We start from the raw sequence: 230686 nt of genomic DNA on the forward strand, positions 1-230686 counted from the left end.
CTTCGGGCACCTACAGCTACTCGCAGCCGGCAACCCTGTTTACGCTCAGTGACATCGGGCTTTCGGTGCATCGCTTCAGCAATCGCCTGGACGTTTTCACTCAGGCGCTGGACGGCGGCAAGGCGCTGGGCAGTGTCGAAATCGACATCTATGACAACGACGGAAAGGTCGTGGCCCAGAGCAAGACCGACAGCGATGGCCATGCCCAATTGCCGTTACCTGCCAAGGCCGCCGTGGTGCTGGCGCACAAGGACGAGCAGACCAGCATGCTGCGCTTGAACAGCTCGGCGCTGGACCTGGCGGAGTTTGATATTTCCGGCCCGCAGGCTCATCCGTCGCAGTTCTTTATTTTCGGCCCGCGCGATCTCTATCGTCCGGGCGAGACCGTGCTGCTCAACGGCCTGCTGCGCGATGCCGACGGTAATCCGGTCAAACCGCAGCCGATCACGGTCGAAGTGCGTCGCCCGGACGATCAGGTCAGTCGCAAGTTCGTCTGGGAAGCCGACAGCACGGGCTTCTATCAGTATCAATTGCAATTGGCGGACGAAGCACCCACTGGCCGTTGGCAGTTGGTGTTCGATCTTGGCGACGGCAGGCCACAGCTGTATGAATTCAAAGTCGAAGACTTCCTGCCGGAACGTCTGGCACTGGAGCTCAAGGGCAGCGACGCCCCGGTCGCTCCGGCCGACAATCCCGAATTCGACATCACCGGCCGCTATCTCTACGGCGCGCCGGCATCGGGCAACAACCTGACCGGCCAGATTTACGTGCGCCCGCTGCGTGAAGCCGTACCTGCGCTGCCTGGTTATCAGTTCGGCTCGATCACCGAGGAAGACCTCAAGCACGATCTGGAACTGGAACCCAGCACGCTGGACGCCAACGGACATTCGGTCCTGACCGTGGAAAGCAAGTGGACCGCGGCCAAGTCTCCATTGCAGTTGATTCTGCAGGCCAGCCTGCAAGAGTCCGGCGGACGTCCGATTACCCGGCGTCTGGTGCAACCGATCTGGCCTGCTGAACAATTGCCGGGCGTTCGCCCACTGTTCGGTACCGGTACCGGTGGTGACGAATACGATGATGAGGCGAGCAACGGTGAAGCCCAGACCGATGGCGACGGCCCAGCCGAGTTCGAGATCGTCATGGCCGACAGCGCCGGCCGCAAGCTGGCCGCCGACAATCTTAAGGTGCGTCTGGTCCGCGAGCGCCGTGACTACTACTGGAACTACTCGGCCAGCGATGGCTGGAGTTACCACTTCAACGAAAAATTCCTCAACCTGAGCGAAGAGACAGTCAGCGTCCGCAAAGACTCCACAGCGAAAATCAGCTTTCCGGTCGAGTGGGGCCCGTACCGCGTCGAGGTGGAAGATCCTTCCACCGGCATGGTCAGCAGCATTCGGTTCTGGGCCGGTTACCGCTGGCAGGACAACACCGAGGGCGGCGCAGTGCGCCCTGATCAGGTCAAGCTCGCGCTGGATAAACCTGCTTACACCGACGGCGACACTGCGAAAGTGACGGTCACGCCACCTGCCGCAGGCAAGGGTTATCTGCTGGTCGAATCCAGCGAAGGTCCACTGTGGTGGAAGGAAATCGATGTTCCTGCCGAGGGCAAGGCGTATGGAATCCCGCTCGACAAGAAGTGGGCACGCCATGACCTGTATGTCACCGCGCTGGTAGTCCGCCCAGGCGAGCGCAAGGCCAACATCACCCCCAAGCGCGCCGTTGGCGTGCTGCACCTGCCGCTGGATCGTACGCAGCGCAAGCTCGCGCTGAGCATCACCGCTCCAGAGAAAATGCGCCCGAAACAGCCGCTCAAACTCAAGGTGGTCGCGAAGAACGCCGACGGCAGCGCGCCCAAGCAGGCACGCGTGCTGGTCTCGGCGGTCGATGTCGGCATTCTCAACATTACGTCCTATGCCACGCCCGATCCGTTCGCCAGTCTGTTCGGTCGCAAGGAGTACGGCGCGGACCAGCTGGATGTCTACGGCCAGCTCATCGAAGCGGGTCAGGGTCGTCTGGCCAGCATGGCTTTCGGTGGCGATGCCCTTGCCAAAGGCGGCAAGCGACCCGACACCAGCGTGACCATCGTCGCTCTGCAAAGCGCGGCAGTGACGCTCGACGACAAAGGTGAAGGCGAAGTCAGCGTCGACATCCCCGATTTCAACGGCGAGCTGCGGATCATGGCCCAGGCCTGGACCGAAGACCGGTATGGCATGGCCGAAGCCAAGACCGTGGTCGCGGCCCCGATCATTGCCGAGCTGTCGACACCGCGCTTCCTCGCTGGCGGCGACCAGACCAGCGTCGCGCTGGATGTGTCGAATCTGTCAGGCAAGGCCCAGAAGCTGGACGTCGCGATCAGCGCCGAAGGCCAATTGAGCGTGCCGGGTGGCGACCAGCTCAAGACCCTGCAACTCAAGCAGGGCCAGCGCGTCACCCTCAAAGTGCCAGTGGCGGCTCATGGCGGTCTTGGCCAGGGCAAGATCAAGGTGCTGGTCAACGGTCTGGAGCTGCCGGGTGAAAACCTGCCACCCTTCTCTCGCGAGTGGACCATCGGTGTGCGCCCGGCCTTCCCAGCCCAGCTGCGGCATTACCGCACTACGCTGACCGATCAGCCGTGGAGCCTGCCCGAAGGCGCGCTTGACGCGTTTGAATCTGCCGGACGTGAAGCACTGGTGTCGGTGTCGAGCCGTCCGCCGCTGAACCTCGGCGAGCAGATCCGTGCGTTGAAAGCCTACCCTTACGGTTGCCTGGAGCAGACCGCCAGCGGTCTGTACCCATCGCTCTACGCCGACGCCGCGACGCTCAAACGTCTGGGCCTGACCGGCGAGCCGGATGCCGAGCGCAAGCGCAAGGTGGAGATCGGCATCGAGCGGCTGCTGGGCATGCAGCGCTACAACGGCAGCTTCGGGTTGTGGGGTTCGGACAGCGAAGAGGAGTACTGGCTGACCGCATACGTGACCGACTTCCTGCTGCGCGCCCGCGATCAGGGCTACGCTGTGCCGCCGGACTCGCTGAAGAAAGCCAACGAGCGTCTGCTGCGCTATCTGCAGGATGGCGGTCAGGTGCAGGTCAACTACAGCCAGAACGCTGAACACACCCGCTTTGCCGTGCAGGCTTACGCCGGGCTCGTGCTGTCGCGCAGTCAGCAGGCTCCGCTGGCAGCCTTGCGCAGCCTGTTCGACCGTCGCACCGACGCCCGCTCCGGTCTGCCGCTGGTGCAACTGGCGGCAGCGCTGGAAAAGATGGGCGACAAACCGCGCGCCGAACTGGCATTGACCGCAGGGCTCGCCGCCGGACGCAAAGACGAATGGCTGGCCGATTACGGCAGCCCGCTACGCGACCAGGCGTTGATTCTTGCCCTGCTGGAAGAGAACGACATGGCGCGCGACAAGCGCGACGACCGCCTTTTCGCTCTGGCGGACGAAGTGGCCGCCAATCGCTACCTGTCGACGCAGGAAAGCAATTCGCTGTTTCTGGCCGGTCGCAACCTGCTCAACAAACCGCAAGCCGACTGGGCCGCGAAACTCTACAGCGGCGATCAGAGCTACGAACTGAGCAGCAAGCAGCCCGGGCTCAAGCTCGAAGGTCCGGCGCTGGCGTCGCCGCTGTCGGTGCAGAATGCAGGCAGCGAGCCGTTGTTCCAGCAACTGACCGTTTCCGGCTATCCGACACAACCGCCCGCGGCGGGCGGCGACAACCTCGGCATTCGTCGCGAGTACCTGACGTTGAGCGGCGCGCCGCTGAATGTCGGCACGTTGAAAACCGGGCAACTGGTGCTGGTGCATCTGGAGGTCGCCGCGCGGCAGCGAGTGCCTGATGCATTGGTCGTCGACCTGCTACCTGCTGGCCTGGAGCTGGAAAATCAGAATCTGGCGCAGAGCGCGGCCAGCCTTGAGGATGCCAGCGAATCGGTGAAGACCATTCGTGAGTCGATGGAAAACGCCGGCATCAAGCATCAGGAATATCGTGGTGACCGATATGTAGCGGCACTGGATATCGACGGCGGCAGCACTGTGCATCTGCTGTACCTGGCTCGCGCCGTGACGCCCGGGACTTATCGCGTACCGCCGCCGCAGGTGGAATCGATGTACCGGCCGAACTGGCAAGCGCTGGGCGATGCGCCCGCGCAGATGGTCGTCAAAGGCAAGTGATGTGAAACCTTCCCGCCGGTCGTGCCCGCTTGCGCAGGGGCACGATCCGGCGCGGGTCGGTGGATCAGTGCATGATCCAGCTCAGTAACCACAGCCCCAGCGCCAGCCAGATAATGCCCAGCACTATCGAGGCGCGCATGAAGGCGCGGATTGCCGAGTACAACAGCAACAACCCGATGACCAGCGCCACGATGCTGACCAGCGAGGTATCCATCCCCAGCGTGCGGGATAATCCCTCGACGAAATTTCCCCCCGCGTTGGTAAAGCCATTGAACAACCATGCCAAGCCATCGACGATGAAGCGGATCACCGCCCCGATTGCCTGTCCGAGCCATTCAAAAAAACCTTCTACCTGCATATGTCTGTCCTTATCGGGGTCTTGAAAAAAATGATCTGCTCGCTTTGGCTATCGCGCAGTGTGCCTGGTTCCGTGGATGATAAAGGCTCTTCGCAGTGAAACCCGCATTTACCGCACATCTGACTCGTCACCTCGGCCCGCTGGCGGCGCGCGTGCAGGCGAAATGCGCGGCGTCGCGCCTTTGCAGAGTGTTTCGCTGGCTGGCAGTCGCCATCTTGCTGGTGATCTCGCTGCTGTGGCTGGCCGACCGCATCTGGCCGCTTCCGCTCCCCAAGGACGACCTGGCTCGTGTGGTGCTGGCCGAAGACGGCACACCACTCTGGCGTTTCGCCGATGCCAATGGAGTCTGGCGTTACCCGATCAGCACCGATCAGGTTTCGCCGTATTACCTTCAGGCGCTGCTGACCTACGAAGATCGCTGGTTCTACAGCCATCCCGGGGTCAATCCGCTGGCACTGGCGCGGGCAGCCTGGCAAAACCTCAGCGATGCGCGGGTCGTTTCCGGCGGCAGCACCCTGTCGATGCAGGTGGCGCGCCTGCTCGATCCGCATTCGCGGACGCTGCCGGGCAAGACTCGCCAGCTGTGGCGCACGCTACAGCTTGAATGGCACCTCTCCAAGGAACAGATTCTCGGCATCTATCTCAACCGCGCGCCCTTTGGCGGCACGTTGCAGGGCGTCGCCGCAGCCAGTTGGGCGTATCTGGGTAAATCGCCACGGAACCTGACCCGCTCCGAAGCGGCCCTGCTGGCCGTCCTGCCCCAGGCCCCGAGCAGGTTGCGACCGGACCGGCACCCGCAACGGGCGCAGGTTGCCCGAGACAAAGTGCTACGCCGTCTGGCCGAGTTTCAGGTGTGGCCGCAGGCAAGCATCGATGAAGCGCTGGAAGAGCCTTTGCTGCTGGCGCCCCGTCAGGAGCCGAGCCTGGCGCCGTTGCTGGCCAGGCGTCTGAACCGCCCCAACAGCCCGCCGCTGATTCGCACAACCCTGGATGCCACGCTGCAACGCCGCATGGAAGACCTGTTGCTGGGCTGGCGTGCGCGCCTGCCGGAACGCACCTCGGCGGCGATTCTGGTGGTCGAAGCGGAAACCATGGCGGTACGCGCTTATGTGGGCTCGGTGGATATCAATGATGCCAAGCGCTTCGGTCACGTCGACATGGTCACGGCGCTGCGCTCGCCGGGTTCGACCCTCAAACCGTTCCTGTACGGCATGGCGATGGATGCCGGGCTGATCCACTCGGAATCGCTGCTGCAGGACGTGCCGCGCCGTTACGGCGATTACCGTCCCGGCAACTTTTCCACCGGCTTCGGCGGACCGGTGGCCGCCAGTTCCGCGCTGTCGATGTCGCTCAATCTGCCGGCCGTGCAGCTGCTGGAGGTCTACGGGCCGAAGCGCTTCGCCGCAGAGTTGCGCAACGGTGGCATCCCGCTGACGTTGCCGCCGCTGGCCGAGCCGAACCTGGCGCTGATTCTGGGTGGCGCGGGTAGCCGCCTGGAAGAACTGGTGGCCGGATACAGTGCCTTTGCCCGAGGCGGGAAAAGCGCCGACATCCGCCTGCAGCCCGACGACCGCCTGCGGGAGCGTCGAATGATGTCGCCGGGCGCGGCCTGGATCATCCGGCGGATTCTCAGTGGTCAGTCACGCCCCGACATCGATCCGCGGGCCGAGCTGGTCCAGCGCCCGCAACTGGCCTGGAAGACCGGCACCAGTTATGGCTTTCGTGATGCCTGGGCGATTGGCGTAGGCCCGCGCTTTCTGGTCGGCGTCTGGATAGGTCGCCCGGACGGCACGCCGGTGCCCGGACAGTTCGGTCTGGCTTCGGCGGCACCTTTGATGCTTCAGGTACACGACGTGCTGGTCAACCGCGACAGCCAGCGCGGCATCGCCACGCCGATCCAGCCGGTGCCGATGAACATCGGTGTCGCGGCGATCTGCTGGCCGCTGGGCCAGCCCATGAGCAAGAGCGACCCGAACTGCCGGCGTCAGCGTTTCGCCTGGACGCTGGACGGTACTACGCCGCCAACCTTGCAGGCCACCGATCAGCCGCTGGGCCTGGGTCTGCAGGAACGGATCTGGGTCAATGACGCAGGGTTGCGCGTGGGTGCCGGATGTCCGCAAGCGCAGCCACGCGACGTTGCCTTGTGGCCCGCGCCGCTGGAGCCATGGTTGCCGCGTACTGAACGCCGCGAGGCGCGATTGCCAGCAGTAGATCCGGCCTGCCCACCGCACAGCCTCAACCTCGCACCGCCGCTGAGCATCGTCGGCGTACGCGACGGCGACAACCTGCGCTTGCCCGGCGCGAGCCGCCAGCCGCTACGCCTCAAACTCTCGGCGCTGGGTGGCAGCGGCCGGCGCTGGTGGTTCATCGACGGCGCGCAGGTGGCAGACACCGATAACCAGCAGGACTTCACCACCACTCTGATGCGCCAGGGCCGCTACGAACTGAGCGTGCTCGACGAAAGCGGCCAGACCGCGCGCGTGGAATTCAATGTGGTGGACTGAACGCGGGCCCAGTGGGTCTGGCCACGGTAGGAGCGGACTTGTCCGCGAAAGGTCGGTACAGCCGCAAGATTTGTGTCGTCCATGCCTGACTCTTCGCGGACAAGTCCGCTCCCACGGGCACAGCCGGGCGCAGTTGGTTATCATGCGCGGACTTTCGAAATGCGAGGCCGCCATGCGCCGCTTGTTTTGCCTGTTGCTGTTGATCCTGGCCCTGCCTGCCGCCGGTGCCGGCCTGCTGGATAATCGCCCTGCGCCGACGTTCGGTGGCGCAACACTGGATAACAGCAAGGAATTTCTCCCCGTTCGTCAGGCCTTCCAGCTCAGCCTGATCGAAACCACGCCTCAGTCGGTGAAGCTGCGCTTCGTGGCGACTGAAGGCTATTACCTGTATCGCCATCGCTTCCAGTTCCGCACCGAGCCTGCCGATATCGGCCTCGGCGCGGCGCAGTTACCACAAGGCGAAAAGAAGCATGATGAGTACTTCGGCGACGTCGAGGTCTACCACGGCATTCTGGACATCGACCTGCCACGCAACCCCGATGACCAGCGCCCTTTCACGCTCGCGGTCACGTATCAAGGCTGTGCGGACAAGGGCCTGTGCTATCCCCCGGAAACCGAACGCCTGACCATTGGCGACGTGAGCGCTTCGCCGTCGGATAGCGCCCTGCCCACAACGCTACCCGGCTGGACCTGGAAAGAGCTGGCACTGTTTTTCCTTGCAGGTATTGGTCTGACATTCACGCCCTGCGTGCTGCCGATGCTGCCGATCCTGTCCGGCGTAGTATTGCGCGGCCAGGTCGGCGGCCTGCGCGGTTTGAGCCTTTCGCTGGCTTACGTATTGCCGATGGCGATCTGCTTTGCTCTGCTGGGCGCTCTGATGGGCGTGTTCGGAGCCGGTCTCAACCTGCAAGCGCGGCTACAGTCGGCCTGGGTGTTGGTGCCGTTTTCAGCCTTCTTCGTCATCTTTGCCGTCGCGATGTTCGGCGTCTTCGAGCTGCGCCTCCCACAAGCCATCAGCAATCGCCTTGACCGGATCGCGGGTAAGACCGAAGGTGGCTCGTTATGGGGCGCGGCGGTATTGGGCGTCGTCTCCAGCCTGCTGGTTTCGCCGTGCGTTTCGGCACCATTGGCCGGTGCGCTGCTGTACATCAGTGCCAGCGGCGACGCCATCGGCGGCGCCTTGAAACTCTTTGCGCTGGGCCTGGGCATGGGCGCGCCGCTGCTGCTGGTCGCCACCGGTGGCGCGGCCTGGCTGCCAAAAAGCGGCCCTTGGCTGGTGACTGTGAAGAACGCCATCGGCGTGTTGCTGCTGGCGCTCGCCATCGGTCTGCTGAGTCGCGTTCTGCCGGGGCAGGTCACGCTGTTGCAGGTGGGCCTGCTCGGCGCGGGTGTCGCCCTGTTTCTCGGCGCACTGGAATTCACCGACAAAACGCCTCGCCAAAAGCTTGCCCAACTCATCGGGTTGTTTTTGTTGGTCTACGCTCTGGCATGCTGGTACGGCGCGTTAAGCGGTCAGACCGACCCGATGCGACCTCTCGGTCGAGCGGTACCAGCACTCGGCAACGGCGCGGCAGCAACGGTCGCAAGCTCGCAGTGGCAGACCATCAGTACCGCCGCAGAACTTGACCGGGTGTTGAACGAGGCGAAAAACGCCGGCAAGCCGTTGCTGCTCGACTGGTACGCCGACTGGTGCATCAGCTGCAAAGTCATCGAGCACGAAGTGTTGCCGGATCCGCAAGTCATTGAGCGTCTGTCGGGGTACAACCTTGTCCGATTCGACATGACTGAGAGCAACGCCGAGCAACGCGCTTTACTCGACCGCTACAAACTGTTCGGCCCGCCTGCCCTTCTGTTTTTCGATAAAGCCGGTAAAGAGATGGCGAAAATCAGGGTGGTGGGAGAAATCGACGCTCAGGGGCTCGTGGAGCGCCTGAATGGAGCAAATGACCAAATCTAGGTCGTGAGTCATAAACTTTGCGCGAATGTCGCTCATCGTGTTGGCTACTGTGGTTAACTGGACAGTCCATTGCCCTTCCGGCATAGTCGCCGGGCGTTAACGCTCGCAGACAATAAAAGGAACATTCAATGGCGACTATCCTGGTCCTTCACGGCCCCAACCTGAACCTGCTCGGCACCCGGGAACCCGGCGTCTACGGCACGATCACCCTGGCGCACATCAATCAGGATCTGGAGCAGCGCGCTCGCGATGCCGGGCACCATCTGATGTATCTGCAAAGCAATGCCGAGTACGAATTGATCGATCGCATTCACGCCGCTCGCGATGAAGGCGTGGATTTCATCCTGATCAATCCGGCGGCGTTTACGCACACAAGCGTGGCAATACGTGACGCGCTGCTGGGAGTGAGCATCCCATTCATCGAAGTGCATTTGTCGAACGTGCACAAACGCGAACCTTTCCGCCATCACTCCTACTTTTCAGACGTCGCTGTAGGAGTGATCTGCGGCCTTGGCGCCAGCGGATACCGACTGGCCCTGGAGGCCGCCCTGGAACAACTGGCCGTTAGCTCCAAGCCGTGACCGGCATAGCCTGACGCTGGTCGGCGGGCTTGAACCGGCCGCCGAAAAATACCCCTGACAGACCCTTGGGAGTTGATGATTAATGGATATTCGCAAAGTCAAGAAACTGATCGAACTGCTGGAAGAGTCCGGCATCGACGAGCTGGAAATCCGTGAAGGCGAAGAATCCGTACGGATCAGCCGTCACAGCAAAACCCCGGCACAGCCTTACTACGCGCCTGCTCCGGTCGCAGCGCCAGCCGCTCCAGCACCGGCCGCAGCACCGATTGCCGCAGCCGCGGAAGCACCATCGGCACCCAAGCTGAACGGTCACGTGGTCAAGTCGCCAATGGTCGGCACCTTCTACCGCACTCCGGCACCTACTTCGCCTGCATTCGTCGAAGTCGGCCAGACCGTGAAGAAAGGCGACACCATTTGCATCGTCGAAGCGATGAAAATGATGAACCACATCCAGGCCGAAGCCAGCGGTGTGATCGAATCCATCCTGGTAGAAAACGGTCAGCCGGTTGAATTTGACCAGCCGCTGTTCACTATCGTTTGAACCGGGGAGAGCCTGCGATGTTGGAAAAAGTTCTGATCGCCAACCGCGGCGAAATTGCCTTGCGCATCTTGCGTGCCTGTAAGGAACTGGGCATCAAGACCGTCGCTGTACACTCAACGGCAGATCGCGAGTTGATGCACCTGGGCCTGGCGGACGAAACCGTCTGCATCGGTCCGGCACCCGCCAACCTGTCGTACCTGAACATTCCGGCGATCATCTCCGCCGCCGAAGTGACCGGCGCCACGGCGATTCACCCCGGCTACGGCTTTCTGGCGGAAAACGCTGACTTCGCCGAACAGGTCGAAAAATCAGGTTTTGCGTTCATCGGCCCGAAAGCCGACACCATTCGCCTGATGGGCGACAAGGTGTCTGCCAAGGACGCCATGAAACGCGCCAACGTGCCGACCGTTCCCGGCTCCGACGGCCCGCTGCCGGAAGACGAAGAAACCGCGCTGCGCATTGGCCGTGAAGTCGGCTACCCGGTGATCATCAAAGCCGCCGGTGGCGGTGGTGGTCGCGGCATGCGCGTGGTTCATCGCGAAGAAGAGCTGATCGAAGCGGCTGCCCAGACTCGCGCCGAAGCGGCCGCCTGGTTCAGCAACCCGATGGTCTATCTGGAAAAGTACCTGACCAACCCACGCCACGTGGAAGTCCAGGTCATTTCCGACGGCCAGGGCAACGCGATTCACCTGGGCGACCGTGATTGCTCGTTGCAGCGTCGTCACCAGAAAGTTCTGGAAGAAGCGCCGGCACCGTTCATCGACGAACAAGCCCGCAAGGACGTGTTCGCCGCCTGCGTCAAGGCGTGTATCGATATTGGCTACCGCGGTGCGGGTACTTTCGAGTTCCTGTACGAAAACGGCCGTTTCTACTTCATCGAAATGAACACCCGTGTCCAGGTAGAACACCCGGTATCGGAGATGATCACCGGCATCGACATCGTCAAGGAGATGCTGAGCATCGCCGCTGGCAACAAGCTGTCGTTCACCCAGGACGATGTGATCTTCAAGGGTCACGCGCTGGAATGCCGGATCAACGCTGAAGATCCACAGACGTTCATTCCGAGCCCCGGTCTGGTCAAGCACTTCCACGCGCCAGGCGGCAACGGCGTACGGGTGGACTCGCACCTGTACAGCGGCTACAAGGTTCCGTCCAATTACGACTCGTTGATCGGCAAGCTGATCACCTGGGGCGCGACCCGTGACGAAGCCATGGCTCGCATGCGCAACGCTCTGGACGAGATCGTGGTTGACGGTATCAAGACCAATATCCCGCTGCACCGGGATCTGACCCGCGATGAAGGCTTCTGCGAAGGCGGCGTCAACATCCACTACCTGGAACACAAACTGGCCAATCAATAAGCCCGTGTGTTTCAGAACAATAAAGCCGCAGTGATGCGGCTTTGTTGTTTGCGGCGCTTAGAAGTAAACTTGCCGGCTTTCGCGGCCCGCCGCACCTCTATTCCGAATCGAAGGTAATCCGCCATGCCTTGGCTGCAAGTCCGCCTCGCCATCAGCCCAGAACAAGCCGAAACCTACGAAGACGCACTCCTTGAAGTCGGCGCGGTTTCCGTGACGTTCATGGACGCCGAAGATCAACCGATCTTCGAGCCGGAACTCAACACCACGCCGCTGTGGGCCCACACCCACCTGCTGGCCCTTTTCGAAGCCGACACCGACGCCGATCTGGCGCTGTCACACCTGCGCCTGCTGACCGGCACCGATCTGCCCGAGCACAGCGCGGAGGTCATCGAAGACCAGGACTGGGAACGCAGCTGGATGGACAACTTCCAGCCGATGCGTTTCGGTCAGCGCCTGTGGATCGTGCCAAGCTGGCACGCCGCGCCGCAACCCGACGCCGTCAACCTGCTGCTCGATCCGGGTCTGGCATTCGGCACCGGCACCCATCCGACCACCGCGCTATGCCTGGAATGGCTGGACGGCCAGGATCTCAAAGGCTGCAACGTGCTGGATTTCGGCTGCGGCTCGGGAATTCTCGCCATCGCTGCCCTGCTGCTGGGCGCCGAGCAGGCCGTCGGCACCGACATCGACGTGCAGGCACTCGAAGCCTCCCGCGATAACGCCGGCCGCAACGCTATCGCTGCCGAACGCTTCCCGCTGTACCTGCCGCAAGATCTGCCGCAAGAGCAAGCCGACGTGCTGCTGGCCAACATCCTGGCCGGCCCGCTGGTTTCTCTCGCGCCGCAGCTGTCAACGCTGGTCAGGCCCGGTGGCCGCCTGGCCCTGTCGGGCATCCTTGCCGAACAGGGCGAAGAAGTCGCCGCGGCCTATGCTGCTACATTCGATCTTGACCCGATTGCGAACCGTGATGGCTGGGTACGCATCACGGGCCGTCGCCGTTAACCGCCGCCTGAACCGGACAGCCGCATGACCGACAGCTTCGTCACGCAGTGCCCGCACTGCCAAACCAGTTTCAGAGTCAGCCACGCACAACTGAGCGTGGCACGCGGCGTCGTGCGTTGCGGCGCCTGCCTGCAGGTCTTCAACGCTGCCCGGCAACTGCTTGAGCAGCGTACCGCCAGCGAGCCGCCGGTCATCGCCGCCCAGCCTGAGCCGCAGCTTGTCACTCCATCACAGGCAACACCCGCGCGCCCGGCACCTGTCGAGGATGAAGATCCGTGGCAGGTGAGCGAGCTTGACCTCGACAACCTGAACCTCGACGAAGAACTGGCTCGCCTCGAAAAGCGTGACGGCCAACGCCACAACGCCTACTCGCTCCCAGCAGCCCGCAGCGAAGAAGCAAACCTGACAGCGCGCCGCGACACTGCGCAGTCCGATGACGCCGCCTGGGTGGGCACGCTGCATAACGACGAGGTCGAGCAACTTCCTGAATTGCACGCTGAAGTTATCCCCGATCCGGAGCCGGAACCTCAGCAGGCGCACGCCCCGCTCGACGATCAGCGCACCGAGCCGTCGCTGGGAGCCGGCCATGACGAGGATGAGGACGAGCGCACCACACCGCCATTCGGCCCGCGCGCGGGCATCGTCGCCGAGAAAAGCGACAAGACGGAGCGCTGGTCGGCACGCGACGACGACGAGGACCTGGACGAAGATGAGCCCGAGCACGACGTTCGAGGCAAGCGTGCGCGCAACGAACCCGCGGTTCGCGACCAGACGCTGCTGGACCTGAGCGATGACCCGCTGCAGCTGGACTGGAAGCGACCGAAACCGCGCTGGGGTCGCCGTCTGGCCTGGGGGCTGCTGATTCTGCTGGCCTTGATCGGCCTTGCCGGGCAGTACATCTGGTACCACTTCGATCAGTTGGCCCGTCAGGACCAGTACCGCCCATGGTTCCAGCAGCTCTGCCCGCAGCTGGGTTGCAAGGTGCCGTCCAAGGTCGAAATCTCGCTACTCAAAAGCAGCAATCTGGTAGTTCGCAGCCACCCCGAATTTCAGGGTGCGCTGGTGGTCGACGCCATCATCTATAACCGGGCTTCATTTTCTCAACCTTTCCCGCTGCTCGAACTACGGTTCGCCGATACCGGCGGTCAGCTGATTGCCAGTCGTCGGTTCAAACCCAGCGAATACCTGAGCGGCGAAATGGCGGGCAAGGAAGAGATGCCACCGCAAACTCCGATCCACATTGCGTTGGACATCCTCGATCCGGGCGCAAAGGCGGTGAATTACAGCCTGTACTTTCGATCTCCCGAATAACCCGTTCGAGGGGATCGGCAACCGCGCGGCAGAAACCTCCGTAAGCAGTTTCATACGCTGAAGCCAGCATGATCGCTGACGTTCACAGCTGTAACGCGCCTTGCCCACGCATACGGCGATAAGAAAATAGCTGTTCAGATTTTATCCAATTCAGCCTTTATCCAGTCATCGAGAGCGGGTATCATGCCAACCCTTTTTCAAACTCTCGGTTCGGTCTGACGGTTGCGAGAGCAACTGGACGGCGGGACCGTTGCAGACCGTGTGCAACGGTTTTTTACGCGGCCTGCGAATGATTCGGCCCCACGATAGGTAAAGCTATGTCGGCGGTACGCATCGGCCCATACACATTGCAGAACGGCTTGATTCTCGCCCCTATGGCGGGCGTCACCGATCAGCCTTTCCGCCAGTTGTGCCGCCAGCTGGGTGCAGGGTTGGTCGTGTCGGAAATGGTCACCAGCGACATGAGTCTCTGGAACAGCCGCAAATCGCGTCTGCGCATGGTCCATGAAGGTGATCCCGAGCCACGCTCGGTACAGATCGCCGGCGGCGACCCGCAGATGCTGGCGGATGCGGCACGCGCCAATGTCGAACTGGGTGCCCAGATCATCGACATCAATATGGGCTGTCCGGCCAAGAAGGTCTGCAACAAGGCCGCGGGCTCGGCGCTTTTGAAAGACGAACAGCTGGTGACCGAGATCCTGCAGGCCGTGGTGGCCGCGGTCGATGTGCCGGTCACCTTGAAGATCCGCACTGGATGGGATCGCGACAACCGCAACGGTCTGACCGTAGCGAAGATCGCCGAGCAGGCCGGCATCCAGGCGCTGGCCGTGCATGGCCGGACCCGCGCCGATCTGTACACCGGTGAAGCCGAGTACGACACCATCGCCTGTATCAAGCAGGCGGTGTCGATTCCGGTGTTCGCCAATGGCGACATAGATTCACCCGAGAAAGCCCGGTATGTGCTGCAGGCCACCGGCGCCGACGGGTTATTGATAGGCCGGGCCGCCCAGGGGCGCCCATGGATTTTTCGCGAGATAGAACACTACCTGCGCACCGGCGAAATACTGCCTGCGCTGGAGCTGAGTGAAGTGGAACGCATCCTGCTCGAACATCTGGCAGCGCTGCACTCGTTCTACGGTGATGTGATGGGCGTGCGTATTGCACGCAAGCATGTCGGTTGGTATCTCGCAACCTTGCCGGGCGCCAGGGAGTTTCGCGCCCGTTTCAATCGTTTGGAAGATACGGAAGCACAGTGCGCCAACGTCCGGGAGTTCTTCAGCCAAGGCTGCAAGGGCCCGGATAACCAGAATGAGAACGAGGTGGCCGCATGACGATGATGACCGAGACTTTAGTGAGTGGACCCACGCCCGTGAGCGACAACGTCAATTTGAAACAGCACCTCAATACGCCGAGCGAAGAGGGTCAGACCCTGCGCGGAAGCGTCGAGAAGGCGCTGCACAATTATTTCGCCCACCTTGAAGGCGCTTCCGTCACTGACGTCTACAACCTGGTGTTGTCGGAGGTCGAGGCCCCGCTGCTCGAAAGCGTGATGAACTACGTCAAGGGCAACCAGACCAAGGCATCGGAGCTGCTGGGTCTGAATCGCGGCACCTTGCGCAAGAAACTCAAACAGTACGATCTGCTTTAAGCATTCAAAACAGAAAAAGCGACCTCACTTGCACAGCGGTCGCTTTTTTTTGCTGATTCCTTTTGCTTTTGATGGAAATCGAGATGACCGACCAGACTACCCGCCTGCCGATCCGCCGCGCTTTGATCAGCGTTTCCGACAAGACAGGCATCCTCGAATTCGCCCGCGAGCTTGAAGCGCTGGGTGTTGAGATCCTCTCCACTGGCGGGACGTTCAAGCTGCTCAAGGACAACGGCGTTGCGGCAGTGGAAGTTGCCGACTACACCGGTTTTGCCGAGATGATGGACGGTCGGGTCAAGACCCTGCACCCGAAGATCCATGGCGGTATCCTCGGCCGTCGCGGCATCGACGATGCCATCATGAACGAGCACGGTATCAAGCCGATCGATCTGGTCGCGGTCAATCTCTACCCTTTCGAAGCAACGGTTTCCAAACCGGGCTGTGATTTGCCGACAGCCATCGAGAACATCGATATCGGCGGTCCGACCATGGTTCGCTCCGCGGCCAAGAATCACAAGGACGTCGCTATCGTCGTCAACGCCAGCGACTACGGCCAGGTGCTGGAAAGCCTCAAGGCCGGCGGCCTGACCTACGCCCAGCGCTTCGACCTGATGCTCAAGGCGTTCGAACACACCGCCGCCTACGACGGCATGATCGCGAACTACCTGGGCGGCATCGACCAGACAGCCGAAACCCTGAGCACCGAAGGCCGCAGCCAGTTCCCGCGCACCTTCAACACTCAGTTCGTCAAGGCTCAGGAAATGCGCTACGGCGAGAACCCGCACCAGAGCGCGGCGTTCTACGTCGAAGCCAAGCCTGCCGAAGTCGGCGTCGCCACCGCGACCCAATTGCAGGGCAAGGAGCTTTCGTTCAACAACGTGGCCGACACCGATGCCGCGCTGGAATGCGTAAAGAGCTTCGTCAAGCCGGCCTGCGTGATCGTCAAGCATGCCAACCCGTGCGGCGTATCGGTCTGCCCGGATGACGAGGGCGGAATCCGCAAGGCCTATGACCTGGCTTACGCGACCGACAGCGAGTCCGCGTTCGGCGGCATCATCGCCTTCAACCGTGAGCTGGATGCAGAGACAGCCAAGGCCATTGTCGAGCGTCAGTTCGTTGAAGTCATCATCGCGCCAAGCGTCAGCGCCGAAGCCCAGGCCATCGTCGCCGCCAAGGCCAATGTGCGCCTGCTGACCTGTGGCCAGTGGGGCGAGCGTCTGCCGGCGTGGGATTACAAACGTGTCAACGGCGGCCTGCTGGTGCAGAGCCGTGACATCGGCATGATCGGCGCTGACGATCTGAAAGTCGTCACCCAGCGCGCGCCGAGCGAACAGGAAATCCATGACCTGATCTTCGCCTGGAAAGTGGCCAAATACGTCAAATCCAACGCCATCGTTTACGCCAGAAACCGTCAGACCGTCGGCATCGGCGCAGGCCAGATGAGCCGCGTCAACTCGGCGCGTATCGCAGCGATCAAAGCGGAGCACGCCGGCCTTCAGGTGCAGGGCGCGGTCATGGCTTCCGATGCGTTCTTCCCGTTCCGCGACGGCATCGACAATGCTGCCAAGGCTGGCATCACTGCAGTGATCCAGCCGGGTGGTTCGATGCGTGATAACGAAGTGATCGCAGCGGCGGACGAAGCCGGGATTGCGATGGTGTTCACGGGCATGCGCCACTTCCGTCATTGATCCGACACGTTGTGGGAGCGGACTTGTCCGCGAAGACTGTATTCCAGACCCAGTTGATGCTGCGGATGTAATTGCCTCTTCGCGGACAAGTCCGCTCCTACCAATGAAAGCCGCACCGTCACCACAGAATTAGCGTCATCGAGGTTTTTGAAATGAATGTTTTGATTATCGGCAGCGGCGGTCGTGAACACGCTCTGGCCTGGAAAGTCGCTCAGGACCCGCGCGTTGCGAAGGTTTTCGTAGCACCGGGCAATGCCGGCACGGCCACCGAGGCGAAGTGCGAGAACGTTGCCATCGACGTACTGGCCCTTGAACAACTGGCGGACTTCGCCGAAAAGAACGTATCGCTGACCATCGTCGGCCCGGAAGTCCCGCTGGTAGCGGGTGTCGTCGACCTGTTCCGCAGCCGCGGCCTGGACTGCTTCGGCCCGACCGCAGGCGCTGCCCAGCTCGAAGGCTCCAAGGCGTTCACCAAGGATTTCCTGGCACGGCACAAGATTCCAACCGCCGACTACCAGAATTTCACCGAGATCGAGCCGGCTCTGGCCTATCTGCGGGAGAAAGGCGCGCCCATCGTCATCAAGGCTGACGGCCTGGCGGCCGGCAAGGGTGTCATCGTGGCCATGACCCTGGCCGAAGCCGAAGAAGCGGTACGTGACATGCTGGCCGGCAACGCGTTCGGCGAAGCCGGTTCGCGCGTTGTCATCGAAGAATTCCTCGACGGCGAAGAAGCCAGTTTCATCGTCATGGTCGACGGCAAGAACGTACTGCCGATGGCGACCAGCCAGGACCACAAGCGCGTCGGCGACGGCGACAGCGGCCCCAACACCGGCGGCATGGGCGCGTACTCCCCTGCTCCAGTGGTGACGGCCGACGTTCACCAGCGGGTCATGGATCTGGTCATCTGGCCAACCGTCCGCGGCATGGCTGAAGAAGGCAATGTATACACCGGCTTCCTCTATGCTGGTTTGATGATCGACAAAGCAGGCAACCCGAAAGTCATCGAGTTCAACTGCCGCTTCGGCGATCCGGAAACCCAGCCGGTCATGCTGCGTCTGCAATCCAGCCTCGTCTTGCTCGTTGAAGCGGCGCTGGCTCAGGCGCTGGACAAGATCGAAGCCCAGTGGGACCCGCGCCCGAGCCTGGGCATCGTCCTGGCGGCTGGCGGTTACCCTGGCGATTACGCCAAAGGCGCAGCGATCGAAGGCCTTGAAGCGGCCGCACAGCTGGAAGGCAAAGTCTTCCATGCCGGCACGGCGCTGCAGAATGGGCGTGTCGTAACCAGCGGCGGTCGCGTACTGTGTGCAACGGCGCTGGGCCAGACTGTGGGCGAGGCGCAACAGAACGCCTACGCGCTGGCTGCGAAAATCAGCTGGGATGGCAGTTTTTATCGCAAGGACATCGGCTATCGCGCCATTGCCCGTGAGCGCGGTGAAAGTCAGGAGTAACCCTTTCGCGCCCGCTCTGCAAAAGAGCGGGCCCGATGGCTCCGGGGCTGCGAAGTGGTAACAGGCATTTACTCGCGAAGGGATCTCATCGTGCGCTGGCTCAGGATTGCCATAGCTTCAACCGCCGGGTTAATGGCCCTGCTGTTCATGCTGTCCGCCAATGCGCAGCATGGCGGCGGCTGGTCGGTATTGCTCGACGGCGACGCAAGTCTGCAACTGAGCGATGTCCGCTCGGCGCGTTACGAAAATCAGTTCAGCCCAGTCGAATTGCCACGTATCGCCGCCGCCGAACGCGACGGTGCGTTATGGCTGCATTACCGGCTGCACCCCTCGCGACACGAACAGCTGCTGCGTATTTTTGCGCCAGACCTGGCATCGGCCGACATGTACATCATGGAAGGCGAACGGCTGGTGGATTATCTGCGCACCGGCAACGACGTTGCCCGGCGTGACCAGCGACTGCCCTCCAGGGATTTCCTGCTTCCGGTGCCGCAGAGCACCGTTGCGCTCGATATCTACCTAAGGCTGGTATCCACGCAGAAGATGCGCCCCAGCATCACCCTGGAACCGGCTATCGAAAGCGCCGCCAGTGAGCGCGAACCGCTGTTGTACGGGTTGCTTTTCGGTGCGTTGGGGATGTTGATCATCCAGAACCTGACGCGCTATTGGCATACCAAATCGCGCAGCAACCTGTGGCTTGCCGCCTGCGAATCCTTGCTCGCGCTAAGCGCGTTGCTGCTGCTCAATCTGCCAAGCCTGGTCCTGGGCCTGCAGATCGCCCAGACACCGGGCGCTCACCTGGCGCTGCTGCTCGCCGCCATCACCGGCCTGATCTACACGCGCTGCTTCTTCACGCACCGCAGTGCCAAAACTCTGGATCGACTGCTGCTGATCGATATCTTGCTGATGTCGATCGGCGTGCTGCTGATAGCGACCTTCGACAACCTGCCGTTGAACGTGCTGAGTTTTTCTCTGGTAGCCCTTACCACCGTGAGCATTCTGGCCGTCGCCGTCTGGCATTGGCAAAAAGGTTATCGACCCGCACGTCTGTTCGCCATGGCGATGATCATTTTCAACATCGGCTATCTGGTGATCCTGCCGGGCCTGCTGTGGTTGAGTCTGGTACCGCCGCAACTGCTGATTCTGACCTTGCTGGGCGTATTCTGCGCCAGCGGCCTGTTGATGAGCATTGCGCTCAGTGAACGGCATCGCAGCATCACCGAGGACAACTTCAGCATCAGCCGCGAGCAAGCCGCCAGCGCTGCGGAAATCAGCGCCAAGGCAGAGTTTCTCGCCAAGATCAGCCACGAGATCCGCACGCCAATGAATGGCGTGCTGGGCATGACCGAGCTGCTGCTCGGCACGCCGCTGTCGGTCAAGCAGCGCGACTATGTCCAGACGATTCACAGTGCCGGCAACGAGTTGCTGACGCTGATCAACGAGATTCTCGACATCACCAAGCTGGAGTCCGGGCAGATCGAGCTGGATGACGTGCAGTTCGACATCGGTGCGTTGATCGAGGACAGCCTCGATATCTTCCGCGCCAAGGCCGAGCAGCAGCACGTCGAGCTGATCAGTCTGGTGCAACCGCAGGTGCCTCGGGTCATCAGCGGTGACCCGACACGCTTGCGGCAGACCCTGCTCAGCCTGCTGGAAAACGCCCTGAAGAAAACCGAAGAGGGCGAAATCTTTCTGGCTGCCTCGCTGGACACGTCCAAACCCGGCAAGCCCCGGCTGCGTATTTCCGTGCAGGACAGCGGCGACCCGCTGACCGCGCAGGAGCGCGATGCTCTGCTCAATGCCGAGCTGCACAGCAAGAACTTGCTGGCCAGCAGTAAACTCGGCGGGCATCTGGGGCTGGTGATCGCGCGTCAGCTGATCGTGCTCATGGATGGCGAGTTTGGTATCCAGCCCGGCAGCACTCAGGGCAGTACGCTTTGGGTGACGTTGCCGCTGGACCCCAAGCTGCTGGAACAACCCACGCTGGATCTCGACAGCCCGCTCAAGGATGCCCGGGTGCTGGTGGTGGACGATAACGATACCTGCCGAAAGGTGCTGGTGCAGCAGTGCAGCTCCTGGGGATTGAACGTCAGCGCCGTCGCTTCCGGCAAAGAGGCGTTGGCGCTGCTGAGGACCAAGGCGCATCTGCGCGATTATTTCGATGTGGTGTTGCTGGACCAGAACATGCCGGGCATGACCGGCATGCAGCTTGCGGCGAAGATCAAGGAAGACCCGAGCCTGAATCACGACATTCTGCTGATCATGCTTACCGGCATCAGCAACGCGCCCAGCAAGATCGTTGCCCGCAATGCAGGCATCAAGCGCATTCTTGCCAAGCCGGTGGCGGGCTATACGCTCAAGACCACTCTGGCCGATGAGCTGACCCAGCGTAGCAAAGGCGTCCCGGCGTCCCACCTGCAACCGGCGCTCAATCCGTCGCCCATCGTGCCCGGTGACTTCCGCATACTGGTGGCCGAAGACAACAGCATCTCCACGAAGGTGATTCGCGGCATGCTTGGCAAGCTCAACCTGAACCCGGACACCGCCAGCAACGGCGAGGAAGCTCTGCGAGCCATGAAAGCCCAGCGCTATGATCTGGTGCTGATGGACTGCGAAATGCCGATCCTCGACGGTTTTTCGGCCACCGAGCAACTGCGCGCCTGGGAAGTAGGCAACCAGCGCGTACGCACCCCCGTGGTGGCACTGACTGCGCATATCCTGAGCGAACACAAGGATCGCGCCCGTCAGGCCGGCATGGACGGGCATATGGCGAAGCCTGTCGAGCTGTCGCAGCTGCGCGAACTGGTCGAACACTGGGTCTCGCGGCGCAACTGACAGGCCGACACAGCTTGTAAGGCAAGAGCGCTGACAAGATCCAGTGAGCCCTGGATCGAGCGGATCCTGGGCGATCAGGGCCTGCAGATTGTCAGTCGTCCGATGGGCGTTTCGTCTGCGCCCTGGCGGCGCAGATCATTTTTACCGGGATCCGTGGCTATCTCATTCCATCCCACGGAGCTTACTGTCACGCCGATCAAGCCGGGGTCGGGTCGAACGGCAAGCCGGTTTTTTTTTGCTCGACATCCGGTGGGGTCGAGCACTTCAGCGGCAATATCCTTTCCCTTTGACTGCCCGACAGATAAGCCTCGACTTTGTCTCGTACCTTTTCATACTCTTTCGCGCTCCACTCGCGCCGCAGCAGCTGCACCTCGACGGCACCCTTGATCTGCTTGCCAGTGACAGGCTGCCGAAGCAGGCTACCGGCAAGAGTCGCCGTTGTCCTGAGGCTCACCCACAAACAGGACAAGGTTCCGTTTGGCTCAAAAGCACTGAGCAGCAGTGCGATGGCGGACTCAACCTCAGGATCCTCCGGGGTGCCCGTACTCTCCGTGCATGGCGCTAGTACCGTGTGGCGGAACAGTTGCTGGGCATCCTGATCAGGCCAATCATTCACGCATTTCAATGCCTGGCGAACCTGCTCTACTGGGCCGGCAGGAAGCGCCGCCAGGAGAGCTCGCTCGACGACGGATTCGACTGTCAGCGTGTCCGCCTCATCCAGCTCGAAGGTATGGGCCTCGAATTCATTACCTACCCATTTAAGCGCGCGCAGTGCTTTGTTGTGCTCGAACAGCCATTGCGCAGGCGACTCGAACCTCGATGTCTTTGTATCCGCCGTCACTTGGGCGAATAGCAGTGAATCGGCGACATTATTCAGGATGGGTGACTGCTGCGGCTCCGTACAGGCGACTAAATGACCTGCAGCAACAAATGTTGTTCTGATTTTATCCATTACACTTACCTGTGTTCAGCGGACAAAAAAGAGCCGCCAATAAGGCGACTCGTCTAACTGCTATTTTTTCAAACCAGCGAAGAAATCTTCGGACTCGCCTTGGAGGTGATCCAGAATCAGCTGTCGGTTGCGCTCGAAAGAAGATTTATTGAATTGCACGCCTTTCGCCAGACGCTTTATATCCAGCTGGCTCGAAGACCACTTCCAGAACAGCGCCCCGCCAGACGACCTGCTATAGTCACAGTGCATGGAAAGCAGATAAGTAACCGGGATGCCTTCTTTTGACTCTATACAAGGCATGATCCGGAAACGCGCCAGTGTCCCGCGTTTGCTATTTCTCTCGAACAGCTTCATGAGCGGATCATTCTTCTGCAGCTTGTCGAGCACCAAGCCCATAAGGGACGCCACGGTAGCCGCATTTGGACCAGCCACCAGGCTGATAAGCTCAAGGACGATGGCATCCATGGTGATGGATTTGTCCTTCGTCGAGTACGAACCGTACTCATGCCCGCCAACCGTCAACCAGCCGGCGTGCCTCATAGCCTCGGCGTAGGACCTCAACCACGCGATAGGGTCTTCATCGATATCGTGCTTGCTGGTGGCCACGGTTTCTGCAAACTCGACACCCAGCATGACGGCGTCGCGGTTTTCAGCGCTCAGCCCGTCGCCAAATGCAATGACCGACGGGAAGTTCTTGCCTACTTTGCCGATATCATCGTCGCCCCCCTGGTCACCGCTACGAGAAGTTGCGGCCATCAGCGTGCTGCGAACTTGGGGCAGCGGTGGGAGGTTTCGAAAATATCCATCGGATTCTTCAGGGGTCGGTAGTTCGAAAACGTCCAGGTTTTCCATTGTGCATTCCTTGCATTAGTTGGATTTTGGTAGAAGCGGTGACTGCTTGGGTCACGTCCCAACGTTAGTACTACTTTCTCAAGTGCAACGCCATAAGGTTTTTCCATTCATGACAACTCCCGACGGGAGACGGATATTGCGCTTGATATACACAGATCAACGGATCTGCTTACATTCCACCCTGGGCGAGGACAAATAAACTAACTGATGCTAAATAGTGACATTTTGTATGAATGCATTTGCTTTGTTCTTTAGGTATCGGGTGACGTCTTTACGATGCGGCGCATAAACGTTGCTATCAAAAGTGTATCCGCCGCCTTTGAAGTGGAACAGCAACCTGCGTCCCCCAGCGGAATACCCGTCGACGCTCAAATGCCGCCCGCACAGCAGCATCAGGCTCTGGCCGGACCCGGACTTAGCGCCGACACAGCTTGTAAGGCAAGAGCGCTGACAAGATCCAGTGAGCCCTGCCTGGTCGCCCTCTCGCCTGATAGACTTCCTCGCCCTCCTCTGCATTCGCGAGTTGAACCATGCTCCATGTGCTGTCCAGCGTGTACTTGAAGATGTTGGTGCTTTACAGCCCGTTCTTCGTGCTGTCCTGCTTCATCAGCCTGACCCGAGGTCACTCGCGCAAGGAGCAACGGCGTCTGGCCTGGAAAGTGGCGCTGGCGACGCTGGTATCGAGCGTACTGCTGTACCTGTTCGGGCGGGTGATCTTCGAAGTCTTCGGCATCACCGCGGATGCGTTTCGCATCGGGGCGGGGAGCGTGCTGTTCATTTCGGCGCTCGCGATGGCGCAGGGCAAGTCTGCGGTACAGACTGACAACGTCCAGCAGGATGTCACTATCGTGCCGTTGACCATTCCGCTTACCGTCGGGCCGGGCACCATCGGCGCACTGCTGGTCATGGGTGTAAGCCAGCCTCACTGGGATGACAAGCTGACCGCCATCCTCGGCATCGCTCTGGCGAGCTTGACCGTCGGCGTTGTACTGTTTCTCTCGGGCAGGATCGAGCGGATCCTGGGCGATCAGGGCCTGCAGATTGTCAGTCGGCTGATGGGGCTTTTCGTCTGCGCACTGGCGGCGCAGATCATCTTTACCGGAATCCGGGGCTATCTGGTGCCATAGCCGCCGGATAGCAACTTACCAGCGACTTCAGATCTGAACGTCCCGTATGAGCGCATTGGCCTTGGTCGCAAGATAACGGCTCACATCTTCCCGATAGGTCGCATAAGCCTTGGCGTCGAAAAGATAGCTCCCGCCTTTGAAGTAGAAGAGCAGCCTGCGACCGCCCGCCGAAAACCCATCCGTGTTCAGATGCAGGCCACAGAGCAGCAGTAGACTCTGATCCGGCTCGGATCTGGCGCAAGGCACGATCTGGAAGCTGCCGAGGCGACCTTGATCATAACCCTGCTGGAAATACGCTTCGGCGGCTTCATACACCCCCATCGCAGCGAATGACCGTCGCACGAGCTGACCAAGCTGGTCCCCACCTTGCGTTCCGGTAATGCGGAACGTCGCCTGCATCAGGTCTTCAGTGCTGCTGATCAGCAACGAGTCGTCCATCACCAGGCTCTTTCGCCGCAACCCTCTGGCCTGTAGCCGGTTGCGATAGTAGTGCATCCAAGTGGTCCATTGGCCTTTAAAGTCATACACGTGGCTGGCGAACAGCTGAGCATCGAGCAACAGATTTTGAATATCCGCTCGTTCCTGCTCTGCGATCCCTGGCCCGAACGCCACCACGCTTGAAATATCACCCAGCCGAGCGGCGCTGCCTTCATTTGCAGTCATGGAAATCTCCCATTTTCAATAACAAAGCGGCATCACAAACGCATGATTTCTTTCGCGGCCCGTGCTGCCAGAGCATCCCGGACGGTCTGGCGCACAGGTTCAAAGACCTGACGACTGAAGACGAAAGCCGCCCCGGTGTAACGCACGGCCATTTCGCCGGCCAGTACTTGCCAGAAGTACCTGGAAGGCCTGAGACCGGTGGTCATCTGCATGCCACACAGCAGAATGGTCGCTTCATCCTCTTTGGTCTGGATGCAGGGCACGACCTGAAAGCTCTCCGAGCGACCGGCGCTGAACCACGAACCGAAGAAATCCTTTGCCTGCTCGCTGGCCATCAGGCTGTCGAGGGACTGGCCGAAAAGCTGACCCAGCCCGGGAACCGCCATCACGCGGCGGGGAAACCGCAACCTGCCAAGCTCGCTGAAGCGATGAATTTTTAACGTGCCGCCCGCGAAGTTATCGGTCCTGCGCGCTCCTTTCTCGGCAATCGAACGCCGGTAAGTATCCAGCCACGCCGACCACTGTCGCCGGGGCGAGAAGCTATCGTCCGCTGCAAGCTGGGCATACAGAAGACAGTCCAGGAGGTCCTGCCGCAAGCCGGGAATCATGCCCTCGCTGAAAGACACCAGATTTGAGGCCACCAGCACGCAATCATGGTTGTTCGACATTCTGCGCCTCCGTCCATGGCTTGATCAGCGCGGCTCTCCTGTCCAGAAGCGCTATGGCGAAGGCTTCACGAAACTGTCCATACAAGTGATCCGCCAAGCGCATCGAATAGACCGTCAGCTCGACGTTGCCGCTCAGGCTTGTCGCTTCAAGCGGCTCAAACATGAAGTCGCGCTTCAGCAGCTGGCGAGTGACGAAATGCAGCACGGCAATGGTCAGAGTGCCGTGTGCGTCGACAAAGCCCATCTGAAAGCCCAGCGTGGACGCGCCGGGCTTGAGCACTTCGGACTCGACCCGCAACGTCTGATCGGCCAGCAGATCAAGTGCTTCGGCCTGCGGTGGCTGACGAACCAGACGCTCGGCTTCGCGCACCAGCGTTTCGTCGACGGTCGCGCTCAGCACACGGGCGCATATCTCCCAGACTGTTTCGCTACAGTCGCGCGGAACCGGCTCGCTTATATGCTCGCTGCGCTGCAACACCCAGCCGAAACGCATGGAGGCAGCAAGCCAGGTGTCCTTCCATTGCACGAATTCCAAAAGTTTTTTATGTCGCCTGGAAGCAGCAAGTTGGCAGTACAGCAGAGAGTTCATAACATCGCCGTTTCGCGCGGCATCGGCGGGTTCAGCGAAGAACAACAGACACCCTGCGTTAATGATCGGACTATTCAATTGTTGAGTCATGGATGATTCCTTTATCCGGGAAGCGGAGGCGATCGACGCCTCCGCAAACAACTCCATCAGATTTCGAACTCTTCAATTGCTGTCCTGGCGTTAACAGCCAGTCGGTTGCGAACAAGTTCACGGTGACCGGAATAAAGCCTGCTATTGAGAGTCATGAAGTTTTCCCCTCGGTAAGTGTCGACGTCGGTGTTGTTCCACTCCCAGAACAGCACGTTAGTGACACTCAGCGCGGACCGGAAGGCGACAGCGCCCATCGCCATGTTCACGCTGCCATCTTCCGACTCATTGCAGGATGCGATGCGGAAGCTGCCGCCGCTATGCGTTTTGATCTCGCGCTCGAAAAGTCCCAGCGGCTCTTCCTTTGCGCTCAGGGCGGTGATGGCGTCCTGCGCCACTGTCAACATGGCCAGCGACGCGGGCCCCGGCAACGCAGCCGCCGCGATAGCCGACTTGACTATCTCCAGCCCGACCTTGTCCATGGTGAAGCGCTGCTGACTGGCGTGGTAACGACTGTAGTTCCACTTGGTCGACACCCAGCCGAGCGTTGCCAGCACTTTGTGGAAGTGCTGATACCAGTCCTCGCTACCCTTTTCCCGGTCGGGATCGTAGTTGGCTGCAAGCGTCGCGAACAGAAGCGAGTCCAGGACGTCGTCCTTGTTCTGGCGCGATACGCCTTGCGCGAATGCCACCAGGCTTCCGCTCATCACGGCCGCGTCGGCCGGTTCGGCGCCAGCACGTGTGGCAGGTGCGGAGGGTATGGCCGGCGCTGCGGGTGCGGCCATCAGGGCCGCATGTTCGGCAAGTGAATGCATGCAGTCAGCAAGACCGCAGGCCGCAATATAATCGAGACGTTCAGTGTCATTCATGGTGATTTCCTGCTCTATCCATTAATCCGTTAATTGATCTTGTCCTGAGGACGAAACCAGATTAACGGAATAACCGAGATAGGAAATTACAGGCCAGCGAGCACCGAACGGGTAAAGAACCAGGAACAAGCTTCGTGCTTTGACACAGCAGAAAAACCGTGACTAGTCCGATCCCCTTGTAAACATGGGACATTGGAAAGTTCATATCTACTGCGAAGAAATAAACTACAAGCAATGGTGTAAGCCAGGTAGCAATTCTCTCGAAGGTGCAGCCAGGGCATCCGACACTATTGCGGACGATTACGTCGGGACATCAGCTGTTTCTCACATCCTGACGAATCGATTCTCAGAAGACGTGGGCGTCAACCTGTAGGTCTTTCGCCGTACCAGCGTGGTGTGTACACCCAGGCTCCGCCTGCGGGTCGGCTAAAGGTGCAAGTGGTGGATGAGCCGATCAGCACCATGGTGCGCATGTCCACCTGCTCTGGAGTTAGCTGTTCCAGGGTAATGATGCGCAGGGTCTGGCCAGGACGGCCGATATCTCGGCCCAGCGTCACCGGAGTTTCAGGGCGACGGTGCCGGCGGACGATTTCCAGCGCGCGGCCCAGCTGCCACGGCCGCGAACGCGAAATCGGGTTGTAGAACGCCAGCGCCAGATCGGCCTGGGCGGCGAGGTCCAGACGTTTTTCGATCACCTCCCAGGGCTTGAGGTTGTCCGAAAGCGAAATCACGCAGAAGTCGTGCCCCAACGGCGCGCCTGCCTGAGCGGCGGTGGCCAATGATGCAGAGACACCCGGAAGGATTTCCAGATCGACCGCGTGCCATTCCCTGTTATCGGATTCGTGCAGCGCTTCGAGCACCGCCGAAGCCATGGCGAAGACGCCCGGATCGCCGGAGGACACCACGACGACCGAGCGCCCTTGGGCAGCCAGCTCGAAGGCGTGACGGGCACGCTGCATTTCCTCACGGTTGTCGGTGCAGTGGAGGATCTGGTCGGGACGAAATGGCCCGGCCATGCGTACATAGGTTTCGTAGCCCAGTACGTCATTGGCCCGCGCAAGTTCAACCTTGACCGCTGGCACCATGAGGTCCGCAGCGCCCGGGCCGAGGCCGATCACGGCCAGCCGACCGCGTGGCCGACCGATGAGCTGCACGTCCAACGGCTGGCTGGCAACCGCGATCGCTATGCCGTCGCCTTGGGAGATTGGCGGCAGCAGCTGCGGGACCGCGTTGCGCGCCATGTCCTCGGCCGAGTGTGCTTTGACGAAACGTACCGGCACATCCAGTTCGGCAGCGGCCTGATGCAGGTGTGGATCGGCCAGATGTGTATCCCCGGCCGCCAGACAGGCCAGGGCTTGCCCGGCGATGCGCGCCTGGCGCAAAGCGCTTCGGATGCGCTCGGCCAGATCCGGCGCCGGTTCGCTTACCGCCACGAGCACGCTGCGTGGATAAATCAGCAGTTCGGTAGCCGACGGTTCACGCTCGGCACAGCTGACGCGGATCGTGCGCTGAGCCTGCGGATCCTCGGATAAACGGGCCTCGGCGAGCCACGGCGCGTCGCCGTCGATGCGCACTTGTTCGCCGGCAAGCAGGTCTGACACAAAACGCTTGCCCAGTTCCAGATCACCCAGCGCGTATCCCGCCGGCGGGTTGAGCAGGCAAGTGCCGAAACGCAGCTCTCCGCTGGTGGTGATTGCAGGCGCGATACCCAGCCCGGCGGCAATCTCGCGGGCCATGACATTGACGCCACCCAAGCCGCCGAGCAACGGAACCACTGCGCTGCCATCTTCGGCGACCGCGAGAACGGCTGGCTCGACGCCCTTTTCCAGGAGCAGCGGAGCCAGAGTGCGGATTACGATTCCGGCCGCGCACAGCGCGATGATCGGCGTGTTCTTCTGATACAGCTGACGCAGCGTCACACCAAACTCGGTGTAGACACTGTCCGCGCCTTCGACCCGTTCGGCCAGTCCATGAATCAGAGCGCCGGGATAAATCTGCTGGATACGCCGCGCGGTCGCGAGGCTGCCATTGCCCAGGATGACAATGGCCGGAAGGTAGTCAGTCATCAGCCCTGCCACCTCTCTCCGGGAACGATGATCAGCGAGAAATACGGCGACGACGAGGGATCGACCTGATCAAGGGGCACGATCTTCTGATTGCTCATGGTCGCCCGCTCGACGTACAGCGCACGCTCCGCCAGACCCAGCTCGCCGAGCACCTGCCGGACTTTCGGGAAGTTGCGTCCCAGCTTCATGATCACCGCCGCATCGGCGTCGGCGAGCTTGCGCTTGAGTTCATCATGGGACAGCACGCCGGACAGCACCGACAGGCTCTGATTGCGGTACACCAACGGCGCGCCCAGCACCGAGGCGCCGCCAAGCATCGAGCACACACCAGGAATCACTTCGGCCTGATATCGGTCGGCAAGGCGATCATGCAGGTACATATAGGAACCGTAGAAGAACGGGTCACCTTCGCAGATCACCGCCACGTCACGGCCGGCGTCCAGATGCGCGGCGACATCCAGGCTTGCCTCGTCATAGAAATCGCTGATTACCTGCTCGTAGGAAAGCGGTGCGGGCAGCGCTTCAGTAGTGACCGGATAAACCAGCGGCATCAGTGTCTGGGCGTCCTGCAAGTGGTTTTCGATGATACCGAAGGCGTTGCCTTTCTTGCCCTTGGCGACGAAATACGCCACCACCGGCGATTCGCGCAGCAGGCGCAAAGCCTTGACGGTGATCAGCTCCGGGTCGCCAGGGCCGACGCCCAGGCCAATCAATCGACCGCGTGCGTGCATCATTCGATCTCCGTTGCCAGCGCATTGACCGCCGCCACCGCCATCGCGCTGCCGCCGCGGCGGCCCTGCATGATCACGAACGGCACTCCTCGGCTGTCGGCCGCCAGCATCGCCTTGGATTCCGCCGCACCGACGAAGCCGACCGGGAAACCCAGAATCAGCGCGGGCTTGGGCGCGCCCGCGTCGAGCATTTCAAGCAGATAGAACAGTGCGGTCGGCGCGTTGCCGATGACCACCACGCTGCCTTTCAGATACGGCCGCCACAATTCAAGCGCCACGGCGGAACGGGTGTTGCCCAGTTCCTGAGCCATTTCGCGCACGCCTTCATCGTGCAGCGTGCAGATGATCTGATTGTTGGCTGGCAGACGGGCACGGGTGATGCCTTCGGACACCATCCGCGCATCGCACAGGATCGGCGCACCCGCTGCCAGCGCATTGCGCCCGGCGGTACCGGCACCGGGCGAGAAGCGCAGGTCCTCGATGACCTCGACCATGCCGCAGGCATGGATCACGCGCACGGCGAGTTTTTCCAGGTCGGCGGGGATCGTGTCCAGGCGCGCTTCGGCGCGAATGATCGAGAAGGAGTTGCGATAAATCTCCTGACCATCGCGGATGTAATCAATCATGCAGTGCTGCTCCGTGAGTCGGCGGCCAACTGCGCGCCGACTGCTTCAATAGTGAGGTCACGCGCACGCAGCACGCCGAAACCGGGGCGTGCTGCATCGCGAAAATAAAGATCGTAGCGGCCCGGCGCGACCGCCAGCAGCGTCACTGGCGCGACATGAGCAGCAGCGCAGGAGCGCGAACAGCCGGTCAGATGCACCGACTGGCCGACAGGCAGGTGAGCGGCGATCCGCAAGGCATCGCTCTTGGTGTCGGCAAGCCCCTTGGCGCAGCCGGCGCTTCCGGTACACGCGGTGATTCGTGCCAGAGGTTGCCCGGCACTGCAGACCAGACCGGCGCTCTCCAATGCAGCCAGCAGTTGCGGGACCTGAGCGACGGGCACATTGGGCAACAGCAGGCTTTGCCACGGGGTCAGGCGCAGGCTGCCGTCACCCAGTGTGGCGGCCAGTCGCGCGACATTGGCGAGCATCACATCGTCGAGTCGCCCGAGTGGCACCGCACCGCCTACCGCCACCAGGCCGGATCCGGCTTGTGGATAAACCCCCAGATGGCCGTCCTGAGCAGCCGCTGGCCGCTGCCAGCCGGTTACTTTTTGATCAACTCGCAAATCGACATTCAGGCGCGTGGCGAGCTGAGCGAGCACTTCAGTGCGCGACAACTCGGCCAGCAGATGGCGCATGCGCGTGTGCTCGGGACGAGCCCGATCAAGGAACAATTCCAGCAGCGCGATCACCAGCGCGTGGCCCTCGGCCAATGGCACGGCGGCCAGCGGCCGATCATGGGCCGGGCAACCGGCCAGACCGAACGCCAGCCATAACTCGCCGTCCACGCTCAGGCCCGAGAGCCAGATATCGTGCGGATGCTCCAGCATGACCAGCCCTTCGCCCGCATCCAGCGACAACGCGAACTTGGCGGACAGTTCATGGAAGCGCGGGTGGCTTTCCAGCGAACCGAGAATCCGTGCTGCCAGCGGCCTCGCATCGAACAGCATGTGCGGGTCCAGGCCGGCCGTTGGGCTGAGCAGCAGATTGCGCACGTCGTCGCTGTCGGGATTGGCCGGGCCGAGCCCGGCGTCCATGAGCGCCTGGATCAATCCGTCATGATCGGTACCGATGCCGCGTATCTGCAGGTTGGCCCGATTGGTCACCTCGATCACACCCTGCGCGTAAGTGCGCGCCGCCTGCGCCACAGCCAGCGCCTGCGCGGAACTGATCATGCCGCCCGCCAGCTTGATCCGGCAAATGCCACCGTCCAGCGCCGGGACGATACGCAACAACCCCGGACAGGCCGAGGGACGTAGCGTTGCGAAGGCGGGTCGAGCGGACTTCTGCTCGTTCAAAGGATCACCGGTGTGGACTTTCTGTGGCCTGGCTGGAATTTCAATGGGCGCTTGTGCCCCTTGGGCGCGGTATTATGCCTGCTTTGTCCGCAGGCATGAAAAGACGCTCTGTCGGAAGTTCGGATCGAGGTAACTGCATGACGCCGTGGCTGACAGTCGTGGGAATCGGGGAAGACGGCTACAAAGGCCTGGGCAAGAATGCCCGGCACGCCCTGCTGCGCGCCGATCAGGTGTTCGGCGGCCCGCGTCAGCTGGCTTTGCTGCCACGCTGCATTGGCGCCGAGCGACGTGCGTGGCCGAGCCCCTTCTCGCTGGATCCAGTAATAGCCCAGCGCGGCGCTGAAGTCTGCGTACTGGCCAGCGGCGACCCCATGTTTTTCGGCGTCGGCGCCAGTCTTTCCCGTGTGGTAGCCGCCGAGGAAATGCACGTAATCCCCGCGCCTTCATCCTGCTCGCTCGCCGCGGCCAGGCTCGGCTGGGCTTTGCAGGACGTTTCCATCGTCTCGGTGGTCGCGCGGCCGCTGGCGGCGCTAAATGCTCATGTTCACCACGGCGTACGGATTCTGGTGCTGAGCAATGACGGCAGCAGCCCTGCGGCCATCGCCAGCCTGCTGCGGGAGCGGAAGTTCGGCCCCAGCCGCATGACGGTGTTCGAGCACCTGGGCGGCGAAGCCGAACGACGCGTCGAGGGCCTGGCCGGCGACTGGGGCAACCCTGAGATCGCTGCGTTGAATCTGGTAGCCATCGACTGCCGCGCCGATGCGACCGCCACGCGCCTGACGACACTGGCCGGGTTGCCCGACGGCGCATTCGAGCATGACGGCCAGCTCACCAAGCGCGATGTGCGCGCGATGACTCTCGCGCGTCTGGCACCGGTGCCGGGCGAGCTGCTGTGGGACGTCGGCGCCGGGTGCGGTTCCATCGGCATCGAATGGATGCGCGCCCATCCAACCTGTCGCACGCTGGCTATCGAAGCCGATGAAGGTCGCCAGCAATTGATCGAGTTCAATCGCGATGCTCTGGGCGTGCCGGGGCTGCAACTGGTACGCGGCACCGCGCCGGACGCCCTGCATGGGCTGGAGCGTCCGGACGCGATCTTCATCGGCGGCGGCGTCACGCGCCCGGGGGTGCTCGAAGCCTGCTGGGAGCAACTGCGCTCGGGTGGCCGGCTGGTCGCCAACGCCGTGACCCTGCAAAGCGAAAGCGCGCTAATGCTCTGGCGCGAACGCCACGGCGGCGAGCTGACGCGGATTCAAGTCGCCCACGCCAGGCCGCTGGGCGAATTCGACACCTGGCGCCAGGCGCTGCCGATCACCCTGCTGGATGTGGTCAAGCCCTGATGCGCGAAGAAACCGCCGAACAACCTGCCCCGCTGCGCAGCGGGCTGACAACCGGCAGCTGCGCCACCGCGACCAGTCTGGCGGCAGCGCGGCTGTTGCTTGGCGGACCGGCCGATGATGCGGTGGACATCACACTGCCCAAGGGCAAGCGCGTGCAGATGCGTCTGGAGTTCTGCCGCCTTGTGAAGGGTGCCGCCGAAGCCGGAACCATCAAGGACGCCGGCGATGATCCAGATGTAACCCATGGCGCACTGGTGTTCGCTCGGGTCAGTCTGAGCCCGGCGCCCGGCGTGCGCTTTATGGCGGGCCCGGGCGTCGGCACTGTGACCCGGCCCGGTCTGGTACTGGGCGTCGGCGAACCGGCGATCAACCCCGTGCCACGGCGGATGATGAGCGAGCATCTTCAGGCACTGGCTGAAGAGCGCGGCTATGCGGGCGGCTTCGAGGTCAGCATCGGCGTCGAAGACGGCGAGGCGCTGGCGCTGAAAACCATGAACCCGCGCCTGGGCATTCTGGGCGGACTGTCGATCCTCGGAACCAGCGGCATCGTCCGGCCATTTTCCTGCGCGGCGTATATCGCCTCGATTCATCAGGGCATCGACGTAGCCGTGACCAATGGCTACCTGCACATCGCCGCCTGCACCGGCAACGCCAGCGAAGACACGATGCGCCGGGTATACGGAATCCCGGACATTGCCTTGATCGAGATGGGCGACTTCGTCGGCGCGGTGCTCAAGCATCTGCGCAAGGTGCCCGTCGACAAGCTCAGCCTTTGCGGCGGCTTCGGCAAAATCAGCAAACTGGCCGCCGGCCATATGGACCTGCACAGCCGCCACTCCAGCATCGACCTGCCACAGCTGGCGGGCTGGGCGGCGGATGCGGGTGCCGATGACGCGTTGCAACAGCAGATTCGCGAGGCCAACACCAGCCAGCAGGCACTGGCCTTGTGCTCGGCTGCGGGCGTCCCGTTGGGCGACGTGGTCTGCGGCCATGCGCGGGATTTCGCCCGCAGCGTGGTGCCCGCTCAAGTTCAAGTGGAAGTGTTCGCCATCGACCGTCAGGGCGGCATCGTCGGACACGCAGGCCTCGAATGAAGGTAAAGCGATGAAACGTATTCTGCTGCTGGGCGGCGTGACCGAGGCACTGGCGATCGCCCGCACTCTGGGGCCGCAAGACATTTACAGCCTCGCGGGTGTCGGTCGCGTGCCAACGGATCTGCCATGCCGCGTCAAGGTCGGTGGTTATGGCGGCGCTGACGGCCTGGCCCGATTTATCCGCGAACAGCAGATCGATCTGTTGCTCGACGCCACTCACCCCTATGCCGCGCAGATCAGCCGGAATGCCGCCCTCGCGGCCCATACGTCGGGTATTGCCTGCTGGGGACTGCGACGTGCCACGTGGCAAGCCGGGCCGGGCGATGACTGGCGCGAGGTTGCCGACTGGTCGGAGCTGACTACTGCGCTTGGCCCTTTCCAGCGACCATTGTTCACGCTGGGCCGGGAACCGCTGCAGCATTTGCATGAAATCCCCGAACACCAGTTCTGGACCCTCCGCGCCCTGGACGCCTGCCCCGGCAACAATCGTTGTGAAGTCTTCGGCGCACGTGGCCCGTTCCATCTGGAAGACGAACGCGCCCTCTTCGAAAGCCGCCGGATCGACGTCCTGATCAGCAAGAACAGCGGCAGCAGCTCCACCGAACCCAAACTTCAAGTCGCCCGCGAACGTCGCGTGCCGGTTCTGATCCTCAAGCGGCCAGAGCTTCCGGATGTGGATCGGGTGTTCTGGAGTGTGGAGGAGGTGCTGGGGTCGCTGAGGCGGTAGTCCCCCTTTGCACTTGCCAGTCCCGCTCAGGCTAAATGACGAGATTGCCACCAAGGATGAATACCAATGTTAAAAAAAATCCTGCTAATCGCCGCACTGCTGATGCCAGCTTTCTTCGCGCACGCTCACGAATATACGATCGGCGAGCTGACGATTCGTCATCCCTGGTCGATGGCGCTGCCGCCGAATGCTCCGGCAGTGGCGGCCTATTTCACGATCGAGAACAACGGCGATGCCGCGGACAGCCTGATCAGCGTCGACAGCCCGCTTGCGGGTCAGGCGCAGTTGCATGAGCATGTCGAGGTCAACGGCCTTATGAAGATGCAGCAGGTGCAAGCCGTGGAAGTGGCGCCGCACGCCAAGGTCAGTTTTGCGCCCATGGCTTATCACGTGATGCTGCTGGACATCAAAGACCGCGCGCGGCTGGTCAGCGGACAGCGGTTTCCGCTGACGCTGCATTTCCAAAAGGCCGGAGCGATCGAGGTGCAGGTCGTGGTACAACAGCAGGCACCTGAACAACAGCATCACCATCAGCATTGAGTAATCCGTCACGTTGAGCAGCATGCGTCGCCACCGCACCAGGTCCATCGTTCCTCGCAACCATCGAGGCGCGTTGCTGAGCCTGTTCGCCATGCTGATGATTTTCCTCGGACCGCTGGTTTCCCAGTCGATGCCGATGGAACAGCACAGCGGGATGGCGATGTCCGTGTCGGCGGCGACGGACCACGGTACGGCATCAGGCGAGCACGCCCATCACCGCAGCGAACACGCAGCACCCGCCGAGGCCGCCGACTCCGGCATGGCCGACCACGCGTTGTGGGCCAAGTGCGGTTATTGCACGCTGCTATTCAGTTGCCCCGCGCTGCCTCAGGTGCTGGAACTGGTTGCGGCGGATCCGCCCAGGCCCGCCGATTTCTTTGTCGCCCTTGCCCAACAGGGCCATGCGCGGCAAGCCATCTTCCCCAACGCGCGCAGTCGCGCTCCGCCCCGACGCCTGACGGCCTGAATCCAATCATGATTTCGCGCCCTGCTTTCAGCCAAGCCTGAAAGCAGAGCGTGCCGTTTGTCCCTGTCGGGGAGCGTAACCCGTGACCAAACCTACCGTTTCTTTTTACAACCTGGCCTGGCGCTGGCATTTCTATGCCGGACTGTTCGTGGCGCCGTTCATGATTCTGCTGTCGCTGACCGGGATCATTTACCTGTTCAAGCCACAGTTGGACAACCTGATGTACAGCGATTTGCTGGATGTAACGCCAGCGCACCATTCGCTCAGCGCCGATGAGTTGCAGCAGCGCGTCCTGCACCGCTACCCGCAAGCCGCGATCAGCCAATACTTCCCGCCGGTCAGCGCCGAGCGCAGCGCGCAGTTCAGCATCGTTGCCGATAACCGTGACCTGAACGTTTTCATCAACCCGTACGACGGCGAGATCCTTGGCAGCCAGGATGCGAAAGACAATCTGCAGGCCATCGCCCGGGCGCTGCATGGCGAGCTGATGATTGGCACCGTTGGCGACCGTTTGATCGAACTGGCTGCGGGCTGGGGCATCATGCTGGTGATTTCCGGGCTGTACCTGTGGTGGCCGCGTGGTTCGAAGGCAGCGGGCGTGCTCTGGCCAAGGCTGAGCAGTCGCGGTCGGGTCCTGTGGAGGGACATGCACGCAGTGACCGGTTTCTGGGGCTCTTTGATTCTGCTGTTCATGCTGCTCAGCGGCATGACCTGGACCGGCATGTGGGGCAAGCAGTACGCCGACCTGTGGAATACCTTCCCAGCGGCGATGTGGAACGATGTGCCCAAGTCCACGCAAATGGCCGGAGAGCTGAACACAGCAACCTCCCAGACTGTGCCGTGGGCACTGGAAAACACGCCGATGCCGCAGTCGTCCGGCGCCCACGCCGAACACATGCACCATCACGACATGTCAGCAGGCCCGGCGGCACCGAAAGTCTCGTTGCAACAGGTGGTGGACATCGCGACGGCTCGGGGCGTCGAGCCGGGTTACAGCATCACCGCGCCCAAGACCGCCGAGGGCGTGTTCACCGTCGCGGTATTTGCCGACGACCCGCGCAACGACGCGACGCTGCATATCGACCAGTACAGCGGCAAGGTGCTGGCCGATGTCGGCTGGGAGGATTACAGCGTGGTTTCGCGCGCCACCGAGCTGGGTGTGATGCTGCACGAAGGCAAGTTTTTCGGCTGGCTCAATCAGCTGCTGATCTTTCTGGCGTGCCTCATGATTTTGCTCAGCGCGGTCAGCGGGCTGGTGATCTGGTGGAAGCGCCGCCCCAAGGGCAGCCTTGGCGCACCGGCATTGCGGCATGACTTGCCACGCTGGAAAACGGCCATGGTGATCATGTTCTTCATTGCGGTCGCGTTCCCGCTGGTGGGCGTTTCACTGGTCGCGGTCTGGCTTTTTGATCGAATAGTTTTTTCCCGCTTTGCTAAATCTTCGGTGGCAGCTTAAATTGCTGGCTACGAGGCCCGAAACCGCCGGGCGGTTTTGTGATGAATTCCTCACCCGACCGGTTCGGGCCTCGTTCGATTCAATGAAAAAGCCGCCTCCGGGCGGCTTTTTCATTTGACGCACCAACTTCGCCCCTATCTGCGCACCACGGCCCGACTCAGGCCCCAATCAGGTGCGCCTGCCCGCTTGCAGAAACCTTTAACCTCGACCCACGACCCCGTTTTCCCGGCTGGGCACAGCCTTTGCTTGGCAGCTCTTACAACAGAGATCTGCCCAACCAGAAAACCAAACGAATGGAGTCAGTCCAATGAAGCGTCGCAGTCTGATCAAAGCCTTCACCCTGTCCGCGTCAGTTGCCGCCATGGGCCTGACCTGGACTGTCCAGGCAGCGGAAACCATCAAGGTCGGCATCCTGCATTCGTTGTCCGGCACCATGGCAATCTCCGAAACGTCCCTCAAGGACATGGCGCTGATGACCATTGACGAAATCAACGCCAAGGGCGGCGTCAACGGCAAGATGCTGGAACCGGTCGTGGTCGACCCGGCTTCGAACTGGCCGCTGTTCGCCGAGAAGGGCCGCCAGCTGCTGACCCAGGACAAAGTGGCCGTGATGTTCGGTTGCTGGACTTCGGTGTCACGCAAGTCGGTACTGCCGGTGGTCGAAGAACTCAATGGGCTGCTGTTCTACCCGGTGCAATACGAAGGCGAGGAAATGTCGCCGAACGTGTTCTACACCGGCGCCGCGCCTAACCAGCAGGCGATACCGGCGGTCGAGTACTTGATGAGCGAAGACGGCGGCGCGGCCAAGCGCTTCTTCCTGCTGGGCACCGACTACGTCTACCCGCGTACCACCAACAAGATTCTGCGTTCGTTCCTGCACTCCAAAGGCGTGAAAGACAGCGACATCGAAGAGGTCTACACCCCGTTCGGCCACGCCGATTACCAGACCATCGTCGCCAACATCAAAAAATTCTCGGCAGGCGGCAAGACGGCGGTCATCTCCACCGTTAATGGCGACTCCAACGTGCCGTTCTACAAGGAACTGGCCAACCAGGGCCTGGAAGCCACCGACGTACCGGTCGTAGCCTTCTCGGTCGGCGAAGAAGAGCTGCGCGGCATCGACACCAAACCGCTGGTGGGCCATCTGGCAGCATGGAACTACTTCCAGTCCGTGGAAAATCCGGCCAACAAGAAGTTCGTGGCTGACTGGAAAGCCTACGCCAAGAAGAAAAACCTGCCAGGTGCCGACAAGGCCGTGACCAACGACCCGATGGAAGCCACCTACGTGGGCATCCACATGTGGGCCCAAGCAGTCGAGAAGGCCAAGTCGACCGACGTGGACAAGGTCCGCGCCGCCATGGCCGGCCAGACCTTCGCGGCACCTTCGGGCTTTACGCTGACCATGGACAAGACCAACCACCACCTGCACAAGCCGGTGATGATCGGCGAAGTCGAGGATAACGGTCAGTTCAACGTCGTGTGGCAGACCAAGGAACCGATCCGCGCCCAACCGTGGAGCCCGTACATCCCTGGCAACGACAAGAAGCCTGAAACACCGGTGAAGAGTAACTGACAGGTAGCGCTCTATTTCTCCTGTGGGAGCGACCTTGGTCGCGAAGAGGCTGGCGCAGTTGCAGCATTATTGCCGTCTGTGATTAGCCTTCGCGGACAAGTCCGCTCCCACCTGGATTTTGCGATACCTCTAGATCGATAAGACCAGGCCTCTCGCCATGCTTAACACTTTTTACCGTTTCCTGTTGATGCTCATTCTCACGTTGCCCGTTGCAGCGCAGGCCAGCGACGCCGGTGACTTTGTCGCGGCCAGCTCTTCGCAACAGGCTGAGCTGCTGGAAACCTGGGCAGCCAATCCTTCGCCGCAACGCATTGAACTGCTTGAGGCGCTGAGCGACGGTCGGGTTGCCTCGGACAGCAGCAAGCGTGCCTTCATCGAAGTGAACGGCAGCTTTGTCGCGATGGACAGCGACGCACCCGCTACCGATGAACCGCGCAAATTGCGCATGAACAACCGGCTGCGTGGTTTGACCGAAACCGCGCTGGCCAGTCATCAACTGTTGGGCGCCGACGTCGGCCTGCGCCTGAACGCCGCCCGACACCTGCAAAAAAGCGCCCGCCCCGCACAGCTGAATTTCATCAGCTTGCGCACGGAGGCTGAAGACGATGCTGCTGTAAAAGACGCGCTGACGCTGGCCCTGGCCAACCTGCAACTGGTCGACAGCAGCCCGACGGTGCGCCTTTCGGCCGTGCGCCTGCTGGGTGAAACCGGCGACCCGCTGGCCCGCACCCGCCTCGAATCGCTGCTCGCGCCAGGCGTTGAAACCGACGCTTCCGTGCGCATTGCCGCCGAAACCAGCCTGGCGCAGGTCAAACGCAAACTGCTGATGGGTGAAATTCTGGGTCAGGCCTTCAGCGGCATGTCGCTGGGCTCCATTCTGCTGCTGGCGGCGCTGGGTCTGGCGATCACTTTCGGCCTGCTCGGCGTGATCAACATGGCGCACGGCGAAATGCTGATGCTGGGCGCCTACTCCACTTATGTGGTGCAGCTGATGTTCCAGCGCTATGCGCCGGGCGCGCTGGAGTTGTATCCGCTGGTCGCGCTGCCGGTCGCGTTCTTCGTCACCGCGCTGATCGGCATGGCGCTGGAACGCACCATCATTCGCCACCTGTACGGCCGCCCGCTGGAAACCCTGCTTGCGACCTGGGGCATCAGCCTGATGCTGATCCAGGCGGTCCGCCTGGCGTTCGGCGCGCAGAACGTTGAAGTTGCGAACCCCGAGTGGCTGTCGGGCGGGATTCAGGTACTGCCCAATCTGGTCCTGCCTTACAACCGCATCGTCATCATCGCCTTCGCGCTGTTCGTGGTGGTGCTGACCTGGCTGCTGCTGAACAAGACGCGTCTGGGCCTGAACGTGCGCGCCGTCACCCAGAACCGCAACATGGCGGCCTGCTGCGGCGTGCCGACCGGACGCATCGACATGATGGCGTTCGGGCTTGGTTCCGGCATCGCCGGGCTGGGCGGCGTGGCGCTGAGCCAGATCGGCAACGTCGGCCCGGACCTGGGCCAAAGCTACATCATCGACTCGTTCCTGGTGGTGGTGCTCGGCGGTGTCGGCCAGTTGGCCGGCAGCGTTATGGCGGCCTTCGGGCTGGGCATCGCCAACAAGATTCTTGAGCCGCAGATCGGCGCGGTATTGGGCAAGATCCTGATCCTGGCGCTGATCATTCTGTTTATCCAGAAACGCCCGCAGGGCCTCTTTGCACTGAAAGGACGGGTGATCGACTGATGAACCAGCCATTAATGGTGACTGCTGCACAAAAAGTCGGGCCCAAGGGCACGCTGACCGTGGGCATTCTGGTGCTGGCGGCACTGCTGGCCATGCCGCTGCTGTCGCTGCTGCCCGCCGACAACAGCCTGCAAGTCTCGGCCTACACGCTGACGCTGGTCGGCAAGATCCTGTGCTACGCCATTGTGGCGCTGGCGCTGGACCTGGTCTGGGGCTACGCCGGGCTGCTGTCGCTGGGCCACGGGTTGTTCTTTGCGCTGGGCGGTTATGCGATGGGCATGTACCTGATGCGCGAAGCCGCGGGGGATGGTCTGCCGGCGTTCATGACCTTTCTGTCGTGGACCGAATTGCCCTGGTACTGGGCCGGTACCGACAACTTTCTCTGGGCGATGTGTCTGGTAGTGCTGGCGCCGGGGCTGCTGGCGCTGGTGTTCGGGTTCTTCGCCTTCCGCTCGCGGATCAAGGGCGTGTATTTCTCGATCATGACCCAGGCCCTGACCTTTGCAGGAATGCTGCTGTTCTTTCGCAACGAGACCGGCTTTGGCGGCAACAACGGCTTTACCAACTTCCGCAGCATTCTGGGATTCAGCATCAGTTCCCAGGGCACCCGCGCGGTGCTGTTCCTGGCAACGGTGATATTGCTGGTGCTCAGCCTTTATCTGGGCTGGCGTCTGGCGCAGAGCAAGTTCGGTCGAGTGCTGACCGCCCTGCGCGACGCCGAAAACCGGTTGATGTTCTGCGGCTACGACCCGCGTGGATTCAAGCTGTTCGTGTGGGTCCTGAGCGCGGTGCTCTGCGGGCTGGCAGGCGCGCTTTACGTGCCGCAGGTCGGCATCATCAACCCCAGCGAAATGTCGCCGACCAACTCCATTGAAGCCGCCGTCTGGGTGGCACTGGGCGGGCGCGGCACCTTGATCGGGCCGCTGCTGGGCGCAGGCCTGGTCAACGGCATGAAGAGCTGGTTCACCGTCGCCTTTCCCGAATACTGGCTGTTTTTCCTGGGTGCGCTGTTCATCATCGTCACGCTGTATCTGCCCAAAGGCGTGATCGGTCTGCTGAAAAAACGGAGCGAGCCATGAAAACCACCCCGACGCCCTCTCTGATGCTGGAGCCCGCCTTTGAACCGATGCTTGACCCCAACTCCGACGCCGGCACCAGCCGCGACGCAGTCGGCCTGGGCAAGAGCGCCGGCAAGGGGCTGAATACCCGCCACGGCACAATCCTGACGCTGGAGGACATCAGCGTCAGCTTCGATGGTTTCAAGGCGCTGAACGATCTGAACCTGTACATCGGCGTCGGCGAGCTGCGCTGCATCATCGGCCCCAACGGCGCGGGCAAGACGACACTGATGGACGTCATCACCGGCAAGACTCGCCCCAGCCACGGCAAGGCCTGGTTCGGCGAGACGCTGGACCTGACCCAGATGAGCGAAGTGCAGATCGCCCAGGCCGGCATCGGCCGCAAGTTTCAGAAGCCAACGGTGTTTGAAGCACTGAGCGTGTTCGAAAACCTCGAATTGGCGCAGAAGACTGACAAGTCGGTCTGGGCCAGCTTGCGGGCACGGCTCAATGGCGAACAGCGCGACCGGATCGAGCAGGTGCTGGAGACCATCCGCCTGACCGCTTCCGCCCATCGTCCGGCGGGTCTGCTGTCGCACGGTCAGAAACAGTTTCTGGAAATCGGCATGCTGCTGGTCCAGGACCCGCAACTGCTGCTGCTCGACGAGCCGGTCGCCGGCATGACCGACGCCGAAACCGAGTTCACCGCCGAGCTGTTCAAGAGCCTGGCGGGCAAGCACTCGCTGATGGTGGTCGAGCACGACATGGGCTTCGTCGGCTCCATCGCCGACCACGTCACCGTGCTTCATCAGGGCAGCGTTCTGGCTGAAGGTTCGTTGAATGATGTGCAGGCGGATGAGCGAGTCATCGAGGTCTATTTGGGCCGCTGATAGCAACCATTGTAGGCGCGCGCTTGCCCGCGACCGGCTGCGTTAGCAGTCGTGGATTTCGGATTTCATTAATCTGCGAGCGCTCCGCACTCGATCGCGGGCAAGCGCGCTCCTACAGCAGGTAGCGAACAATGCAAGACGGGGTAACCACCATGCTGCAAGTCGAAAAGCTTCACCAATACTACGGCGGCAGCCACATTCTGCGCGGGCTGTCCTTTGATGTGAAAGTCGGCGAGGTGACCTGTCTTCTCGGACGCAACGGCGTCGGCAAGACCACACTGCTGCGCGTTCTCATGGGGCTGTTGCCTTCCAAGGAAGGCTCGGTGCAATGGGAAGGCAAGGCCATCACCGGTTTCAAGCCGCACCAGCGGGTGCATGCCGGCATCGCTTATGTGCCGCAAGGTCGCGAGATTTTCGGGCGCCTGACCGTTGAAGAAAACCTGCTGATGGGCCTGTCCCGTTTTCCTGGCTCCGAAGCCAAAGAGGTTCCGGCGTTCATCTATGAATTGTTCCCGGTCCTGTTGCAGATGAAGCACCGCCGTGGCGGCGACCTGTCGGGCGGGCAGCAGCAGCAACTGGCGATTGGCCGGGCGCTGGCAAGCCGGCCACGTTTGCTGATCCTCGACGAACCTACCGAAGGTATCCAGCCGTCGGTGATCAAGGAGATTGGCGCGGTGATCAAGAAGCTGGCCGAACGCGGCGACATGGCGATTCTGCTCGTGGAACAGTTCTACGACTTTGCCGCAGAACTGGCTGATCAGTATCTGGTAATGGCCCGCGGCGAGATCGTCCAGCAAGGTCGCGGAGAAAACATGGAAGCTGAAGGTGTACGCGGGCTGGTGACCATCTGATGGGCCAGCTCCCATGAACCTCCCCGCCTGGCCACAGGCGCATGCCGCCCTGTTCACACCCAGCTGGCACGCCGAGCTGGAACTCGGCTATGGCCGGTTCGGCGACAGCACGCGGCCCATTCAACGGCGCCACAAAGGGCCGTTGCGGGTGCAGAAGCATTTGTATGCAGAAGGTCCGCAGGTCTGCCAGCACATCATCGTTCACCCTCCGGGCGGCATTGCCGGCGGCGACCGGCTGGACATCTCGGCTTGCGTCGGCAGCGACGCCTGGGCGCAGTTGACCAGCCCCGGCGCGGCCAAATGGTATCGGGCAGCGGGCCCGGCTTATCAGCAACTGGACCTGCGGTTGGAGCCTGGCGCCACACTGGAATGGCTGCCTCAGGAAACCATCGTGTTCAGCAATGCCCAGGCCGAGCTGACCACCCGCATCGAGCTGCAGGGCGATGCCCGGCTTTGTTACTGGGACGTGGTAGCGCTCGGGCGTCCAGCCAGCGGCGAGCGGTTCGAGCACGGGCATTTTCAGTCGCACCTGGATATCCGCCGTGACGGCCGGCTGTTGTGGCATGAACGCCAGCGCATCGTCGGCGGCGATGGCCTTCTGGACTCGCCTGTCGGTCTGGACGGCAAAACGGTATTCGCAACGTTTCTGATAACCGGCGATGCCGATGCCCAACTGCTTGAAACCTGCCGCTCACTGTCGTTACCCAACCCGGTACGCGGCGACCTGACTCAACTGCCTGGCCTAGTCGTGGCACGCTGTCTGGCTGACGAAGCCTTGCACGCCAGGGCGTGGCTGATCGAATTGTGGAAACAACTGCGCCCTGCGCTGCTGGGCCGCGAGGCGGTAACGCCGAGAATATGGAATACATGAAGGCGCTCTTGTGTAGGCGCGCGCCCCGAATTTGAAATGACGGAACCCCAATGGACCTGACTCCCCGCGAAAAAGACAAACTGCTGATCTTCACCGCCGGCATGGTGGCCGAACGCCGACTGGCGCGTGGCGTAAAGCTCAACTATCCCGAAGCGATGGCCTACATTTCCGCGGCACTGCTTGAAGGCGCCCGGGACGGTCAGACCGTTGCCGATCTGATGCATTACGGCACCACCTTGCTGAGCCGCGATCAGGTCATGGAAGGCATCCCGGAAATGATCCCGGAAATTCAGGTAGAGGCCACCTTTCCGGACGGCACCAAGCTGGTTACCGTGCATCAACCCATCGCCTGAAAGATGAAGAGTGATCATGACTGAAGCAATCCGCGACGCGGTGCCGGCCGACCTGCCGGGCATCCTCGCCATTTATAACGACGCAGTGCTCAACACCACTGCGATCTGGAACGAAACGCCCGTGGATCTGGCCAACCGTCAGGCCTGGTACGAAGCCCGCCAGACGCAGGCGTATCCGATTCTGGTCGCCGTCGATGCGATGGGCGAGGTTGTGGGCTATTCCTCGTTCGGCGACTGGCGGCCGTTCGAAGGTTTTCGGCACACCGTCGAGCACTCGGTCTATGTCCGTGCCGACCAACGCGGCAAAGGGCTGGGCCCGCGGTTGATGGCAGCACTGGTCGAACGCGCCCGCGCCTGCGACAAACACATGATGGTTGCCGCCATCGAGAGCGGCAACGCGGCCTCCATCGCTTTGCACGAGCGGCTAGGCTTCAAGACCACCGGGCAAATGCCGCAGGTGGGCACCAAGTTCGGCCGCTGGCTGGACCTCACGTTCATGCAACTGGACCTGTCGCCCGGCGCGCAGGCGCCCGCTTCGCAAGCACCTCAACTTCGCTAGAGAACAACACGCCATGAACCATGCACAGCTGAGAAGTGTCACCGCAGAAAGCTTCGCGCATTATCGCCAGGGTCTGGCGCAGCTGTTGATCGAGACGGTGCTTGACGGCGCCTCGGTCGGGTTCATGGCCGACATCGATACCGAACAGGCATTGCGCTGGAGCGACACGCTCAAAGCTGATGTTGCCGATGGCAGCCTGCTGCTCTGGGTAGTGGTCGAAAACGAAAACGTTCTGGCCAGCGCGCAACTGGCGCTGTGTCAGAAGCCCAATGGGCTCAACCGTGCCGAAGTGCAGAAACTGATGGTGCTGCCCGGCGTACGGGGTCGCGGGCTGGGCCGCCAGTTGATGGATGCCGTCGAACAGGCTGCCGTGAAGCACAAACGCGGGTTGCTCTATCTGGATACCGAGGCCGGTTCGTCCGCCGAGGCCTTCTATCGTTCGCTCGATTACACCCGCGTCGGCGAACTGCCGGACTACTGCGCCACGCCAGATGGACGCTATCAGCCAACCGCCATTTACTTCAAAACCTTGGGGCAACCAGCATGATCCCTGGTCAATACCAGATCCAGCCCGGCGAGATCGAACTCAATGCCGGCCGGCGCACCCTGAGCCTGACGGTCGCCAACAGCGGTGACCGGCCGATCCAGGTGGGCTCGCACTTCCATTTTTTCGAGACCAACGATGCGTTGATCTTCGACCGCGCCGCCAGTCGCGGCATGCGCCTGAACATCCCGGCCGGCACCGCCGTGCGCTTCGAGCCCGGACAGACCCGGGAAGTGGAACTGGTGGACCTCGCCGGCCTGCGCAAGGTGTACGGCTTTGCCGGACGGGTAATGGGCGATCTGTAAATTCTGACGCGTAGGAGCGCGCTTGCCCGCGACTCACTATTGCAGGCGACATCTTTTGTCGGCTCGACGTTCGTAGTCGCGGGCAAGCGCGCTCCTACCGGGGAATGCCCATGAAAATATCCAGACAAGCCTACGCCGACATGTTCGGCCCCACTGTCGGCGACAAGGTCCGCCTGGCGGACACCGAGCTGTGGATCGAGGTGGAGAAGGACTTCACCACATATGGCGAGGAAGTGAAATTTGGTGGCGGCAAGGTCATCCGTGACGGCATGGGCCAAGGGCAATTACTGGCCGCCGAAGTCGTGGACACCCTGATCACCAACGCGCTGATCATCGATCATTGGGGCATCGTCAAAGCCGATGTCGGTATCAAGGACGGTCGCATCGCGGCCATCGGCAAGGCCGGCAACCCGGATATTCAGCCGGACGTAACCATCGCCATCGGCGCGGCCACGGAAATCATCGCCGGCGAAGGCATGATCCTCACGGCGGGCGGCGTCGATACACATATCCACTTCATTTGCCCACAGCAGATCGAAGAAGCCTTGATGAGCGGCGTGACCACCATGATCGGCGGCGGCACCGGCCCGGCCACCGGCACCAACGCCACCACCGTGACGCCCGGGCCGTGGCATATGGCACGGATGCTCCAGGCCGCCGACTCGTTCCCGATGAACATTGGCCTTACCGGCAAGGGCAACGTCAGCTTGCCGGGCCCTTTGATCGAGCAGGTCAAGGCCGGCGCCATCGGGCTCAAGCTGCATGAGGATTGGGGCACCACGCCCGCCGCTATCGATAACTGCCTGAGCGTGGCCGATGACTACGACGTGCAGGTCGCGATTCATACCGACACCCTGAACGAATCCGGCTTTGTCGAAACCACTCTCGCCGCTTTCAAGAACCGCACGATTCACACCTATCACACGGAGGGCGCCGGCGGCGGTCACGCACCGGACATTATCAAGGCCTGCGGCTCGCCCAATGTGCTGCCCAGCTCCACCAACCCTACGCGGCCGTTTACCCGCAATACCATCGATGAGCATCTGGACATGCTGATGGTCTGCCATCACCTGGACCCGAGCATCGCCGAAGACGTAGCGTTCGCTGAAAGCCGTATTCGCCGCGAAACCATCGCTGCCGAAGACATTCTTCACGACCTGGGCGCGTTCTCGATGCTCAGTTCCGATAGCCAGGCCATGGGCCGGGTTGGTGAGGTGATCCTGCGCACCTGGCAGACGGCCGACAAGATGAAGCGGCAACGCGGCCCACTGCCTGAGGACGGCCCGGGCAACGATAACTTCCGCGCCAAGCGCTACATCGCCAAGTACACCATCAACCCGGCGATCACCCATGGCATCAGCCACGAAGTGGGCTCCATCGAAATCGGCAAATGGGCCGACCTGGTGCTGTGGCGCCCGGCGTTCTTCGGCGTGAAACCCACCCTGATCCTCAAGGGCGGAGCCATCGCCGCCAGCCTGATGGGCGACGCCAACGCGTCGATCCCGACGCCGCAGCCGGTCCACTACCGCCCGATGTTCGCCAGTTACGGCAGCTCGCTGCATGCCACCAGCCTGACCTTCATCAGTCAGGCAGCCTTCGACGCGGGCGTGCCGGAATCGCTGGGCCTGAAGAAGCAGATCGGGGTGGTGAAAGGCTGCCGCACCGTGCAGAAAAAGGACCTGATCCACAATGACTACCTGCCGGACATCGAAGTCGATCCCCAGACTTATCAGGTAAAGGCCGACGGCGTGCTGCTGTGGTGCGAGCCCGCCGAGGTGTTGCCAATGGCCCAGCGTTACTTTTTGTTCTGACTTCGGGCTGTTCTGACTTCGGGCTGTTCCGGATCGGCGACGATTCTGTTCAGCAATATGGGGGCGAGGCCGATAAACATTGCTGTTGACGTTCATCGGCAGGCGGTAATAATGCGCCATCTCAAATTCGCCCCCTCAGCAGGTATCCGGCCATGCGCCTTTCCGAGTTCATCGTTCATCACGTGGATCGCATCGTCGATGAATGGGAAGACTTCGCCAGGACCCTGAAGCCCGCTGCGGATTCGATGAGTTCGCTGGAGCTGCGCGACCATGCGAAATCCATCCTGCTGGCCGCCGCACGAGACATGGAAACGGCCCAGAGCAGGCACGAACAGATGGCCAAGGCCCGGGGCGAGGACACCAATCCATCGCCTACTCTGGATGAGGCCGCCGCCAGCCATGGTGAGCTACGCCATGAAGTAGGCTTCGATCTGGTGCAGATGACCTCCGAATTCCGCCATCTGCGCGCCAGCGTCATCCGGTTATGGGCCGAAAGCCTGAGCACGCCTGAGCTCATCGATTTTCAGGATGTGGTGCGCTTCAACGAAGCGATCGATGAGGCGCTTGCAGAGTCCACCGCCGCCTATGCCGATCAGGTCGCCCGTTCCCGCGATATCTTTCTGGCGATCCTGGGCCATGACCTGCGGGCGCCGCTGCAGGCGGTGAGCATGTCTGCCGAGATGTTGGGCCGCAAGGATGGGCAGGACGAGAAATCGCTGTATTACATCTCCCAGATCAGAAACAGCACTCGGCACATGGGGACCATGGTCGCGGACCTGCTGGAGTTCGTCAAAAGCCGGCTGGGTTCGGGTTTGCCCGTGACCCGCATGCGCATGGATCTGGCGACCGCCTGCCGGGAAGTGATCGAAGAGGCGTGCGCGGGCGTACCGGGCGTGGCCCCGATCCTGGAGATCGAGGGCGAAACGCAAGGTTCCTGGGACAGCGCGCGGATCAGCCAGTTACTGCAGAACCTGATCGGCAACGCCATGCAGCACGGCTCACCGGGTCATGAAATCACCGTGCGGGTAACCGGCGACGATCAGACCGTAGAGCTGTCTGTCCACAATGAAGGCCTGCCCATTGCCGAGGATTCCATAGGCTCGATCTTTGATCCACTGGTACGCAGCGTCAGCGAAAACGCCGACACTCGCAATCCATCGACCAGCCTCGGCCTGGGGCTTTTCATCGTTAAGGAAGTGGTCAACGCCCACGGCGGCAGCATCACCGTGACCTCGACCGTCGGCGACGGCACCACTTTTACCGTGGTGCTGCCGCGAGTCTGACTATAGCGCCAGCGGCAGTCACTGATTCCTTGGGGACCTGCAACTGTTTGGGTGTTTTGGAGCGCGAACTGTGGGAGGCAGCTTGCTGGCGACTGCGGTTTGTCAGTCACTGCCGCAGCGCCAGGTCTGTTGCTGTCGCGAGCAAGCTCCCTCCCACAAGTACTGAGGCAACCGGCCGGCTACCCCTGTCAAACAACTACTTCCACTGCGCTCGCGGGTCGAACGCCGCCTTGTCCGCCAGGTTCTGCCAAAGCGCTTTGGTCGCTTCGTCGCTGTGTTTGGGCATGACGATCTTCAGCTGGGCATATAGATCGCCGCGCTCGCCGCTCTTGTTCATCAAGCCATTGCCTTTGACGCGCAGGCGCTGACCGTTCTGACTGTCCGGGCGGATCGTGAGGTTGATACGGCCGGTCAGCGTCGGAACGGCGATCTTGGTGCCCAATGCGGCTTCCCACGGTGCCAGCGGCACCTGGATCACCAGATCATGGCCCTCCACCTCGAACAGCGGATGCGGCGCCAGGCGTATGGTCAGGTACAGATCGCCCTTTTCCCCGCCAGCAACACCGGGCGCGCCCTGCCCCTTGAGGCGGATGCGTTCGCCGTCGGCCACGCCAGCCGGGATTTTCACGTTCAGCGTTTTAGTGATGTCCGCCATGCGCTGTCCGGCGGCGCTGTGCTGCGGCACCCGGAAGCTGACCTGTTTGGACTCGCCGGACAATGTCTCTTCGAGAAAAATCGCCAGCTCCTTCTCGACGTCCTGGCCCTTGCGCCCCGGATTGCGGGTACGACCGCCCTGCTGCGGACGACCGCCGAAAATCGAGCTGAAGAACTCCGAAAAGTCGGTGGTTTCATCAAACCCGCCCGCGCCGGCGCGGCTTTGCCAGCCGGGTGGCGGCTGGAACGGACGCCCCTGACGGCCGTACTTGCGAATTTCGTCGTACTCGGCGCGCTTTTCAGGGCTGCTGAGCACTTCATAAGCCTCGGACGCTTCCTTGAACTTATCCTCGGCGCCGGCTTCCTTGCTGACGTCCGGATGATACTTGCGCGCCAGCTTGCGGTAGGCCGTCTTGATGGCCTTGTCATCCGCCGTCGGCTCGACGTCGAGTATCTTGTAATAGTCTTTGAAATCCATGTAACGATCACCCATCCCAATTATCCAGCGCAGCCCGGTGCGCCGGTGCATGCGCACAGCATCCTCTTGTTACGAGGCGTCTGGATTACTTCACGTCGATCAGTGTGACAGGTGCCCGCGCGCATTGAACGCAGACTCGACCTTGGACACCGGCACACTGTAACAATCCCAGGAAGATTGGGGGTAATGAGCGCCAGTTCAAGCCTTGAGCAGAAATACCGATAACTGCGGATAAACGACGCATTGCGCTACGCAATTGCGGTGCACTGACATAAACTGCGCGGCCGTTTTTTGACTGGAACGTAAAAGACATGAACGACCAATCCCCGGCCCGTGCCTGCGGCATCGATTTCGGCACGTCCAATTCCACTGTCGGCTGGCATCGCCCCGGCGTGGAGTCGTTGATCGCGCTGGAGGACGACAAGATTACCCTGCCTTCGGTGGTGTTCTTCAACATGGAAGAACGCCGTCCGGTCTATGGCCGCCTGGCGCTGCACGAATATCTGGAAGGCTACGAAGGCCGGCTGATGCGCTCGCTCAAGAGCCTGCTGGGTTCCAAGCTGATCAAACACGACACGAGCGTGCTGGGCACGGCCATGCCGTTCAAGGACCTGCTGGGGCTGTTTATCGGCGAGCTGAAAAAACGTGCCGAGACCGCTGCGGGTCGTGAGTTCGAGCAAGTCGTGCTGGGTCGTCCGGTGCATTTCGTTGATGACGATGCCCAGGCAGACCAGGAAGCCGAGGACACGCTGGCGGAAGTCGCGCGCAAAATCGGCTTCAAGGACGTCTCGTTCCAGTTCGAGCCCATTGCCGCGGCGTTCGACTACGAGTCCACCATTGAGAACGAAGAGCTGGTGCTGATCGTCGACATCGGCGGCGGTACTTCGGACTTCTCGCTGGTGCGCCTGTCACCGCAGCGACGTACTCACGATGACCGTCATGAGGACATCCTCGCTACGGGCGGCGTGCACATCGGCGGTACCGACTTCGACAAGCAGCTGAGCCTGCAAGGCGTCATGCCGCTGTTCGGTTATGGCAGCCGGATGAAAAGCGGTGCGTTCATGCCGACCAGTCACCATATGAACCTCGCGACCTGGCACACCATTAACGCGGTGTACTCGCAGAAGTCTCAGCTGGCGCTGGGCAGCATGCGCTATGACATCGAGGACACCGGCGGCATCGACCGGTTGTTCAAGCTAATCGAACAACGAGCCGGGCACTGGCTGGCGATGGAAGTGGAAGAAACCAAGATCCAGCTGACCCATGCCCAGAGCCGCCACCTAGCGATGGACCGCATCGAAAGCGGCCTGAGCGTCGACCTGAGTCGGGTGATGTTCGAAGCGGCCATCGATGCCCAGCTCGAACGTGTGCGCAACAGCGTCACTCAGTTGCTCGGCGATGCCGGCGTGGGCCTGGAGCAGGTCAACACCGTGTTCTTCACCGGTGGTTCGAGCGGCATTCCCGCGCTGCGCAACAGCGTCTCCGCCATGCTGCCCAACGCCCGCCATGTCGAAGGCAACATCTTCGGCAGCATCGGCAGTGGTCTGGCGATTGAAGCGAAGAAGCGCTACGGCTGTATGTAAGGCTGTACCGGCCTCTTCGCGGACAAGTCCGCTCAGGCTTTGCGCGGACTTCAGTATGGGCTCCCACAGGTTCTTGGCGCGGTCCGGTGGGAGCGGATTTATCCGCGAAGACGTCAGCGCAGGCGATGCGAGTGCGGTGGCTATACTGGCCCCTTCGCGGCTGAAGCCGCTCCTACACCAGCCCTTCTTTCTGCAACTCGCTCTTCAGATAGGCATAGTAGATCGGCCCGGCCACGACGCCGGGCAGGCCGAAGGCAGCTTCGAACAGCAGCATCGCCAGCAGCAGCTCCCAGGATTTGGCATTGATCTGGCCGCCGACAATGCGGGCATTGAGGAAGTATTCCACCTTGTGGATCACGATCAGATAGGTCAACGCCGCCAGCGCCACCCAGATCGAAATCGACATGCCGACAATGAAGATCAGGGTGTTCGACATCAGGTTGCCCACCACCGGCAGCAGGCCGAGCAGGAACGTCATGATGATCAGGGTTTTGGTAAGTGGCAGATGAATCCCGCACAGCGGCAGGACGATCGCCAGAAACACCGAGGTAAACGCGGTGTTGAGCAGGGATATCTTTATCTGCGCGAACACGATGTTGCGAAACGCTCGGCTGAGCAGGTACAGGCGATCGAACAGCGCGGCCGCCAGAGGCTTGCGAGTGTGCTTTTCAGAGATGCGCTGCAAGGCGATGATCGCGCCCAGCACCATGCCGATCAGCATGGTCACGAACATGTGCGCCGCGCCCTTGCCGATCAATTGCAACTCACCGACGTGTTTCTGCAGCCATTGGCCCAGCGAAACCTGGAACTCCGCCGCGCTGGCCGGCAGGTAGGCATCAATGAACGGCGGCAACTGGCCACGGGCCCGATCCACCAGCGTCATGAATTTGTCCAGCGAGGCGCCGGGATTTTCGGCTTCGTGCAGCACAAAGCTGATCGCGCCTGCAAACAGCAGGGTAAGCAGACTGACAACGATAGTCCCCAGCAACGCAACCGCCAGCCAGCGCGCACGCTCGCCGGAGATCAGACGTTGCAGTTTGGGGGTAAGCATGTTGACCAGCTCGAAGACCAGCAAACCGGCGAGAAGACTGGGCAGCAGCTTGAACGGCAAGACCAGCAGCAAACCGCCAAATATCAGAATCCAACTGGCGATTAACACCTGACGCGCAGAAAACGTTGGCATAGACCCTCAACGGGCGGCACAAAGAAGACGGCAGTCTGCCAGCGTTGAGAGCCGAGGACCAGTGATCCGCAAGCGGTCATAATTCGCCCCCTGACCAAGCGAGCCGGCAGGCGCCGAAGAATGGCGTGCAAGTGCCGTGTTTACGGCACCTGCGAGGTCATGAGGGGTGTAGGACGCCGGCCCGGAAAATTATTTCTTCTTGAGACAATCGCTCATGAAGGTCTTGCGGCTGTCTCCCTTGAGCGCCTGGGCGCTGGCCGTGGCGTTGCAGGTCTTCATTTTTTCCTGTTGTGTCGCCGCAGGTGGCGGAGCTGCCTTCAGGCAGTTGCTCATATACGCCTTGCGCTCATCACCCTTGAGTGCCTTGGCGCTCGCATCGGCATTGCAGGTGGTCATTTTGTTCTGCTGCTCAGTGGCGGCCAACGTGTGAGCGGACACCATCAGGGCAACGAGCATTACAGGAATACCGAGCATCTTCATTGATCGACTCTCCGCAAATACTGTACCGACCAGCACAGCTTCAAAGCAGTCTAGCCAACAAAGTCGCACCGTATGTCCGGCCTGAGCTCGCGCAGGGCTGGCATCTGCCGCAAAGAAACGGATAATCACGCCCCTTCTCAACCCGCCGGTTTTCCCATGCAATACGCGTTTCCGCTGCTGACGATTCTGATCTGGGCGGTCAACACCGTCATCACCAAGGCTTCGTCCGAGGTGATTTTCCCTTCGGAGATCGGCTTTTACCGCTGGGTTCTTGCGGGGCTGCTATTCACGCCTTTCATGCTCAAGCCGGTGTGGGCAAACCGCGCCCTGATCAGACCGATGCTCGGCAAGATCATCGTCCTCGGGGTACTGGGCATGGCGATGTATCAGAGCCTGGCATATTTCGCGGCGGGCATGACGACGGCGACCAACATGGGGATCATTCAGTCACTGGTGCCGATTATGGCGCTCGGGCTGTCCATCGCCTGCCTTGGCACTCGCCTGACGTTCGGCGCGTTGCTCGGCGCGATCATTTCATTCAGCGGCGTGGTCGTGGTGGTGTCGGCGGGTAATCCGGGGGCGCTGATCGAGCACGGCGTGAACCGTGGCGACGCGCTGGTGCTGATTGCCGTAGCGGCCTATGCCGTCTATAGCACTCTGCTGAAGAAGTGGCAGTTGCGGCTGCCGCCATTGCAGCTGTTGTATATGCAGATTGTGGTCGCGATCATCGTGCTGCTGCCGCTGTTTCTGTGGTCGCCCAAGGCCGGGCTGAACGCCAGCAACATTCCGCTGGTGCTCTATGCAGCGATTCCCACGTCCATGCTTGCACCCTGGCTGTGGATGACGTCGATCATGCGTCTGGGGCCGAGCCGTACGACGCTGTTCTTCAACCTGATGCCAATCGCCACGGCGCTGATTGCGGCCGTGGCCCTTGGCGAGCGTCTGGCACTTTACCACCTGTTCGGCGGAGCGCTGACGCTGTGCGGGGTGATCCTGTCGGAACGCTGGACCACCCCGTTGGTTCGCAGCCCCGGCTAGAGCGCGGGACCGGCCTCTTCCCCATCGACGCTGTGTATCGACACGTCAGTGATACCGGCCACATGCGGGCCGGCGTCCGGGTCGTCATCCAGCTCTATATGATGTTTCTGCGCAAGTTCGTGCACGACTTCGATGATCGGTACATCCAGATTCTCGATGACGTCCACGTGGTGTTCACCCGCAAGGGTGTACTCGATTTCATACAGTTCTTTATCGCTCATCGCATCACTTCCTGGCCGATATGCTGATCGGCTGATTACGAACCAACGCTCAAAAGAGCTAGAGACCGGCAGCCTTGAGGCGCGCGGCGTGTTCCATGAACAGGCGCACTGGATCCGCGCCTTTGCCCACCAACCCAAACGTCTGGTTGACGATGTCGAAATGATCGAGCGGAAAGTCATCCCCGATGACCGTGCCCAGGTGCGAACTGAAACGCCCGACCATGCCATCACATTGACCTTGCTCCTTTACGAACGTGCGAGCGAATATTCGACAACTTACGTTGGTGCCATCAATCAGGTTGCAGCCGCGGTTGGTAATGCCCGGCTGGAGGATGCCGGACCAGGAGTAATAGCGAACGCCGTTGACCTCTTCCTCGCCCTGTCCGCCCCATGTTTCGGGCAGGCCCTGAGGGTATTGTCTGTTGAACAGCGCCACGCCGGTCGAGGTCAGGGACTGGTGCGCGGCCGAGACATCCATCGGCAGCTTGGGCCCGCGGTAGCCGGTTTCGAAGAGCGCGATTACCCACGCGACGACGGCGATGACCGCATTGACTACTCGACCACCCGGCGAGCCCACCGGAAAGGTTCGCTCTAGATAATCCGCCAGCTCTGAACCGTAATTGGGGCCGGCCACCGAGGTGACCGAGGCAATCAGGTCGGGCCGTCGAGCGGCGACATAACGCACGGTCAGCGCACCCTGGCTGTGGCCGAACAGGTTGACCTTCGCCACCCCCGTTTCACGAATGGTCTGCTCGACCACCTTCAACAGCTGTTCCCCGCGAATTTCCGTGGAGTTCACGCCAGACACCATTACCGGTAAAACCGTCGCCCCACCCCGCTCCAGCGCCCTGACGATGCCAAACCAGTAGGGATAAACCAGAAACCTTACGAAACCCAGCAAACCGGGTACCAGCAACAACGGGTAACGCGTCGCCTGTTCATTCGCCATTGAAGGCCTCCTTGTGCTGAACATTTATAGGTCTTTGAAACCCACCGCTTTTTGAACCATAGCGGTCTTTGTCAGCGAGACGGAGGAAGGTGACAGGGTGAGTGCTGCCTCATAGCCATCAAATAATCGAACTCTCGAGTGAATTGGCGGCTCCAAGCGGTATCGGGCCAAGAGCGGCTCTCACATGCGGAGCGACAACGATGTGCAAGAAAATCCTGGCGGCAAGCTGTGTACTGATGACCATGGTCGGCTGCGGCAGCACCACCGTGCAGAACCCGGTCGACTACGTCACCTACCGTGACGAACCGCTGGTCAAGCAGGTCGAAGACGGCATGACCCAACAACAAGTGCTGGCGATCGGCGGCGAGCCTTCCTCGCGCGTGCAGCGCAAGGTGAATCCAGGCACCTGCAACAACTACGTGATGAGCAAAGACGGTCATCAGCAGGTTTACCACGTCAGCTTCAACAGCGACGGCCGCGTGGTCAACAAAGGCTTCATGACCTGCGAGCAGCGCGAAGAAAACGAACGCGCTCTGTAATTCGCGCCCACAAAAAAAGCTCGATGCCTGAGGCATCGAGCTTTTTTATGTGTACTTGGTTTCAGAACACCAGTTTGAACAGAGCGATCACAACGATCAGGCCGATCAGAAAGATGATACCGACTGTGCTTCCCAGAAACTTGAGCATTTTTCTCTCCTGATTTTTTAAGTCTCATGTTTGGGACCGCGTGTTACGGCGCACGTTTCGTAAATTTTTACAAAGTTGTCGCGCCGTGGACTCAGCTGAAAACCAGTAAAACTTTCTCCGGTTACATCACTCACATTTCTGATGATCTCGCCGCACGATCCGCCAGAGAGCGAGACACACACCTGATGAGTCTGGAGATAACCGATGATTTCTGCACCACAACTATCCGATGTGAACACCCTGCGCCAACGTGCGCGCCAGAACGTTGAAAACGGGGCAGTGACCGAAGGCTACAGCGCCGACCGCGAGACTGTTCTGCGGCTGCTCAACGAAGCGCTGGCGACCGAACTGGTTTGCACTCTGCGCTACAAGCGCCACTACTACATGGCTACCGGCCTGAAGGCGAGCGTGGCGGCCTCCGAGTTCCTGGAACACGCGCAGCAGGAAGCCGAGCATGCCGACAAGCTGGCCGAGCGCATCGTGCAGCTGGGTGGCGAGCCGGAATTCAACCCTGACACGCTGTCGCGCAATTCCCATGCGCAATATGTGGCGGGCAACACGCTCAAGGAGATGGTTTACGAAGATCTGGTGGCCGAGCGCATCGCGATCGACAGCTACCGGGAGATCATTCAGTACATCGGCGAAACCGACCCGACCACCCGCCGCATCTTCGAAGAGATCCTTGCTCAGGAAGAAGAACACGCCGATGACATGGCGGATATCCTCAACGACCTTTGACCGAGACAGCTAGCCCGCGACCTGGCCCGTAGTGATGTTGGGTCTGTGAATCCGCCGTCGCGGGCAAGCGCGCTCCTACGTGCTTATTTAACGGTCTTCGGCGCCTTGCCCTCTTTCATCTGCTGCAGCAACGGCTCGCACTGATTTTCCTCGTTGTCGCCTGGTGCCATCAGCGCCAGCAGACCGGCTGCCGGACCTATGGTCGCGCCGAGCAGCACCATGCCGGCGCCGCGCAGCAGCAGCGGCCCGGATTGCACGCCCGCGCCAGGGTTGGCGAACGCGCCTCTTACGTACAACGGCGAGCGCAGCGAGAACACCCGGAAGCCTTTCGATTCGGGGCTGATCTTCAAGTCCAGCTGTTCGGTCTTCATGTTCGCCGTGCCGTCGATGTAGATGATCGCGTTCTCGGTATCGAACACGAATAAGCGACTGGTCGCCAGGCCGTCCTTGATACCGAAATCGGTCGCGGCACAGTTGATCTTTACGTCCTGATCGCCGAACAGCCTGCCGACCACGTAGTTGCCCACATTGAGCCCGGCGATCTCCATCAGGCTTCGGCTGATTGCGCCGTCGTTCACCAGCATTTTCAGCTCGCCATTGGCAGTGCCCAGCAGAGCAGACACTGAATTACCCTGGCCGCTGATATCCGCATCACCATTGAGTTCACCAAAGCTGGTCTTCATCGGTTCGAAAGTCGGGAACAGTTGCTTGAGCTTGAAGTTGCGTGCCGACAGTTTGGCTCGGCCTTGTAGCGGAGTTTTCTGCCCATTGAGACGAATATCCGCGTCGAGCTTGCCACCGGCCACGCCGAAACGCAGCGGCACGAGGCTCAGTTCGCCATCGTTGAGCACCACATGCGTATAGAGGTCAGTGAATGGAAGCTCCGGGCTCTGCACGATGCGCTTGCCGGTGAACTCCACATCGGCGTCCATCGCACGCCAGCGGTCGGTCTGGAACTCTTCGACCGGCAAGACCTTGCCCGCCGGTTGCTTGCTCTCGCCGCCGCGCTGTTTCTGCTCGGCGTTGGAATCCGCGCCGATCAACGGCGCCAGGTCGCTGAACAGCAGTTGGTTGGAGACCAGCACGCCACTGAGCTTGGGTCGCGGCTGACTGGCGACGAATTTCAGATCCCCGTGGATATCGCTGTCGCCGATCTTGCCGTTGAAGCCTTGGTAACTGAAGCTGGCCCCGGTGGGCTCGCGCAACTTCGCGATCAGGCGGCCATCGGTCGAGTAGGCCGGCGAATCGGGCAGAGTCACACCGGTCAACGGGTATAGATTGCTCAGGCTGGCGCCCGACAGTTTCAAACGCAGATCCAGCGCCCCCAGATTCTGCGGGTCGGTCAGGGTGCCGGCGATGACCGCATGGGTATCGCCGACCTTCACGTCTGCCTGCACCGGAAACGGTTGGGTCGCGTCCTTGAGTGCCAACAGGCCGCCGATCTTGCCGTTGCCGTTCAGTTTCTGGCCGTGGTATTGCCCCTTGTAGGCCAGTCCGAACGCATAGTCTTGAGGAACCGCGCCTTTTTCCTGAACCTTTTCGGCTTCTTTGCTGCCGACGATATCGCTGAACGGGATCGGCTTGCCGAGCATGTCGATGGCCACATCGACCTGCGCATTGAGGGTCCGGTCATCGTAACCGACCAGCCCCTTGTCGAACTTGATTGCGCCGATGTCCATTACCCACTTCGAAGGTTCGGCGTTCGGGTCCGATTCGGGAAGGTCGAAGGTCCAGTTGGCGCGCCCATCGGCAAGGCGCTCCAGCTTCGCTTCCGGACCGGTCAGGTCGATACGTGGAATCGCCACCCGCTGAGCCAGTAACGGCAGCAATGACAGCCGGAATTCAACGCGTTTGAGGGTCGCCATTTGTGGCGTCTTCGACCACTCCGGGTTGCCAAGCGTCAGATCGTCGGCAACGAAATGCGGTGACGGCACCCAGGCTCGCCAGCCGCCAAGCTCCGGCTCGCGCTGCCATTGAACATCGAGATTGCCATTGATGGCGAACGGACGGTGCAGCGCTTCACTGACTTTTTCATTGATGGTGGGTTTGAGGCGATTCCAATCGAAAGTGGCGATCAGAATCACCAGAAGAACCAGCAGGGCCAACAGCGTGGCGCCAGTCCAGGCGAAAATCTTGCGGCTACGCGTCATGCGTCACTCCCCTGAAAACAACGCCCCAGCCGTGGCGCGTTGAGTACGACATGGCCCTTGGACTGGCGAAACCCCCGAGGGTGCCCGGTGAGCATAAATAACCATGGCCAATAATACCGAACTCTTTGCTGACTACGGGCCTGACCGGCTGGTCAAGCAGCTCCAGCGCGTCTTAGCCTGCCAGCGTGCGTACCCGGCAAAAAGCTCTTCGACGCATGCGAAGCGCATTTGATAGAGTGCTGCTCAGTCATTTCCCAGAATTGTTTGCCTCATGCTGCCCCGCGCCGAACAGAAACAACAAACCCGCCGAGCGCTGCTCGACGCCGCGCATCACTTGATGGAGAGCGGGCGCAGCTTCGGCAGCCTCAGTCTGCGGGAGGTGGCGCGCACGGCGGGTATCGTCCCGACCGGGTTCTATCGACATTTCGACGATATGGATCAGTTGGGGCTGGCGCTGGTCAGCGAGGTCGGACAGACCTTCCGTGAAACGATCCGTCTGGTGCGCCACAACGAGTTCGCCATGGGCGGGTTGATTCATGCGTCGGTGCGGATCTTTCTCGACAAGGTCGCGGCCAACCGCTCGCAATTTCTGTTTCTGGCCCGCGAGCAATACGGCGGCTCGCTGCAGGTGCGTCAGGCACTGGGCGCGCTGCGCGAGGGCATCAGTGCCGACCTGACCGCGGATCTGGCCAGGATGCCCAAGTGGCAGCACCTCAATACCGAGGCCCTGTCGATCATTGCCGACCTGGTGGTCAAAAGCGTATTCGCGATGCTTCCCGAACTCATCGACCCGCCACCGGCAACCCTCGCACCGCACCTGACCCCGCACGCCAAAATCACCCAGCAGCTGCGCTTTATCTTCATCGGCGCCCGACACTGGCGAGGATTGGGAAGCCATGATTGAGCAGGCTTGCGCCTCGCCAGCAAGCTGGCTCCCACAGAGACCCTGATCGTCGTAATACGTGGGCGCAACCTTGCTCGCGATCTGCCGTGCAACGGCAGCGGCTTGCTCCAACAGCGACTCTGGTTGTCGCAATACGTGTAGGAGCGACCTTGGTCGCGATCTGCCGTGCAGCGGCAGCGAAACGGTCCGCCGACCTCGCCCCAACCTGGCGCACCTTCTAATTTGCGCACCTAAATAGCGCGCGGAGCTCTTCCAGGTTGGTCGCAATCGTACCTTTCCGTCAGCTATTTCCTACTTCCTGCACTATTGGCAAGCCCCTTGCTCTGTTGTAAAGCATCGCAACAGGCAGGAAGCTTCCAATGCTGGTGATTCACAAAAGAATCGAACCCCAACCCGACTGGGCCGCTGAGCTGCACCTGAACTATGAAGCGCGCAGCAAGAGCCGCCTGCGCTGCTTCAGTGCAGAGAACGAGGATGTCGGCCTGTTCCTGCAACGTGGACAGCCGCCCCTGCACGATGGGGAGTTTCTGCAGGCCGAAGATGGCCGGGTGGTACGCGTTTGCGCGCGGCCGGAGAAGCTGATGCATGTCACTTGCAGCAGCACCTTCGAGTTGACCCGAGCCGCTTATCACTTGGGCAACCGCCACGTCGCACTTCAAGTGGGCGATGGCTGGCTGCGTCTGCTCGATGACTACGTGCTCAAGGCCATGCTCGATCAACTGGGCGCCACTACCGACATCATTGAAGCACCGTTTCAGCCGGAACACGGCGCGTACGGCGGCGGCCATCATCATTCGCGTGCGGGGGAAGAGGACTTCAACTATCCGCCGCGCCTGCACCAGTTCGGCGTGCGTACGTGAATCGCGCCTGGGCGCTGTTGCGCCTGGCCAGCCCGCAGTTGCCGATTGGCGGCTACAGCTATTCCCAAGCGCTGGAAATGGCGGTGGAGACGGCGGTCGTGACCGACCAGGCTTCCGCCGCGCGCTGGATCGGCGATCAGTTGCTGCTCAATCTGGCCCGTTTCGAAGCACCTCTGCTGCTGGCCCACTGCGAGGCTGCCGCCGGGGAGAACTGGGCTCAGTTGTTTCAACTGAGTGAGGAGCATCGCGCCAGCCGGGAAACCCGCGAGCTGCATCTTGAAAGCCGGCAGATGGGCTACTCGCTGCAGCAACTGCTCAACGGTCTGCCGGAGCTGGATCGGTTGGCAAGGCGCTTTCTGGAGCAGACCCCGGAGCCACATCTAGCCCTTGGCTGGGCGCTGGCGGCACGCGCATGGCAGATCAGCCCGCAGGACGCGCTCGCCGCCTGGTTGTGGAGCTGGCTGGAAAACCAGCTGGCCGTGCTGATGAAAACGCTGCCTCTTGGTCAGCAGGCTGCGCAACGTCTGACCAGCAAACTGTTGCCGCTGCTGCAGCAAGCCCAGCATCACGCCACCGCTCAGGACATCCGCCATGTCGGCAGCGCCGCGTTTGGTCTTTCGCTCGCCAGCATGGCTCATGAACGTCAATACAGCCGGTTGTTCCGGTCCTGACTCACTTATGGAGAACTCAATGAACAGCCAACCTCTGCGTGTCGGCATCGGCGGCCCGGTCGGTTCGGGCAAGACCGCCCTGACCCTGGCGCTGTGCCTGGCGCTGCGCGACCGCTACAACCTGGCCGTCGTTACCAATGACATCTACACCCGCGAAGACGCTGACTTTCTGGTGCGCAACCAGGCGCTGGCGCCGGAACGCATCATTGGCGTGGAAACCGGTGGCTGCCCGCACACGGCGATCCGCGAGGACGCGTCCATCAATCTTGAAGCTGTCGACCAGTTGAACCGTCGGTTCGAAGGCCTGGACCTGATCATTGTCGAGTCCGGCGGCGATAACCTGTCGGCAACCTTCAGCCCCGAACTGTCTGATCTGACTATTTACGTGATCGACGTTTCCGCAGGCGACAAGCTGCCACGCAAGGGCGGGCCGGGCATCTGCAAATCCGACTTGCTGGTGATCAACAAGATCGACCTCGCACCGTTGGTGGGCGCTTCGCTGGAGATGATGGACGGCGACACCCGAAGAATGCGCGGCGAAAAGCCTTTCGTCTTCAGCAACCAGAAAACCGGCCACGGTCTGGAACAGATCATTGCCTTCATTGAGCGCCAGGGACTGTTGACCGCGGCCTGACTTTTATCCGCAAGGTTGAATTCATAAGGAACGAAAGATGAACTACAAGAAAGCACTTGGCGCCCTCGCCCTTCTGCTGGCCCCCACACTGGCTCTGGCACACCCCGGCCATGGCGACAATGGTCTGATGGCCGGCATCGGCCACCCGATTGGCGGTCTGGACCATCTACTGGCCATGCTGGCGGTGGGGTTGTGGGCGGCGCAGCAGCAAGGCGTGGCACGCTGGGCGCTGCCATGCACGTTTGTCGCCACGATGCTGATTGGCGGCGTGCTTGGCTTCGCCGGACTGAATCTGCCGGCAATGGAGAGCGGCATTGCTGCATCGGTGCTGGCACTGGGTCTGGCTGTCGCGCTGGCGGTGCGCCCGCCACTGGTACTGGCGATGGTGTCCACTGCGGCATTCGCCCTGTTCCATGGTGTCGCGCATGGTCTTGAGCTGCCTGAGATGTCCAGCCCGTGGGCGTATGCCGCAGGCTTCGTGGTCGCAACCGCTGCGCTGCATGCCGTGGGTTATGCGGCAGTGCGCCTGCTGCCCCAAGCCGCCGCGCCACTGGTGCGTCTGGCCGGTGCAGCGTCGGCTGCGGCAGGTGTCTGGTTGTTGGCGGCCTGAGCATAGCCCTGTAGTCAACCGGCAATGGACTGCTGCCGCTGCGCGCCAGATCGCGGACAAGTCCGCTCCCACATAGACGCGGGCAAACCCGAATCGTGGGAGGGAGCTTGCTCGCGACGGGCATCCGCGTTCCCGGGGGTATCTCCATTGGCAATCCTGCTACCATGTCGCGCATCCGAATCCTGCCGCGACGCCAGCCGATGTCCCAAGCTTCCAGCTCCGCCTCCACGCCTGACCTGACTTCCACTTTCGCCGCCCTGCAGGAGCATTTCCTGCGGGTGATCGTGCCGTTGTGGCAGGGTCCCGGCTGGAATCCGCAACTGGCGCTGCCTTACGAAGCCCTTGGCGCCGACCACCAGCCCCTGCCGCCGCAACGCTACCGTGCGATGGCGTGTGCGCGGCAGCTGTTTGTGTTTTCCAGCCTGATCGGCCACCCGGACGTCGCCGATGCCGAAGCCCGTGCCGGTGCGCTGTTCCGCTCGCTGCAACAGCACTTTCACGACGCAGAGCATGGCGGCTGGTTCTACAGCGTCGATCCGCAGGGCAAGCCGCTGGACCGGCGCAAGGATCTGTACACCCACGCCTTCATCATTTTCGCCTGCGCCCACTTTTGGGCTCGTACCAAAGAGCCGCTGGCGGAATCGGCGCTCGACGCGGCCCTGAAGGTGGTCGCCGAGCGGTTTACCGACGGGGCGGGTCTATACGAAGCGCAGCTGGACGAAGACTGGTCCACGCTGGGCAGCGGACCGTTGCAGAACCCGCTGATGCATCTGGCCGAGGCCTTTCTGGCGACGCTGTCACTGCGCGCAGATCCCCAAACCCAATCAGCGCTCGATGGGCTGGTGGAGCACATGCAGCGTCGCTTCGTCGATCCGGACACCGGCGTCATGCTGGAAAAACCGCTGGGTGCTGTGGATAACTGGTACGAGCCGGGCCACCAGTTCGAGTGGTTTTTCCTACTGCAATCTTCACCCGAGATGCACGACCGACCGTTGCATCAGTCCCTGACTCGCGCGTTCCTGCAGGCCGAAGCCCAAGGCGTAGACCCGCGGACCGGCGCAGTGGCCGCCATGTTGACGCTGGATGGGACGCGGCTGGACGCTACGCAGCGCATCTGGGCCCAGGCCGAGTACTTGCGTGCGCTGGCGCTGCATCCGCAGAGCAAGGCGGATCTGCGTGAGCAGCTGATCGCGCTGCAACAACGCTTCCTGCATGAAAAGGGCTGGAGTGAATGCCTGGACAGCGAAGGGCATGTCAGCCGCAACGACATGCCTTCGACCACGCCTTACCACCTGGCGACCTGCTACATCGGCCTGGCGGATTTTCTGCAACGGCGCGGCAGCGGCGCGCCAATGGCGACCGCCCTGCCCGACGCCCGCTAGCGCGCCTGCAACAAATCAACCGCGATTGCGATCAACCGCAAACCCGGCCCAGGTCTGGCTGACCGGCATCAGCTCCAGGCTGTTGATATTGACATGTGCCGGGGTGTTCATGATCCAGAAGATCGTCTCGGCAATGTCTTGCGGCTGGATAGGCTCGGCACCGGCGTAGGTTGCGTCGTACTTGGCCTGGTCGCCACCGAAACGCACCAGTGAGAACTCGCTTTCGCACAGGCCCGGTTCAAGATTGGTCACGCGCACGCCCGTGCCGATCAGGTCGTTGCGCAGGTTCAGCGAGAACTGGCCTACGAACGCCTTGGTGCCGCCATACACGTTGCCGCCCGGATACGGGTAGTTGCCCGCGACCGAACCCAGGTTGACGATGCTCGCGCCGCGGCCATGGCCGATCAGGCGTGGCAGCAGCAAGCGCGTGGTGAACACCAGGCCTTTGACGTTGGTGTCGATCATGGTTTCCCAGTCATCCAGATCGCACTTGGGTGCGGGGTCAATGCCCAATGCCAGGCCAGCGTTGTTGATCAGGCCGCGAATCGTCGCGAACTCTTCGGGCAACCCGGCGATCGCGCTTTCCATCGCTGCGCGATCACGCACGTCCAGCTCCAGCGTATGCACTTTGGTCTTGCCGGACAGCTCGGCGCTCAGGGCGTCCAGACGGTCTTTGCGGCGACCGGTAAGCACCAGCGACCAGCCCGCCTCGGCGAAACGGCGGGCGCAGGCTTCGCCAAACCCGGATGTGGCACCGGTAATGAATACAGTGGAAGTCATTTCTTTCTCCTGACATGGCGCGAGTGACGCGCAGCCTGATGGTGATGAGTAAACCGAGTTAGTAATCAGGCAGCAGAATGCCCGTCCAGCGCGCGATGGATCAAGCGCCCTGGTTAACCTCGCTGGTAGACGCGCGAGCTGTACAAAATATGATCAGATGCACTCAAGGCCCGGCCCGCTTGGCTTGTACGAGCTTTTGCCCACCTTATCCACAGTCAGGCCCACAATCTCTGGGGGCAACTGTGGAGACTGAAAGCCCCGGTCCGCGCGGCTCTCAGCGGGTTGACAGAAGTTTTGCGCTTGACTTTATCGAGGTCAGGAAAAGCACGCCCCAGACAAAAAGTCTCCGTGATGGCCTCTAGCCCAATGGATTGGCCGGTTTGCGAGCTATTTCCAACGCTTGCCCACAGAGTTATCCACAGCTTTGCATCAGGCTTTTACTGTATGGACGACCAGGTCCGATCGTGTTGACAAACCCTGCGAAAACCCTCCCGAAAACCGCTGTACAAAAAACAAACACATCGCTATAGCCCACGTTTTTAAAGGGCTGTAGCCAATTGCACCCAAGTTATTAACAGCCGGTTCCACAGTTAATCTGAACAAGTCGAAATCGTGACAAAACAAAGATTTGCAGCGGCTTTATGTCGCGGTTTGGACAGGCGTCAAAATTGTTTTCCACAATTGGAAGAAAGCGCCCCAGGTAGCAAAACCCCGGAGCGCTGGCTGCTATCACTTATCCATAGTTCAGATCAGTGGCCGCCCAGATAGGCGTTTCTGACCTCTTCGTTGACTAGCAGCTCCTTTCCGGTACCAGAGAGCCGGATCTGCCCGTTGACCATCACGTAAGCGCGGTCTGACAACTTGAGTGCATGGTTGGCGTTCTGCTCGACCAGGAAGATGGTCATGCCAGTTGAGGCCAGCTCGCGCAAGGTCGAGAAGATCTGTTTGACGATGATCGGCGCCAGCCCGAGGCTGGGCTCGTCGAGCAGCAGCAGTTTGGGCCGGCTCATCAATGCGCGCGCGATGGCGAGCATCTGTTGCTCGCCGCCGGACATGGTCATGGCGCGCTGGTTACGACGTTCCTTGAGCCGCGGGAAGAGATCGAACATGCGTTGCATGTCCTCGCCCGAATATTTGTCGCCGATAGGGATGGTGCCCATCATGAGGTTTTCCTCGACTGACATGTCGGGGAATACGCGACGCCCTTCCGGCGACTGCGCGATGCCGTTGGAAGCGATGTAATGCGAGGACTTGTGGGTGATGTCGGTGCCTTGATAGATGATCTGCCCGCTCGCGGCGCGAGGCTGGCCGAAGATCGACATCAGCAGCGTCGATTTGCCCGCGCCGTTGGAACCGATCAGGCTGACCGTCTCGCCTTCATCGATGTGCAGCGAGACTTTCTTGAGAGCCTGAATCGGCCCGTAAAACACATCGATCTCTTTCAATTCGAGGATCGGCTTGCTCATACCAACTCCTCTTCATCAGCGCCCAGATAGGCCGCGATCACCTTTGGATCGTTCCTGATCTGCTCGGGTCTGCCAGCGGCAATGACGTTGCCGTGGTCCAGCACCACAATTTCATCGGATATGCCCATGACCATGCCCATGTCGTGCTCGATCAGCACGATGGTCATGTCGTGCTCGTCGCGCAGCAAGCGGATCATGCCGCTCAAGGCCTCGGTCTCCTGCGGGTTGAGGCCCGCCGCGGGTTCGTCCAGGCAGATCACCTGCGGCCGCGTGCACATCGCGCGGGCGATTTCCAGACGGCGTTGCTGGCCGTACGACAATTCGCCGGCAAGACGGTTGGCACAGTCCACCAGATCCACCACCTCCAGCCAGTAGAAAGCAGTGCTCAGCGCATCTTCCTCGGCCTTTCGGTAACCCTTGGTGTTGAGGATCCCCGCGATCAGGCTGCGGTTGACCCACATATGCTGGGCCACCAGCAGGTTCTCGATGACGGACATTTCCTTGAACAGGCGAATGTTCTGAAACGTGCGCGCCAGGCCCGCGCGGTTCACCAGGTGCGTACCGCCGAACATCTTGTAGTAAAGCCGGCTGGCGAAGCTTTTCGGTGACACGAAGTCGCCGGCCTTGAAGGGCTCGCCAAGCAACTGGATGACGTTGGTGTCCTTGCCGCGCGTATGCAGCTGAATACGCCCGCCGGTGGCCTTGTAGAAACCGGTAAGGCAGTTGAAGACGGTGGTCTTGCCCGCGCCGTTGGGGCCGATCAGAGCAAAGATCGAATTCCGGCGCACCTCAAGGCTGACGTCACTCAACGCCTTGATGCCGCCGAAATGCATCATCAGATGCTCGACCGAGAGAATCACTTCGTTGTTCATCGCGCGGCTCCTTCGGTAACCAGAACGCCCTTGCGCGGGGCTACACCGGTGCGGCTGATGCGGATCAGGCCGCGAGGCCGCCAGATCATCATCAGCACCATCAGGATGCCGAACAGCAGCACCCGATACTCGGAGAAGCTGCGCAACAGTTCGGGGGCCACGGTGAGTACGAAAGCGGCGATCACAACGCCGACGGTCGAGCCCATGCCGCCCAGGACCACGATGGCCAGAATCAGCGCCGACTCGAAGAAGGTGAACGACGTCGGGTTGACGAAGCCCTGGTAGCTGGCGAAGAACACACCGGCCAGACCCGCCGTCGACGCACCGATGGTGAATGCCGATAGTTTTACCAGCACATGGTTGAGCCCCATGGAGCGGCAGGCGATTTCATCCTCGCGCAGGGCTTCCCACGCGCGACCGATCGGCATGCGCGTCAGGCGATGCTTGATGAACAGCACGGCCAGCACCACGAGGAACAATACGGCATAGATGAACAGGAATTTGAGATCCGGGTTGTAATCGAAGCCGAAGTACTCATGGATGGGTATGCCGCCGTCCTTGGCCCTTCTGCCGAATTCCAGACCGAAGAAGGTCGGCGAAGGTACTGGCACACCATTCGGGCCGCCAGTGAAGGACAGCCAGTTGTTGAGCACCAGACGGATGATCTCACCGAAACCCAGCGTCACGATGGCAAGGTAATCACCATGCATTCGCAGTACGGGGAAACCGAGTATGCAGCCGGCCAGCGCCGCGGCGATGGCGGCCAGCGGCAATGCCGACCAGAATCCCAGCCCCAGATACTGGTAACCCAGCGCCAGACCATAGGCGCCAATGGCATAGAACGCCACGTAACCCAGGTCGAGCAGGCCCGCGAGACCGACCACGATATTCAGGCCCAGCCCCAGCAGCACGTAGATCAGGCCGAGGATCACCACGGTCAGCACGTACTTGTTGGCGAACACCGGAAAAATCACCGCGATCACGATCAGGATCGGAATGATCCAGTACAGGTTCGACTTGTGGCCGGGTTTGAGCACGTGTACGCCCGAGCCGCCACTGTCCAGGCCATGGGCAATGCGCAATCCGTGAGGTGTCTGCAGAAACAGGCTCATCAGGAAGCGGCCGGCCATGACCACCGCTACCAGCCAGGCGACACGGGTTGGTTGCAGATTAAAGCTGTAGCCGTCGAGGACGATGCCCACGATAGGTCCGAACACGATCAGCGCCAGCAGGCCGGCGACGACTGCGTCGATCAGGCTTTTCTTGATATCAACAGGTTTTGCATCAGGAGCGGACATACTCACACCTTCGCCACGAGTGGGCGACCCAGCAGGCCTTGGGGACGGAAGATCAGGATCAGCACCAGCAGGCCGAAACTGAACACGTCTTTGTAGTCGGAGTTGATCAGACCGGAGAACTGCGATTCGGCGACGCCGAGGATCAGCCCCCCAAGCATCGCACCCGGCAAGGAGCCGATGCCTCCCAGCACCGCCGCAGTGAATGCCTTGATGCCGATGACGAAGCCGGCGTAGAAGTCGAAGGTGCCGTAGTTCATGGTGATCAGCACACCAGCCAGCGCCGCCATGGCCGCACCGATGATGAACACGTAGGAAATAACCCGATCGGTATTGATACCCAGAATCGACGCCATCTTGCGGTCTTGCTGAGTAGCGCGGCACATGCGGCCGAGCTTGGTGCACTGGATGATGTAGGTCAGCACGCCCATGCCGACGAAGGCTGCGATGAGAATGAAGATCTTGGTGTAGGTGATCTGCACGAAACCGGTGCCGATATCCAGACGCCACGCCCCTTCCAGCAGCGTTGGAACGCCCTGCTGGCGGGCACCCTGACTGATCTGCGCGTAGTTTTGCAGGATCAGCGAAATACCGATGGCACTGATCAACGGCGCCAGACGAGTCGAGTTACGCAACGGCTTGTAGGCCACGCGTTCGATGACGAACCCGTAAACACCCGTGACCACGATAGTGAAGATCAACGTGCCCAGAATCAGAAAGGGAAAGGATTCGAGGCCGAAGAAAGAAAGGACCGCCAGGCCGATAGCGGCCAGGTAGGCGGAGATCATGTAAACGTCGCCGTGAGCGAAGTTGATCATGCCGATGATGCCGTAGACCATCGTGTAACCGATGGCAATGAGTCCGTACACCGACCCGAGGGTCAGTCCGTTGACCATTTGCTGCAGGAATATACCGTCCATCACGCACGCTCACACACTTGAAAGGCAGCTCAGGGTTACGCACGCCGCTCCCGCAGGAGTGGCGAACGCGTCCAAAGACAACAGCAGAATGCGGGCACGCTCATGGGCGAGCCCGTCGCCACGCCGCCCGCGCCATGCAGCGCGTGCCTGACCCCGGGCGGCAAGGATCGAATTACTTCTGCTTTTCGAGTTGCTTGTATTTACCGGTGGCATCCCACTGGTAAACCACATAGTCCGAAACCTTCAAATCGCCCTTGGCATCCCAGGACTTCTCGCCCATGACGGTCTTGACCGGGTTGGCCTTGAGCCAGGCGGCAGCGGCGTCGCCCTTGTTGGATTTGGCCCCGTTGAAGCCTGCGGCCAGCGCCTGCACGGATGCGTACGAGTACAGGGTGTAGCCTTCAGGCTCGTAACCGGTCTTGCGGAAGTGGTCTACCACAGCCTTGCTGTCGGGCAACGCGCGCGGGTCGGCGCCAAACGTCATGTACACACCGTCGACGTACTGCGCGCCACCGGCGGTGGTTACCAGTTCGTCGGTCACGATGCCGTCGTCGGACATGAACTTCACGTCCTTGAGGCCCTGCTCGCGCATCTGACGCACCAGCGGACCGGCTTCCGGATGCAGGCCGCCGAAGTAAACAACGTCCGCGCCTACCGAACGAATCTTGGTGACTACTGCGCTGAAATCTTTTTCGCCGCGAGTCAGGCCCTCGTAAAGAACCGGTGTAACGCCGCGCTTCTTGAGCTGAATCTGAGTGGCATCGGCAAGGCCCTGCCCATAGGTGTCCTTGTCATGCAGAACGGCGACTTTCTTGCCCTTGAGGACGTCGACGATATAGTCACCGGCAACGATGCCTTGCTGGTCATCACGGCCGCACATGCGGAACATCTCTTTCATGCCGCGCTCGGTGACCTGTGGGTTGGTCGAGCCGGGCGTGATGGCGATGACCCCGGCGTCGCTATAGATTTCCGACGCGGGAATGGTCGACGAAGAACAGAAGTGGCCAACCACGCCGACAACCTTGTCCTGATCGACCAGTCGGTTCGCAACGGCAACGGCCTGTTTGGGTTCGCAGGCATCATCACCGGCGACCAGTACGATTTTTTCCCCATTCACGCCGCCTGCCGCATTGATTGCGTCCGCAGCTGCCTGCGCACCCTTCATGTATTGCTGACCAAACGAGGCGTTGGCACCCGTCATGGGACCGGCGACACCGATCTTCACATCAGCCTGAGCAAACGAAGACACGCCCAATGCAGTTGCCACTGCGATTGCCAGAAAACCTTTCCTGTAAAACGTATGCGACATGAGTGGTGCTCCTGAGGATTTTTTTTAATTAGCACAGCAACTACGGGATTTGCTCAGAGCAAGGGCCGTGCCATCACTTTTTCAAAGTTGCCAATGCGCTGATCTCATGACCATTTGTCTGCCGCGCGCCGAGGCAAATGAAGGGCGTGCAACCGTCTGGCTCGCGAAAGGTGCAACCTTTTGCAAGATTTTGGGCAACCGCCAGGATCAAGAACTGCAACCTGCCTGAGCGGTCGAGGCAAACCCACCTGTAACGAGACACGTCACCGAACTGCACACCGCCGGTGCGCGTGCGCTACGAGACGCACCATTTGAGGTTAGTGGACGCGCGCGAAGTGCAAGAAAGAAAAATGTTCCTCGCCGTCCATGGCTGGCATCATGTCGACCATTAACACTGGAATTGATCGCAGCCCGTGCGGCTGCGCACTTCGAGGCCTTCGATCATCTTGCGGCCGGGGCAGGCGCCCGGCTTCCTGGAGCTATCCCCATGTGCGAGAGCGCCTTCTCCAATCGCATCGTGCAAAACCTGCTCGATACCGATTTCTACAAGCTGACCATGATGCAGGCCGTCCTGCACAACTACCCCAACGTCGACGTCGAATGGGAGTTTCGCTGCCGCAACGGCGAAGACCTTCGCCCTTATCTGGACGAGATCAAACACCAGATCGAGCTGCTCTGCGAACTGTCGCTCAGCCCGGAACAGCTGGTCTTTCTGGAACGCATCAGTTTCCTCAAACCGGACTTTCTGCGCTTTCTGGGTCTGTTTCGCTTCAACACCCGTTACGTGAAGACCAGCATCGAGAACGACGAGCTGTGCATCCGCCTGCACGGGCCGTGGCTGCATGTGATTCTGTTTGAAGTGCCGCTGCTGGCCATCGTCAGCGAAGTCCGCAATCGTCATCGTTACCCGGAAATACTTTTGAGCCAGGCTCGCGAGCGCCTGTACGACAAGTTCGACTGGCTGAGCAGCAACGCCACACCCGACGAGCTGGCCGAACTCAAAGTCGCGGATTTCGGTACGCGCCGGCGCTTCTCGTTTCGCGTGCAGGAAGAGATCGTCAGCGTGCTCAAGCGTGACTTTCCCGGCCAGTTCGTTGGCACCAGCAACGTCCATCTGGCACGAGAACTCGACATCAAACCGTTGGGCACCATGGCCCACGAATGGATCATGGCCCACCAGCAACTCGGCCCGCGCCTGATCGACAGCCAGATTGCCGCGCTCGATTGCTGGGTGCGCGAATACCGCGGGTTGCTGGGTATCGCGCTGACCGACTGCATCACTACCGATGCGTTTCTGCGCGACTTCGATCTGTATTTCGCCAAGCTGTTTGACGGTCTGCGCCACGATTCGGGCGACCCCGTGCAGTGGGCCGAAAAATGCATCACGCATTACCAGAGGCTTGGTATCGACCCGATGAGCAAGACGCTGGTGTTCTCCGACGGGCTGACCCTGCCCAAAGCGCTGGGAATTTTTCGCGCGCTGCGTGGACGTATCAATGTGAGCTTTGGTATCGGCACCAACCTGACTGCTGATATTCCAGGCATCGCGCCAATGAACATGGTGCTGAAAATGACGGCCTGCGCCGGGCAGGCCGTGGCAAAAATTTCCGACGAGCCAGGCAAGACGCAATGCAAGGACCCCAACTTCGTCGCTTACCTGCGACATGTCTTCAAGGTTCCTGTCGAGTCCGATCCTGAACAAACCGCTTGAATTGTCCATTTACAAGGAGTGAATCATGCACGCCGTACAGCTCGAGATCACCAAGCAGCTCAAGGTCCAGCCACCGTTCGCGGACCAGAACGCCTTGCAGGCTGAAGTGGCCCGCCGCATCGGCTTCATTCAGGACTGCCTGCGCAATGCGCGGCTCAAGACGTTGGTGCTGGGCATCAGTGGCGGCGTTGATTCGCTGGCCGCAGGGCTGCTCGCTCAGCGCGCCGTTCGCGAGCTGCGTGAAAGCACCGGTGACCAGAGCTATCGCTTTATCGCGGTGCGCCTGCCTTATGTGGTGCAGAAGGACGAGCATGAAGCTCAGGCCTGCCTGGACTTTATCAAGCCGGACGAGCTGCACACCGTGAACATTGGCGGCAGCGTCAAGTCCATGGCCTCCGAGATCAAGGCCTTCGAGGGCATGGAAGCCAGCGCGGTGGACTTTGTGCTGGGTAACACCAAGGCGCGCATGCGCATGGTCGCCCAGTACACCATCGCCGGTGCCCGCCAGGGTCTGGTGATCGGGACCGACCATGCGGCCGAGGCAGTGATGGGGTTCTTCACCAAGTTCGGCGACGGTGCCTGCGACCTGGCGCCCCTCAGTGGTCTGGTAAAAAATCAGGTCCGCGCCATCGCCCGCGCTTTCGGCGCACCGGATGCGCTGGTTGAAAAGGTGCCGACCGCTGACCTGGAAGACCTGACACCGGGCAAACCCGACGAAGCCGCCCACGGCGTGACCTACGCCGATATCGACGCCTTCCTGCACGGCGAGCCGGTCCCGGAAGAGGTGGCGAAGATCATTATCGACACCTACCGCAAGACCCAGCACAAGCGCGAGCAGCCTTACGCGCCGTGAGCTGATGCAGGAGCGGAGTTTTTGCGGGAGCGGACCGGGCGGCGCTCCGCTCGTCCGCGAAGAAGACGACGCGGTTTTCAGAGGGACCGCGTCATCGTTCTTCGCGGACAAGTCCGCTCCCACCCGCTTGTCCGCGAAGAACGGTAACGCAGTTACTTCAGGATAACGTCGCCTTTCATCATTGCGATGTGACCTGGGAACGAGCAGAAGAAGGTGTACTTCTCGGCCGGATTCAGCTTCGAGACATCAAAGGTCACCGAATCCTTTTCACCGCCCCCAATGATCTTGGTGTGCGCGATTACCCGCGTGTCGCCGTCCTTGATGTGGCTCTTGTCGATCCCGGCTCCCAGGCCCTCGGTAGCAATCGCCTGGGCATCGGCCGCTTTGCTCAGCACCCAGTTATGGCCCATGACGTTTTTCGGCAAGTTGCCCGAGTGAGTGAGGTTGACGGTGAAGGTCTTGCAACTCTTGTCGATCTCGACGGACTTGGTGGTGAACATCATCTGATCGGTGGAATCAACGGTGGTGGAACATTCCGCGGCCAACAGTTGGCCGCTGGCCAACGTCAACAGGGAAGCCGCTACAAGCTTGCGAATCATATGAATCTCCAGGGCTGGGTGCTTCATGAATGAGGGAGAGACTGCCTGATCCAGGCCCGGGTGCCAATGACCTGCGTCAAAGCGCCTCGTCCAGACCCGTGCATCCAGCAGTGTCCGCTCCCGCTATCGATCCGATCAAGACAATCAAACAGCCACGGGGCGCTGGCGAATCTACCATCGGCGCATTGCCACTGTCGGAGGACTCACCATGCAGTTCAACAGCCTGTTTCGCAGTTTGCTTGCCGCCTATGCCTGTGGGGCGAGTGCCACTAGCCCACATGACGCCTACGACCGGGTCCGGCACGTTGCCTGACCCTGCATAAACGTTTCACGCGCTTAGCTAATTAATGCCTGCACTCAGGAAAGCGACTGTCCGGCCTCGATCGGCATGACCGTCACTCGGACTTCCGGATCGTGATGACCACCGCCCAGAATCACGCCACGCAGCGGCGACACGTCAGAAAAGTCACGCCCCCAGGCGAGGCTGATGTGCTCCAGCGCCGGCTGGACGTTGTTTGTCGGATCGAAATCGACCCAGCCTGAAGCCGGACAGAATACCGATACCCAGGCGTGCGAAGCGTCGGCGCCGATCAGACGAGGCTGACCGGGCGGCGGCTGGGTCAGCAGATAACCGCTGACATAACGCGCCGCCAGCCCACGGGAGCGCAGGCACGCCAGCATCAGATGGGCGAAATCCTGGCAGACGCCACGTCGCCGCTCCAGTACCTCGACCAGCGGCGTTGCCACCTGTGTCGCTTCGCTATCGAAGGTGAACTCATCAAAGATCTTTTCCATCAGCGCCTGCACGCATAGCAGCAGTGGCCGGCCCGATTTGAAACAGTCCGCGGAGAAATCCGCGAATGATTGCTTGAGATGCACGTAGGGCGACTCGAAGCGATAACGACATGCTTCGAGCAGGTCATGGCTCATCGGTCGCGCGCTGTAGCTCAAGGCGTTGCGGGTCACTTCCCATTCCGGCGACAAATTGAAATCCAGAAACGGCCGTTCCAGCACTTCGACCCGCAAGCGCGCGTTGACCTGCAACTCGTCGTGCGGACGCTCGAACGCCAGGCGGGTCAAGGGATTGCCGAACACGTCCAGCTCGTCGCGGCGGCTGGTGGGCGTGGGGAAGATTTCCAGCCGCTGCTCGGTACAGCGCTGGCGAGGGTTAGTACGCGGCCACAAATGCGCAAGCTGTTGCGCCAGCGAAACCGGGCTGTCGTACTTGTAATGGGTGTCATGAAGAATCTGGTAAAGGGCGCTCATCAGACGGACACCGTGCGCTGGCTGACATCATCGACATGGGCAAAGTGACGCAAGGCCAGCCGGTCTGACACCTGGCCACAGGCATCGCCAATCCCGAGCAGCAGGTCGGCGAGGCCATCAAGTACCGCCCTGATACTCGCGTCGCCAAACAACGGGCTTTCCAGGCTGGCGAGATCGAAGCCGGACAGACGCTGGCTCAACAGGACCAGGCTGTTGTCGCGTGGCGCGCCAAACTCTTCATTCAGACGTCGCACCGAACGCTGCACCAGTTTGAGCTGGAACAGCACGGCATGCGGGTTCTGTTCGTCGAGCAGGAGCAGGTCGAGCACCGGTATCAGGTGAGGCACCGCCATGTAGCGGGAGCGGTACGTGATGCTGCTGTTGCCCAGTTCCAGCAGCCACTCCAGACCGGCCTGCTCAGACACCGCCGCCCTGCGCAGAAAGGCTGCGAGACTGGCGCTGAGAAACTTCAGACGCTCGATGCGACGTCCGATCATCAGAAAGCTCCAGCCTTCGTCACGGGTCATATCGTCGAGTGCAAAACCCGACAAGGCCGCCAGCGACATCACCAGGCGGTTGAGAAAATCCAGCAGCTCGCCAAAGTCTGGCTCCTCGGTTTCCAGGCTCAGTGCCTCACGCTGCAACTCGACCAGCGCCTGCCAGTTCTCGCGCGAAAGCTTGCCACGTACCTGCGAAGCGGCCCATTGCAGGCGCTGGAGGTTGGCGCGCAGGCTGAATGGCCAATCCTGCCCGAGCAAAGCAACCAGCAAGCGTTCCGGCAGGCTCTGGCCCTCCTCCGCCTCGGGCAGCAGACCAAGGCTGTCGCCCAGCTCGACGGCGGCCCGCAATGCGACGGGATCATCGCCGTCCACGTAACGGGTCAGGATGATGCGCAGCAGTCGCGCACTGTCATCGCATCGCTCGCAGTACCGTCCGAACCAGTACAGGTTTTCCACGACCCGCGACGGCAGGTAAGGATCACGACGGATCAGGTCATAAACCCCCAACGCTCGTTGACCTTTCCAGGGCTCGCCCAGATGCGAGCGTTCGCCCAGCACCCAGGTGTCCTTGCTGGCCCCGCCACGCTGCATCGACACCACATCGGCATCGGCATCGGCCGCCACTCGCGTCAGACCGCCAGGCAATACCCGGTAACCTTCCAGACTCGCGACCGCATAAACCCGCATGCCGATAGCGCGCGGTTGCAGGCCTGCTCCGTCGGCCTGCAACACCGGAGCCTGAGACAACTGCGCGAGCTCCTGCGCCACATAGGCGTAAGGCCGCGCCTGAATACGCTGGGCCAGTTCCTCACGTTGCGTCTTGTCCAGGTCGCGGCCGAACACCGGCGCAAAGCGCTGCGACGGAAAAGCCGGCTTGACCAGCAGCTCCGGCAACTTTTCCAGTGCCTGCGCCAGCACCGGTGGCTCGCCGCACCACCAGGTTGCGACTGACGGCAGAATGAGTTCTTCGCCAAACAGGTGCTCACTGATTTTCGGCAGAAAGCCCAGCAGGCCAGGTGACTCAAGCACGCCGCTGCCCAATCCGTTGGCGATCAGCACGTTCCCGCGGCGCACGGCCTCCAGCAGACCAGGCACACCGAGCGCCGAATCGGTGCGCAATTCCAGCGGGTCGCAGAAGTCATCGTCCAGCCGACGCATGATGGCGTGTACCCGGCGCAGGCCACTGAGCGTCTTGAGGTAGACCGTCGCATCGCGCACGGTCAGGTCGCCACCCTCGACCAGCGGATAACCCAGCTGCCGCGCCAGATACAGGTGCTCGAAATAGCTCTCGTTGAAGCGCCCCGGTGTCAGCAGCACCACCAACGGAGATTCGTTGCTGGAGGGTGCCTGGCGCGCAAGGGTCTGTTGCAGGGTGCCGAAAAAGCCGCTCAGGTGTCGGACCTGAAGATCGCGATAGGCGTCCGGCAGGGCTCGCGCCACGATCTGGCGATTCTCCAGCGCATAGCCGGCCCCGGACGGCGCCTGAGTGCGGTCGGCGGTCACCCACCAGCGCCCGTCGGGCGTGCGCGCCAGATCCACGGCATACATGTGCAAAAACGTGCCTTCCGGCGGTTTGACGCCCTGGCAGGGCCAGAGAAAGTTGTCGTGCCCGAAGATCAATTCAGCCGGCAGCAAGCCGTCAGCGATCAGCGTCTGAGCGCCATACAGGTCGGCCAGCACCGCGTTGAGCAGTCGTGCGCGCTGGGCAATTCCGGCAGCGACCTGTTGCCATTCATCCGCAGGGATCACGTGCGGCAGCAGATCCAGCTCCCACGGCCGGTCCGCGCCCTTGGGGTCGGCGTAGACGTTGTAGGTGACACCATTTTCCTGAATCTGCCGGGTCAGCAGCGCCTGTCGCTGGACCAATTGAGCCGCCGTGCTGCGCTGCAGGTTTTCGTGCAGGCGCTGCCAGTGCGGCCTGACGGCGCCATCGGCGTCGAGCATCTCGTGGTAGGCGCCCGCGGATTGCAGGTAGCGGTCAAGCAGGTCAGGCATGGAAGGCTCGGCGCAGACGGATGGACTTCAGATTAGCGCGGCCGGATGTCAGCACGATGTGCGACGGTCCGGCGCGCCACTGGCGTTCTAGTGCAAACGCATATCCAGCGTCATCGGCAGTTCATCGTTAATATTGAGCGGCGGCAGCTCCTGCTTGCCGGGGGTGTGGCCAATGCGGAAGAACCGCGCCAGCCGCCGGCTTTCCGCTTCGTTGGCATTGACCGGCAAGGTCTCGTAGTTGCGGCCGCCCGGATGGGCGACATGATACTCGCAGCCACCCAGCGAGCGGTGCATCCACGTGTCGAGCAGATCGAACACCAGCGGCGCATGAACGCCAATGGTTGGCTGCAGACAGTTGGCTGGCTGCCAGGCCCGGTAACGCACGCCGGCAACGTACTCGCCAACCCGTCCGGTCGGCTGCAAAGGCACCGCAATACCGTTGCAGGTCAGGCGATAGCGTTCTGGCGAAAGCCCGCTGATCCGCACTTGCAAGCGCTCAAGGGAGGAGTCGACGTAACGCACGGCACCGCCGCCAGAGCCTTCTTCGCCCAGCACATGCCAGGGCTCCAGTGCCTGTCGCAGCTCCAGTTCGATGCCGTTGACCGTGTAATCGCCCACCTTGGGAAAGCGGAATTCCAGATGCGCGGCGAACCAGTCCGCTTGCAGCGCATAGCCCGCTTCGTTCAGCTCTGCGACGACGTCGGCAAAGTCCTGCTCGATGAAGTGCGGCAGCATGAACCGGTCATGCAGCTGCGTGCCCCAGCGCGCGAGCCTGGCCGGCGCGTACGGCTCACGCCAGAAGCGGGCGACCAGCGCCCGCAGCAGCAGCTGCTGAGCCAGGCTCATCCGCGCGTGCGGCGGCATTTCGAAAGCCCGGAGTTCAAGCAGACCGAGCCGCCCGGTCGCGCCATCAGGCGAGTACAGCTTGTCGATGCAGAATTCGGCGCGATGTGTGTTACCGGTCACATCGATCAGCAAGTTGCGCAGCAGACGGTCGACCACCCACGGGGCAACTTCCTCGTCCGGCTTGGGCATCTGCGCGAAAGCGATTTCCATTTCGTACAACGAATCGTTGCGCGCTTCGTCGATACGCGGCGCCTGGGAAGTCGGACCGATGAACAGCCCGGAAAACAGGTAAGACAGGGACGGATGGTTATGCCAATAACTGATCAGGCTGCGCAGCAGGTCGGGACGACGCAGAAACGGAGAATCGCCCGGCGTTGCGCCACCCAGCACGAAGTGGTTGCCGCCACCGGTGCCGGTGTGGCGTCCGTCGATCATGAATTTCTCGGTGGTAAGCCGAGTAAGACGCGCTTGCTCGTAGAGAAATTCGGTGCGTTCTACCAGTTCGTCCCACGTGGACGATGGCTGGACATTGACCTCTATCACGCCAGGGTCCGGGGTAATCCGGAAGTTGGCCAGACGCGGGTCGCTCGGCGGTTCATAACCTTCGAGCAACACCGGGCAATTGAGTTCGCGGGCGGTAGCTTCGATGATCGCGACCAGTTCAAGATAATCCTCCAACGCCTGAAGCGGGGGCATGAACAGGTAAAGGCGGCCTTCCCGCGCTTCGGCACACAGAGCCGTGCGGGTCAGCCAGTCGGCGGACTCGTCTAGCTGGGGAACGCGTTCATTGTCTGCCTCGGTGGAAAGCACACGGGCACGAAGCTGCTCGGCATCCGGCAGTTCAGCGAAGTCCTGATTATGATCGACGGGATGAATGAACGGATACTCAGCCGCCTTGACCCACGGTTGCGAAGCCAGCGGCAGCCGATATCCCAGAGGCGAATCGCCCGGCACCAGCCGGCAGTGCTCATCCCGCAGATACCAGCGTCCGCTCTGCCAGCGATCCCCCGCTGCCGTTCGGGCCAGCGGCAGTATCTGGCCGATGACCTTGTCCAGACCTTGCGCGAACACTTTGCGCAACCGTGCGCGCTCCAGTTCGTCGGCCAGCCGCGAATCTTCGGCGCTGACGTTGACCGGCAATGCTCCCTCACGCCACAGGTAATAGAGGTTGTCTTCGTAGGCTGGGAAAACAAAACGGGTCGGCAGCTGCAGGCGCTCGGCGACGCTGTGCAGGAAACGCCCCGCCAGCTCGCCGGTCGCCCCGTAGTCGACCGTCTCATCGGCGACTAGCGCAACGTCGTGCCAGACCGGCACGCCATCCTTGCGCCAGAAACAATTGAGCGACCAGCGTGGCAGTTGCTCGCCCGGATACCATTTGCCCTGGCCGAAATGCACCAGGCCGGAAGGGGCGTAGTGCGCCCGCATGCGCTGGAACAGCTCGGCTGACAACTTGCGCTTGGTCGGGCCAAGCGCCGCGGTATTCCATTCGCTGCCGTCGCGGTCATCAATGGATACGAAGGTTGGCTCGCCGCCCATGGTCAGGCGGACATCGCTCTCCGTGAGGTCGGTGTCGATCTGTTTGCCCAGTGCCTGGATCGCCTGCCACTGCTCGTCGGTATATGGCTGGGTTACGCGCGGCGCTTCCCAGATTCGCTTGACCGACATTTCATGGCTGAACTGCGTTTCGCAGGGCTCCACCAAGCCGCTGATCGGCGCCGCCGATGAAGGCTCCGGGCTGCACGCCAACGGAATATGGCCTTCGCCGGCGAACAGGCCAGAAGTCGCATCAAGCCCGACCCAACCGGCACCGGGCAGGTACACCTCGCACCAGGCATGCAGGTCGGTGAAGTCGACGTCGGTTCCGGACGGACCATCCAGCGCCTGCACATCCGCCTTCAGCTGAATCAGATAACCCGAGACGAATCGCGCTGCCAGACCCAGGTGCCGCAACAACTGAACCAGCAGCCAGGCCGAATCCCGACAGGAACCGGATGCGTTTTCGAGGGTGAACTCCGGCGTCTGCACACCGGGTTCCATGCGAATCAGGTAGGCGATGTCCTGGCTCAGGCGCTGGTTCAGACCGACCAGAAAATCGATCGCCGGAACCGGCTCGCGGCTGATGCCGCTCAGGTACGCCTGAAACGCAGGCGTCAGCGGCAGCTTTTCCAGATACGGCGCCAGCTCGCGCTGTTCTTCGCTGGCGTAACTGAAAGGGATCTTCTCTGCGTAAGGTTCGAGGAAAAAATCGAACGGGTTGAACACGGCCATTTCGGCAACCAGGTCGACTTCCACACGCAGCTCTCGGGTTTTCTCGGGGAAAACCAGCCGCGCCAGGTAGTTGCCTTGCGGGTCCTGTTGCCAATTGATGAAGTGGTTATCAGGCAGCACTTTCAGAGAATAGGAAAGCACGCGGGTACGGCTGTGGGCGGCCGGACGCAGACGGACGATCTGGGGTCCCAGTTCCACCGCACGTTCATAGCGGTAGTGCGTAACGTGGTGCAAGGCAATATGAATCGACACGGCGTGCCTCCTGCGAGCCTGAACGGTGATCGGGTCGCGCAAGACTTATGCCATAGGGGCAAAGCCTGTAGCGACGGCATGGACGCTGCCCGTGACACCGGACAAAGCACCAGAATCGCACCTGCTTTCACTGACGCTGAATAGCTCGCACGATAACGAGGCACTGAGTGTGGCAGAGGATGGGACCGAGGGTGAGGATTTGTCTCCCGCCTGCGACATGATTGTCGGAGCGACCGGACGGCGATCCGTCGGGCGGCAGCGATCCGCTTGTCCGCGAAGAACAAGGTTCAGACGACACATGCGCTACGCCTGCACCGGCCTCGTCGCGGGCAAGCGCGCTCCTACGAGGCGGCGGTTGTAGTCAGTCACAGAACATGCAGATCGCTTAAGCAGCAGAGGTGAGTGCATCGCCTGTGCTCTATAACGCAAAACGCCAACCCGAAGGTTGGCGTTTCACATTCAAGCAAGAAGTTGATCAGCGCGGGAATACCGGCTGGCGCGACGGCTTCTTGCCGCCTTTGCCGCTCTTCCCACCCTTGGCCGCTTCGATGCGTTCCTTGGCCGCCTGTTTGTTGCGCGCCATGGCGGCGGCTTTGGCTTCCTCACGCTTGTCCCACGGCTTGCTGCCGTCACTGCCGCGCGGTGGCAGGCCGGTGTGCTGGGTCTGGATCAGCGTGGTCTTGCCAACCTTGTGGCTGCCGGCGGGTGTGGAGTTCTTGCGACGGGCGCTCTGGTAGCTGTCAGTCGCCGGCTGGAAGGCCGGGATCAACTGATGCTTGCCTGAGCCAATCAGATCGGCACGGCCCATACGTTCCAGCGCTTCGCGCAGCATCGGCCAGCCTTTCGGATCGTGATAGCGCAGGAATGCCTTGTGCAGACGACGTTGCTCCTCGCTCTTGACGATGGTTACGGCGTCGCTTTTGTAAGTGACCTTGCGCAGCGGGTTCTTGCCCGAGTGGTACATGGCGGTGGCCGAAGCCATTGGCGACGGGTAGAACGCCTGGACCTGATCCGCCCGGAAGCCGTTGCCCTTGAGCCACAACGCCAGGTTCATCATGTCTTCATCGGTGGTGCCGGGGTGGGCCGCGATGAAGTAAGGGATCAGGTACTGCTCCTTGCCCGCCTCTTTCGAGTACTTCTCGAACATGCGCTTGAAGCGGTCATAGCTGCCGATGCCCGGCTTCATCATCTGGTTGAGCGGACCTTCTTCGGTATGCTCCGGGGCGATCTTGAGGTAACCACCAACGTGGTGGGTCACCAGCTCCTTGACGTATTCCGGCGACTCGACCGCCAGGTCGTAACGTAGACCGGAAGCGATCAGGATTTTCTTCACGCCCGGCAAAGCGCGCGCGCTGCGGTACAGCTGGATCAGCGACGAGTGATCGGTATTCAGGTTCGGGCAAATACCCGGGAATACGCAGGACGGCTTACGGCAGGCGGATTCGATTTCCGGGCTCTTGCAGGCGATCCGGTACATGTTGGCGGTCGGGCCGCCCAGGTCGGAGATCACGCCAGTGAAGCCCGGCACCTTGTCGCGGATCTCTTCGATCTCGCGAATGATCGATTCTTCGGAACGGTTCTGGATGATGCGGCCTTCATGCTCGGTAATTGAGCAGAAAGTGCAGCCGCCGAAACAGCCGCGCATGATGTTTACCGAGAAACGGATCATGTCGTAGGCCGGAATCTTTTCCTTGCCGTACACCGGATGCGGGACGCGCGCGTAAGGCATGCCAAACACGTAGTCCATTTCCTCGGTGGTCATCGGGATGGGCGGCGGGTTGAACCAGACGTCTACATCGCCATGTTTCTGAACCAGCGCACGGGCGTTGCCCGGATTGGTTTCCAGGTGCAATACGCGGTTGGCGTGGGCATACAGGACCGCGTCGTTGCGCACCTTCTCCACCGACGGCAGGCGGATGACCGTCTTGTCGCGGGTCATGCGCGGGCTTTCAAGGATCTGCACGACCTTGGCTTCGTTCGGATCTTCGACCGGGCCTTTTTCCTGTTCGATGGCGCAGGCCTGGGTGTCCTGGGTATTGACGTACGGGTTGATGATCTTGTCGATCTTGCCCGGACGATCGATGCGCGTGGAATCCACCTCGTACCAGCCTTGCGGCGTGTCACGGCGGATGAACGCGGTGCCGCGCACATCGGTGATGTCTTCGATCTTGTGGCCGTATGAAAGACGCTGCGCGACTTCGACGATAGCGCGCTCGGCGTTGCCGTAGAGCAGAATATCGGCGCAGGCGTCAATCAGGATCGAGTTGCGAACCTTGTCCTGCCAGTAGTCGTAGTGCGCGATGCGGCGCAGCGAAGCCTCGATGCCGCCGAGTACGATCGGCACATGTTTGTAGGCTTCCTTGCAGCGCTGGCTGTAAACCAGGCTGGCACGATCGGGACGCTTGCCGGCCATGCCGCCAGGCGTGTATGCGTCGTCGGAGCGAATTTTCTTGTCCGCGGTATAGCGGTTGATCATCGAGTCCATGTTGCCAGCCGCGACACCGAAAAACAGATTCGGCTCGCCCAGCTTCATGAAGTCGTCCTTGGACTGCCAGTTCGGCTGGGCAATGATGCCCACGCGGAAGCCCTGGGCTTCCAGCAGTCGGCCAATGATCGCCATGCCGAAGGACGGATGATCGACGTACGCATCGCCGGTCACGATGATGACATCGCACGAATCCCAGCCAAGCAGATCCATCTCTTCCCGACTCATGGGCAGGAAAGGTGCCGGTCCGAAACATTCGGCCCAGTACTTTGGATAGTCAAATAACGGCTTGGCTGCTTGCATGTCAGGACCTACGTTTGCACGTTGGAAAAATCGCGGGCGCGGAATATAGCACAAAAAATGATCAAGTCCGACGGTAATGGTCGGATTTTGATGTGCACTGAAGCGCTTCGGTGTGGGGGCATTGCCCTGCTGCCGCCACCCGCCAGCTCCCACGGTTTGTGCTGCGCGCAACTTGTGGGAGCCAGCTTGCTGGCGAAGAGGCCAGTGGTAGCACAGTAATCTCGTCTGTTGTCTGGGCCGACGCTTCGCCAGCAAGCTGGCTCCTTGTATGTTGGCCAAACACCCAATGAGAGCAACTAAGCTCATCGGTGTTGTCCCAAAGATGTGTTTCTGGGGGAGGCCGACTGCTCCTGAAGGCAGGATTTGCTCCTGACCTTGTCTGTAGAGAGGCTCCCCCGCCTCATTGCCCACCACGAAGAGTATCGAGAAGCCGACAAGTCGGACTTCGCATTACAAGGTTGCAGCGGCATGAAGTTCGAGGTCAGGGGAACCAGGAGCCATCTTCACCCAGTTTCTTCGGAGTGGAAAGCATGAGTGTTCACGTCGGATTGGATGTCGGTTCTCGTAGCACTGTGATGGTTTGGCGTGACAAGGGCCGCGCAGCCGGTCCGTGGGATATCGCTCAAACGCCCAAGGGCCGCAAAGCGGCGGTGAAAAAGCTGATAGCGCTAAAACCGCTGTCTGTCGTTATGGAAGCCACCGGTATTTATTACCTGGATCTGGCTCTGGAGTTGAACGCGGCTGGGTTGCCGGTCTCGGTGATCAACCCGAAAAGCTCTCGCAATTTTGCAAGGCTGATGCTTCAGCACAGTAAAACGGACGCCATCGATGCCCAACTGCTAGCCGAGTATGGCGAACGCATGACGCCTCGCCTGTGGATCCCGCCAAGCCCCGCGCAGCTTGAGCTGCGCGCCATTGGACGCCACATCAACCGGTTGAACGGCCACTGCACCCGGGCCAAGAATGAGCTGCACGCCCTGCGGGCGACTGGAACCACTTCAGCGCTGCTGATCGAGGACGAGGAAGAGGCTATTGCGATGTTTGGCAAGCGCATTGAGCGGTTCAGGCAAGCCGGGCAAGCAATCATCGCCAGTTGTCCGATATTGCAGAGCCAGTTCGATCACATGGTGGCTGCGCCGGGAATGGGCGACGTTTCGACCTTTGCAGTGCTGGCAGAACTGGCGACGCTGCCAGTCACACTCAAAGCCCCGCAGGTGAGTCGTTATGCGGGGTTGGACGTGAGACTGAACCAGTCCGGAACGAGCATCGACAAACCGGGGCGTCTGAGCAAGGCCGGCAATGCCTACCTGCGTTCGGCGATGTTTATGCCGGCAATGTCAGCGATTCGCTGCGACTCGAATGTGAAGGCTTTTTACGAAGGGTTGATCGCACGTGGGAAGCGGAAAATGCAGGCCATCTGCGCGGTTATGCGCAAATACCTGACAGGCTTGTGGGCTTGCATCCGCATAGGAGAAGATTTCGACACGGCCAAGCTTTTCAGCGAAAAGCACCTGCTGAAAGCTTGACCGGGAACAGAGTATCTACAAGGATTGCGCTGGTTCAATCAATCGTCGTCGAAGTTGTAACTGCCAGGCGCGAGGTTTTCGAAGCGCGTGTACTTGCCGATGAACGCCAGACGCGTCGTACCGATCGGGCCGTTACGCTGCTTGCCGATGATGATCTCGGCGATGCCTTTGTGTTCGGTCTCGGGGTGGTACACCTCGTCCCGGTAGACGAACATGATGACGTCGGCGTCCTGCTCGATGGCTCCCGATTCCCGGAGGTCGGAGTTGATCGGACGCTTGTTCGGGCGCTGTTCAAGGGAGCGGTTGAGCTGGGAGAGCGCGATGACCGGACAGTTGAATTCTTTCGCCAGGGCCTTCAGGGATCGGGAGATTTCGGAAATCTCGTTGGTACGGTTATCGCCGCCGGAACCCGGGATCTGCATCAGCTGCAGGTAGTCGATCATGATCATGGCGATATCGCCATGCTCGCGGGCGACCCGACGAGTCCGGGCGCGCATCTCGGACGGGCTGATGCCCGCGGTGTCGTCAATGAACAGCTTGCGGTCGTTGAGCAGATTGACCGCCGACGTCAGGCGCGGCCAGTCGTCGTCATCCAGCTGGCCGGCACGAACCTTGGTCTGGTCGATACGACCAAGCGAGGACAGCATACGCATGATCAGCGATTCGCCTGGCATCTCCAGTGAGTACACCAGCACGACCTTGTCGCTGCGCAATACGGCGTTTTCCACCAGGTTCATCGCGAACGTGGTCTTACCCATCGACGGACGACCAGCGACGATGATCAAGTCAGCAGGCTGCAGGCCGCTGGTCTTTTCGTCCAGGTCGGCGTAGCCGGTGGACAGACCGGTGATCGCGTTATCGCTGTTGAACAGCGTATCGATACGATCGATGGCCTTGGTCAGCAGGTCGTTGACGCCCACCGGACCGCCGGTCTTGGGCCGCGCCTCGGCGATCTGGAAGATCTGCCGTTCGGCCTCGTCCAGAATCTCTTCGGCGGTGCGCCCTTCCGGATTGAACGCGCTGTCCGCGATCTCGGTACTGATACCGATCAACTGGCGCAAGGTGGCTCGCGCCCGGACGATCTGCGCGTAGGCCTTGATGTTGGCAACCGAAGGCGTGTTTTTCGCCAGCTCGCTGAGGTAGCCCAGACCGCCGACCTGAGAAGTCTGGCCTTCCTTGTCGAGCTGTTCGGCGAGCGTTACGACGTCGATCGGGCTGTTCTGATCGGCAAGCCGGGCGATGGCACGGAAGATCAGGCGATGGTCATGACGATAGAAATCACCATCGGAGACTTGATCGAGCACGCGTTCCCAGGCGTTGTTATCCAGCATCAGGCCGCCGAGTACGGCCTGTTCGGCCTCGATGGAATGAGGCGGCACCTTGAGGGCAGCGGTTTGCAGATCGTATTGCTCGGGGGCGGTGATTTCGTTCATGGCCACTTGAATTCGAGGTTTACAAAACAGGGATGACACAAAGACAAAGGGCACGACCTGTGAACAGGATCGTGCCCGATGTTAATCCTCTGACGACCAAGTCGCTAGACGATTACGTACTGCTTAAGCAGCCACCACGACAACGCGTACGGTCGCTTCTACGTCGCTGTGCAGGTGCACGGCTACGTCGAATTCGCCAACGTTGCGGATGGTGCCGTTCGGCAGACGAACTTCGCTTTTCGCAACTTCAACGCCAGAGGCGGTCAGTGCGTCAGCGATATCGTGGGTGCCGATCGAACCGAACAGCTTGCCTTCGTCACCGGCGGTGGCAGTGATGGTCACTTCCAGCTCAGCCAGTTGAGCAGCGCGAGTTTCGGCAGAAGCTTTCTTGTCTGCAGCCAGCTTTTCCAGCTCGGCGCGACGCTCTTCGAACGCAGCCAGGTTGGCAGCGGTCGCAGCGGTAGCCTTGCCGTATGGCAGCAGGTAGTTACGACCGTAACCGGCCTTAACGTTTACTTTGTCGCCCAGGTTGCCCAGGTTGGCGACTTTTTCCAGAAGGATCAGTTGCATGTGGAAATCCTCTTAACTTTTAACCTTCACCGTTCGCAGGACCATTGCCGGAATCTTTCGATACCCGGCGACCGCGAAAATCAATCAGGCTGTCGACAATGGCTATCACCACGAGCAACGGATAGATCAGCTGCATGAATATCAGCAGCGTGATGTACATCCCCACCAGCCAGAACCTGGCCAGCCGCTTTTCAGCCACCAACCCGTGTATCAAGGCCAGCCCGGCGAATACCAGCGGTACGCTGCACAACGGTGTGAGCATCGCCACTTGAGGACCGAAATTCGGTCCGACGAGCATGCACACCAGCAACGCCAACGCGGGTACCAGCGGGAGTCTCACGGCGCGAAATTCACGCCCGAAACCACCAGGGTTATACAACATCGCTTGCCAGTACCGCCCAAAGATCAGGCAAAGCACACTGACGATTTGCAGCACAGCCGCTATCAGGCCATTGAGGACTGGCGTGATCAGTGCTCCGAGACGCGCTCGCTCTTCTACGTTCAATTGCTCGTAGAGTCCCTGAAGCATCGCCGGCAGGTGCTTTTGCAGCTCCTGCGACATTGCTTCTATGGGTTCGCGGAAAACCGTGCCCAGAACCACTGCGTACACCAGACCTACCGCTACGCTGACCAGCAGCACACGGACCCAGGACTCGCTGGCACGCAGAACCATTGCCAAACCCAGTGAGCCGGCCAGCACCATGGCTGTACGCGGTTCACCGAAATACCACCAGACCAAGGCCGGCAGCAGAGCCCAGGCCAGGACGCCAACGGCATCACTGAACCCGCGTCGCAGGAGCACAAGGCACCCTGCGGCAGCACTCAACCAGAACAACAGCGGCAATGCCGCACACCCGGCCACTACGAGAGTGGCCTGCATGCGGCCGCGCATGATGAATTCAGCCAGGGCGCGCATGCGTTCTATCCCTTGTTACGTTTTGTCGACGACCTGGTCTCAGCGGCCGTGGCTGTCGGTGTAGGCCAGCAGGGCCAGGAAGCGGGCGCGCTTGATAGCGGTGGCCAGCTGACGCTGATAACGTGCTTTGGTACCGGTGATGCGGCTTGGAACGATTTTGCCGGTCTCGGATACGTAAGCTTTCAGAGTGTTGAGATCTTTGTAATCGATCTCTTTGACGTCTTCAGCGGTGAAGCGGCAGAATTTACGACGACGGAAGAAACGTGCCATGTAATTGGCTCCTCAAAAGGTCCGTGGATTACTCGTCAGCGTTATCGCTAACGTCGCTGTTGTCGCCGTCATCGCCATCGGCGCTGTCGGAGTGCTCAGGACGGTCACGACGCTCACGGCGCTCACTGCGGTTCTCTTCAGCCTTGAGCATCTCGGACTGGCCGGTAACGGCTTCGTCGCGACGGATGACCAGGTTACGGATCACTGCATCGTTGTAACGGAAGTTGTCTTCCAGCTCGGCCAGAGCCTTGCCAGTGCACTCAACGTTCAGCATCACGTAGTGAGCCTTGTGAACATTGTTGATTGCGTAAGCCAGTTGACGACGGCCCCAATCTTCCAGACGGTGGATTTTGCCGCCGTCTTCTTCGATCAGCTTGGTGTAACGCTCAACCATGCCGCCGACTTGCTCGCTTTGATCCGGGTGGACCAAAAAGATAATTTCGTAATGACGCATGAATGCTCCTTACGGGTTGTAGCCTGCCGCAAAATGCGGTCAGACAAGGAGTGAATGACACTGTGAGTCTTGCTCCGGAACAGGCACATGCGCGCCTGCCATGACAGCAAGGGGCGCAATTGTAGAGAAGGGCTTGGTGAGGCGCAAGGCAATTGGCGAATATTTGAACAACTGCGTCTTCAGGAGCGCGCTTGCCCGCGACCCTGACCTGAACGGAGGGCCAGATGTATCGAGAGCGCGGCCCCGGTCGCGGGCAAGCGCGCTCCTACCCTCATCGCCATGCGAAAACATCGGGTCAAAAAGTGATCAGCCTTTCTTGCCGGCAGCCTTGACGTTGCGCTGGCGCATCGCTTCGAACAGGCATACACCCGTCGCAACCGAAACGTTCAGGCTGCTGACGCTGCCGGCCATTGGCAGACGTACCAGATAGTCGCAATGCTCGCGGGTCAGGCGGCGCATGCCCTTGCCTTCGGCACCCATGATGATAATGGTCGGGCCGGTCAGGTCCTGCTGATACAGCTCCTGCTCGGCTTCGCCCGCCGTACCGACGACCCACAAGCCGCGCTGCTGAAGTTTTTCCAGCGTGCGGGCGAGGTTGGTCACTGCAACGAGGGGAATCACTTCCGCCGCACCACAAGCGACCTTTCGCACAGCGGGAGTCAGGGTTGCCGACTTGTCCTTGGGCACCAGAACCGCCAATGCGCCCGCCGCGTCCGCAGTGCGCAAGCAGGCACCCAGATTGTGCGGATCTGTCACACCGTCGAGCACCAGCAGCAACGGCGGGCCTTCGGCACGATCAAGCAGTTCGTCGAGCATCGCTTCACCCCAGACCTGGCTGGGGCTTACATCCGCGACAACGCCCTGATGCACGCCCTCGACCCAGGCATCCATCTCACGACGCTCGGCCTGGCCGATGGTGACGCGATTTTGCACGGCCAGTTCGACAAGTACCTGTACGCGCGGGTCGTTACGCCCTTCCGCCAACCAGATGTGCTTGACGCGCTTGGGATGATGCCGAAGCAATGCTTCCACAGCATGGACACCGTAGATCTTTTCCAGCTGGCTCATGACTTGCCCTTGGGTTTACGTGCGCTACCGCTTTTCGCAGCTGGAGCGGTGTCCGATCTGGACGTGCCCTTGCGATGCTTGGTGGGTTTGGATGCGGCGGAATCAGACTTTCCCGACGCACCTTTGAAGTCACCTTTCGCCTGAGCAAGTAACGCTTTTTTCATTTCGCGACTTTTGCGTACTTCAGCGTTCTTGGCCGCCGCATCGCCTGGGCGATATGCCTCGGCCGCAACTTCCTTGGCCGAGCCGCGACGCCCTGCCTTGGCCGGCTTTTCTTTCTCCGCCGGCGCTGGCGCTGTCTCTTGACCGCGACGCTTGCGACCAACCGGCGCAGTGACCGTTTTTTCCGACATTTCGAAGTCGATCTTGCGCTCGTCCAGATCCACACGCATGACGCGCACTTCAACGGTATCGCCCAGGCGGAAGCTGCGACCGGTGCGCTCGCCGGCTAGGCGGTGATGCACAGGATCGAAGTGGTAGTAGTCACCCGGCAATGCCGTTACGTGCACCAGACCCTCGACGTAAATGTCGATCAGCTCGACGAACAGGCCGAAACCGGTCACGGCGGTGATGACACCAGGGAACGACTCGCCGACGCGGTCTTTCATGAACTCGCATTTGAGCCAGTTCACGACGTCGCGCGTCGCTTCGTCAGCCCGACGCTCGCTCATCGAGCACTGCTCACCCAACTGCTCAAGTGCAGCTTCGTCGTATGGGTAGATACGCGCCTTGGGAATAGTCGGTGCGCCGGCACGACGGACGTGCGGCGTGTCTTGCTTCGAGCGGATGACACTGCGAATCGCGCGGTGCGTCAACAGATCCGGATAACGCCGGATCGGCGACGTGAAGTGCGTATACGCTTCGTAATTGAGACCGAAGTGGCCGTTATTGTCCGAGCTGTATACCGCCTGGCTCAGCGAGCGCAGCATCACGGTCTGAATCAGGTGGTAATCCGGACGTCCGCGAACGGTTTCCAGCAGCGCCTGATAGTCCTTCGGTGTCGGACCGTCCTTGCCTTTATGCAGGGACAGACCGAGCTCGCCAAGGAATGCGCGCAGTTTTTCCAGACGCTCCGGTGGCGGGCCATCGTGAACACGATACAGCGCAGGAATTTCGTGCTTCTTGAGGAATTCGGCGGTGGCGACGTTGGCGGCCAGCATGCACTCTTCGATCAGCTTGTGGGCATCGTTGCGCGTGGTCGGGCGGATTTCCGCGATCTTGCGCTCGGAACCGAAGATGATCCGGGTTTCCTGGGTTTCGAAGTCGATGGCGCCACGCACATGGCGCGCACCCAGCAGCACCTTGTACATGGCGTAAAGCTGCTTGAGGTGCGGCACGACATTGTCGTACTCACTGCGCAACGCCTTGGCGTCCGCTGACTTCGGATGCTCAAGGATGGTGCTGACCTTGTTGTAGGTCAGACGAGCGTGAGAATGAATAACAGCTTCGTAGAAAACGTAGTCGGTCATTTCGCCGGTCTTGGAGATGGTCATTTCACAAACCATGGCCAGACGATCGACGTGCGGGTTCAGCGAGCACAGGCCGTTGGACAGCTGCTCCGGCAGCATAGGCACCACACGCTCAGGGAAGTACACCGAGTTGCCACGCACCTGGGACTCGGCATCCAGCGCCGAACCGATCTTCACATAGCTCGATACGTCGGCAATCGCCACGTAGAGCTTCCAGCCGCCAGAGAACAGGCGCAATTTGCCAGGCCTGGCTTCGCAATACACTGCGTCATCGAAGTCCCGCGCGTCCTCACCGTCGATGGTGACAAACGGCAGATGACGCAGGTCTACGCGGTGTTCCTTGTCCTTCTCTTCGACTTCCGGCTTGAGCTTGGCAGCCTCTTTGAGGACCGCCTCGGGCCAGACGTGCGGAATGTCGTAGGTGCGCAACGCGACATCGATTTCCATGCCGGGCGCCATGTAATTACCCACCACCTCGATCACATCGCCCTGCGGCTGGAAGCGCGGCGTCGGCCAGTGGGTGATCTTCACCTCGACGAACTGGCCGATCTTCGCATTGTTATTGCGGCCTGGCGTGACCAGGACTTCCTGCTGGATCTTCGGATTGTCAGGGATGACGAAGCCGATGCCGCTCTCTTCGAAGTAGCGGCCCACGATGCTTTCATGAGCACGGGAAATGACTTCCACGATCACGCCTTCGCGACGACCACGGCGGTCCAGACCCGATACTCGCGCCAATGCGCGGTCGCCATCAAACACCAGACGCATCTGCGCCGGGCTCATGAACAGGTCGTCCGAGCCATCGTCGGGAATGAGGAAACCGAAGCCGTCACGGTGGCCGGCGATACGACCCAGGATAAGGTCCAGTTTGTCGACCGGCGCGTAAGTGCCGCGACGGGTGTAGATCAACTGAGCATCGCGCTCCATCGCACGAAGGCGACGACGCAGGGCTTCGAATTGATCTTCCGTGGTCAGACCGAACTCTTCGACCAGTTGCTCCCGGCTGGCTGGAGAACCACGCTCGGAGAGATGCGCGAGAATCAGTTCACGGCTAGGAATAGGGTTTTCGTATTTTTCCGCTTCACGAGCGGCCTCGGGATCGAGGGACTGCCAATCGGCCATTAGATAGTTTTCACCTTGTCTATATGCGGGTTAGTTTGGCATACACCTAATGAAACGGGAAATTTCAGAGCCACACGGCACGCTTCACCGTCTTTGAGACCACCCACAGAAGAGTAATACACGCCGCCCACGAATTTTTTCAACTTTTTTTCAGAGGCGGGCTTTACAGCTTCAGAGTCGCTCCGTATAGTGCGCGCCATCGACAGGCGGATGCTTGTCGATACTGCCCAGATGGTGAAATTGGTAGACACGCCAGCTTCAGGTGCTGGTGACCGCAAGGTCGTGGAAGTTCGAGTCTTCTTCTGGGCACCAATTCAAGCAGCAGACTACACCAGTCTTCTGCTTCACAAAAACCCGCGAAAGCGGGTTTTTGCATTCCGGGGTCTGGATAGTTTGAATTTTGATTGCTCTGACAAAACAGGGGTTTACAGAGCAAAACGTTCGCCGTATAGTGCGCCCCATCAACGGCGTACACGCTGCTGATACTGCCCAGATGGTGAAATTGGTAGACACGCCAGCTTCAGGTGCTGGTGACCGCAAGGTCGTGGAAGTTCGAGTCTTCTTCTGGGCACCAATTCAAACAAAACCGAGCCTAGTGCTCGGTTTTGTGCTTTCTGGGACCTGGATTTGTACGTGCTTGCGAATCCGTGTAGCCACGCCCTTTTCGCCAGCAAGCTACCTCCCCCGGACGTCGGAGCGGCCGGTTTTGTGGAAGGTAGCGCCCTGCCTCCTACGCCCTGAATTGCCCCAGGCTTGCCTTGAGCTGCGCAGCCAGCCCATCCAGCACTTTGCCGCTGGCGGTGGTTTCCATGACGGCTCTGGCCGCTCGCTCCGCCTGGGCATGGATCACCTCGACCCGGCCGCGCACCGCCTGCGCGCCTTCGGCCTGATGGACCGCTGCCTGTGTTGCCAGACCTATCGCCGCGTGAACCTGCTCAACCGAAACCTGCACGGATTGCTGTCGTTGAGCACTCTCGCGAAGCACCGTCAGGCCTTCCTGAGCCTGCCGCCCTGCCAGGCCGATGGCCGCCACGGCCTCTCGCGCGCCGCGCTGCAAAGCACCGATATGCTCCTGAATATCGCCAGTAGAGCTCTGCGTCTTGCTCGCCAGAGCGCGCACTTCGTCGGCAACTACCGCGAAACCTCGTCCGGTTTCACCCGCGCGCGCCGCCTCGATAGCCGCGTTCAGCGCCAGAAGGTTGGTCTGCTCCGCGATGCCATGAATCACTTCCAGCACTACTTCAATCTGCTGACTCTGTTGCGCCAGTCGTTCGATCACCTGTGAGCCGCTGTTGACCTGGCCTGCCAACGCCTCGATCAGCTCACCGACCTGATTCGAAGTGCGCGTGTTTTCATCGGTAGCCTGCTTGATATCGATCACTTGCTGCAGTGCAGCCTGCATGGCATGGCTCTCGGACTGCGCCTCGTCAGCCATCTGCTCCAGCGCTTTGAGGCTGGCCGCCACTTCGTCGCGCTGCAATTGCGCCGCAGCATCGGCACCGGCATTGCGATCACTCATCACCCCGATTTCCATACCGGTGCGCTGCGCGACTTCACCTGCCTCGCGAACAATGGGCTGGAGCTTGTCGACGAAGTGATTGACCGCCGCCGCCATATCGCCGATTTCATCGTTGCTGTCGAGTTTCACGCGTTTGGTGAGGTCGCCCTCGCCCGCCGCCAGGTCATTCAGCGCAGCTATCAGTAGATGCAGCTTGCTTACCACTCGACGCCCCAACACCACCGCCAGCAACAGCAAAACGCCGAGCCCGACCAGCGCCAGACCCAGACCGATTCGCCAACGCAGGGTTTCAGCCGCGTCCTGCACTGCAACCTGGGTGTTGCTGGTCATGGCGGTTGCCGCGCCCTGTGCAGACTGCAGACGGGAGCGCAGCGCCGCCGAGCTGTCCTTCGATGCGCCCGCCAGACTCTCGGACACCAGTTGTTCGCCATTGGTGATCAACGCGGCAAAGCGCTTATCCAGCGCCGCCAGATTTTGCTCCACTGTCGCGGTGGAAACGCCTATGCGCACCTTGCCAATTTCAACGCCGTTGGGGCTGATAGGTGCTTCGACGTAATAGACCGACGAATCCTTGCGGGCCGCATCGAGCACCTTGTCCATCGCCCGCTCGCCCTCGCCTTTGAGGAGAAGCTCCTTGATCGCCGCGTTATCGCGATTCAGATATCGGGTCAGGTGTTCACCCGCCGCATCGTCATACACAACGAACAGCACGTTGGGATTGCGTTGCGCGCGACGCGCGAATTCAGAAAGCGTCGGGGTGTCGTTGTCCCACATCGCTCTGGGTGCCACGGCGGCCAGCAGCTCGGCCATATCGGCGGCCGATTCGCGCAAATCTTTCTCAAGGGTTGCGCGCATCTGCGCCTGCTCATCCTTGAGACGAGTCGACAACCCGCCGCTCAAGCGCTGCTGGGTGCTGGCCGAAAGCGCGGCCAGACTGGATGTCACCTCGCTACTCGCACTTTCCAGCTGGGCCGATAGATGTTGCGAATCTACCCCGAGCCGATTGGCCAGGTCGGCCTCCAGCGCGGTCACCGTGCTCCGGGTCAGAGCAACTGCCACCAGCACCTGCACCAAAAGGGCAAAGCCCAGCGCGATAAAGACCGGCCGCAGCAAACGACTGCGTAAAAGCGAGAGCACAGCTGACACAGGGAATCCCTCCACCTGTAGCGCTACCAAAATGATGGCACTATTCTGTCATTTGCGTAGCAATGCTCGTGCCGCTGACGGCCTTGCGCCCCCAAGGGAGCGCTCGCCCGCGACGAGGCCTGCGCATCCGCGGGTTTGCATCGTCTGATACATCGGTCGCGGGCAAGCGCGCTCCTACGGGTCAGGTGCCGGAGCGTCAAAAAAAAGGCCGCATAAGCGGCCTTTTTCGTGTGGCGATGGCGTATCAGCCGAACGGATGACGCAGCACGATGGTTTCGTTGCGGTCCGGACCGGTCGAGATGATATCGATCGGAGCGCCTACCAACTCTTCTACACGCTTGATGTAAGCACGTGCGTTGGCCGGCAATTCCTCCAGGGTCTTAGCGCCCAGGGTCGACTCGCTCCAGCCTGGCATTTGCTCGTAGACCGGGCGCAGGCCGTTGTAGCTGTCGGCATCGGTAGGCGCGTCGATCACTGCACCATCTTCGTTCTCGTAGCCGATGCAGATGTTGATGGTTTCCAGGCCGTCGAGCACGTCCAGCTTGGTCAGGCACAGGCCCGAGATGCTGTTGATTTCGATGGCGCGACGCAGGATGACCGCGTCGAACCAGCCGCAGCGACGTGCACGACCGGTGGTAGCGCCGAATTCATGACCGCGCTTGGCCAGGAACGCACCGACATCGTCGAACAGTTCAGTCGGGAACGGGCCCGAACCCACACGGGTGGTATACGCCTTGGTGATACCCAAGATGTAGTCCAGGTACATCGGGCCGAAACCCGAACCGGTCGCGATACCGCCAGCCGTGGTGTTGGAGCTGGTGACGTACGGATAGGTACCGTGGTCGATGTCCAGCAACGAACCCTGAGCGCCTTCGAACATGATGTCCTTGCTCTCGCGGCGCAGCTCGTGCAGCGCAGCGGTCACGTCGAGCATCAATGGGCGGAGCAGTTCGGCGTATTCCATGCACTCGTCGAGTGTCTTCTGGAAGTCGATTGCAGGTTCTTTGTAGTAATTGACCAGCACGAAGTTGTGGTAGTCGAGCAGCTCGCCCAGCTTGGCGGCGAAACGCTCGCGATGGAACAGGTCGCCGATACGCAGGCCACGACGTGCCACCTTGTCTTCGTAGGCCGGGCCGATGCCGCGACCGGTGGTGCCGATCTTCAGCTCGCCGCGGGCCTTCTCACGCGCCTGGTCCAGCGCGACGTGGTACGACAGAATCAGCGGGCAGGAAGGGCTGATGCGCAGACGCTCGCGCACCGGAATGCCTTTCTCTTCAAGCTTGATGATTTCACGCATCAGCGCGTCGGGTGCAACCACTACGCCATTACCGATCAGGCACTGCACGCCTTCGCGCAGGACACCGGACGGGATCAGGTGCAGAACGGTTTTCTCGCCGTCGATCACCAGGGTGTGGCCAGCGTTGTGACCACCTTGGTAGCGAACCACGGCGCTGGCATGTTCGGTCAGCAGATCAACGATCTTGCCTTTGCCCTCATCACCCCACTGGGTGCCCAGGACTACGACATTCTTACCCATAACACTTGTCCTCATTCACGCAAACTGGGTGCCGGCGGCGGCCGGCAGGAATACTCAAGAAGCCAGCGGCATTACCTGCCAGTGCTCGCCTTGCTGAATCAATTGCCGGTCGCAGTCGGCTTCACGCGCCGCGCTGACCTGTTGCCCAGGCAACGCCTGAACGACCCGCTGACCTTCACTGCGCAATTGGCAGACCCGCTGCCAGAGCGCCGCATCCGTACTGTCCGGCATCCAGATGCCGCCAGACGGCAGTTCGATTTCTGCCCGACCCAGGGTTACCAGGGTTTTCAGGTCAGTGGAGAAGCCGGTCGCCGGACGGGCGCGACCGAAGTCAGCGCCGATGTCGTCGTAACGTCCGCCCTGGGCAATGGATTGCCCTACGCCCGGTACGAACACCGCGAACACTACACCCGTATGGTAGTGATAGCCGCGCAATTCGCCGAGGTCGAAATAGAGTGGCAGATCCGGGAAGCGCGCAGTCAGTCGATCGGCAATGGTCAGCAGATCGTCCAGAGCCGCCAGCACCGGCGCAGGCGCGCCAGCCAGACGGTCCCGGGCAGCGCCCAGGACTTCACGCCCGCCGCACAGGTCGACCAGTGCTCGCAGCATGCCGGACAACTGCGCCGGCAGGCCTTCAGTCAGGGCCACCACTTCGTCGATGGCCTTGCGCTGCAGCGCGTCGAACAACTGCTGCTCGACTTCGCCGGACAGACCGGCAGCCTGAGCCAGACCTCGGTAGATACCGACATGACCCAGATCCATATGGACGTCCGCAACATCCGCCAGTTGCAGCATGGCCAGCATCAGGCTGATGACTTCCACGTCGCTGCTCGGGCTCGCGTCGCCGTACAATTCGGCGCCCAATTGAATCGGGCTGCGCGAAGTCGACAGCGCGCGCGGCAATGCGTGCAGCACGCTACCGGCATAGCATAGGCGGCTCGGGCCTTCACGCTTGAGCGTATGCGCGTCGATGCGTGCGACTTGCGGTGTGATGTCGGCCCGAAAGCCCATCTGCCGTCCCGATTGCGGGTCGATGACTTTGAAGGTGCGCAGATCCAGATCCGAGCCCGCGCCGGTCAGCAGGGATTCGAGATACTCGATATGCGGGGTGACGACGAACTCATAGCCCCAGCTCTGGAACAGATCCAACACCTGACGACGCGCTACTTCGATGCGCGCCGCTTCTGGTGGCAGTACTTCTTCGATGCCATCTGGTAGCAGCCAGCGGTCAACGGTTGCCATTACGCCATTCCCCTGTGATCCGGGCGGCCAGCCAGCAGGCCAGCCTTGAGTGAAGCAGAGAGTGGTCGCGCTGTATTCCGGGCACGACAAACGCCCGAGACAGGCCTTGCAGACCACTCTCCTCGAAAAATCTTGCCGCCCGCCACAACGGGCTGCGGCCAATCAATCGTGCAGACGCAAAAAAGCCGGGAATTTCCCGGCTGCCGCATGATACACACGTTTTACCGTACGATCACCCCACCGGGCGGTTTTGCCGCCCGGCGGGTTGCTGATTACGGCTTGGCTTTTTCCAGATAGCGGAAAAACTCGCTCGCCGGGTCCAGCACCATTACGTCGCTCTTGTTCGCAAAGCTTTCACGGTAAGCACGCAGGCTGCGATAGAACGCGTAGAACTCCTGGTCCTGGCCATAAGCCTTGGAATAGATGGCGGCGGCTTGGGCGTCACCGTCACCGCGCGCCTCTTCAGACTCGCGATAGGCTTCGGCCAGCAGCACTCGACGCTGACGGTCAGCGTCGGCACGGATGCCTTCGGCCAGCTCGTTACCCTTGGCCCGGTGCTCACGCGCTTCGCGCTCACGCTCGGTGCTCATCCGCTCGAACACGCTGCGGTTGACTTCCTTGGGCAGGTCGATGGCTTTGACCCGAACATCGACCACTTCGATGCCCAGCTCCTTCTCGGCCATGCGGTTCAGAGAACCTGTGATATCCGCCATCAGTGCGTCCCGCTCACCCGACACGACTTCGTGCAGGGTGCGCTTGCCGAACTGGTCGCGCAGGCCCGATTCCAGACGACGCGACAGGCGCTCGTCAGCAATCTGCTTGAGGCCGGACGTCGCGGTGTAGAAACGCTCTGCGTCCTTCACTCGCCACTTGGCGTATGCATCGACCATCACCGCTTTCTTCTCAAGCGTCAGGAAACGCTGAGTCGGAGCGTCGAGGGTCAGCAGGCGGCCATCGAACTTGCGCACCTGGTTGACGTAAGGAACCTTCATATGCAGACCGGGCTGCACATCGGCCTGAACCACGCGGCCGAATTGCAGCAGAACCGCACGTTCGGTCTGGGACACGATGTAGAAGCTGTTCCAGGCAACGACGGCCAGCACTATGCCCACAATGAGGGCGATCAGTGATTTATTGCTCATCAGCGACTCTCCCGGGTACGTACATCGCGCTGCGGGGTTTCGGTCGCGCGCGCGCCAGCATCAGCGCCACTTGAGGATGAACCGCCGGTTGCCGGGTTGCTCCCGGTACCGCTGCGACTGCTCTCCAGCATCTTGTCGAGCGGCAGGTAAAGCAGGTTGTTCTGTCCCTTGTCGCCGGTCACCAGAACCTTGCTGGTATTGCTGAAGACTTCCTGCATGGTGTCCAGGTACAGACGCTGGCGGGTAACTTCAGGTGCCTTGCGGTACTCGGCCACCAGTTTGGTAAAGCGATCAGCCTCACCCTTGGCGCGGGAAACCACTTCATCGCGGTAGCCGTTGGCATCTTCGAGGATGCGCTGAGCCTGACCGCGCGCTTCAGGAATCACGCCGTTGGCGTAACTTTCAGCCTGGTTGCGGGCACGCTGCTCGTCTTCACGGGCGCGGATTACGTCATCGAACGCTTCCTGAACTTCACGCGGCGCGGCGGCACTCTGCACGTTCACCTGGGTGACCGTGATGCCGGTGCGATAGGTGTCGAGGAAACGCTGCAGGCGCTCCTTGATTTCGCTGGCCATCAACTCACGGCCTTCAGTCAGCACCTGGTCCATGGCCGTGGAGCCCACGACATGGCGAAGCGCGCTTTCAGTAGCGTGCTGCAGACTGATTTCAGGCTGGTCGACGTTCAGAACGAAGTCCTGGAGGTTGCTGATCTTGTACTGCACGGTCAATGGGACCTCGACGATGTTTTCGTCTTCGGTCAGCATCTGGCCTTGCTTGCTGTAGGCACGCTCGCGCGTGACGTTTTCCATGTACTTGCGGTCGAACGGCGGGAAATAGATGTTCAGACCCGGGCCTACGGTTTCGTAATACTGGCCGAAACGCAGGACAACAGCCTGTTCCTGTTCGTCGACAACATAAATAGCGCTGTACAGCCAGAACGCGACGAGCACGACAAGACCGATGCCGAGCAGGCCGAAGCCACCACCCTTGCCCGAATTGCCGCCACTGCCATCGCCACTGCGTCTCTTACCGCCGCCGAATAACCCATTCAGGCTTTCCTGCAGCTTTCGGAAGGCTTCGTCGAGATCAGGTGGTCCCTTGCGGTCGCCGCCTCGGCGTTTGCCACCCCAGGGATCTTGATTATTCGAGTTGCCACCCGGCTCATTCCAAGCCATAGCGCTCTCCATCTGATAAAGCAAAGACGCGCCCGCGGCGCGCCGACCAATGCTACAGAATGCATGAGAAAGCCGTACAACGGCTTTATCCTGCTTTTATTGCAAAGTGTGTTGCTCGATGAACTCCAGCGGCTGCAGTCCTTCGCGACTCACCAGGCGATTGAACTCCACCCTCGGCAAACGCACTTCCAGCAAGCTGGCACCGTGCTCGTCATGCGTCTCGCTTTGCACCGCGCCCAGCTCGAAGAACTGGGCACGCAGCCGGGCAAGACGCTGGGGCAGGACCAGGGTGCCGACAAATAGATCGTCACCCAGTAGTTCGGCCACCGCCTGCTTGAGCAGGTCCAGACCACGACCGTCACGGGCGGACAACCAGACACGCTGCGGCTTGCCATCGGCATCACGCTGTATCTGCGGTTCCACCCCCTCAAGCAGATCGAGTTTGTTATAGACCTCAAGTATCGGCAAGTCCTGAGCCCCGATCTCGCCCAGCACCGCCATGACCTGCTCGATCTGGGCCATGCGCTCGGGTTCGTGGGAGTCAATGACATGCAGCAGCAGATCAGAGTTGCTCGACTCTTCAAGGGTGGCCCGGAAGGCTTCGACCAGCTTGTGCGGCAGATGGCGAATGAAACCCACGGTGTCGGCCAGCACGATCGGCCCCAGGTCATCGAGTTGCAGACGACGCAAGGTCGGGTCGAGGGTGGCAAACAACTGGTCGGCGGCGAACACTTCGGAATCGGTCACCGCGTTGAACAGCGTCGATTTGCCGGCGTTGGTGTAGCCCACCAGCGATACCGAAGGAATATCGGCACGACGCCGACCACGCCGGGCCTGATCACGCTGGCTGCGGACCTTTTCCAGGCGCGCCTTGATCTGCCGCAAACGCACACGCAGCAGACGCCGGTCGGTTTCAAGCTGGGTTTCACCCGGTCCGCGCAGGCCGATACCACCTTTCTGTCGCTCAAGGTGAGTCCAGCCGCGGACCAGACGCGTGCTCATGTGTTCAAGCTGAGCCAGTTCGACTTGCAGCTTGCCTTCATGAGTGCGCGCGCGTTGGGCGAAGATGTCCAGAATCAGACCGGTACGGTCCAGCACGCGACACTCGAAAACACGTTCGAGGTTACGTTCCTGACTGGGCGTGAGGGTGTGATTGAAAATCACGAGGTCTACCTGCTCGGCTTTGACATGGTCGCGAAGCTCCTCGACCTTGCCACTGCCAATCAGGTACTTGGCCGATGGCCGATGACGCGGCACGTTTATAAACGCGACGGTATCGGCGCCAGCCGAAATGGCCAGTTCCTGGAACTCCTGCGGATCTTCGCGCGCCTCAGGGTCCTGACCATCCAGATGAACGAGGATTGCTCGCTCACCACCGCTGTGGCGCTCAAAGAACAAGGCAGACTCCTATCAGGCGTTACCTGGCTCTGCGTCGGCCGCGTCTGTATCGGTCGCGCTAGGCAGGCGGATTGGACGGACGGGTACGACCGTAGAGATGGCGTGCTTGTAAACCATTTGGCTGACAGTGTTCTTCAGCAGAATAACGAACTGGTCGAAAGACTCGATCGTGCCTTGCAGTTTGATGCCGTTGACCAGATAGATCGAAACGCCGACCTTCTCTTTACGTAAGGTGTTCAAGTAAGGGTCTTGTAGCGAATGCCCTTTTGACATGTGCCGCACTCCTTTAAGGATCAATAATAATAAATCGAATTCGATTGGCTTGACCGGCCACCCCCCAAGGATAGACGGCTATTGCAAGGACTCAGCTCAATATGGAGACCGATCCCAGGTATTTCAAGGCGCGTGGCAGATTGTCGCAAGCCAGGCTGTCCAACCAGTGCAGATTCTCCCAGCTGCGTAACCAGGTGAATTGCCGCTTGGCCAGCTGGCGCGTCGCGATGATGCCCCGCTCCTGCATTTCGTCCCGTGTCAGCTTTCCATCCAGGTGATCCCAGACCTGGCGATAACCGACAGCCCTTATAGACGGTAATCCGCTATGCAGATCACCTCTTGAGCGCAATGCCAGTACTTCGTCCAGAAACCCCTGATCCAGCATTTGCATAAAACGTAGCGCGATTCGGTCGTGTAAGACCTTGCGATCAGCCGGGGCTATCGCAAGGCTGGCGACAGTATAGGGCAATTGCGCAAACCCCGATGCCGCTGCAAGTCCACTTTGCGCACTTTGTTGCTCGCGATGTGCAGTCATGCTCATCCCGCTCACCATAAACACCTCCAGCGCCCGGATCAGCCGCTGCGGGTCGTTGGGGTGAATGCGCGCCGCCGATACCGGGTCGACCTCGGCCAGACGATCATGCAGCGCCTGCCAGCCATACGCCCTGGCGTCGGCCTCCAACTGCGCTCTGACAGCCGCATCGGCGGCTGGCATATCGGCGAGCCCGTCCAGTAGAGCCTTGAAATACAACATAGTGCCGCCGACCAACAAAGGAATATTTCCCCGCGCCGTGATCTCTGCCATGGCGGCCAGGGCATCAGTGCGGAAGTCGGCGGCTGAATAGCTTTGCGAAGGGTCGAGGATATCGATCAGGCGATGCGGGAATTCGGCCAATTGCGCCTTGGAAGGCTTGGCCGTCCCGATGTCCATGTCGCGATAGACCAGCGCCGAATCGACGCTGATCAATTCACAAGGCAGAACTTTGGTCAGTTCGATGGCAAGGTCGGTCTTGCCGGCAGCGGTTGGCCCCATGAGGAAAATGGCCGGAGGTAACGCATTCATTCAACGACCGCGCAGGAAGAGTTTATCGAGATCATCCAGGCCCATCTGGGTCCAGGTGGGACGGCCGTGGTTGCACTGGCCGCTGCGTTCGGTGTTTTCCATGTCACGCAGCAAGGCGTTCATCTCTGGAATGGCCAGACGCCGGTTGGCACGAATCGCACCATGACAGGCCATAGTGCCGAGCAGCTCGTTCATGTGCGCCTGCACACGGTCGCTGGTGCCGTACTCCATGAGGTCGGCGAGCACATCGCTGACCAGCCGGTTTGCCTCGGCCTGCTTGAGCAGCGCCGGAATCTGCCGTATCGCCAGAGTTTCCGGACCCAGGCGCTGAAGCTCGAAGCCAAGCCGCTGGAAAGTTTCGAGATGCTCGTCGGCACAATCGGCCTCACGCTGACTCACCGCCAGGGATTCAGGCACCAGCAACGGCTGGCCGCTCAGGCCCTCGCTGGCCATGGCGATCTTCAGACGCTCGTACATGATCCGCTCGTGAGCGGCATGCATGTCTACCAGCACCAGGCCATGGGCGTTTTCGGCCAGGATATAGATCCCCTTGAGCTGCGCCAGCGCGTAACCCAAAGGTGGAACATCATTCTGTGCATCGGGAAGCGCGCCGGCTGCGGCCCCAGGCAACGGCGCAAAGAATTCGCGGTAGGCATTCTGCGCTTCGGCAGTCGGCAGGCCGGTCGTGGGTCTTGGTGTGTACTGGTATTGGTAGCCGCCGCCGGAAGTGCCTTGTGTCGGTTGCGCATAGGGCTGCGTGTAAGACTGGCCTTGCGGTTGCTCCAATGTGTTATTGGCCAGGCGCATCTCGCCCTGCGGGCCGAACTCACCGGCCTGCGGCCCGGTTGGCCTTGGCGCGGCAACGCCAGGCGCGGTGCCTGCAAGCTGATCTTCAGGACGCACATCACCCAGGGCGCGGTGCAAGGTGCCGTACAGGAAGTCATGCACCATGCGCCCGTCGCGGAACCGCACTTCGTGCTTGGTCGGGTGGACGTTTACGTCGACCGCGGCCGGATCGACCTCGAAGAACAGCACAAAGGTCGGGTGCCGCCCGTTGAACAGCACGTCGCGATAAGCCTGACGCACCGCGTGAGCCACCAGCTTGTCGCGAACCGCACGGCCGTTGACGAAGAAATATTGCAGATCCGCCTGACTGCGCGAAAACGTCGGCAACCCGACCCAGCCCCACAGGTGCAGCCCATTGCGTTCGATTTCGATGGGCAGCGCCTGCTCCAGAAAACCCGGCCCGCACACAGCCGATACCCGCCGCGCTCTGGACGTGTCGTCGAGCGCTTCATGCAGGCTGAGGATCGTCTTGCCGTTGTGGCGCAAGTGAAAGGCGACGTCGAACCGCGCCAGCGCCATGCGCTTGATGACTTCCTGCAGATGGTCGAACTCGGTCTTTTCCGCCTTGAGAAACTTGCGCCGCGCCGGTGTGTTGAAAAACAGGTCACGTACTTCGACGGAGGTGCCCACCGGGTGAGCGGCAGGCTGGACGCGTGGCGCCATGTCGCGGCCTTCAGTCTCCACCTGCCAGGCCTGATCCGCCCCACGAGTCCGTGACGTCAGGGTCAGGCGGGCAACCGAGCTGATCGACGCCAGCGCCTCGCCACGAAAGCCGAGGCTCATGACCCGCTCAAGGTCTTCCAGATCACGGATTTTGCTGGTGGCGTGGCGTGCGAGGGCGAGCGGCAGGTCGTCGGAGGATATTCCGCTGCCGTCATCACGCACCTTGAGCAGCTTGATGCCGGCCTGCTCGACGTCCACGTCGATACGACGAGCGCCCGAGTCGAGGCTGTTTTCCAGCAGTTCCTTGATGACCGAAGCCGGCCGTTCGACCACTTCACCCGCAGCGATCTGGTTGGCCAGTCGCGGGCTGAGCAGTTCGATTCGCGCAGCATTCAGGAGTGCGTGCGAAGCCTCGACCTCGATACCGTCAAGAAGAAGATCGGTCATGGCTGGGTGGCCACCTCTGCGCTTGGAATCCGCAGATCCTGACCGACACGCAACTCATCGGTCTTGAGATTGTTGGCGCTGCGCAGAGTGGCAACGCTCATGTCATAACGCGCGGCGACCATCGCCAGCGTCTCGCCCGAGCGCACCATATGGTTGCGCGGCCCCTGCGCCAGCTTGCCGTTGTCCCGCAACCAGGCAATGTAGGTACCCTGTGGCGGATTCTGCTGGAAGAACTGTTTGACACCGGAATTGATCGAGCGGGCCAGCGCCTGCTGGTGCGAAGCGGAAGTCAGCTTGTTGGCTTCATTGGCGTTGGAGATGAAGCCGGTTTCCACCAGGATCGATGGGATATCCGGCGACTTGAGCACCATGAAGCCTGCCTGTTCAACGCGGGATTTGTGCAGCGATGTGACACGGCCGATGTTGCTCAGTACCTTCTGCCCGACGTTCAGGCTGGACGATAGCGATGCGGTCATTGAAAGATCGAGCAGCACGCCCGCCAGCATGCGGTCCTTGTCATCGAGGCTGACGGCACCGGCACCGCCGATGAGGTCGGAACGGTTTTCGCTGTCCGCCAGCCAGCGCGCGGTTTCAGACGTCGCGCCCCGGTCGGACAAGGCAAATACGGACGCCCCGAACGCCGCTTTGGACGGTGCCGCGTCGGCGTGAATCGAAACGAACAGATCCGCACCTTTCGCGCGCGCGATTTCAGTACGCTTGCGCAGCGGGATGAAATAGTCGCCGGTACGTGTCAGCTCGGCACGGTAGCCCTTTTCGCCGTTGATCTGGCGTTGAAGCTCCTTGGCGATGGACAGCACGACGTTTTTCTCTTTCTGCCCCGCGCCGCCTGAAGCACCAGGGTCTTCACCGCCGTGGCCGGCGTCGATCACGATCACGATATCGCGCTTGCCATTGGGTACAGGCGTCAGTTTGATCTCCGGCTTGGCCGGGCTGACCGGCACCGCCGGTGCGGTATTGGCGGCCGTGTCCGGCACCGTAGGTGTCGGATTCGCATCGGCGGCGTTGTCGAACAGGTCCACCACCAGACGGTTGCCATACTGTTGGTTCGGCGCCAGCGTGAAACTCTTGGGTGTCACGACCTTTTTCAGATCAATGACGACCCGCAGATCGTTCGGCGTGCGCTGGGCCGAGCGCATGGAGGTGATCGGTGTGTTGTCGGTCGAGACATTGAGCGGACCGCCGAGGGTCGCCCCATTGATATCGATAACGAGACGATCGGGCGCAGCCAGGGTAAAGACACTGTGCTGAACCGGCCCGGTAAGATCGAAGACCAGGCGCGTGTTATCCGGTGCGCGCCACAGGCGAACACTCTTTACTTGCGTAGCGGCCAGCGCTTCGACAGCCAGGGACGACAACAGCAGTCCCACTACAGTGACCAGCGCGCGCATGCGCATACCGAACCTCATATCTATTTGAATTCCAACGCCAAAGTGGCACACCAGCTCTCGCCGCGCGAGCCTTGCGGGCTCAGCGTCACGGAGCGACCTGGCCCTTGCGGGCTAATGGTAATGGTCAGGTCCGGCTTTGGCAAAAAGCCTGCACCACGCTGGGGCCACTCGATCAGACAAAGGGCATTGCCGTCGAAATAATCCCGCACCCCCATGAACTCCAGCTCCTCCGCATCCACCAGCCGATAGAGGTCAAAGTGGAAGATGCGGATCGCCCCCAGCTCATAGGGTTCAACCAAGGTAAACGTCGGGCTTTTCACCGCGCCCGCATGCCCCAGACCACGGATGATGCCTCTGGACAGGGTCGTCTTGCCCGCGCCCAGATCACCTTCCAGAAAAATCACGCCTACGCCTTCGGTGACCTCGGCTAGACGCGAGCCAAAGCTCGCCATGGCCTCTTCGCCCACCACATTCAGCGTTAATTCAGACACGGTTGTTGTTCCTCCAGTAACTGACGAATGGCCGGGATAATGTCGCTGGCGGCGAGCCCGCGCCCCAGTCCGGCAACTTGCTGCCCCGCGCTGGCATGCAGCCAGACCGCGAGACAGGCGGCGTCGAACGCCGCCATGTGTTGGGCCATGAGTGCGCCGACCAGGCCAGCCAGCACATCGCCCAACCCGGCCGTTGCCATGGCCGGATGCCCGCGATCACAGACCGCCAGACGCCCGTCGACGTCGGCGATCAGGCTGCCAGCGCCTTTGAGCACACACACCGCATTGAACTTGCGGGCCAGTGCGCGAGCGGCGGCCAGCCGGTCAGCCTGAACTTCTTTGGTGCCAACACCCAGCAACCGCGCCGCTTCGCCCGGGTGCGGGGTGATGACGCTGCCTTTGGGCAGCGTGAGCTGACCGCCGGCCAACTGATTCAAGGCGTCGGCATCCCAGACTTGCGGACGGTCGGCGTTGGCCGCAGCCGAAAGCAGGCTGCGCCCCCAACTCGCCTGACCGAGCCCAGGCCCGACGACCAGCACACTGGCCGGTTCGATCAGGGCCATCAGCTGGTTGGCCGAGCGGATGGCTGCGCTCATGACTTCAGGAATACGCACCAGCGCCGCCGGCACGTGTTCGGCGCGGGTGGCCAGAGTGACCATCCCGGCGCCGCTGCGCAAGGCGCTTTCGGCGCTGAGCATCGCGGCGCCGCCAAAACCGTGATCGCCGCCGATCACCAGCACTCGTCCATACATGCCTTTGTGGGCCGTCGGTGGCCGTGGTTTGAGCCTCGGCAGATTGGATCGATCAAGGCGCGCAGCACTGACAGGCGTCGCCGCGACCAGAGCCGGATCTGCCTGCAGGTCATCGAACACCAGTTGCCCGACCAGATCCGCGGCATCGCCGGTCATCAACCCAAGCTTGAGGCCGATATAAGTCACGGTCAGATCAGCGCGCACTGCTTCGCCCAGCATCCGACCGGTGTCGGCGCAAAGCCCTGAAGGTATATCGACCGCGGCCACAGGCAGGCCACTGCCGTTGATCGCCTTGATTGCGCCGAGGTAGGGCTCGCGGACTTCGCCGCTCAGGCCGGTGCCAAGCATGGCATCGAGTACTACTCCGATCAAAGGCTGGGATGACCAGTTCTGAATCTCGACTCCCGCGCGGAGCGCTTCTGCATGAGCATCAGCCGCATCGCCCACCAGAGCGTCGGTAGCGCCAACCGCCAGAACCCTGGCCTGCCAACCTGCCTTGTGTGCCAGGGCCGCCACCAGATAGCCGTCGCCTGCATTGTTGCCACGCCCGGCCAGCACGGTCAGCGCGCCGTTTTCCGGCCAGCGTCGACGGATTGCCCGCCAGGTCGCATGGGCCGCGCGCTGCATCAATGCAAAGCCCGGCGTGCCGGCGGCAATCAGCCTGGCGTCGAGGTCGCGCACCTGGGCGGCGCTATACAGCGCGTCGGGTAATTCAGCTTTACTGTCGAACATGCGTTCATGGGCTCCGATGTCTGGCAGAATTATACGCACCTTGGCCCCGGTTTCTCCCCTGCGCATGTCTGCTATTACCGCTGAACTCCCCACTTCCGACGACCTCGCCACCCTTGCGCAATCGATCAAGGCGTGGGGCCGTGAGCTGGGCTTTCAGCAGGTCGGCATTGCCGGGCTGGATGTGGGGGAGCACGAGCAGCACCTGCAACGCTGGCTCGATGCGGGTTATCACGGCGAAATGGACTATATGGCAGCCCATGGCAGCAAACGTTCCCATCCGGACGAGCTGGTGCCGGGAACCTTGCGCGTGGTGTCGCTGCGTATGGATTATCTGCCGGGCGACACCGAAATGACCCAACGGCTCACCGAGCCGGAAAAAGCCTACGTGTCGCGCTACGCTCTGGGCCGGGACTATCACAAGCTGGTACGCAAGCGTCTGCAGCAATTGGCCGAACGCATTCAGCAGGCCATCGGGCCGTTCGGTTATCGAGCTTTCGTCGACAGCGCACCGGTGCTGGAAAAAGCCATTGCCGAGCAGGCCGGGCTGGGCTGGATCGGCAAGAATACGCTGGTCCTCAACCGCAAGGCGGGCAGTTTCTTTTTTCTGGGCGAGCTGTTTGTCGACATCCCGCTGCCGGTAGATCCGCCCCATGCAAGCGAGCATTGCGGACGCTGCTCGGCGTGTCTGGATATCTGCCCGACCAATGCTTTTGTCGGGCCTTATGTGCTGGATGCGCGGCGCTGCATTTCGTATCTGACCATCGAGCTCAAGACCGCCATTCCCGAAGACCTGCGCCCACTGATCGGCAACCGGGTGTTCGGCTGCGATGATTGCCAGATCGTCTGCCCGTGGAACCGCTTCGCCCGGCCGACCGAGCAGAGCGACTTCCAGCCACGGCACAATCTGGACAACGCCGGGCTGGCCGAGCTGTTTATGTGGGATGAGGAAAAATTCCTCAGCAGCACCGAAGGCTCGCCCCTGCGCCGCGCCGGCTATGAACGCTGGCTACGCAACCTTGCCGTCGGGCTGGGCAATGCACCGTCGACCATTCCGGTGATCGAAGCGCTGGAAGCTCGCCGGGACTACCCGTCGGAGCTGGTACGCGAGCACGTGGAGTGGGCGCTACGAAGGCATGGGCGCTGAACAGACCCACCGCGTTATCGTTCGTCGCGAGCAAGCTCCCTCCCACAATAGTCAATGTGGGAGATTCTATCTTTGGGGGTAGCCCTAAACCGCCCTTGGGCAGAAACTCCTGGTGCCCGCGAATCCGCTTTTGATTCTGCCCGCAGGGCGTGGGAGTGACCGGGCGGCGATCCGCTTGCTCTGGGCGGCAATCCGACGATCTGGCGCGTAGCGGCAGTAATCCTGGCGACCTTGGTTATACCGCATGAACCATCTTGCTGCCGGTTCCCGGCAGATCGCAGGCAAGCCAGCTCCTACAGTTCGTGCAGCGCTGCGGTTCTTGTGGGAGATTCAGCTTTCCGTCCTGCCCACCCCATCAAGTCTAAGCATACAAGCCAGCAAGCTGGCTCCTGCAAAGAACAGTTGCTGGCTGGCATCAGCTTGCGCAGGTCAATGCTCATCCTTGTAGACGAACTTGGGCATTTCCCATTTGAAGCGGATGGCCAGCAGGCGCAGCAGCAGGCCGCCGAACAGGGTGATGAGGATGGCTTGCTCGGAAGGCAGTTCGAGGTAGCGGCACAGCAGGAAACACCACGCTGCGAGGAAGGACACGCTGGCGTACAGTTCGCGACGAAAGATCAGCGGGATGTCATTGCAGAAGATGTCTCGCAGGATGCCGCCGAACACGCCGGTAATCACGCCGCAGACCGAAGCGATCAGCATGCCGTGCCCCGCTTCCAGCGCGGTCATGCAGCCAATCAGCGTGAACGCCACCAGCCCGAGAGCGTCGAGCACCAGGAACAGCGAGCGCAGGTGGCGCATCAAGGGCGCGATGAATATCGTCACCAGCGCGGCGACGCTGGTCAGCACCAGATATTCCGGGTGCTTGACCCAGGTCAGCGGGTAATGCCCCAGGAGGACATCGCGTACCGAGCCACCGCCCAACGCCGTCACGCAGGCGATGAGCACCACGCCGAACCAGTCCATCCCTCGCCGCCCGGCCGACAACGCGCCAGTCATGGCTTCAGCGGTAATCGCGATCAGATAGAGCATCAGCAACATGGGGGCATCCCTGCAACGAAGGCGCGCAGTCTAACCGGCAGCCCCGCGCACTGAAAGGGTGCGTTACTTGATGAAATGCTCGCGATAGAAGCGCAGTTCCGCAATCGACTCGCGAATGTCGTCCAGCGCCAAATGCGTGCTGCCTTTCTTAAACTTCAGTTCAGGCGACCAGCGGGCAGCCAGCTCCTTGAGGGTCGATACATCCAGATTGCGGTAGTGGAAATAGTTTTCCAGCGTCGGCATGTGGCGGTACAGGAAGCGGCGATCCTGACAAATGCTGTTGCCGCAGATCGGCGAGCTGCGCTCCGGTACCCACTGCTTGATGAATTCCAGGGTCTGCGCTTCGGCTTCAGCCATGTCGATGGTGCTCTCGCGCACTCGCTGGGTCAGACCCGAGCCGCCGTGCTGGCGCGTGTTCCACTCATCCATTGCGGCGAGCGTCTCGTCGCTCTGATGGATGGCGATTACCGGCCCTTCCGCCAACGTGTTGAGCTCGCTGTCGGTAATGATCGTGGCCATTTCGATAATGACATCGGTGTCCGGGTCGAGCCCGGTCATTTCCAGATCGATCCAGATCAGGTTCTGCTTGTTCTGCATGTGACGACTCCTCAACGTAGGCGCGCAGTTTAGCTTACCCCGCCGTGCTAGACTGCTGCCCGATTCACAGTGCTGTTCAATTCATCGGTTTCATCAAGTCGGAACACCCATGGCCAAACGCCAACTCAATCGTCGTCAAAACTGGCGCATCGAAAAAATCCAGGGCGAACGTGCCGCACGCGCCGCCAAACGCGAGTCGGTCGCGCTGGAATCGCTGGAGGGCGGTGACCTCGGCCCCGAGCAGACCGGCCTGGTGATCGCCCACTTCGGCGTCCAGGTCGAAGTCGAGGCACAGGAAGGCGAACTGGCGGGTCAGGTATTTCGCTGTCATTTGCGGGCCAACCTGCCCGCGCTGGTCACCGGCGATCGCGTCGTCTGGCGCGCCGGCAATCAGGGTATCGGCGTCATCGTCGCTCAGCTGCCGCGCACCACCGAGTTGTGCCGTCCAGACACCCGTGGCCAGCTCAAGCCCGTGGCCGCCAACGTCGATCTGATCGTGATCGTCTTCGCGCCGATGCCCGAGCCGCATGCCAATCTGATCGACCGTTATCTGGTCGCCGCCGAGCACGCCGGGATTCGCCCGCTGCTGCTGCTCAACAAGGTAGACCTGATCGACGAGCAGAACGCGCCGGCGCTCAACGCTCTTTTGAGCGTCTATAGAACGCTGGGTTACCCGGTCGTGGAAGTATCGGCGCATCAAGGCGATGGCATGCAGCAGCTGCAGTCGCAACTGGATGGAAAGATCAGCGTGTTCGTGGGCCAGTCCGGCGTCGGCAAGTCTTCGCTGGTCAACAGCCTGCTACCTGAAGTCGGCACCCGTGTCGGCCCACTGTCCGAACTGTCCGGCCAGGGTACGCATACCACGACCACGGCGCGTCTCTTTCACTTCCCCCGTGGCGGAGATCTGATCGACTCGCCGGGTATTCGCGAATTCGGCCTGGGCCATGTCAGCCGCGCCGACGTAGAGGCCGGGTTCATCGAGTTCAACGACCTGATCGGCACTTGCCGCTTCCGGGACTGCAAGCATGATCGCGAACCGGGCTGCGCCCTGCTCAAGGCGCTGGAAGACGGCCGTGTGCAACAGCAGCGCATGAACAGCTATCGCTCGATCATCGCCAGCCTGCCGGAAGATACGTACTGACGGCCGTTGGGCAATCGCGTTTACCCGCGGTGGCAACTACGCGATTCGCCTGATACTCCGCGTTGATGCCGGTCGCGGGCAAGCGCGCTCCTACACTTGCATGACCGTAGGAGCGCGTTTACCCGCGAGGGCTGTTACGTGATTTGCCTGATACTCCGCGATGCTGCCGGTCGCGGGCAAGCGCGCTCCTGCAGGGGCGCTACACACAAAAGCCTCTGAATCGAAACTTCCGCATGTCGGCGCCAGGTCCGAGACTCAATTCTGGGCGGGTTCCACCTTCAGCGTGCCCTGCTCGAAGATGTTCAGCTTTTGCCGAATCTCATGAGGCTGGGCATACGCCTGCGGGTCGACCGGCGCAGGTGCCGTTGAAGCACCTGGCGCGGGTGCGGCCGGAGCCGCTGGCGGTGGAGTCGGGGCAGTGTTCTGATCGCCTTCGATGCGCTGCAACGCCTTTTTGGTCAACACCACGATATCGATCCGACGATTCACCGGATTGAACGGGTTTTCCCGGTCGTACAGGGACGACGATGCATAACCCACGACCCTGGCAACCTGTGTGTCAGGATAAGTCCCGGCCACCAGCGCGCGACGTGCCGCGTTGGCGCGGTTGGACGACAGTTCCCAGTTGCCGAATCCGCCATTGCCTACAAACGGCGTGGCATCGGTGTGGCCGCTGACGCTGATCTTGTTCGGCACGCTCTTGATGGTGTCTGCCATCGCCAGCAGGATATCTTCGAAATACGGCTTGAGACGGGCGCTGCCGACGTCGAACATCGGGCGGTTGTCGGCATCCATGATCTGGATACGCAAACCGTCCTGAGTGATCTCGAACAGAATCTGGTCCTTGAATTTCTGCAGCTGCGGGTTCTCCTCGACCTTGTTCTGCAGTTCCTGCAGCAACATTTCGAGGCGTTCCTGCTCGACCTGCTCGGCCTTGGTTTCAGACGTCTCGGGCTCCACCGGCACAGTGTCCGGCGAAGGCGTGGTCTTGACCTCGGGGTTGAGCGTCTGGTTCGGAGACATTTCCGGCGAGCCGCCCAGGTCGATGACGTAGGGCGAGCCGCTGTCGGAGAAGCCCACCGGGTCCTTGAAGTAACCGGCGACAGCGATCAACTGTTCAGGTGTGGCGGCCGACATCAGCCACAACACCAGGAAGAACGCCATCATCGCCGTCGCGAAGTCGGCGAAGGCGATTTTCCAGGCGCCGCCGTGATGTCCGCCACCGAAGCGCTTGACGCGCTTGATGATTATGGGCTGATTATTTTCCATGACTTAACGTCCGCGGACCGCTTGTTCCAGCTCGCTGAAGCTGGGGCGATGCAAGGGATACAGCACTTTGCGGCCGAACTCGACAGCCAGCGAAGGCGGCATGCCGGAGGCCGATGCCACCAGCGACGCTTTGATGCATTCGTAGACGTTCATTTCTTCCTTGGCATCGTGGGCCAGGGAAGTCGCCAATGGGCCGAAGAAACCGTAAGCGGCGAGAATACCGAAGAAGGTACCTACCAGGGCCGCGCCAACGTGCATACCGATGGCCGCCTTGTCGCCTGAACCCAGGGACGCCATGGTCACCACGATACCCAGTACCGCCGCGACGATACCGAAACCGGGCATGCCGTCGGCGATACCGGTGATGGCGTGGGAAGGATGCTCAAGCTCTTCCTTCATGCTCAGCAATTCCATGTCGAACAGGCCTTCGAGTTCATGGGGAGCCATGTTGCCGGAGGACATGATGCGCAGGTAATCGCAGATGTACGCGGTCATGCGGTCATCCTTGAGCACGCCAGGGTACTTGGCGAAGATCGGGCTGGAAGCCGGCTCTTCGATATCGCCTTCAATCGCCATCATGCCTTCGCGGCGGCTCTTGTTGAGGATCTCGTAAACCAGGCCCAGCACTTCCAGATAATAGGCGTGCGTAAAGCGCGTCCCGAACATCTGCAGCGACTTCTTGAACACGTGCATGGTCATGTGGCCAGGGTTGGCCTGCAGGAACGCACCCAGGGCCGCACCACCGATGATCAAGACTTCATAGGGCTGCCAGAGCGCCATGACCTTGCCGTGGGAGAGGACGTAGCCCGCGAGCACGCTCGCGAATACGACGATGATGCCGATAATCTTAGCCATAGGTAAAAATACTTTACTGAGTCGGGTTCAGGGACATGTGCAGCAGTTCGTGAAACTCTTAGCCCCCTTATCGGCCCAATCGGGCGAGACTATAGTGAGTTCTTGCGAAAAACAGGATGAACCCTCAAACGAGGGGTTGGAAACGGACGGGCAGCCCCGGATACTCGCGGTCTCCGTTGCTCGAAAAAAACAAGCGTAAAGGCCCTCGAATGCCGACAGCACATTCCACGAATCACCCCGTTCCGACCACGCTAGACGCCTGGATCAGGCAGCTCGACGGCATTGCGTTGCCTGTGCCTGTCGTCAGCCACAACCGTGTCCGGTCGGCGCTGAACGACAGTCGTCGGTCGCTGCGTGAAATCGCTGACATGATGCATGACAGTCCTGCGCTGGTCCTGAGCGTGCTGCGCGAAGCCAACCATCATTCCCATGGCATCACCGAGCCGGCCGAGAGTCTGGAAATCGCCATCAACCGCCTGGGTCTGGCCCGTACCGAAGTGCTGCTTGGCCGATTGCCAGCCAAAGCGCCCGACGATATTCCGGCCCCCTTTCGCCAGTTGATCCTGATCAGCCATCACGCGACGCAACAGGCCAACGGCCTGTTCGCCAGCCGTCTGGCCCGGCTATGGCAGGACATTCATCTGGGCAGCCTGCTGTTTCTGTCGCCGTTATGGCCGATGGCGCTGGCGCACCCCAAACTGCTCGAAGAACTCGAACGGCGGGTGATCTACAAAGGCGAATCCAGCCTGCAGGTCGAGCGGGAGCTGTTCGGTGTCAACCTGCTGGAGCTGTGCCTGAAGCTGGCCGAGCACTGGCGCTTGCCGATCTGGGTAACGCGCGGCTACAAGCTGCTGCTGGACGAGCGTCGCGACCTGGTCAAGGTGTTGCGTATTTCTCGTGAGGATCATCGTCCGCTGCATCAGCAACAACTGATGGATGCCGACCCGCACCTGCGCCGCTGGCTGAACCAGCCCGCAAACACCGTATTGCTGGGCAACGGCCTGGCTCTGGCGGCGCAACAGGCGTGGAATAGTCCGCATTGTCTGCGCTGGGCGCGGCTGACCAGCCTTTATTTGCAGCTGCCTCTTGATGAAGTGCAGCAATACGTTCACCAGAACGCCGCGAGCAGCGCCCGCCTGCACGCCGAGAAGGACCTGTGGCACCCGGCCGAAGCCTTGTTGTGGCCGTGGAGCGAACGTCGTGTACGGCGCGACAACGAACCCGCACCGCCGCCGAGCGCCGACGACCTCGCGCTGTGGCGCAAGCGATGCGCCGAGCTGCTGAGCGAACCCTCCCCGTTTATCAACGCTATTCACCTGACGACTGCCGCCCGCGACGCGTTCACGGCGTGCGGCATGCAGCGGGTCATGCTGCTGATGGCGGACAAGACAGGTGCTGTCTTGCGTGTCCATCAGGCAGCAGGTCTGCCGGAAGAAGCCACCGCGCTGCAACTGTTCATCAAGGAGAGCACCGTGCTGCAGCGACTGCTCGCCCAGCCGACGCAGCTGCGCCTGACGCCGGCCAACCACGCGCAATTCTCGGCTCTGTTGCCGGCACCGGTGAAGACCCTATTCAGCGGTCAGCACACGTTGATCCGCTCGCTGAGCAGCAACGGCAAAGTTCTGATGCTGGCGATTGCCGACCAGGGCGGCGGTGCGTTGTCGGAAATTTCCGTTCAGGCTTTCGGAAAAACCGCGCAATGTATTGAGCGAGCATTGGGCATCTTTAGTCATCGCAAAGCCTGAGTCGTGGCGTACAATTCGCATCTTTGTCTGTAACGGAGGCTGCAAATGTCCGTTTTCAACGGCTTACCGCTGGTCATCGAACCCAGCGATCTGCTTGAGCGCCTTGACGCCCCGCAACTGATTCTCGTGGACCTGACCAGCAAGGCCCGTTACGAGGCCGGGCATATCCCCGGTGCTCGTTTCGTCGATCCTAAACGTACGCAACTGGGCCAGCCACCAGCTCCGGGCCTGCTGCCGACCCAGGCCAGCCTGGAGCAATTGTTCGGCGAGCTGGGCCACAATCCTGACGCGGTTTATGTCGTCTATGACGACGAAGGCGGCGGCTGGGCCGGTCGATTCATCTGGCTGCTGGATGTCATCGGTCACACGCGTTACCACTATCTGGACGGCGGCATGCTGGCGTGGGAAGGGCATTCGCTGCCGCTTTCCGCCGAGGTCCCGCCTGCCGCAACTGCCGCGGTGCCCCTGATCCTGCGCGATGAACCGACCGCCACCCGCGAATACGTGCAGAGCCGCCTTGGCGCCGCGGATCTTGCGATCTGGGACGCGCGCGGCCCGACGGAGTATTCCGGTGAAAAGGTGCTGGCGGCCAAGGCCGGCCATATTCCCGGCGCGATCAACTTCGAGTGGACCGCCGGCATGGACCCTGCCCATTACCTGCGCATCCGCCGCGACATACCGCAGATCCTCGAAGAGCTGGGCATTACGCCGGACAAGGAAATCATCACCCACTGCCAGACGCACCATCGCTCAGGCTTTACTTATCTGGTCGCCAAGGCGCTGGGCTACCCGCGGGTCAAAGCCTACGCCGGTTCATGGGGCGAATGGGGCAACCACCCGGATACGCCTGTTGAAAAATAAAGACTGCTCATGAGCATCGCCATGAACAGGGTCAGTACTCTTATTCAGTTTCGGGAATTTCAATGAAAGATCGTTTGTTCGTCCTCAGTCAGTATCTGTTGCCTCATCACCTCCTGTCGCGTCTGGCAGGCTGTGTAGCCGAGTGCCGGGTAACCTGGTTCAAGAATGCGTTCACTGCCTGGTTCGCGCGTCGTTATCAAGTGGACATGTCTCAGGCCCAGGTCGAGGACCTGACCGCCTACGAGCATTTCAATGCGTTCTTCACCCGTTCGCTCAAGCCTGACGCCCGCCCGCTGTCCACCGAGCCGGGCGCGATCCTGTCTCCCGCCGATGGCAAGATCAGCCAGTTGGGGACCATCGAGCACGGTCGTATCTTCCAGGCCAAAGGCCACAGTTTCAGCGTTCTGGAACTGCTTGGCGGCGATCCGAAACTGTCGGCGCCGTTCATGGGCGGCGAATTCGCGACTGTCTACCTGTCGCCTCAGGATTACCATCGCGTGCATATGCCGCTGAGCGGCACGCTGCGGGAAATGGTCTATGTGCCGGGCCGTATCTTCTCGGTAAACCATGTCACCACTGAAAACGTTCCCGAGCTGTTCGCCCGTAACGAACGCGTTGTCTGCCTGTTCGATACCGAGCGCGGCCCGATGGCGATGGTGCTGGTCGGTGCAATGATCGTGGCGTCGGTCGAAACGGTCTGGGCAGGCCTGGTGACTCCGCCGAAGCGTCAGCTGAAAACGTTCAGTTACGATGAAGCCGCGCGGGCCCCGATCCATCTTGAGAAGGGCGCGGAAATGGGCCGCTTCAAGCTGGGTTCCACCGTGGTTATGCTGTTCGGGCCCGATCAGGTCAAGTGGGTCGAATCGCTGAAAGCGCAGTCCAAGGTCATTATGGGTCAGTCCCTGGCAATGCCTGCGAAATCGGATGTTCCCCCGACAGCGGAAGTGATCAGCCTGTAATACAGCGCTCCGTCGGGTTTGCGTTTCTCGACAGACCACGCGGCAATGGCCGTAGGCCGCACCTGCTGCGTGGTCGCCTCAATGCTGCTAAAGTCCACCTTCGGCGCTGTAGAAAAGATCGCGCTTTATTGACGTACGCTCGGTCGCTTTGCTGAAAGGATGTTATTGATCCGCCTGTCGAAAGCTCTGGTCCGGGCTGCAAGTAGTGGAGTCTGCCTGTCACATGAGTAATTTGAGCCTCCCTCTGTTGTTGCGTGCTCCCACGCCAACGCAGTCGAGCCTGACGTTCTGTGAAGCCACGCCCCGCGACCTCAAGCGCTGGATATCGACGCTGCCCAAGGCAAACCTGGGCGAAATGGCGCGTCAGCTCTATCAAAGCCTGACCGAACTCAACCAGTTGATCACGCCCAGCGAAAACCGCCTGCAATTGCTGGAGCTGCTGCGACCGGAGGTGTACTTCGTCTGTCGCCATCTGGAACGCCACTTTCTCAATCAGGCTATCGTTCTCGACGAGCGTCCGCGCAAGGTCGCCAACCTCTGCCAGGCGCTGCAAAGCCACCTGGCGACCGGGTACAAACAGATTGTCCAAAGAGTCGCACCGCGTTACGTGAAAGAGCGCGGACCGCTGCTCGGCACCGCCATCCAGCGTGCGCTGCATGCGTTGAACGGCCCGCTGATTCGCGCCAATCAACTGTACTGCCCGGTTCAGGACGGCCTGTGGCTGGAACTTCACCAGCTCTATCAGATTGCCCGCCAGCACCAGCTGCACAACGTGGCGATCAATGAACCCCTGGCGCATCACGCGCGTACGCTGACGACCGAACAGACCTACACGATTGCGCTGTTGATGGGCTGTTCCCGCTGCAATCAGATGCGCCAGCTCAATATCGGCAAGCTGGCCGACGCACTGGAAGCCTGGAGCTCGCTGGTCAGCGTCCAGGCGCCTGCGCATAGCGACAGCCTGTTTGCCCTCGACCCGACGGCGGACAAGCCCGCCATGTACCGGACGCTGTTCGGTGATGAGCAACTGCCGCAGCTGCTGGGCATCGACCCTCGTCCGCTGGCCGACGCCATCACTCAGTATCTTGAGCTGCCGGCCGAGCAGCGGTCGCAATCGAAGCTGCAGGTACCGACCGGCGTCAACACTGACCTGTTGCAACATCTGGCGGCCGCGTGGGGCGATGTCTCCGAGCGCACGTTTCAGAGAACGGCCGGTCAAGGCACGCTGAAGTTGTGCATCGGCATGAGCTCGCTGCATTACCACGTCGCGGGGCAGAAATCGTTCAGCGAGCTGCTGCAACTGCCCGCCGTTGCCAGGGCTGCGGACTTCAGTCTGAAGATGGCCACCGATAACGCTGACGACCCGTGGGCCAGCGCCTTCGATACCCAGCGCGGCAGCACGTCGTCCGTGCTGCTGCCCTACGAAGAAATTCAGTACCAGACAGACGCAGACGGCGACTCGACGTTCAACGCCCAGCAGAGCTTTCCGACCTTCGAGCTGAACATTGTCAATCACAGCCCTGGCGGCTATTGCCTGGCGTGGCCGAAGGAAGTGCCTTCGCAGTTGCAGGCCGGCGAGCTGATCGGTATTCAGGACGATGCGGGACAGGGCTGGAGTATTGCGATTGTGCGCTGGGTGCGTCAGGTGCGCAGCGGCGGTACGCAGATGGGTGTCGAGCTGATCGCACCGTTTGCGCAACCATGCGGAATGCAGCTGATTCGCGATGAACAGAACAGCCAGTACTTGCGCACGCTGATGCTGCCGGAGGTGCGAGCGATGGACAAACCGCCGACCGTTCTGGCGCCGCGTTTGCCGTTTCAGGAAGGCAGCAAGGTGATGCTCAATGTCAGCGGCAAGGAACGCAAGGCCGCGCTGAGTAACCGGCGGACCAGCAGTTCCAGTTACAACCAGTTCGAGTACACACTGTTTGACGCGCCGACCACCAGCGAGGGCGAGGAACTCAAGCCGGGTCAGGAATTCGATTCGCTGTGGGGCTCGCTGTAGCCGCCGCACACCATCGGAGCGCGGCAGCCGCTTTGCTTGAATCAGCTTTTGCCTTCGCGATCCCGGAAGCCCAACAGATACAGCACACCGTCCAGGCCCAGCGTCGAAATCGCCTGCTTGGCCGATTGCTTGACCAACGGCTTGGCGCGAAACGCCACGCCCAGGCCTGCAATGGCGAGCATTGGCAGGTCGTTGGCGCCGTCACCTACGGCAATGGACTGTTCCAGACTCAAGCCTTCCTTGCGGGCCAACTCTTGCAGCAGATCAGCCTTGCGTTGCGCGTCGACGATAGGCTCGACCGCGACGCCGGTCACCTTGCCGTTCTCGACTTCAAGCTCGTTGGCAAAGACATAATCGATGCCCAGCCTGGCCTGTAGCTGTTTAGCGAAATAGGTGAAGCCGCCGGACAGGATTGCCGTCTTGTAGCCCAGTCGCTTCAGCTCGGCGAACAACGTTTCGGCGCCTTCGGTCAGGCGCAGCGACGCACCGATTTCATCCAGCACACTGACATCCAGACCTTTGAGCAACGCCAGTCGCTCTTTGAAGCTGGCGCGGAAATCCAGCTCGCCGCGCATGGCGCGCTCGGTGATTTCCGAGACCTGCTCGCCGACACCCGCCGCCTTGGCCAGCTCGTCGATCACCTCGGCTTCGATCAGTGTCGAGTCCATGTCGAACACGGCCAGCCGGCGGTTGCGGCGAAACAGCGAGTCCTGCTGAAACGCGATATCGACGTTCAGATCCTGAGCCACACTGAGGAACTCGGCACGCAGGGCCTTGAGATCAGCCGGCTCGCCGCGCACGGAAAATTCGATGCAGCCTTTGCCCTTGTCCGCGGGCGTGTCGAGTGGCATGCGACCGGAAAGACGGTCGATGCGATCAATGTTGAGGCCATAGCGCGCGGTGATCGAGCTGACACACTGCAACTGTTCGGCAGTGACCTTGCGGGTCAGCAGCGTCACGATGTGCCGCGCCTTGCCCTGCCCTTCGACCCAGTGCTGATAGTCCTGCTCGGAGACGGGCGTGAAGCGTACCTGCTGGTCCAGCTCATGGGCCTTGAACAGAATGTCCTTGAGCACCGACGAGCCCTGCGCGGCCGCTGGAATTTCAACCAGAATGCCGAACGACAAGGCGTCATGAATCACCGCCTGACCAATATCGAGAATGTTCACCCCACCCTGGGCGAGGACGCCGGTGATGGCCGCAGTGAGACCGGGACGGTCCGCACCGGTGATGTTAATCAGGACGATTTCGCGCAAGGCGCACCCCCGCAGTGGAAAAAAACCGCATTCTAACCACATTCAATGACCGTCGGGCACAGGCAGCGCTTTGCCGCTACAGGGTCGGTCGTTATACTGCGCGGCAACTTCACCGAAAGAGCCGTGCTCTGTGAACCGGCCCACGCCCGTTAAAACCGATAATTTCTTCCTGCTCATCTTTCGTGCACTGCGTCATCGCCGTGTACCGATTGCGTTGCGCATCGCCAGCCATAACCTGATTCTGGTCGCGCTGGCGCTGGTGATCTACGCCGGCGTCATGGGTCTGCAGTTCAAGCAGGCCATGCACGAACAGGCCGATGCGCTGGGGCAGGCACTGACTACCCAGACCGCGACTTCAGCCACCGAACTGCTGGTGTCCAACGACATCCTCAGCCTCAACGTGCTGCTGGGCAATCTGGTCAAGAACCCGCTGGTGGCGCACGCCGCTATCTACAGCGTGGACAACCGCATCCTTGCGGAAGCCGGGCAGCGGCCGAAAAACAGTCTGCTGGGTGAAGCCCAGGGCCTGTATGAGATCAAGATTACCTTTCAGGACGTGATGGCGGGCCACCTGCGCATCAGTCTGGACATGTCGCAGTTCCAGCAGCCGATGACCATCAGCCTGCAAAGCATGGGCATTCTGGCCGGTATTCTGCTGGCGTTGGCGTTGGCTCTGAGCCTGCGACTGGGCCGACATATTTCCACGCCGTTACTGCAGCTGCGCATCTGGCTGCGCGACATCGATCCCTACACCCCCGCGACCGATCGCCAGGACGAGATCGGTGATCTGGCGCGCCAGCTGCGCACCTCTTTCGCGCCGCCGATGCCGGAACCCGAGCCGGAGCCGGAGCCCGAATACGTCGACGAAGATGACGCTTATCTGGAGCCGGAAGGCAAACCTGCGCCGGTAGTCGCGACGCGTGACAGCGTTGCTACGCAGCCCCAGAAGCCTCGTCTGGCCGCACCTCCGGTACAGCGCCGGCTGGTTGCCGAAGAAGATGAAGATGACGAGGACGACCCGTTTGCCGATCTGCGCGACAGCACCTCCGATACGCCTGTAGTGCGGCCGGCAGCGGAGCCCGCCGTATCGGGCGAGCCGCAGCCAAGCGCGGTCCTGGCGGTTCAGCTGGGTGCGCAGGATCAGTTGCGACGCCTGCCGAAAGCGCGCCTCACCGAGTTGCTGCAACGCTATCGCGACTGCCTCGATCAAGCCGCGTCCCTGTACGACAGCGAACTGCACACGCTCAATGACGGCAGCACGCTGATGCTGTTTCACAAGCAGGAAAGCGGCGACGATTACCTGACCAATGCGATCTGCTGCGGCGAGCTGCTGCGTGCCCTGAGTCATGCCCTGCAGATCGAGGTTGCCGACAGCGGCATTACCTTGCAACTGCAACTGGGCCTGACGCTGGGCGAGGGCTTGTCCGGCCTCAGCCAGATCGATCTGCTGCTGACCGAAACCGCACAGGACGCACTGGCGCTGTCACAGCACAGCCGCAATCTGCTGCTGGTGGAGCGCAAGATCAATGACGACGCCCTGATCCGCCAGCGCGCCCGCATCCGCCCGATCGCCAGCCCTGAGGGCGCCTGCTGCGTGGAGCGCCTGATGGAGCCCTACCCGTCCATGCTCGAACGCCAGCTGGCGCGGATGCACGAGGCTCACAAGGCTTAAGCATCGTAGCCTCAAACTGGCTTGTAGGAGCGCGCTTGCCCGCGACACGTACGACGCGCTGTGTCAGACAAACCGAGTAAGGCTGTTCGCGGGCAAGCGCGCTCCTACAGCTGTCGTCGAACCTGTGGGAGCGAGCTTGCTCGCGAAGACGTAGTGTCAGGCGCTGCATCTGCCGGGGACTCACCAGCCCTTTCGCGGACGAGTCCGCTCCTACAGCTGTCATCGAACCGGTAGGAGCGAGCTTGCTCGCGAAGACGTAGTGTCAGGCGCTGCATCTGCCGGGGAATCACCAGCCCTTTCGCGGACGAGTCCGCTCCTACAGCCGTCATCGAACCTGTGGGAGCGAGCCTGCTCGCGAAGACGTAATGTCAGGCGCTGTATATCCCGAAGAAGTACGCTCACAAAAAAGCCCGCATCACTGCGGGCTTTTTTGTATCTGCACGGTCTAGAAGCGGAACACTTCCAGATCCGTGCGGATCGGAGAGGCCATGGGGATCCTTGGCTTCTCGGGTTCCTTGGCGCGCACTGGCGCTTTTTTCGGCTCTTCCACCGGCTGCCAGGAAATCGGCTTGACCGCCGCGCTGACCTGCTCGGCCAGACGCTGCAGCAGCATGCCTTGCGCCTTGACCTGATCAGCAGAACTACCGGCATGAACCTGTTCAAGATGGACAAGGCGGCTGTCCCGAACATGGCCCTTGCGGTCCAGCAGACGCCACTGGGCATCGAGCACGGCAGGCTGCTTGGCGCCCGAATCCAGTCGGGTGATCGACAACACGATCTGGACGTCCGGCGTGAAATTGGCAACAGCTGGCGCCAGTACGACACGCTGGCTGTCCAGCTTCCAGGCCAGTTGACGCAGCAGCAGCTGGTCAATGTCCGAAGACAGATTGCCCGCCCAGCGTCCATCGGTTGAAGCCGTCAGCGACCCATCCGGCTGACGTTGCAAAAGAGTTTCGCGTTGCAGGTAGTCGGCTACCGAAACCGGACCCAGCAACACTGCCAGGCCATTGCTCTGCTTCGGTTGACCCGGCTCACCGCTATCGAGCTGATACAGCGCCATCGGCTGGTGCACGGCGCACCCGGCCAGCCCCAGAACGCCAGTCATCAACAAGACAAGGGGAAGGCGTAGAAAATTCATCGTCCCATCCAGGTAGCCGCTCCGAAAGAAGCCACAGTGTAGATACTTACCAGGCTCATGCAGGCACTGCGCCACGCTTGCACCCCAAGACCTCATATCATCCGTGAATATTCGCCATGACTCCAGCGATTATGCGCGGGAGCTCATGGCAAAATGAAGTCCACGGATTTTATAGGGTTAATTTCAGCTATTTTCAACCAGCAGCGCATCTACCCTCTGGAAACCGCGCGGAAGCTTGTTGCCTCGGCGGCCTCGCTCGCCCTTGTAGTGCTCAAGGTCTTCAGCCTTGAGCGACAGCGTGCGCTTGCCCGCTTGCAGAACCAGCGTCGCGCCTTGGGCAACAACCGCGAGATCAGTCACATACTCTTCGCGGCTGGCGACCCGCTCACCCGGAATCCCAATGATCTTGTTGCCTTTGCCTTTGCCCAGCTGCGGCAGATCACTGATCTTGAACACCAGCAGGCGTCCCTCAGTGGTAACCGCCGCCAGCCAGTTCTGCTCACGGTCGGCGACCGGACGCGGCTGCATCACCTTGGCACCGGCGGGCAGACTCAGCAGCGCCTTGCCGGCCTTGTTCTTGGCTTGCAGGTCTTCACCCTTGACCACGAAACCGTACCCGGCGTCCGAGGCAATGACATACAGCGCGTCATCGTCCGGCAGCAGCACGCATTCGAAGGTCGCACCCGGCGGCGGCTGCAATTTGCCCGTCAACGGCTCACCCTGGCCACGCGCCGACGGCAGGGTATGCGCCGCTACCGAATAGCTGCGGCCGGTAGAATCGATGAACACCGCGAACTGGTTGGAACGGCCCATGGCCGAGGTCTTGAACCCGTCTCCTGCCTTGTAGGACAAACCGGTCGCATCGATGTCGTGACCCTTGGCGCAACGGACCCAGCCTTTTTCCGACATCACGACGGTGACCGGCTCGGTCGGCATCAGTTCGTTTTCCGACAAGGCCTTGGCTTCCGCGCGGGCCACGATTGGCGAGCGACGGTCATCGCCGTAAGTTTCGGCGTCGGCGATCAGTTCGGCACGGACCAGCTTGCGCAGCTTGTTCTCGCTGCCCAGCAGAGCGAGCAGCTTGGCCTGTTCCTTGAGCAAGGCTTCCTGCTCGCTGCGCAACTTCATCTCTTCCAGACGCGCCAACTGACGCAAGCGGGTATCGAGGATGTAGTCGGCCTGGATTTCCGAAAGGCCGAAGCGTGCAATCAGCTCGGCCTTGGGGTGTTCGGCGGTGCGGATGATGTGGATGACTTCGTCCAGGTTCAGGTACGCAGTCAGCAAGCCTTCCAACAGGTGCAGGCGATGCTCGACCTTGTCGAGACGGAACTGCAGACGACGGCGGACGGTGCCGATGCGGAACACCAGCCACTCGCTGAGCAGCGCCTTCAGGTTCTTCAGCTGCGGTTTGCCGTCCAGGCCGATGATGTTGATGTTCACCCGGTAGCTGGATTCCAGCTCGGTGGTGGCGAACAGGTGCTGCATCAGCTCGTCGAGGTCAATACGGTTGGAGCGCGGAATGATGACGATGCGGCACGGGTTCTCGTGGTCCGATTCATCGCGCAGGTCAGCCACCATGGGCAGTTTCTTGGCCTGCATCTGAGCAGCGATCTGCTCAAGCACCTTGGCGCCCGAGACCTGATGCGGCAACGCGGTAACAACGATGTCGCCGTCTTCGATGCGATAGACCGCACGCATGCGCACCGAGCCGCGCCCGGTTTCGTAGATTTTCTGCAGGTCGGCACGCGGCGTGATGATCTCCGCTTCAGTCGGATAATCCGGGCCTTTGACGTGCTCGCACAATTGTTCGATGGTTGCCTTCGGCTCGTCGAGCAGATGCACGCAGGCGCTGGCGACTTCGCGCAGGTTGTGCGGCGGCACGTCGGTCGCCATGCCAACCGCGATACCGGTAGTGCCGTTGAGCAGGATGTTCGGCAAGCGCGCCGGCAGTACAGCGGGCTCGTCCAGCGTCCCGTCGAAGTTCGGAACCCAGTCTGCCGTGCCCTGACCCAGTTCGCTGAGCAGCACTTCCGAATAACGCGACAGGCGTGCTTCGGTGTAGCGCATGGCCGCGAACGACTTGGGATCGTCCGGCGCACCCCAGTTCCCCTGCCCGTCCACCAGCGTGTAGCGATAGCTGAAGGGCTGGGCCATCAACACCATGGCTTCGTAACAGGCCGAGTCGCCGTGGGGGTGAAACTTGCCGAGCACGTCGCCGACGGTACGCGCCGACTTCTTGTGCTTGGCGTCAGCGCCCAGGCCCAGTTCGCTCATGGCGTAGACGATGCGGCGCTGGACCGGCTTCAAGCCGTCGCCGATATGCGGCAGCGCACGGTCCATGATCACGTACATGGAGTAGTTGAGGTAGGCCTGTTCGGTGAAGTCAGCCAGTGAACGGCGTTCTACGCCATCCAGGCTGAGGTCAAGGGAGTCGCTCATGCGGGCCTCATCATTTCGTTGACTGGCGCAGCAGCAAGGTGCCGCCACGCTGTGTGAATTCAAGTTGTTTCATTGCGCTCATGCCCAGCAGCACCTGCTCGCCATCCAGCCCGGGCGCGATCAGCGCGCGGACGTCGTGCAGGACGATGTCGCCCAGCTGCAGACGCTCCAGCGTGGTCCGGAAGCCCTGGCTCATGCCGTTGGCAGTACCGACCATAGCCGGCAGCCCGCGACGCAGCCCCAGGCTTTGAGCCAGCTCGCCGGGTACCACCACGTCCGTCGCGCCGGTATCGATCAAAAACTGCACAGCCCGGCCATTGATCTGCCCGGAACTGACGAAGTGTCCCTGGCGGTTGCTTGCCAGTTGCACTTCGATGAAGCCGTCGCGGTGTTGCGAGGCCACCACGGTATTCGGGTTCTGCTGCTTGTCTTCCCAATCACCGAAAAACCGCGTAGCCAGGAACAGCCCCGCTGCCCAGGCCAGAAGCATCAGCACTTTGCCTGCGCGCTTGCCGGCAACAGGCTCAGCCATTACGGCGCACTCCAGCCAGCCTTGGGCGCGGCGAAACGCCATACAACCGGCCGCTTCTCACCGTCCGCGCGGGCGCCAAAATTATTGTCGGTGCCGATCCATGCGCCGGTTTCGTCCACAACCAGCGCCTCGGTCAGCCCATAACGCTGCTCGTAGCGGCGCGACGGCTTCCTCGCCTCATCGGCGAATGACCAGCAGCGCTCAAGCCGCCCGGTTTCCAGTGCGCGACGGCACACGCGATACACCGACCGCTCCAGCGTGAACAGTTTGCCGTTATACAGCGACACATCGGCGTAATCCCGATTGACCGGCTTGCCGCTTTGAGGCGGCGGCGCGTCCTGTTCGGGCTCGGCGAGCAACACGCAGCTCGGCCCGCAGCGCCACTGCTCACCTTCTCGGCGAACTACCAGCAGCCCGCGTTGTTCCCGCTCCGCCGCCAGCCATATTCGATCACCCGCAGGGTTGACCGCGAGGCCTTCGAAAATCGCATTGAAGTGCCGCAGCATCCCGTTGGCCCGCGCCTGGGCGGTCATCTCGTCGGGCAAGGCCAGCCAGCTCGCCGCACCGTCGGCGGGCACCTTGAGCACCGTGCCATAGGCTTCACTGACCAGATAGCGGTTACCCGCGGCATCACAGCTGATGCCTTCGAAATCCAGGCTGCCGCCGCGCACCACCGCCGACATGTTGGCCAACGACCGCAGGTTCAGCGGCAACATGCTTTGCGGCTCCGGCGCATCGAAGCTGTGCGGTTCGGCGACCCACACGGTCTGCGCAGTGTCGAGGCGATAGAGCACGTTGTCGTCGCGGTCGGAAACCGTCCACAAACGACCGTTGCACACCGCCAGTCCCGACAGGTTGCCGCCGACCATGCCGTCCACCGGATGCTCGGAAACCAGCTTCAGTGCCTCGGAAGGTGCGCCAAACGCGGGCGCGGCCAGCAGCAACAAGGCGGCCAGCCAGCTTCGCGTCAAACCAGAACCTCGGCGAGGTTGCCTTTGGACTCCAGCCAGCTCTTGCGATCGCCTGCGCGCTTCTTGGCCAGCAGCATGTCCATGATCTCGGAGGTTGCGGCGTAGTCGTCCAGGGTCAACTGCACCAGTCGTCGCGTGTTCGGGTCCATGGTGGTTTCGCGCAGCTGCGGCGGGTTCATTTCACCCAGGCCCTTGAATCGCGTGACCTGCGGTTTGCCGCGCTTCTTCTCCGCGACGAGGCGGTCAAGGATGCCATCGCGCTCGCTTTCATCGAGCGCGTAGTAGATTTCCTTGCCCAGATCGATGCGATAGAGCGGCGGCATGGCGACATACACGTGGCCGGCATCCACCAGCGGGCGGAAGTGCTGGACGAACAGCGCGCACAGCAGCGTCGCGATGTGCAGACCGTCCGAGTCGGCGTCGGCAAGAATGCAGATCTTGCCGTAACGCAGCTGGCTCATGTCCGCGGCACCCGGATCGACACCGATGGCGACAGCGATGTTGTGCACTTCCTGGCTGGCGAGCACTTCGCTGCCGTCGACTTCCCAGGTGTTCAGGATCTTGCCACGCAGCGGCAGGATCGCCTGGAATTCCTTGTCCCGCGCCTGCTTGGCGGAGCCGCCTGCGGAGTCACCCTCGACCAGGAACAGCTCGGAACGCGCCGGGTCCTGCCCCGCGCAGTCGGCCAGTTTGCCCGGCAGTGCAGGCCCCTGGGTGACGCGCTTGCGCTCGACCTTCTTGCTGGCCTTCAGACGTCGACCGGCGTTATTGATCGCCAGCTCGGCCAGTTGCAGGCCCAGGTCGGAGTGAGTGTTGAGCCACAGGCTGAAGGCATCCTTGACCACGCCGGAGACGAACGCCGCCGACTCGCGAGACGACAGCCGCTCTTTGGTCTGACCGGAGAACTGCGGGTCCTGCATTTTGGTCGACAACACGAACGCAATGCGCTCCCAGACGTCTTCGGGCGCCAGCTTCATCCCACGCGGCAGCAGATTGCGGAATTCGCAGAACTCGCGCATGGCGTCCAGCAACCCCTGGCGCAAACCGTTGACGTGCGTGCCGCCCTGGGCGGTCGGGATCAGGTTGACGTAGCTTTCCTGAACGCTGTCGCCACCTTCGGGCAACCACAGCAAGGCCCAGTCCACTGCTTCCTTGTTGCCGGCGAAACTGCCGCAGAACGGCTCGTCCGGCAGGCGCAGGTACTCGGTTACGGAATCCTGAAGGTAAGAGCGCAGGCCATCTTCGTAATGCCACTCGACTTTTTCGCCGGTGGATTTGTCTTCGAAGCTGACCGACAGCCCCGGACACAACACGGCTTTGGCCTTGAGCACGTGCTTGAGGCGACTGACGGAAAACTTGGGGCTGTCGAAGTATTTGGGGTCCGGTGCGAAATACACACTGGTGCCGGTGTTGCGCTTGCCGACCGTGCCGATCACCGACAATTCCGAAGCCTTGTAACCGTCGGCGAAGGTCATTTCATATTCATTGCCGTCGCGCTTGACCCGCACCCGAACCTGGGTCGAGAGCGCGTTGACTACCGAAATACCCACACCGTGCAGGCCGCCGGAAAACTGGTAGTTCTTGTTGGAGAACTTGCCGCCCGCATGAAGCTTGGTCAGGATCAGCTCGACACCGGACACGCCTTCTTCGGGGTGAATGTCGACCGGCATGCCGCGCCCGTCGTCCGCCACTTCCAGCGAGTTGTCGGCGTGCAGAATGACCTGGACCGAACGGGCATGACCGGCCAAGGCTTCGTCGACGCTGTTGTCGATGACTTCCTGAGCCAGGTGGTTGGGCCGCGCGGTGTCGGTGTACATACCCGGGCGTTTGCGAACCGGATCGAGGCCCGAGAGGACTTCGATGGCGTCTGCGTTATAAGAGCTAGCGCTGGGATTGGCCATGGGTTCTCGTTTTCAATCGTTTCATGAATTTGGGGAGTTCATTTTCTTGCATTCATATGACCGGGCGTCGGTCGCTCACAGCGCCGACAGATCCACATCCTGTAACAGGCTCGGAGCAAATCCGGCGAAGCTCAACAGTGCCGGGATGCGTTCGGCGAACCCCTGGAAGCTGTGATCGCCACCCGACTGAATGCGCAGCGCGCAGCCCCGATAGAATTGCTCGGCGCGGCGGTAATCCAGAGTCTCGTCACCGGTCTGCAACCACACCTGGAACCGATCCGGATCCTGCGGCGCGGGCACTTCCAGCTCGACCAGCGCCTGGATGTGGTCGTGGGTCAATTCCCAGCGTTCGCCGGTGTACAGGTTCTGCTGAGTGCCGAGAAATCCGTCGAACAGCTGGTGCGGATTGACCGCCGGGTTGATCAGCACCGCCTTGAGGCCGTGGCGGTGCGCTAAATGAGTCGCATAGTAGCCGCCGAGCGAGCTGCCGACCAGCAAAGGCCGCCCGAGGGCGCGGATCGCCTCGTCGAGCTGCTGCATGGCCTGGCGCGGGTGATGATGCAGTTCCGGCACGCGCAATCGCTCGCCCAGACCCAGCGACTTCATCAAGGCGGACAGCTGCCGGGCTTTCATCGACTGAGCCGAGCTGTTCAGGCCATGGATATAGAGCAGGGTTGGTGCGTCGCCGGTCACGCCGATTCTCCAAGAGTCCAGTGCAAAGCCGCGTAGTTTACAGGGACGAACGCCACATGACTCAACGGAAACACTTTGACGCGACGAATCAGTAACCGGTGCCGCCGTAATCCGCTTCGAAAGCCATGCCCACCACCCTCGAAACGCCGGTCTCAAGCTGACCGTCGGCGTGCAGCCGCAGCCAGCGGTAGCCCGGCGCAGCGGTGTCGAGCTTGAAATCCACACTGGCTGGCGCGAACTGGATGCAGGTCGACGGCGAGGCCAACAGCCTGACGCCGTTGCGCGTCTGGTCGAACTCCTGATGCACGTGGCCCCAGAGCACGGCGCGCACCTGCGGGAAACGGTCGAGCACTGCAAAAAACGCTTCCGCGTTACGCAGCCCGATGGGTTCCATCCACTCGCAGCCGATACTGACCGGATGATGATGCAGGCTGACCAGATGATGCCGCTCCGGCGCTTCGCTCAAGGAGCGTTCCAGCAGGTCCAGCTGCGACTGCTCAAGAAAACCGGGCACCGAGCCGGGGACCGCTGAATCGAGTAGCGTGACCCGCCATCGGCCGACATCGATGATTGGCCGCAGCAGATCGCCTTGCTGCGCAACCTGCTCCATCTGCGGCAACTCGTCGTGATTACCGGGAAACCAGCGTACCGGCGCGGCAATGCGCGCGCTCAGATCGCGAAAGGCTTCGTAGGACTCAACGCTACCGTCCTGGGAAATATCGCCACTGGCCAGGATGAAATCGATACCCGACTGCTCGGCGAGAACCACGTCGACCACCTTCTCCAGGCTATCGCGAGTGTTCATGCCCAGCAGCGTACCGTCCGCCTCGGCAAATAAATGGCTGTCGGACAGCTGGACCAGCAGGACTGACGATGAAGGGGCTGCGCTCGGCAAGGCCGTCTCCCGGAAAGGATTCAGCGGCGATTATGTGATGGGAATGGGGATGGGTAAACCCGGGAATGTGGGGGCGGGTCACATTTTGGATGAGCCTTGCCGTGAAGCCTGAGTAACCGATCGATACTGAAATCCGTTCCCACGAAAAGCTTCGTCATCTCGGTAGTCGCGTGAACGCCTGAGCGAAGCCACGCTTAGACCCGCCGCACGTCTTCATCAGACTTTCAGGAGTGTTTCCTATGCAGGCCTACAAAGACCTCATCCAGCTCGTCATCGATGAAAACCTCGGAAGCAAAGCCTGATTCCGGATGGAGCCGTTTCAACTTGGCGTTCCAGCAATCCGAGATCACATGAGCAAGCTCGCAGACCTCATCCCACTCCATATCATCACAAAGCTCAGTCACCTCAAGCAGGTTTTGCCAGTAGGGCAAATCGTCATAACGCAAACCTCTGGCAGTCTCCTCTTCCAGACGCTGTTGATCTAAACATACTTCAACGAAGATATTTCCATCGATAACCAAAAATATCGGATTGAAAATCCGTGTGAAGTACACGCAGAGCTCATCATTCAGGTTGCCGACGTCCTTGGCCGCGTGAATGTACGAAAGTTGGCTGGGCGTTCTTGGCTTGTTGAATTCCAGGACTGACTCATAGGTAAACATTTCTTCTCCCCTTGAAACCGCAGTTATAGCGGGGATGTTCGTAATGCAGTCCGAAAAAAATCTTGCATCTTCAGTTTCAGGCGCAGACCAGAATAGAGAAAATTGAGGCCGCAATAACGGAAGCAGCTCGATCGTTCGCCCTTCGGAGTCGCAAAACTCAACTTCATAGGCAAACCCAGGGCCAGAGTGTTCATGAACTATGGTTCCGGTCATCCCCTTGAAAAGCCCGTCAAGGGGCAGGTCTACCTCCAGTCTGACGACATCCAGCAGCTTGACGTCAGTCCATCTCTCATTTGCTGCTGTCCCCGGCAGCCTGATTCGCCGACGCCCAGCTGGCTTTCTAACAGCACCCGAGGCCCTCTCTTTCGACAGGCTCTTCCTGACTAACAATCCAACACAACGAAAAAGCCCAAAAAACAATCGATAAACTATAAATAACAACAATAGAGAAATAACTATCATATTGAATTTCAACGATCCCGTGGGAGCGGACTTGTCCGCGAAGGCGTAATTACATACGACAGATGCACCGAGCCTACACGGCCCTCTTCGCGGACAAGTCCGCTCCTACTCCGCACAGGTAATGCAATCACATTCCTAGTGCCTTTCCACAAATCGGAGCAAAGAGAAATATTATCGCCGTGTATCACGCTTTACCGCTAACTAACGAAGAGAAGCTTTTCAAAAACGACGGCTCATCGCTCCATATAATCCACTCAGATCCGTCAAATGCTTCCAGGCCAAGAATGCACCCTTCCGGCGCCTCGTCCACTTCTACAGGCCGCCTTATCTTTTCGACGGAGTCAACTGCGACGATGAAACAGCTAAAGGCCTGATGGATGCCTCCGGCGAATGAAACCAGCTCTTCCCAAGTTAATAACCACCCCTGCTCCAGCTCCCACAGACAGGATTCGAAATCGGGCATACTGATGCCGTCTGGGGCGCTGCCGGTACCACTGAATTCCATTATTGACCAAGTCCAGTCATTGTATGGGATCGACGGCAACAGCTCTTTAAGATTGAGGATCAAACCCTCGCCGGAGTGAGGGATGACGACTTTATTCATTCAGGGTACTCCAAGGGCTTGCCATCGCCATGCTTTAGCGTACCTCCTGTTGGGTGGGGTCCCAGTCATCGCGGCCAGGTAGGTCTGAAAAGGTTCGAAGTCTTAAGAAGCATAAAACTATTGCCGGTCAGACTTAAGAGAAATGATGTTCAACTTGTTAACGGGTATCTACTCCCGACGCCAGCTGCGAAGCTTGTATCGACCCACTACCCCTCCAATCAGCACACCGACAAGACCGGCACCGAAGAGATAGCCAAGTAACTCTTCATAATTCATTCGAGGCCAACCAATAAAAACAATCAGATAAGCCAGAACAAAACCTGCCCACAGGCTTGACAGACAGAGCATCATGAAACCAAACGAGAAAAAACAAGACAGTATCCCGCCGGCCAGCGCCGCCAACCACATTACCAAGTCAATATTTACGAATACAGTCGGCACCTGAGCTATCCCGATTGCCACACTCAGGACCATGAATGAGATCAGGCTTCCAGTCATAAAACCTAGCGATAGTTTTATTATTTTTATGATAAGTCTCATCGCCAACCAACCGGACAATTAGAAAAAGAAGAATCCCTCGCGCCTCCAGCGCGAAAAATCTCTTCTACGTAAGACACACAATTATTAGGCACCACCAACCAAATCCAGGGTTTCAGGCTCAGCTCTTCAAGCTTTCTTTGGGCGCCCGCAGGATCAGGCATCGCAACCTTGCGACGAAACATTTCGTTTTTCCCGCATTCAATCTTATAGCGACGATAACCTTCCTCATTCATATACCATGGCCTCTCGGACTGACCGAGGATATGAAAATAATAGCTACCCGCCTTAAACAGTGCGTGCCCGCAAATATTTATTCCGTCGCCACTGACGACCACGAGCCAAGTGTCATTCCAGTTAAACGGAACCACCCTGCAATGCTCAAGCTTCTCACCCACATAACCCATAACTGACTAGCCGACGATGAATATCCTTCACGCAAACTAGCACAAGATCAAAACTGAATATTGAAGAACGCCGCGATATCTGAAGTTTCGGAAACTTCTTACAGCCCAGAACTGAAACTTCCCACCCCCCATAATGAGAATTACGGCAGACGCCAAGTACGCATCGTATAAACGCCAGCCCGACAGGCTGCGAAAGACAGATGTTTTTCTATATGCGCGTACATGTCCAGCCATAAAACTGACTTTCTCACCGCACCACTTCAAACTCATGCCCGCACGCCAAACAGTGGCTCAGCCACTCCCCAAGGAACACATTCAGTTGAGCCTTTTCGTCAGGTTGGTGCATGTCGGCGTTGGGATACGGATAAATCCCCCGGAAGCGGCGGGCGTGTTCGGCGCCGATGACTTCGGCCATGCGGGCGTCGTGGTAGACCTGGACTTCCAGACTCGGCACCGGCAGCCACGGCAGGCTGTGTTCCTGGCGCACTTGCAGCGTGGTGGTGTACGGGCAGTCGAGCAGAACTTCGACCGCCAGCACGCCGAGCATCTGGTCGCCCTGGGTAACGGCGACGCGTCGGGAGCGCTGCGCGTTGCGCATGTCTGGAAGCAGACGCATCAAGCGAGCGTAGTTGGCTTCGCAGGCGGCTTGCAGCCCGGCGAGGTCGACACGGTAGCGCTCGCGCACAAGATTCACGACCATAATCCCCTTATCTCTGTGCGGTTCAGTGCCAGCCACTGCATGGCAATGATGGTTGCCGCGTTCATGATTCGTCCGTCGGCGACGGCTTGCATCGCATCGTCGAAAGACCAGACGGTTACACGGATGTCTTCACCTTCGGACTCCAGGCCATGCACGCCGCCTGCCCCCTGGCTGCTGCATTGCCCAAGAAACAGGTGAACGAATTCATCGCTGCCACCCGGCGACGGAAAATATTTGGTGATGGGCCACAGCGCGCTGAACGAAAGCCCAGCTTCCTCTTCCGCTTCGCGATGAGCAACTTCTTCGGGCTCCTCATCCTTGTCGATCAACCCTGCAACCATCTCGATCAGCCACGGGTTGTTGGTCTTGTCGATCGCGCCAACACGAAACTGCTCAATGAGCACGACCTCGTCGCGCTTGGCGTCATAAGGCAATACGCATACGGCGTCATGGCGCACGAAAAGCTCGCGGCTGATTTCCTTGCCGAGGCCGCCTTCGAAAAGTTCGTGACGCAGGTAGAGCTTGTCCAGTCTATAGAAGCCCTGGAAGCAGTTTTCACGCCGCGTGATCTCGAAGGCCGCTGGAACGGATCGGGTAGTCTGGGTCATGGGTTTCTCGCTTGCCGCCATCTTTGACTTCGGACCATCCTAACGCGCATCGGCGTCCGGATGCAGCCCCTTTGAGATGCAGGTTAGACGGCCATGGCGTAATTCAAATCCAATCCGCCAAGTGGCGAACCGAAGCCGGGGTTTGCAGTCCAATCAGCCTGCATGCGTGCAACGCAACCGCTATTACTGACACAGCCAAGGATCAACATGTCGTTATTGAGGATCGTTTCACTGGTTTGCCTGGCACTGGTGCTCGGCGCCTGCCAAAGCCTCTTCACGCCCAGCATGCGCGCGCCGTTGCAGGTCGAGCGCGATGCTTCCGAGATCATCAAGCCGGGCTGCACCACGGCTGATTGCCCGCTGGTGAACATCGATACCGTGCACTTTCCGGACGAGCCCAAGCTCGATGCCCTCGTCCAGCGCACATTGCTGCAATTGACCCGCACCGACTCCGACGCGCCGCTGCCGGCCTCTCTGAAAGCCTATCAGGAGCAGTTCCTGAGCCGCGCCCAAGGTCGTAACAGCAGCTATCTGCAAGCCAAGGTCCGCGAGCAGCACGACGGGATCGTGGTGATCGAGCTGTCGAGCTATCTGGACAACGGCGCTGCCCATGGCAGCCCGGGCCGGGCGTTCATCAACTACTCGCGCCAGCAGCAGAAAGTCCTGACACTGGCTGACATGGTGGTGCCGGGCAAGGAAAACGAATTCTGGCAGAAAGCCGAAATGGCGCATCTGGCCTGGCTGGCTTCGACCGGCATGAACAAGGACACCGAGTTCATGCAGACCTGGCCGTTCAAGCGTACGCCGAACATTGCGCTGACCTATGGCGCGGTGATCCTCAAGTATCCGGTGGACACCATCGCACCTTACTCCATGGGTCACATTGAGCTGAAGCTTCCCTACCCTCAGCTCAATGGCGTGATCAAACCGGAGCTGTTTCCCGGCCGCGGCTGACCAAGTGCGCCGTTGATTGAAAAAAGGAGCGCCTGCAAAGCGCTCCTTTTTCATTTCACATCAGACCTTTTTGTACAGCTGGCTGCCTTCCTGCTTGAAACGTTCCGCCTGCTCCGCCAGCCCTTTGGCAACGTCGACGTCCACCGCATCGATGCGCTGATTGGCGGCGTACTCTCGCACTTCCTGAGTAATCTTCATCGAGCAGAATTTCGGCCCGCACATCGAGCAGAAATGCGCGACTTTGGCCGAGTCCTTGGGCAGTGTTTCGTCGTGGTACGAACGAGCGGTGTCCGGGTCCAGACCGAGGTTGAACTGATCTTCCCAGCGGAATTCGAAACGCGCCTTGCTCAGTGCGTTGTCGCGAATCTGCGCGCCTGGGTGCCCCTTGGCGAGGTCCGCCGCGTGTGCAGCGATCTTGTAGGTGATGATGCCTGTCTTGACGTCATCCTTGTTCGGCAACCCCAGATGCTCCTTGGGTGTGACGTAACAGAGCATGGCGCAGCCGAACCAGCCGATCATCGCCGCGCCAATGCCCGATGTGATGTGGTCGTAGCCTGGCGCGATGTCCGTGGTCAAAGGGCCCAGCGTGTAGAACGGCGCTTCGTCGCAGCACTCCAGCTGCTTGTCCATGTTTTCCTTGATCAACTGCATCGGCACATGGCCTGGGCCTTCGATCATGGTCTGCACATCGTGCTTCCAGGCGATTTTGGTCAGTTCGCCCAGGGTTTCCAGCTCGCCGAACTGCGCGGCGTCGTTAGCATCGGCAATCGACCCCGGACGCAGGCCATCGCCCAGCGAGAAGCTGACGTCGTAGGCCTTCATGATTTCGCAGATGTCTTCGAAATGGGTGTAGAGAAAGTTTTCCTTGTGATGCGCCAGGCACCACTTGGCCATGATCGAGCCGCCGCGGCTGACGATGCCAGTGACGCGCTTGGCGGTCAGCGGCACATAGCGCAGCAGCACACCGGCGTGAATGGTGAAGTAATCGACGCCCTGCTCGGCCTGCTCGATCAGCGTGTCGCGAAACAGCTCCCAGGTCAGGTCTTCAGCGACGCCGCCGACTTTTTCCAGTGCCTGGTAGATCGGAACCGTACCGATGGGTACCGGCGAGTTGCGGATGATCCACTCACGGGTTTCGTGAATATGTTTGCCGGTCGACAGGTCCATGACCGTGTCCGAACCCCAGCGGATGCCCCAGGTCAGCTTGGCGACTTCTTCTTCGATGGACGAGCCCAGCGCGCTGTTGCCGATGTTGCCGTTGATCTTCACCAGGAAGTTACGGCCGATGATCATCGGTTCCAGTTCGACATGGTTGATGTTGGCCGGAATGATCGCGCGGCCACGGGCGATTTCCTCGCGAACAAACTCGGGGGTGATCTCCTTGGGGATGCTCGCGCCGAAACTGTGACCGGCGTGTTGCTGAGTGAGCAGGCCTGCGGCGCGCGCCTCCTGAAGCTTCATGTTTTCGCGGATGGCGACGTATTCCATCTCGGCGGTGATGATGCCCTTGCGCGCATAGTGCATCTGGCTGACGTTGGCACCGGCCTTGGCCCGGCGCGGGTTGCGCACGTGAGCGAAGCGCAGCGCGGTCAGCTCGGCATCGTTCAGGCGCTGTTGGCCGAAATTCGAACTCAGGCCCGGCAGGCGTTCGGTGTCGTTGCGCGAGTCAATCCATGGCGAGCGGACGTCGGCCAGGCCCTTGCGCACATCGATAATGACGTTTGGGTCGGTGTATGGGCCCGAAGTGTCGTAAACGGTGACCGGCGCATTGATCTCGCCGCCGAAGTCGGTCGGGGTCACGTCGAGGGTAATCTCGCGCATCGGCACGCGGATGTCCGGACGAGAGCCCTGGACGTAGACTTTCTGGGAACGGGTAAACGGCTGTACCGAGCCCGAATCGACCTGGGCCGACTCACTCAAATGGGGCGTGTTTTTTGGTCTTGTACTCATCACGGTCTCTCCAGACATCCAGCGGCGGATTGATTGTCGGAGTGACCTGATCGGGACGGACGGGTGCACTGATGCCAGTGCTGAATATCGAAGGCGTGGAGCTGTTCATTTTTTGAACAATCGACCCCGGACGATACTCAAGAGGACTCGCCGGGAGACGAGAAATCTTGTTCCCTACGCAGGCGCTAACCTGATCAGGTTCAACGGGATCCGGTTTAACCGATCTCAGCCTCATAGCAAGGCACCCCGACAAGAACGTCGCCAGTCTATGATGGGCAGCGCACGGAACGCCAGCGCAATTACATCGGTCTGGATAGATGGCAGAAATGGCGCTTTGTCGCGCCCATCGTCTCGCTCTACACTCGCTTACCCGGTTTCACACCGACCTGCGATCAACTTCATGAACAGGGAACGCCTCATGCTGCGCAAACTTTCGTTGGTCATCGCCGTATCGCTCGCGTCCGGCGGGCAGGCCCTGGCAGCGGATATTCCCCCACCGACGCAGACCGGCCTGGTGAGCGTCTACCAGCAGGCTGTGAATAACAATGCTGACCTGGCGGCGGCGCGGGCCGATTATCAAGCGCGCAGAGAAGGCGTACCGCAAGCCCGTGCCGGGCTGCTGCCAAACCTGTCGGCCGGCGCGCAGGCCAACAACACACGTACCAGCATCGACCAGCCCAGAGCCATCGCCAGCCGCAGCGGCACGGTTTATCAGGCGAGCCTGAGTCAACCAATCTTCCGCGCGGATCGCTGGTTCCAGTTACAAGCTGCGGAAGCGGTCAACGAACAGGCCGCGCTGGAGCTTTCGGCGACTGAGCAGAATCTGATCCTGCAGTCGGCGCAGAGCTACTTCGCGGTGCTGCGCGCTCAGGACAATCTGGCATCGACCAAGGCTGAGGAGGCAGCCTTCAGAAGGCAGCTCGATCAAGCCAACGAGCGCTTCAATGTGGGCCTTTCGGACAAAACCGACGTGTTGCAGGCGCAGGCCAGCCATGACACCTCGCGCGCCAACCGGATCATCGCCCAGCGGCAGGTCGACGACGCCTTCCAGGCGCTGGTGACGCTGACTAACCGGGAATACAACTCCATTGAAGGCATTGTTCACACGCTGCCGGTGCTGGCGCCGACGCCCAACGATGCCAAGGCCTGGGTCGACACGGCGGCGCAGCAGAACCTCAATCTGCTGGCGAGCAGCTATGCCGTGGATGCGGCGCAGGAAACGGTGCGCCAACGCAAGGCCGGACATGCGCCGACGGTTGATGCCGTCGCCTCTTACCAACGTGGCGATAACGATGCGCTGGGTTTCAGTAATCCCAACTACACCGGACGCAATTACAGTGGCGATGTCGAGCAGAGCAGCATCGGCCTGCAGCTGAACATCCCGATCTACAGCGGTGGCCTGACCAGCTCTCAGGTGCGCGAGGCTTACTCACGCCTGACCCAGAGCGAACAGCGTCGCGAGAGCCTTCGTCGCCAAGTTGTGGAGGACACCCGCAACCTGCACCGCGCGGTCAATACTGACGTCGAGCAGGTGCAGGCGCGCAAGCAGTCGATCATTTCCAACCAGAGCGCGCTGGAAGCCACTGAAATCGGCTATCAGGTCGGAACCCGGAATATCGTTGATGTGCTAGACGCGCAGCGTCAGCTCTATGCCTCCGTGCGCGATTACAACAACACTCGTTATGACTACATCATCGACAACCTGCGCTTGAAACAGGCCGCCGGCACGCTGAACCCGGGTGACTTGCAGGATCTGGCGCGCTACCTGAAATCCGACTACAACCCCGACAAAGACTTCCTGCCACCGGACCTGGCCGAGGCTGCACGGAAGAATTTCGAAAGGCCTGCGCAGCGCTGACATTGCAGCGCCGCCGGCCTCGCTCCCACACGGTGGGTGTGGTTTCTGTGGAGTGACCGGGCGGCGATCCGCTTGTTCGCGGCCGCATCTCCGCGCTGTAACTGACGGACCGCGTCGCCGGGTTTTGCTGCCGCTATGCGGCAGATCGCGAGCAAGCTCGCTCCCACAGATTGCGCGCGGTCTTGTAGGAGCGGACTTGTCCGCGAAGCGTTGGTGCAGGCGCAACAGTTCTATTGCCCGTCCCGGCCTTTTCGCGGACAAGCGGATCGCCGCCCGGTCACTCCCACAGATTGTGGTCGGTTCTTGCGGGAGCCTGTCAGCGGGCCAATCCGGTGATCAGGTCCAACAGCCGTTGCAACGCGCCCTGGTTGGCCTTCATTACGTTCAGACCGGCGCTGGCCATGGACCCTGCCAGGTGGGGCTGGTCGAACAGGCGCTGCACCGCTGCCGCCAGTGCTGTTGCGTCGTTCACTTCTTCAAGGGCCCCAGCACTGCGCAGCATCCCGGCGATTTCCAGAAAATTGAACAGGTGCGGACCACTCAGCACCGGCTTGGCCAGCGCAGCGGGTTCCAGCAGGTTGTGCCCGCCGTTGGGCACCAGGCTGCCGCCGACGAACGCTACATCAGCAAGCGCGTACAAAAACAGCAGCTCGCCCATTGTGTCGCCAAGCAGCACCGACGTGGCCGGGGTGACGTCCTGCCCGGTCGAGCGGCGGACAGTAGCGAAACCCTGTTGCTGGCAAAGGTCGTGGACGCTGCCGAATCGTTCAGGATGGCGCGGCACCAGGATCAGCAAGGCATCGGGATGGCTGGCCAACACTTGTCGATGAGCCGCCAGCACGCTTTCGTCCTCACCCGCATGGGTACTGGCCGCTATCCACACCGGACGGTCTGTCGTCTGCCACTGCTCACGCAGCCGGGCTGCGCTCTCCAGTAGCTGCGGGTCGATGCTCAGGTCGAACTTGATCGAACCGGTCACCGTGACGCATTCCGGGCGCGCCCCAAGATCGATGAAGCGCCGCGCCTCCACCTCGGTCTGTACGGCAAAGCCGCTCATTTGCGCCAGCATCGGGCGAGTCAGGCGTGCGAAGCGGCCGTAACCTCGCGCCGAGCGCTCCGAAAGCCGCGCGTTGGCAAGCATTACCGGGATCCCGCGCCGGGCACATTGCGCTATGTGGTTGGGCCACAGTTCGGTTTCCATGATAATGCCAAGCCTGGGCTGCACATGATCAAGGAAACGACCGGCCGCCCACGGCAGGTCATAGGGCAGGTAGCAATGCTGGATCCGCGGCTCGCCCGCGAACATCGCCCCGATCCGCTCCGAACCGGTCGGCGTCATGCAGGTCACAGTGATCGGCACATCAGGATACTGCTTGAGCAGCGCCCGGATCATGGGCGCGGCGGCAATACTCTCACCCACCGACACGGCGTGAACCCAGAAGCCACCGCGCTGCATCGCCGGCAGGCCGATAGCGAACCGTTCGCCGATTCGCTGGCGATACGCAGGAGCCTTGCGCGCACGCAACCACAATCGCAGGGCAACCAGCGGCAAGCCCAAGTGAAACATCAGGGTATAAAGGGTTCTGTTCATGGCGGCGGAGTCTACTAGGAAAGGGCGAAAAAGTTATGCGCGCGGTTGCGAATCAGCAGCGAGTGACCTAACCGATAGCCTGCAAATGTTTGGCAAACCGCTCGGCCAGCCACTGCCCGGCGGGGCCCAGCGGTTCGTCACGGCGCCAGGCCAGCTCCACCACCAACGCCGGTGGACGCCAGTCGCTTGCCAGCTCGATCATGTGCGTCTGGTAGGTCGGGTACTGCACAACGTGGCGCGGCAGCCACGCCCACCCCAGGCCCCGCATCAACAGCTCTGCCATTGCGTAGAAGCTGTCAGCACGCCAGACCTGCGGGCTGATCGCCTCGCCGCCCGGGTAGTCGCTGTGTTGTGGCGTAATCAGCAGCTGCCGATGCCGCGCCAGTTGCTGACGCGTCACCCGACCGGCACTCGCCAAGGGATGACCTGCCGCGCAGACGGTGACCATTTCCACGCTGCCCAGCGCTGTGCGTTCCAGCGACTCGGGAACCTGTTCGTGATGAAAAAACAGGCCGAGATCGGCTTTACGCTCTTCGAGCTTGCGCGCTACATCGCCCTGAGCGGCGCTGGCCAGTTGCACCTGCAGGTAAGGAAAGCGACTGGCCAGTTCGTCCAGGCTGTCGATGACCGGCTGATAGGGCATGGCTTCGTCCTGAGCAACGCGCAGCAAGGCTTCCTGCCCCCGCATCAGCGCCCTCGCCCTGCCATCCAGCCGCTCGCATTGGCGCAGCAGTTCGCGGGCGTCTTCCAGCAAAGCGGCGCCGCTGTCGGTAAGACATGGCTGACGACCGCTGCTGCGCTCGAACAGGGTCACACCCAGGTCGGTTTCAAGCAAGGCAATGGCATTGCTGACAGCCGACTGCGCTTTGCGCTGCTCTCTGGCCACGGCGGAAAACGAGCGCAATTCCGCGACTCTCAGGAAAAGACGCAATTGTTCGAGATTCCAGCGGTCCATCATCAACCTATCTTCATACCAGATGGGTAATGACTTTATCCCATCTGCTCAAACTCTAGAATGCCTGCATTATCAGAGGAGCCTGAATCATGAATGCCTACTATCTCCTGGCCATCGCCATCACTGCCGAAGTCATCGCCACCACGTCGATGAAGGCCGTCAAGGGCCTCAGCACGCCGCTGCCACTTGCATTGGTGATCATCGGGTATGCGATTGCGTTCTGGATGCTGATCCTCGTCGTGCGCACTATTCCAGTGGGCATCACTTACGCGATCTGGTCCGGCCTGGGCATCGTGCTGGTCAGCCTGGCAGCGTTCTTCGTTTACGGCCAGAAACTGGATTTGCCTGCGATGCTGGGCCTGGGTCTGATCGTGCTTGGCGTGGTAGTGATCCAGCTGTTCTCGAAAACGGCCGGGCATTGAAAACCCGATCCCCTATAATGGACGGATTCTTCATCCACCGAGGTGCCCATGCCAGCTGTTATTTCCACTGACGTCCTGATTGTCGGAGCCGGTGTAGCCGGTCTCTGGCTCAATGCCCGACTGCGTCGTCAGGGGTTCTCGACAGTCCTGGTAGAGAGCGCGAGCCTGGGTGGCGGGCAGAGCCTGAAATCTCAGGGCATCATTCACGGCGGCGCCAAATATGCGCTACACGGGGCGCTGTCCGGCGCGTCGGAAGCCATCGCCGATATGCCGCGTCGCTGGCGCGAAGCGCTGGCGGGCAAAGGCGAGCTGGATCTTGCTGGCGTGCGCATTCTGTCCGAAGCGCATTATCTCTGGTCACCGGGCACCATCGCCGGCAACCTGACCAGTTTCTTTGCCAGCAAGGCGGTCCGCGGGCGGGTCGATCAGGTCAAGGGCGACGAGCTGCCTCCCGCGCTGCAGAATCCACGCTTCAAGGGCAAGGTCTATCGGCTTGCCGAACTGGTGGTCGACGTACCGAGCCTGATCCAGCGCCTGGCCGAGCTGGCCGGTGACAGCCTGTTGGCCGGCCAGCGCATCGAGCCGTTGCTCGACGAAGGCGAACTGGCCGGGCTACGCGTCGACGGCCGCGACATCCGCGCGCAACGCATCGTGCTCAGCGCCGGCGGCGGCACCGCCGACCTGCTTCAGGCACTGGGCGTGTCGCAACCGCAGATGCAGCGCCGCCCGTTGCACATGGTGCTGGTCAAGGGCCCTACCCTCAAACCACTGTTCGCCCACTGCCTGGGCGGCGGGCCAAAACCGCGCATTACCGTCACCACCCATCCTGCTGCCGATGGCCAGTGCGTCTGGTACCTGGGTGGTGATCTGGCCGAGGCCGACGGTGTGGCTCGCGAGCCGGCGGCGCAAATCGCCGCGGCCCGCAAGGAGCTGGAGTCCCTGCTGCCATGGGTCGACCTCAGTCAGGCGCAATGGGCAACCTTGCGGGTGGACCGCGCCGAGCCTGCGCAGTCCGGGCTGGTCCGGCCCGACAATGCTTTTCTGGATGTGCAGCACCGTCTGCTGGTGGGCTGGCCGACCAAACTCGCGTTGGCGCCGGATTTCGCAGACCGTGTATTGGCGAGCCTGTCCAAAGACGGCATTCATCCGACGCCGCAACCGGCATTGACTGACCTGCCCCGTCCGCCGCTGGCGACGCCTGTATGGGACCAACTGCTGCCATGAGTCTGAAAACCCTGCACGACCTGCACCGCCCGCTGGGAAGTAGCGGCCTGAACGTTTCGCCGCTGGGCCTGGGCACTGTCAAACTTGGCCGTGATCAGGGCGTGAAATACCCCAATGGCTTCACGATCCCCGACGATGATCAGGCACGCATGCTGCTGAAGATGGCGCGCGACATGGGGATCAACCTGATCGACACCGCGCCCGCTTACGGCACCAGCGAGCAGCGCCTCGGGCCGCTGTTGCGCGGCCAGCGCCAGGAATGGGTCATTGTCAGCAAGGTTGGCGAAGAGTTCGAAAACGGCGAATCACGGCACGACTTCAGCGCCGCGCACACGCGCCTGTCGGTCGAGCGCAGCCTGAAGCGCCTCGAAACCGATTTTCTTGATCTGGTACTGGTCCACTCTGACGGCAACGATCTGGCGATTCTCAACGAAACAGCGGTATATACGACCCTTGCCGAGCTCAAGCGCGAGGGCAAGATTCGCGGTTTCGGCTTTTCCGGCAAGACGGTCGAAGGCGGACTGCTGGCGCTGCGCGACGGCGATTGCGCAATGGTTACCTACAATCTCAATGAACAAGGCGAAAAGCCGGTACTCGACTACGCTGCCGCTCATGCCAAGGGCATTCTGGTCAAGAAGGCTCTGGCCAGCGGTCACGTCTGCCTGAGCCCCGGGGTCGACCCGGTGCAAGCCAGCTTCGAGCTGCTGTTCGAGCACCCTGGCGTAGCCAGTGCTATCGTCGGGACCATCAATCCGCTGCATCTGGCGCACAACGTCGCCAGCGCCGCCGCCGTGATATGCCGTCAAGCCTGATGTAGGCGGCCGACCCCAACGCAAGAAGGAGCCGATATGCCGCGAACTTTGATCCGCAAGAACCCCAGCAACTTCAAGACCCTGCCGCTGTTCGTCGAAGCCACCTCCGAAAGCCTGAGCTACCAGAGCATCGGGATGCCGATGAACTTCGCTCAGACTCTGCAGCGTCGCCGCAGGCTCGACGTCCCGGACACTGAGCACTTCGCGACGGAGCTGGCCAATCTTGGCGTATCGATCCGCCTGACCATCAGCTGGCAGAACCGTGATTACTGGGTACTGGTGCGCCAGCGACGCCAGGACCGTGGCGATGTGGTACTCAAGCTGATCTCCGGCTATGTGCCTGCGCATGAGCTCAATCTGCCGTTACACACAGCCATTCAGGAAGTCGCCGAAGAATGCCTGATCGAGACCCCGCAAGGCTGGCTTAGCGGACGTTTCAAGGACACCTGGCTGCCCGCGCCCTACGCCGCGGCCCTGCATTATCGCGAAGCGATGCCTTTTCGGCTGACGCCGTTGTCCGGTGCCGCGCGCCCGATCATCTGTGGCAGCATGCCGTTGATCGAGCGGCCGCGCGCTTACGTGCATCTGCCGACGGCTTCTTTGCAGCTGATCTACGACATGCGTCTGGAGATCCCCAAGGACGCCCGCCCGGTCAGCCTGTTTCACGTGGATGAGGCGCTGGAAAACGACGAGCTGGTGGCTCGCCTGAATCGAAGCAAGCCGGACCTGTACCTGATGCCGCTGGAGAACGGGGCGCCGCTGCCGGAGCTGTACACCCTCAAGCACGACAAGCTGACACCGGCCAGCACCCGCGGGCTTTATCTGGCTGAAAGCTTCGCGGTGCAGGACGGTTGGGTGGTTCGCGACGAACGTATTCGCTGGAAAGACTGGCTGCGCCAGCAAGGCCTGACCCCGGCTCCGAAGAAGAGTGGGCTCAAGCGCCTGACCGTGAAGGCCCGGGCGCTGCTGGAGCTGGCGCGAAGCAGTTTGAGCAAGTGACCCGAGCGGGTCACTGTTTGCGGATTTTCTCGACGATGGCGGTTGTCGAGCTGTTTTCCACCAGCCCCAGAACCTTCACCTCGCCGCCATACGCTTGCACGATGTCGGCGCCGACGACCTGATCGATTCCGTAATCACCACCTTTGACCAACACATCCGGCTTCACGTGGGCAAGCAGGTTTTCCGGCGTGCCTTCCGGGAAGCTGATGACCCAGTCGACTGCCCCCAGACCTGCCAGCACAGCCATGCGACGGTCGACGCTGTTGATCGGACGACCTGGCCCTTTGAGACGGCTGACCGACGCGTCGTCGTTGACCGCCACGATCAGGCGATCACCTTGCGCACGGGCCTGTTCCAGATAGGTCACGTGACCGGCGTGCAGAATATCGAAGCAGCCGTTGGTGAAGACGATCTTTTCCTTGTGCGCCCGCGCATCCTCGACCGCCTGTTGCAGCTGCTCAAGCCCCAGCACGCCACGCTCCGAGCCTTCTTCACGCTGGATGGCGCGACGCAGTTCAGGGGCACTGATCGCCGCGGTACCCAGCTTGCCGACCACGATACCCGCCGCCAGATTCGCCAGGCCTACCGCATGTGGCAGCTCTTCCCCGGCAGCGATGGCCGCCGCGAGGGTGGAAATCACGGTATCGCCGGCACCGGTCACGTCGAAGACCTCACGAGCACGCGCCGGCAAGTGGAGCGCGTTCTGCTCGGGGCGCAGCAGGGTCATGCCATGCTCGCCACGGGTCACCAGCAGCGCGCCCAGTTCAAGCTCTTCCATCAGCTGAGCACCTTTGGTGACCAGCTCGGCTTCATCGACGCAATGGCCGACGATCGCCTCGAATTCGCTCAGGTTCGGCGTGATGATGGTGGCGCCCCGATAGATCGCGAAATCCTTGCCTTTCGGGTCAGCCAGCACCGGAATGCCGCGCGCTCGCGCGGCCTGGATCAGCGCCTGGTGATTTTTCAGCGCGCCTTTGCCGTAGTCGGACAGGACCAGCACTTTGATACCTTCAAGCAGGCTGTCGACTTCTGCACCCAACGCCAGCGCATCGGTGGCGAACGGCTCTTCGAAGTCAATGCGCAGCAATTGCTGGTGACGGCTCATGACCCGCAGTTTGACGATGGTCGGCTGGTTGGCAATGCGCTGGAAGCGGGCAACGACGCCGGCGGCCTGGAGGCTGTTGGCCAGACTGTCGGCCGCCTCGTCTTCGCCGGTGACACCCACCAGCGAAGCAGGCGCGCCGAGGGCTGCGATGTTCAAGGCCACGTTGGCCGCACCGCCGGGACGATCTTCGATCTGATCGACCTTGACCACCGGTACAGGCGCCTCGGGAGAAATCCGCGAGGTACCACCATGCCAGTATCTGTCGAGCATGACATCGCCCACCACCAGGACAGGCGCTTGATCGAAACGCGGCATGGACAACTTCATCGAACAACCCGTACTAAGAATGAACAGGGGCGGAATCTTAGCACAGGGTTTAGAACAGACTGATCCTTGGGTGCTGTAGAAAGTCTCCGGTCAGGCACAAGAGTAGGCGTCTGCGCCAATACTGCACGTAAATCGGGCAGCGAACGCCGCCCCCGAGGATCAGACCGCGCCGACCGGTGCCGGCTCATCCAGGCCCATGGCGTGCAGGCGCGAGTAGTAGCCATTCTGCGCCAGCAGCTGGGTATGGGTGCCGCGCTCGACAATGCGGCCCGCATCCATGACCAGAATCATGTCGGCCTTCTCGATGGTCGACAGTCGGTGCGCGATGACCAGCGTCGTGCGACCTTTCATGACCTGATCCAGTGCCGCCTGAATGTGCCGTTCGGACTCGGTGTCGAGAGCCGAGGTGGCTTCGTCGAGAATCAGCAGCGGCGAGTTTTTCAGCAGCGCGCGTGCAATCGCCAACCGCTGCCGTTGACCGCCTGAAAGCAGCACGCCGTTTTCGCCGACCTGAGTGTCGAACCCCTGCGGCAGCTGATCGATGAACTCCTTGGCGTAGGCGTCGGCGGCAGCTGCTTCGATATCCGCACGCGGAGCGCCGGCCAGATCGCCGTAGGCGATATTGTTGGCCACGCTGTCGTTGAACAACGTCACGTTCTGGGTGACCTGCGCGATGTGACGACGCAGGTTACGCAGTCGATAGTCGTTGATATCGACGCCATCGAGCATGATGCTGCCGGTTTCGTGCCCGTAGAAACGCGGGATCAGATTCGCCAGCGTTGACTTGCCACTGCCTGAGCGGCCGACCAGAGCGATCATCTGACCGGGTTCAGCCGAGAAACTGATGTCGTTGAGCACCTGGCGCTCGGTCTGCGGGTAGGTAAAGCTCAGGTTGCGAACTTCCAGCCTGCCGCTGACACGCTCCAGTTCGATGCTGCCGGTATCCACCTCAGGCTGCACATCCAGCTGCTCGAAGATGCTCTCGGCACCGGCGACACCTTTCTGGATGGTGGAGCTGACTTCCGAAAGCTGGCGAATCGGCTTGGGCAACAGCCCGGCGGCAGTGATGTAGGCGACCAGATCGCCCGCCGAGGCCTCGCCGCGCAACAGCAGCACCAGAAACATCAGCACGGCCATGGCGGTGTAGATGACCAATTGCAGCATCGGCGTGTAGATCGCGCCGGTACGGGTCATGCGCAGCTGCTTCTCGGTATTGCCATTGCTGGCGCGCGCGAAGCGGTCCTGCTCGTACTGCTCGCCGCCGAAGCTGCGGACCACGCGATAACCCTGGATGGTCTCGGAAGCGACGTGCGTCACGTCGCCCATCGCCACCTGGATCTTCTTGCTCTGTTTGCGGAATTTCTTGCTGGCGGTGCCCACCATGACGGCGATCAGCGGCAGGATCGCAAGCATCACCAGAGTCAGCTTCCAGTTCATCCACATCAGATAGACGAACAGGAACACCACGGTCAGGCCCTCGCGGATCACCACCTTGATCGCATCCGTCGCGGCACCCGTCACCATGGTGACGTTGAAGGTAATGCGGGAAATCAGGTGGCCCGAGTTGTGGGTGTCGAAATAGCGGTTGGGCAATACCAACAGCTTGTTGAACAGTTCCACCCGTAGATCGTGCACCAGGCCCAGCGATACCTTGGCCAGAAAGTAGTTGCCGAGAAACGAGCCGAGCCCTTGCCAGGCGGCGATCAGTACGATCAACAGCGGCACGGCCTGAAGCAGTTTCAGGTCCTGGAGATAAGGTACGTTCGGAAACAGCACCGCGTCCGGATTGGTCAGCCCGTCAACGAAATACTTGAGGATTCCCGCCAGCATCGGCTGGGTAGACGCGAAAATCACAAAACCGAGGATGCTGAGGGCAAAAATGCCTACGTATGGACGCACATAGGACAGCAGCCGAAAGTAGATTTTCACGCTGGAGGTGGCGGACGATTCGGAGGGTTTCATGAGAATCCGTCGTTTCAAAAAGAGGCCGAATTGTATCACAGGCGGGTTTCGGCGCTGCCTGCTGCGGTAACATAGGCGGCCGTCCAGACCTTGGGGCGTAGAAAACCGGAGTATCGATGCAAGCGCTTGACCACGCCCACTACCTGAACCTTGTTCAGGGCGCAGAAGTCCTTGAAGCCGATGGCACAGGCGACAAGGTGCTACGCCTGACGGACGGCTCGATGTTGAAGCTGTTCCGGCGCAAGCGGGTCGTCAGTTCGGCAGCCTGGTACCCTTATGCCCGACGTTTCGCCGACAACTGCCGGACGCTGGCCAGTCGGGCGGTGCCGTGCCCGCAAGTGCGCACTGTCTACCGAATCGCGGAGATCGCGCGCGATGCGGTGCACTACGACCCACTTGCCGGCCGCACCCTGCGCCAGCTGCTGGGTGACGCCGCCAGCGATGATGATTTGCGCATGCAGCTGGGCCGCTTTATCGCCAGCCTGCACGAGAAGGGCATCTACTTCCGGTCGGCGCATCTGGGCAATGTCGTCCTCACTCCACAGGGCACGCTGGGGTTGATCGACATCGCGGACATGAAGAGCTATCGCCGGCCGCTGCGCAAACACCTGCGCCTGCGCAACTTCAAACACATGCTGCGTTATCCGCAGGACAGGCAGTGGCTGCTCGGCGGGGCCAACCCCGCGTTCCTCAACGGCTACCTGAGCGCTCAGACTGTCTGCACGGCAAGGGAAGTGGTCCAGGCCATGGGCTAAAAAAATGGCCGCTTCAGGAGTGGCCATTGCTGTAACACGCGTTATCGCTCAAGCCGGCGATGCTGCACAACCCGCCCGAGCACCATCGCCGCAGGCAGCAGCACCAGAATCCACAGCTCATCGGGATTGCCGATCAGCTTGGCGCCGTCGAAGTTGAGCATTACCAGCGCACAAGCCAGGTACAGGCCCCAGCCTTCGCGCAGGCGCGCGGCGTTCCACAGGGTCGCCGCCATCACGACCAGAAACAGCGCCAGCGAGACTGCGCCGGTATAAAGCCCCATCGAAACAAAGATGCTGTGCGGGTGCTGGATCGGCATGCCACCGGCCAATGTCTGAGTGGTACGGAACTCGACCCCGCAACCCAGAAGCCAGCCGCAATTGCCCCACTCGCCGGTCATGATCTTGAAGAGCTCGATCCGATAGGAATCGCCCCTGGCGAGCAGCAGTTGCACCCACTGCTCGTCCTTGACGACCCAGAATCCGACCACTGCCGCGGCTGCCAGCGCCAGCAGAACCACGGCGCTGCGCTTCGGCCACAGATAGAGCGAGCGCAACGCGCACACCCCGAACAGGAATGCCGCGCCAACCAGCGCCGTGCGGGTCTGGACGATAAAGGCGGCCACCAGCAGGGTCAGCACCACCGCGCAACCCGCTTCGACCCAACGCTGGTCCCGCTTCCAGACCGGCAATGCCAGGGCAAGGCAGCAGACCATCCAGCCACTGGCGTAGATCACGTTTTCCATGCGCGCAGGAAGAAGATCAACACGCTGACCAAATTCGAACCGGCCTGTCACCCAACCGTAAACACTGACTGCGAGGATATACAGGCACACTGCCCAGAACTGCACGCGGATAAAGTTCGCGCTGCGGAAAAAGCCGTTGTCGGCGAGCCCGGCGATGACGCAGACAAACAGGCTGACGTACAGAATGTGCTTGAAGAACTGAAATTCGCCCGCGACCGAGGCCGGGACCAGAAACCAGGCCATGAACACGGCCCACGCCACGCCCAGCGGCTGGCTCATCACTCCGGCACCGCGGTGCTTGAGTACGAAGAACAGACCGGGCAGCGCAATCAGCGCGTAGAACAGGTTATTGGTGACTTTGGCGGATGAGTTCAGGATGAAGCTCAGGAGAAAGATCACAAGTGTCGCGCTGAAATAGATTTGTACTTTGCTCTTGGCAATACCCGAACGATCAACTGACATTATTAAGCAACCAACCTGTGACAAGCCCAAGGATCGCCACGCCGATCAGCTTGATGCGATCCCGGCGCTTGCGACGTTGTTTGTTGAGCCGTTCCTGCGGTATTTCGACGTGCTCGCCGAAACCGGTGTGCAGCACGGCATCATTTTCGAGAATCAGAGCGTAACGGTTTTCCGAAGCGAACAATTGTGAAAGCTTCTTCTCCCCGCCGTGGCCCGAGTACGGAGCATGCTGCTGGTAGTCAGCCAGCCGCCGCAGCCCCGGATTGAAGGAAAACCCCTGCCACTCCGGCTTGTGAGAGCCCAGTTTGTAGAACGGGATACCCTCAACTACTTCGCGCTCATGAAGAAATACGTAAGGGCTGTGGACCTGCAGATCATGGTTGTAGCTGCGCAGCCAGACCTGAAGCGCCTGGGGATCGTGCTGCAGGAGCGTCATCGAGTCTTCGATGAACTGCGGACGGTAGAAATCCCAGTCGTCCTCGCAGTGAAAGATCCAGGACGTTTCGACCAGGGAATAGGCTGCATCGATCGAACGCATCTGGCCAAGCTTGGGGTTGTTGATGATGAAACGGGTGTGCGGGCGCCAGTGTTCGGGGATGCAGTCGCGGACCTGAGCGTCACCGGAGTCTTCGGTAATCAGCACGTGGCGCATGGACGCGGTATTGAAGCGATCAAACGTCGCCAGGGTGCGCTTCAAGAGGTCGAATCGACCGCAACTGGTCACCACCAGCGTGATGTCGCTGTTTTCGCTGAAAACCATCATTCGTTCCCAATCACTGAATATTCAAAAACCGCTTACCCAAGCCAGCGCGACCGCAGACGGTCGATCCAGCTGGCTGAGGGCATGGCCCGCAGAGGCGCGCGCATCGCTTCAACGATGGCTTTCCCAAGGGCATGGAAGGTAAAACGCTCCTCGACCAGAGCCTGCCCGTTGCGCGAGATTTCGCTCGCCAGTTCCGGCTGTTCGCGCAGTCGGGCCAGCTTCTCACGCAGCTGGGGCACGTCGCGGTAGAGCACGATGTTGTGCATATCGACGAAGCCCAGGGCGCGGTTCTCTTCATCGCCCTGGTCGTATGCCAGCAGCACACAGCCGCACGCCATGGCCTCGAAGTTCTTGATCATGTACTCGCCCATGCCTACATCCGCGCCGACGAAAAAGCGAATGCGGTTCAGCGTTTCGCAATACTCGGTGCCGGAGTTGGTTCGGGTAACGACCAGCGGTTCGACAAGCGCCAGCTCGTCCAGTAGAGCCTTGCGCCCGCTATAGGCGCCACTCTTGGTGCTACCAACGAAGGCCAGCTCGATATCACGCTCGCGCCCCTGGCCTTGCAGCAGGGTCTGGTCGTAGCCCTTGGGCACGAACACCGCATCGAAGCCTTCCTGACGCAACCGCTGGCTGACCACGAAACCCGAGCAGATGACCCGTACCCACGGCATCTGGCGATAGTGCGCGCTGAACTTGCCGCTGTACTTGCCAGGAGTGTAGTTCTGGTAGGCGTCGTGTTCGAGGATGACCAGATTGGGAATCGTGCGAATGAAGGCGGCTTGACGGATTTCCTGCTTGAAGCGCAGGAAGAAGACGATGCGGTCATAGCGCGTGACGTCCACTTCACGCCGGAAATAGCCACGCAGGTTGCGCTGTTGCTCGGAGCTGAGCCAGCGCACTTCGCACTCGCTGTGCGCGGCGATGCCTTCATAAAGCCGATCGAGGATGACGCGCTGTTCTTTCTGGACGAGCAGTAAGACTTTCATTGTTTTCCTTGCAGCGCTACGCCTGCTGAATCAGGCGGGTAACCAGCGGCAAGCGCCAGAAAACGTCGCGTACGGCGTGATCGGAAAAGCGCTCGCGCAGGCGCGCCAGCATCTGATCGGCACAGGCCTGGCGCTGCCCGGCGTCCAGCCCGGCCAGGTGAACCAGGCACTGGGCCAGGCGTTCGGCGTCCCCCAGCCCGAACAGCAGGCCGACGCCCTCGACCACTTCCCTGGCACCGCCGCAGGCCGTGGCGACCAACGGAACGCCGGCGACCATGGCTTCCAGCAACACCATACCGAAGGGTTCGTGATCCGAACTCAAGGCAAAGACGTCGAACGCCTTGAAATAACGACGAGCTTCGGGCACTTGTCCCAGGAACAGCACATGCGCGCCGATGCCCAGTTCCAGCGCCAGATCCTTGAGAGACTGTTCCAGCCGTCCCTTGCCGAGAATCACCAGCTGGCTGTTTTCAGGCAGGTTCGGCAATGCCAGCGCAAAACCGCGCAGCAGCGTTGCCTGATCCTTGTCCGGATGCAGCCGCCCTACGTTGCCGATGATCCAGGCGGTGGGCGAAAGGCCCAGCTCTGCCCTGGCATCCTCGGCGCTGAACTGGCTGCCTTGCAGCTGCTCGATATCGACCCGGTTGTACAGGGTCTGGATACGTTCGGCTGGCCAGAGCGGCAGATGCTTGCGCAGGTCATCGCGTACCGCGTCGGATACGCCAAGCAGGCTCAGGCGCTTCTGAAACATGCGCGCGAAGAGCTTGCGAGTGCGTCGCTGGTAATCGCCGATCGCGTGGTGCACGCCGATGATGGGCAGACGTGTCGCCAGTGTCGCGATGTAGACCGGCTTGAACCGATGGGCGATGCAGAAGCTGAACGGACGCGAGGCCGCGATCCGCCGCAGGTCGCGAATGGCGCCCAGTTTCAGGCCGCGGATGGCGCTGGAGCTGTAGCCCAGGAACAGCACTTCGTCCGACCCGCAGTCGGCAACGACGTCCGGGTCGGACGCGCCGGTCAGGAACACCGTGGTTACCCGGTAGCCCTTGCCGGCGAACAGACTCGCGTATTGACGCGCGCAGTCCAGAAACGGCCCGTCATAGCCGTGACAGAACTGCAGCACATGACGTTCAGTCGAGCGCGTCATAGGTCTCCACGCCGTCCTTGACCACCAGAATGTCTTCCATGATCAGATATTGCAGGTCGGAGCCGAAGAACATGTTCAGCGCGTCGGTCGGCGAGCAGATCATCGGCTCGCCACGACGGTTGAGCGAGGTATTGAGCGACACGCCGTTGCCGGTCAGGTCTTCCAGCGCCTTCATCATGTCGTAGTAGCGCGGGTTGTATTCCCGCTTGAGCACCTGGGCGCGGGAAGTGCCGTCTTCATGGACGACTTCCGGCACGCGGGCCTTCCACTCTTCAGCCACTTCAAAGGTGAAGGTCATGAACGGTGCCGGGTGATCGATCTTGATCATCTGTGGCGCGACGGTATCGAGCATCGACGGGCAGAAAGGCCTCCAGCGCTCGCGGAACTTGATCTGGTGGTTGATGCGGTCAGCCACACCGGCCACGCTCGGGCAACCGATGATCGAACGACCACCCAGCGCACGCGGGCCGAACTCCATGCGTCCCTGGAACCAGGCGACCGGGTTGCCCTCGACCATGATTTTGGCGATGCGCTCTGGGGTATTCTCGATCTGGCGCCACACCGGCTTGCTCGGGTGGCGAGCGCAGGCGGCGATGACGTCTTCGTTGCTGTAAGCCGGGCCGAGATAGACGTGTTCCATCTTCTCAACCGGCACGCCACGGGCGTGGGAAACATACGCTGCCGCGCCCACTGCGGTACCGGCGTCGCCGGAAGCGGGCTGCACGAACAGTTCCTTCACTTCCGGGCGCGCGATGATTCGCTGGTTGAGCTTGACGTTCAGCGCACAGCCACCGGCAAAGGCGATCTTGCCGGTTTCCTTGAGGATGTCGCCCAGGTAATAGTCCATCATCTGCAACGCCAGCTTCTCAAACAGCGCTTGCATGCTGGCGGCGTAGTGGATGTAAGGCTCGTCGGCCACATCGCCAACGCGCTTGGGGCCTAGCCATTCGATGAGTTTCGGCGAGAAGTAGAAACCCTTGCCGTTCTCTTTGTAGCGACGCAGGCCGATTACGTTGGCCAGTTCGGTGTTGATCACCAGTTCGCCGTTCTCGAAGGTCGCCAGACGCGAAAAATCGTACTTGCTGGCGTCGCCATACGGCGCCATGCCCATGACCTTGAATTCGCCATCGAGCATTTCGAAACCCAGAAACTCGGTGATCGCGCCATAAAGGCCGCCCAGCGAGTCCGGATCGAAGAATTCCTTGATCTTGTGGATCTTGCCGTTCTCGCCATAACCGAAGAACGTGGTGGCGTATTCGCCCTTGCCATCGATACCCATGATCGCGGTTTTCTCTTTGAAACCGGAGCAGTGGTAGGCGCTGGAAGCATGGGCCAGGTGGTGCTCGACCGGCTCGATCTTGATCTTCTTCGGATCGAAGCCCAGTTGCTCAAGGCACCAGACGATCTTGTTGCGATAACGCTTGTAGCGGCGGTTGCCCATCAGCAGCGCATCAAGCGCGCGATCCGGGGCGTACCAGTAACGCTTGGCGTAGTGCCAGCGGGCCTTGCCGAACAGGCTGATCGGGGCGAACGGGATGGCGACCACATCGACATCCGAAGGCTTTATGCCTGCCTGTTCGAGGCAGAACTTCGCAGACTCGTAGGGCATGCGGTTCTTTGCATGCTTGTCGCGAACGAAGCGCTCTTCTTCGGCCGCTGCTACCAGCTTGCCGTCAATGTAGAGCGCGGCCGAAGGATCATGGCTAAGGGCGCCGGACAGGCCAAGGATCGTCAATGCCACTGGGGTTTAGCCTCTTTAGTCTGCATGCGGGCGTCGAGCGCCCGGAAAATATGTGCCCCGCAAGGTCGACCGGGGACAGCTAAAGGGCGGGATTATAGCGTAACGGCCAAAGATTTGGCTCGGGCTGAAATATCACCGGCAGCCTGCCCGACACGCGACCCTGCGCCAGATCCTCTGTTTTGCAGTGCGATAACTATGCATGCCTTTTGTCCGTCGGTTTCTGATTGATTGAACGCCATTACTGCCGGCTCGCCGGAATCAATCAAACCCCAGCACCTGAAGTGCTCCTATAGAAAGCAAAACGATGCAAACGATATTTCCTGCCTCACGACTCCTGGACGATACCTCCTCCGCTGCTTCAGCCGCTCTGGACAGGCTCAGGGCGCTCAACGTCAGTCTGCAAGCCGAGCTGCAAGCGCTGCCCGTGCCTGACGAGGTCCTGAGCGCGGTCGCCGCTTCGGACAGCGTCCTTGTGGAACAGCGGACATCCGCCCTGCTGCGGCAACTCGACGCCTACTGGGATGCGCCCAGTGCATCGGGCGAGACGCGATACGAGAAGCTCCTGTCCGCCATGCCATCGGCCTTGCGCGATGAGCTGACGATCAAGATCCACGAGCGCGACCTGTCACCCGCGCATGAAGCTTGCCTGCCTTCTCTGCATCGTCGTGTGGACGGCCCGCAAATGGTTCCAACCACGCACTACGCTCTGCATGTGCAACTTGCAGATGACGAGCCGGTCGAGGTGGCGGGCGCGCTGGTGATGGTTCATGAGCAGGGCCAGATCCTGCTGGTGTTGCCTGGTATCGGCGCGACGGGCTTCAGCAGCCTGGCGGACCTGCGCAAGACACTCGTCCAGTGGCTCAACGATCCAGACCTGAAAGGTGCTGTACTCGACAACATAGAACAGCGTCATCAGGACCTTCTGGCGGAGCTGGACAGCGATCCGGACCAGCACGTCGAGCCTTTCTCCGCGGCCGACCTGATACTCGCACCAATCATCGACTCTCCCTACATGCACGCCATCGACCGTTTGCTTGCCAGACAGCGTGCAGACGTCCGCTACATCTGCGCCTTGCCGCTTGACGGGAAGCCACGTCACAAGCGCCTTGCGGATGCCATCGGCATGCCAGTCCTTCTGGGCCCGGGCCCGATGCTGGAACGACGGGAACTCGCCGATCTGGAGAAGCAATACCGTCGCAGCCTCCCGGACTGGCTCAGATTTGCCGCACAGGAAGACCAGGAGGCTTATGCCGAGCGCCTTCAGCAATACGATCACGCTCGTACGGTGACAGCCCGTACCCTCAATGCCGCCGCATCCGTGGAACAATTCGCCAGGGCCCAGCTGAGCCTGCGCCTGGCCAATGACCTGGGGTACGACCTGGATCCGGATACCATCACGACCATCACTCGACGAACCCTGCCCGTGACCGGTGAGCCCTATACGGTGAGCCGTACCCTGACGGAACTGGCCCTGTACGGCCTGCATCCCGGCGATCGCACGGCGGGCTCGGAATTTCTGGAAACCACGACCTTGATGCATGGCCAGTCGCCGCTGCAGTCCGATTACTCGTCCCTGACCCCATCCTGGCTGGCCAGCGCCATAGAGGAACTCGACCTGCGGGTAACCTTCGGGACGTCTCAACAAGCGCAATACCGCAAAGAACATAACCTGCAGCTCATGCATTTCCTGTCTGGCCGACAGATCAACGCGCTGGCCCATGCCGCAAAACTGCAAGGCCATATCAGCGCCGAGGATCTGGCGACAGTCGAAACAGCGATGAGTCAGGCCGACACATCCGCGCTGAGCTTGCTCGCCCAGAGAGTCAGGCTGCACCGACATGAGATGAGCAAACTGCTGATCATTCGCAGGGAAAGCCAGACCGGCCAGCTGCAGCGATTGATCATGATCGCCATGGATGCCCCGTCGTCCCGATGCTTCTGGGGGTTCGACAATGAAATCCAGCTTCTCAACGAACTGGTCGGCTGGTCGAAATCGGACGAGCTGTGCAAGTACCTGCTTGAGCAGGTGGAGGTCGACAGCCGCCCGGCGCTGGCCTCACAGCTGGCAGCGCTGAAGCTCAAGCCCTCACCTGCCAAAGACTTCCTGGAACTGGTCGGCCTTTCGGACATCGATCACGGTCTGATGGATCTTGCCGAACGACATGCCAGCGTCGCCCTGTCGGAACAGGAACGTCACACTCCCCAGTGGTTCAGAAACGCCAGCCTCGAACAGCGCCAGGAGCTGCTCGCTCTGGAAGACGCGGTCAACGGAGCGCGCCGCAACTACGAGGCCAAGCTGCACACCTATATACAGCCGTTCAAGGACTACGTGCATGACCGGGCCAGCATCCAGATAAGCAAATTGCTCGGGGTGCCTGTTGGCAGCGTAGATCCCGACCTTATTATCGTTACGACCGAACGTGAGACAGTGACCTATACGGACCTGTTGCTCAACGGTTACGACGACAGCCTGGGCATGGTCCGCAGCACCGCCGACCGACAGGCAACGTTTTCAGGCCCCGCGGGCGTGGATCTGCGAGTACTCTCGGCCGAAAAGGTCGCTGCCTCGGTGCGTGGCAAATGGCTCGGCGACGACTACTGCGAGCTGGTCAGCACTACGCTGCTCGACAGTGATTCGACGGGTTATGAATACCGTCGCAAGACCAGTCTGCTGATGACTCAGTTGCAGATGAAAGGGGCCGCCTTGCGCAGCCTGCTCAAGGGTCATATCGACGAGGCCCGGTATCAATGGCTACGGGACTCCATCAACCACGCGCACCTGAGCGACACCCGAACCCGCCAGCAGTATCCGCTGTACCCCTTGCAGATCCATGTAGACAAGCCGTTCATAGCCTCCCGGCTGGAAGGTGTCGATCAGCTCGTCATCGCCGACACTCATCTGACCCATGTGGAAACCGTGCAGGGTTGTATTGCCGTTCTTCCCATGTCTATACGGCAGGCGGCCGTGCTGTACACACCAGAGGCGCCTGACGGCGTCGAGTTCCGTCCGTTCAGCGCTTTCACCGAGTCGCTCAATACGCCGGGCATGGCCGATTACTACAAGGACCGATGCCGTGTCGCATCGCGCCAGACCCTGTCGTTCTTCCTCAGAGACATGCAGCAAGGCAACGGTGCCAAAGCGCCCTTTTTGCCCAAAGAACCGATTTCCGACTTTGCCGACACCTGCTTCAACCGCCCGGTGCTGCGCAAACTGCGTGACGTGAAGGAGTCCACAAAAGGGCGTAGCGACATGCTTTCGGCGCTGGTCTGGAACAGCGTCGAGGTGATAGTCACTGTTGCGACTCTGCCTTTCCCGCCAGCCAGCTTCGCCGTGGGCGTTCTGCTGTCCCTGCATGACTCCGTGCGCGCACTTCAGTCCTTGCGCGACGGAGACAGCGAAGCTGCCTGCGCCTACATCCTGACCTCCATACTCAACAGCCTGGGGGCCGCCGGCGACCTGCATTCAGGCCTCAAGGGTTTCGGCAGCGTGGCGCGCCAGATCGCTCCGCCTTCCTCCCCCGCCGCGCGCCCGGTTCAGCGGGCGCTTTCATTGCCCTCCTACGACGATCTGTACCCCAAGACCTTCCGCGACAAATCTTCGATAGCCGCGAAACCCGGGGCCAAAAGCTACCTCGCAGGCATGAACAAGCCCGGCGCTGCGAAACAGCCTGTGATTGCGCCTTCCGGCACGGCTTCTACTTCGCCGTTCGGCGCGCGCGCAGTGTTCGAGGTCGACCTGTCGTTGGAAAACGTGTCACGCCTCACCGAGGGCCATGCAAGAGGCACCTGCATAGTCGACGGCAAGTATTACATCGAACTGTCCGGCAAGACTTTCGAGGTGCAATACGACGCGCAGATACGCCACTGGCAGGTGATCGATCCGCAAAACCCGTTTGCATTTTTCGGCAAGCAGCCCGTCCGCCTCGACGAACAAGGCGCCTGGCAGGTCGCTGACCGTCCGGGGCTGCTGGGCGGCGGGCTGGACAGTCCGCCAAGCTATCGCCCGCTGGCCGAGGAAGAAGCGGCTGCCAGAAGCACCACACAAAGCGACTACGAGCTGCCCGAATCGCTGCGCAAGCACATGAAGACCATCATTACCGGAGAAGTCTATGACCCGGTCGGAATAGAGCCGGAGTACTTCGAGAGCATCTTCACGGAGATCCGCCAGACATTCACCGCGCTGCGGGAAAACCTGTATCGGGACGCCGATACATTTTTCGACGCTCCGGTTTTGCCGCCGCGCCCCCCGCTGCCAACCCTGGCACCCGGAGAAACGGTCGACACGCTAGTGGAGCGTCTGTTTGCCGGCAGCAACGGTCTGGTTCTGAGCGAAGCGCCAAAATCGGTCGCCAGCAAACGACTCCTCATCCAGAACATGCCGCTGCTGGCCAAGGAGCGGGTCGAAATTCTGTACATCGAACACCTGTTTACCGACAAGCACCTGCCAAAACTTGCCAAGTATCGCCAGCTGGGCAAGAAGACCCGCTCCGGCTCCCATGAAATCAAGGACCACCTGGAGCACATCAATGACAAGGTTCTGGACAACAAGACGACAGAGTACGACTACTACCACCTGATCAAGGCTGCTCACAGGCATGGCATCGAAGTCCGCCCGTTCAGCTCATCGATCAGCTATCCGCATGCCGGGCATCCTGTCGCGACGGCTGCCGACGATGCGGCCGCAGGACAGAAGATGAGCCTGTTTTTCGGTCACAAGGTCATTTCCGGCGATGTGCTCGCCGATTCCACGAGACGTTGGGTGGCTCTGCTCGACGAAAAGCTGGCGATCACCCAGGGTCGGCTCCCCGGCATTGCCGAACTCGAAGGTGTACCCAGCGTTCAGGTGCAGGACGTTGCGACCGGAAGTCCGACGCGGATCAAGGCCGCGGCTCCAGGTACCGCGGCAACGGACTTCACCGTAGAGTTCGCCAATCCGCTGATTATCGCGCCCCCGACGGCTCTGCCCCCCAGCGCTCCGGTCGATCTGGCTTTGCTCAAGGCAATGGGCAAGCCGCAGGGCACCGAAGCGGGAGAACGCTGGGCAGGCGAATACGGGTTTCGATGGGACCAGGCCGATGGCTGGCACCGTATAGAACCGGAGCAATGGTTGCCCGCCAGCCCGCCGACCTCGATCCAGCAGTCACTGGCGGACGCCCAGTACGAAGTGCCTGTGGCATACCGCAAAACCCTACACGAGCTGGCGCATTTCGAGCGCAGAGGACTTGATCAGCATTACTTCATTACCAACCCTGAGCACAACGCGGTCCAGGAAATATTCTTCGCAGTGCGCAGCAGACTTCAGAAAGATGCCCGCAATATCGTTATCGCAGAACTGCCGCCGCGCCCGACAATGCCGGACGTCGAGCCGCAAATCCCTCAAGCCGACTTCCTGGAAAGGCTTTACCAGCACACTGATGGCGTGGTGATCGGCGAAACGCACTCATCGGTGGCCAGCAAACAATTGATCATCGACAACCTGCCTGCTTTGTCGCAGCAGAACGTCAAGACGTTGTACCTGGAACATTTGTTGACGGACCTGAATCAGGCGGATCTGGATCGCTTCTTCGAAACCGGCCAGATGAGCAAAACCTTGCTGCATGATCTAAAAAAGCTTGATAGAGGCCATAGAACCGATCCGAGCGGGGTCTATACCTTCGAGCGATTAGTGATCAGAGCGCAGCAGCATGGCATTGAGATCCGCTCCATAGACTGCGCGGCCAGTTACCACCTCAAGGGAATTCCGGGAGAGGCTCCCACGACCCGCGAGCAGATGATGAACTACTTTGCATCGCTCACCATCCGCAAGCATCAGGAAGTCATGGGGTCGCACAAATGGATCGCTCTGGTAGGCAATAGCCACTCCAACACCTACCAAAACCTCGTACCGGGCCTCGCTGAACTGGAAGGCGGCATCGGGCTGCGTGTCATGGAAGTACCGCCCGGCGAGTACAGGATCACCCGCGACCTGGGAGAAACGGTCAGAATCCCTCTGACCAGCGAGTCCGTGCGCATCAAAGCCGATTACCTGGTAGAAATGGAAGTGCCAGGAGCGGTACGAACCACCCGTCAGCCTTTGCAACTGCCTGCATCCCTGCGACTGAGCCATCCGGGAATGTTCGTGATCGAAGAAGCGGAGGACGGCATGCGCTCCGTCGTCCACCGATCACGCGACACCAGCATTCAGCGAACGCCCGTGCTGACCAACGCTGACGGCAAGCTTTATGTGGAGCGCCCCAGCTGGAAAGGCGTGCATCTGACGCCTTACAACGACATCGATTCGCTGATAGACGCACTGGAGCGGATAAACCTGACGTTCGTGGCCTGACAGCGAAAAACCGGGCCCGTCACCGGGCCCTGGTTTCATACCTGCGAGGGCAAGCGCTGCTCCAGCAATTGGCGCAGCGCACTGGTCTGCGGCCAGTTGCGCATGAAGCGCGCCCGGTCGCGGGCAAAGGCCGCGGCAAACGAAGCCTGGCTGCTGTGCTGCTGCATGGCATCCAGGTCGATCAGCGCCCAGTGATCCTCTTCCCAAAAAATATTGGTGCCCTTGAAGTCGCCATGACTGATGCGTTCGGCAATCAATTGCGAGAACAACAGGTCCAGCGCTTTCAGATCGCTCTCCGGCACATCCCCCGATTCCACGAAAGGCGCGAAACGTTCGATGATATTCGGCCCATTCAGTGTTTCGGTGATCAGATACGCCTTGCTGCGCAGACCGAGGAAACGCGGTTCGCGCACAGCAAGTGGTTTAGGTGTGGCGATGCCCAGGAACATCAGTCGATTGCCTTCGCGCCATGAATGCGCGGCCCGGCTCGGACGCCAGAAACGCTTGAGCCAGTGGCTGAGATCCTTGATGTTGTAGCGCTTGATCACTACCGAACGACCGCCGACCTCAACCCCCGCGACGCTTGAGGAATTACCGGTCTTGTACGGTTGGCCGCGCTCCACCAGCTCGTCGGCCTGCTCCAGAACCGGCAGCAGAGCCGCCTGCTCTTCACGCCGGACAGCCTGAAACAGCGAAGCGTTGTCGGTAACGCTGAACAGGCTGCAATCGCGCCCGGTCTTGCTGAGGAAATCCTTGAGGCGCCAGCCGCGAACCTTGTCGATCTGCTTCTGCAGCGCTTCCATCGGCAAGCCATGTTCGGCGTTGCTCAACAGATAATGCACCAGCAGCTCTTCGGTGAACGGCTCGAACGCCTTGGGCAACTGGGCGAAGAAGACACCCAGGTTCTCCAGTACTTTCTGCCGTGACAGCGGCTTCCCGGCCTGTTCGACGCAAATCCCCGCGCCGTCGATCAGATACAGTTGCCCCGCATGACGCAGCAGGTTGTCGAGGTGCAGATCTTCCTGCCACAAGCCTTTGGCATGCAGCAATGCGATGGCGGTCAGCGCCTCGGCAAGCACCGCCTGCTGTTCATCGGCCAGCGGCGGCAGGTGTTCGACCTTGGCCCAGGCAGCGCCGAGGCTCGGCGCATTTTCCAGCCACTCGAAGAGCAGCCAGCCGCCTTCGCCTTCCTGCAACCCGTCGGCAAGCAGCAGAGGTGTAGTCATGCCTTGCCCGGCCAGCAAGCGCACCCCGGCCAGCTCTCGCTGAAAGTGACGCGCCGCCTTGCTGCCGACCAACAGCTTGGCCAGCACCGGCCTGCCGCGCCAGACGCCCGCGCCCACGTAGCGTTGCCCAGGCAGCACGCGCAGCAAGGTCAAGAGTTGCAGTTCGGCCGGCCCGGCTGCGTCGGCCAGTGTCAGGCTGATCGGCAGTTCCGGAGTGCGTCCGGCATTCTTGAGTTCAGACAAACGCATCAGCGATTCTCTTTCTGGTCACGGTATTGATGGTCGCGCTTGTGCTGCCCACGCTTGCCAAGCCGCGCATTCCACCCGTCGACCTGCGCGCTGTCAGCTGCGGCATGCAGATAAGCCGCCAGGAGTTCACGACGCTCGCTCTCGCCCCACATGGGCGCGCGGCGCAGCAGAGGTTCCAGATCCTTGATCAGGTCGCGCTTGCCAAAGATGGCCGGGCGGGTTTTCTCCAGGTCGATCAGCTGAGCCTGATAACGGTCGCCCTGGTTCTGCAGAAAAATATGCTTGGGATAGAAACACCCGTGTATCTGCCCCGCGCCGTGCAGCGTATGCGCCAGCTCGCCGCATGCACTGAGGATAGCGGCTCGGGCGCCACCGGGCAGCTCGTGCCAGCGCGTCAGGATCGCATCGAGGTCCGTCCAGCCGTCCAGCGCGCGGGTCATCAGGATGGCCTGACGCTCGCCGTTTACCCGACGATCACCGTAGAAAGCTGCCTGCAAAGCGGGGATACCGAGCTTCCGATAACGGCTGATGTTGCGAAACTCCCGCGAAAATGACGGTTCGCCAAGCGGGTGATGCAGCGTGTAGGTCAGGTAGTTGCTCTGGCGCTTGAGGTAGAAACCCTGGCCTTCCAGGTCCAGCCGATAGACGCTGCTCCAGCCACCGCGCCCGGTATTGGGCTCATCAACGGCATCCAGCTGCATGTTCCACAGCGCGTGAAAATCCGCCAGACCATGGCGCTCCAGCAACTGCCGGTCGGCGCTGGCAATGAAAACGCTCATTCGCGTCCCTCGAAGAAACTGATGACATGACGGATGCGCTTTTTGTCGGAGGCATTCAGACGCGCTCGCTGCCGGTATTGCAGGTAAAAGCGCAGGCGCTGGGTGGCCGACAGGTGATATTTGGCGACCTTGTCCAGGCAGGCAAGGTCTTTGGTTATCCGGTAGCGCAGCATGAAGCTCCACCAGAACGCGCCATTGGGGCAGTCGATGAAGAACAACCGGCCTTGATCGTCGACCAGCAGGTTGCGCCACTTGAGATCGTTGTGGGTGAAATGCCGGTCGTGCATCGCCCGAGTGCATGCGGCCAGCTGGCGGCTGATGCTGTCGACCCAGGCTCGGTCATTCAGCCGCGGGTCCTTGCGCTTGGCGACTGCGGACAGGTCTTCGGTATTGGGCAGTTCTCGGGTGATCAGCGCACCGCGATCATAGGCCGCGCCATTGCGCTCCAGACCCCAGGCCACGACTTCGGCAGTGGGAATACCCCACTTGGCGAAACGTTTGAGATTCTGCCACTCGGATTTGACCCGGGGCTTGCCCAGATAACGGCGCAACCCTTTACCCGCGCCGTTGTAGCGCTTGACGTAATAATTGATTCCACCACGCTCGACGCGGATCACTTCCGAAAGCGGATCGCGGGTCAGCGGCTGGCCTTGCAGAGCGAATACTGCATCCAGGCTGCCAAAGTCCTCAGCGAGAGCGTCGTATTCAGGCTCCAGAATCCAGCCTGCCATCAGAGCGCGCCTCCGTAGCGCAGCTTGCGCTGATACAGCTTTTCAGCCTTGCGCTCCAGCCAGACCAACAAGGCGGCTTCCTGCGTCAGGATCTCGCGCAGCGGCTTGAGGAAGTACCCTTTGAGAAAGCGCAGCTTGTCGCGGCGGGTCAGTCCGATGTCCAGCGCCGAGTAGTACAGCGCACCCAGATCCTTGTTGCGCCAGCGCGGGGTAATCGCACGGCGCGTTTGCGCGCGGTGCAGGTCGATGACCGAAAGGCGGAAGTCGTCGGCGGTCACCGGTTTGTCGGTGTGCAGGAGGAAATGGCATATGTAGCAATCGCGATGGTTGACGCCCGCTCGGTGCATCATCCCGACCATGCGCGCCACTTCGGCGATCAAGGCACGCTTGAAACGAGGCTCGGGCGGCTCAGTGCGCCAGTTGACGGTCAGGTCTTCCAGGCTTTCGGTGGGCGCCAACTCTTCGGTAACGATGAACGAGTGTTGCGCCGCCGGGTTACCGCCACGCTCGCCGTAGGCCACGGCGGTCATGGTCGGAACGCCGACTTCCTGCAGGCGAGCAATGGCTTCCCATTCCTTGCCCGCGCCCAGCACCGGCAGTTTGGCGGTGGCGAGATTCTTGGCGATTTCGCCCCAACCGATGCCCCGGTGGATCTTCACGAAATAGCCGCGGCCCTGGACCTCGGTGCGCAGCGTGCGCCGGCCTTCGAGTTCGCGATACACCTTGCCGTCGAGTCGCTCGACTTCGACGAAGGCGTCGCGCCCCGCCCACAGGCTCTTGAACGGTTCAGCCAGGAACAGTTTCATCGATAGTGCTCCGCCAGAATCACATCCGCCGCGTGCTGCGGCATGCTGTACAGGTCCGCTGTCTCGGCGTAGGCCAGCCCGTTGCGGCTCCACGTGCGGCGCGCTTCCTGGTCTTCAAGCATGCCGGCCAGATAACGATTGAGCTGCGCCTGCTCGAACGGCTCATCCAGCACGCGGCCACAATCGGCCTCGGCAATGTAATGAGCGTATCCGCAAACCGCGCTGACCAGCACCGGCAGACCGGCAACCAGCGCTTCGAGCAGTACGGTTCCGGTGTTTTCGTTGTAAGCCGGATGAATCAACAGGTCGGCCCCGAGCAGGAAACGCGGGATATCGCTGCGGCCTTTCATAAAGGTTACGTGGTCGCCCAGGCCCAGTGCGGTGCTCTGCAATTGGAATACCTTGGGGTCGTCCTGACCGATTACAAACAGGCGCGTGCGTTTTTTCAGCTCTGCCGGCAAAGCGGCCACCGCCTTGAGGCTGCGGTCCACGCCTTTGGTCTTGAAGCCCGAACCGATCTGCACCAGCAACAGGTCGTCATCGGCCAGCCCGAACTCCTTGCGAAATTCGGCCCGGATCTGCGGTGCTTCCGGCGGCGCGCGACGGTCTTGGGAAATACCCGGTGGCAACAGATGGAAGCGCGACAGCGGGGTGTCGTAGTGCTTGATGAACAGCGGCTGCTGGACTTCGGAAATCATCAGCACCTGAGTCTTCGCGTCCCGGGCGAACACGGCACGTTCGTACTCGGCGAAGTGACGGTAACGGCCCCACTGACGATAGAGCGAGTTGCGCAGGTTCTGGGCCTTGTCCTCGAAGCAGCCGTCGGCGGCGTAATACACGTCCAGCCCCGGCATCTTGTTGAAACCTATCAGGCGGTCGACCGGACGTCGGGCCAGGTCCGCCGCCATCCATGCGCTGAGCTTTTCGTTGCGGCGATGGTTGAAGAAGGCTTTCACCGGCGCGACCAGCACCTCGAAACCCGGTGGGATATCGCCTTCCCAGATCAACGTGTAGACCCGGATCTGATGGCCGCGCTGCTGGCATTCCAGCGCAATGCGCATGAAGTCCCGTTGCAGACCGCCGAACGGAAAATATTTGTACAACACGAATGCCAATTGCATCAGACAGGTTCCTTTGCCAGCAACAGCGCGCCCAACTGGCTCGCTACCCGCTCGGGATTCAATGGAGTGAAACACAAGGGCCACTCGCGTTTCACGTCAAACCGACGCTGGTCTTCAGCGGTCGGCTGGTAAGTACATTTCTTTTGCAGGCAGGGCGCGCAGCCGGGGTAATCGGCAGCCAGATGCACCTGCGACTGGCCGTAAGCGCCGGTCAGCCCCGGATTCGTCGGGCCGAACAGCGAAATGGTCGGCACATCCAGCGCCGCGGCCAGATGCCCGATTCCAGTATCGACCGCCACGCAGGCCCGCGCGCTGGCCAGCACCCTGGCGACGCCGGCCAGGTTAAGCCTGGGCAGCACTTGCGCGTGGTCCAGCCCTTCGGCAATACGCTCGGCACGGGCTTTTTCCACCGGGTTGCCCCATGGCAGACGCACTTGCAGCCCGCGCTCGCCCATCAGCTCGGCCAGCTGGCGCCAGTACAGCTCGGGCCAGTGTTTGCTGTCCCAGGTGGTGCCGTGCAGAAAAAGCACAAAAGGCGACGCGCCGGCATCGTCGGCGGCGTCCAGTCGCTTGAGGCCGTACTGACCCATTTCGGTGGGAAGCTCGTAACCCAGCGCCTGAGCGAACAACTGCCGCAAACGTTCCACCGCGTGCTGGCCGCGAGCGACCGCTATCGGACGATCGTAAAAACGGCTGGCCAGCGGCTCGCGTGCCGACTGACGATCAAGCCCGGCCACCGGCGCATCCGCATATCGGGTCAACCAGGCGCTCTTGAACAGTCCTTGGGCGTCGATCACCAGGTCATAGCGGGTTTGCCGAATGCTGTGTTTGAAGCGCGTCCACTCACCGGACTTCAGCGTCTGCCAGATATTTTTGCGCCAGCGGCGGATGGCCACCGGAATCACTTTGTCGACAGCCGGATGCCAGGTGGGAATCTCGGCGAAACCTTCCTCGACCACCCAGTCGAAGCGAATACCCGGCAGCGCACGCGCCGCATCGGTCAGGGCGGGGAGCGCGTGAATCACGTCACCCAGCGAAGAAGTCTTGATCAGCAGTACCCGCAAGTTCAGACGACCTCCACCGGCGTTGCGCCCATGCGGCCCAGCGCCCGGATCACGACGTCCGGCTCCAGCAGGCGCAGGCAGTTGTAATGGCCGAAGCGGCACGTGCGGTCGAAGCACGGACTGCATTCGATGCCCAGGCGGACGATTTCCACCTCATCGGCCAAAGGCGGCGTGAAGCCCGGCGAAGTCGAACCGTAGACCGCTACCAGCGGCCGGTTCAGCGCGGCGGCAACGTGCATCAGGCCCGAATCGTTGGACACCACCGAATCGGCGCAGGACAGCAGGTCGATGGCTTCGGCCAGGGAAGTTTCGCCGCTCAGGTTGATAGATTCTTCGCGCAGACCGGGAATCAGGTTCTCGCGAATGGTTTCGCCGACCGGATGGTCTTTCTTCGAGCCAAACAGCCAGACCTGCCAGCCCTCGCGAATCCTGGCGTCAGCCACTTGTGCGTAGTGCTCGGCAGGCCAGCGCTTGGACTCGCCGAACTCGGCGCCGGGACACAGCGCCAGCACCGGGCGGTCCAGGGTCAGGCCGAACTTGGCGAGCGCTGCGTCGCGGCTGACGCGATCGATCTGCAGGCTTGGCTTGGGGTACGGGCGCGGCAACTCGGCGCCTTTGTCGTAAGCCAGCGCCATGAAGCGCTCGATCATCAGCGGGTAGCGCTCTTTGTCGAGGGTTCGCACGTCATTGAGCAGGCCGTAGCGGAACTCGCCACGCCAGCCGGTGCGTTTCGGGATACCGGCAAAGAATGGGACCAACGCCGATTTGAGCGAATTAGGCAGCAGGATCGCCTGGTCATATTGCCCGGCCAGACTTTTGCCGATCCGGCGGCGTGTCGCCAGTTCCAGGGCGCCGTGGCCCAGTGGAAAACTCAGCGCGGCTCGCACCTCAGGCATGCGTTCCAGTATCGGGCGGCTCCATTCCGGGGCCAGCACGTCGATCTCGCACTCAGGATGGCGCTGCTTCAGACACTGGAACAGCGTTTGCGCCATTACCATGTCACCGACCCAGCTCGGCCCAACGATCAGAATTCTCATGGTTCTTCCAAAACGACCAGGGAGGCCGGTCAGGCCGCGTGACATTCTCACACAACCCGCCGCCTCCCTGTCATAGCTTTATATAGCGCTGTCCTACGCTCTGTCGCGGGCAAGCGCGCTCCTACCGGGATGCTTGCCAGCGACAGAGCGTCACTGCAGACGCCAGGATTCAGCTCAACCCCATCTGCGCCCAGATCCGTATCACTTCACGCCGCTGAGCATGAAACTGATCCCCGCCAACCACACCCGCCTGCTTCTGCAAGGCCTGTCGATGGGCCGCCGCGCGATAGGCCTTATAGGCTTCGCGCAACAGACTGGCGTCGGCGTCGGGCAGCAGGCCGGCGGTTTCCAGACCTTCGAGAATCCGGATGTTATCGGTGTAACGCGCCAGCGCGGGATGCTCTCTGGACCACGCCAGGGCCGCGTATTGCACCATAAATTCGATATCGACGATACCACCGGCGTCCTGCTTGAGATCGAACGGCACTGTCGCTTCGAATGCGTTGGGCGCCGTACCCGCCGCCGTGATGCGGGTCCCCAGGTTGTCACGCATCTTGGCGCGCATCTCGCTGACCTCCGCGCGCAACCTGGCCAGGTCTCGCTCGCGCCCCAGCACGCTGGCCCTGACCTGCTCGAACGCTGCGCTGACATCGGGGCTGCCGACCAGCACGCGCGCGCGAACCAGAGCCTGATGCTCCCAGGTCCAGGCTTCGTTTTCCTGATAACGGGCGAACGCGCCCAGCGAACTGACCAGCAAACCCGCCGCGCCGGACGGCCGCAGACGCATGTCCACTTCGTAGAGCTGGCCGGAGTTGGTCTGGGTGGTCAGCAGATGGATGATGCGTTGCCCCAGACGAGTGAAGAACTGCGCGCCATCGATAGGCTTGGGGCCGTCGGTCTCGGCCTGTGGATCACCGTCATGGATGAACACCAGATCCAGGTCCGAGCCGTGTCCCAGTTCGATACCGCCAACCTTGCCGTAGCCGACGATGATGAAACCCGGATCGCACAAAGTGCCATCGGGGCGGGTCGGTGTACCGTGCCGGGCGACCGTGTGCCGCCAGGCCAGCGCCAGCACCTGCTCCAGAATTGCTTCGGCGAGCCATGTCAGATAGTCGCTCACCCTCATCAACGGCAGACTGCCGGTAATCTCCGAAGCGGCAACCCGCAGGCGGTGCGCCAGCTTGAAGTGCCGCAGGGCCTCCATCTGTTGCTCCAGATCGTCCTCGGGTATACGCACCAGCCGCTCGCGCAGTTCAGCGGCCAGTTCGAAGGCCAATGGCGGATTGAACAGGCGACCTTCGTTGAGCAATTCATCGAGCAGCAGCGGGAAGCGTGTGATCTGCTCCGCGATCCACGGGCTGGCGGCGCACAGCGTCAGCAACTGGCGCAGAGCATCAGGGTTTTCGGTGAGCAGCACCAGATAGGCCGAACGCCGCGCGACCGCCTCTACCAGAGGCAGCACGCGTTCCAGCACCAGATCGGGATTTTCGTGCTCTACCGCCTGGGCCAGCAGTCTGGGTATGAATGCATCCAGACGCTCGCGACCCAGCCGCTGCATCGAGCGCAACTGCGGACTGCCGCGCAGGTTGGCGAGCTGCCTGAGGGCCTTGCCGGCGTCGGCGAAACCCGCGTCCAGTAACTGGCGGCAGGCGGCATCCTCATTCTGAGATTCTTCCCACAACGGCAGCCATTCACCGCCGACAATCACTTCGCCGCCGTCGTCCTCGCTTTCATCCGGATCGGCGATCACCTGACGGAAATGCCAGGACACCCGATTGCGCCAATGCATGAGTCGTTCATGGAAGGTCGCCCAGTCGGCATACCCGAGCATGAACGCGATACGTGCCTGATCAAGCTCATTGTCGGGAAGCATCTGCGTCTGGCGATCGGCAATCGCCTGAATGGCGTGTTCGGTGTAACGCAGGAACTCGTACCCTTCGCGCAGCTCCTCGGTCACGGCGTGCGGCAAGTAGCCCTGGCCTTCGAGAGTTTTCAACACTTTGAACAACGGCCGCTGCTGAAGGCTCAGGTCACGACCGCCGTGAATCAGCTGGAACGCCTGAGCGATGAACTCGACTTCGCGGATGCCGCCCGCACCGAGCTTGATGTTCTCGGCCATGCCCTTGCGGCGGACTTCCTGCTGAATGAGCTGCTTCATCGTGCGCAGCGCTTCGATGGCCGAAAAGTCCAGATAGCGGCGGTAGACAAAGGGCCGCAGCATATCCAGCAGCTGTCCGCCCGCCGCCTGATCGCCACCGACAACGCGCGCCTTGATCATGGCGTAACGTTCCCAGTCGCGGCCCTGATCCTGGTAATACTGCTCAAGCGCATTGAAGCTGAGCACCAATGCGCCGGAAGAGCCGTACGGCCGCAAACGCATGTCGACGCGGAATACGAAGCCATCGACCGTCACCGGGTCCAGCGCCTTGATCAGCCGCTGCCCCAGGCGAATGAAAAATTCCTGGTTGTCGAGCGGACGTTTGACGCCCACAGTTTCGCCGCCTTCGGGATAGCCAAAGATCAGGTCGATGTCGGAGGACAGATTCAGCTCCACGGCCCCGAGCTTGCCCATGCCCAGAATCACCAGGTGCTGCGGTTCACCGCTGCGGCGGCCGGTCGGCGTGCCGAACTGCTGACAGTGACGGGCGTAGAGCCACTGATAAGCCAGGTCGATGGAAGCATCAGCCATGTCGGACAGATCGCGACAGGTTTCGATCAGGTCAGCCTGACGGGTGAGGTCGCGCCAGATAATCCGCACTTGATGCCGCATGCGTTGACGACGTAGATTACGCCCCAACTCATCCTCGCTGTCTGCCGCCTGGACCGCCTCGGCAATTTGGCCGCGCAGTTCATCGGCAACGAAGCTACGCTCCAGAGCGCCGGATTCCGCCAGCTCCAGCAGCATCTGCGGATCGCGGCAAACCTGTTCGGAAACGAAGTCGCTGGCGGCGCAGACTCGGTCGAATGCCAGCAGGCGCGGCTGAGGCCAGTTATCGAAGGACGCCACGGATTCGTCTGACAAGGCGGCAACGGCAGTGCGGAATGCCTGCCGTGCTCTGGTCACGATCGGCAGCAGAATGTCGGGCAAATCGGTCAGCGAAGGAAGGCTCATGGTCTATCCTGATTCGGCGTGCCTGTGGCTACGTGCCATGACCGCAACTGCCATGCAGCACCGAGGAATGTCGAACAAAGGTTATTAATTGCCTGAAAATCCATGCACACAGCAGTGAATATCAAGATCCCCGTTGAAAACACACAATCCTGCTCAACAGTAACGTTTTATCTCACAACATGACAGAAGCGATTTGGTCGCTTCTGTGTAGTTTCACTACTGGACCAATAATCCGAAAGGCTGAAATGGTCGCCGATTTGTAGTAAAACTACACGCCGCCGGAGCAACCGCCGGTAATCCAAGAATTTATGTCGTCTGCCCACAAGGCCAGTCGCAAACTCAGGCAACCGATTCTGGAAGCCTTTCCGCCCTGGAGCAAGCCATGCAAGACCTCGATCCCGTCGAAACCCAGGAATGGCTGGACGCCCTGGAATCGGTTCTCGACAAAGAAGGCGAAGACCGTGCTCACTACCTGATGACCCGTATGGGCGAACTGGCCACCAGAAGTGGTTCGCAGTTGCCGTACGCCATCACCACGCCATACCGCAACACCATTCCAGTTACCCACGAAGCACGCATGCCTGGCGACCTGTTCATGGAACGCCGCATTCGCTCGCTGGTGCGCTGGAACGCATTGGCCATGGTCGTAAAGACCAACCTGAACGACCCGGACCTGGGCGGTCACATCTCCAGCTTCGCCTCCAGTGCCACGCTGTACGACATCGGCTTCAATTACTTCTTCCAGGCTCCGACCGACGAGCATGGTGGTGACCTGATCTACTTCCAGGGTCACGCATCGCCGGGCGTCTACGCACGTGCGTTCCTGGAAGGCCGTATCACTGAAGACCAGATGAACAACTTCCGTCAGGAAGTCGACGGCCAAGGCCTGTCGTCTTACCCACACCCGTGGCTGATGAAAGATTTCTGGCAGTTCCCGACCGTTTCCATGGGTCTGGGCCCTATCCAGGCGATCTACCAGGCTCGCTTCATGAAGTACCTGGAACATCGCGGTTTCATTCCGGAAGGCAAGCAGAAGATCTGGTGCTTCCTGGGCGACGGCGAGACCGACGAGCCGGAATCCCTGGGCGCCATCGCTCTGGCCGGTCGCGAGAAGCTGGACAACCTGATTTTCGTGGTCAACTGCAACCTGCAGCGTCTTGACGGCCCGGTTCGCGGCAACGCCAAGATCATCCAGGAACTGGAAGGCGTGTTCCGTGGCGCCCAGTGGAACGTGACCAAAGTCATCTGGGGCCGTTTCTGGGACCCTCTGCTGGCCAAGGACGTCGACGGCATCCTGCAGCGCCGCATGGACGAAGTCATCGACGGCGAGTACCAGAACTACAAGGCCAAGGACGGCGCGTTCGTCCGTGAGCACTTCTTCAACACCCCTGAGCTCAAGGCGATGGTCGCGGACATGTCCGACGACGAGATCTGGAAGCTCAACCGTGGCGGCCACGACCCGTACAAGGTCTATGCGGCCTACCACCAGGCGGTCAACCACAAGGGCCAGCCTACCGTTGTCCTGGCCAAGACCATCAAGGGTTATGGCACCGGTGCCGGCGAAGCCAAGAACACCGCGCACAACACCAAGAAGGTCGATGTCGACAGCCTGCGTCACTTCCGTGACCGCTTCGACATTCCGGTCAAGGACGCCGAGCTCGAAGCCCTGCCGTTCTACAAGCCGGAAGAAGGCAGCGCCGAGGCCCGTTATCTGAGCGAGCGTCGTGCCGCGCTGGGTGGTTTCGTGCCACAGCGTCGCGCGCAGAGCTTCAGCCTGCCGACTCCGCCGCTGGAAACCCTCAAGGCGATCCTGGACGGCTCCGGCGACCGCGAGATTTCCACCACCATGGCTTTCGTGCGCATCCTGGCGCAGCTGGTCAAGGACAAGGAAGTCGGTCAGCGCATCGTTCCGATCATCCCGGACGAAGCCCGTACCTTCGGTATGGAAGGCATGTTCCGCCAGCTGGGCATCTACTCTTCCGTTGGCCAGCTGTACGAGCCAGTCGACAAAGAGCAGGTGATGTTCTACCGCGAGGACAAGAAAGGTCAGATCCTCGAAGAAGGCATCAACGAAGCGGGCGCCATGTCGTCCTTCATCGCAGCTGGTACTTCGTACAGCAACCATAACCAGCCGATGATTCCGTTCTACATCTTCTACTCGATGTTCGGTTTCCAGCGCATCGGCGACCTGGCCTGGGCTGCCGGCGACAGCCGCACCCGTGGTTTCCTGGTCGGCGGCACCGCCGGTCGTACCACGCTGAACGGCGAAGGCCTGCAGCACGAAGACGGTCACAGCCACATCTTGGCCTCAACGATCCCGAACTGCCGCACCTTCGACCCGACTTACGGCTACGAGCTGGCGGTCATCATTCGCGAAGGCATGCGCCTGATGTTCGAAGAGCAGCAGGACGTTTTCTACTACCTGACCGTGATGAACGAATCCTACGTCCAGCCAGCCATGCCGGCCGGTGCGGAAGAAGGCATCATCAAGGGCATGTACCTGCTCGAAGAAGACACCAAGGAAGCGGCGCACCACGTCCAGTTGCTGGGCTCGGGCACCATCCTGCGTGAAGTTCGCGAAGCGGCGAAGATCCTGCGTGACGAGTTCAACATCGGTGCCGACGTCTGGAGCGTGACCAGCTTCAACGAACTGCGTCGCGACGGCCTGGCCGTTGAGCGTCACAACCGCCTGCACCCAGGTCAGAAGCCTCAATTGACCTATGTGGAAGAATGCCTCAACGGCCGTAAGGGTCCGGTGATCGCGTCGACCGACTACATGAAACTGTTCGCTGACCAGATCCGTCAGTGGGTTCCAACCAAGGAATACAAAGTCCTGGGCACCGACGGTTTCGGCCGTAGCGACAGCCGCAAGAAGCTGCGTCACTTCTTCGAAGTAGACCGCCACTTCGTGGTGCTGGCCGCCCTGGAAGCCTTGGCTGATCGTGGCGATATCGAACCCAAGGTCGTGGCGGAAGCCATCACCAAGTTCGGCATCGATCCTGAAAAACGTAATCCACTGGACTGCTAAGAGTCTGCTTCAAGAGCGCTGATCGAGCGTAAACAGCCGAGGATGCGGAATTTACTCACCGTAAATGAGCATCCGACGCTGTTTTGTTGCAATTGAATCAGCGCAATCGAGAGTGAACAGGTTCTCCGAAGGAGAGACATAGTGAGTGAGCTAATTCGCGTACCCGACATCGGCAACGGTGAAGGTGAAGTCATTGAATTGATGGTCAAGGTCGGTGATCGCATCGAAGCTGACCAGAGCATTCTGACGCTGGAGTCGGACAAGGCGAGCATGGAAATCCCTGCTCCCAAGGCTGGCGTCATCAAGACCATGAAGGTCAAGCTGGGCGACCGCCTGAAAGAAGGCGACGAGTTGTTCGAGCTGGAAGTCGAAGGCGAAGCGGCTGCCGCTCCCGCCGAGGCTGCGCCGGCTGCTGCACCCGCTGCCGCTGAAAAACCGGCAGAGCCTGCCGCGGCACCGGCCGCCGCGCCTGCGCCGGCCGCCAGCGCTTCGGTTCAGGACATCCACGTTCCGGATATCGGTTCGTCGGGCAAGGCCAAGATCATCGAGCTGATGGTCAAGGTCGGCGACAGCATCCAGGCTGATCAATCCTTGATCACTCTGGAATCCGACAAGGCCAGCATGGAGATCCCGTCTCCAGCCGCCGGCGTTGTGGAAAGCATTGAAGTCAAGCTGGACCAGGAAGTCGGCACCGGCGACCTGATCCTCAAGTTGAGGGTCGAAGGCGCCGCGCCTGCTGCTGCACCGGCTCCTGCCGCCAGCGCCCCGGCTGCCGCCCCTGCCAAGGCTGAAGCCGCGCCAGCTGCTGCTCCTGCAGCTGCACCGAAAGCCGAAGCGCCTGCTGCCCCGGCCGCTCCTGCCAAAGACGGCGCCAAGGTCCATGCGGGCCCGGCTGTTCGTCAGCTGGCACGCGAATTCGGCGTCGAGCTGTCTGCTGTCAGCGCTTCCGGCCCGCACGGCCGTGTGCTGAAGGAAGACGTACAAGCCTACGTCAAGACCATGATGCAGAAGGCCAAGGAAGCTCCGGCTGGCGGCGCAAGCGGCGGCATGGGCATTCAGCCGATTCCGGAAGTCGACTTCAGCCGCTTCGGCGAGATCGAAGAAGTGCCGATGACTCGCCTGATGCAACTGGGCGCGACCGGCCTGCATCGCAGCTGGCTGAACATTCCGCACGTTACTCAGTTCGACCAGGCCGACATCACCGAACTGGAAGCCTTCCGCGTCGCACAGAAAGCCGTGGCCGAGAAAGCAGGCGTCAAGCTGACCGTTCTGCCTCTGCTGCTCAAGTCCTGCGCGCACCTGCTCAAGGAACTGCCGGACTTCAACGCTTCGCTGGCTCCTAGCGGCAAAGCGGTGATCCGCAAGAAGTACGTACACATCGGTTTCGCGGTGGATACGCCCGATGGCCTGCTGGTTCCGGTCATCCGTGACGTCGACCAGAAGAGCCTGCTGCAACTGGCTGCCGAAGCTGCGGCACTGGCCGAAAAAGCCCGTACCAAAAAGCTCACCGCCAACGACATGCAAGGCGCCTGCTTCACCATCTCCAGCCTCGGCCACATTGGCGGCACCGGTTTTACACCGATCGTCAATGCGCCTGAAGTGGCGATCCTCGGTGTCTCCAAGGCGACCATCCAGCCAGTCTGGGACGGTAAAGCCTTCCAGCCGAAACTGATGCTGCCTCTGTCCCTGTCCTACGATCACCGTGTGATCAACGGCGCAGCGGCTGCCCGCTTCACCAAGCGCTTGAGCGAATTGCTGGCGGATATCCGCACGATTCTGCTGTAAGCCTGAGCCGGCCCGTCCACGCGACGGGCCACCGCTCATTCATTTGCGAGCCCACACGCTCGAACCTCAACCCCGCTTCCCGCGGGGCTTTTTTTACCCGAAATACCCTGGATCGTCCTGCAATTTCAATCGGCATTGAAGAACTGGCGTTTGCGGCCGACACTTTTATAGCACTAAGCCACCGTGGCCCTTGTAAGCCCGCTCTGCATGATGCAACCTTGCGCCATGCGTCAGTGATATGGGCATGGCCCCCGCGATCAGTATTTCGGAAGCGAGTTTGTTGATGAAAAGCCAGACCGATGCTGCCGGCAGGACGGCAGCCGAGGTAGTGACGCAATTGCCTGTGCCTTCGCGCCTGGGCATGCTGCGTTTCGAGCGGCTTAATGAAGCCAATTGGGCGCTCCTCTTTCTCGATCCCAACTGTGAAAAACAGCTCGGCCTGGCTGCCGTGGATCTCTGCGCCCTGATTGGCTCACCCTACGCAAGCCTGATGGAACCCGAAGCGCGCTATCAGCTGCACGACGAAATCCAGCTGCAACTGGCGACCTCGCCCCACTACACGGTGCGCTACACACTGCACACGCCTAAAGGCCCGCTGGGCCTGGTCGAAATCGGCGAAGCCTACAAGCAACACAACCGGCATCTGCTGCGCGGCTACTTTCTGGTCGTCGACGGACTGCTCGGCAACGGCGAGCAGACCACAGGCACTGACCTGGAAACCCAGAATTCAAGATTGCAGATTGCGCTGGAGCTGAACCAGCGTGCACAGCGCGACCAGTTCGCCCACCTCGAACGTGTCCGCGCCCAGCAGGAATTGATCCTGCGCCTGACCCGTCAGCGCTACAGCACCACCAATTCAGTCCAGGAAGCGGCGGAGCTGATCACCCGAAGCGCCTGCGACATCTACGACGTCGACCGCGCCGGCATCTGGAGCCTGGTCAATAACGAGCTGGTGTCCATAGCCGACTATGTTCGCCAGACTGGCGATTATCAGGACCGCGCGCCCGTCGACATCAGTCAGTACCCGGGTTATCTGGAGGCGCTTCACAACAGCCGTGCCATTGACGCCAGCAACGTGCAGGTCGACCCGCGCACCCGCAAGATGGCGGAAACGCTGTCGCCGCTGGGTATCAACGCAATTCTGGATGCGAGCATCCGCATCGACGGGCAGGTGGTCGGCGTTCTGTGCCTGGAACAGACCGGCTCGACACGCGAGTGGCAGCCTGACGAAATCACGTTCGCCGGCGAGCTGGCGGACCAGTTCGCTCAGGTCATCAACAACCACAACCGCCGTGCCGCTACCAACGCGCTGCATCTGTTCCAGCGAGCCGTGGAGCAAAGCGCCAACGCCTTCCTGCTGGTCAACTGCGACGGCGTCGTGGAATACGTAAACCCCAGCTTCACCGCGATCACGCAGTACAGCTCCGAAGAGGTTCACGGACACAAGCTGTCAGAGCTACCGGCGCTGGAAAATCTGAACGACCTGCTGCTCGAAGCCAATTCCAGCCTGACCAACAGCAACAGCTGGCAAGGCGAGTTCAAGAGCCGACGCAAGAATCTGGAACCCTACTGGGGCCAACTGTCGATATCCAAGGTCTACGGCGACAACCGGGAGCTGACGCATTACATCGGCATCTACGAAGACATCACCCAGGCCAAGCTGGCCCAGCAGCGCATCGAGCGGCTGGCGTATACCGATAACCTGACCAACCTGGGTAACCGGCCGGCCTTCATCCGCAATCTGGACGAACGTTTCGCGCGTGATGATGATTCGCTCATGTGCCTGCTGCTGGTCGATATCGACAACTTCAAGCGGATCAACGACAGTCTGGGCCACCAGACCGGCGACAAACTGTTGATCAGCCTGGCACGCCGTCTGCGCAACACGCTCAGCCCGTCCGACGTGCTGGCGCGATTCGCCAGTAACGAATTTGCCGTACTGCTGGACCATACGGGTCTGGAAGCCGGTCAGAGCATCGCCAGCCAGGTCCTCGCGACACTGGACAAGCCGATGTTCGTCGATAACCAGCTCATCAGTGTCACAGGCTCTGTCGGCCTGGCCTGCGCGCCGCTGCATGGTCGCGATCCACAGACGCTGATGAAGAACGCCGGCCTCGCGCTGCACAAGGCCAAGGCCAACGGCAAGCATCAGGTTCAGGTATTTACCGAAGCGCTCAATGCCGAAGCCAGCTACAAGCTGTTCGTCGAGAACAACCTGCGCCGCGCACTGACCCAGAACGAGCTGGAAGTTTTCTACCAGCCCAAGCTGTGCCTGCGCACCGGCCGCCTGCTGGGCATGGAAGCACTGCTGCGCTGGAACCACCCGGAAAAAGGCATGATCCGCCCAGACCAGTTCATCAGCGTCGCTGAGGAAACCGGGCTTATCATTCCTATCGGCAAGTGGGTAGCGCGCCAGTCCTGTCGCATGAGCAAGGCGCTGACCGCTGCCGGGTTCGGTAACCTGCAGGTGGCGATCAACGTGTCGCCCAAGCAGTTCTCGGACCCGGAGCTGGTGTCTTCCATCGCCGCCATTCTGCGTGAAGAAGAACTCGATGCGTCGCTGCTGGAGCTGGAACTGACTGAAGGCCTGCTGCTGGAGGCCACCGAAGATACGCGTCTGCAACTGGATTCGTTGAAGCGTCTGGGCCTGTCACTGGCCATGGATGATTTCGGTACCGGTTATTCGTCGTTCAGTTACCTGAAGAAATTCCCGATCGACGTGATCAAGATCGACCGCAGCTTCATTCGCGATATCCCGGATGATGAGGACGACATGGAAATCACGTCGGCGGTCATCGCGATGGCTCACAACCTCAAGCTCAAGGTCGTCGCCGAAGGCATCGAAACCGCCGCGCAGCTGGCGTTTCTGCGTCGTCACCGTTGTGATGTCGGGCAGGGTTATCTGTTCGACAAGCCTATCCCTGGTCAGGACTTGATCGAGAAGCTGCGCCGTTATTCGCGTCTTCCTTCAGCCTGACACCCTTCCTGCGCCCGCGACTCTCGGGCACACTGTCGGTCCGTTTTTTCACGGCAGCACTTGTTTGCGCGGGTAACCGGACCTATGTAAGTACCCTCATTCGTCCTGGCCCTGCTGCCTGTCTCACATCGAGAGGATATGGTTCATGACTCTGCGTTCGGAAATTCTGGTCAACAAGAACGTCTTGCCTACCGCTGAACAAGCACTGCCGGGCCGTGAAACTGCCATGGCGGTTCCTGAGCAGCACTACGTCAACGGCCATCCGTTGCTGGGTCCGTTTCCAGGCAACGTGGAATTCGCGATCTTCGGCATGGGCTGCTTCTGGGGCGCCGAGCGTCGCCTGTGGCAGCAGGAAGGTGTTTACAGCACCGCGGTGGGCTACGCCGGCGGCATGACACCCAACCCGACCTACGAAGAAGTGTGCTCGGGGCTCACCGGTCACAGCGAAGTGGTTCTGGTTGTCTACGAGCCGGAGAAGATCAGCTACGAGTCGCTGCTCAAGGTCTTCTGGGAAGCACACAACCCGACTCAGGGCATGCGTCAGGGCAACGACATCGGCACCCAGTACCGTTCGGTGATCTACTGCACCAAGCCGGAACAGCTGGAGGCCGCCAAGGCCAGCGAGCAGGCGTTCCAGGCGGAATTGAACAAGGCGGGCCTGGGTTCGATCACCACGGAAATCGCCGAGGCGCCGACCTTCTACTTCGCCGAGGCGTACCACCAGCAATATCTGGCCAAGAACCCGCAAGGCTATTGCGGCCTGGGCGGCACTGGCGTCTGCCTCCCGGCATAAGCCTCTCGTTGCGTGCCAGCGGAGCGGCGCCCGGCGCTCCTGCCAGGCTTCAGACCCTCAGCAGGGTCCGCAGCCCCAGCAGCACCAGAAAATGCAGTGGATAGATTGCATACGCCCAGCGGCGCATCGGCCAGATGTTGAAGCCCGGCTTGCAACGCAGCAGCGCCATGCCCAGCGGCGGGGCAAGCAGGCAAGCGATGATCGAGCCGATGGAAACAGGATCGCCCCATTCCGCACCCGCGAACATTTCGGGCCAGGCATTGGCGGCGACACAAAAACCTGCCGGAAACACTGCGTACCAGAGCGGTCGGCGCAGGACCAGCAGAAACACCAGCGGCAGCAGGACGCCCGGAAAGCCGAACATCAACGTTTTCTGAAACAGCACGGCCACCAGCAACGCCCCCAGCGCCAGAACCCGCGTCGTCGGATTGCGATGCTGCCAGCCTTGGGCGATCAGTAATCCAAGCAGCAGCGTAGGCATTACGTTCAGGGTATTTGCATCGGCCATGAACAACCGATAGGGAAGCTCCGAAATCGCAGCGAACCCGCAGAGCCAGGCCAGATACCGCCATTGCACCCTGGGCGCTTGTACCGCAGCGCTGCGGCGTGACAGGTTCAGCGCTATCGCCAGGCAGAACCAGGGAAACGCCAGGCGGCCCGGAATGTAGAAAACATCTATCGACCAGCCAACGTACCGCAGGTGGTCGAGCACCATGCACAGCATGGCCAGCCATTTGAGCAGATCCAGCGCCTTGTCGCGTCCCGGCAGGAAAGGCGGGTTGGAAAGATCCATATCGCTCCCATTCGTAAAAGCCTGTCACGCATGCAACGCATGACCGCACCCCACATTGTTCGCTACAGTGCGCAGGTTAAATGCCCATAAGGAATCGGCCATGACAGACCAAAGCCAACAGTTCGCCAGCGACAACTATTCCGGTATCTGCCCTGAAGCCTGGGCAGCCATGGAACAGGCGAACAAGGGGCATCAACGTGCCTATGGCGACGACCAATGGACCGCTCGCGCCTCGGATGATTTCCGCAAATTGTTCGAAACCGACTGCGAGGTGTTCTTCGCCTTCAACGGCACGGCGGCCAACTCACTGGCTTTGTCCTCGCTGTGTCAGAGTTATCACAGTGTCATCTGTTCGGAAACCGCCCACGTCGAAACCGACGAATGCGGCGCGCCGGAGTTCTTCTCCAACGGTTCCAAACTGCTGACCGCACGCAGCGCGAACGGCAAGCTGACCCCTGAATCGATCCGCGAGGTAGCGCTCAAGCGCCAGGACATCCACTACCCGAAGCCGCGAGTCGTCACCCTGACGCAGGCAACGGAAGTCGGCGGCGTTTATCAACCGGCCGAGCTGCGCGCGATCAGCGCGACCTGTCGTGAACTGGGTCTGCACCTGCATATGGATGGCGCGCGTTTTTCCAACGCCTGTGCCTTTCTTGAGTGCTCACCGGCGGAGCTGACCTGGAAAGCCGGCGTCGACGTGCTGTGTTTTGGCGGCACCAAGAACGGCATGGCGGTGGGCGAAGCGATTCTGTTTTTCAATCGGGATCTGGCCGAGGACTTCGATTACCGCTGCAAGCAGGCCGGGCAACTGGCGTCGAAGATGCGCTTTCTGTCGGCGCCCTGGGTTGGCCTGCTGGAAAACGACGCCTGGCTCAGGCACGCACGACATGCCAACCGCTGCGCTCAACTGCTGGCCGATCTGGTCAAGGATATCCCCGGCGTAGAACTGATGTTCCCGGTCGAGGCCAACGGCGTGTTCCTGCAACTTTCGGAACCCGCCATCGCCGCATTGACCGCCAGAGGCTGGCGCTTCTACACATTCATCGGCAGCGGCGGCGCACGCTTCATGTGCTCGTGGGACACCGAAGAAGACCGCGTGCGGGAACTGGCGGCGGATATCCGGCTGGTGATGGCGGCCTGACTGATACCAATCCCGCAGGAGCCAGCTTGCTGGCGAAAACATTCGTTCGGCTGACACAATCGCTGCGTCTGTACCGACCCTTTCGCCAGCAAGCTGGCTCCTACGAGGATGCAGTGTTTGCAGAGTTACCAGTCGGCGAACAATTGTCAGGCCTGTGAAATCGCGTTGGAAATCGCGTCCACGGTAGCGTCGATCTGTTCCTGATAGCGTTCCAGTTCAACCTTGTGGCGCTGCTTCATCTCGATTTGCTGCGAGCACAGGTTCAGCGCCGCTAGCACCAGCAGGCGGTCGCCGATCAGGCTTGGGTACTTGCGCTTGGTATCGGCCAGAGACGCCTTGAGCATTGCCGCTGCCTGGAGCAGCGCCTGGTCTTCACCTTCGGGTGCCTTGATCGAATACTCGTTTCCGAGGATCGATAGCACGGTGACCCCGCTCCTGTCGTAGTTCATGCGCCGACAGCGCTTGCGCTGGTAGCGCGGTCAACCAGCGCCTGAATGCGAGCGGCAGTGGTGCCCTGCTTCTCTTCCTGTTCCATCAGGCTCAGCTGCAAGCTGTCATTCTCGTCCCTGGCTTGGGCCAGCTCGGCGTTGAGCTGTGCATTCGTTTCCTGCAGCTTCTGGTTCTGTTGCACCAGATCGCCGACAAGTTGTTCCAACTGGCTTAGGGACGCTTCCAACATTTTGATTACTCAAGCAAATTTCAACGGGCGCACACGATAAAGAAAAGTCACTGCGCATGCCAGCGTGGAGCCTGTGAATACTGGCTTTCCACGCTCCGGACACGTCAATAACGCAAACGCATAGGGGGCTTGTGACTCTCAATCCCGAAAGCGGTTCCTGCTGTTCGTCAGACCGCCGATACGTGCGACAAAACGGCGCAGCGCGCCATTGTATCGCCATCACGGATAATACCGATCTCCATTGCCGACAACGGCTTACAGCGTTTTCGCTCCGGGCGAAGTAAAACGCGTGGCGCCCCTTTGGTCTGCTCACCGCCAGCAGGCCACTCAAGACTTCAGGTTCGTGACCGATAGGCAGTTATGAAGTTTCAACTCTAATCAAAGCCGCAAGGAATGCGCCTTACCTCTGGAAGCAATTATGTCTTTGCGTAACATGAACATCGCTCCGCGCGCATTCCTGGGCTTCGCCTTGATCGGCACTCTCATGCTGATCCTTGGTGTATTCGCACTGTCACAGATGAGCAAGATCCGTGGTGCTACAGAAACGCTGGCCCACAACAGTGTGCCAAGTATCAAGCACCTGGATCGCCTGACCGAAACCAGTATCCGCTTGCGCGTTCTCGCCTACCGCTTGCTAGTCAACCGCGAGCCGGATATTCAGCAGAAGACCCTTGATCTGTTCGTCATGCGAAACAAGCAGATCACCGAGGCGCAGGCTGAATACGAAAAGTTGATCAGCAGCCCTGAAGAGCAGGCGCTGTATGCCGAATACGTTCGCCTGCTGAACGACTACCGTCAGCTTGAATCGCGCATGAAAACCCTGACCTTGGCCAACAAGCTCGATGAGCTGCAAAACGTGCTCAATGTCGAAACGCTGGCCAACTCGGACCAGATGAATGCCGTGCTGGCCAAGCTGGTAGATATCAACACCCAGCAATTGGACAAGACCAATGCGGACGCCGCGGCCCAGTACGATTCGGCATTCAGTCTGGTCATCGGCTTGCTGATCGCGGCAACCGTCCTGACCACTCTTTTCGCCTGGCTGCTCATCAACAGCATCACTCGCCCGATTGCCGCCGCATTGACTGCCGCCGAGCATATTGCCGAAGGCAACCTCACCCGCCCGATCACGGTGGATGGCACCGACGAAGCCGGTCGCTTGCTGGCTGCGATGCAAACCATGCAGAACAAGCTGCGCGACACTCTGCACCGCATTTCCGGTTCGGCTACCCAGCTGGCATCGGCGGCGGAAGAGCTGAACGCCGTAACCGACGAAAGCGCCCGTGGCCTTTCGCAGCAGAACGACGAAATCGAACAGGCTGCCACCGCAGTCAACGAAATGACCAGCGCCGTGGAAGAAGTGGCTCGCAATGCCACCAGCACTTCGGAAGCCTCGAAAGCCGCAACTGCTTCGGCGGGCGACGGTCGTGATCTGGTCATGGAAACAGTCGGTGCTATCGAACGCATGAGCAGCGACGTGCAGAGCACCGCTGAGCTGATCGGCAACCTGGCAAATGAATCCCGTGACATCGGCAAGGTTCTGGATGTAATCCGCGGCCTGGCCGACCAGACCAACCTGCTGGCCCTCAACGCTGCCATTGAAGCGGCGCGCGCCGGTGAAGCCGGTCGCGGCTTTGCGGTGGTGGCTGATGAAGTGCGCGCCCTTGCTCACCGCACTCAGCAATCGACCAGCGAAATCGAACGCATGATTGGCAGCATTCAGGGCGGTACCGAACACGCCGTGAACTCGATGCGCAACAGCACCGAACGCGCTGAATCGACCTTGAATATTGCGAAGGGTGCCGGCTTGGCACTGGACACCATCAATTCGGCGGTGGAAGAGATCAACGAGCGCAACCTGGTCATCGCCAGTGCTGCTGAAGAGCAGGCGCAAGTGGCTCGTGAAGTCGACCGCAACCTGGTGAACATTCGCGACCTGTCCGCCCAGTCGACCACCGGCGCCAACCAGACCACCGCTGCCAGCACCGAGCTGTCACGCCTGGCCGTGGACCTCAACACAATGGTTTCGCGCTTCAGCCTGTAACGCCGCAGCCCTTGTGGGAGCCAGCTTGCTGGCGAAGAGGCCGGTACAGGCCCGATAGATACGTCGCCTGTACCAGCACCTTCGCGGCTGAAGCCGCTCCCGCAAATACAGCGCACGCCGCAAGCCCCTGTGGGAGCCAGCTTGCTGGCGAGAAGCGGTACTGACTGCACATCTGCTGTGAATGTACCGGCCTTTTCGCGGACAAGTCCGCTCCTACACGTCACAGCGTACGCCGCCGTTCTTGTGGGAGCCCGCTTGCTGGCGAGAAGCGGTACTGACTGCACATCTGCTGTGAATGCACCGGCCTTTCCGCGGACAAGTCCGCTCCTACACGTCAGCACACGCCGCCGTTTTTGTGGGAGGCAGCTTGCTGGCGAGAAGCGGTACTGACTGCACTTCTGCTGTGAATGTACCGGCCTCTTCGCGGACAAGTCCGCTCCTACACGTCACAGCGTACGCCGCCGTTTTTGTGGGAGCCAGCTTGCTGGCGAGAAGCGGTACTGACTGCACATCTGCTGTGAATGTACCGGCCTTTTCGCGGACAAGTCCGCTCCTACACGTGCACTGGCGCTGCCTCCCACAACAGTGCTCTGTTTACAACCTCACACTCGCAAACGTCGATTCGTTACGCGCCTGGCTCAGTGCCGACAGCGGGCCAGACAGCGGTGCCAGTACCAAAGCTTGCGGGATTGGCATCATGGCGACTTGCTGGGTGGTGTTGGAGCCTACGCGCTCGTCGCGTGGCGGAATGCCGAAGTATTCGCGGTAGCACTTGGAAAAGTGCGGCGTCGATACGAAACCGCAGACCGACGCCACTTCGATGATCGACATCGGTGTCTGCTTCAGCAACTGCCGCGCACGGATCAGACGGAGCTTGAGGTAGTAGCGCGACGGCGAGCAGTGCAGGTATTTCTGGAACAAACGCTCCAGCTGCCTGCGCGAAACGGCGACATAGACCGCCAGATCATCAAGGTCGATCGGCTCTTCAAGGTTGGCTTCCATCAACGCCACGATTTCCTGCAACTTCGGCTGGTTGGTGCCAAGCATGTGCTTGAGCGGCACACGCTGATGATCCTGTTCGTTGCGGATGCGCTCATAAACGAACATTTCGGAAATCGCGGCCGACAGCTCACGGCCATGATCGCGACTGATCAGGTGCAGCATCATGTCCAGCGGCGCGGTGCCGCCGGAGCTGGTGAAGCGGTTGCGGTCCAGCGTGAACAAGCGAGTGCTCATCGAAACGCGGGGGAAGGCTTCCTGCATCGCGGCCAGACATTCCCAGTGGACGCTGCAATCGAAACCATCGAGCAGACCGGCGCACGCCAGTGCCCAGCTTCCCGTGCAGACCGCGCCCAGGCGACGCGACTGACGCGCCTGGCTCTGCAACCAGCTCACGTGCTCACGGGTGACGGTCCGCTGGATGCCGACGCCTCCGCAGACGATTACGGTATCCAGCGCCGGTGCCTGGTGCATCGCAGCGTCCGGGGTGATCTGCAGGCCATCGCTGGCCCAGACCTGCCCGCCGTCGACGGTCAGCGTGGTCCAGCGATACAGCTCACGACCTGAGAGCTGGTTGGCCATGCGTAGCGGCTCGACCGCCGAGGCGAGGGAGATCAGCGTGAAGTTGTCCAGCAGCAGAAAGCCGATGGATTGCGGGGCGCGGTTCTGGGGCTGAGCCCCTGCATTGAAGGAAGTCATCACGTTGTCTCCTCACGCTAACGGTCGTGGGCCTCGGGAGAGGCTCTTCTTATGGCCCTGCGTTGGCGCAAGGCTTTGCGATGACATCGCAAAACCCATGCCGAAATTTGAATGCTCATTCAATAACCCCTGAAAACGACGTCGCGATGCGTCTACTCGGGTGCGACTTTCATGTCCGTGAGCGACGCGCCATCACAAATGCGGCATTGCGCAGTGAGCAATTCGGTAGCACTTGCCGACCGGTGACGGGTAAGTCGGCACCCAGTGCTACTCATTGCACGACTCGCGGTGCAGGCGCACGGCATTGGGCCATTACCGAGCACGCGCTAAAAGGTGGCGGAACGCGGATGGCGTGAGCAAAAATCGCGCAGCCCGATCGCTCGGCATCGCAACGTCGACCGGCCGGTTTCGGGTGCGCCTGTGGCCAGTGAACTTCATACACCCCTTCGGCTCAAAACCACCGCGTCTGCGGTCCTCTCACTGACGCATCCTGACCGGCGCGGCCGACTGGCATACTCAGGGCGCGTGTACAGATGAAACAGCTACGCTGAAGGCCGCCGCCTCCCACATCTGTGCAAACCCGCGAAATCCTGAGAGCACTACCGATCAAGAACGGGGAGCTGGCGCAGATCAAGCCGCTTTCCAGAGGTTTGGTGCTCGCAAAAGCGCCTTTGCCGGGTAGGAACAAGCTGTAAACGACGCTGCGCATACTGGATACGACCCCGCCTGTACTGGATACGACGCCCCCTGTAGGCGTTTGATTTTCCCTGTTAGATGATCGGTGTCGACTCGGTTGTCAGCGCAGTGATGGAGCTTCGCGAATGCCCCGCCAACATAAAAGCCGCACCGGCGTTCACACGCCGATGGCTCAAGAAAAATTAACAGGAGTCCATCCCATGAAAAGTCCTAAATCGTTGCTGCTGGTCGCTGCGCTTGGCGTCCCACTGCTGGCTCAGGCTGCGGAGCCAGAGGCTTGCCGTACGGTCAACTTCTCCGATGTAGGCTGGACTGACATCACGGTCACCACGGCGGTAACCAGCGCGGTGCTCGAATCTCTGGGTTACAAGACCAAGACCACCATGATTTCTGTGCCGGTGACCTACAAGTCGCTGGCCGACGGCAAGAATATGGACGTTTTCCTCGGCAACTGGATGCCGACCATGGAAAACGACATCAAGGCGTACCGCGAGGCAGGCACCGTCGAAACCGTGCGCGCCAACCTGGAAAACGCCAAGTACACGCTGGCCGTACCTCAGGCGCTCTACGACAAGGGCCTCAAGGACTTTGCCGATATCGCCAAATTCAAGAAGGAGCTGGACGGCAAGATCTACGGGATCGAGCCCGGCAACGACGGCAACCGTCTGATCCAGAGCATGATCGACAAGGACGCCTTCGGTCTCAAGACCGCCGGTTTCAAGATGGTCGAGTCCAGCGAAGCCGGCATGCTGTCGCAGGTTGACCGCGCCGCCCGACGCGGCACCGATGTAGTGTTTCTTGGCTGGGAACCGCATCCGATGAATACCCGTTTCAAGCTGCAGTACCTGACAGGCGGCGACGACTTTTTCGGCCCCAATTTCGGGCAGGCAACCATTTACACCAACACCCGCAAGGGCTACACCCAGCAATGCAGCAATGTGGGCCAGTTGCTCAAGAACCTCTCGTTCACTCTGGACATGGAAAGCACCCTTATGGGTAACGTCCTGGACGACAAGATGAAGCCTGAAGCGGCTGCCAAAGCCTGGCTGAAGAATAACCCTCAAGTTCTCGACACGTGGCTGGCCGGCGTAACGACCGTCGACGGCAAACCGGGACTGGAGGCAGCAAAGGCCAAGCTGACCAAGTAAACCGGTGGCAGGTGGTCATGCCGCCTGCACTCCTCATTTTTCCAGCAAGCGGACATTCGAATCATGCTGACTGATCAAAAAATCCCTCTGGGCGAGTACATCGCGTCGTTCGTCGACTGGCTTACGCGCAACGGCGCCGATTACTTCGATGCAATCGCCTCGACGCTGGAAATGATGATCCACGGATTGACCTTCGCACTGACCTGGTTCAATCCGTTCGTTCTGATCGGCCTGATTGCCGCACTGGCGCACTTCATCCAGCGCAAATGGGGCCTGACCATTTTCGTTGCCCTGGCCTTCCTGCTGATCCTCAACCTGCATTACTGGCAGGAGACCATGGAAACCCTCGCCCAGGTGCTGTTCGCCACGGTGGTCTGCGTACTGATCGGTGTACCGCTGGGCATCATCGCGGCGCACAAGCCGATGTTCTACACGATCATCCGCCCGCTGCTCGACCTGATGCAGACCGTGCCGACCTTCGTTTACCTGATTCCAACGCTGACACTGTTCGGTCTGGGCGTGGTGCCCGGTCTGATTTCGACCGTAGTCTTTGCCATCGCCGCGCCGATCCGCCTGACCTATCTCGGGATTCGCGACGTGCCTCATGAACTGCTCGACGCGGGCAAAGCCTTCGGTTCCTCGCGCCGACAATTGCTTACCCGAATCGAACTGCCTTACGCCATGCCAAGCATCGCGGCAGGTGTCACCCAGTGCATCATGCTATCCCTGTCGATGGTGGTGATCGCCGCACTGGTAGGTGCCGACGGCTTGGGCAAACCCGTGGTCAACGCATTGAACACTGCCGATATCGCCCTGGGCTTCGAAGCCGGTCTGGCAATCGTGCTGCTGGCAATCATGCTCGACCGAATCTGCAAACAACCCGATGCCAAGGTAGGGTCCGACGCATGAGTATCATCCAGTTCGACCAGGTAGACGTCATCTTCGCCAAGGATCCGCGTGAGGCCCTCAAGTTGCTGGATGAAGGCCTGACGCGTGACCAGATCCTCAAGAAAACCGGGCAGATCGTCGGCGTCGAGAAAGCCACTCTGGATATCCAGAAAGGCGAAATCTGCGTGCTGATGGGGCTTTCCGGGTCCGGCAAATCCAGCCTGCTGCGTTGCATCAATGGCCTGAACACCGTCAGTCGCGGTGCGCTGCACGTCGAGCATGAAGGCAGCCAGATCAACATCGCCAGCTGCACCGCCGCAGAGCTGAAAATGATGCGCACCAAGCGCATCGCGATGGTATTTCAGAAATTCGCCCTGATGCCGTGGCTGACCGTGCGCGAAAACATCAGCTTTGGCCTGGAGATGCAGGGTCGCCCGGAAAAAGAGCGGCGCAAGCTGGTAGACGAAAAGCTCGAACTGGTGGGCCTGACCCAATGGCGCAACAAGAAACCCGACGAGCTTTCCGGCGGCATGCAGCAGCGGGTGGGCCTGGCCCGAGCACTGGCGATGGACGCCGACATTCTGCTGATGGACGAACCGTTCTCGGCGCTCGATCCATTGATCCGCCAGGGTTTGCAGGATGAACTGCTCGCCTTGCAGAGCAAGTTGAGCAAGACCATCGTGTTCGTCAGCCACGACCTTGATGAAGCGCTGAAGCTGGGCAGCCGCATCGCGATCATGAAAGACGGACGCATCGTGCAGTACAGCGTGCCGGAACAGATCGTGCTCAACCCGGCCGATGAATACGTTCGCACGTTCGTCGCCCACACCAACCCGCTCAACGTGTTGTGCGGTCGCAGCCTGATGCGCAACGTCAACGATTGCACCAGGATCAACGGCTCGGTGTGCCTGGACCCAGGCGGCGATTCGTGGCTGGATCTGGCCGAAGGCAATGTCATCAAGGGCGCCCGCCAGGGTGGCGCGCAGCTGGACCTGCAGAACTGGACTCCAGGCCAGGACGTCAGCAGCCTCGACCGCCGCCCGACCCTCGTCCATTCCAACATCGGCATGCGCGATGCCTTGCAGATCCGTTACCAGACCGGCAACAAGCTGGTGCTTCAGGATGGCAACCGCGTGGTCGGCATCCTCGGCGACAGTGAGCTGTACCATGCGCTGCTGGGCAGGACCCACGGCTGACCGGTTCTTACCTGTAGGAGCGGACTCGTCCGCGAAGACGGCATTCCAGACGCACCGTGTTTTCGTCTGCCAAGGCCTATTCGCGGACGAGTCCGCTCCCACGTAATCACCTCAATAATTATCTCAAAGCCGCGTCCCACGGGGCCTTGCCACGCCTCGCCGTTTTTATTGATTGATCGTTCAATAAAAAATAACTAGACTGTGTCGACCATCTGGCAAACACCACTGGCGCGAAACGCCGAGGAGACCCATCGCAATGCCCAAGGTCGGTATGCAACCCATTCGCCGTCAACAGCTGATCCAGGCCACGCTCACCGCGGTGGATCAGGTCGGTATGGGCGATGCCAGCATCGCGTTGATTGCGCGGCTGGCCGGGGTCTCCAACGGCATCATCAGTCATTACTTTCAGGACAAGAACGGCCTGATCGCGGCGACCATGCGCCACCTGATGACTGCCTTGAGCAAGAGCATCAGCGAGCGCCGCCAGGCGTTGGGCGACGACAGCCCCAGGGCGCATCTGCAAGTGATCATCGAAGGCAACTTCGACGCCAGCCAGGTCAACGGCCCGGCGATGAAAACCTGGCTGGCCTTCTGGGCGACCAGCATGCATCACCCGTCATTGCACAGGTTGCAGCGGATCAACGATCACCGCCTCTACTCGAACCTGTGCTGCCAGTTCCGTCGCGCGTTGCCGCTGGAACAGGCCCGCAGCGCGGCGCGCGGAATGGCCGCTTTGATCGATGGCTTGTGGCTGCGCGGCGCGTTGTCCGGCGATGCCTTCGATACCGGGCAAGCGCAACGGATCGCTTACGAATACATGGATTTCCAACTGGCGAAAGCGGCGAACTGAAGCGCGAAGCTCGTTCGCCGCAGACTGTTACCAGTCAGCGCCCCAATGAATGTGCGAGGACTTTATGGCCCGTTTTGAACTGCAAAAACTCTACATCGACGGCGGTTATGTCGATTCCAGCACTGGTGAAACCTTCGACGCCATCAACCCCGCCAACGGCGAGGTGCTTGCTCAGGTTCAGCGCGCCGGCAAAGAGGACCTCGAACGTGCCGTGGTCAGCGCCGAGAAAGGCCAGAAAATCTGGGCAGCCATGACGGCAATGGAGCGCTCGCGCATCCTGCGCCGCGCGGTGGACATCCTGCGTGAGCGCAATGACGAACTGGCCGCGCTGGAAACCCTCGATACCGGCAAGGCCATTTCAGAGACCCGCGCCGTGGATATCGTGACCGGCGCCGACGTGCTGGAATACTACGCGGGCCTGGTGCCTGCCATCGAAGGCGAGCAGATCCCGCTGCGCACATCGTCGTTCGTCTACACCCGTCGTGAACCGCTGGGCGTGGTCGCTGGTATCGGTGCGTGGAACTACCCGATCCAGATCGCTCTCTGGAAGTCTGCGCCAGCCCTGGCGGCCGGTAACGCGATGATCTTCAAGCCGAGCGAAGTGACGTCGCTGACCACGCTCAAGCTCGCGGAAATCTACACCGAGGCCGGCGTGCCCAACGGCGTATTCAATGTGTTGACCGGCAGCGGCCGTGAAGTCGGCAGCTGGATCACCGAGCACCCGCGTATCGAGAAAGTTTCGTTCACCGGCGGCACCGATACTGGCAAGAAGGTCATGGCCAGCGCTTCAAGTTCGTCGCTCAAAGAAGTGACTATGGAACTGGGTGGCAAGTCGCCGCTGATCATCTTCGAGGACGCCGATCTGGATCGCGCCGCCGACATCGCGATGATGGCCAACTTTTACAGCTCGGGTCAGGTCTGCACCAACGGTACTCGGGTGTTCGTTCCGAATGCGCTGAAAGCCGACTTCGAGGCGAAGATCGTCGAGCGCGTCAAACGCATCCGCGCCGGTGACCCGCAAGACGAAAACACTAATTTCGGCCCACTGGTCAGCTTCGAACACATGGAAGGCGTGCTGGGCTATATCGCCAAGGGCAAAGAACAAGGCGCCCGCTTGCTGTGTGGCGGCGAGCGATTGACTGAAGGCGACTTCGCAAAAGGCGCTTTCGTGGCGCCGACCGTGTTCACCGACTGCACCGATGAAATGACCATCGTGCGCGAGGAAATCTTCGGCCCGGTCATGAGCATCCTCGGTTACGACACTGAAGAAGAAGTCGTGCGTCGTGCCAACGACACCGATTTCGGCCTGGCCGCCGGCATTGTCACCCGCGACCTGAACCGCGCGCACCGCGTGATTCACCTGCTGGAAGCCGGTATCTGCTGGATCAACACCTGGGGCGAATCGGCGGCGGAAATGCCGGTCGGCGGTTACAAGCAATCCGGTGTCGGCCGCGAAAACGGTATCAGCTCGCTGGCCCAATACACGCGGATCAAGTCGGTGCAGGTCGAACTGGGGGACTACGGTTCGGTGTTCTGATCCCAATCCCCTTGCCGAGGCAGGCGCGCCCGTCCGTAGGAGCGCGCTTGCCCGCGACGACGTCGTTACAGCCGCAACACTTGCTCAATCTGTGACCACGCCCGACCCAACTTCAAAGAGGGCGCTTTTATGACCCACGAATTCGACTACATCATCATCGGCGCTGGTTCGGCCGGTAATACTTTGGCAGCCCGTCTCACCGAAGACGCGGGCGTCACCGTTCTGCTGCTTGAGGCGGGCGGCCCGGACTATCGTCTGGATTTCCGTACCCAGATGCCGGCTGCTCTGGCGTTTCCGCTGCAAGGCCGTCGCTACAACTGGGCCTACGAAACCGAGCCGGAACCTTATATGAATAACCGCCGCATGGAATGCGGTCGTGGCAAAGGTCTGGGCGGTTCATCGCTGATCAACGGCATGTGCTACATCCGCGGCAACGCCATGGATTACGACGGTTGGGCGAAAGAACCAGGGCTGGAAGACTGGAGCTACCTCGACTGCCTGCCATACTTCCGCAAAGCCGAAACCCGTGACATCGGGCCCAACGACTACCATGGCGGCGACGGCCCGGTCAGCGTGACCACGCCCAAGCAGGGCAATAACCCGCTGTTCCACGCCATGGTCGAAGCTGGCGTGCAAGCCGGCTACCCACGTACCGAAGACCTCAACGGCTACCAGCAGGAAGGCTTCGGCCCGATGGACCGCACCGTAACGCCGAATGGCCGCCGCGCCAGCACGGCGCGTGGCTATCTGGACGAAGCGAAAAAGCGTTCCACGCTGACCATCGTCACCCATGCGCTGACCGACCGCATTCTGTTCGACGGCAAACGCGCCGTCGGTGTGGCTTATCTGGTCGGTGACAGCGATACCCGCGTCGAAGCCCGTGCCCGCAAGGAAGTCCTGGTGTGTGGCGGTGCAATCGCTTCCCCGCAGATCCTGCAACGCTCCGGCGTCGGCCCGGCCGACCTGTTGCGCGAGCTGGACATCCCGGTGGTTCACGACCTGCCGGGCGTTGGTCAAAACCTTCAGGATCACCTGGAGATGTACCTGCAATACGCCTGCACCCAACCGGTTTCGCTCTACCCTTCCCTGCTGTGGTGGAACCAGCCGCCGATCGGCGCGAAGTGGATGTTCCTCGGCAAGGGCATAGGTGCCAGCAACCAGTTCGAGGCAGGTGGATTCATTCGTTCGAGTGAAGCGTTCGAGTGGCCGAATATTCAGTACCACTTCCTGCCGGTCGCGATCAATTACAACGGCACCAAAGGTGTGAAAGAGCATGGCTTCCAGGCGCACGTCGGGTCCATGCGCTCCCCAAGCCGTGGCCGGGTCCATGTGAAATCCAGAGATCCGCGCGAGCACCCGAGCATCCTGTTCAACTACATGTCGTCCGAGCAGGACTGGCAGGAATTTCGCGATGCGATCCGCCTGACCCGCGAGATCATTCAACAGCCCGCGCTGGACCCGTACCGTGGGCGCGAAATCAGCCCGGGCATCGAAGTGCAGACTGACGAGCAGTTGGACCAGTTCGTGCGTGAGCATGCCGAGACGGCTTATCACCCGTCCTGCTCCTGCAAGATGGGCAGCGACGAAATGGCAGTTGTGGACAGCCAGGGCCGCGTCCACGGCATGGAAGGCTTGCGTGTGGTGGATGCGTCGATCATGCCGCTGATCACCACCGGCAACCTGAACGCCCCCACGATCATGATCGCCGAGAAAATCGCCGACAAGATCCGTGGTCGCCGGCCGTTGCCGCGCAGCACTGCCGACTACTTCGTTGCCGGCGACCGTCCGGCACGCGGCAAACCAGTGCGTCAGTAAGTCACAGAAGGGCGCGGGCGCTGACACCCGACCGCGCCAGCGGTTACTCTTCTTGCCATTGGCCGAAGGTCTGCGACCCCACCGCCCGCCCTCAAGAAGGAGCCTGTCCGCATGTTCGATTTCTCCGCGCCCCTCAAGCAGCGTTTCGCCGCCCTGCGGAGTTCCGCGCAATTCTTTTCCGTGCGCTATGTTCGCCGGACCAGCCAGCACTTGTGCGTGCGCAAGAACGTGGCCGAGCCGCCATCGCTGGGCAGTGATGAAGGCGTAATGGTCACCGTTCGCCTCAACGGCGTCGAAGCCTATGCCGCCACCAACGATCTTTCGCAGAACGGGTTGCAGGCCGCCTTGCAGCAGGCCGAAGCCATGGCGCGGCGGCTGGCGCCTCACGCCCTGCTGGACCTCAGCGAGCACGGCGTGTCCGGCTCAAAGGGCGATTATCTGTCGCCGCGCCTCAATGATCCCTTCCCTTCGCTCGCCGAATGCATCGACCTGCTGATGGCCGAATCCCACGCTGTGCCGGCGGACGAGCGCCTGGTGGACTGGCAGGCCAGCCTGGGCCTGGAACATGTCGAGCAGATCTATCTCAATACGGCGGGCGCCGAGATTCGTCAGGCCCAGCGCTTTGTCTATCCCGGCATGACCGTTACCGCCTACGACGGCCGCGACAGCCAGACCCGCAGTCTGGGCCGGGACAACTTCGGACAGCAGGGTGGCGCGGAAGTCATGGCCTCTTGCGGACTGGTCAGTGCTGCCGCGCAGGTTGCGGATCAGGCGCTGCAACTGATTCTGGCGCCGAATACGCCAAGCGGCCCTCGCGACCTGCTGTTGATGCCCGACCAGATGGTGTTGCAGATTCACGAGTCCATCGGCCACCCGCTGGAGCTGGACCGCATTCTGGGTGACGAGCGCAATTACGCGGGCACCAGCTTCGTCAAGGTCAGCGACTTCGGCACCCTGCAATACGGCTCCCCGCTGTTGAACGTGACCTTCGACCCCGATATCCCGGAACAGCTGGCCAGTTATGGCCATGACGACGACGGCACGCCGGCAAGCAAGCAGTTCCTGATCCGCGACGGCCTGCTGCAACGGCCGCTGGGCGGCGCGCTGTCGCAATTCCGCAGCGGCCTGCCCGGCGTGGCCAACAGCCGCGCCACCAGCTGGAACCGCGCGCCGATCGACCGCATGGCCAATCTCAATATCGAGCCGGGCGATCAACCGCTGCAAAGCCTGATCGGCAACATTGAAAGCGGCATCCTGATGTCGACCAATCGCTCCTGGTCTATCGATGACGCGCGTAACAAGTTCCAGTTTGGCTGCGAATGGGGCCAGCTCATTGAAAACGGAGAGCTCAAGGGCGTGGTGAAGAACCCCAACTATCGAGCGATCTCGGCGCAGTTCTGGAAAAGCCTCAGCGCGGTGGGCGACGCCAGTACATTCAAGGTCCTGGGCACGCCGAACTGCGGCAAGGGTGAGCCTAATCAGGTGATCCGCGTCGGCCATGCCTCGCCCGCCTGTGTTTTTGCCAATGTGGACGTATTCGGAGGGGACGCCTGATGTCGCACCAACAGCAATTCGAGGATCTGGTCGCCGTACTCAAGGCTGCTGTAAGTCCGCAAGAACAGTTCACTCTGACCTATAACGCCGAAGCGTCCGATTTCATCCGCTTCAATCACGGCCGCGTCAGGCAGGCCGGGCACGTGCAGCAGGCGGGCGTGAGCCTCAAGCTGATCGAAGACGGTCGGCACGCGAACCTGGAGCTCACGCTGTCCGGGGACACGGAAACGGATCGCGAGCGCCTGAACCAGGCTTTGCAACAGTTACGCGAAACCCTGCCTTCCCTGGCCAGAGACCCTTACCTGCTACCCAACATGGATGCCTGGCGCAGCGACAGTCGTCAGGCCATTGCCTTGCCTGAAAGCGGTGATGTGGTAGCGCGCATTGACGAGCTTTCCGGCGATCTGGATCTGGTCGGTTTCTACGCTGCCGGACCGATCTATCGCGGATTCGCCAGTTCCTGGGGTGCACTGGGCTGGCATGGGGCGAACAGCTTCAACTTCGACTGGAGCCTGTTCCACGACAATGGCCAAGCCGTCAAAGCCAGCTATGCCGGGCATGACTGGGATGCTGCGGCGTTCGAGCGACGCTTCGCGCAGGCACGCCAGCAGCTGGAGTTTCTTGGCCGTCCCTTGCGCAATCTGGAGCCCGGCGAGTACCGCGCCTACCTCGCACCCGCGGCAATGGACGAAATCGTCGGCATGTTGTGCTGGGGCGGTTTCTCGGCGCAATCCATCGCCAGCAAGCGCAGCCCGTTGCAACGCCTGTACAGTGACGAGGCACGCTTCAGCCCGCTGGTGAGCCTTGATGAGCAAGTCAGCGGCTCGTTGTCGCCGGCGTTCTCCCACGAAGGTTACCCACGCCGCGACCTGGCGCTGATTACCGAAGGTCAGGCACGCGAACGGCTGGTGGACTCAAGCAGTGCCGCCGAATACGGGCTGCAGGCCAATGGTGCGGATTACGGCGAATCGCCCAGCGCCTTGAGCATGGCGGGCGGTTCACTGGAGCTGGATGAGATTCTGCAAAAGCTCGGCACCGGCCTGTACATCAGCAACCTCTGGTATCTGAATTATTCGGACAGGCCCGCGGCGCGGCTGACCGGCATGACCCGTTTCGCCACTTTCTGGGTGGAAAACGGCCAGATTGTCGCGCCGGTCAGCACCATGCGTTTCGATGACAGCGCTTACAGCCTGCTGGGCAGCGCCTTGGAGAATCTGACGCGCGAGCGGGAACTCATCCTGTCGGCAAGTACCTATAGTCAGCGCCAGACAGCTTCCAGCCACCTGCCTGGTGCGCTCATCAGCCGACTGACCCTGACTCTTTAGTAGGCCTGCATGCCGACATCGACGCCTCATCTGGATGAAAAGACCCTGCGATGGCTACCTTGGGTGATCGCCATCGCTTTCTTCATGCAAAGCCTGGACGGTACGATCCTCAACACGGCGTTGCCCTCGATGGCGGCCTCGCTCGCCGAGAATCCGTTGCGCATGCAATCGGTGGTCATTGCCTACATGCTGACCATCGCCCTGCTGATTCCCGCATCGGGCTGGATTGCCGACCGGTTCGGGATCAAGCGGATATTCTTCAGTGCGATCCTGCTGTTCAGTTTTGGCTCGCTGCTCTGCGCGCTTTCCAACTCGGTGAACATGCTGGTCGGCGCACGCATCATTCAGGGTCTGGGCGGCGCGTTGATGTTGCCGATCGGGCGCCTGATCGTGCTGCGCGTCTATCCGCGCTCGGAGCTGGTGCGGATTATGGGTTTCATCACCGTCCCCGGTCTGCTCGGTCCGTTACTGGGCCCGACGCTGGGCGGCTGGATGGTCGAGTACGCAAGCTGGCACTGGATTTTTCTGATCAATATTCCGGTGGGCATTCTGGGCTGTTATGCGGTTCAACATTTCATTCCGGACATCGCCGGCGGTGCGCGCACGCGGTTCGATGGCACCGGTTTCATTCTGTTCGGCGCGGCGATGGTGCTGATCACCATCGCTCTCGAAGGACTGGGTGAACTGCATCTGCCGCATATACGCGTGGTGTTGCTGCTATTCGCCGGCCTTGGCTGTCTTGCCGCCTACTGGCTGCGGGCCGGGCATGTCGAATTTCCGCTGTTCGCACCGTCGCTGTTCCGCACCCGGACTTTTGCGGTCGGTATTCTGGGCAACCTGTTCGCCCGGCTGGGCAGCGGTTCGTTGCCGTTTCTGGTGCCGCTGCTGTTGCAGGTCGCTCTGGGCTACTCGCCGTCGCAGGCCGGCATGAGCATGTTGCCGCTGGCCGCAGCGGGCATGTTCGCCAAGACCGTGGCCCGCTGGCTGATCGACCACTTGGGTTATCGCGTGATCCTGACCGGCAACACATTGCTGCTCGGCGTGTTGCTGGCCAGCCTGGCGCTGGTCGATCAACAGACGCCGTACTGGGTGTTGCTGGTGCATCTGGGCCTGCTGGGCGCGGTGAATTCGTTGCAGTTCACGGCGATGAATACCGTGACGCTGATCGACCTGGACGACGCCAGCGCCGCCAGCGGCAACAGTCTGTTGTCGGTGGTCGCCCAACTGGCGCTGAGCCTGGGCGTCGCTTGCGCGGCGGCATTGCTGGGTGGCTTTACCGAAGATGTGGCTGACAACGTGCTCGAAGCGTTCCAGCTCACCTTCCTCTGCGTCGGCGTGCTGGCGATCTTCGCGGCGGGGATATTCCTGCAATTACCGGGGCGCGACACCAAAACCGCGGCGACACCGTCGGAGCGGTAACGCAGTCCGGCAAAACACGTCGCCATCGTTCGTCGCGAGCAAGCTCCCTCCCACTGAAATCGAGGAGGATATTGGGATGTAGAGGTGTCAGTGTGGGAGCCAGCTTGCTGGCGAAGGGGCCGGTACAGCCGCAACCGGCGCGTCGCCTGTAGCTGAGTCTCGCCAGCAAGCTGGCTCCCACAATGACACCCCACTCCAGCCTTTTATCGCCAACGGCATCTGAGCATTGTTCACGACCTGATACACTGCGCGACATTTTTGTTTTGCAGGTCCATCGTCGTGACTAACACCGCTTTTAATACTCTGCCTCTGTCCGCCGCCATGCTGGCTAACCTGGAGTCGCTTGGTTATGCCGAAATGACGCCGATTCAGGCGCAGAGCCTGCCGGTGATCCTCAAGGGCATGGACCTGATCGCTCAGGCCAAGACCGGCAGCGGCAAGACCGCCGCGTTCGGCATCGGGCTGCTGAACCCGATCAACCCGCGCTTCTTCGGTTGCCAGGCGCTGGTGCTGTGCCCGACCCGTGAGCTGGCTGACCAGGTCGCCAAGGAAATCCGTCGTCTGGCCCGCTCGGAAGACAACATCAAGGTGTTGACCCTGTGCGGAGGCGTTCCTTTCGGCCCGCAGATCGGCTCGCTGGAACACGGCGCGCACATCATCGTCGGCACGCCCGGCCGCATTCAGCAACACCTGCGCAAAGGCTCGCTGGTACTTGACGGGCTGAACACCCTGATCCTCGACGAAGCCGACCGCATGCTCGATATGGGTTTCTACGACGCCATCGCCGACATCATCGAGCAGACGCCGCAACGCCGTCAGACCCTGCTGTTCTCCGCCACTTATCCAGTGGGTATTAAGCAACTGGCCTCCAAGTTCATGCGCGACCCGCAGACCGTCAAGGTCGAGGCGCTGCATGCCGACAGCCAGATCGAGCAGATCTTCTACGAAATTGCTCCGGAGCAGCGTCTGGAAGCCGTCGTCAAAGTGCTGGGCCATTTCCGCCCGGCGTCCTGCGTCGCGTTCTGCTTCACCAAGCAGCAGGTGCAGGAAGTTGTCGACCACTTGACGGCCAAGGGCATGTCGGCAGTCGGTTTGCATGGCGATCTGGAGCAGCGTGACCGCGATCAGGTGCTGGCGATGTTCGCCAACCGCAGTACGTCGGTGCTGGTCGCTACCGACGTCGCCGCACGCGGTCTGGACATCGATGCGCTGGACATGGTGATTAACGTCGAGCTGGCCCGCGACTCGGAAATCCACATCCACCGGGTCGGCCGTACCGGCCGTGCGGGCGAGACGGGGATTGCCGTCAGCCTCGTGGCCCCATCGGAAAGCCAGCGTGCCCGCGCCATCGAAGAACTGCAGAAAGCGCCGCTGAACTGGCAGCAGTACGACCGCCTGAGCATCAAGGATGGCGGCAAGCTGCTGCCGACCATGACTACCCTGTGCATTGGCTCCGGTCGCAAGGACAAGCTGCGTCCTGGCGACATTCTCGGTGCGCTGACCGGCGAAGCCGGCATCCCGGGTGCCCAGGTCGGCAAGATTGCGATTTTCGATTTTCAGGCGTACGTCGCCGTTGAACGCAGCGTGGCCAAGCAAGCGCTGGAGCGTCTGAACAACGGCAAGATCAAGGGCAAGTCCCTGCGCGTGCGGATTCTGTAAAGCTTTCTCAAAGCCCACCTGTGGGAGCGGACTTGTCCGCGAAGGCGTCAGTACAAACGATACGGCCTCTTCGCGGACAAGTCCGCTCCCACGGGGACTGCATTCTAAATATCCTTCCGAGGAACCAAGCTGTGCCCGTTACCGACGTAGTTATCATTGGCGCTGGCGCCGCTGGTCTGATGTGCGCGTTCACTGCCGCCGCTCGCGGCCGCAAGGTGATGCTGATCGATCACGCGAACAAACCCGGCAAGAAAATCCTGATGTCCGGCGGTGGGCGCTGTAACTTCACCAACATGTACACCGAGCCGGCGAATTTCCTGTCGCAGAATCCACACTTCTGCAAGTCGGCTCTGGCGCGCTACACCCAGTGGGACTTCATCGCCATGGTCGCCAAACACGGCGTGCCTTATCACGAGAAGAAACTGGGCCAGCTGTTCTGCGACAACAAGTCCAGCGACATTCTGGAAATGCTGCTGGAGGAATGCCGTCAGGCGGGCGTCAGCCTGCACATGGATACATCGGTGCAGCAGATCGAAAAGACCGACAGTGGCTACAGCCTGCAAACGACGCTCGGGACACTGAACTGCGAGTCGCTGGTGATCGCCACCGGCGGCCTGTCGATTCCGACCCTGGGCGCCACCGGCTTCGGTTATCAGGTCGGCAAGCAGTTCGGGCACACGCTGCTGCCGACCCGCGCAGGGCTGGTGCCGTTCACCATCACCGATCAACTCAAGGATCTGTGCGTCGAGCTGTCCGGCACCTCGGTCGATTGCCTGGTCAGCTGCAACGACACCAGCTTTCGCGAAAACATCCTGTTCACGCACCGCGGCCTGAGCGGCCCGGCGATTCTGCAGATCTCCTCGTTCTGGCAGCCGGGTGACACGGTGCAGATCAATCTGCTGCCGGACCACGATGTGCCGAACTGGCTGACGCAACAACAGGCAGAGCGCCCCAACAGCGAACTCAAGACGCTGCTGGGTGAGATCTTCACCAAGAAGATGGCCAACCTGATCGCCGAACACTGGTTCGTGTCCAAGCCCATGAAGCAGTACACCCACGCCGAGCTGGCGGACATCGCCGAAAAACTGGCGAACTGGCAGGTCGTGCCGGCCGGCACCGAAGGTTATCGCACCGCCGAGGTGACACTGGGCGGCATCGATACGCGTGAGGTGTCGTCAAAGACCATGGAGTCGTTGAAGTCGCCGGGCCTGTATTTTGTCGGCGAAGTGCTGGACGTCAGCGGCCATCTGGGCGGTTTTAACTTCCAGTGGGCCTGGGCCTCTGCCTATGCGGCGGCGCAATACGTGTAAGCACTCCTGTGACACAGCGACGCACAAGGGGAATGATCAGGCTACTCGGAACAAATTTTGCGTGACGGATGTACAGGCTGTCCCAAGGCCTGTACATACTCCTCCTGCAGAATCGATCAATTGCGAAAGGCCGTCATTTCATTCATGGCATCGAAATCTCTCCGTCATACGTTTCGCCGGTTATGGGCGCTGGACAAGTTCAGCTATAGCGTTCGGGTCTTCATCGCGCTGACCGGCAGCATGGCGCTGTGCTGGTACCAGAATGAAATGAACCTGTTGATCCCCCTGTTTCTGGGGATCATCGCCTGCGCCCTGGCCGAAACCGACGACAGTTGGCAGGGTCGCCTCAACTCGCTGGCGGTGACGCTGGTCTGTTTCAGCATCGCCGCGATGGCGGTGGAACTGCTGTTTCCCTATCCCTGGATTTTTGTCTGTGCGCTGGCGCTGGCGAGTTTCAGCCTGACGATGCTGGGCGCGCTGGGCGAGCGCTATGGCGCGATTGCCTACGGCACGCTGATTCTCTCGGTCTACACGATGATCGGCGTGGATCAGCGCGGCGGACAGGTGCTGGATTTCTGGCACGAACCGATGCTGCTGGTCGCGGGCGCGGCCTGGTATGGCCTGCTTTCGGTGCTGTGGCAGATGCTGTTTGCCAACCAGCCGGTACAGCAGGCGCTGGCGCGGCTGTTCCGCGAACTGGGGCAGTACCTGAAACTGAAATCGACGCTGTTCGAACCCATCCGCACTCTGGACGTCGAAGCCCGGCGCCTGGAACTGGCTCAGCAGAATGGCCGGGTGGTCGCCGCGCTGAACTCGACCAAGGAAATCATTCTGCATCGCGTCGGCAGCGGGCGGCCGGGCTCGAAGGTCAGCCGTTATCTCAAGCTGTACTTCATCGCTCAGGACATCCACGAGCGCGCCAGCTCTTCGCACTATCCGTACAACTCACTGGCCGAAGCCTTCTTTCATAGCGACGTGCTGTTCCGTTGCCAACGCCTGCTGCGCCAGCAGGGCGTGGCCTGTCAGGCGCTTTCCGAATCCATACAACTGCGCCAGCCGTTCGTGTACGACCCGCAATTTGCCGAAGCGATGGAAGACCTGCACGCTTCGCTCGAACACTTGCGCATTCAGAGCAATCCGGCGTGGCGCGGGTTGCTGCGCTCATTGCGCGCGCTGGCTGCCAACCTCACGACACTCGACCGGCTGATCAGCGACGCCAGCAATCCCGATGCTCTGGCCGAAGCCAGTGACACCACACTGCTCGACCGCTCGCCGCGCAATCTGAAGGATGTCTGGGCGCGGCTGCGCCTGCAGATGACGCCGACTTCGCTGCTGTTCCGCCATGCGCTGCGTCTGCCGCTGGCGCTGACGGTCGGTTATGCCATGGTTCATCTGATCCACCCGTCGCAAGGCTATTGGATTCTCCTGACCACGGTTTTCGTGTGCCAGCCAAGCTACGGGGCAACCCGTCGCAAGCTCGGCCAGCGGATCATCGGCACCGCCATCGGTCTGACGGTCGGCTGGGCGCTGTTCGCGCTGGTCACCAGCCCGATCCTGCAATCGATGTGCGCGGTAATCGCCGGCGTAGTGTTCTTCGTCAACCGCACGACGCGCTACACGCTGTCGACTGCGGCGATCACCGTCATGGTCCTGTTCTGCTTCAATCAGGTTGGCGATGGCTACGGCCTGTTCCTTCCGCGCCTGTTCGACACCCTGCTTGGCAGCCTCATCGCCGGTCTTGCGGTATTCCTGTTCCTGCCGGACTGGCAGGGACGGCGCCTGAACAAGGTGTTGGCCAACACGCTGACCTGCAACAGCATTTACCTGCGCCAGATCATGCAACAGTACGCCAAGGGCAAGAGTGACGATCTGGCTTATCGGTTGGCCCGCCGCAATGCACACAACGCCGATGCGGCGCTGTCCACGACGCTGGCGAACATGCTGATGGAGCCAGGTCACTTCCGTAAGGAAGCAGACGTGGGCTTCCGCTTTCTGGTGCTGTCACACACGCTGCTCAGTTATCTGTCCGGGCTTGGCGCGCATCGCGACACGCAGCTGCCCGCCGACGTCCATGAACAACTGATCGACGGCGCCGGTGCGACGCTGGCCGCCAGCATCGATGAAATTGCACAAAGCCTGGCCGACAAGCAGCCGGTGGCCGTCCAGAGCGATGTCGAGGATGCGCTGGCAGCTCAGCTGGAACAGATGCCGGATGAACTGGACGAAAGTCAGCGGCTGGTACAGACCCAGCTGGCGTTGATCTGCCGGCAGCTGGCGCCTTTAAGGACGCTTGCCGCGCACCTGATCAAGGCGCCGGAAGCCACTGTAGGCCGTGCAGTCTGAACAGCTTCTCGTAGCTGCCGTCGGCTTTCATCGCTGCGATTTCCCGATCGAAGGCCGAGATGATCTCTGCGTGCCCCGGGGTTTTCAGGCTGACCAGAATATGCAGGCTGTTCTGGGTCAGTGAGCCTGGAAGAAACTCGATATTCTCGCGCACCTGCTCAGGCTCCTGGGCCAGATTGAAGCGTGCGACGTATTCGTCCTCCAGCGCCAGGTCGACGCGGCCGAGCGCCAGCAAGCGCGCAGCCATGGAAAAGTTGTGGACCGGAAATTTCTTGAGCTGCGGATCGTTATCGAACGCCGGGAAATACGCATAGCCGCGCACCACTGCAATCAGATAGTCATTCAATTGCTCCAGACTCTGATAGGTGATGGTGGTGTCCTTGCGCTTGAGAAAGCGGATGCGATTGATCAGATATTCCTGTGAGAACTCGCCGATGCGGGTCCTTTCCGGGCTGTACCACGCATTGATCAGCACGTCATGACGCCCTTCACTGATCCCGAGCATTGCGCGCGCCCATGGCACCTGCTCATAGCTGGCGTCGTAGCCTGCCCGGCGCAGGGCGGTGCTCACAATGTCAGTGGCCAGTCCGCCATTGGGCAGCGATGTATCGGTAAAAGGAGGCCACGCGTCGGCAACCAGTCGTAGTTTTTCTGTGGCACCGGCTTGTGCCATCAGCATGATCCCCAGCATTCCAACTGCTCGAAGCCATCGCGACATGCTCTCGTTCCTGAAAAGGGCATAGCACCCGATACAACCCAATCGGCCGCGAGGCCGCAATCTGCACGGTGGCACCAAGCCTTGATTGAAGACGCAATTGTGGGTTTCGACAACTCACGCGCGATATTGGTGGCTCGTCGCATGCGTGTTATTGGGAATGCCGCCAGATACGTTTAGACTTCGCTTCTGGTTTCTCAGCGAGTCGGCGACATGTCTATCAAATGGATCTGCAAACACCACACCGAGCTGAGCATTGAACAGCTGTACGCCGTTCTCAAGCTGCGCGCCGAGGTGTTTGTGGTCGAGCAACAGTGCGTTTATCTGGATGTGGACGGACAGGACCTGACAGGTGATACCTGCCATTTGATGGCCTGGCAGCAGGATCAACTGGTTGCCTACCTGCGGTTGCTGGACCCTATCCAGCAGAACGGCGATGTCACGATTGGCCGCGTGGTCACCGCGCCCTCGATCCGCAATCAGGGCATGGGCCACGAACTGATGGTGCAGGCGCTGGAACACGCCGAACGCAAGTGGCCCGATCAGCCGATCTATCTTTCGGCGCAGGCGCATTTGCAGGGTTACTACAGCCGCTACGGCTTCAACCCGGTTGGCGAGGTTTATCTTGAAGACGACATTCCGCACATCGGCATGCGTCGCGATCTGGAGTGACCGGCAACCGGGTCAGGGGTAACCCAGCACGGCCTTGATGTTGGCCAGATGCCGATTGATCCAGTCGGGGTCAATCGCGCCCCATCCCCGAATCCGGTAGTTCCCGGCGTGGTTGCGCGCCCCTTCGAGTTGCTCGAATTCGCAGTGGATGTCCAGATCGGCCAGCGCCGCGATGGTGTCCTGGGCAGTGCGGCGCGGCATGCCGGTAGCATCCATCAGCGCGGGAACACTGCTGGCGATACCCGCATCGATCAGGTACGCCACATACAGACGCCGGTAGAAACTGCTTTTGGTCTTGCTGACCTCCATCCCTGAATCCTTGTGCATGGTTTATCCGTGGGTTTGCTTGCCTGCGGCCAGCATATCGCGCCAGGTCAGGTAGATCCGCAGGTCGAACTCGATCTGGTGGTAGCCGGGCTGCATGTGCTCGCACAACTGGTAAAAGGCTTTGTTGTGGTCCGACTCTCTGAAATGCGCCAGCTCATGGACCACGATCATGCGCAGAAACTCGGGCGCGGCGTCCTTGAACAGCGAGGCGACACGAATTTCGTTCTTGGCCTTGAGCTTGCCTCCCTGCACCCGCGATACCTTGCTGTGCAGGCCAAGGGCACGATGGGTCAGATCCAGACGGTTGTCGAACAGCACCTTGTCGATGCCCGACACATTGCGCAGGTGCTCCTGCTTGAGGGCCAGCGCATAGGCATACAAGGCTTTGTCGCTCTGGATCTGGTGCCGGTCGGGGTAACGCTGCTGCAGGTAATCGCCCAGCTTGTCCTGAGCGATAAGCTGTCGCACCTGATCCTGGAGCGTCGCCGGGTAGGCTTGCAGGTATTTGAGCGGGGTCTGTAGCTGACTGGCCATGGGTCGCGGCTGATTATTCAAAGCGCCAAGTCTACCGCACTCCCCCGCATTTTCAGCTCCGGTACTCGAACTGCGGCGCAAAGCGCAACGCTTCTTCAGGCAGCATCGGCCTTGCGACATAGAAGCCCTGAATCACCTGACAACCGTTGTCGAGCAGCCAACGGTACTGCTCGGACGTCTCGACGCCTTCAGCGATCACCAGCATATCGAGGTTGCGGCACAGGTCGATAATGCTGCGCGCAAGCACCGCATCCCGAGGATTTTCCTGCATTCGGGCGATGAAATGGCGGTCGAGCTTCAGGGTATCGAGTGGCAGGTTGCGCAAGTGGGAGAGTGAGCACTCCCCTGTGCCGAAATCGTCCAGCGCCACGCGCACGCCAATGTCGTGCAACCTCTCCAGCTGTTTATGGCTGTGCGTAAGGTTATGCACCAGCGAATTCTCGGTGATTTCGACTTCGATCTGGCCGGGCTTGAGCTCGAAACGGTCCATCGTCCTGCGCAGCTCGGAAACCAGATTCGGCATACAGAATTGCGTAGGGCTGACGCTCAGGCTGAGGACCAGATCGGGTGCGAACACATGACTCCATGCCTGGCGCTGCTCTGCGCCTTGATCGAAGATCCAGCCACCGAGTCGGTTGATCAGACGCGTTTCTTCCAGCAATGGTATGAACAGGGCCGGTGGCACCTCACCGACGCTCGGATGCTGCCAGCGCAGCAGGGCTTCGAACCCGCGCAGACGACCGTCGGCGGCGTGCACCTGCGGTTGGTACACTACCGAGAAATCCTTGCCATCGATTGCGGTGCGCACGCTCTCTTCAAGCATCAGTCGCGAACGCGCGCGGCCGTTCATGTTCTGGTCGTAAAACCGGTACTGCTGGCGTCCCGCTCGCTTGGCTTCGTACATGGCGATATCGGCCGCACGTAACAGTCCGTCCAGATTCGCACCGCACTCCGGGTAGGTCGCGATGCCGACGCTGGCGCCAAGAGTGATGTCGACGCCATCGATCTGCTTGCGTACCGATACCCGTTCTATGAGTTTTTCGGCGACTTTCGCGGCCTGTTCGGGGTAATCCAGCCCGTCGATGACCACGGTAAACTCATCGCCGCCCATGCGCGCCAGTACGTCGTAAGGTCGAATGCAATCGCGCAGCTGTTCGGCGACCCACAGCAACACCTGGTCGCCGGCGTCATGCCCGAGGGAATCGTTGATCTGCTTGAAACCGTCCAGATCCAGGTAGATAACCACCAGAAACTTGTCCAGCCGCTCGGTGCGTACCAGCATGCCTTCGACGGTCTGGTAGAAGCCGCGGCGGTTGAGCAAACCGGTCAGAGCGTCGGTCACGGCCTGTTTTTCCAGCTGCTGATACAAGTCGCGAACCACCGACATATCGAGCACAGTCAGCACCATTGCCTTCTGCTCGGGAGGCAGCGGCGCGCAGGACAACGCAACCGGAAGCTCTCCGCCGTCGGTCGTCAGCAGGATGGCGTCGTGCACGCGATAGGTTTCGCCTTTGCGGTAATGCTCGTAGAAACCCGAAGCGCGCCAGCTTTCGTTATGGGGCTCCAGCACATAGTTCAGAATCGTCGTGCCCTGCAGCTTCTCGAAGCTTGCGCTGAGCAAGCGGCAGATGGCGGGGTTGGCGAAACTTATCCGGCCGCCTTCGTCGACCACCAGAATGCCTTCGGCAACATTGGCCAGTACCGATGCGTTGAACGCCCGAGCGGTTTCCAGCTCCTGAGTCAGTGATTGCAACGCACGCCGATTGCGTTGCTGCTCCAGCAGGGCATGGACCTTGGGTTTGAGAACGTTTGGGTCGAACGGTTTGAAAAGGTAGTCCGTCGCGCCACTGGCGTAGCCCTTCTGGACCGCGTCCTGGGACTGCTCATTGGCCGTCAGAAAGATAATCGGCGTCAGGCGGGTGCGCTGGCTGCCACGCATCAGGCGAGCGACTTCGAAGCCATCCATGCCCGGCATCTGCACATCCAGCAGAACCAGATCCACTTCCTGCTCCAGCAGAATCGTAAGCGCTTCGATGCCGGAGCTGGCGGTAATGATGCGCCAATCGGTCCGTTGCAGGACGGCGCACATCGTCACCAGATTTTCCGGATAGTCGTCTACGACCAGTAAAACAGAAGTTCCATCAATGGGTTTGGGTTGCACGCATTCCATGCTGCTTCTCTTCGTGTGGCACGACGCCTGGGAAACCCGGGAATACCATCATGCGTTGTGAGCCAACTCTAGCCCGGTCTAGTGAAAAGCAGTAGCCAGGAAGCTCATTGCCATCATTAAACCTGAAACGGGCCGACTAACGGTAGTTTCCTGCAGGCCGCTCATACTCTGCTCTTCAGCGGATATGACAGCACTTTGACGTCATTGACTGAACAATTCGACGTTAACAAGTCGTCCGACAATCCGTATAAGGACGCCCCGAATGACGGGCCAGAGCGTTGCCGCTGGCCTTTGGACACCTCGGAAGGACAAAAAATGATAGACCTTGGTTCGTGGAATCTCAGTATCCCGGTTGGTTCGCCTCCTAAGACCATTGAAACTTCACAATTGATGCACGGCTACGACGGCAAATATTTCGAATCCCATTCGAGCCGGATTTTCTTCTGGTCGCCTGTCACCGGCAGCCGCACCGAAAACGCCAAATATCCCCGCAGCGAATTGCGCGAGACCTGGTCCGACGGCACGTTGCACAACTGGAAGTACCCTGATGCCGACAATTTCCTGAACGCGACCCTGGAAGTCAACCAGGTGCCATCATCGGGCAAGATCGTCATTGGCCAGATTCACGCCTACGAAAGCACCGAACCGATGCTCAAGGTCGAGTACCAGTACAAAAAGAAGCAACAGGCCGGCAACATCGTCGTCAAGGTCCGCAACCGCTTCGACGACAACCACAGCCGGGTTATCAAGCTCGCCGAAGGCGTGCCCTTGAACGAGCGATTCAAATACATCATCCATCTCAGCCGTCGCGGAGAACTCAGTGTCAGCGCCCGCGACATGAACTGGAAAACCCAGGTAAGTGCGACCTGGCGCGACAAACCGCTCTATTTCAAGGCTGGGGTTTATACGCAGGATAATAAAGGCTATTCCAATGAAGGTGGTAAGGCCACGTTCTATAACCTGGATATCGACCACAACAAATCCTGAACCCCGCGCATGAAAAAGGCCCGGACTCTTCAAGAGTCCGGGCCTTCGTTTTCCGACAAAACAAGCTTAAGAGCGCGCTTGCCCGCGAGCGGCTGCCTAGCGCCTCGGCGTTTACGCCAAGAGGCTCAGCGGGTTGCCTTGAACTCCTTCTCGGCCGCGACGAAGCGATCCTGCATGGCAGCTGACGGGCCTTTGCCGATCAGGCTGAACACCACGATCGCTATGCTCGCCAGCAGGAAGCCAGGGATGATTTCGTACAAGCCCATCGTGTCGAACTGCTTCCAGAGCACCACGGTAACGGCACCCACGATCACGCCGGCGAGCGCGCCGTTGCGCGTCATGCCTTTCCACAGTACGGAAATCAGTACAACCGGACCAAACGCGGCGCCAAAGCCAGCCCAGGCATAGCTCACCAGACCCAGGACGCGGTTCTCCGGGTTGGCAGCCAGCAGAATCGCGATCAGCGCGACCAGCAGCACCATCGCCCGACCAACCCAGACCAGCTCGCGCTGCGAAGCACCTTTACGCAGATACGACTTATAGAAGTCTTCTGTCAGGGCGCTGGAGCAGACCAGCAGCTGGCAGCTCAAGGTACTCATGACCGCCGCCAGAATCGCAGACAGCAGTACGCCCGCGATCCATGGGTTGAACAACAGCTTGGCCAGCTCGATAAACACTCGCTCAGGGTTTTCAGTCACCGGCCCGGCAACGTCCGGGTGCGCCGAGAAGTAAGCGATGCCGAAGAAGCCCACTGCAACCGTGCCGCCCAGACACAGGATCATCCAGGCCATGGAGATGCGACGCGCTTTGGCGATCGACTTGACCGAGTCTGCCGCCATGAAGCGCGCCAGGATGTGCGGCTGGCCAAAGTAGCCCAGCCCCCAGGCCAGCAGCGAGATGATGCCGATGAAGGTGGTGTTCTTGAACATGTCGAAGCTGGTCGGGTCCTTGGCTTCGATGGCCAGGAATGTAGTGTCGACACCACCGGTTGCCAGCAGCACGATAATCGGCGTCAGGATCAACGCAAAGATCATCAGGGTTGCCTGCACGGTGTCCGTCCAGCTCACGGCCAGGAAACCACCTACAAAGGTGTAGGCGATGGTCGCGGCGGCGCCGGCCCACAGCGCAGTCTCGTAGGACATGCCGAACGTGCTTTCAAACAGGCGCGCGCCAGCGACGATGCCCGAGGCGCAGTAAATGGTGAAGAAGACCAGGATTACCACTGCCGAAATGATGCGCAGCATGCCGCTCTTGTCTTCAAAGCGGCTGCTGAAATAATCAGGGAGCGTCAGGGCATCACCGTTGTGCTCGGTCTGCACCCGCAGGCGACCGGCCACGAACAGCCAGTTCAGGTAAGCGCCGATGATCAGACCGATGGCGATCCAGCCTTCCGATAGGCCCGACATATAGATGGCCCCCGGCAAGCCCATCAACAACCAGCCGCTCATGTCCGACGCGCCGGCTGACAGGGCCGTTACCACGCTGCCGAGGCTACGACCGCCGAGAATATAATCCGAAAGGTTATTGGTGGAGCGATAGGCCAGCAGGCCGATCAATACCATTGCCGCGATGTAGATCACGAAAGTGATCAGGGTTGGGTTGCTCAAACTCATGTGTTTCTGCCTTGGCATTGTTTTTATTGAGCGCCCGATGCCCAGGGAGGATCTGACTACTGGATCCAGTCCGGCCAACCTTGCATCCGACGCAGCACTGACTGACAGCTCCATGAGGAACCGGCAGCCGACTGTGATTCACATTACGGTTGCACCGTTGCCGCGAATCCTATTAAACATCACAAACATGGTGCAACCAGTTTCAGATAATGAGTTGCACCCACCACAAAAAGACTCCCCCAAGTCATTTTCCGCCCTATTTTGGGGCAGGCAAACCGCATTTCGCAAAGAAAAATGCGCCGTTGTCGAGCGCGCTTACTGTTTCATAGGTTAAACGGCGCAATCGTCGCAAAATATTCCGAAAATTGGGTTGCACCCGGTTGCACCTCACAGTGTCCGGCGATAATCTTCGACAAAGCCGATGCCACATCCACAGTGGCAATAATGAGGACAATCCATGGCCACCACGACATTGGGCGTCAAGCTTGACGACCCGACCCGCGAGCGCTTGAAAGCAGCCGCCCACTCGATCGACCGCACGCCGCACTGGTTGATCAAGCAAGCGATCTTCAATTACCTCGAAAAGCTGGAGAGTGGTGCAACCTTGCTTGAACTCGACGGGCACGCTGGCAAGGATGGCGAGGACCATGCCGAGCCACCAGCCGATGCCGGTTATCAGCCGTTCCTGGAATTCGCGGAAAGCATCCTGCCGCAGTCGGTCCTGCGCGCCGCCATTACTGCGGCGTATCGTCGACCGGAACAGGAAGTAGTGCCCATGCTGTTGGAGCAGGCTCGCTTGCCTGCGCCAATGGCTGAAGCCAGCAACAAACTTGCGGCAACCATCGCGGAAAAACTGCGCAATCAGAAGAGCGCCGGTGGCCGTGCCGGGATCGTTCAGGGTCTGTTGCAGGAATTCTCCCTGTCCTCCCAGGAAGGCGTGGCACTGATGTGCCTGGCCGAAGCCCTGCTGCGCATCCCTGATAAAGGCACGCGCGATGCGCTGATCCGCGACAAGATCAGCAACGGCAACTGGCAGCCGCACCTGGGCAACAGCCCTTCGCTGTTCGTCAACGCCGCCACCTGGGGCCTGTTGTTGACAGGCAAGCTGGTCGCCACCCATAACGAAGCCGGCCTCACTTCATCTCTGAGCCGCATCATCGGCAAGAGCGGCGAGCCCATGATCCGCAAAGGCGTGGACATGGCCATGCGTCTGATGGGCGAGCAGTTCGTCACCGGCGAAACCATCGGCGAAGCCCTGGCGAATGCCAGCCGCTTTGAAGCCAAGGGCTTCCGCTATTCCTACGACATGCTGGGCGAAGCCGCGCTGACCGAGCACGACGCGCAGAAATACCTGGCGTCCTACGAGCAGGCTATTCATTCCATCGGCAAGGCGTCCCACGGTCGCGGCATTTATGAAGGCCCGGGCATCTCCATCAAGCTGTCCGCACTGCACCCGCGCTACAGCCGTGCACAGTACGAACGGGTGATGGATGAGCTGTACCCGCGCCTGCTGTCGCTGACTCTGCTTGCCAAGCAATACGACATTGGCCTGAACATCGACGCCGAAGAAGCCGACCGCCTGGAGTTGTCGCTGGACCTGCTCGAACGTCTTTGCTTTGAACCACAGCTGACCGGCTGGAACGGCATCGGTTTCGTGATCCAGGCCTATCAGAAGCGTTGCCCGTATGTGATCGACTACGTGATCGATCTAGCGCGTCGCAGCCGTCATCGCCTGATGATCCGTCTGGTAAAAGGCGCGTATTGGGACAGCGAGATCAAGCGCGCCCAGGTTGAAGGCCTCGAAGGCTATCCGGTCTACACCCGCAAGGTGTATACCGACGTTTCCTACATCGCTTGCGCCCGCAAGCTACTGGCTGCGCCGGAAGTCATCTATCCGCAGTTCGCCACCCATAACGCCCATACACTGGCAGCCATCTACCAGCTCGCCGGTCAGAACTACTACCCGGGGCAGTACGAATTCCAGTGCCTGCACGGCATGGGCGAGCCCCTTTACGAGCAGGTCGTCGGCAAGGTTGCCGATGGCAAGCTGAACCGGCCTTGTCGCGTGTACGCGCCGGTCGGCACCCATGAGACGCTGCTGGCCTATCTGGTACGCCGCCTGCTGGAAAACGGCGCGAACACGTCGTTCGTCAACCGCATTGCCGATCACTCGATTTCCATTCAGGAACTGGTAGCCGACCCGGTGAGCCAGATCGAGCGCATGGCCACCCAGGAAGGCGGCTTCGGCCTGCCTCATCCGCGCATCCCGCTGCCACGCGAGCTTTATGGTGCCGAGCGGGCCAACTCCAGCGGCATCGACATGGCCAACGAGCACCGTCTGGCTTCGCTGTCTTCGGCGCTGCTGGCCACCGCTCACACTGACTGGAAAGCCGCGCCGATGCTCGGCTGCCCGGCCAGCGAAGGTACAGCAGCTGCCGCGCTCAACCCGTCTGACCAGCGTGATGTGGTTGGCCACGTTCAGGAAGCCAACCTGCAAGACGTCGATAACGCGATCCAGTGCGCGCTGAGCGCCGGCCCGATCTGGCAGGCGACCCCGCCGGCAGAGCGCGCGGCGATTCTCGAACGCGCCGCCGACCTGATGGAAGCCGAGATCCAGCCATTGATGGGCCTGCTGGTGCGCGAAGCTGGCAAGACCTACCTCAACGCCATTGCCGAAGTGCGCGAAGCCGTGGACTTCCTGCGCTACTACGCCGTACAGGCGCGTAACGACTTCAGCAATGATGCGCACCGCCCGTTGGGCCCGGTGGTCTGCATCAGCCCGTGGAATTTCCCTCTGGCAATTTTCAGCGGTCAGGTTGCCGCTGCACTGGCAGCCGGCAATCCGGTACTGGCCAAGCCGGCCGAACAGACGCCGCTGATTGCAGCTCAGGCTGTGCGTATCCTTCTGGAAGCCGGTATTCCCGAAGGCGTGGTGCAACTGCTGCCAGGCCGCGGCGAAACCGTCGGTGCGCGGCTGGTAGGTGACGAGCGCGTCAAAGGCGTGATGTTCACCGGCTCCACCGAGGTTGCTCGTCTGCTGCAACGCAACGTGGCCGGTCGCCTGGACTCCCAGGGCCGCCCGATCCCGCTGATCGCCGAAACCGGTGGCCAGAACGCGATGATCGTGGACTCCTCGGCGCTGACCGAACAGGTGGTGATCGACGTGGTGTCCTCGGCCTTCGACAGCGCGGGCCAGCGTTGCTCGGCACTGCGCGTGCTGTGTCTGCAGGAAGACTCCGCCGATCGCGTGATCGAGATGCTCAAAGGTGCCATGGCCGAAAGCCGCCTGGGTAACCCGGAGCGCCTGAGCGTGGACATCGGCCCGGTGATCGACGCCGAAGCCAAGGCCGGCATCGAGAAGCACATTCAGGGCATGCGCGACAAAGGCCGTACGGTTTACCAGGTTGCCATCGCCGACAGCGCCGAGATCAAGCGCGGCACCTATGTAATGCCGACGTTGATCGAGCTGGAAAGCTTTGACGAGCTGGAACGCGAAATCTTCGGACCTGTGTTGCACGTGGTTCGCTACAAGCGCAAAGAGCTGGACCTGTTGATCGGTCAGATCAATGCCTCCGGCTATGGACTGACTCTTGGCGTGCACACCCGCATCGACGAGACCATTGCCAAGGTGGTCGACAACGTGAATGCCGGTAACGTCTACGTCAACCGCAACATCGTTGGCGCCGTGGTCGGCGTGCAGCCGTTCGGCGGCGAAGGCTTGTCCGGCACCGGCCCTAAAGCCGGCGGCCCGCTGTACCTGTATCGCCTGCTGTCGACCCGCCCGCAAGACGCGATCGTCAAATCGTTCGCTCAAAGCGATGCATCGGCGGCACCGGACACTCGCCTGCGTGAAGCCATGAGCAAGCCATTGCAGGCACTCAAGGCCTGGGCGGCGAGCGGCAAGCTGCCTGCGCTGGAAGCTTTGTGCGAGGAGTATGCCGGGCAGTCGCAAAGCGGCATCACGCGCCAACTGGTTGGTCCGACCGGCGAGCGCAACAGCTATGCGATCCTGCCACGCGAGCACGTCTTGTGCCTGGCTGATGACGAAACCGATGTGCTGACCCAACTGGCTGCGGTTCTCGCAGTCGGCAGCAGCGCAGTCTGGCCGGAAAATGCGGTGAGCAAAGCGTTGCGCACCCGTCTGCCGAAGGAAGTACAGGCACGCATCAAGCCGGTCACCGAATGGAACAAGGACGAAGTCGTGTTTGATGCAGTCCTGCACCATGGCGATTCGGACCAACTGCGCGAGGTCTGCCAGCAGATCTCCCAACGTGGCGGTGCAATTGTCGGGGTCAACGGTCTATCCCACGGCGAAACCAACGTTCCACTGGAACGCCTGGTGATCGAACGCGCCTTGAGCGTCAACACCGCGGCGGCCGGTGGTAACGCCAGCCTGATGACTATCGGCTGACGCCCGCCGGTTTGCGACAGGACCGGGCGCCGCCCGGTCCGCTTCCACGGTAGGAGCGCGCTTGCCCGCGATGGCCTCTTCGCGTTGTGCGCTCCTATGGAGCACCAGACTCATCACCCATATCAATCTTGCTACCGACCCCAATTCCCGGCACCTAGACTCAGCTGATTTCCAGCCGAGGTAGGCCGCCATGTCCGAGACACTGCTCTGTTCCCGCAATCTGGCTTTCGAGCTGTATGAAGTGCTGGATGCCGAAGCCTTGACCGGCCGGGAACGCTTTGCCGAACACACCCGTGAAACATTTGATGCCGCAATCGGTACGGCGCGGGCCATTGCCGAGAAGTATTTCGCACCTCACAACCGCAAGGCCGACGAACATGAGCCACGCTATGAAAATGGCGAGGCAGTGTTGATTCCAGAGGTCAAGCCAGCCGTCGGCGCCTTTCTCGAAGCCGGATTTCTCAACGCAACGCGGGATTTCGAGGCCGGCGGCATGCAGCTGCCGACCCTGTTGTCCCAGGCCTGTTTCGCGCATTTTCAAGCGGCCAACGTTGGGACTACGGCTTATCCGTTTCTGACCATGGGCGCTGCGAACCTGATCGAAAGTTTTGGCAGCGAAGAGCAGAAGCAACGCTTTCTGCAACCCATGATCGAAGGCCGTTTCTTCGGGACCATGGCGCTGACCGAGCCCCATGCGGGTTCTTCACTCTCGGACATTCGCACCCGGGCCGAGCCTGTGAGCGATGGCAGCTACCGCCTTCGCGGCAACAAGATCTTCATTTCCGGTGGCGATCACTCGCTGTCGGAAAACATCGTGCATCTGGTTCTCGCAAAACTGCCGGATGCACCGGCCGGTGTAAAAGGCATCTCGTTGTTCATCGTGCCTAAATTTCTGGTGAATGAAGATGGAAGCCTCGGCCCGCGCAATGACGTGCTGCTGGCAGGGCTGTTCCACAAGATGGGCTGGCGCGGCACCACTTCCACCGCGTTGAACTTTGGCGATAACGGTGAGTGCGTCGGCTATCTGGTGGGCAAGCCGCATCAGGGCCTCGGTTACATGTTCCAGATGATGAACGAGGCGCGCATTGGCGTAGGGCTGGGCGCGGTCATGCTTGGCTACGCCGGTTATCTGCATTCTCTCGCCTATGCCCGTGAACGGCCGCAAGGACGCTTGCCCGACAGCAAGAATCCGGCGAGCGCGCCGGTGGCGATCATTCAGCATGCCGATGTGCGGCGCATGCTGCTGACCCAGAAAGCGTACGTGGAAGGCGCTTTCGACCTTGGCCTCTATGCCGCTCGGCTGTTTGACGACACCCAGACTGCCGACACCGCCGAAGCCCGTCGCCACGCACAGGAATTGCTTGATCTGCTGACACCGATCGTCAAATCCTGGCCTTCGGAGTTTTGCCTGAAAGCCAACGAACTGGCGATTCAGGTGCTGGGCGGTCACGGCTACACCCGCGATTATCCGGTGGAGCAATACTATCGCGACAACCGGCTGAACCCGATCCATGAAGGCACCCACGGCATTCAGTCGCTGGATTTGCTTGGCCGCAAACTGGCGCAGAACGGCGGCGCAGGGCTGACCCAACTGACGCGTTTGATCGGCGCCACTGTTGAACGCTCCCGAGCTCACGAGGAACTGGCCAGCCTGCGCCAGCCGCTGGAACAGTTGCTGGCGCGACTGCAGACCGTCACGCTGGGATTGCTGACCGATCTGGCCCAGGGTCGGGTCAGTCCTGCCCTGGCCAATTCGGCCCTCTACCTCAAGGTGTTCGGCCACACGGTGATCGGTTGGCGCTGGCTGGAACAGGCTGTCCATGCCTGCCACGGCCTCGTGCACGGCACCAGCGCGGACGAGCCTTTCTATCGCGGCAAATTGCAGGCGGCCCGGTATTTCTTGACTTGGGAAGTACCGGGCTGCCATCAAGAACTGACGATTCTCGAACGTCGCGACGATACTTGTCTGGCCATGCAGGAGAACTGGTTCTAGGGGATGCACCGGCGCAACGTCGGGCATGCTTGCCAATCAGCGGGCAGAAGCTCTGGACCGGCGCTTTGCCCGCGTCGCCGAGCCAGGCTGCCTATTGCACACGGTTGAACGGTTCGCTGGTTCAAACGTCACCAGCGCTTTGCAGCCATAAAGGGCGCTGATTACTCGTGCGTTGCCAACACGTTGCACGCAGTGCGAAGTTTCCCTCATTAACTGCGGACAATGCTTTGACAGCCAGCCAATTCAACAGGTTAAATCCATTGGCATGCCGACTGCATGGTCAGTTTCAACCCTCACCTTCTACATTCGTTTTTATCAGGAGTGCCGACTTTGGATGCCACGACCATCAACAGCCTGTTTTTGATCGGCGCGTTGCTGGTGGCTGCTAGCATTCTGGTCAGCTCACTTTCTTCGCGCCTCGGCATTCCCATCCTGGTCATCATCCTTGCCGTGGGCATGGTCGCGGGAGTCGACGGCGGCGGCATCATTTTCGACAACTACGCCACGGCCTATCTCGTGGGTAACCTGGCCTTGGCGGTGATTCTGCTCGATGGTGGCTTGCGAACGCGGGTCGCGAGCTTTCGGGTTGCCCTCTGGCCTGCGTTGTCGCTGGCCACGGTCGGGGTATTGATCACCACGGTCCTGACCGGAATGGTCGCGGCCTGGCTGTTCGACCTGAACATGATCCAAGGCCTGCTGATCGGCGCCATTGTCGGCTCGACCGACGCTGCGGCGGTGTTTTCGCTGCTGGGCGGCAAGGGCCTGAACGAGCGCGTAACGGCCAGCCTGGAAATCGAATCAGGCAGTAACGACCCGATGGCGGTGTTTCTGACGGTCACCCTGATCGGCATGCTCGCCAGCGGCCAGACCGGTCTGCATTGGGGGCTGCTGGGTCATCTGATTCAGGAATTCGGAATCGGCGGCGTCATCGGCCTGGGCGGCGGATGGATCATGCTGCAGCTGGTCAATCGCATCAATCTGGCCGCCGGCCTGTATCCGATTCTGGTCATCGCCGGCGGGCTGGCCATCTTTGCCCTGACCAACGCCATTCATGGCAGCGGCTTTCTGGCGGTCTACCTGTGCGGTCTGGTGCTGGGCAATCGCCCGATCCGCAGTCGTCACGGCATCCTGCATATGCTCGATGGCATGGCATGGCTGGCACAGATCGGCATGTTTCTGGTGCTTGGCCTGCTGGTCACGCCCCATGATCTGTTGCCCATCGCATTGCCGGCCCTGGGTCTGGCGCTGTGGATGATTCTGGTCGCGCGCCCGCTGTCGGTAATGGTCGGCCTGCTGCCATTCAAGGCGTTCCATGGACGGGAAAAAGCCTTTATCGCCTGGGTCGGGCTACGCGGCGCGGTACCGATCATTCTGGCCGTGTTTCCGTTGATGGCGGGTTTGCCGCACGCCCAGTTGTACTTCAACCTGGCGTTCTTCATCGTGCTGGTTTCGCTGCTGCTGCAAGGCACTAGCCTGCCGTGGATGGCCAAGCTGCTGAAAGTGACGGTTCCGCCTGATCCGGCGCCGATTTCGCGGGCCGCGCTTGAAGTACACGTTACCAGCGAGTGGGAGCTGTTCGTCTATCGCCTCGGCGCTGAAAAATGGTGCATCGGCGCAGCCCTGCGGGAACTCAAGATGCCGGAAGGCACTCGTATCGCTGCCCTGTTCCGTGGCCAGCAGCTGTTGCACCCTTCCGGCAGTACCACGCTGGAGGTCGGCGACCTGCTGTGTGTGATCGGCCATGAGCATGATCTTCCGGCACTGGGCAAACTGTTCAGTCAGGCGCCACAGCGTGGCCTGGACCTGCGTTTCTTCGGTGATTTCGTGCTCGAAGGCGATGCTCGGCTGGGTGCGATTGCCGAGCTGTACGGCCTGACCCTCACAGGTCAGGACGCCGACATGCCGCTCAGCCAGTTCATCGTGCAGAAGAACCGTGGCGAACCGGTCGTTGGCGACCAGATCGAGTGGAACGGCACGATCTGGACAGTTGCGGCCATGGACGGGAACAAGATCCTCAAAGTGGGCGTCAGATTCCCCGAAGGTAGCCGCCCAGGCCCGGGATTGTTCCTTTAAACTGCCACTCCACTCTCGTTTCATCCAGCGACCGGTATCTATGCTTTCCCTGCGTGCTTTCCTTGCTGTCACCCTGCTTGGGCTTTGCCTGTCTACATCACCCGCGATGGCTGCCGACCCGGCGACACCGACCGCCGCCTCGGTGCAGCAGAGCCTGGACAAGATTGCCGACCGCAAACTGCCGGACGCTGATCAGAAAGCGCTCCAGCAAGTGCTCGAACAGACGCTGGGCTTCCTTTCTGCCCAGGAAGAAAGCCAGCAGAAGCTGACGGACTTGAAGCACCTGCTCAATCAGACGCCCAAAGAGCTGGAAGAAAACCAGCGCGAGCTGAACCGGATCAAGGCCAGCAAGGTTGTCCCGATTGCCCAGCGCTACGGCAATCTGGATGTGCCACAGCTGGAACAGATGCTCAGCCAGCGCAGCACTCAGCAAAGCGATCTGCAAAAAGCCCTCAACGAAGCCAACAGCCTGACCATCACCGCCCAGACGCGTCCGGAACGGGCGCAGGCCGAAATCAGCGCCAACCAGACCCGCATTCAACAGATCAACAACACGCTCAAGGCTGGCAAGGACAACGGCAAGCCCCTGAGCGCCGATCAACGCAACCTGCTGAACGCCGAGCTCGCCTCGATCAATGCCCTCAACCTGCTGCGCCGTCAGGAACTGGCCGGCAACAGCCCGCTGCAGGATCTGGGCAACAGCCGGCACGATCTGCTGACGGAAAAGGTGGCCCGTCAGGAGCGGGAAATCCAGGATCTGCAGACGCTGATCAACGACAAGCGTCGCGCCCAGTCGCAGAAGACCGTGGCCGAGCTCTCGCTGGAAGCGCAGAAAGCAGGCAGTAGCAGCCTGCTGGCGACCGAAAGCGCGGCCAACCTGAAGTTGTCTGATTACCTGCTGCGCGGCACCGATCGCCTCAACGAGCTGACCCAGCGCAATCTTCGCACCAAGCAGCAACTGGATAACCTGACCCAGACCGATCAGGCGTTGAGCGAGCAGATCAACGTCCTGAGTGGCAGTCTGTTGCTGTCCAAGATCCTCTACAAACAGAAGCAGGCGCTGCCGCATCTGGAGCTGGATCAGGGCCTGGCCGACGAGATCGCCAACATTCGTCTGTATCAGTTCGAGGTCAACCAGCAACGGGAACAGATGAGCAGCCCAATGGCTTATGTCGAGAAGCTGCTGGCGACCCAGCCTCCCGAAGAGGTCACTCCCGCGCTGCGTCGCACGTTGATGGACCTGGCGATTACCCGCAGTGATCTGCTGGAGCGCCTGAATCGCGAACTGAGCGCACTGCTCAATGAATCGATCACTCTGCAGCTCAACCAGAAGCAACTGACCAGCACAGCCATCAGCCTGCGTGCCACGCTGGACGAGCAGATGTTCTGGATCCCCAGCAACAAGCCTCTGGACATGGAGTGGTTCCAGACCATCTGGCCGCGCCTGAAGAAGCAGGTGGCGACGCTGCCCTGGACCTCCAGCATCAGCGAGCTTGCCGATGGCCTGACCCATCGTCCGTTGCTGTTTCTGCCGCTGCTGCTGTTGATCGGCGTGCTGACCTGGCGCCGTAATCAGCTCTACCAACACCTCAACCGCCTGCACGCCGATATCGGCCACTTCAAACGTGACAGCCAGTGGAAGACGCCGCTGGCGTTGCTGATCAATGTTCTGCTGGCTTTGCCGGTGGCGCTGGGTCTGGCGCTATGCGGTTATGCGCTGCAAATCGATGCACGCGGCCAGAACGCCAATCTCGGCGAAGCGCTGTTACAGATCGCGCTCGCATGGCTGGTTTTCTACACGGCCTACCGGGTTCTGGCTCCGGGCGGCGTCGCGCAACTGCATTTCCGCTGGGAAACGATTCAAGTCGAGTTTCTGCGCGGCTGGGTGCGGCGTCTTGGCCTGGTCGTGCTGGCGCTCGTGGCGGTGGTGGCGGTTGCCGAACATCAACCCGCGGCGCTGGCCGATGATGTGCTGGGGATCGCCGTGGTTCTGGCCTGCTATGCGCTGATGGCGTGGCTGCTCGGGCGTCTGCTGCTGGCCAGCCCGACTCATCACAATGCGTCCCTGTTCCGCAAAGCCCTGGGGCTGGCGTTCACTGCATTGCCTATCGCGCTGTTCGTCGCGGTGTGCTTCGGCTATTACTACACCGCGCTCAAGCTCACTGACCGCCTGATCGACACCCTTTACCTGCTGATGCTCTGGCTGGTCGTTGAAGCAACTTTCGTGCGCGGCCTGGGTGTCGCGGCGCGCCGTCTGGCGTATCAGCGTGCTCTCGCCAAACGCCAGGCCGCCCGCGACAGCGGCGACAGCGATGCGCCAATCGAAGAGCCGAAGCTGGACATCGAGCAGGTCAACCAGCAGTCATTGCGACTGATTCGTCTGGCGCTGCTGAGCGCTTTCGTCGGCGGGCTTTATCTGGTCTGGGCTGACCTGATTACCGTGTTCGCCTACCTGGACAACATCATTCTCTACGAGTACACCAGCGGCACCGGCGCCAACATGAGCATGGTACCCATCAGCCTGGGCGACTTCATTGGCGCCGTGGTGATCATTGCCATTACCTTCGTGTTGGCCGGCAACCTGCCCGGCCTGCTTGAGGTGCTGGTGCTGTCGCGCCTGAACCTTGCGCAAGGCAGTGCTTACGCAACCACCACCCTGCTGTCTTATGCCATCGCCGGCATCGGCTTCGTCACCACGCTCTCGACGCTCGGCGTGAGCTGGGACAAGCTGCAATGGCTGGTTGCCGCGCTGTCCGTGGGCCTGGGTTTCGGTATGCAGGAAATCTTCGCCAACTTCATCTCCGGGATCATGATCCTGTTCGAACGACCGGTGCGGATCGGCGACACCATTACCATCGGCAACCTGTCGGGCACGGTCAGCAAGATTCGCATTCGTGCCACGACCATTACCGATTTCGACCGCAAGGACATCATTGTCCCGAACAAGACGTTCATCACCGGGCAATTGATCAACTGGTCGCTGACCGACACCATCACCCGGGTCACGCTCAAACTCGGCGTGGACTACGGCTCGGATCTGGATCTGGTGCGCGCGCTGCTGCTTCAAGCGGCTCGGGATAACCCGCGGGTGCTCAAGGAGCCGGAACCGATCGTCTATTTCCTGAGTTTCGGCGAGAGCACTCTGGACCACGAATTGCGCATGCACGTACGCGATCTCGGCGACCGCAACCCGGTACTGGACGAGATCAACCGCTTCATCAACCGCGAATTCAAAAAGCAGAAAATCAACATCTCGTTCCGTCAGATGGAGGTCTACCTCAAGAACCTCCACGGTCAGGAGTACAAGATGGTGCCGGTCGAACCTGCAGATAAAACCATCCTGCCGACCGAGCCGGGGACGCCGCCGGTAAACCCGCCAGTCACCACCAAAGTGACGCCCGCGACCAAGGACGCACCGGAACCGCCGGAACTGAGGCTCGACTGACAAGGTCAACCCCAGCAGAATGCCTGAATATTCTGCTGGAGAAGGCCCTTGAAAGCGCTCGACGAACTGATCTTCGATAATCGCTTCGCCCGCCTGGGCGATGCGTTCTCCACAACGGTCTTGCCCGAGCCCATCGCCGAGCCGCGCCTGGTGGTCGCCAGCGAGGCCGCGCTGGCGCTGCTTGATCTTGACCCTTCACAAGCCCAACTGCCGCTCTTTGCCGAACTCTTCAGCGGCCACAAGTTGTGGTCGGAAGCCGACCCGCGCGCAATGGTGTATTCCGGACACCAGTTTGGCTCCTACAACCCGCGTCTGGGCGACGGTCGCGGACTGCTGCTGGGCGAAATCTACAATGATGCAGGCGAGCACTGGGATCTGCACCTCAAAGGCGCCGGCCAGACACCCTACTCGCGCATGGGTGATGGCCGCGCGGTGCTGCGCTCGTCGATCCGCGAATTTCTTGCTTCCGAAGCCCTGCATGCACTCGGGATTCCTACCAGCCGGGCAGCCTGCGTGATCGGCTCCAGCACACCGGTGTGGCGCGAAACCCAGGAGCGGGCCGCCATGGTGCTGCGCCTGGCTCAGAGCCATGTCAGGTACGGCAGCCTCGAATATTTCTACTACACCAAACAGCCCGAACAGCTCAAAGAACTGGTCGATCACGTGTTGACCCTGCATTACCCGCAGTGCCAGGAACAACCCGAGCCCTATCTGGCGATGTTCCGGGAAATCGTCGAGCGCAACGCCGAGCTGATCGCCAAGTGGCAGGCCTACGGTTTCTGTCATGGCGTGATGAACACCGACAACATGTCGATTCTGGGCATTACTTTCGACTTCGGCCCGTTCGCCTTTCTCGACGATTTCGACCAGCACTTCATCTGCAACCATTCGGATCATGAAGGCCGATATTCCTACAGCAATCAGGTCCCGATCGCGCAGTGGAACCTCAGTGCCCTGGCGCAGGCGTTGACGCCGTTCATCAGCGTCGAGGCATTGCGCGAAGCCATCGGGCTGTTCCTGCCGCTGTACCAGACGCATTATCTGGACTTGATGCGCCGCCGCCTGGGCTTGACCAGCGCTGAAGACGGTGACGAAGAACTGGTCGGTCGACTCCTGCAGCTGATGCAGAACAGCGGCGTTGATTACACGCTCTTCTTCCGCCGCCTTGGCGACGAGCCAGCTGCAGACGCGGTACGCAAGCTGCGCGACGACTTCATCGACATCAAGGGTTTCGATGGCTGGGCGCAGGCCTACCAGGAGCGCATTGCTCGCGATGGCGACGACACCGACCAGGCACGCCAGACCCGCATGCACGCGGTCAATCCGCTTTATATCCTGCGTAACTACCTGGCGCAGAATGCGATCGAAGCCGCGGAAAAAGGCGACTACAGCGAAGTCCGTCGCCTGCACAGCGTGCTGTGCAACCCGTTTACCGAACAACCAGGCATGTCCGACTACGCCAGGCGTCCGCCGGACTGGGGCAAGCATCTGGAGATCAGCTGCTCGTCTTGATCGAACGGTCGGTGTCGGACTTTTCCACAGACTCTAACGCGACCTTGATGAAGTCTTCCGAACGGTTTCCGTTGCGCAGCACCTGGGCGATGGTTTCGAACAGAGTCTTGAACTCTTTGGAATCCGTGGGCGGTTTTTCTGCCCAGGCTTCGAGCATGCGAGTTTCGAGAGAGGGTTCATAGTCGTCCGGGTACTGCACCTGCTCGATCAAAGGTATCGATCGATATTGAGCAAGGGGCTCGGCGTAGAAAAGGTAGGGGTGATGATTGAAAACCCCTTCCTGACTGCGCCGTCCGAAATCGCTCCGCAAGCGCTGCTCGTACTCATTCGCACCACGCAGGGCCGCGTAGCGTTCATTGACCGTGAATGTATTACCCTCATCGTATGCAATCAGTACCAGTTCTTGCCTTGAAAGCTCCGAGAACGGGCTACGGACGTTATTTTCGCGATAGATAACGCTAATGTTGTACCTCACCGCTTGCTGATCGCGTGCGACCAGCTCAGGGTCAGCGCTGGGTATCCGGTCAAAGACCTTGGACACATCGCCACTGGTATATCGATCAGACCTAAGCTCCCCGCGTAAACGACCTGCAAGATCACGTAAGGCGTCGCGACTAAGCGTTTTATCCCGGACGGCCGCCCGCTCTGCGCATTCGCTGAGTTGGCGTGCCAATGTGGATATTTTTGGTGCCGCGATGTCGACCTGACTAACTGCCGGGGATACGCCAGCGGTCATATTGCGGGCTGCGGGTGCTATGGTCGTTAATGGAGCTGACGGTGACCTGTGGACGTTATCAAGAGGATACATGTGCAGTGCCCCCATCTGAGGAACTACCGTGCGGCTTAACTGGCTCGGTGGTGGTCGAGGACTTTGCGGGTTCGGGTATTTCGCTTTCCATAACAGGCAAGTGGTTCCTGTCCCGCACAACCCCGGCCAGGATCTCGAACAGAGTCTTAAACTCTCTAGAATCAGTGGGCGGCTTTTCTGCCCAGGCTTCGATCATCCAGCTTTCGAGCCTAGCCTCGTAATCCTCTGGATATCTCGCCTGTTCAATCAACGGTAAAGAGCGGTAGTGCATCAAAGGCTCGGCATAGCCGAGAAAGGGATGTTCATTAAAGGCACCTTCGAAATTGCGCCGACAGTAATTTTCCCGAAAATTTTGCTCCAGCTGATTTGCGCCAAGAAAAGCTGCATAGCGCTCGTTGATTGTGAAGGTGTCGCTTTCATCATAGAGGATCAAGACCATGTCCTCTCTCGACAACCCATGGAACGGACTCTGCAAACTCTTATCGCCAAACATAGAATTCACGTTGTAGAGGACGGCTTGATGGTCCCGATGCAGCAGCTCAGGATCATCGGCATTTGATCGGGCAAGCATCTTCGGAATATTGCCACCGACATAACGCCCGGAGCTCAATTGGTCATGTAATCGACTCGCAAGGGTCCCCAGTTCCTCGCGACTAAGCGTTTTATCCCGGACGGCCGCCCGCTCTGCGCATTCGCTCAGCTGACGCGCCAAAGTGGATATCTTCGGCGCTGATGATTCCGCTCTTTTTACGAGCGAAGCCAAATCAGACGCCTCTTCAAGAACAGCTGTAGAAGCGATTTTCGATAACCGGACTGGAGCTGGATTGATATTACTGACTGGATACATGGCGTAACTCCACAGTAATCCAGCCCGCACTGGGCATTCAGCATGGAATCCACTCAGCGCAGGCTGGACAGGCCTTATCTCATAGTGAATTCGACCGTCCACTCATGTGACGAAGGGTTCGTGTGCGTTATCTGCGCATCGCAGCGTGCACCGCCCGAAGCCTCGGCCTTTTTGTTCCATTGGGGAAGCCGCGTACCTTTACCAACTCCCATAACGTACGTTGACATGAATTGGCACGTTTTATTTCCTGCTGTATATCGCACATTTGCAATCGTAACGTCTGGAGAAAGCTTCCCATCGACGATATATCTATCAGTTCCGGCCGGAGCAACACTGATACTCGGGGCGGTTCTGGCAAACGACCGCGTCAACATCTCATTCCTGCTCTGCGGACTATAAACCGCCTCCATCTCGCTATTATTCTTGAACACAACAGTCACTTTCGGACCCGCCTGAGCGTAACCACCTACAGTGATTGCCGCGAACACTAGTGCTAAACCGATTTTGCATTTCATATGCTTGTCACATCCTTGAAGTTATCAAATGTATTGAAGATCTGATAACTACTTAGTCATGACCGCACAAATTTGGCAAGCCTCCGAAACAACCCCTCTCAGAAAGCACAGTTGACAAAAAAACCCAGCAATTGCTGGGCAAGAGTTATCAACTTTGTAGGACGTTTCTGAAAAAAAGCCCAAGACGAAAATAAATAAGTTTAGAAAAACAACAAAAATGCGCGATGAATCCCACGCCGTGCTGGAGAAGCTGACGGCACCTGGGACCTCAGCTCTGGTGCAACAGCCAATCCAGCCCCATCGCCACATGGCGCTCGGCACTGTCGATCAAGGGGAGCGGGCTTATGGCATCCGCCAAGAGCAGGCCGATTTCCGTACAACCCAGAATCGCCGCTTCGGCGCCCTGATCCCGCAGCTGTTGGAGTACGTCGAGGTAGAAGTCACGGGTGGTCGGTCGGAAGTCGCCAAGGCACAGTTCGGCAAATATTGCCCGGTCGATCTCCGCCATGGCTTCAACGTCCGGGAGCAGCACCTCAATACCGAAGTGCTGTTCCAGACGCTGGCGGTAAAAGTCCTCCTGCATGGTGAAGCGGGTGCCCAGAAGCGCGGCGCGTTTGACTCCCGAAGCCTGGAGCGCCTGGCCGACCGCATCGCCAATGTGCAACAGCGGGATATCCACCGCTGCTTCAATCGCGGATGCGACCTTGTGCATGGTATTGGTGGCCAACAACAGAGCACCGGCGCCCGCCCGCTCCAGCCTTTCGGCGACGTCGGCAAGCTGGGCTGCGGCGACATCCCATTCCCCGGCCCTCTGCAGAGCGGCAATTCCCGCAAAGTCCACGGAATAGACAAGCAGCGGTGCCGAATGCAACCCGCCAAGCGCATCGCGTATGCCCTGGTTCAGCTGCTTGTAATAAGTGGCGGTCGATTCCCAACTCATGCCGCCAATAACGCCGAGAGTTTGCATGCTGTGTATCCGGGTGGGGTCGATGTGCCAGCCTAAACCTCGTGCGTCCTTACTGCCAAGCTCAGATGTAGCCCATTTGGTAACGACGTGAAGCGCATGGCTGATTTTTCTGTAGGACTCGTCTTTAACCGCTTTCCGACCACCTCATGAAGACCGATTGGACCTAGCATCTGGTTTCCAGCACGTATATTCAGAGGACACAACGCTATGCCATATGTAGTCAGGGAAGGCGACCCGACCACCACCGGAGGTTTTGTACTGGCCGGATCGTCCACCGAAGTGATCGACCTGCGACGGGTGGCGCGGATGGGTGATCCCGTCTGGTGCCCGGCGTGCAAAAGCGTGGGTTTCATCGCTCAGGGCAACCCGACCTATATAGATGAATGCGTCGCCGTGGCGACCGACGGCCACGCAGTGCGGTGCGGCTGTCAACCTGGCAGCAACCGCCTCACTGCCTCACAGGAACATTTCAAGGCGGACATGGACGCCGCGATTCCAATTCCGGACGAGCTTGCCGAAGAGGCGCACCGGAATGCCGTGCAGATCGTGCAGTCCATCAAGGACGGCACCTATCACGCGCCGGTACTCCGGCCATTGTTTGTCGGTCTTGACTGAAGCGCCGGCCGATCCGATGCACCGGTCAGGGATGAGCGTGGGTTTCCAGCCAATGGTGCAACTCGACGAACTGCTGCGTCAGCTTGTGGCGCGGGTCGAGATGCACCAATGGCATGCTCGCCTGATGGGATTCGCGCATTTTTACCGATGCGTTGAGGTACACCGGTAGCACCGGGAGGCCTTCGGCGATCAGCTCGTCGAGCATCTGCTGCGGCAGACTGGCACGCGGCTGGAACTGGTTGACGATAATACCTTCCACTTCCAGCCGGTCATTATGGTCTTCCTTGAGGTCTTCCACCTCCTGCAACAAGCCGTACAGGGCCTGCCGGGAAAAGCTGTCGCAGTCGAACGGAATCAGAACCCGGTCCGCTGCGATCAGCGCGGAAACCGCATAAAAGTTCAGTGCCGGTGGCGTGTCCAGATAGATCCGCTCGTAGTCTTCGTCCAGCTCATCCAGCAGCTTTCGCAACTTGTTGATCTTGTGCTTGGCCTCC

General features: G+C 60.8%; 181 protein-coding genes, 2 tRNA genes, 3 pseudogenes and 1 riboswitch (2 of these 187 running past the window's edge). Of the genes and pseudogenes, 90 read left to right on the forward strand and 96 right to left on the reverse strand.

Features of this window, described 5'->3' with window-relative positions; genetic code table 11:
• Nucleotides 1-4148, forward strand: partial view of an alpha-2-macroglobulin family protein gene (locus J3P77_RS19660; RefSeq protein ID WP_434678238.1) — the 3' portion only. Its footprint begins 802 nt before the window's first position; 4148 of the gene's 4950 nt are visible here — the last part of the coding sequence; its start codon lies beyond the left edge, outside the window; the stop codon is at nt 4146-4148.
• A gap of 64 nt (nt 4149-4212) precedes the next feature.
• Here the strand turns inward: J3P77_RS19660 and J3P77_RS19665 are convergent, their stop codons facing one another.
• Nucleotides 4213-4506, reverse strand: a complete 294-nt coding sequence (locus J3P77_RS19665; protein WP_434678239.1) for a hypothetical protein — start codon at nt 4504-4506, stop codon at nt 4213-4215.
• 188 nt (nt 4507-4694) lie between these two features.
• Here J3P77_RS19665 and pbpC point away from each other — a divergent pair, with 188 nt between their 5' ends.
• The 13 genes and pseudogenes from pbpC to J3P77_RS19730 form a co-directional block, all read left to right on the forward strand.
• Nucleotides 4695-7010 carry a peptidoglycan glycosyltransferase PbpC gene (pbpC, locus tag J3P77_RS19670; RefSeq protein ID WP_434682077.1) on the forward strand — a complete coding sequence of 772 codons (2316 nt, stop codon included), beginning with the start codon at nt 4695-4697 and terminating at the stop codon, nt 7008-7010.
• Between the two features lie 172 nt (nt 7011-7182).
• Nucleotides 7183-8967, forward strand: a complete 1785-nt coding sequence (locus tag J3P77_RS19675; protein ID WP_434678240.1) for a protein-disulfide reductase DsbD — start codon at nt 7183-7185, stop codon at nt 8965-8967.
• 128 nt (nt 8968-9095) lie between these two features.
• Complete coding sequence (gene aroQ / locus J3P77_RS19680; RefSeq protein ID WP_434678241.1) at nt 9096-9548, forward strand: type II 3-dehydroquinate dehydratase; 453 nt, start codon at nt 9096-9098, stop codon at nt 9546-9548.
• An 82-nt stretch (nt 9549-9630) separates the two neighbouring features.
• On the forward strand, nt 9631-10089 hold the full coding sequence (accB, locus tag J3P77_RS19685; RefSeq protein WP_434678242.1) for an acetyl-CoA carboxylase biotin carboxyl carrier protein: 459 nt from the start codon (nt 9631-9633) through the stop codon (nt 10087-10089).
• A gap of 17 nt (nt 10090-10106) precedes the next feature.
• On the forward strand, nt 10107-11450 hold the full coding sequence (accC, locus tag J3P77_RS19690; RefSeq protein WP_434678243.1) for an acetyl-CoA carboxylase biotin carboxylase subunit: 1344 nt from the start codon (nt 10107-10109) through the stop codon (nt 11448-11450).
• A gap of 123 nt (nt 11451-11573) precedes the next feature.
• Nucleotides 11574-12452, forward strand: a complete 879-nt coding sequence (gene prmA / locus J3P77_RS19695; protein WP_434678244.1) for a 50S ribosomal protein L11 methyltransferase — start codon at nt 11574-11576, stop codon at nt 12450-12452.
• 24 nt (nt 12453-12476) lie between these two features.
• Nucleotides 12477-13763 (forward strand): DUF3426 domain-containing protein, encoded by a 1287-nt coding sequence (locus tag J3P77_RS19700; protein WP_434678245.1) that lies wholly within the window; start codon nt 12477-12479, stop codon nt 13761-13763.
• Nucleotides 13764-14080: 317 nt separating this feature from the next.
• Nucleotides 14081-15094, forward strand: a complete 1014-nt coding sequence (dusB, locus tag J3P77_RS19705) for a tRNA dihydrouridine synthase DusB (protein ID WP_434678246.1) — start codon at nt 14081-14083, stop codon at nt 15092-15094.
• Nucleotides 15091-15411, forward strand: a complete 321-nt coding sequence (gene fis / locus J3P77_RS19710; protein ID WP_434678247.1) for a DNA-binding transcriptional regulator Fis — start codon at nt 15091-15093, stop codon at nt 15409-15411. The genes dusB and fis overlap by 4 nt, the downstream gene beginning before the upstream one ends.
• 83 nt (nt 15412-15494) lie before the next feature.
• Nucleotides 15495-17099: a bifunctional phosphoribosylaminoimidazolecarboxamide formyltransferase/IMP cyclohydrolase gene (gene purH, locus J3P77_RS19715; RefSeq protein WP_434678248.1), complete on the forward strand. Its 1605-nt coding sequence runs from the start codon at nt 15495-15497 to the stop codon at nt 17097-17099.
• Nucleotides 17100-17251: 152 nt separating this feature from the next.
• A complete protein-coding gene (gene purD / locus J3P77_RS19720) occupies nt 17252-18547 on the forward strand; it encodes a phosphoribosylamine--glycine ligase (protein ID WP_434678249.1) in 1296 nt (431 codons plus the stop codon).
• 90 nt (nt 18548-18637) lie between these two features.
• Entirely contained in the window at nt 18638-21382 is a 2745-nt protein-coding gene (locus J3P77_RS19725; protein WP_434678250.1) for a response regulator, read from the forward strand.
• Nucleotides 21383-21433: 51 nt separating this feature from the next.
• Nucleotides 21434-21552, forward strand: a pseudogene (locus tag J3P77_RS19730) (MarC family protein); the annotation flags it as partial.
• Between the two features lie 26 nt (nt 21553-21578).
• Here J3P77_RS19730 and J3P77_RS19735 read toward each other — a convergent pair.
• Nucleotides 21579-22334: a hypothetical protein gene (locus J3P77_RS19735; protein WP_434678251.1), complete on the reverse strand. Its 756-nt coding sequence runs from the start codon at nt 22332-22334 to the stop codon at nt 21579-21581.
• A 60-nt stretch (nt 22335-22394) separates the two neighbouring features.
• The gene (locus J3P77_RS19740) at nt 22395-23186 is read right to left on the reverse strand and encodes a hypothetical protein (protein ID WP_434678252.1); all 792 of its coding nucleotides are present in this window, start codon (nt 23184-23186) and stop codon (nt 22395-22397) included.
• Between the two features lie 530 nt (nt 23187-23716).
• Between J3P77_RS19740 and J3P77_RS19745 the strand changes: the two genes are divergently transcribed.
• Nucleotides 23717-24313 carry a MarC family protein gene (locus J3P77_RS19745; protein ID WP_434678253.1) on the forward strand — a complete coding sequence of 199 codons (597 nt, stop codon included), beginning with the start codon at nt 23717-23719 and terminating at the stop codon, nt 24311-24313.
• A gap of 27 nt (nt 24314-24340) precedes the next feature.
• On the opposite strand, the gene J3P77_RS19750 is transcribed toward J3P77_RS19745, so the two are convergent.
• From J3P77_RS19750 to cobG, 8 genes are all read right to left on the reverse strand, one after another.
• A complete protein-coding gene (locus J3P77_RS19750; protein ID WP_434678254.1) occupies nt 24341-24976 on the reverse strand; it encodes a hypothetical protein in 636 nt (211 codons plus the stop codon).
• A gap of 32 nt (nt 24977-25008) precedes the next feature.
• Entirely contained in the window at nt 25009-25644 is a 636-nt protein-coding gene (locus J3P77_RS19755; RefSeq protein ID WP_434678255.1) for a hypothetical protein, read from the reverse strand.
• Nucleotides 25628-26323: a hypothetical protein gene (locus J3P77_RS19760; RefSeq protein ID WP_434678256.1), complete on the reverse strand. Its 696-nt coding sequence runs from the start codon at nt 26321-26323 to the stop codon at nt 25628-25630. Before J3P77_RS19760 ends, J3P77_RS19755 begins: the two co-directional genes overlap by 17 nt.
• A 56-nt stretch (nt 26324-26379) precedes the next feature.
• Nucleotides 26380-27189, reverse strand: coding sequence for a hypothetical protein (locus J3P77_RS19765; protein WP_434678257.1), 810 nt, complete (start codon nt 27187-27189; stop codon nt 26380-26382).
• A gap of 362 nt (nt 27190-27551) precedes the next feature.
• Complete coding sequence (cobJ, locus tag J3P77_RS19770) at nt 27552-29255, reverse strand: precorrin-3B C(17)-methyltransferase (protein ID WP_434678258.1); 1704 nt, start codon at nt 29253-29255, stop codon at nt 27552-27554.
• Nucleotides 29255-29989, reverse strand: coding sequence for a precorrin-2 C(20)-methyltransferase (locus tag J3P77_RS19775; protein WP_434678259.1), 735 nt, complete (start codon nt 29987-29989; stop codon nt 29255-29257). The genes cobJ and J3P77_RS19775 overlap by 1 nt, the downstream gene beginning before the upstream one ends.
• Nucleotides 29986-30612, reverse strand: coding sequence for a precorrin-8X methylmutase (locus J3P77_RS19780; RefSeq protein WP_434678260.1), 627 nt, complete (start codon nt 30610-30612; stop codon nt 29986-29988). The genes J3P77_RS19775 and J3P77_RS19780 overlap by 4 nt, the downstream gene beginning before the upstream one ends.
• Nucleotides 30609-31949 (reverse strand): precorrin-3B synthase, encoded by a 1341-nt coding sequence (gene cobG / locus J3P77_RS19785; RefSeq protein WP_434678261.1) that lies wholly within the window; start codon nt 31947-31949, stop codon nt 30609-30611. Before cobG ends, J3P77_RS19780 begins: the two co-directional genes overlap by 4 nt.
• Before the next feature lie 137 nt (nt 31950-32086).
• Between cobG and cbiE the strand changes: the two genes are divergently transcribed.
• From cbiE to J3P77_RS19875, 18 genes are all read left to right on the forward strand, one after another.
• The gene (gene cbiE / locus J3P77_RS19790; RefSeq protein ID WP_434678262.1) at nt 32087-33289 is read left to right on the forward strand and encodes a precorrin-6y C5,15-methyltransferase (decarboxylating) subunit CbiE; all 1203 of its coding nucleotides are present in this window, start codon (nt 32087-32089) and stop codon (nt 33287-33289) included.
• Nucleotides 33289-34383, forward strand: a complete 1095-nt coding sequence (locus J3P77_RS19795) for a cobalt-precorrin-5B (C(1))-methyltransferase (protein WP_434678263.1) — start codon at nt 33289-33291, stop codon at nt 34381-34383. Before cbiE ends, J3P77_RS19795 begins: the two co-directional genes overlap by 1 nt.
• 10 nt (nt 34384-34393) lie before the next feature.
• Nucleotides 34394-35110, forward strand: a complete 717-nt coding sequence (locus tag J3P77_RS19800) for a cobalt-precorrin-6A reductase (RefSeq protein ID WP_434678264.1) — start codon at nt 34394-34396, stop codon at nt 35108-35110.
• A 66-nt stretch (nt 35111-35176) separates the two neighbouring features.
• Nucleotides 35177-35650, forward strand: a complete 474-nt coding sequence (locus tag J3P77_RS19805; RefSeq protein WP_434678265.1) for a copper chaperone PCu(A)C — start codon at nt 35177-35179, stop codon at nt 35648-35650.
• Between the two features lie 22 nt (nt 35651-35672).
• Nucleotides 35673-36116 carry a DUF2946 domain-containing protein gene (locus J3P77_RS19810; protein ID WP_434678266.1) on the forward strand — a complete coding sequence of 148 codons (444 nt, stop codon included), beginning with the start codon at nt 35673-35675 and terminating at the stop codon, nt 36114-36116.
• 82 nt (nt 36117-36198) lie between these two features.
• The gene (locus J3P77_RS19815) at nt 36199-37572 is read left to right on the forward strand and encodes a PepSY-associated TM helix domain-containing protein (protein ID WP_434678267.1); all 1374 of its coding nucleotides are present in this window, start codon (nt 36199-36201) and stop codon (nt 37570-37572) included.
• 307 nt (nt 37573-37879) lie between these two features.
• The gene (gene urtA / locus J3P77_RS19820; protein WP_434678268.1) at nt 37880-39145 is read left to right on the forward strand and encodes an urea ABC transporter substrate-binding protein; all 1266 of its coding nucleotides are present in this window, start codon (nt 37880-37882) and stop codon (nt 39143-39145) included.
• A 157-nt stretch (nt 39146-39302) separates the two neighbouring features.
• Entirely contained in the window at nt 39303-40874 is a 1572-nt protein-coding gene (gene urtB, locus J3P77_RS19825; protein WP_434678269.1) for an urea ABC transporter permease subunit UrtB, read from the forward strand.
• A complete protein-coding gene (urtC, locus tag J3P77_RS19830; RefSeq protein ID WP_434678270.1) occupies nt 40874-41953 on the forward strand; it encodes an urea ABC transporter permease subunit UrtC in 1080 nt (359 codons plus the stop codon). Before urtB ends, urtC begins: the two co-directional genes overlap by 1 nt.
• A complete protein-coding gene (gene urtD, locus J3P77_RS19835) occupies nt 41950-42822 on the forward strand; it encodes an urea ABC transporter ATP-binding protein UrtD (protein WP_434678272.1) in 873 nt (290 codons plus the stop codon). The genes urtC and urtD overlap by 4 nt, the downstream gene beginning before the upstream one ends.
• Before the next feature lie 152 nt (nt 42823-42974).
• Nucleotides 42975-43673, forward strand: a complete 699-nt coding sequence (gene urtE, locus J3P77_RS19840) for an urea ABC transporter ATP-binding subunit UrtE (RefSeq protein ID WP_434682078.1) — start codon at nt 42975-42977, stop codon at nt 43671-43673.
• Nucleotides 43674-43686: 13 nt separating this feature from the next.
• On the forward strand, nt 43687-44544 hold the full coding sequence (locus tag J3P77_RS19845) for an urease accessory protein UreD (protein WP_434678274.1): 858 nt from the start codon (nt 43687-43689) through the stop codon (nt 44542-44544).
• Nucleotides 44545-44594: 50 nt separating this feature from the next.
• Nucleotides 44595-44897 (forward strand): urease subunit gamma, encoded by a 303-nt coding sequence (gene ureA / locus J3P77_RS19850; protein WP_434678276.1) that lies wholly within the window; start codon nt 44595-44597, stop codon nt 44895-44897.
• Between the two features lie 16 nt (nt 44898-44913).
• Nucleotides 44914-45456: a GNAT family N-acetyltransferase gene (locus tag J3P77_RS19855; RefSeq protein ID WP_434678277.1), complete on the forward strand. Its 543-nt coding sequence runs from the start codon at nt 44914-44916 to the stop codon at nt 45454-45456.
• A gap of 13 nt (nt 45457-45469) precedes the next feature.
• Nucleotides 45470-46003 carry a GNAT family N-acetyltransferase gene (locus J3P77_RS19860; RefSeq protein ID WP_434678278.1) on the forward strand — a complete coding sequence of 178 codons (534 nt, stop codon included), beginning with the start codon at nt 45470-45472 and terminating at the stop codon, nt 46001-46003.
• A complete protein-coding gene (locus tag J3P77_RS19865; RefSeq protein ID WP_434678279.1) occupies nt 46000-46305 on the forward strand; it encodes an urease subunit beta in 306 nt (101 codons plus the stop codon). The genes J3P77_RS19860 and J3P77_RS19865 overlap by 4 nt, the downstream gene beginning before the upstream one ends.
• 110 nt (nt 46306-46415) lie before the next feature.
• Nucleotides 46416-48116 carry an urease subunit alpha gene (ureC, locus tag J3P77_RS19870; RefSeq protein ID WP_434678281.1) on the forward strand — a complete coding sequence of 567 codons (1701 nt, stop codon included), beginning with the start codon at nt 46416-46418 and terminating at the stop codon, nt 48114-48116.
• A gap of 152 nt (nt 48117-48268) precedes the next feature.
• A complete protein-coding gene (locus tag J3P77_RS19875) occupies nt 48269-49399 on the forward strand; it encodes a sensor histidine kinase (RefSeq protein WP_434678283.1) in 1131 nt (376 codons plus the stop codon).
• Between the two features lie 196 nt (nt 49400-49595).
• On the opposite strand, the gene cbpA is transcribed toward J3P77_RS19875, so the two are convergent.
• Entirely contained in the window at nt 49596-50531 is a 936-nt protein-coding gene (cbpA, locus tag J3P77_RS19880; RefSeq protein WP_434682079.1) for a curved DNA-binding protein, read from the reverse strand.
• Between the two features lie 311 nt (nt 50532-50842).
• Here cbpA and J3P77_RS19885 point away from each other — a divergent pair, with 311 nt between their 5' ends.
• Complete coding sequence (locus tag J3P77_RS19885) at nt 50843-52114, forward strand: Hsp70 family protein (protein WP_434678284.1); 1272 nt, start codon at nt 50843-50845, stop codon at nt 52112-52114.
• A gap of 172 nt (nt 52115-52286) precedes the next feature.
• On the opposite strand, the gene J3P77_RS19890 is transcribed toward J3P77_RS19885, so the two are convergent.
• Complete coding sequence (locus J3P77_RS19890; RefSeq protein ID WP_434678285.1) at nt 52287-53297, reverse strand: AI-2E family transporter; 1011 nt, start codon at nt 53295-53297, stop codon at nt 52287-52289.
• 189 nt (nt 53298-53486) lie between these two features.
• On the reverse strand, nt 53487-53777 hold the full coding sequence (locus tag J3P77_RS19895) for a PsiF family protein (protein ID WP_434682080.1): 291 nt from the start codon (nt 53775-53777) through the stop codon (nt 53487-53489).
• A gap of 156 nt (nt 53778-53933) precedes the next feature.
• Here J3P77_RS19895 and J3P77_RS19900 point away from each other — a divergent pair, with 156 nt between their 5' ends.
• Nucleotides 53934-54815, forward strand: coding sequence for a DMT family transporter (locus J3P77_RS19900; protein ID WP_434678286.1), 882 nt, complete (start codon nt 53934-53936; stop codon nt 54813-54815).
• Here J3P77_RS19900 and J3P77_RS19905 read toward each other — a convergent pair.
• Both J3P77_RS19905 and J3P77_RS19910 read right to left on the reverse strand, forming a co-directional pair.
• Nucleotides 54812-55036 carry a hypothetical protein gene (locus J3P77_RS19905; RefSeq protein ID WP_434678288.1) on the reverse strand — a complete coding sequence of 75 codons (225 nt, stop codon included), beginning with the start codon at nt 55034-55036 and terminating at the stop codon, nt 54812-54814. The two genes, J3P77_RS19900 and J3P77_RS19905, sit on opposite strands and share 4 nt — an antisense overlap.
• A gap of 58 nt (nt 55037-55094) precedes the next feature.
• Entirely contained in the window at nt 55095-55985 is an 891-nt protein-coding gene (locus J3P77_RS19910) for an alpha/beta fold hydrolase (protein WP_434678289.1), read from the reverse strand.
• Between the two features lie 200 nt (nt 55986-56185).
• Here J3P77_RS19910 and osmE point away from each other — a divergent pair, with 200 nt between their 5' ends.
• Together osmE and J3P77_RS19920 are read left to right on the forward strand one after the other, a co-directional pair.
• Nucleotides 56186-56524 carry an osmotically-inducible lipoprotein OsmE gene (gene osmE, locus J3P77_RS19915; RefSeq protein ID WP_434678290.1) on the forward strand — a complete coding sequence of 113 codons (339 nt, stop codon included), beginning with the start codon at nt 56186-56188 and terminating at the stop codon, nt 56522-56524.
• A gap of 352 nt (nt 56525-56876) precedes the next feature.
• On the forward strand, nt 56877-57410 hold the full coding sequence (locus J3P77_RS19920; protein ID WP_434678291.1) for a ferritin-like domain-containing protein: 534 nt from the start codon (nt 56877-56879) through the stop codon (nt 57408-57410).
• Nucleotides 57411-57493: 83 nt separating this feature from the next.
• Here J3P77_RS19920 and J3P77_RS19925 read toward each other — a convergent pair whose 3' ends face one another.
• A complete protein-coding gene (locus J3P77_RS19925) occupies nt 57494-59560 on the reverse strand; it encodes an AsmA family protein (protein WP_434678292.1) in 2067 nt (688 codons plus the stop codon).
• A gap of 271 nt (nt 59561-59831) precedes the next feature.
• Here J3P77_RS19925 and J3P77_RS19930 point away from each other — a divergent pair, with 271 nt between their 5' ends.
• From J3P77_RS19930 to J3P77_RS19955, 6 genes are all read left to right on the forward strand, one after another.
• Nucleotides 59832-60464, forward strand: coding sequence for a TetR family transcriptional regulator (locus J3P77_RS19930; protein WP_434678293.1), 633 nt, complete (start codon nt 59832-59834; stop codon nt 60462-60464).
• 359 nt (nt 60465-60823) lie between these two features.
• On the forward strand, nt 60824-61324 hold the full coding sequence (ureE, locus tag J3P77_RS19935) for an urease accessory protein UreE (RefSeq protein WP_434678294.1): 501 nt from the start codon (nt 60824-60826) through the stop codon (nt 61322-61324).
• Nucleotides 61321-61995, forward strand: a complete 675-nt coding sequence (locus J3P77_RS19940) for an urease accessory protein UreF (RefSeq protein WP_434678295.1) — start codon at nt 61321-61323, stop codon at nt 61993-61995. The genes ureE and J3P77_RS19940 overlap by 4 nt, the downstream gene beginning before the upstream one ends.
• Before the next feature lie 19 nt (nt 61996-62014).
• Nucleotides 62015-62629 carry an urease accessory protein UreG gene (ureG, locus tag J3P77_RS19945; RefSeq protein WP_434678296.1) on the forward strand — a complete coding sequence of 205 codons (615 nt, stop codon included), beginning with the start codon at nt 62015-62017 and terminating at the stop codon, nt 62627-62629.
• Nucleotides 62630-62666: 37 nt separating this feature from the next.
• Nucleotides 62667-63239, forward strand: coding sequence for a HupE/UreJ family protein (locus J3P77_RS19950; protein ID WP_434678297.1), 573 nt, complete (start codon nt 62667-62669; stop codon nt 63237-63239).
• 164 nt (nt 63240-63403) lie between these two features.
• Nucleotides 63404-64621: an AGE family epimerase/isomerase gene (locus tag J3P77_RS19955; protein ID WP_434678298.1), complete on the forward strand. Its 1218-nt coding sequence runs from the start codon at nt 63404-63406 to the stop codon at nt 64619-64621.
• Nucleotides 64622-64636: 15 nt separating this feature from the next.
• Here the strand turns inward: J3P77_RS19955 and J3P77_RS19960 are convergent, their stop codons facing one another.
• The 6 genes from J3P77_RS19960 to J3P77_RS19985 form a co-directional block, all read right to left on the reverse strand.
• Nucleotides 64637-65401, reverse strand: a complete 765-nt coding sequence (locus J3P77_RS19960; RefSeq protein WP_434678299.1) for an SDR family oxidoreductase — start codon at nt 65399-65401, stop codon at nt 64637-64639.
• A gap of 749 nt (nt 65402-66150) precedes the next feature.
• Nucleotides 66151-66867, reverse strand: a complete 717-nt coding sequence (locus tag J3P77_RS19965; RefSeq protein ID WP_434678300.1) for an ABC transporter ATP-binding protein — start codon at nt 66865-66867, stop codon at nt 66151-66153.
• On the reverse strand, nt 66864-67739 hold the full coding sequence (locus tag J3P77_RS19970; protein WP_434678301.1) for an ABC transporter ATP-binding protein: 876 nt from the start codon (nt 67737-67739) through the stop codon (nt 66864-66866). Before J3P77_RS19970 ends, J3P77_RS19965 begins: the two co-directional genes overlap by 4 nt.
• Nucleotides 67736-69037: a high-affinity branched-chain amino acid ABC transporter permease LivM gene (gene livM / locus J3P77_RS19975; RefSeq protein WP_434678302.1), complete on the reverse strand. Its 1302-nt coding sequence runs from the start codon at nt 69035-69037 to the stop codon at nt 67736-67738. Before livM ends, J3P77_RS19970 begins: the two co-directional genes overlap by 4 nt.
• A 2-nt stretch (nt 69038-69039) precedes the next feature.
• A complete protein-coding gene (locus tag J3P77_RS19980) occupies nt 69040-69954 on the reverse strand; it encodes an ABC transporter permease subunit (RefSeq protein ID WP_434678303.1) in 915 nt (304 codons plus the stop codon).
• A gap of 172 nt (nt 69955-70126) precedes the next feature.
• A complete protein-coding gene (locus J3P77_RS19985) occupies nt 70127-71263 on the reverse strand; it encodes an ABC transporter substrate-binding protein (RefSeq protein WP_434678304.1) in 1137 nt (378 codons plus the stop codon).
• 487 nt (nt 71264-71750) lie between these two features.
• Here J3P77_RS19985 and pncB point away from each other — a divergent pair, with 487 nt between their 5' ends.
• Complete coding sequence (pncB, locus tag J3P77_RS19990) at nt 71751-72974, forward strand: nicotinate phosphoribosyltransferase (RefSeq protein WP_434678305.1); 1224 nt, start codon at nt 71751-71753, stop codon at nt 72972-72974.
• Between the two features lie 25 nt (nt 72975-72999).
• On the forward strand, nt 73000-73827 hold the full coding sequence (gene nadE, locus J3P77_RS19995) for an ammonia-dependent NAD(+) synthetase (RefSeq protein ID WP_434678306.1): 828 nt from the start codon (nt 73000-73002) through the stop codon (nt 73825-73827).
• Nucleotides 73828-73979: 152 nt separating this feature from the next.
• Here nadE and azu read toward each other — a convergent pair whose 3' ends face one another.
• From azu to J3P77_RS20020, 5 genes are all read right to left on the reverse strand, one after another.
• Nucleotides 73980-74426: an azurin gene (gene azu, locus J3P77_RS20000; protein WP_434678307.1), complete on the reverse strand. Its 447-nt coding sequence runs from the start codon at nt 74424-74426 to the stop codon at nt 73980-73982.
• Nucleotides 74427-74783: 357 nt separating this feature from the next.
• Entirely contained in the window at nt 74784-75692 is a 909-nt protein-coding gene (locus J3P77_RS20005; protein WP_434678308.1) for a transglutaminase family protein, read from the reverse strand.
• Nucleotides 75692-78187: a circularly permuted type 2 ATP-grasp protein gene (locus J3P77_RS20010; RefSeq protein ID WP_434678309.1), complete on the reverse strand. Its 2496-nt coding sequence runs from the start codon at nt 78185-78187 to the stop codon at nt 75692-75694. Before J3P77_RS20010 ends, J3P77_RS20005 begins: the two co-directional genes overlap by 1 nt.
• Nucleotides 78188-78274: 87 nt before the next feature.
• Nucleotides 78275-81553 carry a DUF2126 domain-containing protein gene (locus tag J3P77_RS20015; RefSeq protein WP_434678310.1) on the reverse strand — a complete coding sequence of 1093 codons (3279 nt, stop codon included), beginning with the start codon at nt 81551-81553 and terminating at the stop codon, nt 78275-78277.
• A 475-nt stretch (nt 81554-82028) separates the two neighbouring features.
• On the reverse strand, nt 82029-84341 hold the full coding sequence (locus J3P77_RS20020; RefSeq protein ID WP_434678311.1) for a YgiQ family radical SAM protein: 2313 nt from the start codon (nt 84339-84341) through the stop codon (nt 82029-82031).
• 530 nt (nt 84342-84871) lie between these two features.
• Here J3P77_RS20020 and J3P77_RS20025 point away from each other — a divergent pair.
• The gene (locus J3P77_RS20025; protein WP_434677566.1) at nt 84872-85867 is read left to right on the forward strand and encodes an IS110 family transposase; all 996 of its coding nucleotides are present in this window, start codon (nt 84872-84874) and stop codon (nt 85865-85867) included.
• 38 nt (nt 85868-85905) lie between these two features.
• Here the strand turns inward: J3P77_RS20025 and dnaB are convergent, their stop codons facing one another.
• The 7 genes from dnaB to rnr all read right to left on the reverse strand — a co-directional run bounded on the left by dnaB (nt 85906) and on the right by rnr (nt 93169).
• The gene (gene dnaB / locus J3P77_RS20030) at nt 85906-87300 is read right to left on the reverse strand and encodes a replicative DNA helicase (protein ID WP_434678312.1); all 1395 of its coding nucleotides are present in this window, start codon (nt 87298-87300) and stop codon (nt 85906-85908) included.
• Nucleotides 87301-87423: 123 nt separating this feature from the next.
• Complete coding sequence (gene rplI, locus J3P77_RS20035; protein WP_004883587.1) at nt 87424-87870, reverse strand: 50S ribosomal protein L9; 447 nt, start codon at nt 87868-87870, stop codon at nt 87424-87426.
• Between the two features lie 19 nt (nt 87871-87889).
• A complete protein-coding gene (locus tag J3P77_RS20040) occupies nt 87890-88786 on the reverse strand; it encodes a hypothetical protein (RefSeq protein ID WP_434678313.1) in 897 nt (298 codons plus the stop codon).
• Nucleotides 88787-88825: 39 nt separating this feature from the next.
• Entirely contained in the window at nt 88826-89056 is a 231-nt protein-coding gene (gene rpsR / locus J3P77_RS20045; RefSeq protein WP_002551829.1) for a 30S ribosomal protein S18, read from the reverse strand.
• A 28-nt stretch (nt 89057-89084) separates the two neighbouring features.
• Nucleotides 89085-89510 (reverse strand): 30S ribosomal protein S6, encoded by a 426-nt coding sequence (rpsF, locus tag J3P77_RS20050; RefSeq protein WP_002551828.1) that lies wholly within the window; start codon nt 89508-89510, stop codon nt 89085-89087.
• A 306-nt stretch (nt 89511-89816) separates the two neighbouring features.
• A complete protein-coding gene (rlmB, locus tag J3P77_RS20055; RefSeq protein WP_434678314.1) occupies nt 89817-90578 on the reverse strand; it encodes a 23S rRNA (guanosine(2251)-2'-O)-methyltransferase RlmB in 762 nt (253 codons plus the stop codon).
• Nucleotides 90575-93169: a ribonuclease R gene (gene rnr / locus J3P77_RS20060; RefSeq protein WP_434678315.1), complete on the reverse strand. Its 2595-nt coding sequence runs from the start codon at nt 93167-93169 to the stop codon at nt 90575-90577. The genes rlmB and rnr overlap by 4 nt, the downstream gene beginning before the upstream one ends.
• Before the next feature lie 225 nt (nt 93170-93394).
• On the opposite strand from rnr, the gene J3P77_RS20065 reads away from it, so the two are divergent.
• Together J3P77_RS20065 and J3P77_RS20070 are read left to right on the forward strand one after the other, a co-directional pair.
• Nucleotides 93395-93481, forward strand: a tRNA-Leu gene (locus J3P77_RS20065).
• A 175-nt stretch (nt 93482-93656) separates the two neighbouring features.
• A tRNA-Leu gene (locus tag J3P77_RS20070) sits at nt 93657-93743 on the forward strand.
• A 156-nt stretch (nt 93744-93899) separates the two neighbouring features.
• Here the strand turns inward: J3P77_RS20070 and J3P77_RS20075 are convergent.
• The 12 genes from J3P77_RS20075 to J3P77_RS20130 form a co-directional block, all read right to left on the reverse strand.
• Nucleotides 93900-95834, reverse strand: coding sequence for a methyl-accepting chemotaxis protein (locus J3P77_RS20075; RefSeq protein WP_434678316.1), 1935 nt, complete (start codon nt 95832-95834; stop codon nt 93900-93902).
• A 244-nt stretch (nt 95835-96078) separates the two neighbouring features.
• Entirely contained in the window at nt 96079-97371 is a 1293-nt protein-coding gene (locus tag J3P77_RS20080; RefSeq protein ID WP_434678317.1) for an adenylosuccinate synthase, read from the reverse strand.
• A gap of 54 nt (nt 97372-97425) precedes the next feature.
• Entirely contained in the window at nt 97426-98613 is a 1188-nt protein-coding gene (locus tag J3P77_RS20085; protein ID WP_434678318.1) for an ATP phosphoribosyltransferase regulatory subunit, read from the reverse strand.
• A 272-nt stretch (nt 98614-98885) separates the two neighbouring features.
• Nucleotides 98886-99755 carry a protease modulator HflC gene (hflC, locus tag J3P77_RS20090; protein WP_434678319.1) on the reverse strand — a complete coding sequence of 290 codons (870 nt, stop codon included), beginning with the start codon at nt 99753-99755 and terminating at the stop codon, nt 98886-98888.
• Nucleotides 99755-100930, reverse strand: a complete 1176-nt coding sequence (gene hflK, locus J3P77_RS20095) for an FtsH protease activity modulator HflK (protein ID WP_434678320.1) — start codon at nt 100928-100930, stop codon at nt 99755-99757. Before hflK ends, hflC begins: the two co-directional genes overlap by 1 nt.
• 96 nt (nt 100931-101026) lie before the next feature.
• Entirely contained in the window at nt 101027-102328 is a 1302-nt protein-coding gene (gene hflX, locus J3P77_RS20100) for a ribosome rescue GTPase HflX (RefSeq protein ID WP_434678321.1), read from the reverse strand.
• A 12-nt stretch (nt 102329-102340) separates the two neighbouring features.
• On the reverse strand, nt 102341-102601 hold the full coding sequence (gene hfq, locus J3P77_RS20105; RefSeq protein ID WP_125829975.1) for an RNA chaperone Hfq: 261 nt from the start codon (nt 102599-102601) through the stop codon (nt 102341-102343).
• A gap of 91 nt (nt 102602-102692) precedes the next feature.
• Nucleotides 102693-103664: a tRNA (adenosine(37)-N6)-dimethylallyltransferase MiaA gene (gene miaA, locus J3P77_RS20110; RefSeq protein ID WP_434678322.1), complete on the reverse strand. Its 972-nt coding sequence runs from the start codon at nt 103662-103664 to the stop codon at nt 102693-102695.
• Complete coding sequence (gene mutL / locus J3P77_RS20115; protein ID WP_434678323.1) at nt 103665-105620, reverse strand: DNA mismatch repair endonuclease MutL; 1956 nt, start codon at nt 105618-105620, stop codon at nt 103665-103667.
• On the reverse strand, nt 105617-107047 hold the full coding sequence (locus J3P77_RS20120) for an N-acetylmuramoyl-L-alanine amidase (RefSeq protein ID WP_434678324.1): 1431 nt from the start codon (nt 107045-107047) through the stop codon (nt 105617-105619). The genes mutL and J3P77_RS20120 overlap by 4 nt, the downstream gene beginning before the upstream one ends.
• A gap of 2 nt (nt 107048-107049) precedes the next feature.
• Nucleotides 107050-107520, reverse strand: a complete 471-nt coding sequence (tsaE, locus tag J3P77_RS20125; RefSeq protein WP_434678325.1) for a tRNA (adenosine(37)-N6)-threonylcarbamoyltransferase complex ATPase subunit type 1 TsaE — start codon at nt 107518-107520, stop codon at nt 107050-107052.
• Nucleotides 107508-109004, reverse strand: a complete 1497-nt coding sequence (locus J3P77_RS20130) for an NAD(P)H-hydrate dehydratase (RefSeq protein ID WP_434678326.1) — start codon at nt 109002-109004, stop codon at nt 107508-107510. The genes tsaE and J3P77_RS20130 overlap by 13 nt, the downstream gene beginning before the upstream one ends.
• A gap of 64 nt (nt 109005-109068) precedes the next feature.
• On the opposite strand from J3P77_RS20130, the gene queG reads away from it, so the two are divergent.
• Nucleotides 109069-110148: a tRNA epoxyqueuosine(34) reductase QueG gene (gene queG, locus J3P77_RS20135; RefSeq protein WP_434678327.1), complete on the forward strand. Its 1080-nt coding sequence runs from the start codon at nt 109069-109071 to the stop codon at nt 110146-110148.
• Between the two features lie 429 nt (nt 110149-110577).
• On the opposite strand, the gene J3P77_RS20140 is transcribed toward queG, so the two are convergent.
• The gene (locus J3P77_RS20140; protein ID WP_434678328.1) at nt 110578-111189 is read right to left on the reverse strand and encodes a trimeric intracellular cation channel family protein; all 612 of its coding nucleotides are present in this window, start codon (nt 111187-111189) and stop codon (nt 110578-110580) included.
• Between the two features lie 63 nt (nt 111190-111252).
• Nucleotides 111253-111786, reverse strand: coding sequence for an oligoribonuclease (gene orn / locus J3P77_RS20145; RefSeq protein WP_434678329.1), 534 nt, complete (start codon nt 111784-111786; stop codon nt 111253-111255).
• Between the two features lie 109 nt (nt 111787-111895).
• On the opposite strand from orn, the gene rsgA reads away from it, so the two are divergent.
• Entirely contained in the window at nt 111896-112927 is a 1032-nt protein-coding gene (rsgA, locus tag J3P77_RS20150; protein WP_434678330.1) for a small ribosomal subunit biogenesis GTPase RsgA, read from the forward strand.
• A 255-nt stretch (nt 112928-113182) separates the two neighbouring features.
• On the opposite strand, the gene motB is transcribed toward rsgA, so the two are convergent.
• Both motB and motA read right to left on the reverse strand, forming a co-directional pair.
• Entirely contained in the window at nt 113183-114196 is a 1014-nt protein-coding gene (gene motB / locus J3P77_RS20155; RefSeq protein ID WP_434678331.1) for a flagellar motor protein MotB, read from the reverse strand.
• 3 nt (nt 114197-114199) lie between these two features.
• On the reverse strand, nt 114200-115051 hold the full coding sequence (gene motA, locus J3P77_RS20160; RefSeq protein WP_434678332.1) for a flagellar motor stator protein MotA: 852 nt from the start codon (nt 115049-115051) through the stop codon (nt 114200-114202).
• A 209-nt stretch (nt 115052-115260) separates the two neighbouring features.
• On the opposite strand from motA, the gene J3P77_RS20165 reads away from it, so the two are divergent.
• The 4 genes from J3P77_RS20165 to J3P77_RS20180 all read left to right on the forward strand — a co-directional run bounded on the left by J3P77_RS20165 (nt 115261) and on the right by J3P77_RS20180 (nt 120621).
• Nucleotides 115261-116796 (forward strand): HDOD domain-containing protein, encoded by a 1536-nt coding sequence (locus tag J3P77_RS20165; RefSeq protein ID WP_434678333.1) that lies wholly within the window; start codon nt 115261-115263, stop codon nt 116794-116796.
• A 45-nt stretch (nt 116797-116841) separates the two neighbouring features.
• Nucleotides 116842-117657 (forward strand): rhodanese-like domain-containing protein, encoded by an 816-nt coding sequence (locus J3P77_RS20170; RefSeq protein ID WP_434678334.1) that lies wholly within the window; start codon nt 116842-116844, stop codon nt 117655-117657.
• A gap of 56 nt (nt 117658-117713) precedes the next feature.
• Nucleotides 117714-118616, forward strand: coding sequence for an archaetidylserine decarboxylase (asd, locus tag J3P77_RS20175; protein ID WP_434682081.1), 903 nt, complete (start codon nt 117714-117716; stop codon nt 118614-118616).
• A gap of 223 nt (nt 118617-118839) precedes the next feature.
• Nucleotides 118840-120621: a molecular chaperone gene (locus J3P77_RS20180; protein WP_434678335.1), complete on the forward strand. Its 1782-nt coding sequence runs from the start codon at nt 118840-118842 to the stop codon at nt 120619-120621.
• 41 nt (nt 120622-120662) lie between these two features.
• On the opposite strand, the gene serB is transcribed toward J3P77_RS20180, so the two are convergent.
• Nucleotides 120663-121877, reverse strand: coding sequence for a phosphoserine phosphatase SerB (gene serB, locus J3P77_RS20185; RefSeq protein ID WP_434678336.1), 1215 nt, complete (start codon nt 121875-121877; stop codon nt 120663-120665).
• A 130-nt stretch (nt 121878-122007) separates the two neighbouring features.
• On the opposite strand from serB, the gene J3P77_RS20190 reads away from it, so the two are divergent.
• On the forward strand, nt 122008-123549 hold the full coding sequence (locus tag J3P77_RS20190) for a histidine kinase (protein ID WP_434678337.1): 1542 nt from the start codon (nt 122008-122010) through the stop codon (nt 123547-123549).
• Between the two features lie 445 nt (nt 123550-123994).
• Here J3P77_RS20190 and J3P77_RS20195 read toward each other — a convergent pair whose 3' ends face one another.
• The 13 genes from J3P77_RS20195 to J3P77_RS20255 form a co-directional block, all read right to left on the reverse strand.
• Nucleotides 123995-124687, reverse strand: coding sequence for a PqiC family protein (locus tag J3P77_RS20195; protein ID WP_434678338.1), 693 nt, complete (start codon nt 124685-124687; stop codon nt 123995-123997).
• A 183-nt stretch (nt 124688-124870) separates the two neighbouring features.
• On the reverse strand, nt 124871-127126 hold the full coding sequence (gene parC, locus J3P77_RS20200) for a DNA topoisomerase IV subunit A (RefSeq protein WP_434678339.1): 2256 nt from the start codon (nt 127124-127126) through the stop codon (nt 124871-124873).
• Nucleotides 127127-127136: 10 nt separating this feature from the next.
• Entirely contained in the window at nt 127137-127658 is a 522-nt protein-coding gene (locus J3P77_RS20205; RefSeq protein ID WP_434678340.1) for a retropepsin-like aspartic protease family protein, read from the reverse strand.
• On the reverse strand, nt 127658-128629 hold the full coding sequence (locus J3P77_RS20210) for an esterase-like activity of phytase family protein (protein WP_434678341.1): 972 nt from the start codon (nt 128627-128629) through the stop codon (nt 127658-127660). The genes J3P77_RS20205 and J3P77_RS20210 overlap by 1 nt, the downstream gene beginning before the upstream one ends.
• Nucleotides 128626-130530 (reverse strand): DNA topoisomerase IV subunit B, encoded by a 1905-nt coding sequence (gene parE / locus J3P77_RS20215; RefSeq protein ID WP_434678342.1) that lies wholly within the window; start codon nt 130528-130530, stop codon nt 128626-128628. Before parE ends, J3P77_RS20210 begins: the two co-directional genes overlap by 4 nt.
• A 75-nt stretch (nt 130531-130605) precedes the next feature.
• Nucleotides 130606-131223: a YqiA/YcfP family alpha/beta fold hydrolase gene (locus J3P77_RS20220; protein WP_434678343.1), complete on the reverse strand. Its 618-nt coding sequence runs from the start codon at nt 131221-131223 to the stop codon at nt 130606-130608.
• Between the two features lie 88 nt (nt 131224-131311).
• Entirely contained in the window at nt 131312-132118 is an 807-nt protein-coding gene (gene cpdA / locus J3P77_RS20225; protein ID WP_434678344.1) for a 3',5'-cyclic-AMP phosphodiesterase, read from the reverse strand.
• A gap of 224 nt (nt 132119-132342) precedes the next feature.
• Nucleotides 132343-133242, reverse strand: a complete 900-nt coding sequence (locus J3P77_RS20230; RefSeq protein WP_434678345.1) for a DUF4926 domain-containing protein — start codon at nt 133240-133242, stop codon at nt 132343-132345.
• A 184-nt stretch (nt 133243-133426) separates the two neighbouring features.
• A complete protein-coding gene (locus J3P77_RS20235; protein WP_434678346.1) occupies nt 133427-133846 on the reverse strand; it encodes a hypothetical protein in 420 nt (139 codons plus the stop codon).
• Between the two features lie 168 nt (nt 133847-134014).
• Nucleotides 134015-134386 (reverse strand): hypothetical protein, encoded by a 372-nt coding sequence (locus tag J3P77_RS20240; RefSeq protein WP_434678347.1) that lies wholly within the window; start codon nt 134384-134386, stop codon nt 134015-134017.
• Complete coding sequence (locus J3P77_RS20245; RefSeq protein WP_434678348.1) at nt 134383-134790, reverse strand: hypothetical protein; 408 nt, start codon at nt 134788-134790, stop codon at nt 134383-134385. Before J3P77_RS20245 ends, J3P77_RS20240 begins: the two co-directional genes overlap by 4 nt.
• Nucleotides 134791-135037: 247 nt before the next feature.
• Nucleotides 135038-135490: a DUF1249 domain-containing protein gene (locus J3P77_RS20250; RefSeq protein WP_434678349.1), complete on the reverse strand. Its 453-nt coding sequence runs from the start codon at nt 135488-135490 to the stop codon at nt 135038-135040.
• On the reverse strand, nt 135481-136098 hold the full coding sequence (locus J3P77_RS20255) for an NUDIX domain-containing protein (RefSeq protein ID WP_434678350.1): 618 nt from the start codon (nt 136096-136098) through the stop codon (nt 135481-135483). The genes J3P77_RS20250 and J3P77_RS20255 overlap by 10 nt, the downstream gene beginning before the upstream one ends.
• Nucleotides 136099-136305: 207 nt before the next feature.
• Between J3P77_RS20255 and J3P77_RS20260 the strand changes: the two genes are divergently transcribed.
• Nucleotides 136306-137052 carry an RsiV family protein gene (locus J3P77_RS20260; RefSeq protein ID WP_434678351.1) on the forward strand — a complete coding sequence of 249 codons (747 nt, stop codon included), beginning with the start codon at nt 136306-136308 and terminating at the stop codon, nt 137050-137052.
• A 60-nt stretch (nt 137053-137112) separates the two neighbouring features.
• Here the strand turns inward: J3P77_RS20260 and thiC are convergent, their stop codons facing one another.
• A complete protein-coding gene (gene thiC, locus J3P77_RS20265) occupies nt 137113-139002 on the reverse strand; it encodes a phosphomethylpyrimidine synthase ThiC (RefSeq protein ID WP_434678352.1) in 1890 nt (629 codons plus the stop codon).
• A 154-nt stretch (nt 139003-139156) separates the two neighbouring features.
• Nucleotides 139157-139261, reverse strand: a riboswitch (TPP riboswitch).
• A 159-nt stretch (nt 139262-139420) separates the two neighbouring features.
• Here thiC and J3P77_RS20270 point away from each other — a divergent pair.
• On the forward strand, nt 139421-140860 hold the full coding sequence (locus J3P77_RS20270) for a TolC family outer membrane protein (protein ID WP_434678353.1): 1440 nt from the start codon (nt 139421-139423) through the stop codon (nt 140858-140860).
• A gap of 316 nt (nt 140861-141176) precedes the next feature.
• On the opposite strand, the gene waaA is transcribed toward J3P77_RS20270, so the two are convergent.
• Nucleotides 141177-142451, reverse strand: a complete 1275-nt coding sequence (waaA, locus tag J3P77_RS20275) for a lipid IV(A) 3-deoxy-D-manno-octulosonic acid transferase (RefSeq protein WP_434678354.1) — start codon at nt 142449-142451, stop codon at nt 141177-141179.
• 67 nt (nt 142452-142518) lie between these two features.
• On the reverse strand, nt 142519-143409 hold the full coding sequence (locus J3P77_RS20280; RefSeq protein WP_434678355.1) for a LysR family transcriptional regulator: 891 nt from the start codon (nt 143407-143409) through the stop codon (nt 142519-142521).
• 86 nt (nt 143410-143495) lie between these two features.
• On the opposite strand from J3P77_RS20280, the gene J3P77_RS20285 reads away from it, so the two are divergent.
• The 4 genes from J3P77_RS20285 to J3P77_RS20300 are packed head-to-tail and all read left to right on the forward strand — an operon-like array spanning nt 143496 to nt 146863.
• Nucleotides 143496-143828: an SMR family transporter gene (locus tag J3P77_RS20285; protein ID WP_434678356.1), complete on the forward strand. Its 333-nt coding sequence runs from the start codon at nt 143496-143498 to the stop codon at nt 143826-143828.
• Between the two features lie 48 nt (nt 143829-143876).
• Nucleotides 143877-145052, forward strand: a complete 1176-nt coding sequence (locus J3P77_RS20290; RefSeq protein WP_434678357.1) for an NAD(P)/FAD-dependent oxidoreductase — start codon at nt 143877-143879, stop codon at nt 145050-145052.
• Nucleotides 145049-145864, forward strand: a complete 816-nt coding sequence (locus J3P77_RS20295; RefSeq protein ID WP_434678358.1) for an aldo/keto reductase — start codon at nt 145049-145051, stop codon at nt 145862-145864. Before J3P77_RS20290 ends, J3P77_RS20295 begins: the two co-directional genes overlap by 4 nt.
• A gap of 36 nt (nt 145865-145900) precedes the next feature.
• Nucleotides 145901-146863, forward strand: a complete 963-nt coding sequence (locus J3P77_RS20300; RefSeq protein WP_434678359.1) for a metal ABC transporter ATPase — start codon at nt 145901-145903, stop codon at nt 146861-146863.
• A 10-nt stretch (nt 146864-146873) separates the two neighbouring features.
• Here J3P77_RS20300 and hldE read toward each other — a convergent pair whose 3' ends face one another.
• Both hldE and msbA read right to left on the reverse strand, forming a co-directional pair.
• On the reverse strand, nt 146874-148295 hold the full coding sequence (hldE, locus tag J3P77_RS20305) for a bifunctional D-glycero-beta-D-manno-heptose-7-phosphate kinase/D-glycero-beta-D-manno-heptose 1-phosphate adenylyltransferase HldE (protein WP_434678360.1): 1422 nt from the start codon (nt 148293-148295) through the stop codon (nt 146874-146876).
• 159 nt (nt 148296-148454) lie between these two features.
• A complete protein-coding gene (msbA, locus tag J3P77_RS20310) occupies nt 148455-150257 on the reverse strand; it encodes a lipid A export permease/ATP-binding protein MsbA (RefSeq protein WP_434678361.1) in 1803 nt (600 codons plus the stop codon).
• A gap of 116 nt (nt 150258-150373) precedes the next feature.
• Here msbA and J3P77_RS20315 point away from each other — a divergent pair, with 116 nt between their 5' ends.
• Nucleotides 150374-151012 carry a toluene tolerance protein gene (locus tag J3P77_RS20315; RefSeq protein ID WP_434678362.1) on the forward strand — a complete coding sequence of 213 codons (639 nt, stop codon included), beginning with the start codon at nt 150374-150376 and terminating at the stop codon, nt 151010-151012.
• A gap of 41 nt (nt 151013-151053) precedes the next feature.
• Here J3P77_RS20315 and J3P77_RS20320 read toward each other — a convergent pair whose 3' ends face one another.
• The 5 genes from J3P77_RS20320 to J3P77_RS20340 are packed head-to-tail and all read right to left on the reverse strand — an operon-like array spanning nt 151054 to nt 156857.
• Complete coding sequence (locus J3P77_RS20320) at nt 151054-152217, reverse strand: O-antigen ligase domain-containing protein (protein WP_434678363.1); 1164 nt, start codon at nt 152215-152217, stop codon at nt 151054-151056.
• Complete coding sequence (locus J3P77_RS20325; protein WP_434678364.1) at nt 152207-152980, reverse strand: glycosyltransferase family 2 protein; 774 nt, start codon at nt 152978-152980, stop codon at nt 152207-152209. The genes J3P77_RS20320 and J3P77_RS20325 overlap by 11 nt, the downstream gene beginning before the upstream one ends.
• Before the next feature lie 32 nt (nt 152981-153012).
• On the reverse strand, nt 153013-153969 hold the full coding sequence (locus tag J3P77_RS20330) for a glycosyltransferase family protein (protein ID WP_434678365.1): 957 nt from the start codon (nt 153967-153969) through the stop codon (nt 153013-153015).
• 16 nt (nt 153970-153985) lie between these two features.
• Nucleotides 153986-155116, reverse strand: a complete 1131-nt coding sequence (locus J3P77_RS20335) for a glycosyltransferase (protein ID WP_434678366.1) — start codon at nt 155114-155116, stop codon at nt 153986-153988.
• Nucleotides 155100-156857 (reverse strand): carbamoyltransferase family protein, encoded by a 1758-nt coding sequence (locus J3P77_RS20340; RefSeq protein ID WP_434678367.1) that lies wholly within the window; start codon nt 156855-156857, stop codon nt 155100-155102. The genes J3P77_RS20335 and J3P77_RS20340 overlap by 17 nt, the downstream gene beginning before the upstream one ends.
• 304 nt (nt 156858-157161) lie before the next feature.
• On the opposite strand from J3P77_RS20340, the gene J3P77_RS20345 reads away from it, so the two are divergent.
• Nucleotides 157162-163182: a dermonecrotic toxin domain-containing protein gene (locus J3P77_RS20345; protein WP_434678368.1), complete on the forward strand. Its 6021-nt coding sequence runs from the start codon at nt 157162-157164 to the stop codon at nt 163180-163182.
• Between the two features lie 35 nt (nt 163183-163217).
• On the opposite strand, the gene J3P77_RS20350 is transcribed toward J3P77_RS20345, so the two are convergent.
• The 8 genes from J3P77_RS20350 to glnE all read right to left on the reverse strand — a co-directional run bounded on the left by J3P77_RS20350 (nt 163218) and on the right by glnE (nt 173310).
• Complete coding sequence (locus tag J3P77_RS20350; protein WP_434678369.1) at nt 163218-164657, reverse strand: lipopolysaccharide kinase InaA family protein; 1440 nt, start codon at nt 164655-164657, stop codon at nt 163218-163220.
• The gene (locus J3P77_RS20355; RefSeq protein WP_434678370.1) at nt 164657-165436 is read right to left on the reverse strand and encodes a lipopolysaccharide kinase InaA family protein; all 780 of its coding nucleotides are present in this window, start codon (nt 165434-165436) and stop codon (nt 164657-164659) included. Before J3P77_RS20355 ends, J3P77_RS20350 begins: the two co-directional genes overlap by 1 nt.
• A complete protein-coding gene (locus tag J3P77_RS20360) occupies nt 165433-166167 on the reverse strand; it encodes a lipopolysaccharide kinase InaA family protein (RefSeq protein WP_434678371.1) in 735 nt (244 codons plus the stop codon). Before J3P77_RS20360 ends, J3P77_RS20355 begins: the two co-directional genes overlap by 4 nt.
• Nucleotides 166167-166973 carry a lipopolysaccharide core heptose(I) kinase RfaP gene (rfaP, locus tag J3P77_RS20365; RefSeq protein WP_434678372.1) on the reverse strand — a complete coding sequence of 269 codons (807 nt, stop codon included), beginning with the start codon at nt 166971-166973 and terminating at the stop codon, nt 166167-166169. The genes J3P77_RS20360 and rfaP overlap by 1 nt, the downstream gene beginning before the upstream one ends.
• Nucleotides 166970-168094: a glycosyltransferase family 4 protein gene (locus tag J3P77_RS20370; protein WP_434678373.1), complete on the reverse strand. Its 1125-nt coding sequence runs from the start codon at nt 168092-168094 to the stop codon at nt 166970-166972. Before J3P77_RS20370 ends, rfaP begins: the two co-directional genes overlap by 4 nt.
• Complete coding sequence (gene waaC, locus J3P77_RS20375; protein ID WP_434678374.1) at nt 168094-169158, reverse strand: lipopolysaccharide heptosyltransferase I; 1065 nt, start codon at nt 169156-169158, stop codon at nt 168094-168096. Before waaC ends, J3P77_RS20370 begins: the two co-directional genes overlap by 1 nt.
• Nucleotides 169159-169160: 2 nt before the next feature.
• Nucleotides 169161-170195, reverse strand: a complete 1035-nt coding sequence (gene waaF / locus J3P77_RS20380) for a lipopolysaccharide heptosyltransferase II (protein ID WP_434678375.1) — start codon at nt 170193-170195, stop codon at nt 169161-169163.
• A 169-nt stretch (nt 170196-170364) separates the two neighbouring features.
• Nucleotides 170365-173310 carry a bifunctional [glutamate--ammonia ligase]-adenylyl-L-tyrosine phosphorylase/[glutamate--ammonia-ligase] adenylyltransferase gene (glnE, locus tag J3P77_RS20385; protein WP_434678376.1) on the reverse strand — a complete coding sequence of 982 codons (2946 nt, stop codon included), beginning with the start codon at nt 173308-173310 and terminating at the stop codon, nt 170365-170367.
• Between the two features lie 382 nt (nt 173311-173692).
• Between glnE and aceE the strand changes: the two genes are divergently transcribed.
• From aceE to msrA, 4 genes are all read left to right on the forward strand, one after another.
• Nucleotides 173693-176338, forward strand: a complete 2646-nt coding sequence (gene aceE / locus J3P77_RS20390) for a pyruvate dehydrogenase (acetyl-transferring), homodimeric type (RefSeq protein WP_434678377.1) — start codon at nt 173693-173695, stop codon at nt 176336-176338.
• A gap of 141 nt (nt 176339-176479) precedes the next feature.
• Nucleotides 176480-178123, forward strand: a complete 1644-nt coding sequence (gene aceF, locus J3P77_RS20395) for a dihydrolipoyllysine-residue acetyltransferase (protein WP_434678378.1) — start codon at nt 176480-176482, stop codon at nt 178121-178123.
• A 283-nt stretch (nt 178124-178406) separates the two neighbouring features.
• Nucleotides 178407-181100 (forward strand): sensor domain-containing phosphodiesterase, encoded by a 2694-nt coding sequence (locus tag J3P77_RS20400; protein ID WP_434678379.1) that lies wholly within the window; start codon nt 178407-178409, stop codon nt 181098-181100.
• Nucleotides 181101-181245: 145 nt separating this feature from the next.
• Nucleotides 181246-181893 carry a peptide-methionine (S)-S-oxide reductase MsrA gene (gene msrA, locus J3P77_RS20405; RefSeq protein WP_434678380.1) on the forward strand — a complete coding sequence of 216 codons (648 nt, stop codon included), beginning with the start codon at nt 181246-181248 and terminating at the stop codon, nt 181891-181893.
• Nucleotides 181894-181942: 49 nt separating this feature from the next.
• Here the strand turns inward: msrA and J3P77_RS20410 are convergent, their stop codons facing one another.
• On the reverse strand, nt 181943-182686 hold the full coding sequence (locus tag J3P77_RS20410) for a TraX family protein (protein ID WP_434678381.1): 744 nt from the start codon (nt 182684-182686) through the stop codon (nt 181943-181945).
• A gap of 100 nt (nt 182687-182786) precedes the next feature.
• Here J3P77_RS20410 and J3P77_RS20415 point away from each other — a divergent pair, with 100 nt between their 5' ends.
• Nucleotides 182787-183827: a low specificity L-threonine aldolase gene (locus tag J3P77_RS20415; protein ID WP_434678382.1), complete on the forward strand. Its 1041-nt coding sequence runs from the start codon at nt 182787-182789 to the stop codon at nt 183825-183827.
• Nucleotides 183828-183973: 146 nt separating this feature from the next.
• Here J3P77_RS20415 and J3P77_RS20420 read toward each other — a convergent pair whose 3' ends face one another.
• Both J3P77_RS20420 and J3P77_RS20425 read right to left on the reverse strand, forming a co-directional pair.
• The gene (locus J3P77_RS20420) at nt 183974-184276 is read right to left on the reverse strand and encodes a cell division protein ZapA (protein WP_434678383.1); all 303 of its coding nucleotides are present in this window, start codon (nt 184274-184276) and stop codon (nt 183974-183976) included.
• Nucleotides 184273-184506, reverse strand: coding sequence for a hypothetical protein (locus J3P77_RS20425; protein WP_434678384.1), 234 nt, complete (start codon nt 184504-184506; stop codon nt 184273-184275). Before J3P77_RS20425 ends, J3P77_RS20420 begins: the two co-directional genes overlap by 4 nt.
• 484 nt (nt 184507-184990) lie before the next feature.
• Between J3P77_RS20425 and J3P77_RS20430 the strand changes: the two are divergent.
• Together J3P77_RS20430 and J3P77_RS20435 are read left to right on the forward strand one after the other, a co-directional pair.
• Nucleotides 184991-185647: pseudogene (locus J3P77_RS20430) on the forward strand (MCP four helix bundle domain-containing protein); the annotation flags it as partial.
• A gap of 306 nt (nt 185648-185953) precedes the next feature.
• Nucleotides 185954-186550: pseudogene (locus J3P77_RS20435) on the forward strand (methyl-accepting chemotaxis protein); the annotation flags it as partial.
• 594 nt (nt 186551-187144) lie between these two features.
• Here the strand turns inward: J3P77_RS20435 and J3P77_RS20440 are convergent.
• On the reverse strand, nt 187145-188248 hold the full coding sequence (locus tag J3P77_RS20440) for a GlxA family transcriptional regulator (RefSeq protein ID WP_434678385.1): 1104 nt from the start codon (nt 188246-188248) through the stop codon (nt 187145-187147).
• A gap of 896 nt (nt 188249-189144) precedes the next feature.
• Here J3P77_RS20440 and J3P77_RS20445 point away from each other — a divergent pair.
• From J3P77_RS20445 to yccS, 12 genes are all read left to right on the forward strand, one after another.
• Nucleotides 189145-190092: a choline ABC transporter substrate-binding protein gene (locus J3P77_RS20445; protein ID WP_434678386.1), complete on the forward strand. Its 948-nt coding sequence runs from the start codon at nt 189145-189147 to the stop codon at nt 190090-190092.
• Nucleotides 190093-190152: 60 nt separating this feature from the next.
• Nucleotides 190153-191001 carry a choline ABC transporter permease subunit gene (choW, locus tag J3P77_RS20450; RefSeq protein ID WP_434682083.1) on the forward strand — a complete coding sequence of 283 codons (849 nt, stop codon included), beginning with the start codon at nt 190153-190155 and terminating at the stop codon, nt 190999-191001.
• A complete protein-coding gene (gene choV, locus J3P77_RS20455) occupies nt 190998-192176 on the forward strand; it encodes a choline ABC transporter ATP-binding protein (RefSeq protein ID WP_434678387.1) in 1179 nt (392 codons plus the stop codon). The genes choW and choV overlap by 4 nt, the downstream gene beginning before the upstream one ends.
• Before the next feature lie 256 nt (nt 192177-192432).
• The gene (gene betI / locus J3P77_RS20460; RefSeq protein WP_434678388.1) at nt 192433-193026 is read left to right on the forward strand and encodes a transcriptional regulator BetI; all 594 of its coding nucleotides are present in this window, start codon (nt 192433-192435) and stop codon (nt 193024-193026) included.
• 64 nt (nt 193027-193090) lie between these two features.
• A complete protein-coding gene (gene betB, locus J3P77_RS20465) occupies nt 193091-194563 on the forward strand; it encodes a betaine-aldehyde dehydrogenase (protein ID WP_434678389.1) in 1473 nt (490 codons plus the stop codon).
• A gap of 129 nt (nt 194564-194692) precedes the next feature.
• Nucleotides 194693-196378 carry a choline dehydrogenase gene (betA, locus tag J3P77_RS20470; protein ID WP_434678390.1) on the forward strand — a complete coding sequence of 562 codons (1686 nt, stop codon included), beginning with the start codon at nt 194693-194695 and terminating at the stop codon, nt 196376-196378.
• Nucleotides 196379-196489: 111 nt separating this feature from the next.
• Nucleotides 196490-197932, forward strand: coding sequence for a TldD/PmbA family protein (locus J3P77_RS20475; protein ID WP_434678391.1), 1443 nt, complete (start codon nt 196490-196492; stop codon nt 197930-197932).
• A complete protein-coding gene (locus tag J3P77_RS20480) occupies nt 197932-199257 on the forward strand; it encodes a TldD/PmbA family protein (RefSeq protein WP_434678392.1) in 1326 nt (441 codons plus the stop codon). The genes J3P77_RS20475 and J3P77_RS20480 overlap by 1 nt, the downstream gene beginning before the upstream one ends.
• Nucleotides 199258-199266: 9 nt before the next feature.
• Entirely contained in the window at nt 199267-200676 is a 1410-nt protein-coding gene (mdtD, locus tag J3P77_RS20485) for a multidrug transporter subunit MdtD (RefSeq protein WP_434678393.1), read from the forward strand.
• Nucleotides 200677-200955: 279 nt separating this feature from the next.
• Entirely contained in the window at nt 200956-202335 is a 1380-nt protein-coding gene (gene dbpA, locus J3P77_RS20490; protein WP_434678394.1) for an ATP-dependent RNA helicase DbpA, read from the forward strand.
• 131 nt (nt 202336-202466) lie between these two features.
• Complete coding sequence (locus J3P77_RS20495) at nt 202467-203645, forward strand: NAD(P)/FAD-dependent oxidoreductase (RefSeq protein WP_434678395.1); 1179 nt, start codon at nt 202467-202469, stop codon at nt 203643-203645.
• Nucleotides 203646-203789: 144 nt separating this feature from the next.
• Entirely contained in the window at nt 203790-205988 is a 2199-nt protein-coding gene (gene yccS / locus J3P77_RS20500) for a YccS family putative transporter (RefSeq protein ID WP_434678396.1), read from the forward strand.
• On the opposite strand, the gene J3P77_RS20505 is transcribed toward yccS, so the two are convergent.
• Complete coding sequence (locus J3P77_RS20505) at nt 205951-206706, reverse strand: substrate-binding periplasmic protein (RefSeq protein WP_434678397.1); 756 nt, start codon at nt 206704-206706, stop codon at nt 205951-205953. The two genes, yccS and J3P77_RS20505, sit on opposite strands and share 38 nt — an antisense overlap.
• A 210-nt stretch (nt 206707-206916) precedes the next feature.
• On the opposite strand from J3P77_RS20505, the gene J3P77_RS20510 reads away from it, so the two are divergent.
• Nucleotides 206917-207375 (forward strand): GNAT family N-acetyltransferase, encoded by a 459-nt coding sequence (locus J3P77_RS20510; RefSeq protein WP_434678398.1) that lies wholly within the window; start codon nt 206917-206919, stop codon nt 207373-207375.
• Between the two features lie 12 nt (nt 207376-207387).
• On the opposite strand, the gene J3P77_RS20515 is transcribed toward J3P77_RS20510, so the two are convergent.
• Genes J3P77_RS20515 through J3P77_RS20525 form a run of 3 tightly spaced genes read right to left on the reverse strand, consistent with a single transcriptional unit; the run spans nt 207388 to nt 210406 of the window.
• Nucleotides 207388-207684 carry a winged helix-turn-helix domain-containing protein gene (locus J3P77_RS20515; RefSeq protein WP_434682084.1) on the reverse strand — a complete coding sequence of 99 codons (297 nt, stop codon included), beginning with the start codon at nt 207682-207684 and terminating at the stop codon, nt 207388-207390.
• Nucleotides 207685-207705: 21 nt separating this feature from the next.
• On the reverse strand, nt 207706-208236 hold the full coding sequence (locus tag J3P77_RS20520) for a M48 metallopeptidase family protein (protein ID WP_434678399.1): 531 nt from the start codon (nt 208234-208236) through the stop codon (nt 207706-207708).
• Nucleotides 208237-208288: 52 nt separating this feature from the next.
• Nucleotides 208289-210406 carry a putative bifunctional diguanylate cyclase/phosphodiesterase gene (locus J3P77_RS20525; RefSeq protein ID WP_434678400.1) on the reverse strand — a complete coding sequence of 706 codons (2118 nt, stop codon included), beginning with the start codon at nt 210404-210406 and terminating at the stop codon, nt 208289-208291.
• A gap of 315 nt (nt 210407-210721) precedes the next feature.
• Here J3P77_RS20525 and J3P77_RS20530 point away from each other — a divergent pair, with 315 nt between their 5' ends.
• The gene (locus J3P77_RS20530; RefSeq protein WP_434682085.1) at nt 210722-211393 is read left to right on the forward strand and encodes a polysaccharide lyase family 7 protein; all 672 of its coding nucleotides are present in this window, start codon (nt 210722-210724) and stop codon (nt 211391-211393) included.
• A gap of 125 nt (nt 211394-211518) precedes the next feature.
• Here J3P77_RS20530 and putP read toward each other — a convergent pair whose 3' ends face one another.
• Complete coding sequence (putP, locus tag J3P77_RS20535) at nt 211519-213006, reverse strand: sodium/proline symporter PutP (protein ID WP_434678401.1); 1488 nt, start codon at nt 213004-213006, stop codon at nt 211519-211521.
• Nucleotides 213007-213463: 457 nt separating this feature from the next.
• Between putP and putA the strand changes: the two genes are divergently transcribed.
• From putA to selO, 5 genes are all read left to right on the forward strand, one after another.
• On the forward strand, nt 213464-217417 hold the full coding sequence (gene putA, locus J3P77_RS20540; RefSeq protein ID WP_434678402.1) for a trifunctional transcriptional regulator/proline dehydrogenase/L-glutamate gamma-semialdehyde dehydrogenase: 3954 nt from the start codon (nt 213464-213466) through the stop codon (nt 217415-217417).
• A 190-nt stretch (nt 217418-217607) separates the two neighbouring features.
• A complete protein-coding gene (locus tag J3P77_RS20545; protein ID WP_434678403.1) occupies nt 217608-219410 on the forward strand; it encodes an acyl-CoA dehydrogenase in 1803 nt (600 codons plus the stop codon).
• 330 nt (nt 219411-219740) lie between these two features.
• On the forward strand, nt 219741-221483 hold the full coding sequence (locus J3P77_RS20550) for a potassium/proton antiporter (protein WP_434678404.1): 1743 nt from the start codon (nt 219741-219743) through the stop codon (nt 221481-221483).
• A 40-nt stretch (nt 221484-221523) separates the two neighbouring features.
• On the forward strand, nt 221524-224928 hold the full coding sequence (gene mscK, locus J3P77_RS20555; RefSeq protein ID WP_434678405.1) for a mechanosensitive channel MscK: 3405 nt from the start codon (nt 221524-221526) through the stop codon (nt 224926-224928).
• Between the two features lie 48 nt (nt 224929-224976).
• Nucleotides 224977-226440 carry a protein adenylyltransferase SelO gene (gene selO / locus J3P77_RS20560; protein ID WP_434678406.1) on the forward strand — a complete coding sequence of 488 codons (1464 nt, stop codon included), beginning with the start codon at nt 224977-224979 and terminating at the stop codon, nt 226438-226440.
• Here the strand turns inward: selO and J3P77_RS20565 are convergent.
• The 3 genes from J3P77_RS20565 to J3P77_RS20575 form a co-directional block, all read right to left on the reverse strand.
• Nucleotides 226424-227176: a hypothetical protein gene (locus tag J3P77_RS20565; protein ID WP_434678407.1), complete on the reverse strand. Its 753-nt coding sequence runs from the start codon at nt 227174-227176 to the stop codon at nt 226424-226426. The two genes, selO and J3P77_RS20565, sit on opposite strands and share 17 nt — an antisense overlap.
• 58 nt (nt 227177-227234) lie before the next feature.
• Nucleotides 227235-228095, reverse strand: coding sequence for a hypothetical protein (locus J3P77_RS20570; RefSeq protein WP_434678408.1), 861 nt, complete (start codon nt 228093-228095; stop codon nt 227235-227237).
• A gap of 783 nt (nt 228096-228878) precedes the next feature.
• Entirely contained in the window at nt 228879-229577 is a 699-nt protein-coding gene (locus J3P77_RS20575; protein ID WP_434678409.1) for an aspartate/glutamate racemase family protein, read from the reverse strand.
• Nucleotides 229578-229784: 207 nt separating this feature from the next.
• Here J3P77_RS20575 and J3P77_RS20580 point away from each other — a divergent pair, with 207 nt between their 5' ends.
• Nucleotides 229785-230192 (forward strand): PAAR domain-containing protein, encoded by a 408-nt coding sequence (locus J3P77_RS20580; protein ID WP_434678410.1) that lies wholly within the window; start codon nt 229785-229787, stop codon nt 230190-230192.
• A gap of 25 nt (nt 230193-230217) precedes the next feature.
• Here J3P77_RS20580 and J3P77_RS20585 read toward each other — a convergent pair whose 3' ends face one another.
• Nucleotides 230218-230686, reverse strand: the 3' portion of a protein-coding gene (locus J3P77_RS20585) for a ParA family protein (RefSeq protein ID WP_434678411.1). The gene runs 311 nt beyond the window's last position; 469 of the gene's 780 nt are visible here — the last part of the coding sequence; its start codon lies beyond the right edge, outside the window; the stop codon is at nt 230218-230220.

The organism is Pseudomonas sp. R1-18 (assembly GCF_051132095.1).
In the GTDB taxonomy this organism is placed as follows: domain Bacteria; phylum Pseudomonadota; class Gammaproteobacteria; order Pseudomonadales; family Pseudomonadaceae; genus Aquipseudomonas.

Bases quoted from the DNA above. Each gene is read 5' to 3' on its own strand.
- J3P77_RS19665 (WP_434678239.1), bottom strand. From the start codon at position 4,506: ATGCAGGTAGAAGGTTTTTTTGAATGGCTCGGACAGGCAATCGGGGCG.
- J3P77_RS19675 (WP_434678240.1), top strand. From the start codon at position 7,183: ATGCGCCGCTTGTTTTGCCTGTTGCTGTTGATCCTGGCCCTGCCTGCC.
- aroQ (WP_434678241.1), top strand. From the start codon at position 9,096: ATGGCGACTATCCTGGTCCTTCACGGCCCCAACCTGAACCTGCTCGGC.
- accB (WP_434678242.1), top strand. From the start codon at position 9,631: ATGGATATTCGCAAAGTCAAGAAACTGATCGAACTGCTGGAAGAGTCC.
- accC (WP_434678243.1), top strand. From the start codon at position 10,107: ATGTTGGAAAAAGTTCTGATCGCCAACCGCGGCGAAATTGCCTTGCGC.
- prmA (WP_434678244.1), top strand. From the start codon at position 11,574: ATGCCTTGGCTGCAAGTCCGCCTCGCCATCAGCCCAGAACAAGCCGAA.
- J3P77_RS19700 (WP_434678245.1), top strand. From the start codon at position 12,477: ATGACCGACAGCTTCGTCACGCAGTGCCCGCACTGCCAAACCAGTTTC.
- dusB (WP_434678246.1), top strand. From the start codon at position 14,081: ATGTCGGCGGTACGCATCGGCCCATACACATTGCAGAACGGCTTGATT.
- fis (WP_434678247.1), top strand. From the start codon at position 15,091: ATGACGATGATGACCGAGACTTTAGTGAGTGGACCCACGCCCGTGAGC.
- purH (WP_434678248.1), top strand. From the start codon at position 15,495: ATGACCGACCAGACTACCCGCCTGCCGATCCGCCGCGCTTTGATCAGC.
- purD (WP_434678249.1), top strand. From the start codon at position 17,252: ATGAATGTTTTGATTATCGGCAGCGGCGGTCGTGAACACGCTCTGGCC.
- J3P77_RS19735 (WP_434678251.1), bottom strand. From the start codon at position 22,334: ATGGATAAAATCAGAACAACATTTGTTGCTGCAGGTCATTTAGTCGCC.
- J3P77_RS19740 (WP_434678252.1), bottom strand. From the start codon at position 23,186: ATGGAAAACCTGGACGTTTTCGAACTACCGACCCCTGAAGAATCCGAT.
- J3P77_RS19745 (WP_434678253.1), top strand. From the start codon at position 23,717: ATGCTCCATGTGCTGTCCAGCGTGTACTTGAAGATGTTGGTGCTTTAC.
- J3P77_RS19750 (WP_434678254.1), bottom strand. From the start codon at position 24,976: ATGACTGCAAATGAAGGCAGCGCCGCTCGGCTGGGTGATATTTCAAGC.
- J3P77_RS19755 (WP_434678255.1), bottom strand. From the start codon at position 25,644: ATGTCGAACAACCATGATTGCGTGCTGGTGGCCTCAAATCTGGTGTCT.
- J3P77_RS19760 (WP_434678256.1), bottom strand. From the start codon at position 26,323: ATGACTCAACAATTGAATAGTCCGATCATTAACGCAGGGTGTCTGTTG.
- J3P77_RS19765 (WP_434678257.1), bottom strand. From the start codon at position 27,189: ATGAATGACACTGAACGTCTCGATTATATTGCGGCCTGCGGTCTTGCT.
- cobJ (WP_434678258.1), bottom strand. From the start codon at position 29,255: ATGACTGACTACCTTCCGGCCATTGTCATCCTGGGCAATGGCAGCCTC.
- J3P77_RS19775 (WP_434678259.1), bottom strand. From the start codon at position 29,989: ATGATGCACGCACGCGGTCGATTGATTGGCCTGGGCGTCGGCCCTGGC.
- J3P77_RS19780 (WP_434678260.1), bottom strand. From the start codon at position 30,612: ATGATTGATTACATCCGCGATGGTCAGGAGATTTATCGCAACTCCTTC.
- cbiE (WP_434678262.1), top strand. From the start codon at position 32,087: ATGACGCCGTGGCTGACAGTCGTGGGAATCGGGGAAGACGGCTACAAA.
- J3P77_RS19795 (WP_434678263.1), top strand. From the start codon at position 33,289: ATGCGCGAAGAAACCGCCGAACAACCTGCCCCGCTGCGCAGCGGGCTG.
- J3P77_RS19800 (WP_434678264.1), top strand. From the start codon at position 34,394: ATGAAACGTATTCTGCTGCTGGGCGGCGTGACCGAGGCACTGGCGATC.
- J3P77_RS19805 (WP_434678265.1), top strand. From the start codon at position 35,177: ATGTTAAAAAAAATCCTGCTAATCGCCGCACTGCTGATGCCAGCTTTC.
- J3P77_RS19810 (WP_434678266.1), top strand. From the start codon at position 35,673: ATGCGTCGCCACCGCACCAGGTCCATCGTTCCTCGCAACCATCGAGGC.
- urtA (WP_434678268.1), top strand. From the start codon at position 37,880: ATGAAGCGTCGCAGTCTGATCAAAGCCTTCACCCTGTCCGCGTCAGTT.
- urtB (WP_434678269.1), top strand. From the start codon at position 39,303: ATGCTTAACACTTTTTACCGTTTCCTGTTGATGCTCATTCTCACGTTG.
- urtC (WP_434678270.1), top strand. From the start codon at position 40,874: ATGAACCAGCCATTAATGGTGACTGCTGCACAAAAAGTCGGGCCCAAG.
- urtD (WP_434678272.1), top strand. From the start codon at position 41,950: ATGAAAACCACCCCGACGCCCTCTCTGATGCTGGAGCCCGCCTTTGAA.
- urtE (WP_434682078.1), top strand. From the start codon at position 42,975: ATGCTGCAAGTCGAAAAGCTTCACCAATACTACGGCGGCAGCCACATT.
- J3P77_RS19845 (WP_434678274.1), top strand. From the start codon at position 43,687: ATGAACCTCCCCGCCTGGCCACAGGCGCATGCCGCCCTGTTCACACCC.
- ureA (WP_434678276.1), top strand. From the start codon at position 44,595: ATGGACCTGACTCCCCGCGAAAAAGACAAACTGCTGATCTTCACCGCC.
- J3P77_RS19855 (WP_434678277.1), top strand. From the start codon at position 44,914: ATGACTGAAGCAATCCGCGACGCGGTGCCGGCCGACCTGCCGGGCATC.
- J3P77_RS19860 (WP_434678278.1), top strand. From the start codon at position 45,470: ATGAACCATGCACAGCTGAGAAGTGTCACCGCAGAAAGCTTCGCGCAT.
- J3P77_RS19865 (WP_434678279.1), top strand. From the start codon at position 46,000: ATGATCCCTGGTCAATACCAGATCCAGCCCGGCGAGATCGAACTCAAT.
- ureC (WP_434678281.1), top strand. From the start codon at position 46,416: ATGAAAATATCCAGACAAGCCTACGCCGACATGTTCGGCCCCACTGTC.
- J3P77_RS19875 (WP_434678283.1), top strand. From the start codon at position 48,269: ATGCGCCTTTCCGAGTTCATCGTTCATCACGTGGATCGCATCGTCGAT.
- cbpA (WP_434682079.1), bottom strand. From the start codon at position 50,531: ATGGATTTCAAAGACTATTACAAGATACTCGACGTCGAGCCGACGGCG.
- J3P77_RS19885 (WP_434678284.1), top strand. From the start codon at position 50,843: ATGAACGACCAATCCCCGGCCCGTGCCTGCGGCATCGATTTCGGCACG.
- J3P77_RS19890 (WP_434678285.1), bottom strand. From the start codon at position 53,297: ATGCCAACGTTTTCTGCGCGTCAGGTGTTAATCGCCAGTTGGATTCTG.
- J3P77_RS19895 (WP_434682080.1), bottom strand. From the start codon at position 53,777: ATGAAGATGCTCGGTATTCCTGTAATGCTCGTTGCCCTGATGGTGTCC.
- J3P77_RS19900 (WP_434678286.1), top strand. From the start codon at position 53,934: ATGCAATACGCGTTTCCGCTGCTGACGATTCTGATCTGGGCGGTCAAC.
- J3P77_RS19905 (WP_434678288.1), bottom strand. From the start codon at position 55,036: ATGAGCGATAAAGAACTGTATGAAATCGAGTACACCCTTGCGGGTGAA.
- J3P77_RS19910 (WP_434678289.1), bottom strand. From the start codon at position 55,985: ATGGCGAATGAACAGGCGACGCGTTACCCGTTGTTGCTGGTACCCGGT.
- osmE (WP_434678290.1), top strand. From the start codon at position 56,186: ATGTGCAAGAAAATCCTGGCGGCAAGCTGTGTACTGATGACCATGGTC.
- J3P77_RS19920 (WP_434678291.1), top strand. From the start codon at position 56,877: ATGATTTCTGCACCACAACTATCCGATGTGAACACCCTGCGCCAACGT.
- J3P77_RS19925 (WP_434678292.1), bottom strand. From the start codon at position 59,560: ATGACGCGTAGCCGCAAGATTTTCGCCTGGACTGGCGCCACGCTGTTG.
- J3P77_RS19930 (WP_434678293.1), top strand. From the start codon at position 59,832: ATGCTGCCCCGCGCCGAACAGAAACAACAAACCCGCCGAGCGCTGCTC.
- ureE (WP_434678294.1), top strand. From the start codon at position 60,824: ATGCTGGTGATTCACAAAAGAATCGAACCCCAACCCGACTGGGCCGCT.
- ureG (WP_434678296.1), top strand. From the start codon at position 62,015: ATGAACAGCCAACCTCTGCGTGTCGGCATCGGCGGCCCGGTCGGTTCG.
- J3P77_RS19950 (WP_434678297.1), top strand. From the start codon at position 62,667: ATGAACTACAAGAAAGCACTTGGCGCCCTCGCCCTTCTGCTGGCCCCC.
- J3P77_RS19955 (WP_434678298.1), top strand. From the start codon at position 63,404: ATGTCGCGCATCCGAATCCTGCCGCGACGCCAGCCGATGTCCCAAGCT.
- J3P77_RS19960 (WP_434678299.1), bottom strand. From the start codon at position 65,401: ATGACTTCCACTGTATTCATTACCGGTGCCACATCCGGGTTTGGCGAA.
- J3P77_RS19965 (WP_434678300.1), bottom strand. From the start codon at position 66,867: ATGAGCAAGCCGATCCTCGAATTGAAAGAGATCGATGTGTTTTACGGG.
- J3P77_RS19970 (WP_434678301.1), bottom strand. From the start codon at position 67,739: ATGAACAACGAAGTGATTCTCTCGGTCGAGCATCTGATGATGCATTTC.
- livM (WP_434678302.1), bottom strand. From the start codon at position 69,037: ATGTCCGCTCCTGATGCAAAACCTGTTGATATCAAGAAAAGCCTGATC.
- J3P77_RS19980 (WP_434678303.1), bottom strand. From the start codon at position 69,954: ATGGACGGTATATTCCTGCAGCAAATGGTCAACGGACTGACCCTCGGG.
- J3P77_RS19985 (WP_434678304.1), bottom strand. From the start codon at position 71,263: ATGTCGCATACGTTTTACAGGAAAGGTTTTCTGGCAATCGCAGTGGCA.
- pncB (WP_434678305.1), top strand. From the start codon at position 71,751: ATGTGCGAGAGCGCCTTCTCCAATCGCATCGTGCAAAACCTGCTCGAT.
- nadE (WP_434678306.1), top strand. From the start codon at position 73,000: ATGCACGCCGTACAGCTCGAGATCACCAAGCAGCTCAAGGTCCAGCCA.
- azu (WP_434678307.1), bottom strand. From the start codon at position 74,426: ATGATTCGCAAGCTTGTAGCGGCTTCCCTGTTGACGTTGGCCAGCGGC.
- J3P77_RS20005 (WP_434678308.1), bottom strand. From the start codon at position 75,692: ATGAGCGCCCTTTACCAGATTCTTCATGACACCCATTACAAGTACGAC.
- J3P77_RS20010 (WP_434678309.1), bottom strand. From the start codon at position 78,187: ATGCCTGACCTGCTTGACCGCTACCTGCAATCCGCGGGCGCCTACCAC.
- J3P77_RS20020 (WP_434678311.1), bottom strand. From the start codon at position 84,341: ATGCAAGCAGCCAAGCCGTTATTTGACTATCCAAAGTACTGGGCCGAA.
- J3P77_RS20025 (WP_434677566.1), top strand. From the start codon at position 84,872: ATGAGTGTTCACGTCGGATTGGATGTCGGTTCTCGTAGCACTGTGATG.
- dnaB (WP_434678312.1), bottom strand. From the start codon at position 87,300: ATGAACGAAATCACCGCCCCCGAGCAATACGATCTGCAAACCGCTGCC.
- rplI (WP_004883587.1), bottom strand. From the start codon at position 87,870: ATGCAACTGATCCTTCTGGAAAAAGTCGCCAACCTGGGCAACCTGGGC.
- J3P77_RS20040 (WP_434678313.1), bottom strand. From the start codon at position 88,786: ATGCGCGCCCTGGCTGAATTCATCATGCGCGGCCGCATGCAGGCCACT.
- rpsR (WP_002551829.1), bottom strand. From the start codon at position 89,056: ATGGCACGTTTCTTCCGTCGTCGTAAATTCTGCCGCTTCACCGCTGAA.
- rpsF (WP_002551828.1), bottom strand. From the start codon at position 89,510: ATGCGTCATTACGAAATTATCTTTTTGGTCCACCCGGATCAAAGCGAG.
- rlmB (WP_434678314.1), bottom strand. From the start codon at position 90,578: ATGAGCCAGCTGGAAAAGATCTACGGTGTCCATGCTGTGGAAGCATTG.
- rnr (WP_434678315.1), bottom strand. From the start codon at position 93,169: ATGGCCGATTGGCAGTCCCTCGATCCCGAGGCCGCTCGTGAAGCGGAA.
- J3P77_RS20080 (WP_434678317.1), bottom strand. From the start codon at position 97,371: ATGGGTAAGAATGTCGTAGTCCTGGGCACCCAGTGGGGTGATGAGGGC.
- J3P77_RS20085 (WP_434678318.1), bottom strand. From the start codon at position 98,613: ATGGCAACCGTTGACCGCTGGCTGCTACCAGATGGCATCGAAGAAGTA.
- hflC (WP_434678319.1), bottom strand. From the start codon at position 99,755: ATGAGCAATAAATCACTGATCGCCCTCATTGTGGGCATAGTGCTGGCC.
- hflK (WP_434678320.1), bottom strand. From the start codon at position 100,930: ATGGCTTGGAATGAGCCGGGTGGCAACTCGAATAATCAAGATCCCTGG.
- hfq (WP_125829975.1), bottom strand. From the start codon at position 102,601: ATGTCAAAAGGGCATTCGCTACAAGACCCTTACTTGAACACCTTACGT.
- miaA (WP_434678322.1), bottom strand. From the start codon at position 103,664: ATGAATGCGTTACCTCCGGCCATTTTCCTCATGGGGCCAACCGCTGCC.
- mutL (WP_434678323.1), bottom strand. From the start codon at position 105,620: ATGACCGATCTTCTTCTTGACGGTATCGAGGTCGAGGCTTCGCACGCA.
- J3P77_RS20120 (WP_434678324.1), bottom strand. From the start codon at position 107,047: ATGAGGTTCGGTATGCGCATGCGCGCGCTGGTCACTGTAGTGGGACTG.
- J3P77_RS20130 (WP_434678326.1), bottom strand. From the start codon at position 109,004: ATGTTCGACAGTAAAGCTGAATTACCCGACGCGCTGTATAGCGCCGCC.
- queG (WP_434678327.1), top strand. From the start codon at position 109,069: ATGTCTGCTATTACCGCTGAACTCCCCACTTCCGACGACCTCGCCACC.
- J3P77_RS20140 (WP_434678328.1), bottom strand. From the start codon at position 111,189: ATGTTGCTGATGCTCTATCTGATCGCGATTACCGCTGAAGCCATGACT.
- orn (WP_434678329.1), bottom strand. From the start codon at position 111,786: ATGCAGAACAAGCAGAACCTGATCTGGATCGATCTGGAAATGACCGGG.
- rsgA (WP_434678330.1), top strand. From the start codon at position 111,896: ATGGCCAAACGCCAACTCAATCGTCGTCAAAACTGGCGCATCGAAAAA.
- motB (WP_434678331.1), bottom strand. From the start codon at position 114,196: ATGGAAAATAATCAGCCCATAATCATCAAGCGCGTCAAGCGCTTCGGT.
- motA (WP_434678332.1), bottom strand. From the start codon at position 115,051: ATGGCTAAGATTATCGGCATCATCGTCGTATTCGCGAGCGTGCTCGCG.
- J3P77_RS20165 (WP_434678333.1), top strand. From the start codon at position 115,261: ATGCCGACAGCACATTCCACGAATCACCCCGTTCCGACCACGCTAGAC.
- J3P77_RS20170 (WP_434678334.1), top strand. From the start codon at position 116,842: ATGTCCGTTTTCAACGGCTTACCGCTGGTCATCGAACCCAGCGATCTG.
- J3P77_RS20180 (WP_434678335.1), top strand. From the start codon at position 118,840: ATGAGTAATTTGAGCCTCCCTCTGTTGTTGCGTGCTCCCACGCCAACG.
- J3P77_RS20195 (WP_434678338.1), bottom strand. From the start codon at position 124,687: ATGAATTTTCTACGCCTTCCCCTTGTCTTGTTGATGACTGGCGTTCTG.
- parC (WP_434678339.1), bottom strand. From the start codon at position 127,126: ATGAGCGACTCCCTTGACCTCAGCCTGGATGGCGTAGAACGCCGTTCA.
- J3P77_RS20205 (WP_434678340.1), bottom strand. From the start codon at position 127,658: ATGGCTGAGCCTGTTGCCGGCAAGCGCGCAGGCAAAGTGCTGATGCTT.
- parE (WP_434678342.1), bottom strand. From the start codon at position 130,530: ATGGCCAATCCCAGCGCTAGCTCTTATAACGCAGACGCCATCGAAGTC.
- J3P77_RS20230 (WP_434678345.1), bottom strand. From the start codon at position 133,242: ATGATAGTTATTTCTCTATTGTTGTTATTTATAGTTTATCGATTGTTT.
- J3P77_RS20235 (WP_434678346.1), bottom strand. From the start codon at position 133,846: ATGAATAAAGTCGTCATCCCTCACTCCGGCGAGGGTTTGATCCTCAAT.
- J3P77_RS20240 (WP_434678347.1), bottom strand. From the start codon at position 134,386: ATGAGACTTATCATAAAAATAATAAAACTATCGCTAGGTTTTATGACT.
- J3P77_RS20245 (WP_434678348.1), bottom strand. From the start codon at position 134,790: ATGGGTTATGTGGGTGAGAAGCTTGAGCATTGCAGGGTGGTTCCGTTT.
- J3P77_RS20250 (WP_434678349.1), bottom strand. From the start codon at position 135,490: ATGGTCGTGAATCTTGTGCGCGAGCGCTACCGTGTCGACCTCGCCGGG.
- J3P77_RS20255 (WP_434678350.1), bottom strand. From the start codon at position 136,098: ATGACCCAGACTACCCGATCCGTTCCAGCGGCCTTCGAGATCACGCGG.
- J3P77_RS20260 (WP_434678351.1), top strand. From the start codon at position 136,306: ATGTCGTTATTGAGGATCGTTTCACTGGTTTGCCTGGCACTGGTGCTC.
- thiC (WP_434678352.1), bottom strand. From the start codon at position 139,002: ATGAGTACAAGACCAAAAAACACGCCCCATTTGAGTGAGTCGGCCCAG.
- J3P77_RS20270 (WP_434678353.1), top strand. From the start codon at position 139,421: ATGCTGCGCAAACTTTCGTTGGTCATCGCCGTATCGCTCGCGTCCGGC.
- waaA (WP_434678354.1), bottom strand. From the start codon at position 142,451: ATGAACAGAACCCTTTATACCCTGATGTTTCACTTGGGCTTGCCGCTG.
- J3P77_RS20280 (WP_434678355.1), bottom strand. From the start codon at position 143,409: ATGATGGACCGCTGGAATCTCGAACAATTGCGTCTTTTCCTGAGAGTC.
- J3P77_RS20285 (WP_434678356.1), top strand. From the start codon at position 143,496: ATGAATGCCTACTATCTCCTGGCCATCGCCATCACTGCCGAAGTCATC.
- J3P77_RS20290 (WP_434678357.1), top strand. From the start codon at position 143,877: ATGCCAGCTGTTATTTCCACTGACGTCCTGATTGTCGGAGCCGGTGTA.
- J3P77_RS20295 (WP_434678358.1), top strand. From the start codon at position 145,049: ATGAGTCTGAAAACCCTGCACGACCTGCACCGCCCGCTGGGAAGTAGC.
- J3P77_RS20300 (WP_434678359.1), top strand. From the start codon at position 145,901: ATGCCGCGAACTTTGATCCGCAAGAACCCCAGCAACTTCAAGACCCTG.
- hldE (WP_434678360.1), bottom strand. From the start codon at position 148,295: ATGAAGTTGTCCATGCCGCGTTTCGATCAAGCGCCTGTCCTGGTGGTG.
- msbA (WP_434678361.1), bottom strand. From the start codon at position 150,257: ATGAAACCCTCCGAATCGTCCGCCACCTCCAGCGTGAAAATCTACTTT.
- J3P77_RS20315 (WP_434678362.1), top strand. From the start codon at position 150,374: ATGCAAGCGCTTGACCACGCCCACTACCTGAACCTTGTTCAGGGCGCA.
- J3P77_RS20320 (WP_434678363.1), bottom strand. From the start codon at position 152,217: ATGTCAGTTGATCGTTCGGGTATTGCCAAGAGCAAAGTACAAATCTAT.
- J3P77_RS20325 (WP_434678364.1), bottom strand. From the start codon at position 152,980: ATGATGGTTTTCAGCGAAAACAGCGACATCACGCTGGTGGTGACCAGT.
- J3P77_RS20330 (WP_434678365.1), bottom strand. From the start codon at position 153,969: ATGAAAGTCTTACTGCTCGTCCAGAAAGAACAGCGCGTCATCCTCGAT.
- J3P77_RS20335 (WP_434678366.1), bottom strand. From the start codon at position 155,116: ATGACGCGCTCGACTGAACGTCATGTGCTGCAGTTCTGTCACGGCTAT.
- J3P77_RS20345 (WP_434678368.1), top strand. From the start codon at position 157,162: ATGCAAACGATATTTCCTGCCTCACGACTCCTGGACGATACCTCCTCC.
- J3P77_RS20350 (WP_434678369.1), bottom strand. From the start codon at position 164,657: ATGCGTTTGTCTGAACTCAAGAATGCCGGACGCACTCCGGAACTGCCG.
- J3P77_RS20355 (WP_434678370.1), bottom strand. From the start codon at position 165,436: ATGAGCGTTTTCATTGCCAGCGCCGACCGGCAGTTGCTGGAGCGCCAT.
- J3P77_RS20360 (WP_434678371.1), bottom strand. From the start codon at position 166,167: ATGGCAGGCTGGATTCTGGAGCCTGAATACGACGCTCTCGCTGAGGAC.
- rfaP (WP_434678372.1), bottom strand. From the start codon at position 166,973: ATGAAACTGTTCCTGGCTGAACCGTTCAAGAGCCTGTGGGCGGGGCGC.
- J3P77_RS20370 (WP_434678373.1), bottom strand. From the start codon at position 168,094: ATGCAATTGGCATTCGTGTTGTACAAATATTTTCCGTTCGGCGGTCTG.
- waaF (WP_434678375.1), bottom strand. From the start codon at position 170,195: ATGAGAATTCTGATCGTTGGGCCGAGCTGGGTCGGTGACATGGTAATG.
- glnE (WP_434678376.1), bottom strand. From the start codon at position 173,310: ATGAGCCTTCCTTCGCTGACCGATTTGCCCGACATTCTGCTGCCGATC.
- aceE (WP_434678377.1), top strand. From the start codon at position 173,693: ATGCAAGACCTCGATCCCGTCGAAACCCAGGAATGGCTGGACGCCCTG.
- J3P77_RS20400 (WP_434678379.1), top strand. From the start codon at position 178,407: ATGAAAAGCCAGACCGATGCTGCCGGCAGGACGGCAGCCGAGGTAGTG.
- msrA (WP_434678380.1), top strand. From the start codon at position 181,246: ATGACTCTGCGTTCGGAAATTCTGGTCAACAAGAACGTCTTGCCTACC.
- J3P77_RS20410 (WP_434678381.1), bottom strand. From the start codon at position 182,686: ATGGATCTTTCCAACCCGCCTTTCCTGCCGGGACGCGACAAGGCGCTG.
- J3P77_RS20415 (WP_434678382.1), top strand. From the start codon at position 182,787: ATGACAGACCAAAGCCAACAGTTCGCCAGCGACAACTATTCCGGTATC.
- J3P77_RS20420 (WP_434678383.1), bottom strand. From the start codon at position 184,276: ATGAACTACGACAGGAGCGGGGTCACCGTGCTATCGATCCTCGGAAAC.
- J3P77_RS20425 (WP_434678384.1), bottom strand. From the start codon at position 184,506: ATGTTGGAAGCGTCCCTAAGCCAGTTGGAACAACTTGTCGGCGATCTG.
- J3P77_RS20440 (WP_434678385.1), bottom strand. From the start codon at position 188,248: ATGACTTCCTTCAATGCAGGGGCTCAGCCCCAGAACCGCGCCCCGCAA.
- J3P77_RS20445 (WP_434678386.1), top strand. From the start codon at position 189,145: ATGAAAAGTCCTAAATCGTTGCTGCTGGTCGCTGCGCTTGGCGTCCCA.
- choV (WP_434678387.1), top strand. From the start codon at position 190,998: ATGAGTATCATCCAGTTCGACCAGGTAGACGTCATCTTCGCCAAGGAT.
- betI (WP_434678388.1), top strand. From the start codon at position 192,433: ATGCCCAAGGTCGGTATGCAACCCATTCGCCGTCAACAGCTGATCCAG.
- betB (WP_434678389.1), top strand. From the start codon at position 193,091: ATGGCCCGTTTTGAACTGCAAAAACTCTACATCGACGGCGGTTATGTC.
- betA (WP_434678390.1), top strand. From the start codon at position 194,693: ATGACCCACGAATTCGACTACATCATCATCGGCGCTGGTTCGGCCGGT.
- J3P77_RS20475 (WP_434678391.1), top strand. From the start codon at position 196,490: ATGTTCGATTTCTCCGCGCCCCTCAAGCAGCGTTTCGCCGCCCTGCGG.
- J3P77_RS20480 (WP_434678392.1), top strand. From the start codon at position 197,932: ATGTCGCACCAACAGCAATTCGAGGATCTGGTCGCCGTACTCAAGGCT.
- mdtD (WP_434678393.1), top strand. From the start codon at position 199,267: ATGCCGACATCGACGCCTCATCTGGATGAAAAGACCCTGCGATGGCTA.
- yccS (WP_434678396.1), top strand. From the start codon at position 203,790: ATGGCATCGAAATCTCTCCGTCATACGTTTCGCCGGTTATGGGCGCTG.
- J3P77_RS20505 (WP_434678397.1), bottom strand. From the start codon at position 206,706: ATGTCGCGATGGCTTCGAGCAGTTGGAATGCTGGGGATCATGCTGATG.
- J3P77_RS20510 (WP_434678398.1), top strand. From the start codon at position 206,917: ATGTCTATCAAATGGATCTGCAAACACCACACCGAGCTGAGCATTGAA.
- J3P77_RS20515 (WP_434682084.1), bottom strand. From the start codon at position 207,684: ATGGAGGTCAGCAAGACCAAAAGCAGTTTCTACCGGCGTCTGTATGTG.
- J3P77_RS20520 (WP_434678399.1), bottom strand. From the start codon at position 208,236: ATGGCCAGTCAGCTACAGACCCCGCTCAAATACCTGCAAGCCTACCCG.
- J3P77_RS20525 (WP_434678400.1), bottom strand. From the start codon at position 210,406: ATGGAATGCGTGCAACCCAAACCCATTGATGGAACTTCTGTTTTACTG.
- J3P77_RS20530 (WP_434682085.1), top strand. From the start codon at position 210,722: ATGATAGACCTTGGTTCGTGGAATCTCAGTATCCCGGTTGGTTCGCCT.
- putP (WP_434678401.1), bottom strand. From the start codon at position 213,006: ATGAGTTTGAGCAACCCAACCCTGATCACTTTCGTGATCTACATCGCG.
- putA (WP_434678402.1), top strand. From the start codon at position 213,464: ATGGCCACCACGACATTGGGCGTCAAGCTTGACGACCCGACCCGCGAG.
- J3P77_RS20545 (WP_434678403.1), top strand. From the start codon at position 217,608: ATGTCCGAGACACTGCTCTGTTCCCGCAATCTGGCTTTCGAGCTGTAT.
- mscK (WP_434678405.1), top strand. From the start codon at position 221,524: ATGCTTTCCCTGCGTGCTTTCCTTGCTGTCACCCTGCTTGGGCTTTGC.
- J3P77_RS20565 (WP_434678407.1), bottom strand. From the start codon at position 227,176: ATGACCGCTGGCGTATCCCCGGCAGTTAGTCAGGTCGACATCGCGGCA.
- J3P77_RS20570 (WP_434678408.1), bottom strand. From the start codon at position 228,095: ATGTATCCAGTCAGTAATATCAATCCAGCTCCAGTCCGGTTATCGAAA.
- J3P77_RS20575 (WP_434678409.1), bottom strand. From the start codon at position 229,577: ATGCAAACTCTCGGCGTTATTGGCGGCATGAGTTGGGAATCGACCGCC.
- J3P77_RS20580 (WP_434678410.1), top strand. From the start codon at position 229,785: ATGCCATATGTAGTCAGGGAAGGCGACCCGACCACCACCGGAGGTTTT.